Origin of the sequence: Syntrophotalea acetylenica, from assembly GCF_001888165.1 — a bacterium.
Taxonomy (GTDB): Bacteria; Desulfobacterota; Desulfuromonadia; order Desulfuromonadales; family Syntrophotaleaceae; genus Syntrophotalea; species Syntrophotalea acetylenica.
In genome coordinates this window covers 288358-519043 of the sequence record NZ_CP015455.1, presented here as the reverse complement: position 1 = coordinate 519043, position 230686 = coordinate 288358, and the positions used below count along the sequence as shown (strand labels likewise).

210 protein-coding genes, 4 tRNA genes, 1 other RNA gene, 6 pseudogenes and 1 riboswitch (1 of these 222 cut by a window edge) are annotated in these 230686 nt (G+C 58.6%); of the genes and pseudogenes, 73 read left to right on the top strand and 148 right to left on the bottom strand.

Annotated features, from left to right (window positions below; translation table 11 throughout):
- Nucleotides 1-71 precede the first annotated feature (71 nt).
- Nucleotides 72-701, bottom strand: a complete 630-nt coding sequence (locus A6070_RS02395; protein WP_235605492.1) for a GNAT family N-acetyltransferase — start codon at nt 699-701, stop codon at nt 72-74.
- A 449-nt stretch (nt 702-1150) separates the two neighbouring features.
- On the bottom strand, nt 1151-1492 hold the full coding sequence (locus tag A6070_RS02385) for a DUF4870 domain-containing protein (protein ID WP_072286884.1): 342 nt from the start codon (nt 1490-1492) through the stop codon (nt 1151-1153).
- 581 nt (nt 1493-2073) lie between these two features.
- Here A6070_RS02385 and A6070_RS02380 point away from each other — a divergent pair.
- The 3 genes from A6070_RS02380 to A6070_RS02370 all read left to right on the top strand — a co-directional run bounded on the left by A6070_RS02380 (nt 2074) and on the right by A6070_RS02370 (nt 5559).
- Nucleotides 2074-4302, top strand: coding sequence for a methyl-accepting chemotaxis protein (locus tag A6070_RS02380; RefSeq protein ID WP_158514007.1), 2229 nt, complete (start codon nt 2074-2076; stop codon nt 4300-4302).
- Between the two features lie 73 nt (nt 4303-4375).
- On the top strand, nt 4376-4942 hold the full coding sequence (locus A6070_RS15050) for a metal-sulfur cluster assembly factor (RefSeq protein WP_158514006.1): 567 nt from the start codon (nt 4376-4378) through the stop codon (nt 4940-4942).
- Nucleotides 4939-5559, top strand: a complete 621-nt coding sequence (locus A6070_RS02370) for a sulfite exporter TauE/SafE family protein (RefSeq protein ID WP_072286882.1) — start codon at nt 4939-4941, stop codon at nt 5557-5559. The genes A6070_RS15050 and A6070_RS02370 overlap by 4 nt, the downstream gene beginning before the upstream one ends.
- A 17-nt stretch (nt 5560-5576) precedes the next feature.
- On the opposite strand, the gene A6070_RS02365 is transcribed toward A6070_RS02370, so the two are convergent.
- The 15 genes and pseudogenes from A6070_RS02365 to yihA all read right to left on the bottom strand — a co-directional run bounded on the left by A6070_RS02365 (nt 5577) and on the right by yihA (nt 20249).
- Nucleotides 5577-5981, bottom strand: a complete 405-nt coding sequence (locus A6070_RS02365; protein ID WP_072286881.1) for an HD domain-containing protein — start codon at nt 5979-5981, stop codon at nt 5577-5579.
- Between the two features lie 87 nt (nt 5982-6068).
- Nucleotides 6069-6740, bottom strand: coding sequence for a 3'-5' exonuclease (locus A6070_RS02360; RefSeq protein ID WP_072286880.1), 672 nt, complete (start codon nt 6738-6740; stop codon nt 6069-6071).
- A 7-nt stretch (nt 6741-6747) separates the two neighbouring features.
- A complete protein-coding gene (locus tag A6070_RS02355; RefSeq protein ID WP_072501939.1) occupies nt 6748-7941 on the bottom strand; it encodes a M24 family metallopeptidase in 1194 nt (397 codons plus the stop codon).
- Nucleotides 7942-8216: 275 nt separating this feature from the next.
- Entirely contained in the window at nt 8217-9380 is a 1164-nt protein-coding gene (locus tag A6070_RS02350) for a SpoIIE family protein phosphatase (RefSeq protein WP_083568942.1), read from the bottom strand.
- Nucleotides 9380-9880, bottom strand: a complete 501-nt coding sequence (locus A6070_RS02345) for a PAS domain-containing protein (RefSeq protein WP_072286878.1) — start codon at nt 9878-9880, stop codon at nt 9380-9382. Before A6070_RS02345 ends, A6070_RS02350 begins: the two co-directional genes overlap by 1 nt.
- Nucleotides 9881-10345: 465 nt before the next feature.
- Nucleotides 10346-11083 (bottom strand): anaerobic ribonucleoside-triphosphate reductase activating protein, encoded by a 738-nt coding sequence (locus tag A6070_RS02340; protein ID WP_236718903.1) that lies wholly within the window; start codon nt 11081-11083, stop codon nt 10346-10348.
- Nucleotides 11046-13225, bottom strand: a pseudogene (locus A6070_RS02330) (ribonucleoside triphosphate reductase). The gene A6070_RS02340 and the pseudogene A6070_RS02330 overlap by 38 nt, the downstream one beginning before the upstream one ends.
- A 245-nt stretch (nt 13226-13470) precedes the next feature.
- Nucleotides 13471-14340, bottom strand: coding sequence for a DMT family transporter (locus tag A6070_RS02325; RefSeq protein ID WP_072286874.1), 870 nt, complete (start codon nt 14338-14340; stop codon nt 13471-13473).
- Between the two features lie 78 nt (nt 14341-14418).
- A complete protein-coding gene (locus A6070_RS02320) occupies nt 14419-15321 on the bottom strand; it encodes an ADP-ribose pyrophosphatase (protein WP_072286873.1) in 903 nt (300 codons plus the stop codon).
- Between the two features lie 32 nt (nt 15322-15353).
- Complete coding sequence (locus A6070_RS02315) at nt 15354-15713, bottom strand: hypothetical protein (RefSeq protein ID WP_072286872.1); 360 nt, start codon at nt 15711-15713, stop codon at nt 15354-15356.
- A 218-nt stretch (nt 15714-15931) separates the two neighbouring features.
- A complete protein-coding gene (locus A6070_RS02310; RefSeq protein WP_072286871.1) occupies nt 15932-17089 on the bottom strand; it encodes a hypothetical protein in 1158 nt (385 codons plus the stop codon).
- Nucleotides 17090-17192: 103 nt separating this feature from the next.
- Nucleotides 17193-18404: a precorrin-6y C5,15-methyltransferase (decarboxylating) subunit CbiE gene (gene cbiE, locus A6070_RS02305; RefSeq protein WP_072288104.1), complete on the bottom strand. Its 1212-nt coding sequence runs from the start codon at nt 18402-18404 to the stop codon at nt 17193-17195.
- Nucleotides 18405-18567: 163 nt separating this feature from the next.
- A complete protein-coding gene (locus tag A6070_RS02300) occupies nt 18568-18963 on the bottom strand; it encodes a sirohydrochlorin chelatase (RefSeq protein ID WP_072286870.1) in 396 nt (131 codons plus the stop codon).
- Nucleotides 18964-18974: 11 nt separating this feature from the next.
- Nucleotides 18975-19616, bottom strand: a complete 642-nt coding sequence (cobC, locus tag A6070_RS02295; protein ID WP_072286869.1) for an alpha-ribazole phosphatase — start codon at nt 19614-19616, stop codon at nt 18975-18977.
- 3 nt (nt 19617-19619) lie between these two features.
- A complete protein-coding gene (yihA, locus tag A6070_RS02290; RefSeq protein ID WP_072288103.1) occupies nt 19620-20249 on the bottom strand; it encodes a ribosome biogenesis GTP-binding protein YihA/YsxC in 630 nt (209 codons plus the stop codon).
- A 358-nt stretch (nt 20250-20607) separates the two neighbouring features.
- Here yihA and A6070_RS02285 point away from each other — a divergent pair, with 358 nt between their 5' ends.
- From A6070_RS02285 to A6070_RS02255, 8 genes are all read left to right on the top strand, one after another.
- Nucleotides 20608-21111 carry a ferritin-like domain-containing protein gene (locus A6070_RS02285; RefSeq protein ID WP_072286868.1) on the top strand — a complete coding sequence of 168 codons (504 nt, stop codon included), beginning with the start codon at nt 20608-20610 and terminating at the stop codon, nt 21109-21111.
- A 467-nt stretch (nt 21112-21578) separates the two neighbouring features.
- Nucleotides 21579-21845: an SGNH/GDSL hydrolase family protein gene (locus tag A6070_RS15905; RefSeq protein WP_236718902.1), complete on the top strand. Its 267-nt coding sequence runs from the start codon at nt 21579-21581 to the stop codon at nt 21843-21845.
- Nucleotides 21749-22171, top strand: a complete 423-nt coding sequence (locus A6070_RS02280; protein WP_330220612.1) for a GDSL-type esterase/lipase family protein — start codon at nt 21749-21751, stop codon at nt 22169-22171. The genes A6070_RS15905 and A6070_RS02280 overlap by 97 nt, the downstream gene beginning before the upstream one ends.
- Before the next feature lie 87 nt (nt 22172-22258).
- On the top strand, nt 22259-22729 hold the full coding sequence (locus A6070_RS02275) for an RT0821/Lpp0805 family surface protein (RefSeq protein ID WP_072286866.1): 471 nt from the start codon (nt 22259-22261) through the stop codon (nt 22727-22729).
- A gap of 136 nt (nt 22730-22865) precedes the next feature.
- Nucleotides 22866-24026 carry an ABC transporter permease gene (locus tag A6070_RS02270; RefSeq protein ID WP_083558645.1) on the top strand — a complete coding sequence of 387 codons (1161 nt, stop codon included), beginning with the start codon at nt 22866-22868 and terminating at the stop codon, nt 24024-24026.
- A gap of 4 nt (nt 24027-24030) precedes the next feature.
- Entirely contained in the window at nt 24031-24825 is a 795-nt protein-coding gene (locus A6070_RS02265; RefSeq protein WP_072286865.1) for an ABC transporter ATP-binding protein, read from the top strand.
- Nucleotides 24822-25808, top strand: coding sequence for an MlaD family protein (locus A6070_RS02260; protein WP_072286864.1), 987 nt, complete (start codon nt 24822-24824; stop codon nt 25806-25808). Before A6070_RS02265 ends, A6070_RS02260 begins: the two co-directional genes overlap by 4 nt.
- Nucleotides 25805-26437: an ABC-type transport auxiliary lipoprotein family protein gene (locus tag A6070_RS02255; RefSeq protein WP_072286863.1), complete on the top strand. Its 633-nt coding sequence runs from the start codon at nt 25805-25807 to the stop codon at nt 26435-26437. The genes A6070_RS02260 and A6070_RS02255 overlap by 4 nt, the downstream gene beginning before the upstream one ends.
- Here A6070_RS02255 and A6070_RS02250 read toward each other — a convergent pair.
- Nucleotides 26422-26895, bottom strand: coding sequence for a dihydrofolate reductase (locus A6070_RS02250; protein ID WP_072286862.1), 474 nt, complete (start codon nt 26893-26895; stop codon nt 26422-26424). The genes A6070_RS02255 and A6070_RS02250 overlap by 16 nt on opposite strands.
- Nucleotides 26896-27256: 361 nt before the next feature.
- Here A6070_RS02250 and A6070_RS02245 point away from each other — a divergent pair, with 361 nt between their 5' ends.
- Nucleotides 27257-27523, top strand: a complete 267-nt coding sequence (locus A6070_RS02245; protein ID WP_072286861.1) for a CPF_0552 family protein — start codon at nt 27257-27259, stop codon at nt 27521-27523.
- 258 nt (nt 27524-27781) lie between these two features.
- Here the strand turns inward: A6070_RS02245 and A6070_RS02240 are convergent, their stop codons facing one another.
- The 9 genes from A6070_RS02240 to radA form a co-directional block, all read right to left on the bottom strand.
- Nucleotides 27782-28183, bottom strand: a complete 402-nt coding sequence (locus tag A6070_RS02240) for a hypothetical protein (protein ID WP_072286860.1) — start codon at nt 28181-28183, stop codon at nt 27782-27784.
- Between the two features lie 280 nt (nt 28184-28463).
- Entirely contained in the window at nt 28464-29813 is a 1350-nt protein-coding gene (locus A6070_RS02235; RefSeq protein WP_072286859.1) for an aldehyde dehydrogenase family protein, read from the bottom strand.
- Nucleotides 29814-30651: 838 nt separating this feature from the next.
- Nucleotides 30652-30727 (bottom strand) — tRNA-Ala (locus A6070_RS02230).
- A gap of 20 nt (nt 30728-30747) precedes the next feature.
- A complete protein-coding gene (locus tag A6070_RS02225) occupies nt 30748-31944 on the bottom strand; it encodes a sensor histidine kinase (RefSeq protein WP_236718901.1) in 1197 nt (398 codons plus the stop codon).
- Complete coding sequence (locus A6070_RS02220; protein WP_145928187.1) at nt 31938-33047, bottom strand: hypothetical protein; 1110 nt, start codon at nt 33045-33047, stop codon at nt 31938-31940. The genes A6070_RS02225 and A6070_RS02220 overlap by 7 nt, the downstream gene beginning before the upstream one ends.
- Before the next feature lie 38 nt (nt 33048-33085).
- Nucleotides 33086-33442: an RNA polymerase-binding protein DksA gene (gene dksA, locus A6070_RS02215; RefSeq protein ID WP_072286857.1), complete on the bottom strand. Its 357-nt coding sequence runs from the start codon at nt 33440-33442 to the stop codon at nt 33086-33088.
- A gap of 188 nt (nt 33443-33630) precedes the next feature.
- Nucleotides 33631-34113 carry a cyclic pyranopterin monophosphate synthase MoaC gene (moaC, locus tag A6070_RS02210; protein WP_072286856.1) on the bottom strand — a complete coding sequence of 161 codons (483 nt, stop codon included), beginning with the start codon at nt 34111-34113 and terminating at the stop codon, nt 33631-33633.
- A complete protein-coding gene (locus A6070_RS02205; protein ID WP_072286855.1) occupies nt 34113-35300 on the bottom strand; it encodes a poly-beta-1,6-N-acetyl-D-glucosamine N-deacetylase PgaB in 1188 nt (395 codons plus the stop codon). The genes moaC and A6070_RS02205 overlap by 1 nt, the downstream gene beginning before the upstream one ends.
- Entirely contained in the window at nt 35297-36658 is a 1362-nt protein-coding gene (radA, locus tag A6070_RS02200) for a DNA repair protein RadA (protein WP_072286854.1), read from the bottom strand. Before radA ends, A6070_RS02205 begins: the two co-directional genes overlap by 4 nt.
- A gap of 264 nt (nt 36659-36922) precedes the next feature.
- Here radA and A6070_RS02195 point away from each other — a divergent pair, with 264 nt between their 5' ends.
- Nucleotides 36923-38317 (top strand): FAD-binding oxidoreductase, encoded by a 1395-nt coding sequence (locus A6070_RS02195; protein ID WP_072288101.1) that lies wholly within the window; start codon nt 36923-36925, stop codon nt 38315-38317.
- A gap of 79 nt (nt 38318-38396) precedes the next feature.
- Complete coding sequence (locus A6070_RS02190; protein WP_072286853.1) at nt 38397-39668, top strand: (Fe-S)-binding protein; 1272 nt, start codon at nt 38397-38399, stop codon at nt 39666-39668.
- Between the two features lie 102 nt (nt 39669-39770).
- Here A6070_RS02190 and moaA read toward each other — a convergent pair whose 3' ends face one another.
- Nucleotides 39771-40772 (bottom strand): GTP 3',8-cyclase MoaA, encoded by a 1002-nt coding sequence (moaA, locus tag A6070_RS02185; protein WP_083558643.1) that lies wholly within the window; start codon nt 40770-40772, stop codon nt 39771-39773.
- Between the two features lie 233 nt (nt 40773-41005).
- Between moaA and A6070_RS02180 the strand changes: the two genes are divergently transcribed.
- Nucleotides 41006-41983 carry a DUF814 domain-containing protein gene (locus A6070_RS02180; protein ID WP_072286852.1) on the top strand — a complete coding sequence of 326 codons (978 nt, stop codon included), beginning with the start codon at nt 41006-41008 and terminating at the stop codon, nt 41981-41983.
- Nucleotides 41984-42078: 95 nt separating this feature from the next.
- On the opposite strand, the gene groL is transcribed toward A6070_RS02180, so the two are convergent.
- On the bottom strand, nt 42079-43728 hold the full coding sequence (gene groL / locus A6070_RS02175) for a chaperonin GroEL (protein ID WP_072286851.1): 1650 nt from the start codon (nt 43726-43728) through the stop codon (nt 42079-42081).
- Nucleotides 43729-43774: 46 nt separating this feature from the next.
- The gene (groES, locus tag A6070_RS02170; protein ID WP_072286850.1) at nt 43775-44062 is read right to left on the bottom strand and encodes a co-chaperone GroES; all 288 of its coding nucleotides are present in this window, start codon (nt 44060-44062) and stop codon (nt 43775-43777) included.
- A gap of 346 nt (nt 44063-44408) precedes the next feature.
- Nucleotides 44409-44496, top strand: a riboswitch (ZMP/ZTP riboswitch).
- Nucleotides 44497-44540: 44 nt separating this feature from the next.
- On the opposite strand from groES, the gene A6070_RS02165 reads away from it, so the two are divergent.
- From A6070_RS02165 to A6070_RS02150, 4 genes are all read left to right on the top strand, one after another.
- On the top strand, nt 44541-45617 hold the full coding sequence (locus A6070_RS02165; RefSeq protein WP_072286849.1) for a pyridoxal-phosphate-dependent aminotransferase family protein: 1077 nt from the start codon (nt 44541-44543) through the stop codon (nt 45615-45617).
- Between the two features lie 418 nt (nt 45618-46035).
- The gene (gene modA / locus A6070_RS02160) at nt 46036-46821 is read left to right on the top strand and encodes a molybdate ABC transporter substrate-binding protein (protein ID WP_072286848.1); all 786 of its coding nucleotides are present in this window, start codon (nt 46036-46038) and stop codon (nt 46819-46821) included.
- 4 nt (nt 46822-46825) lie between these two features.
- Nucleotides 46826-47611 (top strand): ABC transporter permease, encoded by a 786-nt coding sequence (locus A6070_RS02155; RefSeq protein WP_072286847.1) that lies wholly within the window; start codon nt 46826-46828, stop codon nt 47609-47611.
- Entirely contained in the window at nt 47608-48759 is a 1152-nt protein-coding gene (locus A6070_RS02150; RefSeq protein ID WP_072286846.1) for an ABC transporter ATP-binding protein, read from the top strand. The genes A6070_RS02155 and A6070_RS02150 overlap by 4 nt, the downstream gene beginning before the upstream one ends.
- A gap of 141 nt (nt 48760-48900) precedes the next feature.
- Here A6070_RS02150 and A6070_RS02145 read toward each other — a convergent pair whose 3' ends face one another.
- The 13 genes from A6070_RS02145 to A6070_RS02090 all read right to left on the bottom strand — a co-directional run bounded on the left by A6070_RS02145 (nt 48901) and on the right by A6070_RS02090 (nt 65374).
- Nucleotides 48901-50076: a mechanosensitive ion channel gene (locus A6070_RS02145; RefSeq protein WP_072286845.1), complete on the bottom strand. Its 1176-nt coding sequence runs from the start codon at nt 50074-50076 to the stop codon at nt 48901-48903.
- A gap of 306 nt (nt 50077-50382) precedes the next feature.
- Nucleotides 50383-51837, bottom strand: a complete 1455-nt coding sequence (locus A6070_RS02140; protein ID WP_072286844.1) for a DUF4139 domain-containing protein — start codon at nt 51835-51837, stop codon at nt 50383-50385.
- A gap of 140 nt (nt 51838-51977) precedes the next feature.
- The gene (gene pgaD / locus A6070_RS02135; RefSeq protein WP_072286843.1) at nt 51978-52535 is read right to left on the bottom strand and encodes a poly-beta-1,6-N-acetyl-D-glucosamine biosynthesis protein PgaD; all 558 of its coding nucleotides are present in this window, start codon (nt 52533-52535) and stop codon (nt 51978-51980) included.
- Nucleotides 52536-52543: 8 nt separating this feature from the next.
- On the bottom strand, nt 52544-53800 hold the full coding sequence (pgaC, locus tag A6070_RS02130; RefSeq protein WP_072501934.1) for a poly-beta-1,6-N-acetyl-D-glucosamine synthase: 1257 nt from the start codon (nt 53798-53800) through the stop codon (nt 52544-52546).
- Between the two features lie 2 nt (nt 53801-53802).
- A complete protein-coding gene (gene pgaB / locus A6070_RS02125) occupies nt 53803-55728 on the bottom strand; it encodes a poly-beta-1,6-N-acetyl-D-glucosamine N-deacetylase PgaB (protein WP_072286842.1) in 1926 nt (641 codons plus the stop codon).
- 2 nt (nt 55729-55730) lie between these two features.
- Nucleotides 55731-58187: a poly-beta-1,6 N-acetyl-D-glucosamine export porin PgaA gene (gene pgaA, locus A6070_RS02120; protein ID WP_072286841.1), complete on the bottom strand. Its 2457-nt coding sequence runs from the start codon at nt 58185-58187 to the stop codon at nt 55731-55733.
- Between the two features lie 143 nt (nt 58188-58330).
- Nucleotides 58331-58486, bottom strand: a complete 156-nt coding sequence (locus A6070_RS16415; RefSeq protein ID WP_330220595.1) for a hypothetical protein — start codon at nt 58484-58486, stop codon at nt 58331-58333.
- A complete protein-coding gene (locus A6070_RS02115; protein ID WP_330220594.1) occupies nt 58471-60546 on the bottom strand; it encodes an ATP-dependent helicase in 2076 nt (691 codons plus the stop codon). The genes A6070_RS16415 and A6070_RS02115 overlap by 16 nt, the downstream gene beginning before the upstream one ends.
- On the bottom strand, nt 60536-62245 hold the full coding sequence (locus A6070_RS02110) for a chloride channel protein (RefSeq protein WP_236718900.1): 1710 nt from the start codon (nt 62243-62245) through the stop codon (nt 60536-60538). The genes A6070_RS02115 and A6070_RS02110 overlap by 11 nt, the downstream gene beginning before the upstream one ends.
- Before the next feature lie 325 nt (nt 62246-62570).
- Nucleotides 62571-63758: an FprA family A-type flavoprotein gene (locus A6070_RS02105; protein ID WP_072286839.1), complete on the bottom strand. Its 1188-nt coding sequence runs from the start codon at nt 63756-63758 to the stop codon at nt 62571-62573.
- Nucleotides 63759-63900: 142 nt separating this feature from the next.
- Nucleotides 63901-64062, bottom strand: a complete 162-nt coding sequence (gene rd, locus A6070_RS02100; RefSeq protein ID WP_072286838.1) for a rubredoxin — start codon at nt 64060-64062, stop codon at nt 63901-63903.
- An 86-nt stretch (nt 64063-64148) separates the two neighbouring features.
- Nucleotides 64149-64685: a rubrerythrin gene (rbr, locus tag A6070_RS02095; RefSeq protein ID WP_072286837.1), complete on the bottom strand. Its 537-nt coding sequence runs from the start codon at nt 64683-64685 to the stop codon at nt 64149-64151.
- Nucleotides 64686-64930: 245 nt separating this feature from the next.
- Nucleotides 64931-65374: a Fur family transcriptional regulator gene (locus A6070_RS02090; RefSeq protein WP_083558641.1), complete on the bottom strand. Its 444-nt coding sequence runs from the start codon at nt 65372-65374 to the stop codon at nt 64931-64933.
- A gap of 320 nt (nt 65375-65694) precedes the next feature.
- On the opposite strand from A6070_RS02090, the gene A6070_RS02085 reads away from it, so the two are divergent.
- From A6070_RS02085 to A6070_RS02075, 3 genes are all read left to right on the top strand, one after another.
- A complete protein-coding gene (locus A6070_RS02085) occupies nt 65695-66012 on the top strand; it encodes a cupin domain-containing protein (protein ID WP_072288097.1) in 318 nt (105 codons plus the stop codon).
- Between the two features lie 318 nt (nt 66013-66330).
- The gene (locus A6070_RS02080; RefSeq protein WP_072286836.1) at nt 66331-67281 is read left to right on the top strand and encodes an NlpC/P60 family protein; all 951 of its coding nucleotides are present in this window, start codon (nt 66331-66333) and stop codon (nt 67279-67281) included.
- Nucleotides 67282-67483: 202 nt separating this feature from the next.
- On the top strand, nt 67484-68797 hold the full coding sequence (locus tag A6070_RS02075; protein WP_072286835.1) for a CDP-alcohol phosphatidyltransferase family protein: 1314 nt from the start codon (nt 67484-67486) through the stop codon (nt 68795-68797).
- Between the two features lie 172 nt (nt 68798-68969).
- Here the strand turns inward: A6070_RS02075 and A6070_RS02070 are convergent, their stop codons facing one another.
- From A6070_RS02070 to A6070_RS02060, 3 genes are all read right to left on the bottom strand, one after another.
- On the bottom strand, nt 68970-69311 hold the full coding sequence (locus A6070_RS02070) for a zinc ribbon domain-containing protein YjdM (protein WP_072286834.1): 342 nt from the start codon (nt 69309-69311) through the stop codon (nt 68970-68972).
- 303 nt (nt 69312-69614) lie between these two features.
- Nucleotides 69615-69815 (bottom strand): cold-shock protein, encoded by a 201-nt coding sequence (locus tag A6070_RS02065; RefSeq protein ID WP_072286833.1) that lies wholly within the window; start codon nt 69813-69815, stop codon nt 69615-69617.
- A gap of 158 nt (nt 69816-69973) precedes the next feature.
- On the bottom strand, nt 69974-70873 hold the full coding sequence (locus tag A6070_RS02060; RefSeq protein WP_072286832.1) for an AEC family transporter: 900 nt from the start codon (nt 70871-70873) through the stop codon (nt 69974-69976).
- A gap of 303 nt (nt 70874-71176) precedes the next feature.
- Between A6070_RS02060 and A6070_RS02055 the strand changes: the two genes are divergently transcribed.
- Nucleotides 71177-71253, top strand: a tRNA-Met gene (locus A6070_RS02055).
- 66 nt (nt 71254-71319) lie between these two features.
- Here A6070_RS02055 and A6070_RS02050 read toward each other — a convergent pair.
- Nucleotides 71320-72117 (bottom strand): ELWxxDGT repeat protein, encoded by a 798-nt coding sequence (locus tag A6070_RS02050; RefSeq protein ID WP_072286831.1) that lies wholly within the window; start codon nt 72115-72117, stop codon nt 71320-71322.
- Nucleotides 72118-72444: 327 nt separating this feature from the next.
- On the opposite strand from A6070_RS02050, the gene serA reads away from it, so the two are divergent.
- On the top strand, nt 72445-74049 hold the full coding sequence (gene serA / locus A6070_RS02045) for a phosphoglycerate dehydrogenase (RefSeq protein WP_072286830.1): 1605 nt from the start codon (nt 72445-72447) through the stop codon (nt 74047-74049).
- Nucleotides 74050-74125: 76 nt separating this feature from the next.
- Nucleotides 74126-75250, top strand: a complete 1125-nt coding sequence (ald, locus tag A6070_RS02040; protein ID WP_072286829.1) for an alanine dehydrogenase — start codon at nt 74126-74128, stop codon at nt 75248-75250.
- Here the strand turns inward: ald and nudC are convergent.
- The 5 genes and pseudogenes from nudC to A6070_RS02020 form a co-directional block, all read right to left on the bottom strand.
- Complete coding sequence (nudC, locus tag A6070_RS02035) at nt 75222-75839, bottom strand: NAD(+) diphosphatase (RefSeq protein WP_083568941.1); 618 nt, start codon at nt 75837-75839, stop codon at nt 75222-75224. The genes ald and nudC overlap by 29 nt on opposite strands.
- Nucleotides 75788-76090: pseudogene (locus tag A6070_RS16655) on the bottom strand (NUDIX-like domain-containing protein); the annotation flags it as partial. The gene nudC and the pseudogene A6070_RS16655, both read right to left, overlap by 52 nt.
- 30 nt (nt 76091-76120) lie before the next feature.
- Complete coding sequence (locus A6070_RS02030; protein ID WP_072286828.1) at nt 76121-76636, bottom strand: NUDIX hydrolase; 516 nt, start codon at nt 76634-76636, stop codon at nt 76121-76123.
- Complete coding sequence (locus A6070_RS02025) at nt 76633-77511, bottom strand: diacylglycerol/lipid kinase family protein (protein ID WP_072286827.1); 879 nt, start codon at nt 77509-77511, stop codon at nt 76633-76635. The genes A6070_RS02030 and A6070_RS02025 overlap by 4 nt, the downstream gene beginning before the upstream one ends.
- Nucleotides 77512-77542: 31 nt before the next feature.
- Complete coding sequence (locus A6070_RS02020) at nt 77543-78778, bottom strand: peptidase U32 family protein (RefSeq protein WP_072286826.1); 1236 nt, start codon at nt 78776-78778, stop codon at nt 77543-77545.
- Nucleotides 78779-79028: 250 nt separating this feature from the next.
- On the opposite strand from A6070_RS02020, the gene ybgF reads away from it, so the two are divergent.
- The 11 genes from ybgF (at nt 79029) to A6070_RS01965 (ending at nt 91272) form a co-directional block, all read left to right on the top strand.
- Nucleotides 79029-79688: a tol-pal system protein YbgF gene (gene ybgF, locus A6070_RS02015; RefSeq protein ID WP_072286825.1), complete on the top strand. Its 660-nt coding sequence runs from the start codon at nt 79029-79031 to the stop codon at nt 79686-79688.
- Nucleotides 79689-79764: 76 nt separating this feature from the next.
- The gene (locus A6070_RS02010) at nt 79765-80754 is read left to right on the top strand and encodes a LysM peptidoglycan-binding domain-containing protein (protein WP_072286824.1); all 990 of its coding nucleotides are present in this window, start codon (nt 79765-79767) and stop codon (nt 80752-80754) included.
- Nucleotides 80755-80840: 86 nt separating this feature from the next.
- On the top strand, nt 80841-81941 hold the full coding sequence (gene dprA / locus A6070_RS02005) for a DNA-processing protein DprA (protein WP_072288095.1): 1101 nt from the start codon (nt 80841-80843) through the stop codon (nt 81939-81941).
- Nucleotides 81942-81955: 14 nt separating this feature from the next.
- Complete coding sequence (locus tag A6070_RS02000) at nt 81956-82441, top strand: Smg family protein (RefSeq protein ID WP_072286823.1); 486 nt, start codon at nt 81956-81958, stop codon at nt 82439-82441.
- A 107-nt stretch (nt 82442-82548) separates the two neighbouring features.
- Nucleotides 82549-85113: a type I DNA topoisomerase gene (topA, locus tag A6070_RS01995; RefSeq protein WP_083568940.1), complete on the top strand. Its 2565-nt coding sequence runs from the start codon at nt 82549-82551 to the stop codon at nt 85111-85113.
- A gap of 7 nt (nt 85114-85120) precedes the next feature.
- On the top strand, nt 85121-86500 hold the full coding sequence (gene trmFO / locus A6070_RS01990; protein WP_072286821.1) for a methylenetetrahydrofolate--tRNA-(uracil(54)-C(5))-methyltransferase (FADH(2)-oxidizing) TrmFO: 1380 nt from the start codon (nt 85121-85123) through the stop codon (nt 86498-86500).
- Nucleotides 86490-87152, top strand: a complete 663-nt coding sequence (locus A6070_RS01985; protein ID WP_072286820.1) for a Maf family protein — start codon at nt 86490-86492, stop codon at nt 87150-87152. The genes trmFO and A6070_RS01985 overlap by 11 nt, the downstream gene beginning before the upstream one ends.
- A gap of 53 nt (nt 87153-87205) precedes the next feature.
- The gene (locus A6070_RS01980; protein ID WP_072286819.1) at nt 87206-87892 is read left to right on the top strand and encodes a YggS family pyridoxal phosphate-dependent enzyme; all 687 of its coding nucleotides are present in this window, start codon (nt 87206-87208) and stop codon (nt 87890-87892) included.
- 10 nt (nt 87893-87902) lie between these two features.
- Complete coding sequence (locus A6070_RS01975; protein WP_072286818.1) at nt 87903-89309, top strand: sodium-dependent transporter; 1407 nt, start codon at nt 87903-87905, stop codon at nt 89307-89309.
- 15 nt (nt 89310-89324) lie between these two features.
- A complete protein-coding gene (locus tag A6070_RS01970; protein ID WP_072286817.1) occupies nt 89325-89954 on the top strand; it encodes an HAD family hydrolase in 630 nt (209 codons plus the stop codon).
- Nucleotides 89955-89988: 34 nt separating this feature from the next.
- Nucleotides 89989-91272, top strand: coding sequence for a hypothetical protein (locus A6070_RS01965; RefSeq protein ID WP_072286816.1), 1284 nt, complete (start codon nt 89989-89991; stop codon nt 91270-91272).
- A 40-nt stretch (nt 91273-91312) separates the two neighbouring features.
- On the opposite strand, the gene A6070_RS16410 is transcribed toward A6070_RS01965, so the two are convergent.
- Nucleotides 91313-91558, bottom strand: coding sequence for a hypothetical protein (locus tag A6070_RS16410; protein ID WP_158514004.1), 246 nt, complete (start codon nt 91556-91558; stop codon nt 91313-91315).
- A gap of 35 nt (nt 91559-91593) precedes the next feature.
- Between A6070_RS16410 and A6070_RS01955 the strand changes: the two genes are divergently transcribed.
- Nucleotides 91594-91971, top strand: coding sequence for a hypothetical protein (locus A6070_RS01955; protein WP_072286814.1), 378 nt, complete (start codon nt 91594-91596; stop codon nt 91969-91971).
- Nucleotides 91972-92093: 122 nt separating this feature from the next.
- On the opposite strand, the gene proC is transcribed toward A6070_RS01955, so the two are convergent.
- The 6 genes from proC to A6070_RS01925 all read right to left on the bottom strand — a co-directional run bounded on the left by proC (nt 92094) and on the right by A6070_RS01925 (nt 97793).
- A complete protein-coding gene (gene proC / locus A6070_RS01950; RefSeq protein WP_201257985.1) occupies nt 92094-92906 on the bottom strand; it encodes a pyrroline-5-carboxylate reductase in 813 nt (270 codons plus the stop codon).
- A gap of 158 nt (nt 92907-93064) precedes the next feature.
- Nucleotides 93065-95647, bottom strand: coding sequence for a DUF6701 domain-containing protein (locus A6070_RS01945; protein ID WP_072286813.1), 2583 nt, complete (start codon nt 95645-95647; stop codon nt 93065-93067).
- Nucleotides 95644-96048 carry a pilus assembly protein MshP gene (locus tag A6070_RS01940; protein ID WP_072286812.1) on the bottom strand — a complete coding sequence of 135 codons (405 nt, stop codon included), beginning with the start codon at nt 96046-96048 and terminating at the stop codon, nt 95644-95646. Before A6070_RS01940 ends, A6070_RS01945 begins: the two co-directional genes overlap by 4 nt.
- Nucleotides 96045-96875 (bottom strand): prepilin-type N-terminal cleavage/methylation domain-containing protein, encoded by an 831-nt coding sequence (locus A6070_RS01935; RefSeq protein WP_072286811.1) that lies wholly within the window; start codon nt 96873-96875, stop codon nt 96045-96047. The genes A6070_RS01940 and A6070_RS01935 overlap by 4 nt, the downstream gene beginning before the upstream one ends.
- 1 nt (nt 96876) lies before the next feature.
- Nucleotides 96877-97326 (bottom strand): prepilin-type N-terminal cleavage/methylation domain-containing protein, encoded by a 450-nt coding sequence (locus tag A6070_RS01930; protein WP_072286810.1) that lies wholly within the window; start codon nt 97324-97326, stop codon nt 96877-96879.
- Between the two features lie 2 nt (nt 97327-97328).
- Complete coding sequence (locus tag A6070_RS01925; RefSeq protein WP_072286809.1) at nt 97329-97793, bottom strand: GspH/FimT family pseudopilin; 465 nt, start codon at nt 97791-97793, stop codon at nt 97329-97331.
- Nucleotides 97794-98061: 268 nt separating this feature from the next.
- On the opposite strand from A6070_RS01925, the gene A6070_RS01920 reads away from it, so the two are divergent.
- From A6070_RS01920 to A6070_RS01895, 6 genes and pseudogenes are all read left to right on the top strand, one after another.
- Nucleotides 98062-99258 carry a HAMP domain-containing protein gene (locus A6070_RS01920; protein ID WP_072286808.1) on the top strand — a complete coding sequence of 399 codons (1197 nt, stop codon included), beginning with the start codon at nt 98062-98064 and terminating at the stop codon, nt 99256-99258.
- Nucleotides 99180-99965, top strand: coding sequence for a sensor histidine kinase (locus A6070_RS01915; protein ID WP_072286807.1), 786 nt, complete (start codon nt 99180-99182; stop codon nt 99963-99965). The genes A6070_RS01920 and A6070_RS01915 overlap by 79 nt, the downstream gene beginning before the upstream one ends.
- Nucleotides 99925-100602 (top strand): sigma-54-dependent transcriptional regulator, encoded by a 678-nt coding sequence (locus A6070_RS01910; RefSeq protein ID WP_072286806.1) that lies wholly within the window; start codon nt 99925-99927, stop codon nt 100600-100602. Before A6070_RS01915 ends, A6070_RS01910 begins: the two co-directional genes overlap by 41 nt.
- Before the next feature lie 6 nt (nt 100603-100608).
- Entirely contained in the window at nt 100609-101061 is a 453-nt protein-coding gene (locus A6070_RS01905; protein WP_072286805.1) for a potassium channel family protein, read from the top strand.
- On the top strand, nt 101052-101717 hold the full coding sequence (locus A6070_RS01900) for a potassium channel family protein (protein WP_072286804.1): 666 nt from the start codon (nt 101052-101054) through the stop codon (nt 101715-101717). The genes A6070_RS01905 and A6070_RS01900 overlap by 10 nt, the downstream gene beginning before the upstream one ends.
- Nucleotides 101717-103215 (top strand): annotated as a pseudogene (locus A6070_RS01895) (TrkH family potassium uptake protein). The gene A6070_RS01900 and the pseudogene A6070_RS01895 overlap by 1 nt, the downstream one beginning before the upstream one ends.
- Before the next feature lie 84 nt (nt 103216-103299).
- Here the strand turns inward: A6070_RS01895 and A6070_RS01890 are convergent.
- The 3 genes from A6070_RS01890 to glmU form a co-directional block, all read right to left on the bottom strand.
- Entirely contained in the window at nt 103300-104976 is a 1677-nt protein-coding gene (locus A6070_RS01890) for a Na/Pi cotransporter family protein (protein ID WP_072286803.1), read from the bottom strand.
- A gap of 276 nt (nt 104977-105252) precedes the next feature.
- Nucleotides 105253-107082 carry a glutamine--fructose-6-phosphate transaminase (isomerizing) gene (gene glmS, locus A6070_RS01885; protein ID WP_072286802.1) on the bottom strand — a complete coding sequence of 610 codons (1830 nt, stop codon included), beginning with the start codon at nt 107080-107082 and terminating at the stop codon, nt 105253-105255.
- 63 nt (nt 107083-107145) lie between these two features.
- Nucleotides 107146-108540, bottom strand: coding sequence for a bifunctional UDP-N-acetylglucosamine diphosphorylase/glucosamine-1-phosphate N-acetyltransferase GlmU (glmU, locus tag A6070_RS01880; protein WP_072286801.1), 1395 nt, complete (start codon nt 108538-108540; stop codon nt 107146-107148).
- A 177-nt stretch (nt 108541-108717) separates the two neighbouring features.
- Here glmU and A6070_RS01875 point away from each other — a divergent pair, with 177 nt between their 5' ends.
- Nucleotides 108718-109248 (top strand): MXAN_5187 C-terminal domain-containing protein, encoded by a 531-nt coding sequence (locus A6070_RS01875; RefSeq protein ID WP_072286800.1) that lies wholly within the window; start codon nt 108718-108720, stop codon nt 109246-109248.
- 19 nt (nt 109249-109267) lie between these two features.
- Here A6070_RS01875 and A6070_RS01870 read toward each other — a convergent pair whose 3' ends face one another.
- A complete protein-coding gene (locus A6070_RS01870; protein ID WP_072286799.1) occupies nt 109268-109543 on the bottom strand; it encodes a thioredoxin family protein in 276 nt (91 codons plus the stop codon).
- A gap of 278 nt (nt 109544-109821) precedes the next feature.
- On the opposite strand from A6070_RS01870, the gene A6070_RS01865 reads away from it, so the two are divergent.
- Complete coding sequence (locus A6070_RS01865; protein WP_145926399.1) at nt 109822-113220, top strand: putative bifunctional diguanylate cyclase/phosphodiesterase; 3399 nt, start codon at nt 109822-109824, stop codon at nt 113218-113220.
- A gap of 114 nt (nt 113221-113334) precedes the next feature.
- Here the strand turns inward: A6070_RS01865 and A6070_RS01860 are convergent, their stop codons facing one another.
- From A6070_RS01860 to A6070_RS01855, 3 genes are all read right to left on the bottom strand, one after another.
- The gene (locus A6070_RS01860; protein WP_083558631.1) at nt 113335-113829 is read right to left on the bottom strand and encodes an Hsp20/alpha crystallin family protein; all 495 of its coding nucleotides are present in this window, start codon (nt 113827-113829) and stop codon (nt 113335-113337) included.
- Between the two features lie 30 nt (nt 113830-113859).
- Entirely contained in the window at nt 113860-114015 is a 156-nt protein-coding gene (locus tag A6070_RS15500; protein WP_158514003.1) for a hypothetical protein, read from the bottom strand.
- A gap of 157 nt (nt 114016-114172) precedes the next feature.
- A complete protein-coding gene (locus A6070_RS01855) occupies nt 114173-114736 on the bottom strand; it encodes a Spy/CpxP family protein refolding chaperone (RefSeq protein WP_083558629.1) in 564 nt (187 codons plus the stop codon).
- 236 nt (nt 114737-114972) lie between these two features.
- Between A6070_RS01855 and A6070_RS01850 the strand changes: the two genes are divergently transcribed.
- Nucleotides 114973-116412 carry an ATP-binding protein gene (locus A6070_RS01850; RefSeq protein WP_072286795.1) on the top strand — a complete coding sequence of 480 codons (1440 nt, stop codon included), beginning with the start codon at nt 114973-114975 and terminating at the stop codon, nt 116410-116412.
- A gap of 4 nt (nt 116413-116416) precedes the next feature.
- On the top strand, nt 116417-117091 hold the full coding sequence (locus A6070_RS01845) for a response regulator (RefSeq protein ID WP_072286794.1): 675 nt from the start codon (nt 116417-116419) through the stop codon (nt 117089-117091).
- Between the two features lie 133 nt (nt 117092-117224).
- On the opposite strand, the gene clpB is transcribed toward A6070_RS01845, so the two are convergent.
- The 5 genes from clpB to shc form a co-directional block, all read right to left on the bottom strand.
- A complete protein-coding gene (gene clpB, locus A6070_RS01840) occupies nt 117225-119843 on the bottom strand; it encodes an ATP-dependent chaperone ClpB (protein WP_072288092.1) in 2619 nt (872 codons plus the stop codon).
- Between the two features lie 258 nt (nt 119844-120101).
- Nucleotides 120102-120506, bottom strand: a complete 405-nt coding sequence (locus A6070_RS01835; RefSeq protein WP_072286793.1) for an Hsp20/alpha crystallin family protein — start codon at nt 120504-120506, stop codon at nt 120102-120104.
- Between the two features lie 53 nt (nt 120507-120559).
- On the bottom strand, nt 120560-121006 hold the full coding sequence (locus A6070_RS01830; RefSeq protein ID WP_072286792.1) for an Hsp20/alpha crystallin family protein: 447 nt from the start codon (nt 121004-121006) through the stop codon (nt 120560-120562).
- 218 nt (nt 121007-121224) lie between these two features.
- Nucleotides 121225-122694 (bottom strand): sigma-54 interaction domain-containing protein, encoded by a 1470-nt coding sequence (locus A6070_RS01825; protein WP_072286791.1) that lies wholly within the window; start codon nt 122692-122694, stop codon nt 121225-121227.
- Nucleotides 122695-122896: 202 nt separating this feature from the next.
- Complete coding sequence (gene shc / locus A6070_RS01820) at nt 122897-124984, bottom strand: squalene--hopene cyclase (protein ID WP_072286790.1); 2088 nt, start codon at nt 124982-124984, stop codon at nt 122897-122899.
- 608 nt (nt 124985-125592) lie between these two features.
- On the opposite strand from shc, the gene A6070_RS01815 reads away from it, so the two are divergent.
- Complete coding sequence (locus A6070_RS01815; protein WP_072286789.1) at nt 125593-125862, top strand: DUF3024 domain-containing protein; 270 nt, start codon at nt 125593-125595, stop codon at nt 125860-125862.
- A gap of 51 nt (nt 125863-125913) precedes the next feature.
- Here the strand turns inward: A6070_RS01815 and A6070_RS01810 are convergent, their stop codons facing one another.
- The 29 genes and pseudogenes from A6070_RS01810 to A6070_RS01670 all read right to left on the bottom strand — a co-directional run bounded on the left by A6070_RS01810 (nt 125914) and on the right by A6070_RS01670 (nt 156086).
- Nucleotides 125914-126696 (bottom strand): alpha/beta fold hydrolase, encoded by a 783-nt coding sequence (locus A6070_RS01810; RefSeq protein WP_083558627.1) that lies wholly within the window; start codon nt 126694-126696, stop codon nt 125914-125916.
- 12 nt (nt 126697-126708) lie between these two features.
- Nucleotides 126709-127344: a lipoyl(octanoyl) transferase LipB gene (gene lipB / locus A6070_RS01805; RefSeq protein ID WP_072286788.1), complete on the bottom strand. Its 636-nt coding sequence runs from the start codon at nt 127342-127344 to the stop codon at nt 126709-126711.
- Between the two features lie 13 nt (nt 127345-127357).
- Nucleotides 127358-128272, bottom strand: a complete 915-nt coding sequence (locus A6070_RS01800) for a 3-hydroxyacyl-CoA dehydrogenase (RefSeq protein WP_072288090.1) — start codon at nt 128270-128272, stop codon at nt 127358-127360.
- Between the two features lie 117 nt (nt 128273-128389).
- Entirely contained in the window at nt 128390-129217 is an 828-nt protein-coding gene (locus tag A6070_RS01795) for a nitroreductase family protein (RefSeq protein ID WP_072286787.1), read from the bottom strand.
- Between the two features lie 309 nt (nt 129218-129526).
- The gene (gene lpdA / locus A6070_RS01785) at nt 129527-130939 is read right to left on the bottom strand and encodes a dihydrolipoyl dehydrogenase (protein ID WP_072286785.1); all 1413 of its coding nucleotides are present in this window, start codon (nt 130937-130939) and stop codon (nt 129527-129529) included.
- Nucleotides 130940-130985: 46 nt separating this feature from the next.
- On the bottom strand, nt 130986-131915 hold the full coding sequence (gene lipA / locus A6070_RS01780; protein ID WP_072286784.1) for a lipoyl synthase: 930 nt from the start codon (nt 131913-131915) through the stop codon (nt 130986-130988).
- 114 nt (nt 131916-132029) lie between these two features.
- Nucleotides 132030-133403 (bottom strand): dihydrolipoamide acetyltransferase family protein, encoded by a 1374-nt coding sequence (locus A6070_RS01775; protein ID WP_072286783.1) that lies wholly within the window; start codon nt 133401-133403, stop codon nt 132030-132032.
- Between the two features lie 5 nt (nt 133404-133408).
- The gene (locus A6070_RS01770) at nt 133409-134413 is read right to left on the bottom strand and encodes an alpha-ketoacid dehydrogenase subunit beta (protein ID WP_072286782.1); all 1005 of its coding nucleotides are present in this window, start codon (nt 134411-134413) and stop codon (nt 133409-133411) included.
- A gap of 39 nt (nt 134414-134452) precedes the next feature.
- On the bottom strand, nt 134453-135433 hold the full coding sequence (locus A6070_RS01765) for a thiamine pyrophosphate-dependent dehydrogenase E1 component subunit alpha (RefSeq protein ID WP_072286781.1): 981 nt from the start codon (nt 135431-135433) through the stop codon (nt 134453-134455).
- Nucleotides 135434-136091: 658 nt separating this feature from the next.
- Nucleotides 136092-137174 (bottom strand): ATP-NAD kinase family protein, encoded by a 1083-nt coding sequence (locus A6070_RS01760; protein ID WP_083558624.1) that lies wholly within the window; start codon nt 137172-137174, stop codon nt 136092-136094.
- A 54-nt stretch (nt 137175-137228) separates the two neighbouring features.
- On the bottom strand, nt 137229-138353 hold the full coding sequence (gene thiH, locus A6070_RS01755; protein ID WP_072286779.1) for a 2-iminoacetate synthase ThiH: 1125 nt from the start codon (nt 138351-138353) through the stop codon (nt 137229-137231).
- Nucleotides 138350-139126: a thiazole synthase gene (locus A6070_RS01750; protein ID WP_072286136.1), complete on the bottom strand. Its 777-nt coding sequence runs from the start codon at nt 139124-139126 to the stop codon at nt 138350-138352. Before A6070_RS01750 ends, thiH begins: the two co-directional genes overlap by 4 nt.
- Before the next feature lie 22 nt (nt 139127-139148).
- On the bottom strand, nt 139149-139352 hold the full coding sequence (gene thiS / locus A6070_RS01745) for a sulfur carrier protein ThiS (RefSeq protein WP_072286777.1): 204 nt from the start codon (nt 139350-139352) through the stop codon (nt 139149-139151).
- Between the two features lie 9 nt (nt 139353-139361).
- Nucleotides 139362-141152: a phosphomethylpyrimidine synthase ThiC gene (gene thiC / locus A6070_RS01740; RefSeq protein ID WP_072286776.1), complete on the bottom strand. Its 1791-nt coding sequence runs from the start codon at nt 141150-141152 to the stop codon at nt 139362-139364.
- Complete coding sequence (locus A6070_RS15495) at nt 141133-141282, bottom strand: hypothetical protein (RefSeq protein WP_158514002.1); 150 nt, start codon at nt 141280-141282, stop codon at nt 141133-141135. Before A6070_RS15495 ends, thiC begins: the two co-directional genes overlap by 20 nt.
- 304 nt (nt 141283-141586) lie before the next feature.
- Nucleotides 141587-143638 (bottom strand): sigma-54-dependent Fis family transcriptional regulator, encoded by a 2052-nt coding sequence (locus A6070_RS01735; protein WP_072288089.1) that lies wholly within the window; start codon nt 143636-143638, stop codon nt 141587-141589.
- Nucleotides 143639-144019: 381 nt separating this feature from the next.
- Nucleotides 144020-144898, bottom strand: a complete 879-nt coding sequence (locus tag A6070_RS01730; RefSeq protein ID WP_072286775.1) for a transporter — start codon at nt 144896-144898, stop codon at nt 144020-144022.
- A 143-nt stretch (nt 144899-145041) separates the two neighbouring features.
- On the bottom strand, nt 145042-145380 hold the full coding sequence (locus A6070_RS01725) for a DUF190 domain-containing protein (protein ID WP_072286774.1): 339 nt from the start codon (nt 145378-145380) through the stop codon (nt 145042-145044).
- A 56-nt stretch (nt 145381-145436) separates the two neighbouring features.
- Nucleotides 145437-145652, bottom strand: a complete 216-nt coding sequence (locus A6070_RS01720; RefSeq protein WP_236718899.1) for a putative quinol monooxygenase — start codon at nt 145650-145652, stop codon at nt 145437-145439.
- A gap of 181 nt (nt 145653-145833) precedes the next feature.
- Nucleotides 145834-146643: an SDR family NAD(P)-dependent oxidoreductase gene (locus tag A6070_RS01715; protein ID WP_072286772.1), complete on the bottom strand. Its 810-nt coding sequence runs from the start codon at nt 146641-146643 to the stop codon at nt 145834-145836.
- A 104-nt stretch (nt 146644-146747) separates the two neighbouring features.
- Nucleotides 146748-147239, bottom strand: coding sequence for a VOC family protein (locus A6070_RS01710; protein WP_072286771.1), 492 nt, complete (start codon nt 147237-147239; stop codon nt 146748-146750).
- 81 nt (nt 147240-147320) lie between these two features.
- Nucleotides 147321-147623, bottom strand: a complete 303-nt coding sequence (locus A6070_RS01705) for a DUF6506 family protein (protein ID WP_072286770.1) — start codon at nt 147621-147623, stop codon at nt 147321-147323.
- 66 nt (nt 147624-147689) lie between these two features.
- Nucleotides 147690-148028: a hypothetical protein gene (locus tag A6070_RS01700; RefSeq protein WP_072286769.1), complete on the bottom strand. Its 339-nt coding sequence runs from the start codon at nt 148026-148028 to the stop codon at nt 147690-147692.
- 105 nt (nt 148029-148133) lie between these two features.
- Entirely contained in the window at nt 148134-149201 is a 1068-nt protein-coding gene (locus tag A6070_RS01695) for a 2,3-butanediol dehydrogenase (RefSeq protein WP_072286768.1), read from the bottom strand.
- A gap of 120 nt (nt 149202-149321) precedes the next feature.
- Nucleotides 149322-150308 carry a hypothetical protein gene (locus A6070_RS01690; protein WP_072286767.1) on the bottom strand — a complete coding sequence of 329 codons (987 nt, stop codon included), beginning with the start codon at nt 150306-150308 and terminating at the stop codon, nt 149322-149324.
- Nucleotides 150309-151556: 1248 nt separating this feature from the next.
- Nucleotides 151557-153304: pseudogene (locus A6070_RS16650) on the bottom strand (DEAD/DEAH box helicase).
- Between the two features lie 335 nt (nt 153305-153639).
- On the bottom strand, nt 153640-154119 hold the full coding sequence (locus A6070_RS01680) for a DUF456 domain-containing protein (RefSeq protein WP_072286766.1): 480 nt from the start codon (nt 154117-154119) through the stop codon (nt 153640-153642).
- Nucleotides 154120-154245: 126 nt separating this feature from the next.
- On the bottom strand, nt 154246-154500 hold the full coding sequence (locus tag A6070_RS01675) for a GlsB/YeaQ/YmgE family stress response membrane protein (RefSeq protein ID WP_072286765.1): 255 nt from the start codon (nt 154498-154500) through the stop codon (nt 154246-154248).
- A 176-nt stretch (nt 154501-154676) separates the two neighbouring features.
- Nucleotides 154677-156086 carry an MBL fold metallo-hydrolase RNA specificity domain-containing protein gene (locus tag A6070_RS01670; RefSeq protein WP_072286764.1) on the bottom strand — a complete coding sequence of 470 codons (1410 nt, stop codon included), beginning with the start codon at nt 156084-156086 and terminating at the stop codon, nt 154677-154679.
- Between the two features lie 223 nt (nt 156087-156309).
- Between A6070_RS01670 and A6070_RS01665 the strand changes: the two genes are divergently transcribed.
- Nucleotides 156310-156795 carry an arsenate reductase/protein-tyrosine-phosphatase family protein gene (locus tag A6070_RS01665; protein ID WP_072286763.1) on the top strand — a complete coding sequence of 162 codons (486 nt, stop codon included), beginning with the start codon at nt 156310-156312 and terminating at the stop codon, nt 156793-156795.
- A gap of 105 nt (nt 156796-156900) precedes the next feature.
- On the opposite strand, the gene A6070_RS16405 is transcribed toward A6070_RS01665, so the two are convergent.
- The 10 genes and pseudogenes from A6070_RS16405 to pilM form a co-directional block, all read right to left on the bottom strand.
- Complete coding sequence (locus A6070_RS16405) at nt 156901-157308, bottom strand: type II secretion system protein (RefSeq protein WP_083558622.1); 408 nt, start codon at nt 157306-157308, stop codon at nt 156901-156903.
- Nucleotides 157309-157513: 205 nt separating this feature from the next.
- Nucleotides 157514-158044, bottom strand: a complete 531-nt coding sequence (locus tag A6070_RS01655; protein WP_072286761.1) for a hypothetical protein — start codon at nt 158042-158044, stop codon at nt 157514-157516.
- Nucleotides 158045-158049: 5 nt separating this feature from the next.
- Nucleotides 158050-159276 carry a type II secretion system F family protein gene (locus tag A6070_RS01650; protein WP_072286760.1) on the bottom strand — a complete coding sequence of 409 codons (1227 nt, stop codon included), beginning with the start codon at nt 159274-159276 and terminating at the stop codon, nt 158050-158052.
- A complete protein-coding gene (locus tag A6070_RS01645; RefSeq protein WP_072286759.1) occupies nt 159248-161032 on the bottom strand; it encodes a GspE/PulE family protein in 1785 nt (594 codons plus the stop codon). The genes A6070_RS01650 and A6070_RS01645 overlap by 29 nt, the downstream gene beginning before the upstream one ends.
- A 241-nt stretch (nt 161033-161273) precedes the next feature.
- Nucleotides 161274-161324, bottom strand: coding sequence for a hypothetical protein (locus tag A6070_RS16645; protein ID WP_407058538.1), 51 nt, complete (start codon nt 161322-161324; stop codon nt 161274-161276).
- Nucleotides 161325-161410: 86 nt separating this feature from the next.
- A pseudogene (gene mshL / locus A6070_RS01640) lies at nt 161411-162559 on the bottom strand (pilus (MSHA type) biogenesis protein MshL); the annotation flags it as partial.
- Nucleotides 162560-163023: 464 nt separating this feature from the next.
- The gene (locus A6070_RS01635) at nt 163024-163377 is read right to left on the bottom strand and encodes a hypothetical protein (RefSeq protein ID WP_072286758.1); all 354 of its coding nucleotides are present in this window, start codon (nt 163375-163377) and stop codon (nt 163024-163026) included.
- A 4-nt stretch (nt 163378-163381) separates the two neighbouring features.
- Nucleotides 163382-164059, bottom strand: a complete 678-nt coding sequence (locus A6070_RS01630) for a type II secretion system protein GspM (protein WP_072286757.1) — start codon at nt 164057-164059, stop codon at nt 163382-163384.
- A complete protein-coding gene (locus tag A6070_RS01625; RefSeq protein ID WP_072286756.1) occupies nt 164056-164661 on the bottom strand; it encodes a hypothetical protein in 606 nt (201 codons plus the stop codon). Before A6070_RS01625 ends, A6070_RS01630 begins: the two co-directional genes overlap by 4 nt.
- Nucleotides 164658-165590, bottom strand: a complete 933-nt coding sequence (gene pilM / locus A6070_RS01620) for a type IV pilus biogenesis protein PilM (protein WP_072286755.1) — start codon at nt 165588-165590, stop codon at nt 164658-164660. The genes A6070_RS01625 and pilM overlap by 4 nt, the downstream gene beginning before the upstream one ends.
- Before the next feature lie 229 nt (nt 165591-165819).
- Here pilM and A6070_RS15490 point away from each other — a divergent pair, with 229 nt between their 5' ends.
- Both A6070_RS15490 and A6070_RS01615 read left to right on the top strand, forming a co-directional pair.
- On the top strand, nt 165820-165987 hold the full coding sequence (locus A6070_RS15490) for a hypothetical protein (RefSeq protein WP_158514001.1): 168 nt from the start codon (nt 165820-165822) through the stop codon (nt 165985-165987).
- Between the two features lie 27 nt (nt 165988-166014).
- Entirely contained in the window at nt 166015-166551 is a 537-nt protein-coding gene (locus A6070_RS01615) for a YcbK family protein (RefSeq protein WP_072286754.1), read from the top strand.
- Nucleotides 166552-166723: 172 nt separating this feature from the next.
- On the opposite strand, the gene A6070_RS01610 is transcribed toward A6070_RS01615, so the two are convergent.
- The 15 genes and pseudogenes from A6070_RS01610 to A6070_RS01540 all read right to left on the bottom strand — a co-directional run bounded on the left by A6070_RS01610 (nt 166724) and on the right by A6070_RS01540 (nt 180774).
- Nucleotides 166724-167314, bottom strand: coding sequence for a GTP-binding protein (locus tag A6070_RS01610; protein WP_072286753.1), 591 nt, complete (start codon nt 167312-167314; stop codon nt 166724-166726).
- A 14-nt stretch (nt 167315-167328) separates the two neighbouring features.
- The gene (locus tag A6070_RS01605) at nt 167329-167826 is read right to left on the bottom strand and encodes a roadblock/LC7 domain-containing protein (protein ID WP_072286752.1); all 498 of its coding nucleotides are present in this window, start codon (nt 167824-167826) and stop codon (nt 167329-167331) included.
- A 257-nt stretch (nt 167827-168083) separates the two neighbouring features.
- Nucleotides 168084-171664 (bottom strand): annotated as a pseudogene (nifJ, locus tag A6070_RS16640) (pyruvate:ferredoxin (flavodoxin) oxidoreductase).
- A 199-nt stretch (nt 171665-171863) separates the two neighbouring features.
- A complete protein-coding gene (recR, locus tag A6070_RS01595) occupies nt 171864-172463 on the bottom strand; it encodes a recombination mediator RecR (RefSeq protein ID WP_072286750.1) in 600 nt (199 codons plus the stop codon).
- 94 nt (nt 172464-172557) lie between these two features.
- Nucleotides 172558-172872, bottom strand: coding sequence for a YbaB/EbfC family nucleoid-associated protein (locus A6070_RS01590; protein ID WP_072286749.1), 315 nt, complete (start codon nt 172870-172872; stop codon nt 172558-172560).
- Nucleotides 172873-172952: 80 nt separating this feature from the next.
- Nucleotides 172953-174701 carry a DNA polymerase III subunit gamma/tau gene (dnaX, locus tag A6070_RS01585; protein WP_072286748.1) on the bottom strand — a complete coding sequence of 583 codons (1749 nt, stop codon included), beginning with the start codon at nt 174699-174701 and terminating at the stop codon, nt 172953-172955.
- Between the two features lie 70 nt (nt 174702-174771).
- Nucleotides 174772-174870, bottom strand: an RNA gene (gene ffs, locus A6070_RS01580) — signal recognition particle sRNA small type.
- A gap of 150 nt (nt 174871-175020) precedes the next feature.
- Nucleotides 175021-175108 (bottom strand) — tRNA-Ser (locus A6070_RS01575).
- A 102-nt stretch (nt 175109-175210) separates the two neighbouring features.
- A complete protein-coding gene (locus A6070_RS01570) occupies nt 175211-176197 on the bottom strand; it encodes a sensor domain-containing diguanylate cyclase (protein WP_158514000.1) in 987 nt (328 codons plus the stop codon).
- 307 nt (nt 176198-176504) lie between these two features.
- Nucleotides 176505-176705, bottom strand: coding sequence for a cold-shock protein (locus A6070_RS01565; RefSeq protein WP_072286746.1), 201 nt, complete (start codon nt 176703-176705; stop codon nt 176505-176507).
- Nucleotides 176706-176997: 292 nt separating this feature from the next.
- Nucleotides 176998-177834: an MBL fold metallo-hydrolase gene (locus A6070_RS01560; RefSeq protein WP_072288086.1), complete on the bottom strand. Its 837-nt coding sequence runs from the start codon at nt 177832-177834 to the stop codon at nt 176998-177000.
- Nucleotides 177835-177975: 141 nt separating this feature from the next.
- Nucleotides 177976-178587 (bottom strand): class I SAM-dependent methyltransferase, encoded by a 612-nt coding sequence (locus A6070_RS01555; RefSeq protein WP_072286745.1) that lies wholly within the window; start codon nt 178585-178587, stop codon nt 177976-177978.
- 105 nt (nt 178588-178692) lie between these two features.
- Nucleotides 178693-179154 carry a CGGC domain-containing protein gene (locus tag A6070_RS01550; RefSeq protein WP_072288085.1) on the bottom strand — a complete coding sequence of 154 codons (462 nt, stop codon included), beginning with the start codon at nt 179152-179154 and terminating at the stop codon, nt 178693-178695.
- Between the two features lie 168 nt (nt 179155-179322).
- A tRNA-Asn gene (locus tag A6070_RS01545) sits at nt 179323-179398 on the bottom strand.
- 170 nt (nt 179399-179568) lie between these two features.
- Nucleotides 179569-180774 (bottom strand): response regulator, encoded by a 1206-nt coding sequence (locus tag A6070_RS01540; protein ID WP_072286744.1) that lies wholly within the window; start codon nt 180772-180774, stop codon nt 179569-179571.
- Nucleotides 180775-181074: 300 nt separating this feature from the next.
- Here A6070_RS01540 and A6070_RS01535 point away from each other — a divergent pair, with 300 nt between their 5' ends.
- Complete coding sequence (locus A6070_RS01535; RefSeq protein ID WP_072286743.1) at nt 181075-183792, top strand: 2-oxoglutarate dehydrogenase E1 component; 2718 nt, start codon at nt 181075-181077, stop codon at nt 183790-183792.
- Between the two features lie 22 nt (nt 183793-183814).
- Nucleotides 183815-184831 (top strand): 2-oxo acid dehydrogenase subunit E2, encoded by a 1017-nt coding sequence (locus A6070_RS01530; RefSeq protein ID WP_072286742.1) that lies wholly within the window; start codon nt 183815-183817, stop codon nt 184829-184831.
- Between the two features lie 89 nt (nt 184832-184920).
- Here the strand turns inward: A6070_RS01530 and A6070_RS01525 are convergent, their stop codons facing one another.
- From A6070_RS01525 to A6070_RS01505, 5 genes are all read right to left on the bottom strand, one after another.
- Nucleotides 184921-185286 (bottom strand): molybdenum cofactor biosynthesis protein MoaE, encoded by a 366-nt coding sequence (locus A6070_RS01525; protein WP_072286741.1) that lies wholly within the window; start codon nt 185284-185286, stop codon nt 184921-184923.
- Between the two features lie 111 nt (nt 185287-185397).
- On the bottom strand, nt 185398-186399 hold the full coding sequence (trxB, locus tag A6070_RS01520; protein WP_072286740.1) for a thioredoxin-disulfide reductase: 1002 nt from the start codon (nt 186397-186399) through the stop codon (nt 185398-185400).
- Between the two features lie 107 nt (nt 186400-186506).
- Nucleotides 186507-191048 (bottom strand): glutamate synthase-related protein, encoded by a 4542-nt coding sequence (locus tag A6070_RS01515; protein WP_072286739.1) that lies wholly within the window; start codon nt 191046-191048, stop codon nt 186507-186509.
- 241 nt (nt 191049-191289) lie between these two features.
- Entirely contained in the window at nt 191290-191946 is a 657-nt protein-coding gene (elbB, locus tag A6070_RS01510; RefSeq protein ID WP_072286738.1) for an isoprenoid biosynthesis glyoxalase ElbB, read from the bottom strand.
- Between the two features lie 93 nt (nt 191947-192039).
- On the bottom strand, nt 192040-192639 hold the full coding sequence (locus A6070_RS01505) for a helix-turn-helix domain-containing protein (RefSeq protein ID WP_072286737.1): 600 nt from the start codon (nt 192637-192639) through the stop codon (nt 192040-192042).
- A 200-nt stretch (nt 192640-192839) separates the two neighbouring features.
- Here A6070_RS01505 and A6070_RS01500 point away from each other — a divergent pair, with 200 nt between their 5' ends.
- The 6 genes from A6070_RS01500 to A6070_RS01475 all read left to right on the top strand — a co-directional run bounded on the left by A6070_RS01500 (nt 192840) and on the right by A6070_RS01475 (nt 197654).
- Nucleotides 192840-193583 (top strand): HAD family hydrolase, encoded by a 744-nt coding sequence (locus A6070_RS01500; RefSeq protein ID WP_072286736.1) that lies wholly within the window; start codon nt 192840-192842, stop codon nt 193581-193583.
- A gap of 61 nt (nt 193584-193644) precedes the next feature.
- Nucleotides 193645-195162 carry a DegQ family serine endoprotease gene (locus tag A6070_RS01495; protein WP_083558617.1) on the top strand — a complete coding sequence of 506 codons (1518 nt, stop codon included), beginning with the start codon at nt 193645-193647 and terminating at the stop codon, nt 195160-195162.
- A 12-nt stretch (nt 195163-195174) separates the two neighbouring features.
- The gene (locus A6070_RS01490; protein ID WP_072286735.1) at nt 195175-195444 is read left to right on the top strand and encodes a hypothetical protein; all 270 of its coding nucleotides are present in this window, start codon (nt 195175-195177) and stop codon (nt 195442-195444) included.
- The gene (locus A6070_RS01485; protein ID WP_072286734.1) at nt 195445-196425 is read left to right on the top strand and encodes an RluA family pseudouridine synthase; all 981 of its coding nucleotides are present in this window, start codon (nt 195445-195447) and stop codon (nt 196423-196425) included.
- A gap of 72 nt (nt 196426-196497) precedes the next feature.
- Nucleotides 196498-197289 carry a peptidoglycan editing factor PgeF gene (gene pgeF, locus A6070_RS01480; protein WP_072286733.1) on the top strand — a complete coding sequence of 264 codons (792 nt, stop codon included), beginning with the start codon at nt 196498-196500 and terminating at the stop codon, nt 197287-197289.
- Nucleotides 197290-197363: 74 nt separating this feature from the next.
- Complete coding sequence (locus tag A6070_RS01475) at nt 197364-197654, top strand: HNH endonuclease (protein WP_072288084.1); 291 nt, start codon at nt 197364-197366, stop codon at nt 197652-197654.
- A gap of 41 nt (nt 197655-197695) precedes the next feature.
- Here the strand turns inward: A6070_RS01475 and glgA are convergent, their stop codons facing one another.
- The 6 genes from glgA to A6070_RS01445 all read right to left on the bottom strand — a co-directional run bounded on the left by glgA (nt 197696) and on the right by A6070_RS01445 (nt 208702).
- Nucleotides 197696-199150, bottom strand: a complete 1455-nt coding sequence (gene glgA / locus A6070_RS01470; RefSeq protein ID WP_072286732.1) for a glycogen synthase GlgA — start codon at nt 199148-199150, stop codon at nt 197696-197698.
- A gap of 65 nt (nt 199151-199215) precedes the next feature.
- Nucleotides 199216-202527, bottom strand: a complete 3312-nt coding sequence (locus tag A6070_RS01465) for an alpha-amylase family glycosyl hydrolase (RefSeq protein WP_158513999.1) — start codon at nt 202525-202527, stop codon at nt 199216-199218.
- Complete coding sequence (locus A6070_RS01460; protein WP_330220591.1) at nt 202511-203626, bottom strand: galactose-1-phosphate uridylyltransferase; 1116 nt, start codon at nt 203624-203626, stop codon at nt 202511-202513. Before A6070_RS01460 ends, A6070_RS01465 begins: the two co-directional genes overlap by 17 nt.
- Before the next feature lie 48 nt (nt 203627-203674).
- Nucleotides 203675-205765 carry a glycoside hydrolase family 57 protein gene (locus A6070_RS01455; protein ID WP_072288082.1) on the bottom strand — a complete coding sequence of 697 codons (2091 nt, stop codon included), beginning with the start codon at nt 205763-205765 and terminating at the stop codon, nt 203675-203677.
- Nucleotides 205766-205796: 31 nt separating this feature from the next.
- Nucleotides 205797-208316, bottom strand: coding sequence for a mannose-1-phosphate guanyltransferase (locus A6070_RS01450; protein ID WP_072286730.1), 2520 nt, complete (start codon nt 208314-208316; stop codon nt 205797-205799).
- Complete coding sequence (locus A6070_RS01445) at nt 208313-208702, bottom strand: response regulator (RefSeq protein ID WP_072286729.1); 390 nt, start codon at nt 208700-208702, stop codon at nt 208313-208315. The genes A6070_RS01450 and A6070_RS01445 overlap by 4 nt, the downstream gene beginning before the upstream one ends.
- 186 nt (nt 208703-208888) lie before the next feature.
- Here A6070_RS01445 and mnmL point away from each other — a divergent pair, with 186 nt between their 5' ends.
- Complete coding sequence (mnmL, locus tag A6070_RS01440) at nt 208889-209809, top strand: tRNA modification radical SAM protein MnmL/YtqA (protein ID WP_072286728.1); 921 nt, start codon at nt 208889-208891, stop codon at nt 209807-209809.
- Between the two features lie 89 nt (nt 209810-209898).
- Here mnmL and A6070_RS16250 read toward each other — a convergent pair whose 3' ends face one another.
- A complete protein-coding gene (locus tag A6070_RS16250; protein ID WP_268807479.1) occupies nt 209899-210024 on the bottom strand; it encodes a hypothetical protein in 126 nt (41 codons plus the stop codon).
- A 255-nt stretch (nt 210025-210279) separates the two neighbouring features.
- On the opposite strand from A6070_RS16250, the gene A6070_RS01435 reads away from it, so the two are divergent.
- The 4 genes from A6070_RS01435 to A6070_RS01420 all read left to right on the top strand — a co-directional run bounded on the left by A6070_RS01435 (nt 210280) and on the right by A6070_RS01420 (nt 214705).
- Complete coding sequence (locus A6070_RS01435; protein WP_072288081.1) at nt 210280-212316, top strand: ATP-dependent helicase; 2037 nt, start codon at nt 210280-210282, stop codon at nt 212314-212316.
- A gap of 187 nt (nt 212317-212503) precedes the next feature.
- Nucleotides 212504-212896, top strand: coding sequence for a phage holin family protein (locus A6070_RS01430; protein ID WP_072286727.1), 393 nt, complete (start codon nt 212504-212506; stop codon nt 212894-212896).
- Between the two features lie 24 nt (nt 212897-212920).
- A complete protein-coding gene (locus A6070_RS01425) occupies nt 212921-213316 on the top strand; it encodes a hypothetical protein (protein WP_072286726.1) in 396 nt (131 codons plus the stop codon).
- Between the two features lie 87 nt (nt 213317-213403).
- Complete coding sequence (locus A6070_RS01420; protein ID WP_083558613.1) at nt 213404-214705, top strand: M23 family metallopeptidase; 1302 nt, start codon at nt 213404-213406, stop codon at nt 214703-214705.
- A gap of 80 nt (nt 214706-214785) precedes the next feature.
- On the opposite strand, the gene A6070_RS01415 is transcribed toward A6070_RS01420, so the two are convergent.
- The 5 genes from A6070_RS01415 to A6070_RS01395 form a co-directional block, all read right to left on the bottom strand.
- On the bottom strand, nt 214786-215904 hold the full coding sequence (locus A6070_RS01415) for a hypothetical protein (protein WP_072286725.1): 1119 nt from the start codon (nt 215902-215904) through the stop codon (nt 214786-214788).
- An 88-nt stretch (nt 215905-215992) separates the two neighbouring features.
- Nucleotides 215993-217132, bottom strand: a complete 1140-nt coding sequence (locus A6070_RS01410; RefSeq protein ID WP_201257942.1) for a MalY/PatB family protein — start codon at nt 217130-217132, stop codon at nt 215993-215995.
- Nucleotides 217125-217787, bottom strand: coding sequence for an L-fuculose-phosphate aldolase (locus A6070_RS01405; protein ID WP_072286723.1), 663 nt, complete (start codon nt 217785-217787; stop codon nt 217125-217127). Before A6070_RS01405 ends, A6070_RS01410 begins: the two co-directional genes overlap by 8 nt.
- Before the next feature lie 22 nt (nt 217788-217809).
- Entirely contained in the window at nt 217810-218394 is a 585-nt protein-coding gene (locus tag A6070_RS01400; RefSeq protein WP_072286722.1) for a MarC family protein, read from the bottom strand.
- 110 nt (nt 218395-218504) lie between these two features.
- Nucleotides 218505-218969, bottom strand: a complete 465-nt coding sequence (locus A6070_RS01395) for a YiiD C-terminal domain-containing protein (RefSeq protein ID WP_083558611.1) — start codon at nt 218967-218969, stop codon at nt 218505-218507.
- Nucleotides 218970-219364: 395 nt separating this feature from the next.
- Here A6070_RS01395 and A6070_RS01390 point away from each other — a divergent pair, with 395 nt between their 5' ends.
- From A6070_RS01390 to A6070_RS01375, 4 genes are all read left to right on the top strand, one after another.
- Entirely contained in the window at nt 219365-219991 is a 627-nt protein-coding gene (locus A6070_RS01390) for a MarC family protein (protein WP_072286721.1), read from the top strand.
- Nucleotides 219992-220096: 105 nt separating this feature from the next.
- Entirely contained in the window at nt 220097-220993 is an 897-nt protein-coding gene (locus A6070_RS01385; RefSeq protein WP_072286720.1) for a metal ABC transporter solute-binding protein, Zn/Mn family, read from the top strand.
- Nucleotides 220986-221729, top strand: coding sequence for a metal ABC transporter ATP-binding protein (locus tag A6070_RS01380; RefSeq protein ID WP_072286719.1), 744 nt, complete (start codon nt 220986-220988; stop codon nt 221727-221729). Before A6070_RS01385 ends, A6070_RS01380 begins: the two co-directional genes overlap by 8 nt.
- A gap of 10 nt (nt 221730-221739) precedes the next feature.
- Entirely contained in the window at nt 221740-222588 is an 849-nt protein-coding gene (locus A6070_RS01375) for a metal ABC transporter permease (RefSeq protein ID WP_072286718.1), read from the top strand.
- 18 nt (nt 222589-222606) lie between these two features.
- Here A6070_RS01375 and A6070_RS01370 read toward each other — a convergent pair whose 3' ends face one another.
- The 4 genes from A6070_RS01370 to A6070_RS16630 form a co-directional block, all read right to left on the bottom strand.
- Nucleotides 222607-223608, bottom strand: a complete 1002-nt coding sequence (locus tag A6070_RS01370; protein ID WP_072286717.1) for a hypothetical protein — start codon at nt 223606-223608, stop codon at nt 222607-222609.
- Between the two features lie 33 nt (nt 223609-223641).
- Nucleotides 223642-224235 (bottom strand): phospholipid scramblase-related protein, encoded by a 594-nt coding sequence (locus tag A6070_RS01365; protein ID WP_072286716.1) that lies wholly within the window; start codon nt 224233-224235, stop codon nt 223642-223644.
- Between the two features lie 114 nt (nt 224236-224349).
- On the bottom strand, nt 224350-224451 hold the full coding sequence (locus A6070_RS16635; RefSeq protein WP_268807478.1) for a universal stress protein: 102 nt from the start codon (nt 224449-224451) through the stop codon (nt 224350-224352).
- Between the two features lie 12 nt (nt 224452-224463).
- Nucleotides 224464-224796, bottom strand: a complete 333-nt coding sequence (locus A6070_RS16630; protein ID WP_072286714.1) for a TRAP transporter large permease subunit — start codon at nt 224794-224796, stop codon at nt 224464-224466.
- Nucleotides 224797-224845: 49 nt separating this feature from the next.
- Here A6070_RS16630 and A6070_RS01350 point away from each other — a divergent pair, with 49 nt between their 5' ends.
- Both A6070_RS01350 and A6070_RS01345 read left to right on the top strand, forming a co-directional pair.
- Complete coding sequence (locus A6070_RS01350) at nt 224846-225634, top strand: TatD family hydrolase (protein ID WP_072288078.1); 789 nt, start codon at nt 224846-224848, stop codon at nt 225632-225634.
- A gap of 33 nt (nt 225635-225667) precedes the next feature.
- The gene (locus A6070_RS01345; RefSeq protein ID WP_072286713.1) at nt 225668-226426 is read left to right on the top strand and encodes a tRNA threonylcarbamoyladenosine dehydratase; all 759 of its coding nucleotides are present in this window, start codon (nt 225668-225670) and stop codon (nt 226424-226426) included.
- Between the two features lie 122 nt (nt 226427-226548).
- Here the strand turns inward: A6070_RS01345 and A6070_RS01340 are convergent, their stop codons facing one another.
- The gene (locus tag A6070_RS01340) at nt 226549-226866 is read right to left on the bottom strand and encodes a dodecin (protein ID WP_327191971.1); all 318 of its coding nucleotides are present in this window, start codon (nt 226864-226866) and stop codon (nt 226549-226551) included.
- Between the two features lie 754 nt (nt 226867-227620).
- Between A6070_RS01340 and A6070_RS01335 the strand changes: the two genes are divergently transcribed.
- On the top strand, nt 227621-228847 hold the full coding sequence (locus A6070_RS01335; RefSeq protein WP_072286712.1) for a porin: 1227 nt from the start codon (nt 227621-227623) through the stop codon (nt 228845-228847).
- A gap of 216 nt (nt 228848-229063) precedes the next feature.
- Here the strand turns inward: A6070_RS01335 and A6070_RS15270 are convergent, their stop codons facing one another.
- The gene (locus tag A6070_RS15270; RefSeq protein ID WP_145926397.1) at nt 229064-229318 is read right to left on the bottom strand and encodes a hypothetical protein; all 255 of its coding nucleotides are present in this window, start codon (nt 229316-229318) and stop codon (nt 229064-229066) included.
- Nucleotides 229319-229334: 16 nt separating this feature from the next.
- Between A6070_RS15270 and A6070_RS01330 the strand changes: the two genes are divergently transcribed.
- Both A6070_RS01330 and A6070_RS01325 read left to right on the top strand, forming a co-directional pair.
- Nucleotides 229335-230342, top strand: a complete 1008-nt coding sequence (locus A6070_RS01330) for an OmpH family outer membrane protein (RefSeq protein ID WP_072286711.1) — start codon at nt 229335-229337, stop codon at nt 230340-230342.
- Nucleotides 230343-230560: 218 nt separating this feature from the next.
- A protein-coding gene (locus A6070_RS01325) for an SHOCT domain-containing protein (protein WP_072286710.1) crosses the window boundary here: on the top strand, nt 230561-230686 show its start. It continues 840 nt past the right edge of the window; the window shows 126 of its 966 coding nt (coding positions 1-126); its start codon is at nt 230561-230563; the stop codon falls past the right edge of the window.

Below are 230686 nucleotides of genomic sequence, written 5' to 3'. Positions count from 1 at the left end.
CGCGCAGATGATGGTAACGCACTGGTCTAAACGAAAACAGCCGCAGGTTTCCCGTCCGCTGGACCCGATGGTTATGAGTTGGTTCTTCGCATTTCCATGGTTCGCACAGTGCTGTGAGTGAAAAATCCGAACTTCTTAAAAAACTCAACATTTTCCTCAGCCGTTGCAAGAACAATATGTTTGTAATTTGGATAGGAACAAACGAGCTGTTCTATTAACTTTGTGCCAACACCGTTACCATGATAATCTGCGTGCACAATCAGATAGTGTATATAAACTGTAATACCGCAATCAGTAATTGAATTTGCAAAACCGATTAGAGTATCGCCCAACCAACAAGATGCTACTTGGTCACTGAAGCGTAAGGCATCAACTACGTGAGACGAATCTTCTTTTAAAGACCAGCCATTAGATAAAAAGACAGGTGCAATATCAGTGTTTTTAAAAATTTTACCATCTTTAAACGTAAACAATTTCTTATGTCCCTTGCTCGTATCCATCCGGAAACTCCGGATGGATACAGCGTAGTTTTCATATGGGAAACGAGCAATTTTTCGTTGTGGCAAGGAAATCAAGGGGTTGCGCGGAGGCGTACATCGGTACGCCGCACAAGCAAGCCTGCCGATTGACGCCGCCACGGCGGAAAAGGGCTGTTTCCGGATGAAAACTAGCTCATAACGCCCGGCTTGAGGGGCGCGCACTTTTTCCAAAACGGTTGCCTTGGCAACTCTCTGAAAAAGTTTAATGGGAACCAGGCATCATCTCTCAGGCTGTGTTTCCACTATATCCCTTTGGAAGAAAAACTCCAGGGGTTCAACAAACCAACATCAGGCAAAATGTTGGGCCAAGCACCCGTTCCACTGAACCCACCCGCCGTGCCGAATCAGGTTCGCTTGTACTATGCGCAGCTTTCTTCTCGTGTCGCTTCCTTCAGATCCTGTCGTTGTCAGCAACGCCCTTGGGATTCGGATTACCTGCCCCCTGGTCGGGGTGACGCCTGTTTCTTTCAACAGGCCGGGTTCGCCCGCCTCGCTGGGCAAAACAAAAAAGGCGACGGCCTCCGGCATCTGCCGGGCGGTATCCGTCGCCTTTTTATCAGAAACAGTCTGCATCACCAAACCGGCAAACCGCCGGTGGATGACGCTACGCGTTACTTGATAAGCCGCAGGGTCCAGGGGACCCTGAAGTCTTTGCCGTTGGAACAGGCCATTGCTCCCATGATGCAGAACACCAGGTTACAGACCCAGACAGCAGGCATCACCAGAAATCCGACCAGTATCACCGTCAAAAATCCTCCGACGACCATGGCGATAGCCGCGGTGATCGACCAGTTCAGAGATTCCTTCGCCTGATCAAAAACGTAGGCATCATCTTTTTTGATGAGATAGAAGATCAACCCGGGGATAAACCCGAAAAATATGGTACCAATCCAGATGAGCAAAGCCATATTCCTGGATTCCTGGTTACCGGCCACATCCTTGATTTCTTCCATGGACACACTCCTTTTTAATCGGTTTGCACACACGCCCGCAAAACGGCAGTCGCGCAAAATTCCCACCCATCTCACAATGGCCGGTCCGGCCGGCCCGATTGAAACGTAGCGCCTCATCAAAAAAACATTTTCTTGAATATAAGCAAATTAACGAAACAAAACAACTCGGAAAAGGCAGAACCTCCAACAATTCCAACATGAAAGTCAAAGGTACATGCCATTGCTATCATAAACATTCGTACAATTCCCGAACACTTTTTTCATGAATAAACATTTGTCACAAGCGGATCATTCGCTTTTTTATAAAATTGTTTTTATTGTTTAATTCTTCAAGTCATCCTTTTCTGCCTTTTCCTGCACCATTCCCACAACTTGGCAGGGTGTCAATTTCAAGACACAAGTATCTGTTTTCTCATTGCAAAGTCGACTTTTAGGTAATCGTCGCGGCACATATCTTGCCGGATATGCTGCCCGCCTCCTGTCTCTCTGCAAAGACCGGAACCTGCTGTATCTTTTCTGTCCGGAGCACCACAGATGCCGAATTGACATGTTCCGGCTTTTCCATGCATGGGGAGAACATCATGAAATTCAGAGATCTCGGACTGACGGCCAAAATAACCATCGGTTGCGGCGTCCCGCTGTTACTGCTGTTGATACTGGGGGGCATCAGCTACAATGGCATGGCAGTGTTGCTGACTTCCGCGCGGCAGGTCGACAGCGGCCACCAGGCCGTGGAGCAGTCAAAGGATCTGGAAAAAATCATCCTGCAGATGCAGGTCGGCCAGAAAGGCTACCTGATATCCGGCAAAAAAGAGATGCTGGACCTCTACCTGAACGGCAAGCAGGTGGTGTCCGAACATATCGCCGGACTGAAGAAGCTGGTCAAGGAACGTCCAGGGCAGATGCAACTGCTGGACGATATCTCCGGCCTGGCCGAGCGCTGGCGGACAGAAGCGGCGGAACCGGAAATTCTCGCCCGGCAACGTATCGACATGAGCCCCGAGGAGCGGCGAAAACGGGCCAAAACCGAGGGCGACAAGGGCATGGTCAAGGTCGAGGATGTCCTCGACCCGCAGATCCTGCTTGAATACCAGAAGCTGTTCACCGCCGTGACCGGCCTGAAAAACATGGTGGCCGAACAGGACGGCAGCCCGGTCCGCCTGCAGGATCTGAGCACCTTTTCCACCTTCTGTTTCGGCCTGGTACGCCAGAGCAAGAAAGGCGCCCTGCGCTGCCAGGCCGACGATGCCAAGGGCGGCAAGGTATCCGGAGAAACCGGCAAACCCTTCGTGTACGAATGCCATGCCGGCCTGGTCGATTTCGCCGTGCCGATTATTGTGGACGGCCGCCAGATAGGCGCCTGGCTGGGAGGGCAGGTTCTGACCAAAAAACCCGACACCGCGCATTTTGGCAAGCTTGCGCGAGAGCTCGACATCGATCCGGATGCCATGCTCAAGGCCGTGCGCGAGATCCCGGTGCTGTCCAAAACAAAGGTCGAACAATCGGCGCAATTTCTCAGCCTGCTGGCCGGCACCATGTCGAAACTCGGCAACGATCAACGGCTCTGGAAGGTGCTGACCGACCAAGTCGAGTCGGGAGTCGGTGACGGCATCATGAACCAGCTGCAGGAAAAACTGGCCCAGTTCATCAACGCGGAAATGCAGCAGGTAAAAAATGTCCAAACCCGGGCCGCCCTGCGTACCGCCGGCACCAAGCTGCTGATTATGGTATGCGCCCTGCTGGCCACCGGTATCGGCGCCGCAGTCTCGTTTTTCATCGTGCGCAGCATCACCGGTCCGGTATACAAAGCCATGCGGCTGGCTGACAACCTGAGCCGAGGCGACTTTTCCGATCGCCTCAACCTCGAGCAGTCCGATGAAATAGGCCGGCTTGCCGCCTCTCTGGACCACATGGCCGAGCTTCTCGGCCAGAACGATGCGGACATGAAAGCCAATCTGAAAAACCTCAATGAAGTGCTGTCCCAGGTTGACAGCATCTCGGTTCATATAGATCATAGTTCCCACGCCTTGAGCGATTCGGGTCAATCCCTGGCTCAGGCCGCCACCGAAGCGGCCAGTTCTCTTGAGGAAATCTCGGCCGCCCTTACCGAAATCAGCGCGCAGACCAAAGGAACCGTGGACAACGCCGGGGTGGCCAACGAACTCAGCGCCACATCCCTGCAAGTGGCCACGTCCGGCCAGGAACAGATGAATCAGATGCTCGGAGCCATGGCCGCGATCCACGATTCGAGCCAGAATATCGTCAAAATCACCAAGGTTATCGATGAGATCGCCTTCCAGACCAATCTGCTGTCCCTCAACGCCGCCGTGGAAGCGGCCCGCGCCGGCCAGCACGGCAAGGGCTTCGCGGTAGTGGCCGAAGAAGTACGCAACCTGGCGGTGCGCAGCGCCCAGGCGGCGCATGAAATTACCGATCTGATCCTGAATTCGGTGGGCAAGGTGGAAAACGGCAACAAGATCGCCGGAGAGACCTCCGAAGCGCTGGTCAAGATCGTCGAGGCCACCGCCAAGACTGCCGCCATCGTCAGGGAGATCGCCGACGCCGCCAGTGAACAGGCCGCCGGCATCGATCAGATCACCCAGGGGATCGGCCAGGTGGACGGCGCGACCCAGATGGTTACCGCCTCATCCGAAGAGACCGCGGCGACGTCCGACGAACTGGCGGGCATGGCCTCCAGGCTGCGAAACATCATCGAAAGCCAGTGCAGTGATCAGCAGCCAGAGCATGGCGCCCACAACGGCAATCCGAACGACCGGCAAGCCCTGCCGCCCGCCGCAAACCGTGGGTAGAACGGGACGGACCCAGACGCAACAGCCGAGACCTCGCAATTCGCGGGACTCGGCTGCTTTAAAGGATGGCTCTATGCAAAATGATCGCTGCGCTCGCGTTTGGCTGCGCCTCTTTATGGCACTGCTGTTTTGTGGCGGCGGTTATGGTCTGACGCAGCTCCCGGCTCTGGTCACGGCTTTCAGACAGGCCGGTGAACCCGAATGCACGCCACACCGCGAAGCCAGCAGGCCATCGACTCCCGCTGCCACCAAAAAGCGGCCCGCCGAAAGGTCCGGCATGCCGCCCGAAGCCGCAAGCGTGGAAAATCCCGGACAACCCGTCTTGCGCGACCGACTGGAGAAGCATCCGGTGTATAACGCCCTGCGGGCCGTGCGCGACCCGGAACTGGGGGTGAGCATTATCGACCTGGGGATGATCCGCGACATTGCGGAGGATGGACCGGCAGGGCTGGTGATCACCATGCTTCCGACCTCCCCCCTGTGTCCCTATCTGAAATACCTGGTAGCTGAAATCAGGCAAACGGCGCGACCGCTGGCCCCCGGCAGGACGATCAAGGTTGTAATCGACATGCAGCATCGCTGGACTCCCGAATATCTTTCCACCGAAGGGCAACGCTATTTTTTTGGAGGCAAACCATGATGGCGCGGGCCTTGACGCTGGGACTGTCTACCGGTTTTTTCTGCCTGGGAACCTGCGCCCCGGTGCTTATGAGCCTGTTCGCCAGCGGCGAACAGGCGGGATTGAAATCCCATGCCAGGGGGCTGGTGATCTTTCTGGGGGGAAGGCTGGCCGGCTACTGCCTGTTCGGGGCGGCGAGCTTTGCCGCCGGACAGGCCCTGGGCGCGCACAGCGCGTCCCTGACCGTGCTGCTGCCGGCAGGGGAAGTGCTGCTCGGCGCCGTGATGCTGCTCCATGCAACCTTGCACCGCCTGCCGCACCTGATATCATGCCGCCGCGCCCACCGCTGGTTCGGTCGCCACAAACTGCTGTTTGCCGCCGGATTTTTCACCGGCATCAACCTCTGTCCGCCGTTTCTGCTCGCCGTTGCACAGGCCATGCGCGGCGGCTCCATGCTGCAGAGTGTGGCGTTTTTCGTGGTGTTTTTCCTGACCACTTCCCTGTACCTGCTGCCACTGGTCCTCTCCGGCCTGGCAACACGCTATTCCGAAATACGTGCCGCCGCCCGCATCGCCTGCGGCATCGGCGGGTTATGGTTCATTCTGCGGGGCGTGAAACTGCTCGGCGGCTTCACCTGATTGGCGTTTGTTTGCGCCTACCGCGCCGCTTCCAGCCGATTGACGATGCGATCGGCCTGCTTGAGAATTTCCAGTTCGGGGTAGTCGTAGCGCGATGGCGAATGGTGGTTGCCGACAATGTCGGCAACTTTCTGCAATTTGCTCTCGGGAAAACCGATGCCGCCCAACAGGGAGCGCACCACCGCTGGCCCGTACCGCTCCTGGGTTCTGCCGTTGTTGTAGCCGAGTTCCTGCTCCGACGGTTTAATGCCGACATCGTGCAATAGCGCAGCCGCGATCACCACATCGGGATCGTGCCCCTCGAAGGTCTCCATGATACTTTCGGCATATCGCAAAACGCTGACGGCATGCTGGATGCGGCGGTAATCTTCTTCAAAATAATCCACCAGCAGCTTTAAAAGCTGTCCCTTGAGATAGGGCATAAAACCTCCCGGCAAAAAGCGGACAAACGGTCATCAGTCCCATCGCCAAAGGCCGGGCTTGGCGCCTTTGTCGAGGGCTGGTGCGTTCTATCGCGGCGGCTGCACCCACTGCTGCAAAAAGGTCTCCACTCGCGCCTTTTTCTGTGCCGCCAGGCCACACATCAACGCAAAGGATACCGTGGGCAAACCGTAAGCATGCCGCAAATCCTCCACCATGCGCAGCCACAGATGAGCGGTCATTTCGGCATCGGCCAGCGCACGATGAAACCGGCCGCTATTGGGCAGCCCCTTCAGGTAAACCAGTGTCGCCAGTTTGTGATTGGGAGCATCCGGATAGAGCCGCCGGGCCACCAGCAGCGAACAGGCGAATTCCTGCCGACGGATGCGGCCAATGCGGCCCAGTTCATGATCGAGAAAGCGCCGGTCGAAAGACGCATTGTGGGCCACCAGCGGCGCCATGCCGATAAAATCATGAAAATCGGCCATTACCTCGGCAGCGGGGGGCGCCGCCTGCAGCATGGAGTTGCTGATGCCGGTATAGGCCTCGATGAAACCGCTGACACGGCGGCCGGGATTCATAAGGCTCTGAAACCGGCCGACGATCTGTCCGTCCACCATGCGCACCGCGCCGATCTCGATGGCCCGGTCGCCCCGCAACGGCGCCACGCCGGTCGTCTCGAAATCGAGCACCACGATTTCTTCGCCACTGGCATGCAGTGCCGCGGGCCGTTGTGCGTCATGGGGAGTCAGGGCGAACATACCTTTGTCAATAGACCGGCATCAGTCCGGGGTGGTTGCCGGTGATGCAGACACCGCCGGACGGTGTTACCTCGAAAGTGTTTTCGATGCCGACCATGCCGACATGGGCGATGCCCTTTTTCGGTTCCAGCGCGAGGACCATACCCTCCTCCAGCGGCTCATCGAAGCCTTTGGCGATCACCGGGAATTCGTCGATGAGCAACCCGATGCCGTGACCGAGAAAACGAGCCTGGCGGCTTCCGTAACCCATGAAATTTTCAAGAAACCCGGGGTCCAGGCTGTCCATGGTAGTCCGGTAGATTTCCGAGGGGATAGCCCCGGGCCGCAACTGACGCGCCACCCGATTCTGAATGTCGACGCACTGCCGGTGCACAACCGCAACTTCCTCCGGCAACGGCGCGCCGAACATATAGGTCATGGTCTTGTCGGTGTGATAGCCGTCAACCCCGCAACCGATGTCGACAAACACCAGATCGCCTTTTTTGAGAGTGTGGTCGCGGTTGCCCAGCACCGGAACCGCCGGCCCCAGCCCGAAATTGCCGCCGGGGCCATCGAAGGAGGTCGGATAGAGTGAACTCGGCCCGAAGCAGACATGTCCGATCACGATCTCCGTCTGAAACATGCCAAAGCGTGCCACCCCGTGGTGGCCCTCTTCGACCATCACCGGGTACAGCTCCGCCGCCAGTTGGGCCTCGCTCATGCCTTCGCACAGCATGGCCGGCAGCCGCTCTTCCAGAATACGCCGGTGCACCATACCGGAGCGCCGCATGATCTCAAGCTCAAAGGGGCTTTTGACCGCCCGCACCGCGGCAACCTGCATATCGACGGACAGATACTCGGTGATGGGAAAATATTTCCGAAACCGCTGCAGCATGGCCAGCGGCACCAGCTCCGCTTCCAGATGAATGGTTTCCGGACACGGCCCCATTCCCTGGGCGGCATCGCGGTAGCTGTCCATCGGCTCGATACGCGGAAACAGCGATTCGTCCAGGGCCCGCTCATAACTGCGCCGCACCCAGTACACGGCCTCGGCATCGCGGGGGATAAGCAACACGCCATCCTGCATGGTGCCGGTAAAATAGTACTGATTGACCCGGTCAAAAAGGGCGGCCATCTGCCAGCGCGGGCAGGCGGCTTCCATGCGGGCTCTAAAGCGGGTCATGCGGCTCTGCAATTCTGAAAAAGGCACGGCGGGACGCATCTGCTACTCCTGTAACCTGACCTTGGAAACTCGTGAATCGTTTCCTAGTTTTTTAAAGGATCCTGTCGTTTTACCTATAATTTTGATTCTTTGCAAAAAAATAATCTCCTGAAAAAATGAAATATGCGCTAAAACATGCAAAGCAGGGGATTAATACAAGCACGAATGCATGTTGGTCAGGCAGGCAAAAAACGCGTCCCGGGTGCTGGCGGAAGCGGCCCTGCGGCAGTGCCAGACGGTGAAACAACGCCAGCAGCCGGCTGCGAGTCCATCGATCAATGAAACTCGATCGAAACCACCTTGCCCAGCTCCGCAAGCCGGTCAGCGATTTTTTCCATGAGGTTTTTGCGAATGGACATACTCAGGGGGAGGTCCGGGTTCTGGTAGGCGGGGTTGACCTTCAAGCCAACCACCAGAGTAATTTCATCGGCATCGAGCAAGGCTTCGGCGACCAGGACCGCACCATTCTTGTCTTTTGTCGGCAGCAGGTTCGGATTGCCATGCGTGGCTTCAATCCACTCAAGTACCGACGAGAGAGTCAATATCCCCTCCGTCAGGATATCGATCCCCGGCAAACTGCTCATCGGAGGGACATCCAGTCGAGCCGTATCCGGGTCGATAGCGCCGCTGTGACCGCTTTCCCTGGCAACAATGTTGCCGGTTGTCCCGCCGCAGACAATGCGCGTCCCCTCAAATTTCAAAATGCGCTGGGACAAACTGCGATCCTGGTCGGGATTGACGGGCGGACCGGTGAAAAGCATGACACCCTGCTTCGCCCGCACAAGCAGTCCGAGCAGGGAAGCGTCATCCGCCGGTTTCCTGTCATAAAGCTGGTTGACATGAGCGACGGTTTTGTCAACCAGCAGGCGAAGGTTGACAGGAAGATACTGGAATAATTCCTCAACGTATGCCCCGAGACGATTTACATCCCAATTGGGATTGAGCACGCCACCGATGCCGGCCTGGAGCATACCGTCGCTCATGGTGATCAGCAGATCGCCGCGTTCCAGGGCTCCTTCTGAATATTGAACATTCCTGTCCATCAGGAGAATCTGGCGAAATGGCAAAAATTCGAGTTTACGTTTGCGATAAAAAAGAATCGGAGGATTGTCGAAGTTGTAAACCTTGTAGGTCAGATCGGAACGATCGATTTCGATCATGGTGCTGGTGGCATAGGCCAGGTTCAGTTCCTTGTCCACGGGCAACGTGCCAATAACGGTTTCAAAAACCTCCGGCAGGGGGACATCTTCACGCAGCAGGTTAATGATGATTTCAGAGGAAAGGGTGGCCAGAATGTTGGCTTTGACTCCGTGGCCAAGACCGTCGCACAGCACCGCACGGGTCTTGTTTCCGGAATTGATCACGCGAACCTGGTCGCCGCAGAGTTCTTCCCCCACCATGTTCAGGCTTTTATGATAAACATCCAACAGGCATTTCACTACTTGATCTCCTCATTCAGCGCGTTGCGGATTTTGATCAAGCTGACCTTTGCCTCAGCCGTTGTTTCTCCAAGCAGGCCCGCAATCTGCTGTGCGATATGCATCTGCTTGTCAATGACCTTGTTGACATTCAGGAGCAGTTCCTCCTTGATGCGGCGCATCTCTTCGCGCTGATGGTGCTCGCAGGTCAAATCGACCAGGATGCAGGCCACCACGCCTTCATCCTTCATGGGAAAAATAACCAGTCGCATATAGGTTCCGTAGCGCTGGAACTTTTTTTCCTTGCGGATGACGCTGTTTTTATCCCAGGCTTCCTGAAAATCACTCAGGTCATCAAAAAAGGCTGAAGCGTGCTTGCCAAGCACGTCTGCTTCACCGGTTTTGACGATGTCACAGAAAGAGGGATTTACGATTTTAATCATCATGGAGTCATGATCCATAACGACCAGGCTGTTAGGATCATATTCCCAAAGCTTTTTCCAAAGAGTCCTGTTAATCATCGCGCACCTTTGTTTTCTGTTCCGTTTTGAATAAAAAGGACGGCCGGCAAACGAGAAGCCAACATATCACAGAACCACTCTATTTGGGAATTCCTACCGTAAACATCACGAAAAATAATGAGGAAGCCACATCGGAGACCTCCGCTGCTAACTAGTTTTCATCCGGAAACGGCCCTTTTCCGCCATGGCGGCGTCAATCCGCAGGCTTGCTTGTGCGGCGTACCGATGTACGCCTCCGCGCAACCCCTTGATTTCCTTGCCACAACGAAAAATTGCTCGTTTTCCATATGAAAACTACGCTGTATCCAGAGAAAGAGAAAAACATCAGGTGGGAAGATTTGGAAGGGATTCGAACGACAGTCGCCATAGCCACAGGCAGCTGAGCAACAGGTTTTTGCATCGGAAATGGCCCGGCCGGACCATCTCGACAACATATCCTGACCCGGCGCGACGGACCTGCCAGGGTCAGACGCCTCGCAACATCACACAGGGAACGTAACGGCGCGCCAGTTCGGCAAAATGCTCCAGAAAAGAAGCCGGATAGGGCTCGATGGCCCGATAGCCGTCGTCCATGCAGTAGTGCGGCACGAACTGCTGCAGCACCCAACTTCCGGCACCCTGCAGCAGGGTGCCCAGGACATGGATGTCAGCCTCCTGCACCAGGCCGGGCACACAGGTCGTGCGAAACTCGCAAGCAACGGAATCGCGCAACAGCAAGGCGACGCTCTCCCGCAATGGGCTGCCGTCCACCGGTGCGCAGTGCAGTTCGCCGTAGCGCTCGGGGGACGTCTTGAGGTCCAGAGCTACCATATCCGCCAACCCCTGCTCCAGCACCCCGGCGACGACATCGGGACGCAACCCGTTGGTGTCGAGCTTGACCAGCAGCCCCAGATCCTTGATGCCGCGCATCAGGTCGGACAATCCGGGATACAGGGTTGGCTCGCCTCCTGAGATAACCACGCCATCGATGAAGGAGCGCCGCTGTTTCAATTCTTCAAACAACGGCTCCAGCGGGTAGTCAGGCAGACTCTCCGGTGCCTTTACCAGAGCGGGGTTGTGGCAAAAGGGACAGCTCAGATTGCACCCCCCACAAACACCAGAGAAGCGATGCGGCCGGGAAAATCCAGCAGGCTGGTTCCCTGGAAGCCTTTGATTCCCATTGAGATCAGCCTTTTCCGGGGGTTTTTTCAAGGACAAATTCACGGCGGTCCTTGAATTCCTCCTTTTTGCCGCGGTTCCATTGCTGAACGGGCCGGAAAAATCCGCAAACTCTCGAATAGACTTCGGTTTTTGCATCACACTTGGTTGCCATGTCCAGTCTCCATGATTAAGGAAGTCGTTTCAAACAAGCCGGTCTCAGGCCGCACCGCCGTCCTGGTGATGGGGACAGCTGAAATGCTCGCCCGGAATATAGCCATGCACCGGGCAAATAGTGAAGGTCGGACTGATGGTGAAATAGGGCAGATGAAAATTGTTGGCGATGCGCTGCACCAGCAACCGGGCGCTTTCCCAGTTTTCCAACCGTTCACCGAGAAATCCGTGAAACACCGTGCCGCCGGTGTACAGGGTCTGCAGTGCATCCTGGTGATTCAGTGCCTGAAAAATATCCTCGGTGCTGCCAACCGGCAGCTGCGTGGAATTGGTGTAATAAGGCTCATCGGTGCCGGCGGTGATAATCTCCGGATAGCGCTTGCGATCCTGACTGGCCAGACGAAAGCTGGTGCCTTCGGCCGGAGTGGCTTCAAGATTGTACAGATGTCCCGATTCTTCCTGGAACGCCTCCAGTTGCAGGCGCATGAAGTTAAGTGTCTCCACCGCCAGAGCCTTGCCGGAAGGCGTTTCAATGCCCTGACCGATAAGGTTGAGGGCGGCTTCGTTCATGCCGATCAGGCCGATGGTGGAAAAATGGTTGGCCCAGTACTGGCCCATACGCTCCCGGATTCCGGACAGATAAAAGCGGCTGTAGGGGTACAGGCCTTCCTCCGTCAGGCGTTCAAGCTGCTTGCGCTTGATTTCCATGGACTGGTAGGCCAGGCGCATCAACTCGGAGATGCGCGCGAAAAAGGCCTCTTTGCCGTCCGCCAGATAGGCGGCGCGCGGCAGATTGAGGGTCACCACGCCGACCGATCCGGTCAGGGGATTGGAACCGAACAATCCGCCGCCACGGCGGCGCAGCTCCCGATTGTCGAGGCGCAGCCGGCAGCACATGGAGCGGGCATCTTCCGGGTCCATATCCGAATTGATGAAATTGCTGAAATAAGGGATGCCGTACTTGGCGGTCATCTCCCAGATGGCCTGGAACCGGGGACTTTCCCAGTCGATGTCGCTGGTGATGTTGTAGGTCGGAATCGGAAAGGAAAAAATCCTGCCGGCATGGTCGCCGCTCATCATCACCTCGCAGAAGGCGCGATTGAACAGATCCATTTCCTCCTGAAAATCGCCATAGCGATCATCCATCAGCCGGCCGCCGCACACCACCGCTTCCTCGGCGAGATTGCGCGGCGCGATCATATCGAGGGTGATGTTGGTAAAAGGCGTCTGGAAACCGACCCGGGTCGGCACGTTCATGTTGAAGATAAATTCCTGAACCGATTGCTTGACCTCGCGATAGGTCAGTTTGTCGTACCGGATAAAAGGTGCCAGCAAGGTATCGAAGTTGGCGAACGCCTGGGCACCGGCCGCTTCGCCCTGCAGGGTGTAGAAGAAGTTGACAACCTGACCGAGGGCTGTACGGAAATGGCGCGGCGGTCCGCTCTCGATCTTGCCGTAGGCGCCGCTGAACCCGCGTAGCAGAAGATCGCGCAGATCCCAGCCGCAGCAGTACACCGACAGGGTACCAAGATCGTGAACGTGAAAATCGGCATTGCGATGCGCATCGGCGATTTCGCGGGGGTAGACTTTGTTCAACCAGTAGTTGCTGGTGATATTGGCGGCGATGTGATTGTTGAGCCCCTGCAGAGAATAGCCCATGTTGGCGTTTTCGTTGACCCGCCAGTCCTCCTGGGTGAGATAGGAATCGATGGCCTCGATGGACTCCTGAATGAACTCTTTGGTCTGACGCAGCGATTCGCGCTGTTTACGGTAAAGGATGTAGGCCTTGGCGGTTTTGGCGTGGCCTTTTTCAATAAGGATCTTCTCCACCAGGTCCTGGACATTTTCAACGGTCGGAACCCTGTCATCCTTGTAGATGACCTCCAGAATGCCGCCGACTTCACGGGCGATCTTGCCAGCCTTGTCCATATCGGTACCGTTCACGGCCCGCACGGCTTTCTGAATGGCCAACGAGATCTTATCCTGCTCAAACGGCACCAGCCGGCCATCTCTTTTGCGAATATATTCGATCATGCCTGCATTCCTCCACGGTCGATTTGACGAGTCTGAATGTAGCACAGCATGCCTTGCTGTCAAGGCAAAACAGCACAATATCTAGGGGAAAAACTGCGCATACTGCCCTATATATTGTGCATATGAACTGGAAAGGATGTGGATAAAAAGTGGATAAGACCGTGGGGAAAAACCCCTGACCAGGTGAAACACCCTAAAAAAACAGGCAAACCAAAACAGGAGCAAAAAAACGGCGGAAACAGGACTCAGGCTTTCATCAACAGAACTGCGGCCACCGCCAGAAGGATTCCAAGCCCCCCCCGGAAATCGAGCCGCTCACGATACAGAACCGCTGAAAGCAGAACCGCTATGGTGAAATGCAAACCGACCAGCGGCGCGATAACGGCCAGCGGGCCGGTCTCCAGCGCCCAAAGGAACAGGTAAAAGCCAATCAGATTCAGCCCCCCCATGATTATGCCGATAATTACTGGCGCCTTCAGCGCCGCTGACGAGACATTTTGCCACTGGCGGTATCGCCACAAACCCGCGGCCGCGGCACTGAAGCTATAGGCGATTGCCATAAATCCCCACTTATCCGCGTGCAGGGCGGCAAATTTACTGGAAACGGTGGCCACGGTCCCGGCCACCATGGCAAGCAGCGCCAGAGCCACCCCGCACCGGTATCGGCCCGCAACCTCCTCCGCCGGGGAGCCTGCCGCTGACCGGCGAGCAAACAGCAGCAGTACGGCAATGGCCAGCAAAATGCCGCACCACTGCCGCGGCCAGAGCCGGTCCTGAAAGAAAAACACCGAAAACAGGGTTGCGAATACCGTGCTGAGGCGCGTGATCGAATACCCGACAACAGCCGGGATCCGCCGCAACGCTTCAATGGTCAGCGCCGCACTGGCCAGAAACGCCACGCCATTGACCAATCCCCAAAGCACCATGGAAAGGCGCGGATCTCCCCGGTCCGCCCCGCACAAAAACTGTGACCAGCTGACCACCGCCACCGTCGCCATAAAAACCAGGCTGGTCAGCGCGGTATTGCAGCCGCGTTCCGCCGCCACCTTGTAGAAAAAGCGCTGCAACCCTATCAATACAAGGGCCAGCAGCGCTTTGAAAAACCACGGGGTCATGCCTTGCCCCTTTTGCCGGACGGGAAAAAACGGCCGGGAAAGACGGACGCCGCCACCCCTCTCGGCCTATGGCGGAATTTATTTGTAATAGGACCGCAGGACAGCCAGCATTTTTTTCGGCAAAGCCTCCGGTTCGTCGCGAAGTAACTGCGCCAGGGCGGAAACGACGAAGTAACCGTGCCCTGCATACAATTTCTGGAGGCTCTTCTCGGTCAGAGGCAGCCAGTAAACCGAACGGGCATCACTGCCGGCGCGGGGCTCCAGATCCGCGGCATCCTCGGAACTCAGATGCAGATGCCGAACCGTGGTCTCGATCCACGCGTGGTCGGTGGAACGGGGGTCATCGACAAAGCCGCGATAAATCAGCTTGCCACGATTCATGTCGAGACTCACGCCGGTTTCTTCAGACAATTCCCGGGCAAGCGTGCGGCTCACCTCTTCGCCAGCGTCGACCATACCGCCGGGGATGGCCCACAATCCGTTATCCTTGCGTTGAATCGCCAGCATTTCAACGTCGCCGAACTGCTTGTTGATGCGCGTGACGATGGGATCGGCGGCGTAATTAACGCCCCACTTGCCAAGCAGGCCGCGCCCGGCGATTCCGGAACGCCCTCGGGGATTGAGCGGCCGGCCCTTGGCATCGAATCGGATCGGCCCTTCGAAACTCTGCACTGGCAAAGCTTCGGCCATGGCGATGTCTTCCGGATCGGCCCAGCCACCCTCCTTTCGGGTGCGGTCGTTGGCCAGCACCTCGGGAGCAACGTAATAGGGCGGATCGTAATCGGGATAATCGACATCCCAATCTACCAGCGCATCGGGAACCTTGATCCGCCGCGGATAGCCATCCGGCCATTCGAAACGAGCCCGCCAGGGCTCCACATAAACATGCAGATCTCCTGCCAGCCAATCCCGGCTTTCAGGGTCGCCGCCGGAGGCGAACACAGAGGGTCTGGCCTCTTTGCATCCCGGTTTTTTATCCATGACTGATCTCCAGTATCGGCCCGCCGGACGGCTTAAAGAACCTCGCCAACGGCCGCCTTGATTTTTTCAATTTCCGTTTCAGTGGGAAACCACATGAATTCATTATGGTAATCCTGACCCAGGTCTTTATCGGTATGGCGGGTTGCCGCGGCGAGTTTCTCCTCGTCGACAAAGCCTTCCTGATTGAAATGGACATATTGTCCATAAATATTCTGCAGTAAAAGGGTCTGATCCGGCTGTCTGACCAACAGGGCTCCGGCCAATCTGACACATTGCCCCTTGAATTCAACAAAAGGTTCCAGATGCTCGCAGGCGGCGTCGAAGCGCGCCTTGTCGACCGGATGCATATCTCCCTGGTCATCGAACCTAAACATACGTACTTCAATCTCCATGTCATGTCTCCCTGATGTAACTTGAAAAAATTTCCAGGACAGTTTGCACACCGGACCGGACGGCGATCACGGACCGAACCTGCTCCTTATGCATGGTATAAATAGCAGCCGTAGCCGTTCCGGAGCAATTTAAAAAGATCTTGCATCGCAAAGCGATTGCCGAAGCCGAACCAGCGGTTCCGCATAAACAGCATCAGACCGCCGGCGGTTTGAACGCGTCAGGGCAGCACCGCGACAGACCGGCAGGCGGGGCAGCGCATGCGCTTTCCGGAAAGCCGCATGGGGTAGGCAATCTTACGGCCACAGGCACTGCAACGCGCCACCCCCACTTCGGGTTGATCCGGGTTGCCGGGCAACGGAATCAGACAAGTCTCCTGACCGGGAACCGGCGAAGGCATGGCCGGTTCAGGCGGCACCTCGGCGCCAGCATCCAGCGGTCCGACACTCGGCGCCTGCCTCGAAAGGGAATCGTCCTCGTCCATGTCTTCCTCAAAAACGGGCTCCTCGCTGTCACGAGTCTCGGCCATGTCCGGCGGTGAATCGTCGACGAATTCATCCGGCATCCCGGCCGCTTGCTCGACAAAGGCCGCTTCAACCGCATCGGCATCCGTGGATGCGCTTCCGGAATGGGTAACGTTGAACTCGAATCGGGACGCCGACTCCGGGTCGCCTGCCGCGAACGCCACCGGTTCGACGGCGGGTTCCAGATCTGCCACTGCGCCGGCATCAGGCACGACAAACTGGAAGGCACCTTCAGACACCCCGGCACTTTCGAAGGGTTCCGCGGCATCCGCTTCAGCATCCGCCCCGGACTCAACCAGCGGCTCGGGTGCAACCTCTTCATTTTCCCCGGAAAATTCGGGACCGATGCCAATGGCACCCATTTCTTCCCCAGAAGCCGCTCCGGTCCCTGCATCGAAAAGGTCTTCGGCGTCGGACATCGGCTCCGCGGCGGTTTCCGTCACACTATGCGGGGCCATCTCTTCGACGTCTGCCGAAAAATAACCCTCGGCATCCGCCAAATCCTTCGTTTCCGGAACGGCGCCAGCCAGACTTGACGCAACGGAAGCCGGCAATTCATCAGGAATCGGGGCAACGCCGGATGGAACCATTTCGGATGGCTCACCCTTATAAGCCCGCTGCTCTCCTTCCGGAACAGGCATGCTCGGCAGCGGGACCTCACTCTGCGCTGCATCCGCACGGTCGGCAAGCTGCTGAATGGCCTCGCGAACCGCGGACAACTCGGAACAAATGGCGGCCAGCAGCTTGCCGGTCCGGCGATAAAGCAAGCCGATCAGCACCAGCAGCATGACGCCAATTAGCAACAGCAAGCCTTGCGGCCCGGTCAGCAAAGCCAACATATCCTGCGGGTTCATAATCCATCCTCCTTGAATCCGGAATCTGAAAAAACCGACTTATCTGTCCTCCGTCCCGGAATTTAACGGCCACAGCCGCGCGCGACATCCCCGGCCGGGAGAATTATTCCTTATCGGCCACCAAAACAAACACGGGGTTGAACGCCTCGAACATCTTGTAATCGGTTGCCGGGCGAGTGCGCGCAATGTTGACGCTGGTCACCTCGACCCGGTATCCGGCATTTTCCAGAAACTCGCTGGCGGCAGCAAGGGTGTCCAGGGTAATAGCGTTCACCACGATCCGGCCGCCGGCCGCCAGGCGCTGATCCACCACGCTCAGGATCGCCCACAGACTGCCGCCCGATCCCCCAATGAAAACGCGGTCCGGATCCGGCAACCGTTCGAGGCAGCCAGGCGCTTCCCCTTCCACAACGGTAACATGCCGGGAATGAAATTTGCGCAGGTTCTCCCGGATGAACCGCTGATACTGTTCATTCTGTTCAATGGCGTACACTCTGCCATCAGGCATCAGGCGATCGGCCTCGATGCTTACGGAACCCGAACCTGCGCCAATATCCCACAACACCATATCCTGGCAAAGCCTCAGCTTGGCCAGGGTTACCGCCCGCACCTCTTCCCGGGTGATCTGCTTTTTGATGGCGCTGAAAGCTTCGTCGGCAATGCCCAGCACCGGCCGCGATGCTTCGGCGAGGGCTTCGTATTGCTTTACCAGCACCAGCACATTGAGAGGCGCGGCCGGCTCGGCCGGCAATCCGGCCACATCGGTGCGCACGATACGTTCTTGTGGGGTGCCGAGGTTTTCGCAAAGATAAGCGGCATACCCTTCGTGCCCCCGCTCCAGCATTTCACGGGCGATAACGGCGGGAGTATTCCGGGCATCGGTCAAAAGCGCAACCTTGTCACTGGCAATAATGCGGTCTGCCACATCCTCGGGCTCATGTCCCTTGCAGGAAAGAAAAACCGCATCGTCCCATGGCAAGCCTAGTTTAGCAAACGCATACTGAACGGAACTGACATTGGGCACGAATTCCAACTCATCTTCCCGAAAATTGCGCAGCAATTGCCGGCCGATACCAAAAAACAGCGGGTCGCCCGATGCCAGCACCACTGCGGGCCCCTCGCAGGTCTTGAGGCGATTGACTACTTCGGAAAAATCCTGATCGATATCGATCTTTTCGCCGGGAAAGTCCGGGAACAGCGACAGCAGTCTTGCGCGGCCAAACAGAACATGGGCCTGTCCAATAATGTCCAGAGCGCGGCGACTGAAACCCTCCTGCCCTTCAACTCCGGCACCGATGACATAAATTTTTTTCATATCCGCCATTCTCTTCCTGCGACAGTCGGAAGCATTCGCTGGAAAAAGCTACTCTGGTATCCATCCGCAAACTCCGGATGAAAACTACTCTAACGATCGCACTTGTCTTCGTCAAGCAGAGCAATACGCCGGGAAAACAGACAGCCTCCCCCTGTGCGCTGGGTCAATCAAGCCAATGCGCAGTTTCCGCGGCTTCCAGAAACAAAGTACTCACCACCTCTCCGAGAGCGGGGTGCCCGCCAAGAAATTCAGCCTGCACAATCTGCAGTTCGGGATAGCGGCGCCGCGCCGAAGCAATCGCCGCCGGAAGGTCGGCGGTAACATGCATGCCAGGCAACAAAAAAAACGGTATAATCACCAACCTTCGCTCACCCGCGGCATAACAGCTTGCCAATGCCGCCGAGAAACTCGGGCTGCCGTGCTCCAGAAATGCCACATCGACCCTGGTGGCGCCAGACAACCGCTGGCGAACCTGGATGGCAACCTTTCGCAAAACATCGGCAGCCTGGGGCCGGCGTGAACCATGTCCTACGATCACAACAGCAGGGTATTTGGCCATCGAATCCCTCGTCAGCCGTTCAGCAATTGCACAGTACAGCGGCCGCCTTCATAGTAATCTATGATATTGAGGCATCCATAGGACTGCTCAAGGCGAAACGCGGATCGCAACGGAGCGTCCAGGGCATCGAGCAGAATCACCCGGTTGACCGCCCCGTGGGCGACAACCACCATTTCGGCACCGGCATGGGCGGCCAGCGCAGCCTGCATGGCCGGAAGCACCCGCCGGGAAAGGTCCAGCAGACTTTCCCCCCCGGGAACCCGGTAATGTACGATATCCCCGAGCCTCGCAGCCCATTGCTCTGGAAAACGCCGCTGCAATTCCTGCCAGGTGACACCCTGCCATTGACCGATGTTCAGTTCTCGCAAAGCCGGTAGTGGCACGGGATCCAGGCCATGGGCTCGTCCCAGCAGCCTGGCTCCGTCCAGGCAACGGCTCAGGTCGCTGCTGAAAATCGCGGCCAGAGGGCGATCCCGAAGTCTTTGCTGCAGAACCCGGTATTGCTCCCACCCCAGCGGCGTCAGGCCGACATCGTCCTGTCCGTTGTAACGCCGCTCTTCGTGGCCCTCCACCTGCCCGTGCCGTATCAGGTAAACACGGGTGCGGGAGCCGCTGGTGCTTGATTTCCGGTCGACACCGGCACGGTCCGCCACGGCTCAAACCTCTTCCCCGGAATCCGCGGGCAGTTCAGCATCAGACTCCGCGCAGGCAAGAGCCACCTCAATCCGTTGAAGGATATCCTCACGACCTTCGCGGGTCAGTGCGGAAAAAAACGAAAACGCCTCTTGCGGCAGTCCGGTGGCCTCGAGTATCGGGCGCATCTGCGCGCCGCGACGGTTTCTGCTGACCTTATCGACCTTGGTAATGACCGGTATGGTGGGGATATCAAGCTCTTCCAGCCAGTCGAGCAACTGCAGTTCCTCGTCCCTGGGCACACGGCGGATATCGAAGAGCAGGATCACCGCCTTGAGGTTGGCGCGATTCTCCAGATAGGTGCGAGCCATAATGCCCCAGTCCTTCTTGACGGCCAAAGGCACCTTGGCAAAACCGAAACCGGGCAGGTCGACAAGGGTGAACTGCTCATTTACGGAAAAGAAGTTGAGCATCTGGGTGCGGCCGGGTGTAGCGGAAGTTCTTACCAGCCCACGGCGATTGACAAGAACATTGATCAGGGAGCTTTTCCCGACATTGCTGCGGCCGGCAAACGCAATTTCCGGTAAATTGTCCGAAGGATAGCCTTCGGGTCGGGCAGCCCCCTTGATGAATTCGGCGGATTTAATCTGCAACGTCATTTTTCTCCTGACTGGAACACCTGTTCGAAGGCTCTTGCGAACGATATCGCAACAACCGGGTGAATACAACAAAAACGGCCAATTAGCTTTTAAAAAACAGCTCATATTACGCAATGCAGGGGTCGGACCGCGCCCTACTCGGACTTTACGGACAACGGCGAATGGATACCCCTGGCCTGCCATGCCTCTCTCGAATCTGCTGTGACAGCATAACCCGTCAGGCCAAAGGAAGTCCACGTCGGCCTGCCCCGCCGCCCCAAGCATCACTGAAACCGTTGACAACTGTGGTATTTGGGATAATTGTTAAGCATGAGCATAGCGAAAAAGCCTTGTTCCCAACAAGGAGGCAACCATGCCCAAATTAAGCGATGCCGCAATTCAGGAAGCCATCAAGGATTCTCTGCAAACCGAAAAAAATGCGATGAATTTTTATCGTATGGCCGGCGGCCTGGTGCAACGCCCGCAGGCGAAACAACTTTTTGAATTGCTGGCCGGCGAGGAACGGGACCATGCCCGCCATTTCTACAATCTCTATCAGGGGACAGACCTTCCGCCCTTTGACGAATATATGGAGCAGAACCTGAAACATGACCGGGAATACCTGCTGCAGCAGGAAAAGGCCCTGCTCAGCGACCTGCGCATACGCAAAGCCATGGAACTGGCGATGGAAAAGGAACAGGCCCTGGAAAAACACCTGCGGGCGCAGGCTGACAGAATCGTCGATGAAGAAGTCCGTAACATTTACCTTGATAATGCCGAGTCGACCCGCCGGCATTATCTCATGATCGAATCCGAGTACGCACACCTGATGGGCATGGTACATGAAACGGACATCGACACCTTTGTGCGGGAATAAAACCTACCACAGAAAATATTGATTTTCTGTGGTAAAATAATGTTGCAGAGCAGGTGGTTGCAACCACCTGAAAGCGAAAACCGGCATTGCGCGGTCTCATGCCAGAAGCCTTGTCTTCCCATCCGTCGGGCACCATTGGGAAGGGCGCGCCAAAGCGGGTCTGTAAATGAGCCGCCAGGCAACCCCGGAAAAAGGGCGCTCGTCGAATTGGCAAAAAGCTGACCGTGGCAATGCCGGCGTTTTTTGTGTTTGTGGACGAAGTTTCTTCTTCGGCCTCCCACCGCTTCTCCTGAAAACGGATGCCTTCGCTCCGTATCAATTCGCCAAGTTACCGGAATGATTTGCCTTGCCCTGCCCGGCTGGATTATAGTAGGAGGCAATCGCGTCTTTTAACGGTTGTTTTTCTCCTGATGATATTCGCGCACACGAGGATTGACGTTTTTCCGGTTGGCGCCAGGGAGACTGTCATGCCCAAGCAACCTGTTCGCATCCTGGCCTTTGGCGACAGCCTCACGGCGGGCTGGGGACTGCAACCATCCAAAACTGTTCCAGCCTGCCTGGAAAGCACCCTGATAAAAGAAGGTTTCGATGTTTCCTTCATCAACACCGGCGTTCCCGGCGAAACGACCGAGGGGGAATCCGACGCTTTGAAAAAGCACTGGGCTGTAACCCTGATCTGGTCATCCTGGAATTGGGAGCCAATGACAATCTGCAAGCCCTGCCGCTCACTGTAACAAAAACCAACCTCGACGCCATGCTCGGCATCCTGGCCGCCAGAAACATTCCGGCGCTGTTTGCCGGCATCCGACCGTTGCGTGACCTGGGACCGGATACCAATTTTCGTTTTGTGTCGCTGTTCCATGAACTTGCCAGCCGTCATGCGGTGCCCTTCTATCCCGACTATCTCGACGGCGTGGCGGGCAACCCAATGTTGCTGCAAAAGGACGGCCTGCATCCCAATGCCAGGGGCGCCCGGGAAATCGCCAAACGCCTGCGGCCTTTGGTCATCGACATGCTGCGTGCTCTGGAAGGCTCAGCCCCCGCCGGGTCGCAGCCTTGACAGTCCACCGGGGACGGTTATGGTTAGACAAGAATATCAAGCGGCGCTGACGGCCGCAAATCCAGCCTTTTTATCGGGGAGGATGTCATGAAAAAAACCGTTTCTGCGTGCTGCGCATTTCTGCTCCTGCTTAGCGGTTGTTATGGGACCATGGGGTCGAAGGAAACCGGCGGCACACTGATCGGAGCCGGAACCGGCGCCCTGATCGGATCGCAGATCGGGGGCGGGCGCGGCACCCTGATCGCCGTCGCTGTCGGCACCCTGGCCGGCGCCCTGCTTGGCCAGGAAGTAGGCAAGTCCCTTGATCGCGCGGACCAGCTGGCCATGCAGCAAAATGCCCAGTATGCCCTTGAATACACGCCGACCCGCCAATCCACAAGCTGGCGCAACCCTGACTCGGGCAATTACGGCAGCATTACACCGATTGAAACCTACCAGACGCCCGGCGGACAGTATTGCCGCGAGTATCTGCAGAACGTGATCATCGGCGGACAGCAGCAGCAAGCTTACGGCACGGCCTGTCGCCAACCGGATGGCACATGGAAAATCATCCGCTGACCGGAGCTGCCTGACACGAACCTGAAACACGCCGGGGTTTATCCTGTGGCTGTTGACCGGCAAGGCAACCCATGCGCGGAACTTCCGGCGGCATCCACGGCGGAATCACCCGGCCATGCTTACAACAGGCGGATGCATGAGCAAGCCCACCCGGAAAATCGACCTCCCCTCTTTTGCCGGTGACGCATGCCAAATCCTGGCCAGCGATGCCGAAGTGCTGGCACTGTCCTTCGGCTCCAGACTGGATGCGGAAACCGTGTCCTTGTTGTGGGACCCCCTTGACGAAATTCTGGAAAGAACCTCTCCACGGATTCTGCGCATTGAAGCCAGCCGTCTGGAGCACTGCGATGGCGCCGGCTTCGGTTTGCTGATGGAACTGGCACGAAGGCAGATACGCCGCGATGCGCAATACGAGCTGACCGGATTGAAAGAAAAATTCGCCGGGCTGTGGACACTTTACCGGCCCGAGGATTTCACCCGGCTTCGCGCCAGCCGGCCACAACCCTGCTGCCTGCCGGAAGAGGCCGGACGCCTTGCTTATCAGGCGTGGGAGGGCATACGCGACATGGTGCGATTTACCGGCGAACTGGCCGTGGCACTGTTCCGCGCCGCACGACAGCCTCGCACGATCCGATGGTCCGAAGTCTGGCTGACCATGGAAAAAGCCGGCGTCAACGCTTTGTTCATCGTCGGCCTCATCAGTTTCCTGATCGGCTTGATCATGGCTTTTCAAGCCACCATTCCCATGCGCCAGTTCGGCGTGGAAATCTACGTCGCCAACCTCACGGCGTTGTCGATGCTGCGCGAACTCGGTCCGCTAATGACCGCCCTGCTGCTTGCCGGGCGTTCGGGCTCGGCCTTCGCTGCGGAACTGGGAACCATGAAAATCAACGAGGAAATCGACGCCTTGACTACCATGGGGCTGGCTCCGATACCCTTTTTGGTTGTTACCCGGGTGCTGGCAACCATCATCGTGCTGCCCCTGCTGACCCTGTTTGCCAACTTCATGGGACTGGTTGGCGGTGCCGTGGTCCTTCTGTCTTTGGGCTATCCGCTGGTTTCCTACATCAACCAGATCCAGTCAGCCGCCAATCTCGGCGACCTGGTGGGTGGCCTGGCCAAAACCATTGTATTCGCTCTGATCGTCGCTGGCGTAGGCTGCCTTTACGGTCTGAAAACCCGTAGCGGTGCCAGCGCCGTAGGGGATGCGGCCACCCGCGCTGTCGTTTCCGGCATTATCCTGATCGTCATCACCGACGGATTGTTCGCCGTAGCCTACTACTATCTCGGGATCTGACCCCATGGCTCAAACGCGCGACCGCATTATAGAGGCACGAAATTTAACCGTCGGATACGGCGCCACACCGATCCTGCAGAACCTGTCCTTCGACGTCCAACAAGGGGAAGTCTTCGTCATACTGGGGGGCTCCGGGTGCGGGAAAAGCACTCTGCTGAAAAACATGATCGGACTGTATCAACCCATGGATGGACAGCTTCTGATCAATGGCAAGGATCTATGGCAAACCGAGGGTACCCTGCGAAAAGAACTGCTACGCTGCTTTGGCGTCATGTATCAGAACGGTGCCCTTTTCGGCTCTTTGACCGTCATGGAAAACGTACGGCTGCCATTGGAAGAATTTACCCATCTGCCCAGTGCGGCCATGGACCTTATCGCCGCGATGAAGCTGCAACTGGTCGGCCTTGGCGGTTTCGGGCATTACCTGCCCGCGGAACTGAGCGGCGGCATGCGCAAACGGGCCGCCATCGCCCGCGCCATGATACTCGACCCCCAGATTCTGTTTCTTGACGAACCGACGGCAGGCCTCGATCCTGTCATGTCCGCGGAAATGGACCAGCTTATTTTACAGCTGGCGCAAAGTCTGGCCATGACCTTTGTTATCGTTACCCATGAACTGCCGAGCATCTATGCCATTGCCGACCGCGTCATTATGCTGGACCATAAGACCAAAAGCATTGTCGCCGCCGGACCACCGCAGCAGCTGCGCGATGCCAGCAGCGATCCTTTGGTGCGGGCCTTTTTCCATCGGGAACCCATGCTCCCGAGCAAGCCACAGGAAGGAAGAACCGTCCCATGAGTGAACGGGCCAACTATGTCAAGATCGGATTGTTCGTCATTGGTGCCAGCCTTATCGCCGTGGTGTCGCTTATTGTTCTGGGTGCTGGCAACCTGTTTCAGAAACGGATTCTGGTTGAGACCTATTTCGATGAATCGGTCCAGGGCCTCGACATCGGCTCGGCCGTGAAACTGCGGGGAGTCCAGGTCGGCAAAGTTGAGGCGATCACCCTGGTTGATTCCGTATACGACACCAACAAACGTTATGTGCTGGTGCGCATTGCCCTGGCATCCAGTTCCCTGGGGCGCACCGCCAAAGTGGTTCAGCGAGGGCTGCAGGCCGAGACCGATCAGGGGCTGCGTTTTCGCCTGGCCTTTCAGGGAGTGACCGGCATGGCCTTTCTGGAAGCGGATTACCTGCCGTCCGATCAGCTGCCCGGCCTCAAGATCGACTGGCAACCGATATACCCCTATATTCCCTCGGCGCCGAGCAACATCACTCGCTACACCGAGGCTATCGATAAAATCCTCAAGAATCTCGACAGTCTCGATATCGCCGCAGTCAGCAGCGGCATCAGGCAGGCTGTCGCCGCCCTCAACCAGGCCATGCAGGAAGCGCATATCTCGCAGATCAGCGACGAGTCTTTAGCATTGTTGAAGGAACTGCGGACCACCAACAATCGTATCGATACTCTGCTAGCCGGCGGGCAAGCTCCCCTGCAGCAGTTTTTCGCCACCCTTCCGGAACTGTCACGCTCCCTGTCACACAGCGCCCGCCAGCTTGAAACCCTGACAACCGAACTCCCCCGGGAGCTGGCGCCCCTGGGACAGAGCCTGCGGCAGATAAGCGCCCTGCTGACCGCTGAACAGCAGACCATTGAAACCACGCTGAGCAACTTTCGGCAGACCTCGGAAAACCTGCTCGACATGTCGGAAAATGCCCGCGACTATCCCGCCCAGACAATATTCGGAGCGCCGCCAGCCCCCGTGGAGTCTTTGAAATGAACTCAAATATATCTCGCATCCTGGTGTGTATGATGATAAGCGGATGGATGCTGACAGGGTGCCTGCGCCTTGGCGAGCGCCCCGCGGAACGCATCAGCTATGTGTTTACGGCGGAGCGCCCGGGAAAACCTGGTGAAAAGAGCGGATCCGCCGTACTGCAGGTCACGCCCATGCGCATTTCCCCACGATTCAACAGCCGCAGCTTTGTGTATCGCAAAGGGGCATCGCGATACCAGACGGACTACTACCATCAGTTTCTGATCGCGCCCGCCAGTCTGATCCAGGAAGAGGTGGTACATTGGCTGGCGGCAAGTCCCGGCCTGTCGATGGCAGGAGCATCGGCGGGGCCCCTGCCTCCCGACTATCTGCTGCAGGGACATATCATCGATCTGTATGCCGATTACCGTCAGGAACAGCCTTCAGCCATTCTGGAAATCGCGTTTTTGCTCCTCGAACATCCTGCCGTGGAAAACCCGGTCCTTCTCAGGCGCCGCTATCGGAGTGAAATCCCCGCAGGCCACAACTCACCCGACGCCCTCATCAAGGCATGGGACTGCGCATTGACCCGGATACTGGAAAACCTGGAAAAAGATCTGATCGTTGCCATCGAGGATCATCGGCGCCGATAAACGACGTGGCGGAATTCAGCATACGCCTGTTCCGAAACGACAAGCCATTCGTCCTGCCGCACAGGTGGGAAAAAGCAGTCACCCGGATACGCCTTATCGATCCAGGAAATATGCATGCGGTGTGCAATCGCAAGTGCCTGGCGATAAACGTCCCGTCCGCCGATAAAAAACACTTTTTGCGACTCCTGGCCAGCCCGCCGCACAGCACTGTCGAAATCCCTGCACACCATGACGCCAGGGACCGGAGGCATACCGCGGCTGACGACAATGTTAGTGCGTCCCGGCAGGGGGCGTCCCAGCGAAATAAAGGTTTTCCTTCCCATGATCAGGCAATGTCCCATGGTAAGACGGCGAAACAGAGCCAACTCCTCGGGGATATGCCATGGAAGTTTTCCATGCTGGCCGATGATGCCGCTACGGGTCATGGCCGCGATAATAATCAGCTCAACGTCATACATGGCGCACCCTTTATAAGACACTTCTCACCGCCAGCAATTCCCCTCGCCTATCCTGCCTGGGGCACAGACGGGGATCTGTTGATTTTCTGTTGAAGTCATATGACACAAGGTTGCCCCCACCCTTTTTGCTGATCGCTTAAATCCAGGGGTTTATTTCAGGTCCGCTTGCCGGCCGTTCAAGGATTGATACAATTTCCATGGGTTTTATTACTGACAGGAAAATCCTGGATATGTCTGCGACCAGATTTTTGCAACGCCTGCGCAAAGCATAAAACGGGATGAAGAGACAACGGCCAGGCAGCCTTTTGCAGGCCTCAGAATTGTATCGGACGGCAGGTTTTCCAACCGAAAGGAGAACGACATGGCACAGGACCACCATTTCATACTCGGAGTTCACGTGGACAATCGCATCAAACGCGCATCCGACGTTCAGCAATTACTGACCGATTATGGTTGCAACATTAAAACCCGCATCGGACTGCATGAAGTTACAGGAAATTTCTGCGCGGGGTTCGGCCTGATTCTTCTGGAAATGATCGGCGAAACCGTAAAAATCGAGGAACTCTCCGAAAGGCTCGAAAAGATCGAAGGTGTTTCGGTACAACGCATGGTCTTTGAACATCCATAGATAGTATCCATCCGGAAACTCCGGATGGATACCAGCGTAGTTTTCATATGGGAAACGAGCAATTTTTCGTTGTGGCAAGGAAATCAAGGGGTTGCGCGGAGGCGTACATCGGTACGCCGCACAAGCAAGCCTGCGGATTGACGCCGCCACGGCGGAAAAGGGCCGTTTCCGGATGAAAACTAGATAAATCATGGCGGAAAGCGGCAACCTTTTGCCGCCTTTCCGTTCCATGGTTTCGGATGGATCTCTAACGCCTGCTCACTCAAGCACCCGCCTGTGCAGCAAGGACCAATGTCTGTATTTGCGCGGCATATGGCTTCCCGTTGCACCAATAATCATGGCCGCCCACAGCAACTGTTCGGCAAACTGCAGCCACAGGTGCAGCAAAAAGACACAACCGACATGCAGCATGGCCATGATGCCTGCCCCCTGATAAGGCCAGTGTCTTGTCTGGTATAACTCCGAAGCCACCAGACCGAGGCCGGTAACAACTGTCAGCCTGCCCCAGAAATGCAAATCACTGAGCGGTTGATTAAAAATGACGCCGCCCAGCATAACCCCGGCAACTCCGATATGCAGGCTGCGAAACATTATATCCAGCGCCCGCGCCCAACCGGGACGAAAATACATCGATTTTTTTTGACCGTCTTTTTTATCCATGCCCACCTCCCTGGATTATACGTAACCCCTCTTGCGGAAAGGAATACATTTACACCAAAACGATTGCGATAAACAAGTCTGTCCTGAAACAAGGACATAAAAGACAGTGCAATAAAAACCCACCGGAACTGCAATGGTCCGCAAAAGGCTATTCAGAAACCTCATAAAGAGCCTGGATAAAAAACGAAGTGGGACTTTTCCCATGGAAAAGTCCCACTTCCCAGCCTATCCTGATACGTGACCGGCAACTCTTTGAAGTTGCCGATCTTCAGAGTCGGTCTTATTCGTCTCTTTCGTAATCGACGATGCGTGGGGCGACCGACTTGATGCTCAGAAGGTCAGTATAGTTGATGTTGTTGCCCAGATAGTTGTTGCCATCGGTACCGCAACCCAGGGTAAGTGAGGGCGGAAGCTTGTTGTAGATAAGCCCGATGCTGCCGTGTACCGCAGGCTGGTTCAGGAGCAGTCGATTGGCAGGGATCTCCAGGGCGAACTTGTCGATGACCTTTTCGTCCTGTGCATGGATAACGGCCGTGTGGCCGGCGCCACCCCAGCGAAGCTGGGTCTTGGCTGCTTCAATCGCTTCATCGGTGCTGTTGTAGCTGATGTAACCGAGCACCGGAGACAGTTTTTCGTGGCTGAACCAGTCCTCGGGACCAATGCTCTTCAGGGGCACGAGCAGCAGCTTGACATCTTCAGGGACCTCGAAACCGGCGATCTTGGCAATAACCTGGGGCGATTTACCTACGATTGCCACGGCCGGAACGCCTCTTTCCTTGTCGAACATAACCGCTTCGAGTTTTGCCTTCTGCTCGTCATTGACCAGATAGGCGCCTCGCTCAACCAGCATCTTCACGCCTTTTTCAGCGATGGCCGGATCGTCGAAAATCACCGACTGGTCGGAGGAGCAGATGGTGCCGTTGTCAAAGGTCTTGGAAGCGATGACGTTATTGATCGCGACGCTGAGTTTGGCGGATTTCGAGATAAACACAGGGGTATTGCCTGCGCCGACGCCAATCGCGGGGTGACCGGAGCTGTAAGCGGATTTAACCATGGCATTGCCGCCGGTGGCCAGAATCAGGTTCACGCCCGGGTGTTTGAACAGCAGATTGGTCGCTTCAATGGAGGGGGTTTCAATCCACTGGATGCAGTGCTCTGGAGCACCGGCAGAGACAGCCGCGTCGCGCAAAACTCTCGCCGCTTCGACACTGCACTTCTGCGCGCGGGGATGGCAGGCAAAAATGATCGCATTGCGGGTCTTCATGGCGATCAGAGCCTTGAACATGACGGTCGAAGTGGGGTTGGTCGTCGGCGTTGCGGCGGCGAGCACACCAAAAGGCTCAGCCACGTACTTCACGCCATCTTCTTCCCTGATGACGCCAACGGATTTCTTGTCCTTGAAATACTCGTACACCACATGGGCGCCAAGATGATTCTTGATGGCTTTGTGGTCAGCGCGGCCGATGCCGGTTTCCTCAACGGCCATCTCTGCGAGTTTGACTTCGTTGGCAACGCTGGCCGCATCCATGGCCGCGGTAATCTTGTCAACCTGTTCCTGGGTGAAGAGCTTGAATTCGTCGGCAGCCTTGCGAGCGTTGGCTACCAATTGGTCGATCATTTCCTTAGCCATACCTAATCCTCCTAGTCTTGTTGTTGATTGTTCACCTTACCCAGACATCTAAAGAAACGCATAAAACAAGCGCTTCCGCACAAAAGGCGCGCGGGTAGACAACCCGCAACCGGGTTTTACAGGTTCACGGACTGCGCAGGCCAACCATCCTGCTATAAGGCAAATGAACAATATAGACGTAAAAGCCATGAAACCATCGAGGCAACAATCTTCGTTGCGCCGAAACTCACGACCTAGAACAGCGTATCACAAGCTCTTTCATAACCTGGATATTTGGTACTTATAACAGAGTGCCTTATGCCTTGCAAGTAAATTATTCCCCGGGAGAGGGGCATTCTCACCACCCTCAAAACGAGGCACGGCAAACCCGACAGCTCCCCTTCAATCCAGTGTTCCATACTATAAAACCCGGAAGGGCAGACACTATCGAACAATGGTCGCAGGACAAAAAAATGCGCGCCGGTCAGGAGGGAAAAACCATGCGCGCCAAGAGTTGGACTGTGGTGGTTGCCAGTGTGTCCCATTTGTTTTTCAGGTTACCATCCCCAATCGATTTTGCAAGCAGGCCTTCGAGATTTATCCACGCCGCCGATGCCAGGGACCGTTTATCGGGATGTCGGAAATGGCTTCAAAACCTGGTTATTTTCCGAACAGGAAACAACCCTGCCTCATTATTGGAAAACCCCAACCGGCAACCTTCCGGCGTTTCGTAACCGTTTTCAAAACGGATCGTTCCGGGTTATAGGAAAATGTTGTTTCGCCCATGGCGGAGGTATTTTCGCGAAGCAAAAGCACAGGGGGCCAAACACATTCAGTGTCTGGCCCCCTGTGCTTTTATTGGTGGAGCTGAGCGGGCTCGAACCGCCGACCTACGCGTTGCGAACGCGTCGCTCTCCCGACTGAGCTACAGCCCCGTTGTCATTTCCTGCGTCTTTCAGGAAAACGGCCGATGTCTGTCCAACGCCTGGCATGATGGTGACGTATGCGGCAGACGCAGAACGAATCGCGCCCCGAGTTCCGTATTCTGAACCTCAATTTCTCCCCGATGATGCTCCAGAATGCGATGCACAATGGATAATCCAAGACCGGTACCCTGTTTGCGGGTGGTGAAAAAGGGATTGAATATATTGCGCAGAATGGTCACCGGAATACCACCGCCGGTATCTTCTATCTCCACCGCCGCGGCACGATCTCCCCGCAACACAGTGCTATATGCCCGCACCACGAGCGATCCCCCCTCGGGCATGGCCTGCCGGGCATTATCAATAAGATTGATCACGGCCTGACGCAGTTTCTGGACATCTCCCTGAACCGGGGGCACGTCCTCGCCAAATTCCCTGACCAGCCGTATGTTCCCTTTTCGCAGAGAATCATCCTCGAGAATCAGAACCTCGTCAAGCATTTTTATGATATCGCATTCGGAAATGCACAACATCTGTTTTTTGGAAAAGGCGAGAATGTTCGTCAGCATCTCTTCCATGCGCCGCACCTCACGCACAATAATCTCACTGTATTCCCGCTCCCGGCTCGCTTCGGGCAGGACATTTGCCAGGCGGCGGGCAAACCCGCCGATGCAGACCAGCGGGTTGCGCAGTTCATGGGTCACGGAGGCCGCCGTCTCGCCGAGAGCGGCCATTTTTTCCCCCTGAATGAGACGCTCCTGAGTCTCCCGCAGATCCTGATGAGAAGTTTCGAGCCGGCTCAGCAGCATGGAATTTTCCATTGCCTGAGCGGCCTGATTGGCGAACAGTTCAAGAAACCGTCGCCGCGCCAGAAGCTCCGGTCGGTCCAGACTGGAACTGTTTACCACCAGTACGCCAAGAGCACGGCTCCGGCCACGCAACGGCACTACCGCGCAGGCGTCAAAGCCAAGAGTTTCTGAAAGCCGGCCGAAAGACCCTTCTCCCTTTCGGGTATCGGTAATAAAGATCAGCCTGTCCTCCAGCAAGGCCCGCGCCAACGGATTGTTTTTATCCGAGAGGGAAAGTCGCTGTTTGAAAACCATCTGGCAGAATTCATCCTGCCTCTGCCGCTCGCAGATATCCGCCGTAATTGTCGGCAATTCCCATTCGGCCTCTCCCTCTTCCCGACAGAACAGATAGCGGGCGGAGACATGCGTAACTCCTACCATTCCCTGCAAGACGCCACTGCGTTCATTGGCCAGAAAAAGCATCGCTCTTTCAAAGCCGCCCCCCAGGAAATGGTTACAGCCGACAGAATCAGATGCATCAACTCGTCCAGGCGCAAGGTGCCGTGCATGGCTCTCGAGATGCGGTACAGAAGGGAAATTTCATGAAGTTTTCGGGTGTTTTCCCGCAGCAGCAGGGTGCGGTCCTGCAGGGCTTCGAGCCGTTCAAGGTTTTGAGCCGCCAGCCCTGCCAGCTTGTGCAGAAAAGGCTGCCGGGTTCCCAGATCCAGGGCGCCACAGCGCCCGTCTTCAGCCAGGAAGAGGGTGCCGCGCAAACGCCCCTGAAATACCAGCGGCCAGCAAACGGCTTTAGCTGCCATACCGGAACCAGCGACAAGGTGCATCCGGGTATCGGCAAGGACGCGAGCACCGAGGTCCAGTTCCATGCCCTCAAAAGTACCCAGATCGGCCTGGCGGTGGGAACTCAGGCGAACCTGGGACCGACCCAGCACTGCCGCGCCGTGCAACGGCCGAAGAATAACGCAGGCCACACCACCGTCGCTTTCAAGCACGCGCCAGATCTCATTCAGCAACGATTCCAGATCCGCGGTGCCTCCCAGGGCACGTGCCAGGTCGGCCAGAAGAAGCGCATGGCGCAACGTCTGCTGCTGCGAACGGCCGTCAAGATGCTGCCGCAATTGGTCAGCCAGGATCATGCTGACGTTTCCGGCCAACTGCTGCACGGGTGGAGCCAGGGATAAAGAATCGGCAAGGCAGAAAGAGAGAATTCCCAACTCGCGGCCTGATGCCATGGCGGCAACATGAAAAAAACCGGGCGGGGAGGCAACCGGACAGCAGCCGTCGGAAGATTGCGTGGCGAAAAGGCGGGGCCTTTCACAGGGTGGCGAAGCATTGGCGTCCGATGCCGCCACGATGGCGGTACCAACGCCGGACGCGCTTTCCGGGTACCAAAAAAACGCTCCCGCCACAGGCAGGGAGCGCTCCAGACAAGCCAATATCTCTTTGCATTTTTCCAGGGGCGAACGATGCTCGCCAACAGCGATGCACAACACCTGGTGAAGAATCGAGCATTCATTGCAGGCCATCGCACTCCCCGATCCGCCCATTTCCTAGAAGAGCAGGGTCATCCAATCTTTTCCTTGCGTTCCTGCTCTGTTTTGCAGTCGATGCAAAGCGTCGTTACAGGACGGGCACGAAGCCGTTCGATGCCAATTGGCTCCTCGCAACATTCGCACTCGCCAAAGGTACCGTGCTCGATCCGCTCCAGGGCCTGGCGAATCTTCATAATCAGCTTGCGCTCGCGATCGCGGATGCGCAATTCGAAATTGCGGTCCGATTCCAGGGAAGCCCGGTCGGTCGGGTCGGGGAAATTGCTCTGGTCATCGGTCATCTCCGAAACAGTTTTTCCGGCATCCCGCAGCAGCGCTTCCAACTGAGATTCAAGGAGCCCCTTGAACTCTTTCAGTGTTTCCTGATCCATGCAATTCTCCTTGTGCTATATGGGCTTGCAAATGTAAATGAAATCGATTGTCAAGTCAACAGAAATGGCTCGTAGCCGCTTGTAGCGGGCCGTATCAGGTCAGAGGCTCCTTTCCAGATGCCATCCCGGAAAACCCTGACAGCCAAATTTAACAGGAAACTCCAGTTGCGCAACTTGCAGACACAAAATCATTCCTGCCGGAGAAAAGTGCCGCTCTTGCCACCGTGCTTTTCCATGAGCCGGATTTCAGACACCACCATTTCCTTGTCGACCGCCTTGCACATATCATAAATTGCCAGGCCCGCGACCGCAACCGCCATTAATGCCTCCATCTCCACACCGGTCTGCCCGGTCACGCGCACCCGGGCCTCGATCTCGACGCGACCTTGACCGGGATGCGGCGTAAAGTCCACGGAAACCGATGACAGCAACAGCGGATGGCACAAAGGGATAAGGTCAGGGGTCTTTTTGGCGGCCATGATTCCGGCAACCCGCGCCACCGCCCACACATCTCCCTTGGCCATCTCACCGCTCATGATAAGTTTCAGGGTCGATTCCTTCATGCGCACTTCACCGCGGGCAATCGCCAGACGACCCGTGGCATTCTTTTCGCCGACATCCACCATGATCGCCTTGCCGTTTTCATCCAGATGGGTCAAACCTTCGTTCATCATTCCTCCTCAGTCCAGGATAGTGCCATCTCCTCCGGCATCAGCCCGAGAGAAGAATGGTAGGGAAAAAACGCCAGGCTTACAGGCCCGGCCGGGGCTACGGCGCGCACGACCTGCCGCAGTTCATCAGGCGAAACATCCTGCGAGCTGACGAAATCGCGCGCCTGCAGCTTGAGCAGCAATCCTGCCGGATTGAGCAAATCGCGAACTCCGGCCTGAGCCAGCTCGGAAACCTTGGCGATGGCCGCGGCTACCGGCAACGAAAGCTCCGCGGACATCTGCCGGTGATAAGCCATGATCGCCACATATTCGAAACCGGATTTCAGCGCCTGCGCGTAATCCTGAGAGAACCACGCCAATCCATGCCGCGGGGAAGTCAGCACCTCATAGGGAAGATTCAGCGCAAAAGGCAAACCCGGCCGCACTTCCTGCGCTGCGGAGCGTAAATGTTCAGCCAACCCCAGCAAATGGCGGTTTTTCCAGACCGCCCACTCGGAAAAAGCCGGTCCCAGACGACCGACACGCACCTTGCCGTCGGGACCCCGTACGGTTTCAGCGAAAAGCTCGCCAGGCAGATAAAAACGTCCGGTATCCTTGAGACTGGCACTCAGGGCCGCACGGGAGAACCCTTCGGTCTGGCGCAACACCAGGTCATCCTGCAACAGCACGCCATCAATGGGATAACGGGCCAGATCCCTGAACAAAGCGGCCAGACGCTGGTGAACTTCCGGATTAAAAGGATCGAGGGCCTCGCAGGGAATGATGCAACCACTGCCGGGATCATAGCGCCGCCCCTTCCATTCCTCGTTTCCGGACAACGGCGTGCTCAGCGTGGTCATCCAGGCGAAAACCTTCAATCCGGCAGCGTGCGCCAGTTCCGTCAGGGCGCCGAGAGCATCCGCCACCACCGGCGCCCCATCGGTAGCGAAGTAAACTCCGGCGGGCGCCTGCGGTTCGATAAAAGCATAGAAACGATCCCCGGGCCGCTGGAAAACGCGAAGGATTACCGTATCGAGCCCCATGCGCCGCATTCGGGCAAATTCGGCGGCGACTTCGGGAAAGTTGCGGCTGGCGAGATAGCTGACCTGGGCTGCGCGGATGTGCTGTGCGGCGCCGCATTGCAGAGCGGTCGACAGCAGTAGCCCGGCAACCAGCATCCAACGCACGGCCCTGCGCGAACATCTCATGCGAACACCTCGTCCAGTGCCTGCTCGACGCAGCGCACCCCGCGCAACTCCATGCCGGGCGGCGCGTCAACCGCCTTTAGACAGCCCGCAGGCAGATAGCAGCGGTCGAACCCGAGACGCGCGGCCTCCCGTACCCGCAATTCCGGCCGGGACACGGCCCGCACTTCGCCCGCCAGGCCGACCTCACCAAACAGCATAAGGCTGGCAGGCACCGGGCGGTTCAAATGGCTGGATGCCAGGGCAGCGATAACGCCGAGATCAACGCCCGGCTCGGACAGGCGAACCCCGCCGGCGACATTGAAGAAAATATCCTGGTTGAGCATCGAAAGTCCGACCTTTTTTTCCAGCACGGCAACCAGCAGGGCCACCCGGTTGGGATCGATGCCGATGGCGGTACGGCGCGGCTGGCCAAAATTACTGGTCGATACCAGTGCCTGCAATTCAACCAGGATCGGACGGCTCCCCTCCAGGGTCGGCACCACCACACTGCCGGCCGCCCCCTCGGGACGTTCCGCCAGAAACAGCTCGGAGGGATTGGGCACCTCGGCCAGGCCGCCCTCCTTCATCTCGAATACGCCGATTTCATTGGTCGAGCCGAAGCGATTCTTGACCGCCCGCAATACCCGGTAGGGATGCCCGGCATCCCCTTCGAAATAAAGAACCGTATCGACCATGTGTTCGAGCATGCGCGGCCCGGCAATGGCGCCGTCCTTGGTGACGTGGCCGGTAATGAAGGTCGATACCCCCTGGCCCTTGGCCAGATGCATAAGGCGACCGGCACATTCGCGTACCTGACTGACACTGCCGGGCGCCGATTCGAGATCGGCCGTAAATATGGTCTGAATGGAATCCACCACCAGAAAACTGGGACGCAGTTCACGCACCCGTTCCAGAATAATTTCAAGCGAGGTCTCGGAGACCAGGAACAGGTCGCCGGCGCCGACATTGAGACGCTCACCGCGCATCTTGACCTGGCGTGTGGATTCCTCGGCGGTAACGTACAGCACCGCACCGGTAGCTGCCAGCCGGTCGACGGCCTGCAGCAAAAGGGTCGACTTGCCGATGCCGGGATCGCCGCCAATGAGCACCAGAGATCCCGGCACCACACCGCCACCCAGCACCCGGTCGAGCTCCGACAGGCCGCACAGGCAGCGCTGCTCGGCGGTGGTCGCCACCTCGCAGAGACGCTGCGGCGTGGCAGAAGACGCGAGGGCAACGCCTCCGCGACGCTGCGAAGGGCCCGCCTCGCGCCGCTCCTCCACCATGGCGTCCCACTGGCCGCAATCGGGACAGCGCCCGAGCCATTTGGGACTCTGGTAACCGCAGTGCTGGCAGATGTAACAGCTCTTTATCTTCAAACGATGTTCTCCCCGATAAGGGCGCCATTTTATGGTCTTTGCCGGCAGGTGTCAATGACACCCTGAACCGATGCCCGGGAATCGCGATTGCGATTCGCACCGGCAGAATCAACCTGCGGGTGGACCTCGAAGGCCGTTTTCTGCTATATTGCATCTTTTGGACAGTCGCAAGCCCGGATCGTGCCGGGCCTTTTTATCTTCAACCGGTTTTGTCTCCGAACATCCGCGGACGGAAACCGCTTTACGAAGGACCTCTTCGAAGCCATGCTGGATAACCGCATCATCACTATCTTACGGGATATCGTCGGCAAACAATACGTCTCCACCGAACAGGCCGATCGCATCTGTTATTCCTACGATGCCACACAGCAGCAATTTTTCCCCGATGTCATCGTGCGCCCCGCAGACGCCGCACAGGTCAGCCTGATCCTGAAAATGGCCAACGCTGAAAATCTCCCCGTCTACCCTCGGGGCGCCGGCAGCGGATTCACCGGCGGCAGCGTTCCGATCCGGGGAGGCATCGCCCTGGTACTGACCCGGCTGAACCGCATCCTGCGCATCGACCAGGACAACCTCATCGCCGAAGTGGAACCGGGAGTCGTCACCGCCACCCTGCAAAAAGCGGTGGAGGAGGTGGGCTTGTTCTACCCTCCCGATCCCGCCTCGCTGAAATTCAGCACACTTGGAGGCAACGTCGCCGAATGCGCTGGCGGTCCGCGCTGTGTCAAATACGGGGTCACCAAGGACTACGTTCTCGGTCTGGAAGTCGTCACCCCGACCGGCGACATCATCCGCACCGGCGGAGAAACCATGAAAGGGGTGGTCGGCTACGATCTGACCAAGCTGATGGTCGGCAGCGAAGGCACCCTCGGGGTCATCACCAGAATCATCCTCAAACTTCTGCCCAGGCCTGAAGCCAAAAAAACCATGCTGGTCATGTTCGATTCCATCGACGGTGCCGCCCAGGCCGTATCGAACATCATCCGCGGCAAAATCATTCCCACCACGCTCGAGTTCATGGACGCGACGGCCCTGGCCTGCGTGCGCCAGAATGCCAACCTCGATATTCCCGAGTCGGCTCGCGCGGTGCTGATCATCGAGGTCGACGGCGACCGGGAATTGCTGGAACGGCAGGCCACCCGCATCCTCGAAATCGCATCTCCGCTCGGCGTGGTGCACACCAGCATCGCCGCCACCGACGAGGAAAGCGAGCGGCTCTGGCAGGTACGGCGCAGCGTCTCGCCAAGCCTGCGCAAAGTCAATCCCGATAAATATAACGAAGATATCTGCGTGCCGCGCAGCAAGCTTCCCGATATGATCCGCGCCATCGAGAGCATTTCCAACAGGCTGGAAATTCCCATCGTCAACTTCGGACATGCCGGAGACGGCAACATTCACGTCAACATCATGGTCGACCGTTCCCTCCAGGGACAGGAAGAAAAGGCCGAAACGGCCATCCGCGAGATTTTCGCCAAGACACTGGAACTCGGCGGAACCATGAGCGGTGAACACGGCGTCGGCACCAGCAAGGCACCCTACCTCGGCATGGAGCTTGACCCGGCGACCATGGCCTGCATGAAGACCATCAAGCACGCTCTGGACCCGAAGCAGATCCTCAATCCGGGGAAAATCTTCCCGGTTGATGGCCCAACGGCATGATCGAGATCACGCCGTTGATGGGCCCGAAGCCAGGAAAACGCACAACACCAGGCGGCCCGACCGCCCTACGGAACAATACATGAGCAAACATCAGGACATAGAAGATTACCGGAAAAACCTGCGCGAATGCGTCAAATGCGGCACCTGCAGGGCACACTGCCCGGTGTTCAGCCAGGTCCAGTCCGAAGCGGTGGTGGCACGGGGCAAGATATCCCTTGCACAGGCTTTGCTGGATGGCAAGATCGATCTCGACCGCCGGTTTATCAGCGATATTTCCCAATGCCTGGCCTGTGGCCGCTGCGTCAAGGAATGCCCCAATCAGGTGCCGACCGACCAGATTATTCTGGCTTTGCGACGCCGCATAGGACGGGAAAAGGGACTGACCCTGTTCGGCCGCGGCGTTGCCACGGTACTGCAACGCCCCTGGCTGATGAACCTGCTGACCCGAATGGGTCGCATGTTCTCCTGGCTGGCCCTGCGCCGCGTTCCCGGCAGCAGCGGCCTGCGCCTGCGCTTTCCGGCGCCCTACATCAGCCGAGACCGCACGCTCCCGGAAATCGCACCCCGGACTTTTCGCCAGAGCCATCCCGAATTCATCGCGGGAGAGCCCGACAAACCCCTGGTGACCTTTTTCACCGGCTGCATGATCAATTACGTGCTTCCGGAAATCGGCGACAGCGTTGTAGCCGTCCTGCAGAATCTCGGCATGAACATTCTCATCCCCAGAGACCAGGGATGCTGCGGATTGCCGGCGCTTTGCGCCGGCGACGGCCAAGCCGCGGCGCGGCTTGCGGACCGCAACCTGGAGGCCCTGACGGCGCACAAGGCCGATGTCATCATCACCGCCTGCGCCTCCTGCCACAGCGGTTTGACCAGGCATTTTTGCGACCTCGGTCCGCAGCATGCGGCACTTTCCGACAAGGTCATGGATATCCATGAGTTTCTGATAAAGCAGGGAATAGAGGAAAAACTGCTGCGCATGCCCCGCCATGACAATCCGCGCCCCGTTGCCTACCATGTGCCTTGCCATCTGCGTCAGGCCGGGCTGAAGGATGCTCCTCCCCGTTTGCTGTCAGCGCTGCCCTCGGTACGCATGGTCGATATGAAAAATGCCGATGCCTGTTGCGGTTTGGGGGGGACGTTTTCGGTCTACCATTACGATGTCAGCAAACAGCTTGGTGCCCTGAAAGCCGAAGGGATCCGGGACAGCGGCGCCGAAATCGTGGCGACCGCCTGCCCGGGATGTATCATGCAATTGCAGGACGCCATCAACCATGCGGGGCTGCCGCAAAAAGCATGTCATGTTCTGGAGCTGGTAGCCGACGGTCTGGCGGCGGCGGAGAAAATATAAACCTTGCCTCGAAGGGAGACCGGCGGTGACGACACGCAAAAACGGAAACGGCCCCGGAAGCTTGACGCTTCCGGGGCCGCACGAAGCAGAAAGCAATACGTCTCAGCCGCCGATGCCGTGCATACGGCGCTTGCCCTGACGGAAGTCCTTTTCCCCGATGTGATGGCGTTCGGGTTTGGCGCAGGCGGCGTTGCGAAGAATTGCCTCGAGTTCCGCATCGCTGGCGTTGCGACGCAAGGCACCGCGCAGATCGATTTCCTCAGTGGAAAACAGGCAGGGTCGGATGCGCCCATCGGCCGTGATGCGCATGCGGTTGCATTCGCCACAGAAATGCTCGGAAACCGCCGGAATCACACCGATATGACCCGGACTGTCGGGAAAATGAAACATGCGGGCCGGGCCAGCCGGGCCTTGCCGCAACTCGGAAACCAGCTTGCCGACATTTTCCAGCGCCTTGATGATATCGGCGGCCGGGAACATGTTGTCCGGTGTATAATCCAGACCGTCGCTGACCGGCATGAACTCAATGAAACGGACTTCCCACGGCTGATCGAGGGTCAGACGGGCAAAATCGGCAATTTCATCATCGTTGACTCCGCGAATCGGAACCATATTGATTTTAAGGGGCGTAAGACCAACGGCCTCCGCCGCATGCAAGCCATCGATGACTTTCTGCAGCCCGGCACGACGGGTGATCTCCAAAAACCGATCCTCCCGCAACGTATCGAGACTGACATTGACCCGACTCAGACCGGCCTTGCGCAGGTCCGCCGCCATGTCCGCCAGCAGGATGCCGTTGGTGGTGAGGGTGATTTCAATTTTTTTGGAAAGATCGGACATATCACGGATGAACTCGACGATGCCCTTGCGCACCAGCGGCTCGCCGCCGGTCACACGAATTTTTTTGACCCCGCAGCGAATCGCCACCGCCACCACGCGCAACATTTCCTCGTAGGAGAGGATATCGGCATGGTCGATGGTCTCAACCCCGCTGGCCGGCATGCAGTAACGACAGCGCAGATTGCACCGGTCGGTCACCGACAGCCGCAGATACTCTATGGTGCGCCCATAGTTGTCCTGCAATATGTTTTTGCTCTTTTTCACTGTTGTAAGGCCCCTGGCAAGACGAATTTCGTATACAGAAATGAAACTGCGTTTTATCGGATCAAACTAAACATTACCACCAAAAAGCGCGACAGGGCAAGAGGTATCGCTGCAGCAGCGGTGATATCAATGAAACCACGGACAGTTTCCATGCCGCTCCCGCACCGGAACGGGTCTCGGAGGGTTCAGACAACCCGGGTTCGCGTGCAGAAATTTCGGAGGTTGATTTTGTTATGAGTAAAGCTCTCGGTCTTTTTTCCGGGGGGCTCGACAGCACCCTTGCGGCCCTGACCCTCAAACGCCAGGGCGTCGCGGTCACCGGCATCGTATTCGTGACCCCCTTTTTCGGCGCGGAGCGGGCCCGACAGGCCGCCCGCCAGATCGATATTCCACTGATCGTCGAAAACATCGGCGACATCCACCTGGATATGCTGAAAAAACCCCGCTACGGCTACGGCAGAAATCTCAATCCCTGCATCGATTGCCACGCCCTGATGTTCCGACTGGCGGCGCGCCATGTCCAAAGTGGTGAATTTGATTTTCTATTTTCCGGGGAAGTTCTCGGCCAGCGCCCCATGAGCCAGAACTACAATGCCCTTCAGGCCGTCGCCAAACATGCCGGCTGCGCCGACATCATTCTGCGCCCCTTGTGCGCCCGGCTTCTGCCGCCAACCGCAATGGAGGAACAGGGTCTGGTTGCCCGTGAAAAGCTTCTCGACATCCAGGGCCGTTCCCGCAAGCGCCAGGAGGACTATGCCCGGCAATGGGACCTGCATGAATATCCCGGATCCGGGGGCGGTTGCCTTTTAACGGAAAAGTCCTTTACCGGCAAACTGCGGGACCTGCTGGAACATCAACCCGAATGCACCGTACAGGATATCGAAATCCTTAAACTCGGTCGACAGTTTCGCCTCTCCTGCTCGGCGAAGCTGACCTTGGGGCGCAACCAGGAAGACAATGAAAACCTGCAGGCCGCCGCCCGTCCGGGTTATATCCTGATGCATGCCCCGGAGTTTCGCGGCCCGACCGGTCTGATCAGCGGCAACCCGACACCAAACGACCTGTTGCTGGCGGCCGCCATCGTCGCCGGCTACGGCAAAGGCCGCGACCAGATGCAGGTAACTGTGCGCCTGTTCCACGATGGCGAAGAACGCCTGATGAGCGTTGCCCCCATGAGTCAGGATCGCAGCGTTCTGCTGCAGGTGCTCTGAAAGCCCCCGGCAAACCAGCAGCATTTCACGGAAAACAAAAGCCCCCCGGATCTCTCCGGGGGGCTTTTGTTTATACCGCTACAGTGTCAGGGCAATTACATCATGCCGCCCATGCCACCCATGCCGCCCATGCCGCCGGGCATACCACCAGGCATGCCGCCAGCTTCTTCCTTGGGAAGCTCGGCAACGCAGGCTTCGGTGGTCAGCATCAGGCCGGACACCGAAGAGGCGTTCTGCAGGGCGCTGCGCACCACCTTGGTGGGGTCGATAATGCCGGCTTCGAGCATATCGCAATACTCGTCGCTGGCCGCATTGAAGCCGAAGGTATCTTCGCCGCCGCGGACCTGATTGACCACAATGGAGCCCTCGGCTCCGGCGTTGGCCGAAATCTGGCGCAGGGGTTCTTCCATGGCGCGCTTGACGATATTGACACCGAATTTCTGCTCACCAGGCAGGTCAAGGGCTTCGAGTGCCTTGATGCAGCGGATCAGGGCCACCCCGCCTCCGGGGACGATGCCCTCTTCGACGGCCGCGCGGGTTGCGTGCAGGGCGTCTTCGACACGGGCCTTTTTCTCCTTCATCTCGGTTTCGGTAGCGGCACCGACCTTGACCACGGCAACGCCGCCAACCAGCTTGGCCAGGCGCTCCTGCAGTTTTTCGCGATCGTAATCGCTCTTGGTCTCTTCGATCTGGGCACGGATCTGCTTGACCCGGCCCTGAATGTCCGCTTCGCTGCCGGCGCCATCGATGATGGTGGTGTTTTCCTTGTCGATGACGATCCGTTTGGCGTTGCCGAGCATGTCGATGGTGGCATTCTCCAGCTTGAAGCCGACTTCCTCGGAAATCACCTTGCCACCGGTGAGAATAGCGATGTCCTCAAGCATGGCCTTGCGGCGATCGCCGAAGCCGGGAGCCTTGACGGCAGCAACGTTGAGGGTGCCGCGGAGTTTGTTGACCACCAGGGTGGCCAGGGCTTCACCCTCGATGTCCTCGGCGATGATCAGCAGCGGACGGCCCTGTTTGGCAACAGCCTCGAGGACGTTGATCATGTCGCGCATGTTGCTGATCTTCTTGTCATGAATCAGGATCAGAGCGTCTTCCATGACCACTTCCATGCGCTCGGCGTCGGTCACGAAGTAGGGAGACAGGTAACCACGGTCGAACTGCATGCCCTCCACGGTTTCAAGGCTGGTTTCCATGGCTTTGGCTTCTTCGACGGTGATGACGCCTTCCTTGCCGACTTTTTCCATGGCTTCGGCGATGATGTCACCGATGGTTTTATCGCTATTGGCGGAGATGGTACCGACCTGTGCGATTTCCTTGTGATCCTTGATCGGCTTGGACAGTTCCTTCAGGTAAGCTACGGCAGACTCAACCGCCTTGTCGATGCCGCGCTTGATTTCCATGGGATTGTGGCCCGCGGTCACCAGCTTGACCCCTTCGCGATAAATGGCCTGGGCCAGAACGGTCGCGGTGGTGGTACCGTCACCGGCGACATCGGAGGTCTTGGAAGCGACTTCCTTGACAAGCTGGGCACCCATGTTTTCGAACTTGTTTTCCAGTTCAATTTCCTTGGCGACGGAAACGCCGTCTTTGGTAATCAGGGGAGCGCCGAACGAACGGTCGATGACGACATTACGACCCTTGGGGCCGAGAGTAACTTTAACAGCATCGGCCAACTGATTGACACCGCTGAGAATCAGAGCGCGGGCATCCTGTCCGAATTTGATTTCCTTGGCAGACATATCTGTTTATCCTCCTTTGGATTGGCTTTACTGAAACAATAGCGATTTACTCGAGAATACCGAGAATATCGTCTTCACGCATGATCTGATATTCCTTGCCGTCGATCTTGATCTCGCTGCCGGCGTATTTGCCAAACAGAACGCGGTCGCCGACCTTGATGTCCATGGGAAGCACGGTGCCATCTTCGAGCACCTTGCCCTTGCCTACGGCCTTGACGACACCCTGCTGGGGTTTTTCCTTGGCGGAGTCAGGAATAATGAGGCCACCGGCGGTGGTGGTTTCCTCTTCGGTCCGTTCCACGATGATACGATCACGCAAAGGTCTGATGTTCATGCTGCATTCTCCTTTCGTTCGGTCATAAAAATTTTGAGTGCGGGACGCATCCCGAAAAAAACCTTCTCAACATCCAAACAAAAAAGCTCAAGTCCGTTGCAAGCGCGGACCAAAGCCCTGGACTTTGGCTCGATGTTAGCACTCGTTTTGGGTGAGTGCTAACAAGCAAGGCTAAATATAATCAGCTGATGGTGAATGTCAAGGGATTTCGATAAATTTCTGCAAAGACCGGGCGATCTCATAAAATCTCCCCCGGAATGTATACCGGATCGCCAAGAAACCGGCTTGACTTTGAGAAAGCAGGTGTGTTACTTGGTTTTCAACTCGCATGAGTTCCGACAATTTGCAGGTCTCCCGTAACTGGCGTCTCGAGGTGGTTCACCACCGGGGAGCGGGATCAAAAGACCTGAGAGCCGTACGCCTGGGCCCCCTTGAACAAGGGCCAGGCGTTTTTTATTTTCCGAAGGAGCAGACAGCCATGAGCAAGAAACTCTATATCCCCGGACCCGTTGAAGTGAGTGCCGACGTTCTGGAAGTCATGGCCACCCCCATGATCGGCCACCGCATGAAAGAGTACGCCGTCCTGCACAAAGAAGTCGTCGACGGCCTTAAAAAACTGCTGAATGCCCCCGGACCGGTTTTTCTGTCCACATCCAGCGCCTTCGGCGTTATGGAGGGTGCGGTCCGTAACCTGGTGCAAAAACGCTGCGCCTGTTTCGCCAACGGCGCATTCAGCAAGAAGTGGTACGACGTTACCCTGCGCTGTGGCCTCGAAGCCGACGTATTCAGCGCCGAATGGGGGCAACCGGTAACCGCGGCGATGGTTGACGAGGCCCTGTCTACCGGCAAATACGACGCCATGACCCTGGTTCACAACGAAACTTCCACAGGAGTCATGTCACCTCTTGAGGAGATTGCCGCGGTGATGCAGAAATACCCCGATGTCTCCTTCATCGTGGATACCGTCTCCTCCATGAGCGCCGTCCCCATCGACGTCACCGCCCTGGGCATCGATGTCTGCCTGGCCGGCGTACAGAAGGCCTTCGCCCTGCCGCCGGGACTGGCCGTGTTCGCCGTCAGCCGCAAGGCCCTGGACAAGGCGCGCACCACTCCCAACCGGGGCTACTATTTCGATTTCGAGGAATTCGAAAAGAACGACGAGAAAAACAACACCCCCAGCACGCCCTGCATCAGCATGATCTTCGCCCTGCGCCACCAGTTGCAGAAAATGTTCGCCGAGGGCCTGGAAAACCGCTACGCACGCCACCGCCTGATGGCCGACACCACCCGCGCCTGGGCCCTGAAGCAGGGCTTTGGGCTGTATGCCGCCGAAGGCGCTCGCTCCCAGACCTTGACCGCCGTCGCCAACGACGGCCGCACCGATGTGGCCCGTCTCAAGGAACTGCTCGGTGAACGCGGCTATGCCATGGACGGCGGCTACGGCAAGATCAAAAATACGACATTCCGCATCCCGCACATGGGCGACATGACCATGGCCGACATGGAAGAATATTTTGCGCTGCTTGAGGAACTGCTGCCCCAGGTGCGCGCCTGATTTTCATCCGTACCCCCCGGATGGAAAACCCGGGGCATCCCCATGCCCCGATTGTTTCATTTTCTCCTCAAGCCCCCCGACAGGGGGGCTATTTTTGATGGGTGCATGAATGCGATACAAACATGTGTATCAGCTCCATCCCAACGGTATTTCTCTCGACAAACTTGCCCCTGGGGCAACCCTGGAACAATCCCCCCGCCCGCACTTATCACGCCAGCCAATCTGAAACTTGAGCCCCTGTCCATCCGCCGTTTCCTGATGGAAACGGCTTAATAAACACATCTCACCCAACTTCGTTATTTACTTGAAAAGACACCGAAATTCTGCCAACCTAGAAATAACTAACACCTAAATGCTTTTTTCGGGAAAGGAGAGGTGCCTGCCCCGAAGAGAGTGTATTTAATTCCGGGAGGAAAACATGCGTATGAAAATGTGGCGGACAATCTGCTTGGCAGTACTTCTGATGATGGGCAGCTTCGGCGCCCCGGCCCTGGCGGGCCAGCAGCCGCTCACGGTGTATGCCGGCGCTGGCCTGATGAAACCGATGGATGAACTCAAAACACAGTTCGAGGCACGCTACAAGATCCCTGTACAGTTGATCTATGGCGGCTCCGGCGAGCTGTTCGGGATGATTGCCACCCGCAAGGCAGGCGACGTTTTCATCCCCGGAGCGGACAAATACAACAAGGATGCCGTAAAGCAGGGGCTGGCCCGCGCAGAAGGACAAAAGTTGCTATGCTACCATGTGCCGGTCATCCTGGTACCGGCCGGCAATCCTGCAAAAATCCAATCGCTGCGGGATCTGGCCCGGCCCGGCGTGCGCGTTGCCCTGGCCGACGCCAAAGCTGCGGCCATCGGCAAAGTCGGCAACGAGATTCTGACCAAGAACAACCTTATGGAAACCGTTGCAAAAAATACCGTGGTTCGTCCCAGCACCACCAACCAGCTGCTGATTTATGCCGCCACCGGACAGGTGGATGCCTGCATCGCCTGGGAAGATCAGGCCACCTGGGGCCAGGCCAGGGGCAAGGTCGATATCGTGCAGATCCCCGCTGCCCAGAACAGCATCAAAACCATTCCCGCCTCCGTCGTGACCTATTCGCAACAAGCGGACCGGGCCCAGGCATTCATCGATTACATTGCATCGCCCGAGGGCAAGGCCCTGTGGCGCAAATGGGGCTTCCCTGTCGCCAGACCGGAGTGATTTTATGGCGAATCGGCTTTTCAAGGCAGGTCTGACCAGCATTACCGTATTGTTTGTGGGCATGCTGCTGTGGGCCATGTTGTCCCTGGTTTTTATGCCCCGCTGGGCGGAGGTGCTCAGCAGCACCCTGTCGGAGGAAATGCTTTACAGTATCCGCCTGTCGCTGATTACCAGCGGCATTTCCGTGGCGGTGGTCATGATACTGGCGATCAGCATTGGCTACGTACTGGCGCGCTTTCAGTTCCCCGGCCATCAGCTGCTGCGCACCGTTGTTGATTTGCCAATGGCATTCCCTGAACTGGTGCTGGGACTTTGTTTGCTGCTGCTGTTCGGCCACGATCCCGTGGCCGGCTGGCTCAAGCAAGCCGGCATCGATATCGTGTTCAGCAAAACCGGCATCGCCATTGCGCAGATCTTCACCGCCGCGCCCTATGCGACGCGTGTGGTGTACGCCGCATTCCGCAGCATCAGTCCACGTTATGAACTGGTGGCCCGCAGCCTTGGCTGCGGGCAATGGGCGGCCTTCTGGCGCGTGACCCTGCCCATGGCCAGAGGCGGTCTGTTTGCCGGAGCGGTGATTGCATTTGCCCGGTGCATGGGCTGTTTCGGAACGGTTCTCATCCTGGCCGGCGGCACCCGCATGTTCACGGAAACGCTGCCGATCACTCTGTATCTGAACATCTCCTATGGCAATCTGGCCATGGCCATGACCTCGGGTATCCTGCTGATTCTGATTTCTCTGGCGGCTATCGTGGTTTTTGAGATGTTGAACCGTGAGGTGGTACTATGATGGCGTTGCTGGAGATCCGGGACCTGTATGTCGACCTGGGAGAATTCAGCCTGAGAGGTGCCAGCCTGGCTGTGGAGAAAGGCAAATACTGCTGCCTTATCGGTGACTCGGGGGCCGGGAAGAGCATCCTTCTGGAAACGATCATCGGCAGCTTCAATCCCCTGCGCGGCCAGATCCTGTTGCATGGGCAGGACATCACAAAATGGTCCCCGGAGCGGCGCAAGATGGGTATCGTATACCAGGACTACATGCTTTTTCCACATCTGAACATATTTGACAATATCGCCTTCGGCATGAAGCTGCAGAAAATGTCCCGAAAACAGGTAAAAACCAAGGTTTGCGACATCTCCGCCCGCCTCGGCATCGAAAACCTGCTGCACAGGGACATCAACACGCTGTCGGGAGGAGAACAGCAACGCGCCGCGCTTGCAAGGGCGCTTGTTGCCGATCCCAAGGTTTTGTTGTTGGATGAGGCCTTCAGCGCGCTGGACGTTGCCAGCCGGGAACGCATGCGCAGCCTGCTGCGCCAACTGGTCAAAGACCTCGACGTCACCGTCCTGCATGTCACCCACGACATGGAAGATGTCTGGGCCCTCGCCGACCAGGTGGCGGTTTTGCATGATGGGCAGATTCTGCAAACCGGCTCCCCCGAGCATGTTTTCAACTGCCCGCGCCCCGGCTTTGTTGCCCATTTTCTCGGTGCGCGCAACATACTGCAAGGCAGGGTGCTCGACTGTGACCCTTCGGGTCTGACGCACATCGAGGCTGGGAAGGCCCGGTTTTACAGCATTGACCACGCCCCGGTCGGACAGCAGATTCTGGTATCCGTGCGGCCCGAGGAACTGGGCCTGGCCAGAGAACAGCCACGTGGCACCTTGCGTAACCATCTGCCCGCCGAGATTGTTCGCATGGAACGACGCGGCCCACTGGTATGGGTAACAGGCCAGGCCGACGGATTCTGCCTGCAGGCCGCCGTCACAGTGATGGGTGCCCGTGAGCAGGATCTCAAACCGGGAGACACCGCTATATTTTCTTTTTCCGCAACCAGTTTGCGCATTATCGAGCAGCAAAAAAACGCTCCGTCCAGGATTTTACAGGATCCGCCGATGGCGCCGCGAATCATTCCACAGGCACTTGTGGCCGATTGATGCCTGCCTGCTCCGACGGAACCGGGATTGGTTGAAAACACCCTTAGACACACTACAAAGCGGGCCCTGAACGGGCCCGCTTTGTAGTGCCTGCAGTTTTAAAAGCTGGTATCCATCCGGAGCTTCTGGATGAACGCAAGCTTATTTTTCCTTGCGCAGCCTGCCGAGCCAGTACTCCATCTGGCGTCCAGCCGCTTCCCGACCACCCAGACCAAAAGAGAGGGCCACCGCAACAGCTACCGAACCAAGTGTCAGCCCGAAGGCCAGATTAACAATGTCATCCGCTATCCCCATGGCCTTCAGTCCCATCGCCAACACCAGGCCGAGAATGGCCAATCGTGCGATCTTGGCCAGATTCAGATTGTCCGGATGCCGGCTCAACGCATTATAGGCCAGCGTCGCAAGATAATTGCCCACGGCGAGAATAACCATGCCCAGGGCAATCTGTCCGGCAAAGCTCAATAAATCGTCCAGAGCGCCAGCCAGCAGGCCAATGGACAGTTTTTCAGCCGCGGAAACCGTCGCCGCCAACATGATGAAGAAAAACGCAACCGCCGCGCAAAACCGGCTGAAGGAGCGGTCCGCCCCCAGCAGCTGTCTGGCGCCTATTTTCTCCGGCAAGGCGTCGGCACCAAGATTTTTGAGCAGTTCGGCCAGGATATTGGTGACAAAACGTCCGACAACGTAGGCCACGGCGAGGATTATGGCCGCTGCAAGAATGTCGGGAATCGCCGCCATCAGGATACCGAGCATCTCCGTGGCCGGGACCGAAATAACCTCGATCTTGAGTGCGCCGATGGCGGATATCAGCACCGGCACAAAAATCAGAACAAAGACGATCTGTGAAACAAGTCTGGCCAGTTGAATCTTGTCCGTCAATCCGGCACGGCTCGCCAGCTCGTCGAGGCCCTTGCCAACCACAAGAATGGCATTGGCAAGAATTTTTGCGATAACGTAGCCCACCACCCCGATGAGAATAGCTGCCAGCAGATTGGGCAGGATATTCATGAAACTGCTGAACATCTCCTTGACAGGATCCAGCACCCCGCTGACGCCCAGAGCCTCCAGCGTCAACAGCAGAACAAACAGCAGAAGAACATAATAAACCAGCCCGGCCAGCAAACCTTCCACATTCAGTTCCTGGCCTGATTTTTGGGAAATCCGTTCATCCAGCCGGAGTTTTTTCAAAAGCCGGACAAACAGTTTCCGCACGCACATCACCAGAAACCAGCCGCCAATCAGGATGATCAATGCCCCCAGCACGCTCGGCAGATATTGCCCCAGGGTCTCCATAAAAGCGTCGAGAAATCCTCTCATAAGCACCTCCGGAAAAAAATGAGTACCGATTCGAACCACGCTGTATCCATCCGGAGTTTCAGGATGGATACCTTTTAACCCTAACAAAGCTGACCTGATAGGCAAGGTCCCATGATAGCTTTGTTATCTTTTTGCTTTTGCAGGGTTAATTTGAGGGAGGCGCTTTAATGGCGGGGAATATTCTTTAACGAGCGGTGTCACACATAAAAAGGCGGGGAGAACACGGAGACCATAAACCGTTGATCATCTCAAACCGGCTCATTGCATCTCCGGGTTCTCCCCGGAAACTTCAGGTTGGAACATGTATCAGTACCGTACCCGCACCCGATAGGTCAGAACGGTCCTGCCTTCGGCCGGGACCGCGATCTCCCAGGCAGCGGTACGGGCATCTTTTTTGACGTGGGCATGGCTTTGCTCAACAATCTGCCAATCGCCGGGCATCGGCTCTTCGACCTTGACCCTGATCGCCTGCTCTTTGGCGTTTTTCAGTTCGATCCGCCACGCCGTTTCGATAACGGTCTCCGACGGACCGCCAGCTATTTTTTTGTAATCGGTCTGGGTACGATCGGCCGTCACGTCGAAAGCATCGCCGAGACGCAACCGGACTTTTTCATTTTTAGGAGTATGGTCGATACGATCCTCACCGACGAACTGGGCGTTGCCGGCCCTGTCGCTCTTGTAAACCCGAAGGATCCCTTTCGGCAGCGGCATTCCGAGTCCGGCCCTGGCGCTGTTGGTAAATTCGAGATACACTGCCGCCTTGAGCTTCTTGCCGAGTTCGCCGTGACGGCCGCGGTAGTAATAATCGGCGCCGCGCAACAGGTACTCCTTGGATACGGGAACACCGGAGGCATTCAGCAAAGCGACCTGCTTGACCTGGTTTTCGCGGATAGAGGTGGAGCGGCCGAGGGTGTAGAGGTGGTAATCGAGCAGACCCTCCTCGGCCATGGCCGGAGCGGCGGCCATAACCTTCACAGCCCGCTCCTCGAATGCCCGCATGTCCAGTTCCTGCCCACCGACACGATGGACATCGCCGGCTACCAGCTGCAGGCGAGCCTGTTCATAGGTGGCGCCGCTCTGGTTGTTCAGGGTCACCAGGCCGGACAAGTCAAGATGTTCATCCCGGGCGTCGAGTTGCGCAACATAATCCGCCTGCCAGGACAACCCCCTGGTCAGATAGCTCAACTCCAGATCACGCGTTCCGCCCTTATCCGCCGCCACCTGCACCACCAGGGTCGGGCGATCCCGCAGATTGGCCGGCACATCGGGATAGACCAGACGGCCGGGGATGCCGGTCTCGATGCGATCCCCCATGCGCAGCACCACGCCGCCGTTGGCGGCCAGCACCTGTGCCGTCTCGGAGGTTTCGGCACCGGAGGTGGGATGCATACGCACAACCTGCACCGTGCGGCCGACAAATTTCTCCAGCAACTTGCCCGGGGTCAACAGGTCGTAATCGAAGCTCTGTTCCACCACCCGTAACCCGCCGGCGTCTTTCAGCGGACGCAGCAGAGCCGTTTCCGGCTGCATGCCGGCAGCCACCTCGCGCCAGGCCAACAGGCTTTCGCCGGCGGGTAAAGCCACCTGCCGCACATCCTTGATCAGGGCCAGATCGCTGTTGTAGATGGTCACCGCCACCTGTTGCTGATCATCAAGCGTGCTGCGCAGTTCCGTAATCCGGGCTGATGCGGTGCCTGCAACCAGAACTCCCGCTGCGACTAAAGCGCCAAATATCCCCAAACTGAGCTGGTTACTTTTCATCCTTATCCTCCTGCGCAGGCCGGTGAGCCGGCAACTATTGCCGTACCATGCAAATTCGCGGTCACCGGCGTCCAGCCGATATTTTACCAGATCGGACCGAAGACGGAACCTCCGTCCATAATCCCGGATGGCCTGACGTTTTAAAGAGCGCAAGGGGGAGACCCCGCGCGACCGTCGCTCTTTTCACAAGCCTCGGTGCAGCTTTCCCGTGCCAGGCTGACGCTGCGGACACAAGGCTTCCAGGGTGGCGGTTCGGCCGACTGAACCTCCAGAACCCTGCCCTCTTCGCTATGCCGAACATACAGACTGCGATCCTGACGCCACATGGCCAATGCGGTCGGGTCCACATTATGATAGCGGGCTATCTCTTCGAGGGAAACCGGCGCCATCGTCGTGCGCCGTTTGTCCTTGCCGGCGAAACGCCGATGATTGTACCAGGCCCAGGTGCGCAAAATCAGGGCCATCATCAGCACCACCAGCCCGTAGTTTCGTAATGTTTCAAACAACAGTCGCCCGCCGTCTTTTTCGATCATTTCATGAGTAAACAGCCGGATGCCGATAAACCAGCCGAACAATGCCAGCAAAGGCCGCAGCAGACTCAGAAACAAGCACCAGAAACCGACCGTCAGCAGTCCTTGCGCCACCCGTTGGCCGCGCTTCTGGGCTTCCGGTTTTTCAATAATCAGACCCTTCCCCATTGCTCCCCCTAATAGATGCCACGATCGGTGGCGGCCCAGATGGCGCGCTCGCCATGCTTTTTCAGCAGTGCCTTGGGCAACCCCACGACGATGGTAAACATATTGATCAGCCAAAAGGCCAGAGGATACCAGATCATGACGTAGTAACAACGTCCCAGCCCCCGTTCATAGCGGGAATCAAGCAACATCGCCACTGCGAACTGCAACAGACAGGTGAGGCTTAGCACAACACCGGACCAGGCAGGGATTACGGCCGGGAGCCGCAGTCCGGCAGGGAGAGGCAACCACAACCCCCAGAGCCAGACCAGGCCGACAAACAGCATGCTGTAAGACCAGAAGATACTGGTGAAGTATTCGAAGTACACACCCCACATGCGGCGGGAGCGCCACTTGAACATGTGCCGCAGATAACGCAGCAACACCTCACTGCCGCCCTGAGCCCAGCGCAGGCGCTGTTTCCATAGCCCTTTAAGGGTCTCCGGCATCAGAATCCAGCACAGAGCGTTGGGTTCGAAGCGGATGTCCCAGTGACTCAGCTGCAGTCGCCAGCTGATATCGATATCCTCGGTCATCATGTCAAGGCTCCAGTAACCGACATGATGCAGGGCCGATTTACGAAAAGCGGAAACCACGCCGGACATGGTAAAAACCCTGCCATAGACCCGCTGGGCGCGTTTGATAAGCCCCAGGATAGCGGAAAACTCGCCGACCTGGATCTTGCCCAGCAGGGTCGAGCGGGTGCGTATGCGCGGGTTGCCGGTAACCGCGCCAACCCGGGGACCTTCCAGAAAATGCCGCATCATCCAGAAGATCGCATCGGGGTCCAGCAGAGCGTCGCCGTCGATGCAAACGAGAAACTCTCCCCGGGCCACCAGCGACGCCATGCGCAATCCCATGGCCTTGCCTTGATTGGTCTCGAAATGCAACACCCGTAGTCGCGGATTTTCCCCGGCCAAATCCTCGAGCATGCAGCCGGTGGCGTCGGTGCTGCCGTCATTGATGGCGATAATTTCATAATCGGGATATTTCTGGCGGGACAGATAGCCAATGGTATCGCGCAGATGTGCCGCTTCGTTGTGACACGGAACGATGATTGAAACCAGGGGGTAAGATGGCAAGCGCGGTGGCTGGTCCGGCCGATCCTTGCGGTACTCGCGGCGCAGGTAATAATCGAGTCCGCCGATCATCCACAAACAGGCCATGAACAGGGGATAATAAAATACAAAATCGAGCAACGCCCGCAGAATAAGAAGTATCGTTTCCATGGCTACATCTCAAAAGGATCGGAGTTGATGGAAAAAGCCGGGTGCAAAGATTCCGCAGCGGGATGGTCGCGATGAAAATCATCGGGATAATAGCCGAAATGCACCGCGCCCAGGCTCTGCAAAAGGCGCATGTGCCGCGCCAGAGCCCGGGTCGCAAGGGGTCTTTTCGGATCAGTCCAATCCACACTCTGCAATTCGAAAACGGTCTTTTCCAATCCGTGCGGCTCACGATCTACCGCCGCCACCAGCCCCCTCAGCCATGACTCAGCATCACCGGCCCCTTCAAGGTAGGGCATGGCCATCAACGCCGTTTCATCGTAATGTTGCAGAAACAGCCCGAGGTTCTGACTGAAACGACCCTCCCCGGCGGGGTCGAGCACCGCGCGCGCGTAAAGATTGCGAGCGGTCCTGATTTCGGGACGGTACTGCCGCACCGTATCGGCCAGTTCCCGCGTAAAATCAATGAGATATCCGGTTTTTAGACGACTCCAGTGTCGCATTTCGTCAGCACTGGCCCAGAGAATGCTCGGATCGTCCGTCAGCCCCTGCTGCCGGCGCCACGCCATGGCCGCCGGGTGGGCATCCTCGAAAGCTGACAGCAGGGCGTCATCATGAAACAACAGACCGTCGAAATCGGCATACCGCGCCAAATCCCCGTAAATCCCCCGCACCATGTCTCTGACCTCCGGCACAAAGGGGCTGAGACGCCGGTAATCCCGAGGATCGGGAGCTGACAGCCCTGCTGCCGGCTGCCACCTGCGAACCAGCAGATCCTTGTGCGGGGTCGCGAAAGTAAGTACCGGAAGCCAGGCATATACCTTTACGCCGGCTCGGGTTTTGAGCTGCCAGGCAACCCGGTTGAACAGATCGGCCCGCACTGGCAGCCAGGCATTGGGGAAATACAGGGCATCGGCCAGCCCGTCGCCATCCGGATCGGCAAAGGCTTGCAGATAAACAGTGGTGATCTGCAGCGCCTCGATGCGATCGAGCAAAGCCCCCAGATTGCGTTCGGCCTGGGCCGGGTCGGAATCGTAGACATAATCAAGATCGACCTGCACCACGCGCTGGGGATCCCGGGCCAGAGGGTGGCGGATCCGCCAGGCCAGACTGTGCAGCTCAAGGCTGCCTTCGATCAGCAGACGCTTCACCCCGGTCAAATGATCCGTGTCCCCCGCGCCGTCGCCGAGTCCGAGAGTCACCGTCATCCCCGCCTCCCGGGCAGCCCTGATCGCAGGTAGCGAATATTTGCCGAAAGGCCAGACCATGACCCGTGGACGGGCACCGACAAGTTTCGCGATCAGGTCTGCGTTCTTGTTCAAATCGGCGTGCACCCGCGCAAAATACCCTGCATCGTCTTCGTAACGATTGTTTTCGGAATCGTAAAGTCTGGCGCTAAGCGCCGGCTGACGATTCCCCTGTGGATTGGCCGCTATGCCGCGATGACCGTCGTAGCTGTGGGAAGCGATTTCCACCAGGCCGGATCCGGCGATCTCGCACAATTGCTCCCGGGACAGGAATTTTTCCCGGGGCACGGGCGTGCCACCGTAATCGACGGTTTCCCCCGGTGCCGCATCCAGCCAGCTGCCGACAACAGCCAGCACCGCGGGATATCGGTAGGCCTTGAGCAATGGAAAAACCTGGCTGTAAAAATCGCGGTAGCCGTCATCGAAGGTCAACAGCACAGCCTTTTCCGGCAGGGGACGCTCCCCCTGTCGGGCCTGCAGCAAATCATCGATGCCAACCGGTTGATAACCGTGCTGGCGCAACCAGGTCAGCAGGGCCACGAAACGATCCGTCGACATGCTCAGATCGTCGCCGCGCCCGACATCGGGGCGAACATCGTGGAAACACAGGCTGATGAAGCTGTCACCCCGCACCGGCGCGGCAAGACTCATCAAAAGCAGCAGCACAATTCCCGCGATCCGCATGACTAAAACCTCCAGTTCAGTTCGAGGTGACAGCCCAGCTGATTTTCGCCGTCGCCGTCGTAACTGTGACGGGCCAGGCTGACGCCATAGAGCAGAAAAAACCGGGGGGAATATTCCCAGACATGCTCATAACGCAAAGCTGCCGTCGGGTCGATGCCGAAATCCTGTTGCCAGTAAGCGCCCACACTGACGGCCAAACGGTTGTGAAAAGAAAAACGATAATCGCGGTAAAGGAGCCAATCATTGGCGAGGGTCAGGGTGATGTCGGCATCCCGGCGCGGGTTGAAATATGGGGCATCGTGCTCGCTATTGGCCGAGGTATAAAACTCGAGAAGACCGTCAAGGCGATAGTGCAGCCGCACAATCAGCCCCTGCTCCACACCACCGAGAAGACTGTAGCGGAAATTTCCGTCGCTGAAATCCATGAATCCGGCATGCAGCCAATAGCGCCGCAGTTCATCGCGGCGGTAGTGGGCGCCAAGGCTCGCGGAATCGGCACGGATGCCATGCTTGAGGGCGCGCAGAGGGGTGTCGCGGCTGAACAGTTCGATTTCGGCGGGGAACGACCAAATGTCGTCCGGCATCCATACGGCCGCCAAACGCCCGCCCATCTTTTGACCGCCGGAAACATTCCAGGTCATTTCGGCCGTTCCCTGAACGTGCCGGTGGCGGTATTCGATGCCCGCTCCGAAGCGCTGCAGGGTTTTATGCCCCTCGGGAAACGAGGCCTGATCGAGATAGGTTGCGGCAAACCCCCGGTAGCGCGCATGCACCGGCGCGGAAAACAGGGTCGCGGCCAGAGACAGGTCGTGACTGCCGAAGGTCGATCCGCTGCTCCAGCCGGCGGCAACGGAGACCTGCAGTTCGCGCATGTTATGGGCCTGCCACAACCGTTGCAATCGCTGCACCGCCTTGTGCTCGGGATATTCATCACCCAGGGTTCCGATCAGGCCCCCGGCCTGTTCGAATTCCTGCAGATCAAGCCGGTTTTCGGCATAGCCAATGCGCAGCGGCAGATAGGCCGGGTCAAGCGCCAGGCCCATACGATAGGTTTCTTCGGCGCGCCGCGGCCATCCCCGGGCTCCGTACACACCGCCCGTTTCCCCCAGAATGTCGAGATTGGCGGGAGCCCGACGGTACAGAGGGATCAGCCGGCTTTCTCCTTCTTCCAGGTCACCGGCGAAAATCTGTCCCAACGCGGCAAGCAGCTCCGCCTCCAGTCTTTTGGGACCGGCGGCCTGCTGCGCACGAAGCGCTTCGCCAAGCTTCAGGGCCCGCTCGAAGTCCTCCTGCTCGATATAGGCATAAAACAAGCCCTGGGCGGCTTCGAAATTATCGGGCTGATATTCCAGCGTCCGCCGATAAAGATCCGCGGCCCGGACCGGCTCTTCCAGATACAGGAAAGCGTCGGCAACGGCCTGCAGGGCATAAGGCGGCAGTTCCACACATTCGGCCTGCAATAAACGGTAGTCCTCCACCACACGGGCCATTTCCACCCGATCGCGCAGCGCCACCAAACGATCGATACGGGCCCGTTGGACAAAGGCCTCCCCACCGGGAAGATCTGCCCTGGCCGCCTGCTCATTGGCATTCAGCAAGTTCAGCGCACGGTCGGTTTCGGCAAACCGCTGCCCGGGAAGTTCGCTGCCGTGACGGCCCCATCGGGTAACCAGCGCCGCCTGGTCGGCTCTGAGACGATGTCGCTCCGCTGCATTCAGCAGGCCCGGATGCTGGCTCGCCAGGTCGTCGGCCATAAAGGGTTCACCGATAGCGGCCAGGGCGAGGATCTCAAGTCGCTGGGCCCGCCGCGCCCCGGGTTGCCAGCCCAGAATGCGCTGGTAGCACTGCAGCGCGGTTACATAATCGCCGCGCCCTTCCGCCGCATAGGCTATGGCGTACTGTATCCCGGCATGGCCCGGGTAGATTTGTCCGAGGGATTTGGCCAGGTTGGCGGCTTCCTCGTGTTTCCCGGCATCCACCAGGGTGTAGAGCAGGCCTTCACGCAGGGACAAAGCCGTGCCGAAGCGGCCGATGCCAAGCCGGTAAAGGGATTCGGCCTTATCGAAAAGCTTCTGCTGGCGCAGGGATTTGGCAGCCGCCTCAAGCACATACAGGGGAATTTGTTGCGGGTCCACCTGTTCGAGCAGGGCAAGCGCACGGGCATCTTCCCCCGCCCATGCCAGCACCACAAGGTAATCGTAAAGAAGGGATGGATCGGCTGGATTGTTGCGATGCAGTTCATCAAGCAACGGCAGAGCCGCGGCATGGTCACCCCGCCGCGCGGCTTCTACCGCCTGCCGGTGACGAGGATCCGCCGGGGAAGCCCCTTCGGCTGAAAAAGACAGCAGCCACAGGGCCACCAGAAACAGAGAACCGACCCGGCGGCAGCCAGCAAACAGCCGCCGCATGCATACCACCCTCTGCCGAAAACCTCCGGGCGAGCCGCTGACATCCCCCATGGCAATCCCCCCTGGGTCATCGCTCCGGGAAGCGGACCCCGGCAATTCCGACCCCTGAAAATTAATATAACCACATGAAACTAAAGTTCTGGAATGGTAGCAGAAAAATGTTTCTATTTCATCATCGAAATCAACCACAACGGTCAGGCCGGCTCCAGACCGGCAAATCTGACCAGCAGTTTCTTAAGACCAACCCCGGGAAATTGAACCGTGACTTTCTGTCCGTCACCGGCACCTTCCAGACGACGGACGATGCCGACACCGAATTTAATGTGCCGCACCTTCAGTCCGATGCGCAAACCTTCTTCGGCCTCGGGCACCACATGCACATCGTCGAAAACCTCAACAGCATCGTCCCAGGGGGACGGCTCGATCTGCTCAAAAACCGATGCCAGGTTATGCATGGCCGGCTTTTGCGGGACCGGCGTCTGTTTTTCGCCGCGTAGACGGGAAGGAATTTCACCCAGAAAACGGCTGGGGGATTGTACTGATAGTCGCCATAGATACGACGGCGGCGGGCATGGGTCAGGTAGAGCTTCTGCATGGCGCGGGTCATGCCGACATAGCAGAGGCGGCGCTCCTCTTCAACGTCATCGCGCTCACCGGCAGCCCGGCCATGGGGAAACATCCCCTCCTCCATGCCGGTGATGAAAACCACGGGGAACTCCAGCCCCTTGGCGGCATGCAGGGTCATCAATGTGACCCGGTCAAGGCTGGTGTCATAGGAATCGAGGTCGGTAACCAGCGCAACCTGCTCAAGATATTCCTGCAGCGAGCTTTCCTTGGACAGATGCTCCTCCATGCCGGCCAGCAACTGTTCGAGGTTTTCCAGCCGGCCCCGGGCTTCTTTTTTATCCGCCTCGGTTATGGCGGACTGTGCTTCTTCGCGCAAAGCGGGAAGATAGCCGGATTCTTCCAGCAGTTCCACAGTTAGCTGCGGGAATGGCACGTCTTCCAGACGCCGGGAAAAATGCTCCATGAGATTGACAAAGGCGGTAACCTTGCCGGCCGCGGCCCCCTTGATGTCACCGCGTTGCAGACACATTCGGCAAGCGGCAAGGAAACCTCCGGCCTGTTCTTCGTAAGCGGCAATGCGCCCGATGGTGACGGCACCAATGCCCCGTGCCGGCACATTGACGATCCGCCGGGCGGAAAGAGAGTCGGCGGGATTGGCGAGAGTTCGCAGATAAGCCAGGGCGTCCTTGATCTCCATGCGCGAGTAAAACTTCACCCCGCCAACCATAATGTACGGCAAACCTTCGCGTACCAGGGTTTCCTCCAGAACGCGGGACTGGGCGTTGGTACGGTAAAACACCGCCACGTCACGCAAATGCCGGCCATTGCTGCGCAGGCGGGAAATCTCGCCAGCGACAAAACGGGCTTCTTCGAGGTCGTCAGGCATCGCCTCGATGCTCAGTGGTTCGCCGACCGGATTGTCCGTCCAAAGGGTCTTGCCCTTGCGGCCCGTGTTACAAGCCACCACCTCACCGGCAGCCTCAAGGATCGTGGCCGAGGACCGGTAGTGCTGTTCCAGGCGAATCACACGGGCACCCGGGAAATCACGTTCGAAATTAAGGATGTTGCCAATCTCGGCGCCACGCCACGCATAAATGGACTGGTCATCGTCACCGACCACGCACAGATGGCGGCCGTCGGCGGCTAATTGGCGGACCATTTCATATTGCACCTGGTTGGTATCCTGGAATTCATCGACCAGCAGATGGGCGAATCGGTGGCGGTACGCATCCCGAATCGCGGGATGTTCGCGGAACAGACGTACCGTTTGCAGCAGCAGATCGCCGAAATCAAGGGCGTTGGCCTGCCGCAGGTGTTTCTGGTACAGCGCGTAGACCTGCGCCACCTGCTCGGCACGGTGGTCATGTTCCGGGTATTCTTCCGGCAGCAGCCCGCGATTTTTTGCCTGGTCGATGGCCGTGGCCACCGCGCGGGGCTTGAGTTGCTTGTCGGATATATGCAATTCCGCCAGGCAATCCCGCAGCAGGCGCTGTTGATCCTGATCATCGTAGATGCTGAAGTCGCGTCCATAACCGAGAGCCTCGCCGTCACGACGCAGAATTCGCGCACAGGCAGCATGAAAAGTGCTGATCCACAAGCCGTCGATATTGCCGACCAGACGCTGCAAACGTTCGCGCATTTCAGCTGCGGCCTTGTTGGTAAAAGTCACCGCCAGCACCTGCCAGGGTTCCACCTGCTGCTGCTGAATCAGATAGGCGATGCGGTGGGTCAGGGTACGGGTCTTGCCCGACCCGGCGCCGGCCAGGATCAGCAGCGGGCCTTCATCGTGCAGAACCGCCTGCCGCTGGCATTCATTGAGGGAGGTCAGCAAATCATTCATCATCGTCCTCCTCCATGGAACGCACCATCAAGGCCCTGTTGTAGGCCGACACCATATCCCGCCGGCTGACAATGCCCAGCAGCCTGCGGCCATTTCGCTCATCGACCACCGGCAATTGCTCGATATTGCGATAACCGATCTTGCGCATGGCCTGATCCAGATTATCCTCGGTGTTGACGGTGATAACATCGAGGGTGGCCAGTTCCTTGACCACCACCAGATCGAGCAGATCCCCTTCGAACACCACGCCCATGAAATCCTGGACCGAAAGGATTCCGGTAAGCTCGCCTTTCTGGTTGACCAGGGGGAAATTGGTATGCCGGGTGGTAGCGATGAAATGATTGAATTGCCGCAAGGTCATGTTTTCCGGAATCGATTCGGGGTCCCGGGTCATCACATCGCCGACCCGCAGCGATTTCATGATATTGCGTTCCTTGCCAGCCTCAAGGCTGATGCCGGCGCGGGACAGCTCGACGGTGTCAAGGCTGTCCTGCTTGAGATGTCTGCTGATGGCGGTGCCCACCACGCAGGACAGCATGATGGGAATGATCAGATTGTAGGAACCGGTCATTTCGAACAACAGGAAAATCGCCGTCATCGGCGCATGGGTCGCCGCCGCGAGAAACGCGCCCATGCCGACCAGCGCATAGGGCCCGGGGGCCGACACCGTGCCGGGGAACAAGAACTGCAGCAGTTTCCCGTAAGCCCCGCCGGTAACGGCGCCGATAAACAGCGAAGGCGCAAAAAGACCACCGGGCAGACCAGAACCCAGCGTAAGGGACGTGGCCACGGCCTTGACCACAATCAGACTGCCCAGCAGCAGCAAAGCGCCGTCACCGAGCAATACCTTTTCGATCACCTCGTACCCGTTGCCGAATATCTGGGGGAAAAAGACGCCGACGAGCCCCACCAGGGCGCCGCCGCATATCGGCTTCACAAGACGGTGCATCTTGAGCGCGGCGAAGCGATCAACGATGCGGTAATGGGCGGTAATGAAGCACACGGCAAGGATCCCCACCAGCAAACCGAGAACCAGATAACCGGCCAGTTCCCAGGGATGGGCCAGCATGTACACCGGGGCACGCAGTGCCGGAAGATTCCCCAGCAAGGCGCGGGAAACAACCGTGGCAATACCGCTGGAGATGACCACGGAAGTAAAACTGGTCAGCTCGAAGGATGACAGCAGCACGATTTCATGTGCGAAAAACACTCCCGCGATGGGAGCGTTGAAAGTCGCCGCAATACCGCCGGCAACGCCGCAGGCCACCAGCAGCTTCAGCCGGTCGCCGCTGACCTTGAAAAATTGGCCGACCTGGCTGCCAATGGCGCCGCCGATCTGCGCAATGGGGCCTTCCTGCCCGGCGGAACCGCCCGCCCCCAAGGTAATGGCGCTGGCAAAGCAGCGGGTGAACATGGTGCGAACGGGGATCTTGGCGCCGCGAAGATTGACCCTTTCCAGAAAATGGGCAAAGCCAAAACGCAATTCTTTGGCAAAAAACAGCCCGAAAGGAAGCATCAGCACTCCCGCGCTGACCGGAAACAGCACCGACCACAAGCGCGCCGTGCTCCAGTGTTCAAAGGAAATATTGAAGAACTGCGTTCCCTGCTCTATCACCAGCCAATGAACCAGGTCGATGCTTTTACGAAAAACAAAGTTGCCGATTCCCGACAGGATGCCAACACCCACGGCAAGTATGGCCATGAAAGTCTGCTCACTGACGCCCAGGCTGGTCATTAAACCCGGGATGCGGCCTCGGAGCCAACTGATTATCCTTGAAACAAATGTTATGTTCGTCATGATGCGTCTCGCAATAATGGCAAGAATACCCGGGACAAGCCGGTCCCGCCGCCCTTTCCGAAAAAGCAGCGTCTCGTGCACCGGCACGGAACAGAACATACTAAAATTTCAACCTGGCTAAATCAACCTTCTTGCCTCAAAAAATCACCATTATCGGAGAACGACCGGACGCAAAACGTCAAAAGGCCGCTTTTGCAGCGGCCTTTTGGAGGATTTCTGGAAGATCACGTCAGCTTTTTTGCAATGCCTGTCCGATGCGACGCCCGAACTCCCGACAGGATGCGAGAGACTCCCGCTCCGGAACGAACTGCACACGCAAGGGCTCCTCGATCATCTGCAGACCCATGCCGGCCAGCATTTCATGCACCATTTTGGGCGCCTCGCCGCTCCATCCGTAGGAACCGAAAGCCGCTCCCAGCTTGTTGCAGGGCTTAAGCCCTTTCAGGTAGGTCAACACATCGGCCAGGGTTGGAAAGATCCCGTTGTTGAGGGTTGGCGAACCGACAATCAGGGCTCCAGCATCAAAGGCGGCCGTTACGATGTCGCTGCGGTGCACGCTGCGGGCATGCATCGGCTGGGCTTTCACACCGGCTTCCTGCAGCCCGGCGACAATCTGCCCGGCCATGGTCTCGGTACTGTGCCACATGGTATCATAAATCACCAGAGCCTCCCGCCCGGGCTGCTGTCTGCACCATTCCAGATAGGCGCCGACGATCTTGCCGGGGTCCCGGCGCCAGATGATGCCGTGGTCGGGGCAGATCATCCTGATGGGCAAGCCCGTGCCGATCAGCTTATCCAGCAGCTTCTGGATCAGTGCCGCGAAGGGCCACAGAATATTGGCGAAATATTTTTTCGCATGGGCCATGATGGCATCGCCGATTTCGTCATCAAAGCGCTCCGGCCCGGCATAATGCTGCCCGAAACCGTCGCTGGAAAAGAGAATCTGCTCTTCCTTGAGATAGCTGAACATGCTGTCCGGCCAGTGGATCATGCGGGTTTCCAGAAACTGCAGCGTCCGGTTGCCAAGGCTCAGCTCCTGACCGTCAGATACCTGCTGCAGATTCAGCCAGTCAGGAAAATGCCTGCGCAGATTTTTCAGCCCCATGCTGGAGCAATACACCGGCTTGTCCCTGCCGATTACTTCCATCAGCTCCGGCAGCCCGCCGGAATGATCCATTTCCGTGTGATTGCTTATAACCAGATCAATTTTTGACGGGTCGACGATCTGCGAAATTTTTTGCAGCAGCTGGTCTGTAAATTCCTTCTTGACCGTATCGATCAGAGCGATCTTTTCGTCGACGACAAGATAGGCATTGTAGGTGGAGCCAAGATCCGTCGAGTAACCGTGAAAATCGCGAATATTCCAATCTGTCGCACCGACTTCGTAAACCCCTTCGGCCAATTTGCGAGGTATCATGTGCTGGTCCTTCCCGTAATAAGCCACACCCGTTGCATCGATACTCAAAGACCCCCGAAAGGAGGTCCGAAAATGAGAAATTCAGCACGGCCCGGCCCTCGTTTGCCGACCGGAACCGTGCCAAAAAACCCTCGTCCCGGTATCAGCCTTCCGGGGCGAAATTAGCCTTGGAAGCACCGCAGATCGGGCACACCCAGTCTCCGGGGATATCAGAAAACGCGGTCCCCGCCGCAATGCCGTTTTCCGGGTCGCCTACCGCGGGGTCGTACACATAGCCGCAGATTTCACACACGTACTTTTGCATGGTTTTTCCTCCTCGGTTTGGTGGTGACGTCTGGATACTGGGATGAGCGGTTCTCCCGGACCGGTTGGGAGAACCGACAGACAGCATCAGAAGGTGCAGACCTCGACCTCGAAAAAGGCCTGGGGATGATCACACACGGGACAGATCCTGGACGCGGCCTTGGCATTGAGCAGATGGCCACAGTTGCGGCATTTCCAGAGCTGTTCGTTGTCCCGCTGAAAAACCGTACCGGCCTCAATCGCCTTGACGATGCGCTCATAACGCTCCTGATGCGCTTTTTCGATGCGGGCGATATTTTCGAACATGCGGGCCAGATCATCAAACCCTTCCTCGCGGGCTTCCTTGGCCATGCGCGGATACATTTCGGTCCATTCTTCATTTTCGCCGGCCGCGGCCGCCTTCAGGTTGGCCATGGTATCGCCGATTCCCTGCAGCGCCTTGAAATGCAGTTTAGCATGTTCCTTTTCGTTGTCCGCGGTCTCCTGGAAAATAGCGGAAATCTTCTCGAATCCTTCCTTTTTGGCCACCGAGGCAAAATAGCTGTACTTGTTGCGGGCCATGGACTCGCCAGCAAAAGCTTCCAACAGGTTCTTTTCGGTCTTGGTACCTTTCAATGCGCTCATTGCATCCCTCTTTTCAGTATGAAAGTTTACGATAATACAGGTCATGGGACCTGTCGGCCAAATTACCTAGTATCCATCCCGAAACTCCGGATGGATACAGCGTAGTTTTCATTTGGAGAAACGAGCAATTTTTCGTTGTGGCAAGGAAATCAAGGGGTTGCGCGGAGGCGTACATCGGTACGCCGCACAAGCAAGCCTGCGGATTGACGCCGCCACGGCAGAAAAGGGCCGTTTCCGGATGAAAACTACCTATCAATGTTGTCCCGCTGGCAGTCCTCACAGAACCCGACCAGCGTCACGGCATAATCGACAATCCTGAAACCATCTCCGGTCACCTCCGGAGGCTGCAATATGCCGAAACTTCTATCCTCATAGTCCATCACCCTGCCGCACCCGAGACAAACCAGGTGAGGATGCAGAGAGGTATCGCCATCGAAATGCGCTTTGGAGTCACGGCTGTCGATTTTTCGAACCAGATCAAGCCTTACAAAGGTCTCCAGAACCCGGTAAACAGTGGTTCGGGAAATTCCGGGCAATTGACGGATCAGATCCGCATATAACTGGTCCGCCGTTGGATGATCCCGGCGGGCTGACAGCGCCCGCATTACCCCCAGCCGCTGGGGCGTCAGACTCACTCCCCGCGCCCTGCATGTTGCCATGAGTTCCTGCAATTTCTTTTGTTCCGACATAATGACCTCACTGATGTTTGGTACATTATTGCATCTGTCAATTAATGTCAATAGTAATTATTACCGTTTTGATCTTTTTTTGGCCGTCCCGGAGCAAGCTCAGGGCGATTTCGTTTGGTCCCGAAAACGATAAAACTTGACGCCGGTCAATCCCCGGAAAAGATGTTGGGAGTATGGTTGAATCATCCGTGGATCAACGCAGCGAGCACAACCTGACAATCAGCAACCGGCGAGCCTCCTCCGGGCGGAGCGTAACCTCCGCGCTCTGCCCGCTTTTTTATCTCGCCGATCCATGCATCCGCAAACAAAAGGAGTATGCCATGGAAATCATAACGCTTGAGGCGGCATCGAAAGTACCGGTCCCCTTCGATGCGCGCATCATGCACAACAGCGGTCCCGTCGAAGTCATTCATATTCTGCTGCGGCCCGGCGAAACCGTGCCACTGCACGACAATCCTTTCGACGTTCTGTTTTATGTCCTGGAAGGCCGCGGAGAACTGACGATCGAGGATGAAGTCCAACAGGTTGGCGGCGACAGCCTTATAGACATCCGCACGGGTACCCTGCGCGGATGGAAAAACACCGGCACCGAACCGGTGCGCCTGCTGGTCATCAAAATGACCGGCACCAAATTCTGACCATTTTGTGCAAAACAGCCCGCAAATGCCCGTTCAATGCGGGCTGTTTTGTTTTATCGCAAGACACACCCCATACAACCAGCAGGCGTTCGATTTTTCCAACGACAACAAGAAAAACCCCGATTGATGCCAGAATCTTCGAAAGAGCCAGGTGCGCACATCGGCGCTGCGACCGGCCGCGAATTTTCCTGATGACTTTTGGGAAGAAATTCTATAAAAAGAAGAGTAGTTTGAAGGGTGCCATTCGCAATCGATCGGGGACCGCCGGACAGAGGGATTCTGGCGAATGCCCCCACGACCCGCTCTGGATCTGCCTATATGAAGAAATCTCTACTCTGGATAATTGCATTCTGTTTCTGGACATCGGCCGCCGTGGCCGAGCCCGCCGCGGTTGACTCCGCCAGGGTCTATTCCATTCAACTGTTTGCCTATTCACGGCAGCCTGCTGCGGACGGCGCTGTGGAATCGCTGAAAAGCAAGGGTCTTGACGCTTATGTGACGACCAATCAGCGCGGCCTGTTTGTCGTTAGAACCGGCAGCCATGGCTCGCGCCTGGAAGCCAGACAAGCGGCAGAGCAGCTGCAGAAAAACAAGCTCATCGGCAGCTTCCTGATTGTTTCAGGCCGCGCCCCGGACACTGCGGAGGTTGCTGCCCGGACAAGCGAAATTCCCACAGCCGAGGTCAACAAGACCGTCTCCACAGCGCAAGCACCTGCCGCGGCCGCACAAGAAACCGCGACAGTCCCCCGCGTTGCCACCGATCCGGACACCGGGACGCCCAAATCGACGGCAGACACCGGCACGCAGGCCGTCGCTGATAAAAAGTCCGCAGGATCTCAAATGATTGCCGCGCTGGAAGCCATGGCACATCAACCCATAGCTCCGCAACCGCCCGGATTCCGCGCCGCCCGGATCGCCCTGGATTTTCTGGGCGTAAAGTATCGCTGGGGCGGCATGTCCGTCGAGACCGGCATGGACTGCAGCGGCTTCGTAAAAACCGTTTACGCGCTGTGCGGCATCAACCTGCCACGCACCTCCGCCGAACAGTACCGGCAGGGCGAACCGGTGGCACGCAACGAGTTGAGTCCTGGAGATATGGTCTTTTTCGGCAACAACAAGCGTGTCAACCATGTCGGCATTTACCTTGGCGAAGGCAAATTCATTCATGCGCCGCGTTCACGCAAAACCATCCGGATCTCAAACCTGGAGGAAAGTTCCCTGCGCAAAAAATTTCTAGGTGCACGCCGCCTGCTTTTCAACGACAAGTAACGCGGTCTCGGCCTGCTGTCATGGATCATCCCGTCACTTAACCGGGCCTGCCTGCCTATCCGCACGCGGGCCCGTTGTTTTTCCAAAAATCCTACTGCACCCGCGGCATTGCCTCCCACCAGCGCCTCTGAAAACGATAGAAGGACATGGAACGGCACTGCCGAGCTGATTCTTAACCTCAAGCCAGGACTCACAAGGAGCCATGATTCCCTATAGCGCAATCCTGACCGAAATCGCCATTCCCGTTTTCATCATGCTGGCACTGGAACGCTTTGCCGTCTATTTCTTTCTCCGGACTCCCCGCCAGGTCGCATGGGTGCGACGACACAGATGGCTGCACCCCAATGCCATCAGCCGCGCTCGGTATCCCATGGGTTTCGTATCGGCAATCCTCCTGCATCTGGGTTATCCACAATGGTGCTTTCTGTTTTTTACCTTCTGGATGATCACCGACATTACCGACGGCGACATCGCCCGAAAATGCGATCTGAATACGGAAGAAGGCGCTACCATCGACCCCCTCTCCGATAAACTGATGTACGCTCCCATGCTCGTCTACCTTGCCTGGAGGGGGGCGCTCAATCCGATGCTGGTGTTTGTTTTTCTGGCTTTCGACATCACCGGGCAAGCCTCTCGGCGTTTTATCAAGGTCAAAGCCGCCAACCTCTTCGGCAAGGCCAAAACCTTCATGGTGGTCGTGCTGCTGATCGTTGTCGGCCTGGAATGGATTTACGGCCCCCTTCCAATCCTCGGACGTTCCATTTACCCGTTGATGGCTATCTGTGCGGGATTGGCCTTCTGCTCCACCTTTTTCAAAGTCATTCCCAACTACTGGTACGCCAACATTCTCAGCATTCTCAACCTGGTATGCGGCCTTGCCGGCTGCTGGGTCGTTCTGAGCGGCAAGCCGGCGGTCTATGCCCTTGGGCTGGTGTTCCTCGGCCAGTTTCTGGATCTGTTCGACGGCCGCGCCGCCGAACGCTGGGGGTCCACCCCTCGCGGCGAAATTTTTGACGATGTCGCCGACGGAACCAGCTTTGGCCTGACGGTAGGTCTGATTGTCGTGGTTTCCTTCACCAAGCTCTGGTTAGGCCTGCTGCTCGGCGGTTTTTACCTTTTTGCCGTAATCTACCGACTGATCCGGTTTGTTGTGGAAAAACGCCGTAAAGGCGTAGCCGGAGGCGTTGCGAGCTTCGCCGGTCTGCCGTCCCCGGCAGGCGCCTTGATGGCCGGCACTGCATGCGTGCTGGTTCCCAGCCAGCCCGTGGTCGGCGTTATCGTAGCCATCACCTCGCTGCTGATGATTTCGCGCGTGCCTTACCCCCATTTCGGGCGCGCCATTTTACCCAGAGTTCCCAAAATCGTCAGAGTTCTGGTTCTTGGCGCATTTCTGTTTCTGCTGGCGCTCGGAGTGCGTCGCGACCAGTATCTGATCCCGCTGCTCATCGCCTTTGCAGCCGATACCATATACCTCGTTTCACCGCTGTTTCGCCGTCAATCCGGAAATGCCGACTGAGCCGGGCGTTCTGACCAAAACAAACCGGCAGTTGCAATGACAGTGACTGCGGCGCGTCCCGGTATTTTGACCAGCCATCATGCAAAAAGGGCCCGACCTTTTTTCAAGGCGGGCCCTTTTGCATGTTCTTCGCGCGATTACCGGCAGGCGCAAGACCCGCAATGGCATGCAGCTAAACCTTTTTAACAAATTCCGATTTCAGTTTCATGGCGCCAATGCCGTCAATTTTGCAGTCGATATCATGATCCCCTTCGACCAGACGAATGTTCCGGACCTTGGTGCCTACCTTGACTACCATGGAAGAGCCTTTGACCTTCAGATCCTTGATGACCGTTACCGCATCGCCATCGACAAGGACATTGCCATGGGCATCCCGAACAATTTTTTCCTGAACTTCGTTTACAGCCGCATGCTGCCGCGGCCATTCGTGGTGGCACTCGGGACATACATACAAAGGACCATCTTCGTAGGTATATTCAGAACCGCACACGGGGCATTTGGGAAAATCACTCATTATATCTATCATCCTTGATGCTTAAGCCAAAAGAGCCGGGTTTACCGCGAACCCCCCGGGGGAAATATACAAATGCCGTAAAAGCAGACCAACCCTAGAGCATTTCATTCCAAAAAGCAACCCGACACCACAAACGGCGCAACCTCCGGTTTTGACCTGATGCCTCCGTTTTTGGCAGCTGAACACCGCTGCCTGATCCTCCTAGGTTTTCATGAATCCAACAAATATAAATATAAAGCCCGCGCCGGTTACGGAGCGGGCTTCGTTTCATTCCTCTGGGCAATGGGGCTGCGCCCCTGGTTATCAAAGTTTTTGAACGTTTGCCGCCTGGGGTCCCTTCGGCCCCTTGACAACCTCAAAACTGACCCGGTCCCCTTCCGCCAGGGACTTGAAACCTTCCCCCGTAATTGCAGAAAAATGGACAAACACATCCGGTCCATTGTCCTGCTGAATAAAACCGAAACCTTTGGCGTCATTAAACCATTTCACCGTACCTTCTGCCATTACCGTTTCTCCTTTTTCTCGCTGTCCGAGTCTTCTGGATGGTACAAACCGATGCACAAACAAACCACCAAGGAACATACCCTTGTCATATTTCTAATGGACTTCTGTCATTAGTCAATACTCCGGGCAAGGAAAAAGTGCATGTAAACGCCTGCATGCTATGACAGTATGGCAAACAGCAAAGGTAGAGAGGCGAAAGAGACAACAATACCTATTCCGATCAGCGCTATCGCCAAATCGCTCTCCATGCCGGCGATCACCGCCACGGCGCCGGCCGTAACCATGGGCGGCATGCCGGCCTCAAAAACGGCAACATCCACATGCAATCCGCTTGCCCCAAGCAGGCGGCACACACCGAGAGTCACGAGGGGCGCAATCAGCAACTTGATCAGCAAACCGTAACCAAGCGGCCTCAACAGATGGCGTGGCAACCTCCAGTTCAGCTGCAGGCCAATAGCGGTCATAACCAGTGGCGTAAGACTCTGGGATACGCCCTGCAATGCCGCCTGCAATGCGTCGGGATAAGGCCAGGGGCGCAGCGCAAGCCCAGCCATCACGGCCAGAGTCGGCGGAAAAGTTAAAGTCCGGCGGGCAATGGACCCGATCCGCAACGTTCCGTCACGACCGTACAAGGCAAGAATCAGGGATCCATACAGGGCAAAGATCAGCATGGTTCCGATCTGATCGTAAACAATCAGATAAGGAATACCCTGCTGCCCGAAAAAGGCATTAACCATCGGGACCCCCATAAAGGAGGTATTTCCGAGAGGCACCAGCAGCAGAAGAACGCCGGTCTGGGCACGACTCCAGTGAAACTTTGCAGCCGCCGCCAGGACAAATGCCGCCGACAAAATCAGCAATCCCCAGGGAACCGCCGCTACCAGCAGCGCTTCTCGCCCGATCTGCAACTGCGGAATTTTCAGCAAAACCAGCGCTGGCAGGGAAACATACAGCGCAAACATGTTCAGCACCTGGGCCGAATCCTTTGGAAAGGCCTTTAGCCTTCGAAACAAAAGGCCCAGCCCGACAAAAACAACAATAAGAACGAAATTCGACATAACGATCCACACCTCGAAACAGCGCTTTGCATGAGGCGTGTATTCTAGGCTGTTTGACCGGCGTATACAAGCCCTGCCAGCCCTGCGCAAGCGCGAACAGATTTCTTCAGCATCTGAAAACAACAAGCAGCGGGGCCAAGCGTCACCCCAAACCATTGGCGTGCCGCTGAAAACCGCGGATAAATACAGCATAGATTTCATATGGGAAACGCGCTGTTTCCAGATGCAGACCCACTGGTTAATGTTTTTTGCAGTCAAGGGTTGACAACCCTTACGCAATTGTGTATCTTCGCACCTCAACGACGCGGGGTGGAGCAGCTCGGTAGCTCGTCGGGCTCATAACCCGAAGGTCGCAGGTTCAAATCCTGCCCCCGCTACCAAATACGACAAAGGGACCGGCAGAAATGCAGGTCCCTTTTTGTTTATCAGTCTGCCGTGGAAACCGGTCAGAAGCCATCCGCCGGACCGTCGTTCAGGTCCTTGACCATGTATGTCCCTTCGGAAGTACCGTCACTGCGCCATAATTCCCGTCCGTGCCGGCTGTCGGTGGCACGAAACAGTAGCAGTCCGTTGATCCGGGAGAAGTTGGAAGGCCAGGAGTTGTCCCGGCCGGGCTGTATATCATAAACCAGCATGGTCCCCTCCCGAGTACCGTCGGTACGCCAGAGTTCCCGGCCATGCACACCATCATCGGCTTCAAACAACAGACTGCCGTTCACTTGAGTAAAATACCGGGGGTTCGAACCGGTCGGACCCGGAAAAATATCCACAACCATGTCAGTGCCTTCCACGGATCCGTTTGAACACCACAATTCCCGCCCATGAGTCCCGTTATCGGCCCCGAAACAGACCTTATCGTCCAGGACAGCAATCCCGGCCGGAAACGAGCCGGGTGTGCCCTCATTGATATCCATAATCATCCGGGTACCGGCGGCGGTACCATCGGTACTCCATAGTTCGAAGCCATGAAGCCCGTCATTGGCCCCGAAAAAAAGCCGGTTTTGAACCTCGCGAAACTGGTAAGGACGTCCGGACGGCTTTCCGGGATTGATATCGCGCACCAGTACTGTACCGCCGGAACTGCCGTCGGAACGCCACAACTCCAACCCCCAGGCGGTACTTTCCACGCGCAGGCAGTGCGACAGCAGCGCCGGGCGCGTGGCCGCACTGGCCCCTGTGCAGGCAAAACATCCCAGACCTGCGGCCAAAACTAAAACAGTTACGTACAAAAAATAACGACACATGAATGAGAGATTCCCTATTTAATTAGTTTTACATAAATTTATTTAAACACTGATATAATAGTAAATATATTCTTATTTTGCCAGTTTTTTTTGCTGAGGCGAGCACCTGCCGTATACCAGACAAATTTTCTGGAAAAATCCATCGACGTTTTATATGATTGCAGAGCTTCGCAAGGACCCGACTCTGGGGCTTTAGCTGCGAAAGCCGAGCCGAAAAACCCTTTCGCCATCAACTCTCACCCGACCCCGGGACTGCTCTTCCGGACAGCCGACACACGTCCTGCCCACCCGCCGGTCAGCCCGTTACGTGAACGCAAAGGAGCGACAATGAAAATTCTGGTTGCGGAAAAAGTTGCCAAAGAGGGCCTGCTGATCCTGGAGAAGGACCCCCTTGTCGAACTGGATGTCAAAACCGATCTGAGCCGGGAAGAATTGCTCCGGATCATCGACAGTTACGAGGGGTTGGTGATTCGCAGCGCAACCAAGGCCGATCGTGAACTGCTTGAAGCCGGCAAAAACCTCAAGGTCGTCGCGAGAGCGGGCGTGGGACTTGACAACGTCGACCTGAAAGCCGCCAGTGAAAGAGGCATCATTGTCTGCAACGCACCTTTCGGAAACATCAACAGCGTCGTCGAGCACGCCATGGCCCTGATTCTGGCCACCTGCCGGAAACTGGTGAAGGCCGACACAAGCATCAAGGGCGGCGCCTGGAATCGCTCCATCAAGGCGATGGAACTCAAAGGCAAGGTCGCCGGGGTTATTGGCCTGAACAAAATCGGCGGGGGTGTCGTCACCCGACTGAAAGCCTTCGACTGCGAAGTCATCGGCTGCGATCCCTACATTTCTGAAAAACGGGTCCAGGATCTGGGAATCCGGCTGGTGTCCCTCGAAGAGTTGATCCGATCCTCCGATGTCATCACCGTGCACGTGCCTCTCAACGACGAGACCCGCAACCTTATCGCCGCTCCCCAACTGCAGCAGATGAAGGACGGGGTGATCCTGGTCAACACCGCACGCGGCGGCATCATCAATGAGCAGGACCTGCTGGCCGCCCTGGAAAGCGGCAAGGTCGGCGCGGCCTGTGTCGATGTATGGAGCGAGGAGCCTCCGCAAAGTGAACACCTCAAAAAACTGGTTGCCCACGAGCGCATGCTCGCCATCCCGCACCTGGGCGCGTCCAGCGCTGAAGCCCAGATCAATGTCTCCATTGACGTGGCCCGGGACATCGTACGCTTCGCCAATGAACAGCCCATGGAATACGCCGCAAACATTCCGCGCTTCGACAGTTCATTGATGGGGCAGATGCGGCCCTTTCTGCGACTGGTCAACATCATGGCCGATTTCGTTTCGCAACTGGCCGATTCCAATCTCAACAAGGTCACTTTTACCTACCAGGGGAGCGTGGCCGAATACGATTGCTCGCCGATAACCGTTTGCGGCATGGCGGCGCTGCTGAACAACAAGGTCGAGCAGGACGTCAACATGGTCAATGCGGCGCTTATCGCGGAAAACATGGGTATCGCCGTCGAGGAAGTCAAAAACCCCGCCCCCGCAGCCTTCGCCAACACCGTAACCATCGACATCGAAGGCCCCGGCATGCGCCGCACCATCGTCGGCACCCACTTCGAAGGGCAACCGCGTGTCGTGCGTCTGCGCGACTACCAGGTCGATTTTGCTCCTGAAGAACACATGCTGGTCATTACCTACCAGGACCGGCCGGGCATGATCGGTAAAATTGGACAGGTTCTGGGGGAACACGATATCAATATCGCCGCCATGAATCTCGGACGCCAGCAAAAGCGGGGCGAGGCCATGGTTATCCTGTCTCTGGACTCGCCGGTTCCGTCCAACGTGGTAGACGAAATCGGATCGGTCATCGTGGCAAGCTTCATCAAATATCTGCACGTGCTCAAAGCACGACCGGAACAATGATGGCATGTGGAAGGGGCGGCCTTTGGCCGCCCCTTCCACATGCTCACAATGCCTTCCCCAACACACGGTTTGAGATATGATTGTCGGAATACCCAGAGAGATCAAAGTCAGGGAATACCGGGTCGCCATGACGCCGGCAGGAGTCCGCGCCCTGACCGAATCGGGACATGATATTGTCGTGGAATGCGGCGTCGGCAGCGGCAGCGGCCTGGAGGACCGGGAATACCTTGAAGCCGGTGCCCGCACGGTGGAAGGTGCTGCCGAAGTCTATGCACAGGCCGACCTGATCGTAAAAGTCAAGGAGCCGCTGCCGGCTGAATACGGGCTGTTGCGCAGCGGCCAGTGCCTGTTTACCTATCTGCACCTGGCGACCAATACAGCTCTGACCTCCGTGCTGCTGCAAAACCGGATAACCGCCCTGGCTTATGAAACGGTGCAACTGCACGATGGCAGTCTGCCCCTGCTGCAGCCCATGAGTGAAGTTGCCGGACGCATGGCGGTACAGATCGGCGCCCATTTTCTGCAAAAAGAACAGGGGGGCAAAGGCGTGCTTCTTGCCGGCGCACCCGGTGTGCGCCCGGGACGCGTCGTGGTGCTGGGGGCCGGTACCGGCGGCAGCAACGCCGTGCGCATCGCGGTCGGCATGGGCGCCGACGTCACGGTTCTCGATATCGAGCCTTCGCGACTGGCCCTGCTCGACGAGCACTACGGCAACCGCATCCACACTCTGATTTCCAATTCCCAGAACATCGAGGACGAGGTACGACATGCCGACCTGGTGGTCGGCGCGGTGCTGATTCCGGGGGCCAGGGCACCCCACCTGGTAACGGAGGATTTGGTAAAGCAAATGGAACCGGGCAGCGTGATCGTCGATCTGGCGGTCGATCAGGGAGGCTGTGTCGAGACCGTCCGCCCCACCACCCACGACGAACCGGTGCGAACAGTGCACGGGGTTTTGCATTACGGCGTGCCCAACATCCCGGGAGCGGTCAGCCGCACCAGCACTTTCGCCCTGACCAACAGCACCCTGGCCTACATCCGCAAAATCGCCGACCTGGGAGTGTCAAACGCCCTGGCTTGCGATGCCGCCCTTGCCAAAGGACTCAACACCCGTGACGGCCAGATACACAACAGGAAGGTGGCCAGCGCTTTGGGGCTGGCTTTTTCACCCGTCACATGTGCAGATAGTGATCAAGGATAAATCGTGAGATGCTGCGCCGCGGCGGCAGTTTCGGGAGTGCCTTAACGGAAAACCAGCGGGCATCGGCCAGTTCGCTGTAATCGACAACCAGTTCGCCGCTTTCATAATCCGCAACGAATCCGGCCATCATCTGGCTGGGGAAAGGCCAGCACTGACTGCCGACATAACGCAGATTTTTGACCCGCACCCCGGTTTCTTCAGTAATCTCCCGAACCGCCGCCTCCTCCAGACATTCACCGAAATTGACGAAACCCGCCACCAGACTGTAATGCCCGTCAGGCCACTCGGCTTTGCGTGTCAGCAGCACTTCTCCAGGTCGGCGCACCAGCGTAATGGCGCAGGGGTGAATGTGAGGAAAATGCAGGGCGCCACAACCGCAGCAGCGTTTGCCCCACTCGCCCGGCAACCGTAGCATGGAATTGCCGCACCGGCTGCAGACCCGGCTGTTCGACTCCCAGTGCCGGATCTGGTGCGCCAGCCCCCGAGGGATAACAGATCGACGGGAATACAAGCTCCCCAATCCCGTAACTGGCAAGCCTCCAGACCATCGGGCAAAAGCTCTTGTTCCGGCCACGGCAACATCCGGCATGGCACCCCATCCCAGGTTCCGAAAAACAGGGGGACATCCTGCACCGGCCAGTCAGGCGCAAAGACGCCACGGGGAAGACACGGCCCAGCGGCCGCTTTTTGCAACAGCAGTTCGCTGCCGCGCAATATGATCCAGTACCCGTCGCCACCCGGATCACGATCCGGCGTCGCTTGTTGAAAATGCTCCTGCAAGCAATGGTTGTTAAACGGCAGGTGCAAGGGGGAGGAAAAAAAAGTGCTCAATCGGTCCACATCCGCACTCCGATAAAAAGAACCTGCGTTTCAAAAAAGCCTGGCAGCCAACAGCAGGGCCAGTTGCGTCTTGGCATCCAGAATCGCACCGCCGTCAAGCAAACGCAAGGCCTCTTTCAGAGTCATGACGACGGGATGGATGAACTCATCCTCCTCCAGAGCGCTCGGCACCGGCGTCAGGTCCGTTGCCAGATACAGATAAACCCGCTCATCACAAAAACCGACGGCGGAGAGCATATTAACAAGAGGCCTTATGGAGGCTGCCCGGTAACCGATCTCTTCCTGCAGTTCCCGGCGAATACAATCGACCGGATCTTCTCCAGCTTCCAGTCGACCTGCCGGGATTTCCCAGATCGTGCCATCCGCCGCCGGACGAAACTGGCGGATCAAAATGATACGTCCGTCATCCAGAACCGGCAGGGCCGCCGCCCCTCCCGGGTGGCGAACCATTTCAAAAGTCGCCATCCGGCCATCCGGCAGCCGATGGTCCTCCAGCGCTACGGAAAAGATCCGGCCCGCAAATACCGGTTTGTTTCGCTGATTCATTCCCCACCCCGCACCGGCAGCACCATCCGCAGTTCCCCGAAAACAGCCCGGAACACGCATGGCAACTCGCCCAGATAATCACCATCCACCTGCACGGGGGCAGGCCCCCCGGTTACGACAATCTCGCGCGCCTGCAGCTGAATCGCCTCTTTGGAGCACAACGGACGAGCTGCGGCAATTTTGCCGATGGTGCGTAACATACCCAGTCGCGAACCGGACCGCAACAGACAAACACTGAGGGTGTTTTCGAACAGCGATGCACCGGCGCTGACCACAAAGCGCCCGCCATAAAGGCGGCAGTTGCTGATGATGACGCCGTAAGCCTGCCGCCGCAGCCCGGACTCGGTGACAACCTCCAAAGGCCGGGGCCGATAGCGAAACAGGCTAATCAACCCGCCGAGCACATAAGCCGCCTTGCCCAGCTGTCGCTTCAGACGCAGGTTGACCCCCCGCACCACCTCCGCGTCCAAACCGATCCCCGCCATGAGCAAAAAGCGCTGGCCATCCGCCTGCCCCAGACAGACACGCCGGGGGCCGCCATCGATCACCAGATTGCAGGCCCGCTCCACCTCGAAGGGTATCCCCGTTTCCAGAGCAAAGACATTGGTGGTCCCCAGCGGGATAAAGCACAGAGGGATGTCACTCGGCGCCAGGCCGTTGATGACTTCGTTGAGCGTGCCGTCTCCACCGGCGGCGCAGACCCGGTCGAATCCGACGGTCCGCGCCGCGGCGGCCGCCCGTTGGGCATCACCGCGCGCTCCGGTCAGGGTGAGATCGACAATTGCACCCCGCTGCTGCAAACAGGTGACGGCCCGGGCGATCTGATTTTGCGCGCTACCGCCCGCAATCGGATTGGCTATCAGCTTGATTTTCATCTTGCATCCCGGTCAGACAGTTATTGGCCTGTTATGGATGTGACGCATCCTGCGCCGGCCTGTTGCGGCGCAACAAATCCCCTCCCCGGGCCCCTTCCGGAAGAGCGAGCACAACCCTGGCATTGGGCTGCACGACCGCTACGGGCAGGCCTGCCATATCCATCGGCTGCCCGACGACAAAGCGGTTCTGACGCATGCCCGGGCCGATGAGTTCCAGCGTCTCGCCGGGAAAGAACCGGTTGCGGCCCACGATCTCGCCGCAACCATCCGCCGCGGTAGACACGACCTCCCCGACAAAATCGCAATGACGGATATAACCGCCATGTTCGGCGTGCAACTGCGCATCGTCGCGGCCCAGAAGAAAACCTGTGCCATAGGGTCGGTGACTGACACTTTCCAGTTCCTCGCGCCACACAGGATCGCATTGCCACGCGGATGGGTCTTCCAGATAGCGGTCAAGCGCTGCCCGATATACCCGGGTGACGGCAGCAACATAATAACGGCTTTTCATGCGCCCCTCGATCTTGAGGCTGTCAACGCCGGCGTTCACCAGCAGGGGCAGCTGTTCGAGCAGGCAGAGATCACGGCTGTTAAGGATATAACTGCCGCGGCCGTTTTCCTCGATGGGCATATACCGCCCTGGCCGGGTCTTTTCCACCAGCGCATAACTCCAGCGGCAGGGTTGCGTGCAGAGCCCGCGATTGGCATCGCGACCGGTCAGCGCCGCCGACAGCAGGCAGCGGCCCGACCAGGCGACACACATGGCGCCGTGCACAAAAACCTCCAGAGCGGCATCGGTAGCGGCACGTATCGCACGGATTTCCTCCAGGCTGAGTTCCCGCGCCAGATTGACGCGCTTCACCCCGGCACCGACCCAGAAACGCACCGCTTCGGCATTGGTCGTGTTTGCCTGGGTTGAAAGGTGGATTTCCCTTTCAGGATCACCAGCTTTTACAAGGGCCAGAACACCGGGATCAGCTACGATGTAGGCGTCGATATCAAGGCTCCGCAAGGCATCGATGTAAGCTGCGCAGGCCTCCGTTTCCCCGGGTAAAAGATAGGCATTCAGGGTCAGATACATGCGCCGGTTCTTACGCAGAGTCAACTCCCTGGCCCGCGACAATTGCTCCAGATCGAAATTGTCCGCCTGGGCCCGCAGCCCAAACTGCTCGCCTCCCAGATAGACGGCATCGGCCCCGTACAACAGGGCGGTTTCCAGTTTTTCAAGATTGCCGGCAGGCGCCAGCAGCTCAGGCAAACATCTCATGGCAAATCGACTTCCGGAAAGATCGAGGTCTAGCGCCGGCACCACACCGCTCCGCTGCGGGCAGGTCAAACACCAGCGATTCGTTAGCACACCTTAGCATGAAAAATAGAAACCGGGAAACGGCTTCCCGCCGCTCGAAAACCTTTGCCCTTGACAAGACATTAAAAACCCTCTACTTTTTAAGTTGTTTTTCACTTTTCGGATGCTTTTTTTTGCGGCTTTGTGTTTCCCACGGGCCGGGATTTCCGTCATGTTTCGATTCGCAACCCTTCTGATGCTTGGCAGCCTGCTCTGCGGTGGCTGCGCCACGTCCACGGCACCGGGCGACGACCCCATCAATACAGCCGCTCGACGGCGCATGGACGTACTGGAAAACCATCTTGCCGAGATGTTCCGGCGTCTTGACAGCCTCGAGCACACCCTGACCGACCAGCAGCAGCAGTTGGCAACCCTGCAGGCTGCCGTATCGGCACAAAAAGTCACCCCTGCCGGGGAAAACGCCAGTCTTTCCGAACCGGTTGAGGCAACCGGAACCGCTGTCATCGGCGCATCGGCGCCGGAAACCTATCTCAAGGCTTTTGGCGATTACGCATCAGGCCGCTACCCGCAGGCCATTGAAGGCTTCCGGTCTTTTCTGCAGCTGTTCCCCGCCAACAATTATGCCGGCAATGCTCAATATTGGCTCGGAGAATGCTTCTACAGATTGGGTCGATACGACCGTGCCGTTCAGGAATACCGCAAAGTCGTCGACAATTATCCGTTGAGCGGCAAGGCTCCGGACGCCTTGCTGCACATGGCTCCGGCGCTGCGCCAGCTCAATCAGTACGAACAGGCGCGGCAGGTTCTGCAGACCCTTCGGCAACGCTACCCCAACAGCGCCGCCGCACGCAAAGCCCTGGCCGGATCCTGAAGGCTCTGCCTGTTTTTTTGGCCCGGATTGAAGCACAAGATTTTCCATCTGATCATTACCGCAAGGGGGAGATTCCATGAAAACCATCTGCAAAGCTCTTGCAGCCCTGTGTCTGCTGTTTCCGCTTGCGGCTGCGGCACAGACACCGGAACAGGTCTACACCATTAAAAAAGGCGACACCCTGTGGGGCATCTCCGAAAAATTCATCAAGGATCCCTACTACTGGCCGAACCTTTGGGCCAACAACCCGTTCATCACCAACCCCCATTTCATCTATCCGGGACAGCGCGTCGCCATCCGCAACGGTCGCCTGGTGCTGCTGCCCGGCCAGGATGCGCAAGCCACCGGATCGCAGCCCTGCATCATGCCCATCGAGCCGGTCGAGGAAATCACCGTCAAAGGCGTCGCCGGCAATGAAGGCTTCGTCACCCTGGAGGAACTGGACCGGGCCGGCACCCTGATCGATGCCACGGACGACCGGATTCTGCTCAGCTACCAGGACCAGGTTTTCGTAAAAATCCAGGAGCCGGGCCTGCTGCCCGGCGACCGTTTCGCCCTTGTCGAAGTCGGTGAACAGATCCGGCACCCTGTCAGCAAGGAAATCCTCGGCCATCGCGTCAGCTATCTGGGCGAAGTCGAAATCAGCGACGTTTCCCCGCCCGTGGCGACCGGGATAATACGGCGTGCGGTCAAGGAGATTACCCGCGGCGCCATTTTGATCCCGATGCAACCGTCCCGGCGCGATATCGTTCTGAAAAAGGCTGCCGCTCCCCTGCTCGGCCATGTCATGGCCAGCAGCCGCGAAAAAATCGCCCTCAGCCAGCATGATGTCATCTATCTCGACCTTGGAGAAACCGACGGCCTGGAATCCGGCAACATGATCTATCTAAGCCGTCCCCGGCAGACGACCCAACGGATCCTGCCCGAGCACGATGTCGAACTGCCTGACGAACTGCTTGGGGCCGCCGTAATTATTGCCACCCAACCGCAGACGGCAACAGCGTTGATCCTCAAATCGGTCGCTCCCATTTATGTCGGTGACCGGGTTTCGACGCCGACCGAATAACAACCTCCCTGCAGGGATTTCCCGAACAGCAAAAAAAGGATTGAAGTCATTCAATCCTTTTTTTGCATGGTGACAAACCCTTGACCATGACACGCACCGAACAGGCATGGCTGCGACTGTATCTGACTCCCGGACTTGGCCGGGTCGGCACCATCCGCCTCATTGAGGCTTTCGGATCTCCCGAGGCTGCCCTTGCCGCCAGCCCCCGGGCCTGGACTGAACAGGCGCGCGTTCGCCCGGCGGTAGCCGCTTCGCGGCCCGCTGAAGGGGATGCCGTTTTTATCCAAACCCTGGAAACCCTCGACCGACTCGAAGTCGGCATCATTTCCCTATGGGACCAGCATGCATATCCGGAGCCGCTCCGATCTATCTACGATCCGCCGGCGTTGCTGTTTGTCAGGGGAAAACTCCCCGAACAACAGGGACTTGCCGTGGTGGGAGCCCGGCGCGCCTCGCCGGACGGGATTCGCCTGACCCGCACCCTCTGCCGTCAGATCGCGGCCCAGGGAATTTCCATCGTCAGCGGCCTGGCCCGGGGCATCGACCGGGCGGCGCACGAAGGCGCCCTGATGGTTGACGGTGCCACCGTAGCGGTGCTCGGCTGCGGTATAGACCGCGTCTATCCACGGGAAAACGAACCCCTGTATTTCGAAATACTGCAAAAAGGCGGCGCCATTCTGTCGGAATATCCGCCGGGAACACCACCACTGGCGCAGCACTTTCCCGGTCGCAACCGCATCATCAGCGGTATGTGCCGGGGGGTTCTGGTGGTGGAAGCGGCAGCTCGCAGCGGTTCGCTGATTACTGCCGAATTCGCTCTTGAGCAGGGAAGAGAGGTATTTGCGGTACCGGGGCCGGTAAACAATCCCGGCAACCAGGGCACCAATCAACTGCTCAAGGAAGGTGCCCGCCTGGTGACCGAAAGCGCCGATATCCTGGACATATTCAAGCCCGGATGTTGCCCCTCGGAACCGCCTGCCAGGCCGGACCCGCTGCTGGAAAAACTATCGGGACAATTCCTGAACGTATACCGGGAGCTACAGGACAGCCCGCTGCACCTCGATGAACTGGCTCGGAAATGCGGCTTGACTCCCATGGAGGTTTCCGCTATTTTACTCCACTTGGAACTTGAGGACGGAGCGACACAGCTTCCCGGCATGCGTTTTGTGCGCAAGCGGAGCTTATAAGAACCTGGAGATTTATGACCGGAAACCCCCTCAAAGAACGGGTTTTGGCCATCGTCAGCATTATCGCTCATTACATCATGGAAGATGGGCAGCTGCCGGCCAATGGAGACCTTGTCGAGGAACTGCTGGCTGTCGGGTTCGAGGCGGATGAAATCGATGCGGCTTTCAACTGGATGGAAAACCTGTCCATGCACCCGGATGCCGACCCTTCAACCCGCCCCCTGACCGTCCCCAGCCAACGAATATTTACAGCCGAGGAATGTCAGGCCATCGCGCGTGAAGCACGCGGTTTTCTGATGCGCGTGCGCGAGATGGGAATCATCGACGGAAACCTTCTGGAAGAAATCATCCAGAAGGCCTTGAACACCGACGACGATGAAGTCAGCCTGAAAGACATCAAGACGCTGACCGCCCTGACCCTTTTTTCCCACTCTCACCATGAGTGGATGCGCGAAGTCGACTGTTTCATGGACGACGACTGGACTCGGCTCTACCACTGATACAGACACGCCAGGCTGCGGGTTCCCTGCAGCCTTTTGTTTCAGTGTTGGCACGGGGACCAAAGACATGACCTCCTCCCAAAAGACATCTTCACAAAGAGGCATTCATGGCACAATCCCTGGTAATCGTCGAATCGCCCGCCAAGGCGAAAACCATCGAAAAATTTCTCGGTCCGGGTTATAAGGTCCTGGCTTCCTACGGACACGTGCGCGCGTTGCCGAGCAAGCAGGGCTCGGTCGACGTGGAACACAATTTTTCTCCCCGCTATCATATCCTCCCCGAAAGCCAGAAGCATATCGAGCTTTTAAAAAAGGAGGCCAAAAAGAGCCGGGAACTGATACTGGCCACCGACCCCGACCGTGAGGGAGAGGCCATTGCCTGGCATCTGCTCGAAGCCCTGGGCATCTCCGAACAGGCCGCTTCCCCCGAGGTAAAGCGCGTCACTTTCCACGAGATCACCAAGGGCGCCATTCAGGAAGCCATCGCCCACCCCGGTCACATCAGCCGCGAACTGGTCGACGCTCAACAGGCCCGCTCCGTCCTCGATTACCTGGTCGGTTTCAATCTTTCGCCCTTTTTGTGGAAAAAAATCCGCTACGGCCTGTCCGCCGGGCGTGTGCAATCCGTTGCCCTGCGCCTGATCTGCGAGCGGGAGAAGGAAATCGCAGCGTTTGCGCCCCGTGAATACTGGTCCATCGAGGCCCGTCTCGGCACCGACCAGGGGAGCGTTTTCGCAGCACGGCTGAATGCCATCGACGGCAAAACCCTCGATAAGTTCGATATCGCCGACCAAAATCAGGCCGAAGATCTGGTCAGGGCCATCAGCAAGGAATCCTTCCAGGTCAGAGAGCTCAAAAAATCCTCCAAAAAGCGCAACCCGGCCGCACCCTTTACCACCAGCACCCTGCAGCAGGAAGCAAGCCGCAAGCTGGGGTTTTCCGCCCGCAAAACCATGACCGTGGCACAGAAGCTCTACGAGGGAATCGACATCGGCAACGGACTCGAAGGCCTTATCACCTACATGCGTACCGACTCGGTGGCACTCTCCCAGGTTGCCACCACTGAGGCCCGCGACGTCATCACCCGCATGTTCGGCAAGGAATATGCCCTGGAAAAACCCCGGGCGTTCAAAAACAAAGCCAAAAACGCCCAGGAAGCTCACGAAGCCGTGCGTCCAACAGCGCTGTCCAACTATCCGGATCAGATCAAAGCGCACCTGACCTCCGACCAGTTCAAGCTTTACCGCCTTATCTGGCAGCGCACAGTCGCCTCGCAGATGGCAGCGGCGGTCCTGGACGCCACGACAGTCGATATCGCCGCCGGCGAGCGGTTTATGTTCCGGGCGTCGGGGCAGGTTGTGCGCTTTGCCGGCTTCATGAAGCTCTACATCGAGGACTACGACAGCGCCGAGGAACAGGACGATCAGAAAGAAGCCACCCTCCCGGAACTGCGGCAGCATCAGCCACTGCAATGTGAAGAGCTTCTTCCGGCGCAGCATTTTACCCAGCCGCCACCGCGATTCACCGAGGCCAGTCTGGTAAAGACACTCGAGGAAAACGGCATCGGCCGGCCATCGACCTATGCGTCCATCATCAACACCCTGGTGACCCGCAAATACGTGCGCCTGGAAAAACGTACCTTCCATACCGAGGATGTGGGGATGGTGGTCAGCGACCTGCTGGTCAATCACTTCACCAAATACGTCGATTACGACTTTACCGCCGGCATGGAAGAAGACCTGGATGCCATCTCCCGCGGTGAAAGGGAGTGGCAGCCGGTACTCAAGGACTTCTGGGAACCGTTTATCTCCCTGCTGCGGCAGAAAGAGACCGAGATTTCCAAGCAGGATGTGACGACGGAAAAAACCGACCGAACCTGTCCCGAGTGCGGCAAACCGCTGGTCATCAAGCTTGGCCGCTCGGGCCGGTTCCTGGCCTGCTCGGGATTTCCCGAATGCCGTTATACCGAGCCGCTGAACGGCAGCGAGCGGGAAGAACCGGTCATGTCGGACCAGACCTGCGACAAGTGCGGCGCCCCCATGCTGGTCAAACAGGGGCGCTATGGCAAATTTCTGGCCTGCTCAGCCTATCCGGACTGCAAAAACATTCAGCCTCTCGTCAAGCCCAAGGCTCTTGGCATCCCCTGCCCCCAGTGCGGGGAAGGGGAGTTGATGGAGAAAAAAAGCCGCTACGGCAAAATTTTTTACTCCTGCAACCGCTACCCGCAATGCAAATATGCCCTGTGGGATCTGCCGATCCAGGAACCCTGTCCCAAATGCAAGTTTCCGCTGGTAGTGGAAAAAACTACCAAGCGGCAGGGTACCTTCCGCAAGTGCCCGCAGGAAAGCTGTGACTGGACCGAAACCCTGGTGCCACCGGAGACCAAAACCAAAGCCGCCACCAAAAAGCCCGCGGCCAAAAAAACATCCACGGCCACACCGTCGCCCAAAAAACCCCGGCAAAGAAAGCCGCAAGCGATAAAGCCGCAAGCGACAAAGCCACCGCCAAAACAGCGCCGGCGAAAAAAGCCTCCAAAGCCAAAAGCAAAGCCTGAAACCTGCAGGCCGGGTGGCCTCTTTTTAAACATTGACCGGATCCCGGCCACTCCCACCTCGATGCGACCGGTCCCGCGGGCCCGGTCGTTTGCGCTTTTTGGAAACCCCTTACGGTGAGATCCGAATGAACCAGGCAAAACCACCTCAACCCGGCATAACCATTATTGGCGCCGGCCTGGCCGGCTGCGAAGCCGCCTGGCAGGCCGCTGAACGGGGTTTGCGGGTGATACTGTACGAAATGAAACCCCGGGTCTTTTCCCCGGCACATCGCAGTCCCGATTTGGCTGAACTGGTTTGCTCCAACAGCTTGCGCGGTACCGGCATGAACAACGCCGTCGGTTGCCTCAAGGAAGAACTGCGCCGCTGCGCCACCCTGTTCATGCAGGCCGCCGATGCCAGCGCGGTTCCGGCCGGGGGAGCGTTGGCAGTCGATCGCGAGGCTTTTTCCGCATTCATCACCGACTGCATCGAGCGACACCCCAACATTGATCTGCAGCGCCGCGAACTGGCCGCCGTTCCGGCGCAAGGGACGACCATCATTGCTTCGGGCCCTCTGACGTCGGCCCCCTTGGCCGCCGATATCGCCCGCCTCACCGGAAGCGGACAGCTCTATTTCTACGATGCCATTGCTCCGATCATCGAAGCCGACAGCATTGACCATGCTATCGCATGGAAAGCCTCCCGCTACGGTCGCGGAGGGGATGACTACATCAACTGCCCGCTGTCCCGCGAGGAATATTACGCATTTATCGAGGCCCTCAGATCCGCCGACAAGGTACCGGGCAAGCACTTTGAAAAGGTGATCCATTTCGAAGGCTGCATGCCGATCGAGGAAATGGCCGAGCGGGGCGATATGACCCTCGCCTTCGGCCCCATGAAGCCGGTCGGACTGCCCGATCCGCGCACCGGAAAAGAGCCCTTCGCCGTGGTACAGCTGCGCCAGGACAACCTGCATGCCACCCTGTTCAACATGGTCGGATTTCAGACCAAGCTGACCTGGCCGGAACAGCGGCGCATTTTCCGCACCATCCCCGGCCTGCAAAACGCCCGCTTTGCCCGCCTCGGAAGCATGCATCGCAACACCTTCATCAACGCCCCGGCCTGCCTCGACCAACACCTGCGGCTGAAAGCCGAGCCGCGGCTGTTCTTTGCCGGGCAGATTACCGGTGTTGAAGGGTACGTCGAATCGGCCGCCTGTGGCTTTCTGGCCGGGCTGTTCGCCGCAGGGCAGGTGCTCGGCAACCCGCTGCCCTTGCCGCCGCCGACTACCTCCCTCGGTGCACTGCTTGGCCACCTGGCCCACTCCGAGCCCGACTCTTTCCAGCCGATGAACATCAATTACGGCCTTTTCCCGCCCGTGGAGGAGCGCAAACGCAAGCGGGCCGAGCGACGCCTGGCTCTGGCGGAACGGGCTCTTTGCGATCTGGAAGTGTGGCGTCGGCAAATCCTGGCCGCTACCTCCGACCTCTTGTTCCGCCCCCAGGAGCCGCCCGATGAACCCTGATCCCCGGCTGACCTCCGATCGCCTTGAAAACACCATCGTGCTGGCTTCGGCCTCGCCTCGGCGCAGTCAGTTGCTGGCTTCGGCGGGTATTGCCTTCACCGTGGTCGGCAGCGACGCTCCCGAAACGATACAACCCGGAGAATCGCCGCAGCAGCACGTCCGGCGTCTGAGCCTGCTCAAAGCCCGGGAGGTGGCCCACCGCTCCCACATCACGGGGCGCTGGTTCATCGGAAGCGACACAGTGGTGGTCCGCGATGCGGCCATTCTCGGCAAACCGGCCGATGCCGGCGAGGCCGCGGCCATGCTGAGCTCGCTGTCGGGCCGCAGCCACAACGTTATTACCGGTTTCGCCATCATCGACCGTATCGGCAGAACGGAAACGGTCGAGACAGTCTCGACCCGTGTCTGGTTCCGGGAGTTGACAGATCTGGAGATTCAGGGTTACATTGCCACCGGCGAACCGTTCGGCAAAGCCGGCGCCTATGCCATTCAGGGCATCGGCGCATGCATGATCCCAGCCATCGAGGGCAGCTACACCAACGTCGTCGGCCTGCCGCTGTGCGAAGTGGTTGCTACACTCGAAAAGCTTGGTGCGATACGCCTGTTCGCGTCCGGCGCCCCCCGTTCCGACCATCTCGACCCGCCATCCTGAACCGCCCGCCGGCACCGGACACCTGGGCGGGCCGATCAACGGAAGGACTCTTCATGAGCATAGAAGCCAATCTTCGGGAAATCCGCGACCGCATCGATGCCGCCTGCCTGCGCATCGGCCGCAATCCGCGGGACGTGCGGCTGGTTGCCGTGTCCAAGACGAAGCCAACCGCCATGATCGATGAGGCGGCGGCCGCCGGCCAGACGCTGTTCGGTGAAAATTATGTGCAGGAATTTCTGGCCAAGGCGGAGCAAGTCATGGCCAAGGTCGAATGGCACTTCATCGGCAGCCTGCAATCGAACAAGGTCAAATATCTGCGCGAAAAAGTCGCCATGATTCACTCCGTCGACCGCTTGTCTTTGGCAAGGGAAATCGATCGGCAGTGGAGCAAAGCCGGTTATCCGGCCGACATCCTCATCCAGGTCAATCTCGGCGAAGAAGAAAGCAAGTCCGGCACACAGGAAGCGGCTCTCGAAGAACTGGTACGCAGCATCGCGGCACTGCCCAATGTGCGCATTGGCGGACTGATGGCACTGCCGCCCTACCTTGACGACCCGGAGATGGTCCGGCCCTTTTTCCGCCGGTTGCGCCATCTGGCTGAAAAACTTTCCGCCCTGGACATTCCCGGCGTCGCCATGCGGGAGCTGTCCATGGGGATGAGTCACGACTTCGAGGTAGCCATCGAGGAGGGTGCTACCCTGGTTCGGGTCGGGTCCGCCATTTTCGGTTCACGACGCTGAGGGGTTCCCCATGCCTGAGTCTTCCAGCCCCCGTGCCCTGTGGGGATCGCGCATCGGCTTCATTCTGGCGGCCGCCGGCAGCGCTGTCGGTCTCGGCAATATCTGGAAATTCCCTTACATCACCGGCAACAACGGCGGTGGCGCCTTCGTTTTGGTCTATCTCATCTGTATCGCGCTGGTCGGGCTTCCGATCATGATGGCGGAATTGATGATCGGCCGCTACACGCGCCGTGATGCGGTCGGCGCCTTTCGCACTCTGGCCAGGCCGGGTTCCCCGTGGCGGCTGGCCGGCTGGATCAGCATTCTGGCTGCGTTCGTCATCCTGTCCTACTATTCAGTGGTCGCCGGCTGGACCCTGGAGTACATATTACGCGCCGTGCAGGGCGCATTTCGTACCCCGGCGACAACGGGGACCGTGGAGACCGCTGAGCAGGTCAGGGCCCTTTTTGACGGATTGATCGAGAGCGGACCGCGACAGTTGCTGTGGCACTTTCTCTTTATCGGAGTGTGCCTGGGCATCGTCATCGGCGGCGTGCAGAAAGGTATCGAACGCTGGAGCAAAATCCTGATGCCGCTCTTGCTCGGACTGCTGGCACTGCTGTTCGTCAACGGCATGCTCAGCGATGGTGCCCGCCAGGCATGGGTCTTCATGTTTCGTCCCGACTTCAGCAAACTGACTTCCGGTGCCGTGCTTGAAGCTTTGGGCCATGCCTTTTTCACCCTGTCTCTGGGCATGGCAGCCATGATCACCTACGGTTCGTATCTTAGCCGCGCTGAAAACCTGTTCGCATCCGGTCTGCGCATCGCGTTGCTGGACACTGTCATCGCCCTGATCGCCGGACTGGCTATCTTCCCCATCGTGTTTTCGGCGGGCATGCAGCCTGGCGCCGGCCCCGGACTGGTTTTTCAGACCATCCCCGTGGTGTTTTCCAACCTGCCCGGCGGCAACATCCTGGCGCTGCTGTTTTTTCTGCTGCTGGCTTTTGCCGCGCTGACCAGCGCCATCTCCCTGCTCGAATCACAGGTGGCCTATCTTATCGACGAGCGCGACTGGGGGCGCAAGCGAGCCACCGCCTTTTTGGCAGGACTGGCTTTTCTGGTCGGCATCCCTTCGGCCCTTTCAAGCAATCTGCTCCAGCACATCACCCCTATTGCCAACCTCGGAGTTTTCGACTCCATCGACCTGATCGCCTCCAACTACCTGCTGCCCATAAGCGGGCTGCTTACCGCCCTGTATGTCGGCTGGTTCTGGAGCGATCAGGAAGAAAAGCAGGAACTGATGGCCGACGGCTCGGTCTGGATATACCCGCTGTGGCATTTCCTGATCCGGTTTGTTGCTCCGATTGCCGTAGGCATTATCCTTTATTACAAAATCGAAGAAACCGGCCTGTTCGCTTTTTTTGCCGGGCTTTTCTGACCCGGAGACCCGACCATGATTATCGATACCCTGCTGTTCGATCTTGACGGTACCCTGATAGACTCGGCTGCCGATCTGGGTACCGCCGTCAACCTGCTGCGCGCGGAAATGGACCTGCCGCCGCTTGGTATCGACCTGGTGCGCACCTACGTCGGTGACGGCGCCACCATGCTGGTGCGTCGCGCCCTTCCGGAAAATGCCTTTTCCGAACAGCTCCTCAAGCGTTTTCTGCAGCTGTATGAAGAACATCTGGTCGAAAAAACCACCCTCTATCCCGGGATCGACGAGGTTCTCATCAGTCTTCAGGGTAAAAACATGGCTGTCATAACCAACAAGCCGTTTAACCTGACCCTTCGGCTGTTATACGAACTCGGCCTCACCGCTTTTTTCGGCTGTATCGTCGGCGCCGACGGCACACTGCCCAAAAAACCCGACCCGGCCCCGGTTTTTGCTGCGCTGCGAGACCTTGGCGCCGATGCCGGCAAAGCGGTGATGATCGGCGATCATCACACCGATCTGCGCGCGGGGCGCGCCGCCGGTGTCAAAACCTGCTTCTGCGCCTGGGGCATTGGCAACAGCGACGGCTACCCCTTCGATTACCTGGCTGAAACCCCCCGGGATCTGCTGCGCCTGTTTCCGGTCTGATTTTTTCACCGCTTTCCCGAATCGATCCCATCTCATGACCGACACCGCGCCTTTGTCCCTGCGGCAGATTTCCCGCTTTTTCTTCCCCTTGATGCTCAATGTGCAGTTAATGAGCTTCTCCCACAACATCATCAACATGGCCCTTGCACGCCAGCGAGATGCCGTGACGAACCTTGCCGCATTTGCCATCGCCCTCGCCCTGCACCTGTTTATCGCCTCGCCCGGATACCAGAACCATACCATCGCCCTGGCGCTTGTGCGGGGCAAACGCTCCCTGCGCAGCGTGTCTGTGTTCGTAATCGCCGCATCGGCGGCCATTTCCGTCATATTATCGATCGTCGCCTGGACCCCGGTCGGCCAGTTCGTTTTCGAAGAGCTCATCGGCGCCCCCAGGGAACTTGCCGCGGCAGCTCGTCCTATTATTGCAATTCTTGCATTTCTGCCGTTTTTCACCGGCCTGCGCGGGCTGTGCCAGGGCATCGTGATCCGCTCCCGCCGCACCGAACTGGTTTCCATCGCCACCGTGGTGCGCATCATCAGCCTGATCCTTTTTCTGATGCTGGCCGCCGGACATATCCGCGGACCGCAACTCGGAGCACTGGGCCTGCTGGTCTGCATTGCTACGGAAAGCCTTCTGATGCTGTGGTTCTGCCTGAAATGCGGACTCGGCCCCGAGACTTGCGATGCCGGGGAACACGGTATCCGCGCGACCTTCCGCTACAGCCTGCCGCTGGCATTCTCCTCGGCCATGCAGCAGGTCGTCCCCCTGCTGATCAGCGCCATCATCAGCCGCCTGCCCGATGCTACCCTGGCCCTTGCGGCCCTTGGTGTCATACGCGGCTTTATTTTTCTTTTGGCCGGCCCCATGCGCAACCTGCAGCAGGCCTGCCAGGCACTGGTGCGCAACAAACGGGATTACCACATGCTGATGCGCTTTTTCCGGAGGGTAGCCGCAGGCATGGCCCTTATCATGATCGCGGTGGCCTATCCGCTCAACCTGCCGGTGCTGGGATGGGCGATGGGGCTGGATGCCAGGCTGCGCAGCTATATTGCACTGCCTCTGGCCAGCTGCGCGCTGTTTCCCATACTGTACGGCGCCGTCAATCTATGGCGTGGCCTGTTTGCAAAGCAATATCGAACCGGCGTACTCGGCTGGGCCACCGTCGCCAAGGTCGGCTATCTCGCCCTGGTCTGGCCTTTGTCCACACTCAGCCCCCTGCCTGTTCCGGGGATTGCGCTGGCCGTGTTCCTGCTGTTATCCTGTGAATATTGTGAGGCATGGTACCTCAACCGTTGCCGTCGTCAGGCGGACATTTGATACCAGATCAAAGGGACTTGCGGCCTTTCAGGTCCGGGTTTCAAATGAAGCCGTTTTCTCGTTGCCCAAAGGCGCAGGATATCGTCCCATGCAAGACAAAAAACATCCTTGTCCCGACTGCCACTTCTGCCAATGGTGCTCTGACCTGCGCTGTGCCGCCTGCCTGGGAAAAGGCAGGCCACGACGTAAAAAACTTTCCATCAGCGAGCAGATTGCCCTTTTCGAGAAGGTCAACCACGAATGCAGCAGGCACGAAAAACCCGAAAGACAACCCTGCTGTTGCCATAAACCAACCTCTGCCAAAGAACCGGAAACCTGATTATGACCCCGCCCAGGGAAGTATCCCCTTTTATTATCTACGGCTTTTTTCTGACCGGCCTGATGTCCTCCCTCTGTTTCCGCATACTGCCCATCGCCAATCAGCTGTGGCCCGGAAGCTTCCGGCCCATCTGGTATGTCGGTGTCATCGGCTACTGCCTGTTCTTCCTCTACCGCTACCGCATCACCCTCAAGCGCCGCCGCACCATTATCGGCATGAACCTGCTCGCCAAGCTCAAGGCCGGTGCCCTTGACAGCAACGATCGGGAAGCCATCCGCTATATTTTGTCGTCCCTGACTGTGAGCAAGGAAGGCCTTAACTATCTGATCATCTTCGTACTGTCAATCGCTGCCATCGCCGCCGACCTGGCCCTTGGCTAACCGGTGGCGTTCCCATGTCCGTAACGGCAAAAGGCCGATACAGGATCGGCCTTTTGCATAAAACACTGAAACCTCGTCCCGTCAAAATGCCGCATGGCAGCTTGCAGGATCGGGAAAAACCGTCAATTTCTGCCCAGCTCCCGCGACCGTTTCGCTGCTTTGGACACCGCCTTGATCAGGGCGGCCCGCAGACCCTTTTCCTCCAGTTCCTTGACCGCCGCAATGGTGGTGCCCCCCGGAGAACAGACCTGGTCGCGCAGCACCGCCGGGTGCTCACCACTCTCCTTCACCAGTTGTGCGGCGCCGAGCACCGTCTGGGTGGCCAGCGCCAGGGCCGTATCCATGGGCAACCCCTCCAATACGCCGCCCGCCGCCATGGCCTCGATCACCATATACACATAGGCCGGTCCGCTGCCGGACAAACCGGTCACGGCATCGAGCTGCGATTCGCTGACGACATGCACCGTTCCGACCCCTTCGAACAGGTGCAGGGCGATGGACAGGTCCTCCTTGCCGGCGTGCGCCCCGGAACACAATGCCGCGGCACCGGCACCGGCCAGGGCCGGAGTGTTGGGCATAACGCGCACCACCCGCGGCGCCCCCTGGAAATAGACTTCCAACGCTGCGGTGGTCACTCCGGCCGCGATCGATACCAACAACTTGCTATCGTCGAAAGCCCCGGCGATGGCTGGAAGAGCCACCGGCACGATCTGGGGCTTGATAGCCAGAACAACCAGATCGCTCTGCCGCACTACCTCAACGCCATCGCTGCCGCAGATAACGCCGTAACGCTCGGTCAACTGGCGGGCGCGCGCTTCATTGGGTTCGGCCACCCGAATATTCCGTGCCGGGATCGCCGATTTGATCAGTCCCTTGATCAGAGCTTCGCCCATGTTGCCACCGCCGATAAAACCGATGTTGCCTAATTCCATCATCACGAGGGAATCCTTTCCCGCTGGTTGGTTTTTGTCCGGGCTTTATAAATGATCACTGGTTATGATCAGATCGAAAGCATCCATGTCGTACAAAGTAAATACGAAGTCTGGGCCCGGGTCAAGCCCGACAAGCTCCCGGCGGAAGTTCCGGATGAAAACTAGCGGAAACGTTCGCGCATATAGATCACTGCCGGGCGCCCCTTGTAAATCCCGAAGCTGGCGCGAGCCGCCGGATCGTCATCGTGTGCGCCGTCGCCATCCCAATCGTAACGCAACCAGGGCAACAGGGAAAGATCGGCCCGAACCTGAATGTAACCATTGGAACCGGGCGCGCTGAACTTCAACCCGGCATCGCCGGCCACCAGCGGATCATACAGGGTGGCGCTGCTGATGCCGCTGCCGACGGCGATGGGTTGTTCCCCGCCAACGGTGGTTGTGCCGTTGAACAAAATCAGCCGGCCAAGGGGCAGGGAGGTACAGCCGTCGGCATGGTTCGGAACAAAAACGCTGCCATTGAAATACTCGCTGCGCATCGGCATGGAGAGGACCAGCAACTCGGAACCGTAGGCATTTTTCATGGCCAGACGGCCCCAGCGCATTTCCTTGCCGTGATCGAAGGCCATGCCGGCGCCGGCTGCCGCTGCGCCGAAGGTCACGGGGTTGGCTTCAGCGGCAATACCGTCGGCGTCAAATATGTTTATTTCCAGACCGATTTCCGCATCGAAAGGCGCCACAGGCACACCGCGTACAAAACGCAGGCCGCTGCCCGAACCAAAAGACAGCAGTCCCATTCCGCCGCCCAGACCGGAGATTACCGGATCCGTGGCCGGCAATCCGGACAGGTCCAGGGTTCCGGTGACGGTACGGTATGTCTTGCCGGTGAGCGTGGCGCCGCTGATCTTCCACCATGCTCCGGCATAATTGGCGGTGGTGGCCCCCTGTTTGTTTTTGGCCGTGACCGTGATTACCGGGGCGACGGCATAATCGAATGTCTGACCGAGATAGGTGAATCCGGGGCTGCCGCCACTGCAAGCCGTTGCAAACGACGGGCTGTTGACCGAAGCGGTAAAATGATGCGGGGTAAACCGGCCGACAGTCGTGCTGCCGATCACATCGACGCCGCTGCCCAGATAATTGGTGGCCCGCGCCTGCAGGGTGACGGTGCCGACTTCGCTGTAGGCTGCCGTATCGCTGACGATCCCGTTGCTGTAATCGCCAGCGGCAAAGGCTCCGCCGGTAATGATGCCGGCCGCGGGGTTGCCCGCCGGGGCGCTCAAGCTCGTCATCGCGGCGAAATTCGGCGTCACGGTGCCATCGGCACAGACCCCGGCCACCTCGACCTGAAAATCTTCTCCCGCCGGCCAGTGGGGAGCTCCGGCGGAAGCGGCGTTATTCAAGAGGGTTGTGGCGTCGGTGGTGGCGCGCACCCGCAGGTGATGCGGGGATACCACGAATTCAGGGCTGCTTCCGGTCATGATCAGGCCGGCTTCCTCGCCACTGCCGGCATAGGCAGCATCGAGCCGCAATTTGCCGGCATCCGCATAATGGAGAGTCAGGGTAGTTTTGGCCTCACCGTCAAAATCGAGAGGTATGGCAACCGCGCCGTTCAAGGGCAGGGAATGCCCGTTGACCCGCAGTGAAGTCCGGCGGTCAGGCGGATCGAGATAGGAGGTGGCCAGAGAGACCGGCCGGTTTTCCTGGTTGGCAAAACCATCATCCCCTGTGCAGGCTTGGGTACGGGCGTCTCTTCGCACGGCCTGCAGGGTAATCCCCGCGTTCTGGCAGGCGGTCAGGTTCGACACCTCAAAAACAAAGCCGGAGTCATGAAAATCAATGGTACAGTCGCTGACAGCGCCTCCCTGATAGCAGCGTGCGGGATTGGTGGCCATCGGACTGGCCGACGCGATCCCTACCGTGACACTACCGGGGGTGTTATGGCGCAACAGAATCGATTCCGACTCGCCGGTGAAGGTCTGGACATTGCCGCCGGCCCAACCACTGGCGGGAGCCAGGGTGACGGTAGCTTCGGCGGCAAAACTGCTGGCGCAATCCTCATCCGCACAGGCACGCAGCGTCACAGACGCAGCCTGACATGTCAGAGCATCCGCCGGATGATAAATGCGATAATGGTTAATCGCCACCAGGGATCCGTCATTGGAGCCGTTCGGGGTAGGTTCGTGATTCGCGCCGGACTCCGCATAGGCAACCCATTCCCCCGTGCCGTCGGGAAGCCTCTCGGCGCCTTTGATTCCCGGTCCTATGGTCACGCTGTTGTCATCGACGGAACCGCAGGCACCTTTTTGATAATCATAGCCATTGATCGACAGATAATCGATAACTGTACCGTCCGCATCGCGGATGGTTATGTCCATCCCGCCGAGATCCATCATCTGGTTCCCGGGGTAAAACACGAAGTAAGGATTCCCGGAAATGTAAAATTCCGATATATCCCCGGGATTAAAAAAATTATCCTCACAAAGATTTCTGTTCCCGCTTGCATGACAGGTACGTACAGACCAGGAAGATACGGCCCAGGCGAGGGTGTAATCCATAAGCCGGGTTTCGACAAAAGGCGAGCTGTAAGGTCCCTCCCCGTAAGCCTCGTTAATCACCATGTCCCCCAGATAAGGCGAACAGGCCGAACAGGCCGGCCGGATATCCGGGATAAGCAACAGCAGGGCAAAAACAGCCGGAAAAATCAATGCCCGCTTTACCGGGGCCGTAAACAGCCTGTTGTTCATGGCATAGCTCCCGTGATTCTGGCTTGCAGCTGCCGGGAAACATAATCGCGGCTGCCGTAAGTTCCGGATTCCGCCAACGCGGCAACATTGAAAACCTTGTAGCTTTGCCCGCCTTCGACAAACGACTCTTCGCTGCAGGACACGCTGACCAGAAAACCATCAATGTCAAGGCTGTCCGACACGCAGGAACCACCTTTCAGGGCCCGGTACCCACCCCACTCCAGACCGCTTCGGGCCGCATGATAGGCCCGCGCGCCCTGCAGCGCCCAAAGGAAGGTGCGACTCTGCACGCCGCTCATGGTCACCATGAAAAGCCCCAGCGCCGATAGCACCAGCAGCACGAAAAGGGCGGTGACGATGGAAAGCCCTTTTTGCGAACCAAGCCAACCGGTGTCGATCATGGCGCGTTCTCCACATGGACCTGATGAAACAAGGTGATGGCTTCCCCCTCCATGGCCAGTTCCAGACGCAGGGTCACCAATCCGGCCCTTTCGGGAGTGCCGGGGTGATAGTCAAAGGCGCAGGCGGCCAGATGGCGGGTCATGATGGCGGAATTGCCCCCGGGATGAGCCGATTGTGAGGTGCGGATCGGATAGCCGGAATGGCGCACCAGGGTACCGGCCACCGGATCGCAGACGTAGCTGACCGGCTCATCGACCAGAAAAAACCGCTGGTAGGGGGAGGAGCGCCGGAAAGGGGTCGGGTCGTCGAGCCGAAGGGAGGTGGCGCTGCTGCCCGCCGCCACGCTGCGCCGGTTGTCGGCCGGGGTGGCATAGGCATTGCCGCTGCTACCGGCGGCAGCCAGATTGTAGATCACCACCGCATCGCCGACTTCGGGGGGCGCAGAGAGTGTACCGAGCACATCGAACCCGTCCGTATCGTTCTGGATGAAATCGAGGGCGTTGCCGGGCCCCTCCAGGCGGTAACGGCCGCCGTCCACCGTATGCAGCACTTCAAGGCACTGCCCGTCACAGGCGATACGCACGCTGTTGGGCAGGGCCTGGCGCACATCGCGCTGCATGCGACGCAGGGCGCTCTCGGCCGCATCGACCAGGGTCGCGCGCCGCGACAGATCGAGGAATCCCTCGACGGGGCGGACGATGAACATGCCGCCAAGGGCGGCGAGAATACCGACGATCACGATCACCACGATCAATTCAACCAGAGTGAAGCCGGTCGAGGAACAACAAGAGGGGTGAGATGGACGCCGTGACTTGGCTATATTCATGTCAATAGTCCATACGATAACCGCTCAAGGTCAGCTCGATCCCGCCCGCATGGCGCACGGTAACCGTAACTTTTTTGCAGGCAACCGTGTTCAGCGTCGCATCGTCCACCGCCACCGAAATTCTGTAGGCCTCCAGGCCACTGATCGCCGTCCCTTCCTGGTCACGAGCACCGGCATCGCTCCAGCCTTCGTAATCATCCACGTCGTCCAGCAGATTACGCACCGTTTCCCCATCCGACCCGTCAGGATCCGCGTAAGGCCGCAACAAAACCTCTTCGAGGTAGGACTCGGCGATGGCCACAGCCTGGTGTTGCAACATGGGATCGGCACTGTGCCGCACGCTGTAGTTTATCACCATCAGCACTCCGCCCAGGGCAATGGCAACCACCACCATCGAAATCACCAGCTCGATGAGCGTAAATCCGCCTTCATGTCTGTCCGCTGCCGCCATGCTCACAGCCCGTCCACGTAACCGCTTTCGCCGTTGATGTTAAAACTGCGTCCGTCGATCGACACCGTCACTCCGCCGGGCGTGGCCCGTCCGAGGGGATCGAAAATTACCGACGAAGCGGTGGCTGCCAGAGACACGCCGGAAGGAGCCGAAGCGGCAAAAGCGTCGTCACCGGTCGGTCGCGGCACCACCCGAACAAAATCTCCGGAGCGACAACTGGCTGCCCGTTGATGCAGGGCGAAGCCGCTGGCGGAAATGCTGAATTTCACTTCGCATCCGCTGGCTACCGCCAGCTTCTGCGCATAACGCGCCGCCTGCGTCACCTCTTCGTAAAACCCGCGGCTGTGAAACGCCGTCGCGTCAAACAAACGCGGCAGCGCCACGGCCGCAAGAACGCCGGCCAACACCATGATGACAACGAGTTCGACCAGAGTAAAGGCGCGACTGTCCGGCGAAAATAAACGCATGGCTGAGCCTGGATGAAAAATTATTCCTGAGCGGCATGTTGAAAAAAACCCCTGCGGTCTTTTTCAGGTCCGCAACAGTATGAAATATTCCGCCGATGCCTTGCAACTGTTTATTAAAACTGCCTACAACCCTTGGCGAAGTCCTGGCCCCCTGATTTAGGTGCCGCGTTTCAGGCAAAGCCAACAGGCCGTCTCATCAGATGGTACACTGGTTTTATTGAAGACCTTTCAAGCGGGCTGGGCTGTAACGCTTCCGGATTATCGAGCCATGAAACTGCGAACCAAAATACTTGGCGGCTACGGTCTGATCCTGGCATTGATGATGGTGGTCTGGGCCGTGGCAGTCATCAGCCTTTATCAGCTCGGTCGCGCCGGCGAGGCGATTCTTCAGAAAAATCAGCTCAGCGTCCAGGCCGCGGAAAACATGATCAATCATCTCGAGCGCCAGGACAGCGCCGCTCTGCTGTCTCTGCTCGGCGACCGGCAAGGCAGCCTGGTGCAATTCCGGGATAATCAGATTGAATTTGCGCAATGGCTGGGCCGGGCACGCAACAACCTTACCGAACCGGGCGAGGACCGCATCATAGCCCGAATCGACTCGGGATACCGCGAGTTTCTGACCCTGTTTCAATCCATGACCTCCACCCCCATGGCCAATCGTCAAAACGCCCTGGCATTTTACAAGCAATCCCTGCAGCCTCGTTTCATGCAAACACGCGATTCCTGTCTGGCTTTGCGGGAAATGAACCAGACCGCCATGGAAAACGCTTCCCGTCATGCGCGCCGGCTCGCGGTGGAAACCATTTGGTCCATGACGCTGGTTGGCGCAGCTTCCGGTTCGATCGGGCTGGCCCTGAGCATCCTTCTGTCAGGCTTCCTGCTCCGCCCACTGGCGGCGATGAGTCGTGTTGCGCAACAGCTGGCCGAGGGTGATTACAATGTCACGCTGGAGATTGCGTCCAGCGATGAACTGGGCAACCTGGCTGCCCAGATCGTCACCATGAGTCAGAAACTCAAAATCTTCCATGAGCTGAACGTAGGACGTCTGATTGCGGAAAAACGCCGGGGAGAGGCCGTTTTGAGAAGTATCGGCGACGGCTTGATCGTCGTGGACGAAGCCTTTTTCATTACCGCCGTCAATCCGCAGGCGGCGAAACTCCTGAACCTTTCCATATCGGAATCTTCCGGCAAAGCCGTGTCCGAGGTCCTGCCACAGACGCCGCTACTGGACATAATCCGTCGAACTACGCAATCCGGTCAGGCACCGGAACTGCCGCCGGAGCAGACCGAAATTTCCTTCGGTGATGAACCCCATCGGCAATTCTTCCGGTTTTCCGTGACCCCCATCCGCTCCGAGGGGGGAAACAGATTCAGGGAACCGTGGTATTGCTGCAGGACATCACCCGTCTCAAGGAAGTCGAACGGCTCAAAAGCGAATTCGTCCTGGCGGCCTCCCATGAGTTGAAAACGCCCCTGACCGGGATTTCCATGAGCATCAATCTGCTGCAGGAGCTGGCGGAGCAATGGCCCGAGAGAGAACGCGAGCTGCTCAAGGTAGCCCAGGAGGAAACCAACCGCCTGCGCGCGCTGGTCAGCGATCTGCTGGATCTGTCCCGCCTTGAATCCGGCCGCTTCGAGGTGGACATTCAGCCCATCAGTATCGCGTATCTCTTCGAACGGACGCTGGCGGCATTTTACGATCAGGCCAAAGCCAGGGGGATCGAGCTTGTCTCCTCCATCAAACCGGGAACTCCCGAGGTGCTGGCCGATCCGACAAAAATTGCCTGGATCATAAGCAATCTGATCTCCAATGCCCTGCGATATACCCCGCCGGGCGGGCACATCCGCGTCATGGCCAAAGGGAATCCTGAGCGGGCATATCTCGCTGTTTCCGATGATGGTGCGGGCATCCCAACGGAATACCGCTCGCGCATTTTCGATAAGTTTATCCAGGTTAAAGGCGACAGCAAAGCCGGCAGCGGTCTGGGCCTGGCCATCTGCAAGGAAATCGTCAAGGCTCACGGCGGAAGCATCTGGGTCGAATCAATACCAGGAGAAGGCAGCACCTTTACTTTTGTCCTGAAGGCCGCACCGTCCACTTTTTCCAGGGAGTCATCCGGGGAGAACAACCATGTCCAAACAGACCAAAGCGAAAATTCTCGTCATCGATGATGAGAAAAACATTTTGTTCACGGTTCGCCAGACACTAGAACCCCAGGGTTACGAGGTCCACACCGCGACCACCGGCGAGGAGGGCTTGCGCATGGCGGCCGAGGAGAATTTCGATCTGGTCCTGCTCGACCTGAAACTGCCGGGGATCGACGGCGTGGAGGTGTTGCGGCAATTGGAGCAAAGACCCCGGCGATCCCAGGTCATCGTTATTTCGGCGTTCGGAACGGTGACCAATGCGGTCGAAGTCATGAAGCTCGGAGCCCTGGATTTCATTGAAAAACCGTTTGCACCCCGAGAGTTGCGCGATGCGGTCCGGAAGGTCCTCAGCCGGCCTCGACAAGGGACCGACCCGGGCAACGATTACAACGGCTGGATCGCACTGTCCAAACGCTGCGCCGCGGAGGGTCAGCTCGGCAATGCCATGGCCCATGCCAAGCATGCCGCGGGACTTGAGCCCGATCGCCCGGAGGCATTCAACCTGCTGGGCGCTTATTGCGAAATGCAGGGCAAAACCATCGAAGCCCAGAAATATTACAGGGCGGCCCTGGAATTGAACCCGGGCTACCTGCCGTCACAAACCAATCTCAATCGCCTGGTGATGAAAAAATCGGGGCCTTTGCTTCTGGGGCAGGAGTAGTCGACAATGCATCTGAAAAAACAGCGCGAATGGCCGCAGTATGTGGTGATCGTCGGTTGCGGCCGCCTCGGCTCTCTGCTGGCCGGGCTGCTCAGCGAAGTCGGCAGCAGCGTGGTGATCATCGATGTCAACGAGTCGGCGTTTGAACTGCTGTCGGCGGAATTCAGCGGTTTCCGGATTGTCGGCGACGCCGTCGAGATCGAGGTGCTGCGGGCCGCCAAAACCGACAAGGCCGACTGCCTGCTGGCAACAACGGAAGAGGACAACGTCAATCTGATGGTGGCGCAGGTAGCCCGCAAGCTGTTCAACGTCCCCAAAGTATTGGCCAGGGTATTCGATCCCCGCCGGGAGAAGGTCTATCGGGAATTCGATATCGAAACCGTCAGCCCGACCAACTTGATGGCGCAGGCATTTGTGACCAGTATTGAAAAGAAACAGGGGGACAAGTCATGCGTGTAATCGTGGCGGGAGCCGGAAAACTCCTCTATTATCTTGCCCGCCAGTTCGCCAGCAAAGGCTACCAGATCACGCTGGTCGTCTCTGACGCGGCCGAGGCACAGGCGCTGTGCCGCCGGGTCAAGGCACTGGTCCTGCATGGCGACGGCAGCGACCCGCACGTCCTTGAGGAGGCCGGGGCGCGCACCGCCGATGTGGTTTTGGCGCTGGCCTCCAAGGACCAGGACAATCTCGCCATTTGCCAGATTGCCCACAAAATGTTCCACGTGCCGCGCACGGTAGCGCTGGTCAATGATCCTCAGAATGAGGATGTTTTTCACAAACTTGGCGTCAGTGTCGCCTTCAGCGCAACCCAGATCATTGCACGCATCCTTGAGGAGCGGGCCGGATTCGAGGATATCGCCAGCCTCATGCCTCTCGCCGGCGGGCGCGTGACCATCTCCGAAATCGCCCTGCGGGAAGATGCTCCCGCCGCGGACAGAACCTTGCGTGACCTGGCGTTGCCACAAGGTGCGCTGGTCGGCGGCATTCTTCGCGACGGCCACGTCATCGTACCACGTGGGGACACATCGCTTCGTGGCGGCGACCGGCTTATCATCATAAGCGGGCCCGACTGTTATGATCGGGTGCTCAGACTTATAACCGGAGAAGAAACCTGATGAGCCGCCAGCGATATGCGACATTTATGCGGCACCGCTGGCGTATCATGCTCGGTTATACGGGGCTGATCGGCGCCCTGGTAGGGCTGATCATGCTGGGAGCCTGCCTCGGGCTGCTTTTTTTCCCCGGAGAACTGAGTCTTGCGTGGGGTGTTGCCCTTCCCGGGGCGGGCCTGAGTGTAGTGGGCGGAATGGCCTGGCGCGGTCTCTTGCCGCGGGGGGGAGGAACCCTTTCGCTGCAGGAGGGCGCGGTGGTCGTCGTTCTTGCCTGGCTGTTGGCGGTTCTGGTCGGAGCCATCCCTTTTTTCCTGATCGGCGGGCTCGATTTTACCCGGGCGGTTTTCGAAGCTACCAGCGCCTGGACTACAACGGGGCTATCCGTGGTGGATGTAGAAAAAGCCTCCCGGTTAGTGCTGTTGCTGCGCAGTTTCATGCAACTCGCCGGCGGCGCCGGCCTGGCCATCATCATGCTCAGCGCCCTGGGCGGTCCCAGCGGCAGCGGTCTGAGTGCGGCAGAAGGGCGGGCCGATCAGCTGGTGCCTAACGTGCGCCGCTCGGCCAAGCTTGTCATCACCATGTACAGCGGTTATGTCCTTGCGGGATGCATGGCCCTGTATTTTGCCGGCATGGGGTGGTTCGACGCCATAAATCATGCCTTCGCGGCCCTGTCGACCGGCGGCTTCTCCACCAGGACGGCGTCGATAGGCCACTGGAACAGCGCCGCGGTGGAAGCGGTAACCATTCTGCTGATGCTCCTCGGCACCATGAATTTTGTCACCGCCTATGCTCTGATGCACGGCAAGTTGTCTGCCTTCCTGAAAAATGGCGAAATCCGGCTCCAGATGGTCCTGATCCCGACATCGATATGGATCGTTTTTGCCGGCGTTACGGTAAAACTTTATGCAACCGCCGGCCAGCAGGTACGCGTCGCTATCTTTGAAACCGTTTCGGCTCTCTCGACGACCGGGTTTTCCACCGTCGGTTACGGGGACTGGAACGGGTTGGGATGGTTGGTTCTTATCGGACTGATGATTGTGGGGGCGGAACCGGATCCACGGCCGGCGGGCTCAAGCAATACCGCGTATACGCGCTCTACCGCGCCCTGACCACGGAACTGCGTCGGATGTTTCTGCCTCGCCACGCCCTGATGGAAACCGATGTGTGGGTAGGGGAACAAAGACGCTTTTTGCAGGACAGCGACATCCGGCAGATCGCGGCTTTCAGCTTCCTGTATATCGTCACCCTGGCGCTGGGGTCGGCAGTCATTGCGTCTTTTGGCTATTCTCTGAAAGACAGTGTATTCGAATTCGCCAGTGCTCTGGGGACCGTGGGGCTTTCCGTGGGGGTCACTTCAGCCTCGGCACCCGCCGGGTTGCTCTGGACAGAAATTGGCGGCATGCTTTTGGGCCGGCTGGAATTCTTCGTGATCTTCCTTGGAACAGCTAAAATTCTGGCTGGGCTTCTTGAAACCTGCAAAAGACCAACGGCCGTTCAATAAATACTGTCAGATAACGACAAGCCCTGCACATCCCCCCGGACAGCACCCGGAAGCGCAAGAGTTCCGTCCCGGCATGGATTCGTTTCACCGATCCTCGGAGGATAACGCTTCGTAAAGATTGACCGTATGGTTTTTGATCCGACGCAGAGCAATTGCCATGTCGCTGAAGATAAGGGCTGACAAGGCGCCGCAGGAACCGTCCTTCATCCGGTCGAGGTGCGCATCCCGAATGGCATTGGCAAACGCATTGAGCCCTGAGGCCTCCTTCCACATGTCGTTCGCGCTGCCACTGTCCTCGTTCTCAAGCATTTTTCCGGTCCGGGCAAAAAAATCAAGCACCCTGGAGTGGAAACTTTCCAGATCCTTCCAGGCATCCTCGCTGAAATCGAGCTCGTTCTTTTCGAGCCGTTTCACATAGGAACTGATCGAGGCCGCATAATCCGCAATCGATTCAAGCTCATCGGCGGCGCGGATATAAGCATAAGCCCGGTCCGATTGCTCCAGCCCGGAATTGCCGGCCTGCATCAGGGAAACGGTGAAAGTCGTGATCTCTTTCTGCATGATATCCGTCTCGTCCTCGATCGCTTTTATCTTCTGGGTGAAGCGCTCCCGCCCCTTGCTCTCCGGCTTCAGCAGGTTACCGGCATGGCACAAAGCCGTCTGGACCAGCCCGTACATGCGCTTGAGCTCTTCATGGACCATGGAGACACCCATCGCCAGCGGCATGCTGCCGGGCGGGCCGAAATATTTGAACGGCCCTTTTCCCGCAGCACCGGCCTCCGGCACGATTTTGACCACCGCTCTTTCCAGATACTGGAGGAAAGGCAACATGACAAGGGTCGCCACCACATTGAAAAAGGAGTGCCCAAAGGCAATATGGGCGGCAACGTAGGGTCGGCTGCCGACATTGTTGACATAATCGGAGGCGCCGGGAACCAGGGTTTCGATCAGGCTGATAAAAGGGGAAAATATGGCGATGATGATGAGAACCCCCGCAACGTTGAACATGCTGTGGGCCATGGCGGCCCGCCGGGCGGTAAAGGTGCTACCGAGTGCGGCGAGCTGGGCGGTGATGGTGGTGCCGATATTCTCTCCCAGAACCAGCGCCACGGCGGTCTGCATCGGGATGGCGCCGGTGGTGGCAAGGGCCATGGTGATGCCGAGCATCGCGGAACTGCTCTGGATAATCATGGTCATCATGCAACCGATGGCGACGCACCCCAGCAGACTCGGCAGGGACCGGGCATCGAGCAGAAGCATCAGATTCCTGAATCCTTCCGCGTCGCGCAGCGGTTTGAACGCCCCGCTCATGATCTCCAGGCCGAAGAAGATCATCCCCAGGGCGACAACGACCTTGGCAATGCCGGAAATACGCTCGTTTTTCACGAACAGCATCGGGAATATGCCCAGACCGACCAGTAGCAGGCCATACTTGCCGATATTGACCGCGAGAATCCAGCCAGTGATGGTGGTGCCGATATTGGCGCCCAGAATGACCCCGATCGCCTGACTTAACTGCATCAGGCCGGCGTTGGCCAGGCCGACAACCATGACCGTGGTGATCGACGAAGATTGAACGAAAGCGGTGACGCTGAGGCCGACCAGCACCGCCAGGACACGATTGGCGGTGACGGAAGAGATCGCCTTGCGGATCAGCCCGCCTGAAAGCATCTGCAGACTTTCCGACAGGAACTTCATCCCCAGGATGAAAATTCCGAGGCCGCCCAGAACGGTATATCCCATCTTGAAAGGTTCAATCATTTTCTGGCTCTCGAACGTTGGGGGTTATAAAAAACAAAGGGCTGCCATCACCTCTGTCCGGTTGCCCAAAAACCTCATTCCCGGGCAATATACATCAAAACCCGCCTGGAAATCGTCCTTTTTCGAAGGGTTTCCCGGCTTGGCAATGCACCTTTGGCCCACTCGCACCGAAGAGCCCGCCGGATCTTGATCCGGCGGGCTCTTCGGTTTCGGACACCACCAGCTAGTTTTCATCCGGAGTTTCCGGATGGATACCAGCTAACAACGCCGGCAGGCTTACTCTACTGTGACGCTTTTGGCCAGGTTGCGCGGTTGGTCGACGTCGGTCCCTTTCAGCACGGCAATGTGATAAGCCAGCAACTGCATGGGGATGGAGGTCAGAACCGGCGCTATCTCATCGGTGGTTTCCGGCACGGTGATCAGGGCATCCACATCGCCGAGGGGGCCGACATGCCCTTCGGTGGCCACGGCGATGACGCGACCGGAACGGGCCCGGACCTCTTCCATGTTGGAGATGGCCTTTTCAAAGGTGTCGTTGATAGGACAGAGAAAAACCACCGGCACGTTTTCGTCGATCAGAGCTATAGGACCATGTTTCATCTCCCCGGCGGGATAACCTTCGGCGTGGATATAGGAGATCTCCTTGAGCTTGAGGGCCCCTTCCAGGGCGATGGGGTATTGGAGGCCGCGCCCCAGATAAAGAAAATCACGGGCATGCATGAATTCCCTGGCAATTGTCTGGATCTGCTCGTCGGATTCGAGGGCCTGCTCCATCTTCCGGGGCAGGCTCAGCAAAGGCTCGATGAGCTCCCGGCAACGCACGGCATCGATCATGCCTCGCACCCGGCCGAGATGCAGAGCCAGCAGGTAGAGAGCCACCAACTGGGTGGTAAAAGCCTTGGTGGAGGCGACCCCGATCTCGGGACCGGCGTGGGTATAAATGACACCGTCGCTTTCGCGGGCGATGGATGACTCGACCACGTTGCAGATCGCCACCGTGATGCCGCCCTTGGCTTTGGCCTCGCGCAGGGCCGCCAGGGTATCGGCTGTCTCGCCGCTCTGGCTGATAAGCACGGTCAGGGTGTGTTCATCGACCAGCGGATCGCGATAACGAAACTCGCTGGCGATGTCGACCTCGACGGAAAGACGCGCCATTTTTTCGATGAGAAATTTCCCGCCAAGGGCCGCATGCCAGGAGGTACCGCAAGCGACGATGTTGAGCTTTTCAACCCCCCGCAACTGCTCATCCGTAAGGTTGAGGCCTTCAAGAAAAATCTCGCCCCGTTCGGGGAACAGGCGGCCCGCCAGGGTATCGGAGACGGCGCGGGGCTGTTCGTAGATCTCCTTGAGCATGAAATGCTTGAAACCGCCCTTCTCGGCCATCAGCGGATTCCAGGTGATGGTCCGGGAGGTCTTCTGGACACTCGTACCCTGCAGATCGGTAAACCGCATGGTACCATTGGCGAAAATCGCCATTTCCCCTTCATCGAGAAAGATCATTTCCCGGGTGTGGGACAGCATCGCGGGGATATCGGAAGCGACGAAAAACTCACCCTGCCCCTGCCCGACCACCAGCGGCGAACCGAGGCGGGCAGCGATCATTTTTTCCGGTTCGCATTCGCACAGGATAGCCACGGCATAAGCACCGCGTACCTCGCCGAGGGCACGGCGCACGGCGATTTCAAAATCCCCGCACTCGCGCAGATGTTGGTCAACAAGATGGGCGATGATCTCGGTGTCGGTCTCGGAGCTGAATGCGTGCCCCTGGCCGATCAGCCGCTCCTTGAGTTCGAGATAGTTTTCGATGATGCCGTTGTGAACCACCGCTACGTTGCCGGCATAGTGCGGATGGGCGTTGGTTTCCGACGGGCGGCCATGGGTTGCCCACCGGGTATGGCCGATGCCGCGCCCCCCGACAAGAGGCTGCTGCTTCAGAATATTTTCCAGTTCGCAGAGTTTGCCCTTGGCACGACGGATGGCGATGCGGCCTTCGTTGATGATGGCGATGCCGGCTGAATCGTAACCGCGATATTCGAGGCGGCGCAGACCGTCGATGATGATGGGCATGGCCTCACGGGGACCTACGTATCCAACGATTCCACACATGGCAATCTTCCTTTATTTTTCCTGAATATACGCCCTGTCGGGAAAAAGCCGCAAAAAGGCGCATCAATCCTTCTTCTTGCATTTCGGGTCATGGCGCAAGCGCCATCCCTCGACCACCCGCTGCTGACTTCGGGACAGGGCCAGAGCATCGGCCGGCACATCCTTGGTAATGGTCGACCCGGCGCCGATCAGGCTGTTGCGACCAATCCGCACCGGAGCCACAAATTGGGTATCACTGCCGACAAACACGTCATCCTCGATAATGGTTTTGTGTTTGTTGACGCCGTCGTAGTTGCAGGTAATGGTGCCACAACCGATGTTGACGTTGGCGCCAAGTTCGGCATCGCCGATATAGGTCAGATGGCTGGCTTTGGAGCCTGACCCGATATGGGCCTTTTTGGTTTCGACAAAGTTGCCGATCTTGTTGTGGCCGGCCAATACGGTGCCCGGGCGCAGGTGGGCCATGGGACCGATCACCGTCTCGGTGCCGATCTCGGAACCTTCCAGCACGGAACCGGGCTTGACGTGGACGTTATCGGCCAGCCGGCAATCCCGGATGGTGACCTGTGCTTCGATAACGCAGCCGCTGCCGATACGTGTCACACCGCCGAGAAACACCCCCGGGTAAACCACGGTATCGGGAGCGATCTCGACCCGCGGCTCGACATAGGTCTGGTCGGGATCGATAAAAGTGACCCCGGCGCGCATGAGTTTTTCGTTGATGCGCCGCCGCATGACGGACGAAGCTTTTGCCAACTGCACGCGGTCGTTGATCCCCATGGCTTCGTCGGCATCCTCCAGAAGAACGGCTCCGACCCGCCGCCCGGCGGCGCGGGCCGCGGCCAGCACGTCGGTCAGGTAATATTCACGCTGGGCATTATCGCACCCAACCCCGGTCAGGGCCTCGAATACAAACGGAGCCTCAAAGACATAAATACCGGTATTTATTTCCCGTATCCTTCGCTGTTCGTCGGAGGCATCTTTTTCCTCGATGATGCCCAGGACCTCATCGCCTTCCCGCAACACCCGGCCGTAGCCGAAGGGATCATTCAGTTCGGCGGTCAGCACCGTAACCGCCGCGCGCCGTTTTTCATGTTCGGCGACCAGACCTTCGAGGGTTTCGTGCCGCAACAGCGGAACGTCCCCGCAAAGCAGCAGCAAAGTGCCTCGAAAATCCCGCAAGGCCTCGCGGGCACACAGCAGAGCATGGCCGGTTCCGAGCTGCTCGACCTGCAGGGCAAAGCCCACTTCGTGATCGGCCACAGCGGATCGAACGGCCTCCGCGCCATGACCGACCACCAATACCGTCGGCCGGCAGCCGAGGGCCTCGGCTCTCTCTACCGGAAAGGTCACCATCGGAAGCCCCGCAACCGGGTGTACCACTTTGGGCTGCTCCGATTTCATGCGGGTTCCTTTGCCGGCGGCCAGGATGACCGCAGCCAGTCTGTTATGCTGCATTGTGAACCTCCAGGACAAAAATCGCGTCATTATCCGGCAAACATGCCCATGAGTCAAGGACAGCGCGGCGAAACGGCGACAAACCGCGCCATTCTTTCCGGCCGAAGGAATTTCTTTGCTTTTCTGAGAGTTTACAAGTAGAATTAGCGAACTGCAATGGAGGTATGTGAGACATTTATGGATGAACGCAGGGTATTCAAAAAAAAACTTGACGATATCGCCTTGGAGCTGCGCGAACTCGAACTGCTTTACGAACGCTACTTTTCCGGCGAGGAAAAACGCGAGCCGCTCAAACAACGAACCGAAATAGAAAGAAAACTCCGCGCTCTGGCGACCCGCAGGATCATCAAAACCGACCACCGGTTTCTTTTCGATTCCCTGTCAAGCCGCTACCACACCTACGCAACCCAATGGAACCGCATCCAGCGACTCATCGACGAGGGTAAATATCACCGTCACACCGAACGGCGCCCCGCCAAAACTGCCGCTGATCCCGCCAAAGCCCTTCCATCCGACGATCTTTACGAAAATCTGTTGCGGGCCCATCAGAGCTGCGCCCTGAAAACTCCGCCCCCCGGCCGAAGCCAGTTTGACGCATACCTGGAAAAGCAGAAAGCGCAGATACTGGAAAAATACGGCAAGCAGAACGTGGAATTTCGCATCGTAATCGAAAACGGCAAACCGAAGCTGCGCGCCAAGGCCAAATAGGACCCGGCGCGCCCGCCCCTCAGACCGCATCACGCAGGCGCCGCATGTACCGGGCCCGCTCCGCGATCAGCGCCTTGATTTCAACAACTTCCGGAACCCGACCGGAAATCCGCACCACATCATCCAGCATCAACGCCGGCGTGACGTATACCCGGTTGTCGATCATCTTGCGGGGGTCCTTGTAAAGATGCACTTCGGCATCGAGTCGCATCTGTTCCAGAGCCTGGCGTACATTGGTCAGCGTCGCGTGGCAGCGATCACCGCAATCCGGCCTGCAAATGATGTCGATACGCATATCTGCCTCCTTTCTTCGGAAACAAGGCCTTTGGTGTCAAATGCATATCTGACCTTTTCGGTTATATTATACCTGATCATCCGTGATTCCAACCTTTTTCGTATGGCCTCTTCATTTTTCACTTAAAAGAAAAAAACTCTCTTTCCCGTGCCGAAAAAACATTTTTTACTCCTAAAATTATAACATCTTGTTATAGTTTAACCTTACCGAACCCATTGGCCAGCGTTCATGCGGTCAAAAACCGGTGGGTCAGCCATTCCCCCGAATCCAGGTTTGCCATGCTGGGTATTCTTTTTCTCCTCGTCTTGCTGTGCAACAGCCTGCCCCTCACCTGCGGGGTCCCGGAGCGCCTGCTGCTGGCGGGGATCCCAGTGCTCGTGATCGTGCGACTTTACGGTGGCGGATGGGGAACTTGCGCGGCGCTGATGGCGCCGCTGTTCGCCCTGGCCTCCGGCCGCGCGGCCATCCCCGAATTTGTGTGGGTCGCGGAAGCGACGGCGGTCGGATTCATTCTGAAGCGCGGCATCAACAGCCTTACAGCGGCGGCCATCCTGTTCTGGGGGTTGCTTGCCTGGCCGGTTTTGTATCTGGTCTACGGGGTACTGATGCAGTATCCCTCCGGAGATCTCGTCCAGATTATCGGATGGACCACGATCAACGGTCTTGGCAACGCCATCTTGGCCGCGGCCCTGCTGCATCTTCTGCAGCACCGGGGTCTTCGGTGTCCCGTCGCACTGTCCTTCCTGGAGACCGAGATCAATGCCATAGCGGCAGCATTTATGCTGCCCGCGCTGGTGATTCTCGTGTTGAATGTGCAAGGCCCCTCAGACTGCTGGCATCCCGGGACCGAAAACCAGTTGGCAAATCATTGCCGCACGATACAACACCGTCTGGATGTCCTGCATGCCGACCTGTCCGGCAAACTATCCGCGCTGATGCAGCCTGAATCCGTGCAAAACAATCTGGAGATGAAAATCGCGCTGCTGCTGAAGCAGGAAAAGCGCCTGCTCCAGATCAGCGTCTGGGACGACCGGGGCCGGATGCTCGTACGCCACTCGGCCCCTGGAGACACGCCGATACCCGCGGCATTCAGACCTGCGTTTTCTCCCCGCGAGGTCAGACAGATTGTACAGCGGGAAAAGCCGACCCTTGTCACCCTCCCCGCAAATGGACCCCGGGCGGCACTGCCCGGCATCGTCTGCCCTGTCGAGAGGAAAAACGGCATGCCCGGCTTCATCCTGGGCATCATTGACGCATCCAGTTACACAGGAATCCTCGAGGCCACAAAGAAAAGGGGGGTCGAGGCCCTGATACTGGACGGCGCGGACAGGGTTCTGGTCGGCGGTGGCGAAACCTGGAAATCCGCCGAAACCGTCGGCGCGGCGTTATTTGACCGCAGCTCCCCTCCGGGAAAACTGCTGCTGTGGGATCCCGCTGCCGACAATCTTTCCCGCCTGAGCCTGCAACCTGCCAGGCCGGCATCCATTTCGGAGGACCGACGCCCACCGCGACTGCTGCTCAGCGTATCCGTTGGCAGATTGCATGCCCACAACCAAAAACGCCTGCTGACCAGCATGGGACTTTTGCTGCTGCCCGGTCTCGTCGCCCTTGGAGTGGCGTTTCGGGTGCAGAGCAGGATCCTTCACCCTCTGAAAAAACTGGCGAGCGCCACCAGCGATCTGCCCGAAAAGATACGCGACCACATCATGCCCCAATGGCCCGCCGCATCCATTTCCGAAATCCTGGAACTGACCCGCCATTGCCAGAATACGGCTCAGGCGTTTGCCGAATGCCATACCGAACTCGAAAAACAGCGCCGGCGAAATTCCGAAACCATGGACAAACTGCTGGCCCAGCATCGCTGGGAAAGTTTCACCTCCAGCCGCCAGCTTGAAAAAACCACCCAGCAACTGGCTCGGGAGAAGCACCAACGGCACCGCATTCAGGAACTCATCGACAGCATCGATATGGCTGAAAGCCGCTACCAGTTGCTTATCGAAAACAGCCTGGTCGGCATCTTCGTCTTTCAGAATCATCGTTATACCTATGTCAATCCGCGATTTGCCGAGATTTTTGGTTACGATCCCGAAGAAATCACCGAACCGAAACAACAACCGCAATTTGTGCATCCCGACGACCAGCTGCTGGTCACCGCCAACTACCTTAAAATTCTTGGCGGCAGCCAGGCGGCGCACATGCGCTATGAATTTGTCGGCTTGCGCAAAACCGGCGAGACCCTGCATGTAGAGGCCCTCATTGGCCGCGGGACCAGCGACGGGAAACCGGCCCTGATCGGAAGCTTGCTCGACATAACCGAGCGCAAGGAGGCCGAGAAAACCATCGAGCATCTGGCTTTTCACGATCCGTTGACCGGGCTTCCCAACCGCCTGCTGTTCATGGACCGCGTCAATCAGGCCATTGCCCGCGCCCATCGTCACCATGAATCCTTTGCATTGATGTTCCTGGATCTGGACAGGTTCAAAACCCTCAACGACTCACTGGGGCATACCGCCGGAGACGAAGCGCTCAGGGAAGTCGCCAAGCGGCTCGATGGCTGCCTTCGGGAAACCGACACGGTAAGCCGCTTTGGCGGCGACGAGTTCAATATCCTGCTTTCCCAGTCATGTCACGATGAAGAAATCGAACTGGTCGCCCACAAGATCCTCAAAGCCCTGGCATGGCCTTACGATATCAACGGTCACGAGGTCTTCATGACCTGCAGCATCGGCATCGCCATCTATCCCAAGGACGGACATGAGGCAAACAACCTGATCAAAAACGCCGACACAGCCCTTTACCGCGCCAAGGATCTGGGACGGAACAATTTTCAGTTCTACAGTTCATCCATGAATGCCCGCGCCCTGGAAAGAATCGCCATGGAGAGCAGCCTGCGGCGCATGTTCGAACGCCAGGAACTGCGCGTGCATTACCAGCCACAGGTCGATCTGAAAGATGGCCACATCACCGGCCTGGAGGGACTGATCCGCTGGGAGCATCCGGTGGGCAACATGATCGCGCCTTCCGTCTTCGTCCCCCTGGCCGAAGAGACCGGCCTTATTGTGCCGATGGGCGAATGGATTCTGCAGGCCGGCTGTTATCAGCTCCGAACCTGGCTCGACGCCGGTTATCCGCCCATGCGGCTGGGGATAAACGTTTCGGCGCACCAGCTACAGAAAAGCGATTTTGCCCAGCTGGTGATCCAGATCCTCAAGGAATGCAACCTCCCACCGGAATATCTCAATCTGGAAATCACCGAAACCGTCATCATGCACAACATGAGCAGAGCCTTTGACACCCTGCGCGAGCTGCGCTCGGTAGGCATCACCATCTCCATCGATGATTTCGGTACGGGCTTCTCGTCACTGAGTTACCTGAAGGACCTGCCCGCCGACCACCTGAAAATCGACCGGGCCTTCGTACAGAACCTGCCTTTCAGCAGCGATGAATCCAACATCGCCCGGCACATCATCCAGATGGCGCACGGGCTCAACCTCAAGGTCATCGCCGAAGGGGTCGAGAATTACGATCAGCTCAACTTCCTGCGTGAAGCCGGCTGCGACGAGATCCAGGGATTTCTTGTCAGCCGACCGCTGCCGGCGGAAAACATCACCGAGATTCTATCCGGATGCCAACCTCTGACCATCAACAACCAGCAGCCGGGGCCCAACGAAATCTGAAAGCGACAAGACAAGACCGGCGCATACCGATACGCAGGAAACCTGCGGAAGAAACGCAAAAAGGCCGGAAAAATCCGGCCTTTTTGCAAAGTGTCAAGCATTCTCTGAGAAATGCTATTCGATCTCGATCTTGCGTTTTTTCTGTTTGGCTTCCTCGGTTTTGGGAATGCGGATTTCAAGAACGCCATCCTTGAAGGACGCCTTGGCCTGATCGGCAAGGGTTTCCGCAGGTAGGCGTATGGATCGGGAAAAACTGCCGTAAGACCGTTCGATGCGATGATAGTCCTTGCGCTCGACCTTTTCCTCGGCTTTTTTTTCACCGGAAATGGTCAGCAGGTTCTCGGAGACGTTCACCTCCACATCCTCCTTGGCAATCCCCGGCAATTCCGCCTTGACCACCACGGCATCCGTCTCCTCGTAAATATCGATGGATGGCGTCACCGGCTGCATGCTCGGCAGGCGCATCCGGGGCATCCACACGGGCGGGAAAGACGGCCGATTGAAAAAATCCCCGAACCAGCGTTCCATCTCCTCGAACGGAGAAACCAGTTCCGCTTTCTCCGGGACCAACACGTCCTTGTCTTCATGCTTTTTGTCTTTTTTCCCCATGGCTTCCTCCAACACGCGATAAAGAGGTTGTCAAGAAAACCGCATCATTTTTTTGGGATTGTCGGTTGCGGCAACCCCCATAAGCAAGGTTACCAGCATCGAGGAAAGCTGCAACCGCAAGCCTTTCCGAACGCATGCCGGAGGATCGAAGCGGCGCCCGGGCATGTCGGATTGCGGCATAGCCACATCCGCCTCCGCGCAACGCCCTGATTTTCCTGCTACAGCCAAACAATCCTCGAGTTCGGCAGAAAACTGTGCGGAGGCCCATCCGGAAATTCCGGATGGGCCCCTTTTGAAACATTATTTGCACAGTGTTCCGCCGGAGGGACTATCCAGGGACTTGTTACTCGGCGACTTTCTCATCTGCAAACGGCATGGGAGGCCGCCGGCGCATGCCACGCTCAGGCCCCATGGGGCAGTTTCCATCCATGCGCCGCAGTTTTACGGCAAAGTCGAACAGCTCCTTCTGTTCGGCGTTTAACAGGTTGTAAATCCGCTGGTGCGTACGCGCCATGCCAACCATGAGATCCGCCTGGAGCGTCGCCTTCTGACTGGCCAGCTTGCGCAATTGTTTTTCATCGAAAGTTTTCGGATCCATGACCTTGCGCATTTCGCGTCTCACATCGCGCAATTTGTCATGCAGTTTCTGATCTTGCCGGCGCTGCTCATCGAGAATCCCGGCGACCTGCTTCTGTTGTGCCTCGTCCAGATCCAGCCTCTGAAGCATCCGCATCCAGCCATAAGCATGCGCCCCGCCATCCCTGCCTGCCTTTCCGGCCCTGCACATGCTGGCAAACCCACCACCACGGCCGCCTTCCGGAGCCCTCTGCCAGGCCATGCCGACAGCCGGCACCATCATCAGACACAGCATGCCAGGGACAATCCATTTCCATACTTTTCGTTGCATTGTTCGCCTCCTCGTTTTGGGTTGAACCCTTGGCGCCCGAATCCATCCAGCGCCTGCTCATGCTGAAAAGATACCCGGGCAATGGGGATAAAATATGAAGGAATTGAGGAAAAACAGGCGACTGCGCAGGTACCACTGGTTCAGATTCGCAAAGATATGCTATTTAGTTTTCATCCGGGGCTTCCGGATGGATACTATTTATCGAAAAAACGGCACCGAAAGAGCAGGAATCTTCAATGAAAATGAGCATCAAACATCGCCTTTATCTCGCTTTTCTCGCCGCCACCGGGCTGGTGGTAGTAAGCATGTTCCTGATCACCAAATTCAGCTTCGAACGCAGCCTGCTGCGCTATGTCAACACTATGGAGCAGGAACGCCTCGTCCGCCTGGAAACCCTTCTCAAGGAGGCGTACCTGCAGCACCGGTCCTGGGATTTTCTGCACGGCAACCGGCGCCTCTGGAAACATCTGCTGATGATCAGCCGCCACGAAAACATTCCGTTCGCAACCCGTCACGAGTTTCCGAAACGCGGACCGGAGCCGGCTCCTCCCGGGTTCCGGCCTCGGAAGCGAGCTGCCCCCCCCATGCACCAGACCTTCGATTGGCGCGTCAGTCTGCTGGATGGAGAAAAACGTCCGATTCATGCTTCTCCAACCCCTGTCGACAAAATTCTTTTCCGCCCCATAAGCGTCGAGAATCGCATCATTGGCTATCTGGGATTGACGCCGCCGGTGTTCATCATCGATGATCATCAGCGGCGCTTTGCTCAGGAGCAGCGACGCTCCATGATCTTTCTTTCCCTGTTCGTGGCAGCGGCAGTTGCGCTGCTGTCGCTGCCTTTGTCGCGACGCATGGTAAAGCGCCTCACCAACCTGGCCGAGGCCACGCACGGACTGACGGCGGGCCGCTACGATATTCGGGTCGACGAAGCCGGCGGTGACGAACTCGGGCAATTGGCCCGGGATTTCAATTCCCTGGCCAGAGCGCTGGAAAACAATGAAGCATCGCGCCGGCGCTGGGTCGCGGATATCTCCCACGAATTACGCACACCGCTGGCGATTCTGCGGGGCGAAATAGAGGCAGTGCAGGATGGCGTGCGCCCGCTTTCCGAACAGACCCTGGAAACCCTGCATGGCGAAGTCATGCGCCTTGAGCGCCTGGTCGGCGACCTTTACGAACTGTCCCTCAGCGACATCGGTGCCCTGCAGTACCGCAAATCGGCCATGGATCTTGCCGAAGTGCTGCGACACACGACTGAAGCGCATCGGGCAGAATTCGACGACAAGGGTATCGGCCTGCATATGCGGGGCATCGCCACCAGCCTGCCGTTTCAGGGTGATGCGGAACGTCTGAGCCAGCTTTTTTCCAACCTGCTCAAAAATACCCTTCGCTACACCGACCCCGGAGGCAAACTGGAAATATCCGCCGAAATGACAAAAACCACGATACAACTGAACTTCATGGACTCGGCGCCGGGAGTTCCCGAAGCTTCCCTGCCCAGACTTTTTGACCGTCTCTACCGGGTGGAAAACTCCCGCAGCCGCCAACACGGCGGCGCAGGTCTTGGCCTGGCGCTGTGCCGGAACATCGTCGAAGCGCACAACGGAACCATCGAGGCCCGCCCCTCGCCACTGGGCGGCCTGTGGATTGCCATCATTCTGCCACTGAACGGATAAAGCCATGAACAACCAGATACTGATTGTCGAAGATGAAGCCCGTCTCGCCTCGCTGATGGCCGATTACCTGCGTCAGGCAAATTTCGATCCCCACATTCTCACGGACGGCCTCGACGCCGTCCCCTGGGTGCGGGAAAACCATCCGGCACTGGTCCTCCTGGACCTGATGCTACCCGGCCGCGACGGCATGGAAATCTGCAAAGAGGTTCGGACCTTTTCCGATGTACCCATCATCATGGTCACCGCCCGCATCGAGGAAATCGATCGGCTTCTCGGACTGGAACTGGGGGCCGACGACTATGTCTGCAAGCCCTTCAGCCCCCGCGAAGTCGTGGCCCGCGTCAAGGCGGTGCTTCGCCGCAGCGGCGGCCACTCGACCCTGCATGCCACCGGACTGGTACTTGAGGAAGCCAGCCTGCACGCCAGCCTGAACGGGCACAAACTCGATCTCACCGCTGTCGAATTCAAGCTTCTGCAACACCTCGCCGCCCACCCCGGCCGCGTCTTTTCCCGCGAACAGCTCATGGATCGCATCTACAGTGACCAGCGCATCGTCTCAGATCGCACCATCGACAGCCACATCAAGAAGCTGCGCAAGAAAATCGAAACGGCAAATCCGGAGTGTGAGGTGATCCGGTCGGTCTACGGGGTCGGGTACAAGTTTGAGATAGAGGAATGAAGGGCGGGATTCAAGGGACAAGGTGCAAGGTTCGTGGAATGCAAAAACCTCTCTTCTTTTCGCCCTCGCAGTCCTGTCTTTTCGCGATGTCAAAAAAGCCCCGCCGGATCCGCGGGGCTTTTTTGTTTCACATTCAGGCTTCGGGATTTTGTGGCGTCACCACCAGTTCTCCAGCCTGCTCGTCAACGTTAATCGTAGCTCCTTCATGAATATCGCCGCCGATCAACGCCCGGCCGATGCGGGTTTCGAGGTGGTGCTGCAGATAACGCTTCAGCGGCCTTGCGCCATAAACCGGATCGTAGGCGTCGCGGGCGATCAAATCGCAGGCCGCATCGGTGATTTCGAATCCAATGCGCCGGTCGGCCAGGCGTTTACGCAGATCGGCCGCCAGCAGATGGATGATTCTTTTGATCTCCTCCCGGGAGAGGGGCTTGAACAGCACGATATCGTCCACGCGGTTGAGAAATTCCGGACGGAAGTGGTGCCGCAGTTCGGCCATGACCGCCTTGCCGGCTGCCTCGCGGATTTCTCCCTCCGGGCTGACCCCCTCCAGCAGGTGTTGCGAACCGATGTTGGAGGTGAGAATGATCACCGTATTCTTGAAATCGACGGTGCGCCCCTGGGCATCTGTTACCCGGCCATCATCGAGGATCTGCAGCAGCACGTTGAACACATCGTGATGTGCCTTTTCGATTTCGTCAAAGAGGATGACCGAGTAGGGTTTGCGCCGCACCGCCTCGGTAAGCTGCCCGCCTTCCTCGTAACCGACATACCCCGGAGGAGCGCCGATGAGGCGGCTTACGGTATGCTTCTCCATGTATTCGGACATGTCGATGCGCACCATGTTGTCCTCGCTGTCGAACAGCGCCTCGGCCAGAGTCCTGGCCAGCTCGGTCTTGCCGACCCCGGTCGGCCCCAGGAAGATAAACGAACCGATCGGCCGGCGCGGATCCTTGATCCCGGCGCGGGCGCGGATCACCGCATCGGCCACCAGCTGCACCGCTTCGTCCTGACCGACCACCCTTTGGTGCAGCACTTCATCGAGTTTCAGCAGTTTTTCCCGTTCTCCCTCAACCAGCCGGGTCACCGGAATGCCGGTCCAGCGGGAGATGATTTCGGCGATTTCCTCCTCCGTCACCTCTTCGCGCAGCAGCCGGGCGCCGCCGGCTTCTTCCGCCGAGCCCTGCTCCTGCTCATGAAGGCGCCGCTCCAGCTCCGGCAGTTGGCCGTGCTTGAGTTCCGCCGCCCGGTTGAGGTCGTAATTGCGCTCGGCGACCTCGATCTGCTGGCGAACCTGCTCGATCTGTTCCCGCAGTGCCTGCACATCCTTGATGGCACCCTTTTCCTTGTCCCACTGGGCCGTCAATATATCGGCCTGATGTTTGAGATCGGCCAGTTCCTTGCGCAGAGTTTCCAGACGCGCCTTGCTGGCGGGATCCTTTTCCTTTTTCAGGGCCGCTTCCTCGATCTCCAACTGCATAACGCGGCGCGTCACCTCATCGAGTTCCGCCGGCAGCGAGTCGATTTCGGTACGGATAGTGGCGCAGGCCTCATCGACCAGATCGATGGCCTTGTCGGGCAAAAAACGATCGGAGATATAGCGGTTGCTCAGGGTCGCGGCGGCTACCAGGGCGTTATCCTGAATACGGACGCCGTGAAATACCTCGAAGCGTTCCTTGAGTCCGCGCAGGATACTGATGGTGTCCTCTACCGTCGGCTGATCGACCAGCACCGGCTGGAAGCGTCGCTCGAGAGCGGCATCCTTTTCGATATATTTGCGGTATTCGTCCAGAGTGGTAGCCCCGATGCAGTGCAACTCGCCCCGGGCCAGCATCGGCTTGAGCATATTGCCGGCATCCATGGAACCTTCGGCCTTGCCGGCCCCGACAATGGTGTGCAACTCATCGATGAATAACAGGATACGCCCTTCGCTGGAACGGATTTCGTTGAGCACCGCCTTCAGGCGTTCTTCGAATTCGCCACGATATTTGGCGCCGGCGACCAACGCCCCCATGTCGAGGGCGAAGACGGTCTTGTTTTTCAATCCTTCGGGCACATCACCGCGAACGATGCGGTGGGCCAATCCTTCGACGATGGCCGTCTTACCGACCCCCGGTTCGCCGATCAGTACCGGATTGTTCTTGGTCTTGCGCGACAGGATACGGATCACCCGGCGGATCTCCGCATCACGTCCGATCACCGGATCGAGCTTACCCTTCTGGACTTCCTGCACCAGGTCCCGCCCATATTTTTCCAGCGCTTCGTAGGTGCTTTCCGGATCAGTGCTGGTCACCCGCTGATGGCCGCGGATGGCGGTCAAGGCCTCCAGCAGTTTGTCGCGGGAAATGTTGAACTGCCTGAACAGCTTGCCCGATGCCGTGGCATCGCCTTCATCGACGAGGGCCAACAGCAGATGCTCGACACTGACAAATTCATCGCGCAGGTGCCTGGCCTCCTCTTCCGCCTTGAGCAGAAGCCGGTTGAGGCGCTGGGTAACATAGATCTTGCCGCCTTCCACCCCCGGACCCGAAACGCTGGGGCGACGGTCCAGTTCCTGTCTCAGAGCAGCAGTCAGGCCGGGGACCTGCACATTCATTTTCTGCAGCAGCCGCGGCACCAGGCCGCCTTGCTGCTCCAGCAGGGCTGCCAGGAGGTGTTCCCCGTCGACTTCCACGTGGCCGCGCTTCAGGGCAATATCCTGGGCGGACTGCAGAGCCTCCTGGGTTTTTTGAGTCATTTTGTTGATATCCATAAAAACAAGCATCTCCTTCCTGAAAGCCTGGCTGCGAGCTACGCTTTAGCCGCTGGATAATTTTCCGAGTGAAACCGAACCTTAACACCGCGGGGTTGCGCCCCCGCGCGGCACCCTCCTCTTTTGATGCGCGTCAAAAGAGGAGGTAGAAAAACGCACTACGCTCCGGCGGCATCACGCGGGGAAAAAACCGTCATTGGTCATTGGTCATTTGCCCTTGATCCTCGGGCCTCGGCCCTTTGGCCTCGAACCTTCGCCTTACTCCCCCGGGGCGATTTCAATGCGGCGGGGCTTGGCCATCTCGGCCCGCGGCAGCAACAGGTTAAGCACACCATGGGCATAACAAGCGGATACCTTTTCCTGATCGATCCCCTCCGGGATCCGGAATTGACGGTAAAAATTGGCCAGGGTGAATTCCCGGTATATATCCTCGGCGGGGGCCTTGGCCTTGACCCGGCCTTCGATGGTAAGAATGCCCTGCTCGAGATGGATGGTCATATCCTCTTTGGCCACCCCGGGCATATCGATGTACATGGCAAGTCCATCGACGCCTTCGAGAATATCGACCACCGGTACGGCATATCGTTCCGGGGCACGGGTTTCCTCACGGCTGCGCACATCTTTCTGGTCTTTATCGGACACGGTGATATTTTTATCGTTCATGGCCTAACTCCTTTGGTGGTGACAGATCTTCAAAATCAGGTCCGTGGGTCGTATCAGGCTACATCGACGCTGATTTTTCGCGGACGGGCCGTGGCCGCCTTGGGCAAGGTGATCGTCAGTATGCCGTTTTTGCAACTGGCCTTGACATGTTCCGCATCGACATCGACCGGCAGTTCCAGGGTACGCACAAATTTGCCGTTGTCCCGTTCACGGCGATGCCAGGTACGATCCTTGTCCTCGATCACGGCGCGCTCACCGCTCACGGTCAGGATATTTTCCTGCACCATCAGGTCGAGTCCGGCCGGATCGATGCCAGGCACCAGCACTTCAACATAGAGGTTATCCGCATCCCCGTACAGATTGACGGGAGGTTGACGGCGGAAACTCCTGCCCGGCTGGAAAGCCGGCCCCAAAAGACCGTGCCCGCCGAATCCGCGGAAAGCCTCATCGATTTCGCGGCGGAGATGTTCCATTTCCTTGTACAGGTTCCAGGTCGCCATATTGTCCTCCTTGTGCTTGATTTAGCATGATTGTCTGTTTGCTCCGTTACGCCCTTTAGTATAACAACCATCATGCCAACTTCAGTGAAAAGGACTTTTACCTGTTATTTCAAGAAGTTGCACAAGACAAAAAGACTTGAATCTCTCTTGCGACGTCGCATCATTGTGTCGCAAAAAAGACATGCAACGTCGCAAAGAGATCTTGCGACACTTGTCAACTAATCCTTTTCCAGGGTGGCCCGGGACAACCCCAGTTTTTCCATGTAACGATAAAGAGTGGCGCGATGCACACCGAGTCGCCTGGCGGCATCGGCCAGATTGCCATGAGCATCGCGGTAGGCGCGGCGGATGGTTTCCGCCGTCAGGTTGGCAGGGCGCGTGTTGCGGGAACCGCCATCGCCCGGATAGAATTCCGCCTCAAACACCGGGGGGCCGGGTTCCTGGCCGCCGTTACCGCCAGTTTCGGCACGTTGCGGCAACACAACCGCGGGCAGGGACAGACGATCGGGACCCCGGCCAGTTCCGCGGTCGGCGAGAAAGTCCTGCCGCTCCCGGATCCACTCGCCAAAGGCCCTCGCGCCTATGACGTCGGCCTGGGTTTCAATAAATACCCGTTCCAGCACATTACGCAGTTCGCGAATATTGCCGGGCCACATATACGCCTGCAGAAGATGGATGGCATCGGGGGTGAGGCGATAAATACGCCGTCGGTATTTGCGGGCGAACATATTGAGAAAATGATCGACAAGATAGGGAATGTCTTCGGGCCGGTCGCGCAGCGGCGGCAGATGAATGCGCAGCACCGAAAGACGGTGATACAGGTCGGCCCTGAAACGCCCGGAGCCGACCGCCTGCTCAAGAGGTACGTTGGTCGCAGCCAGGATACGCACATCGACCCGTTGTTCCCGCTCGGCGCCGACACGCTCGATCGCCCCCTCTTCCAGCACCCGAAGCAGTTTGGCCTGGGTGCCAAGGGGCATGTCGCCGACCTCATCGAGAAACAGGGTGCCGCCGTCGGCCCGCTCAAACCGGCCTCGATGAGTGCGCAAGGCCCCGGTAAATGCGCCTTTTTCATGACCGAACAATTCGGATTCGAGCAACTCCTCCGATATGGCGGAACAGTTGACCGCGACAAAAGGGCCATCGGGACGCAGGCTCTGGTCGTGCAGCGCTCGCGCCACCAGTTCCTTTCCGGTCCCTGTCTCACCGGTAATGACCACAGCAGCATCGGAAGGCGCGAACAGGGTAATTTTACGAAAAACCTCCCGGATCGCCGGTCCGTTTCCAACCATTCCGTAAAAAGAAACCGGCTCTTCCCTGCTCCTGATTTCCAGGTGCCGAAACACGAACGCTACTTCCTGGAGATGACCACCGACGCCAGGGCCTAGAGGCCGGACATCAACCCGCCAAAGATCGGGGTGCCCACCAAGCCGCACCCGGATGTCAAGCAAAGCGCAGCTGCCGGCAACGGCATCATGCGCCAGGGATTCAAGGGAAGGCACGCCCCCGGGAAGCACCTGGGCCGCAGGCCGCCCGACCGCCAGCGACGCGTCAAGTCCAAGGCGGCCGGCAAAAGTTTCGGAGATGTCAGCCACCCGCCAACGACCTCGGACACCTTCGACAAGAACAAGATCCGGCGCGGGAACGGGGAGCGCCCGTTCCTTATTCTCCAGTACCCTTTGCGTCATCGCCTTTTCTCCTGCAGCGCCGGGCCGTTCCGCATGTCGGCAACCGACGGTTTTTCGACTCCCCGCCCCGTTCATCTCATGGAAAAATGTAACCATCCAGGCATGACTTCGCAAGCCATGAAGACGCATGCGCGAGCCACAAAACAAAGAGCCGCCCACGACAAGCGGACGGCTCTTTGTAACCCGACAAGGGATCTCTTTTTCAACCGCAGGCGCGGCCGCGCAGCGGTTCGAAATCAAACTCGGCAGCAGCCGTCAATTCCGGCCGGCAGGGCTGGACGGCCAGCCCTAAATAACGGCGAGCCCTGGCCATGGCAATAAGCGGAAAATAGTGGCGGTACATATTGTAATTAAGCATGAACCCGCGTGCCAGCTCACAACCCTGCCCCAGCGTGGCGCCGATTTCTTTGAGGTTGGTACGCTCCCCCACCCCGTACCCGGGAAAACCGGTCCCCGTATACTGTGGCTCGTCCCAGGTTCCGGCCTTCTGGCAGGACAGCAAATAATCGAGACCCCGGCGGATGGCGCCATCATAATCCGGACTCGCGACGGCAACCAGAGCCATCAATGCCCAACCGGTCTGGGATGCGGTACTCGGCCCACGGCCACGCTGACTGTCATCCATATAGGAAGCGCAGCTTTCACCCCAGCCACCATCGGCATTCTGGTGCGCCACCAGCCAGTCGGCGGCGCGGCGGACATAGGGTGCCCGCATATCCTCGCCAATCGCGGCCAGGGCCGGCAGCACAGCGCCGGTGCCGTAAATGTGATTGACGCCCCATCGCCCGAACCAGCTCCCTTCAGGCTCCTGTTCGCTGCGGATATAACGCAGGGCCTTGGCCACCACAGGATCGTGCATATCACGGCCGAGGGTGGCCAGGGCTTCAACCACATGCGCGGTGACATCGACACTGGGCGGATCGAGAACTTCGCCGAAATCGCAGAAAGGGATCTTGGTGACAATGACGCTGTTGTTGTCGCGGTCAAAAGCCGCCCAGCCGCCGTTTTTGCACTGCAGCCCCAGGATCCATTCCTCGGCGCGCTCCAAAGCCGCATCCACGGCAGCCGTATCCTCAAGATGACGACGGGCCTCGCTCAGCACCACCAGCGCCAACGCGGTGTCGTCCACGTCGGGGTAGGCGGTATTGGCCCTTTCAAAAGCCCAGCCGCCGGGACGCACACCGCGCACCTTGACCTGCCAGTCGCCCCACCGGGTGATCTGTTTGCCCAGAATCCAGTCGAGAGCGGGACGCATCATGGGCGTACCTTCAAAAGTACAGCCGGACTCGAACAGCGCCAGCAAGGTAAACAGGGTATCCCACACAGGGGACTCACTGCACTGCAGATAGGTCCCGCCGTTTTTCTCATACGCCCAGGGAGGGTTGAAAGCATCCAGCCCCTTGCTGATTACGGGATGGGTCAATGCATAACCCTCGACATTGAGCGCGACCAGTGAATAGATCAGGGGTGGCTGGATGCCGCCCCAGCCACCATCGTAATCCTGGTGACGCACGATCCACTCCAGGCAAAGGCTGATGGCTTTTTCACGACCAAACTGCACCGGCAGTCGGCTGTACTTTTTAAGGAACCAGTCAACCACCAGGAAAAAGCGCTCCGCGAGCCCTTTTTCGGTATCCGGAAAACTGTAGTCCGTATTTTCACGGCCACCGGGGAACAATTCATCAAGCCGGCTCGCCGGCGGAAGAGGTTTTACCGGGCGTCGCACTGACAAAATGGTCAGCGGTACCAGCGTGGCACGGGCCCAGCAGGCAAAATCGTAAATATTGAGAGGGCACCATGAGGGCAAATAGATCATTTCAGGTGCCAGCGCCGGTGTTTCTTCCCAGGGCCATTCGCCTATCAAGGCCAACCAATAGCGGGTAAAAACCCGCACCTGCCGAAGCCCTCCATGCTGGAAGATCCAGTTACGGGCCTTGGCCAGACGCACGTCATCGGCCTTGAAACCGGCGGCACGCAATGCGGCGTAGGCTTCGACGGTGGCGTTGATGTCTCCGGCCGGAGCCTGGTAGTACACGGCCCAGGAACCGTCCTCCCGCTGCTCATTGAGTATGGCCTGGACGACCTTGTCGTACTTGGGATCATCCTTTACGCCGAGGAGATGCATCGCCAGGATCCATTCAGCCTCGATGCAGGAGTTGGATTCCAGCATGCCGACCCAGAAACCCTCTTTTTCCTGGTTATCAGCCAGCCAGTCGATGGCGCGCTGTATGCCATCATCCAGCCCATCGGCTGTAACTGCCTCAGAATTCAGCTGCCGAATGACGTTCAAGGGACCAGTGCCTCCTGTGGTTTGCTTCACAACAAATATCCAGACGCTTGCAAGCGCATAAAATCTAAATTTCTGAACCGTTATTCTCAACAGGCCGCATACGCGACTGTCCGCGGGATGTGGCAACGCCACGTGTGGCGGGGGATGCCATGTCGGCCGCCACCCATGTATCAGAGGACAAAAATCAACCCCGGCAAAAATCAAAAGCCCGGTTGGCAGGGGCCATGAATCGCATGGGGCTCTTCATACGGTAATCAAATACCAGGTTCGCCAATCTTTAACCCTTAGTACAATGATTACAAAAAGTCAACTTTTAAGAACTTTATCTCGAAACTGTCGTCATCCCCCCTCAATACACGGCGAGGACACGCACAATCACCTAATATTAAAATTAAGTGTTTGATACTACGCCCAATAACGTAACTCCGCAAGCCCTTATTTTCCAGCGCGCTTGCCGTCCCTACAAAACACATGCCCCGGACCTGTCGAAAGCGGACGCCGCCGGACGGAGTTCGCCCGGCACCGACACCGCCACGGTTGGAATAAGGTTTTGATGCAATATAATATAGGAATGGCTTGAAAATCAAAGATCAGCGAGGAGGAAGAGCATGAACGAAATGCTTGAAAAAGCCAGACGCATGGCCCGGTCCGATCCGCACCTGTCGCTGTTCGATATTCACATCGAAGGCGAGGAACTGCATCTCGGCAAAGACGGAGAATGCTTTGCCCGACTGATTCGCACTGAAACACCGGGGATGTGGCGTATGGCCTATTTCCATAATCTGGAGCGCTGGGAATACCTCGACTTTACCGGCACCCTGGAAGATTGCCTGGCCTTTCTGTCAGACAATCCCCACTACCTGTTCTGGCAGGGCTGAGTCCCGGTGGGCACCACGGAGCTACCCTGGTGGACCAGGACGGTTGATGCGTTATTTTTCGGCCATCAGGAAGGATGCCACGGCCTGCAGAAAGGCAACGGGTTGATCGGCATGCACCCAGTGTCCAGCACCCGGGACACTGATGAAGCGCTTGTCGTCAAATTTTTCCAGCAACGCATCCCGCCGAACCGGATCAAGATAATCGGACTGCTCCCCCCGGATAAACAGGGTCGGACAATATATCGGGACATCGAGGGGCAAAGCCGCCAGCAATGTGCGGTATTCGGCAAACAATACCGGCAGATTAAAGCGCCAGCCCCAGGTTCCGGACGGCTGTCGGTAAAGGCTTTTCAGCAAAAACCCCCTCACCCCTGCATCGTCAATTTCAGCGCGCAGGTATTGCTCGGCATCCCTGCGGCTCGTCAACCGTGCCAGGGGCAGGTTGAGCAACCCCCTGAACACAGTCTCGTGCCGGGGAGCATAAGCCCCCGGTCCGATATCTTCGACGATCAGTCGCTCCACACGCGCGGGATAGCGGGATGCAAACAGCATGGCGGCTTTGCCGCCCATGGAATGCCCAAGCAAGTGAACGCTGTCCAGCGCCATGCGATCCAGAAAGGACCGCAAATCCTCCACAAGACAAGTGTAATTAAAAAACCGGCTGTGCGGAGACAGCCCGTGATTGCGCTGATCGACCAGCCAGACCCGGAAATGGCCGGCCAGCATCCGCGCCATACCCCGCCAGTTGTCCAGAGATCCGAAAAGCCCGTGCAGAACGACCAGGTTCGCGCCCTCGCCCTGCACCTCATAATTCAGGTCCACAGCCGGCACCACGGGTTTATCCTCTCATGCGTTTACCCCCTGCTGCTCCGGCAGCCAGGCCTCCAGCAGGGATTCAAAATGATAAACGACGCGCTCCTTGACCGTTTTCACGGAAATCATCCGGCCGGTAAGGGACGCCAGGGACACCATGGGGCAACCGACGATTCCGCAGGGATTTATGCGCGAGAAACCGGACAGGTCAAGAGACACATTGAGGGCAAACCCGTGCATGGTAACCCAACGCCGCGCCCCCGCTCCGATGGACGCCAGTTTTCCCTGATCGGTCCAAACGCCGGTTTTACCCTGGCAGCGCCGGCCAACCACCCCCACATCGGCCGCCGCGAGAATCAACACTTCTTCGAGAAATCGCAGGTAATGACGCAGGTCTTTCCCGCGGTGGCCAAGATTGAGCAGCGGATAGCCGACCAGCTGACCCGGCGCATGGTAGGTAATGTCGCCGCCGCGATTGATGCTGACCACCTCGATGCTGGAATCCAGCAGGTTATCCATGTGACCGCTGCGCCCCAGGGTGTAGACCGGCGGATGCTCCACCAGCAGCAGGGTTTCCGGAGAGACGCCGGAAGCGATTTCCCGAACCCGTTGCTCCTGCAGGGCGTAAGCTTCGGCATACGCCATCAATCCGAGATCCTGCACGATCATAGCTTCTTCCCCCCTACCGGTTCCCGCCCAGAACAAAATCCGGTTCCTGATAAGCGGGACGGGGATAACCGTAAAACCCGCGCCCGCTTTTCACCCCCAACCAGCCATGCTCGAGATACTCCCGTTTCAGATACTCGGCATTCCTGAGGGTCTGGGCGTCTCCAAGCGTATTCGCCCAGTAGTCCGTCACGTGCCAGACCGTATCGAGGCCAACCACGTCCAGCATCCCCAGCGGGCCTACAGGCATCTTCATCACCACCATCCAGGCGCGGTCGATGTCCTCCACGGCAGCCACGCCATTGGCGGCAAGGGTAATCGCGGCGTTATTCAGAGCACTGTACATGGCGTTGAATACGTAGCCGTAGTTTTCCTTTTGCAGCACCAGGGAAATCTGATTGATCGATCGGGCGAAATTACGCACAAGATCTACCACGCCCTCAGCCGTGCCGGCGTGAGGCATGACATCGGCAAGGTTTCCGACCCACACCGGTTGGTGAAAATGCAGCGCCAGAAACCGATCCGCCCGGCCCGTAGCATCGGCCATCTGGGAGGGAATCAGCAACGATGTATTGGTGGCGAAAACCGTCCGTTCCGGGCAGATCCGGTTAAAGCGGCTGAATATTTCCCGTTTCATCTGAAGGTCTTCGGGCACCGATTCAATCAGAAGGTCGATCTCCGAAGCTCGCTGCTCTTCGGTGGTTACGGCAATGTTGTCGAGTGCTCTGCCTGCCATTTTGGCATCAAGACGGTTTTCGGCTATCAGGTAATCCGCGTAGCTTTTGATGCGCAATCGCGCCTTGCGCAGGATACTATCGCTCAGATCGAAAAGAATGACGGCATATCCGTGTGCGGCGCACTGAAACGCAATCTGCTGTCCCATGGTTCCTGCGCCGACAACGAAAACCTTTTTTATGTCCTTAAGCTTCATCGCCCCCTCATTGTGCGACATAAGGTATGGTTTGCCCGCGAACTCCCTGACTGGCGCCACCGAAATGGTGTTTGACCGCAAGCAACAAAACAGGCAACCAACCGATAGCCTTTGACCCTATTTGACCAGGCGCCGGATCTTGGCGTCCTGATCTCTTTGCACGGTACGGTAGTATGTGACATCCGGCGTTCCGAACAACATCATGTACACCACATCATGATTTTCCGGCACTCCGACGCTGCGCAAAAGTCGCGGCGCCAGATCGACCATCGCCCATTTGGCCAGACCGAGCCAGGTGGTACCGATACCGGCACTGTTCGCGAGCAGCTCAAAATAGCTCAGAGCGATAAATACATCGGCTTCCCGGGTAGGGACACCCTCGGCGGCCGAGGCAATCAGTAGATGGGGGGCCCGCCTGAAAATAGGGTCGAGTCCCTGCTCCATCAGCGGAACAAAATGCCTGAAACAGACCAGATGATCCGGGATGGCATCCTTGCGCGCCAGGTCCTGAAGGGTTTCCATGGTTTCCTGACGGATCGCGTCCATGGTGGCGGGATCTTCAACCACGATGAATTCCACCCCCCGACTGTTGACGCCCGTCGGTGCATGCGCGGCAATCTTCAACAATTCATCGATTGTTTCAGCGGGCAGCGGTTCGGGTCGATAACGCCGAATGGAACGCCGGCCCTTGATAAGCGTCTCCATCTGCTGCTGGTTGGGAAAGCGACCGGCCAACGGCAGGCTGTCGGCAGGATCGAGACCAAGAATGCTGATGGCGCCAGACGGACATACCGCCAGACAATGCTGACATTCGATGCAGGTGGCCTCTTTGTCCGCGGGAAGCACCGGATAGCCGTCCTGCATGACAATCAGCCCAAAAACACAATCCTTGACACATTCTGCACATTGAATGCAGAGCGACTGGTCCACACGAAATTGTTTCATGGAGCCTCCTTACGCGGTACAACGGATTGTCGACTCTCCCGATGCTGCCTCCTGCAAAGTGACGCCGGGAAAAAAAACCCAAGTGGAGACGGACCCGAATCGTCTCCACTTGGAACAGGAGGAAAGAAAAAGGAGGAGGAAAATCTTTAAAAAAACCGGGAGGGAGCTAGGAGGTCTACCTCCCGGCAAGCAGGTCAGCCCTCGCAGGACTAGCCTCAAACTCGTTTTTAATCCTACCGGCTTTCCGATTCGGGGCGGCATCAGGACCGCCCCGAATCGGTTTCCGGCCGCGGGGCACAGTCGCTCCGCCTAGCAATGCACCGCAGCGCCATCGACATCCAGAGCGGCTTCCTTCACCGCTTCGGAGAGGGTAGGATGTCCATGGAACATAGCTCCGATGTCATGCGCCGTGCCGCCGTAGCTCATAACCGCGACCGCTTCAGCGATCATGTCGGATGCGCGCGGGCCGAAGATGTGAACCCCCAGCACCTGGCCGTTTTCGGCATGGGCCAGAATCTTGACGAAACCTTCCGTTTCGGCCATGGCGCGGGCGCGGCCATTGCCGACAAAATTGAACTTGCCAACCTTGACGGGAATGCCCTCTTCCTGAAGCTGCTCCTCGGTCTTGCCAACGGAGGCGACTTCCGGCCATGTGTAGCAGACGCCCGGGATGGTGCCGTAATGAACCTGAGAATTCTTGCCCACCAGGCGCTCGACAAACACCACCGCTTCCTCTGAGGCCTTGTGCGCCAGCATTGGCCCCGGAATGAGATCGCCGATGGCGTAAATGCCAGGCACCGTGGTCGCGTAATTATCGTCCACTTTGACGCAGCCCCGCTCATCGAGCTCCACGCCGATTTCGGAAGCTCCCAGCCCCTCCATATTGGGCTTGCGCCCGATGGACATGAGGACTTTGTCGCAAACCACTTCCTGGGTCTTGTCGCCCTTGGACAGGGTCAGCGTGGCCTTGCCGCCCGCTACCTGAATATTGTCCACGCGGGTACCCATGTGGAAGGTCATGCCCTGCTTCTTCATCGAACGCTGCAATGCCTGAGTGGTGTCCCCATCGGATTTGGGGAGCATCTTGGGCAGCATTTCCACCACGGAAACCTTGGCTCCCAGACGCAGCCACACCGATCCCAGCTCCAGCCCAATGTATCCGGCCCCGACCACCACCAGATGCTCCGGCACCTGCTGCAGGGACAGAGCGCCGACATTGTCTATGATCACCTCGTTGTCGATGGTGATGCCGGGAACCTGAGCCACTTTGCCGCCGGTCGCCAGAAGGATGTTCTTGCCTTTGACCACGCCGGCGTTCTTGCCGGTTACTTCAACCTGCTGCAGCCCGTCGGCAGCGGCTCCCAGCAATCTGCCATGTCCCTTGATCCAGCTCACCTTGTTCTTTTTGAACAGAAAAGCGACACCGCCGGTAAGATCGCCGACAACGCCTTCCTTGCGCGCCATCATTTTGGCCAGGTTCAGCTTGGGCGCGGGAATTTCGATGCCGTGCATGTCGAATTTATCGCGCGCCAGAGCGAAGTGCTCACTCGAATCGAGCAGCGCCTTGCTCGGGATACAACCTTCATTGAGACAAACCCCTCCGAGGGTCGGACGGCTTTCAATGACGGCGACCTTCATGCCCAGCTGTGCGGCGCGAATCGCGCCCACATATCCGCCGGGGCCGGCGCCCAATACAATCAGATCAAAAATTTCATCAGCCATTTATGTTCTCCTTATGCGGCAAAAACCCGATTTTGTCCGCTGTTTCTCATGGTTGCAGAACTTTTTGCGCCTGCAGATCGGCATGATAGGAGGACCGTACCAGCGGTCCTGAAGCGACCTGCGAAAAACCCATTTTCAAACCGGCCACCTTAAACGCCTCGAATTGCTCCGGAGCTACATAGCGCTGCACGGGCAAATGATGACGTCCGGGGCGCAGATACTGGCCAACGGTCAGCATGTCACAGCCGTGTGCGCGGAGATCCCGCATCACTTCGAGAATCTCATCATCCGTTTCACCCAGGCCAACCATCAATCCCGATTTGGTCGGTACATCTGGATACATTTCCTTGAAGCACTGCAACAACTTCAGGGATCCCTGGTAATCGGCGCCGGGGCGCGATTCGGCATACAGCCGCGGCACCGTTTCAAGATTGTGATTGAACACATCGGGCAGGCCGTTGCCGAGGTTGGCAAGAGCCGTCTGGACACAGCGCCGAAAATCCGGCACCAGGATTTCCACCTTGACCTTGCCGGGCTTACGGCGTATGGCCTCGACGCAACGGGCGAAATGACCGGCCCCACCGTCGGCCAGGTCATCTCTGGTCACGGAAGTAACCACCACATAGCGCAGCTTCATGACCCTAACCGCCTCGGCAAGATGTTCCGGTTCCCCGGGGTCCAGTGCTGAAGGGCGACCGTGGGCAACATCACAGAAGGGACAGCGGCGGGTACACACATCACCCATGATCATGAAAGTGGCAGTACCACGATTGAAGCATTCTCCCAGGTTGGGACAATTGGCTTCTTCGCACACCGTGTGCAATCGATGCTCGCGCAGAATTCCGGTCAATTTGGCGACTTCCGGCGATGAAGGCGCTTTTGCCCGGATCCAGGCCGGCTTGGTCAATACAGCCTGCTTGTCATCAGCTGACAAGGCGGTCTTGTCGGCGCCGCGTTTTTTCTTTGCAACTTCCATGGCCACTGTCCTGACTTTTCCTTTAAAGTCTTGCGAAGGTCGATGCATACGCCCGCCCGCGAAAGGCTTTTAGCGGCCGGCACCTGACAGGTGCCGGCCTGTTTACATCGGGCATTAAAGCTCTTCGGGATTTTCCAGAAGACGCTTGAGTTCCACCAGGTATTGGGCAGAATACAATCCATCCACCACCCGGTGATCGGCAACCAGGGTCACCTTCATTGTCGATGCGGGGACCATGTTGCCATCCTTCACGACAACCTCTTCCTTGATTCCGCCAACCGCCAGAATCGCGGTCATTCCCGGGGGCACCAGGGCGACGAACTGATCGACGCCGAGCATTCCCAGGTTGGAGATGGCGAAGTTGCCGCCCGCCATCTCTGCCGGTCCGCAGGTTCCGGCCTTGACCTTGTCGATCAGGGCGCGGGAACTGCTGGCGACCTCTTCCAGGCTGAGAGCCTGACAGCCCTTGACAACCGGCATCATCAGACCATCATCCAGACCCACGGCCACGGCGATGTTCACCTCGGGGTTCAGGATATACTCCTTGTTGCCCAGGGTGGCGTTAACCATCGGATACTTCTCGATGGCTTTGGCGCAGGCCTTGACCACCATGTCGTTCATGGATACGGCCTTGCCGGCGGCCTTGAGGCCGGCCCGGAACTGCTTGGCTGCGCCCATGTCGATGGCCATGGTGACCGGGAACTGAGGTACCGTCCAGGAGTTGGTCACCGTATTGGCAATCGCGGCCCGCATCGCCGTCATCGGCTTGCTGGTCGGCTGCGCTTTGGTTGCGGCCGGGGCTTCTGCCGCGGTTTCCGGTTCGGCGGCCGGAGCCGCCTTGCCGCTGCGCTTGGCAAGATAGGCATCGATCTCGGCATCGGAAACCGAAGCGTCCGCAATAATGCCGATCAGTGCCTGCACCGGGTATTCCTCGCCCTCTTCGCCAATCTTGCGGCGCAGAATGCCGGCTACGGTACTCTCGACCGGCTGGGCGATCTTGTCGGTTTCAATCTCCATGATTTCCGTACCGACCTCAACCTCATCGCCCTCGTCCAGCAGCCAGGAAGCAATGGTGCCCTCTTCCATGGTCAGCCCCCACTTGGGCATGGTCAGTTCATGGACACCGGCCGGAGCCTCCGCCGCGACGGAGCCTTCTGCTGCTTCGCCTTCCGCTTCGTCGCCTGCTTCCGCACCGCCATAGGAGGCGATGAACGCGTCGATTTCTGCGTCCGTCACGTCCTCGGCGGCGATGACGCCGATCAGGGCCTGCACGGGGTACTCTTCGCCTTCTTCACCAATCTTGCGGCGCAGAACCCCCGTAACGGCACTTTCCACGGGCTGGGCAATCTTGTCGGTTTCGACTTCGAGAATTTCGCTGCCGACTTCGACAACGTCGCCTTCCTCCATCAACCAGGAAGCGATGGTGCCTTCTTCCATGGTGAGCCCCCACTTAGGCATGGTGAGGGCTATGATTTTATTGTCACTCATGATGATTACTCCAGGGTTTTGCGTACAGCTGCTACCACCTTGGCTGCGTTGGGAATATATTCGGCTTCAAGGTTGGCGGCAAACGGTACCGGGGTAAAAGGAGGCGTAACCATCTGCGGAGCGCCTTTCAGGGCGCCGAACAGGTTCTGCGCAACCATGCCGACGATGTCGCAAGCGAAACCGCAGCGGTCGTTATCCTCGTCGACCACCACCAGGCGACCGGTCTTCTCGACGCTGGAGAAAATAGTGTCCTTATCCAGCGGCGAAATGGTGCGCGGGTCGATGATGGTGCACTCGATGCCTTCCTTGGCCAGCGTCTTGGCGGCCTGAACTGCCACCTGCACCATGCGGGCCAGGGCGACGATGGTGACGTCCTTGCCTTCCTGAACCACGTTGGCCTGGCCCAGGGGGATGGTGTAGTACTCTTCGGGGACTTCGCCCTTCATGGTGTAGAGAGCCTTGTGCTCGAAGAAGACACAGGGGTCGTCATCCTCGATAGAAGCCATCAGCAAACCCTTGGCATCATAGGGATTGGAGGGAATAATGCTCTTAAGCCCCGGGACATGAGCAAAAATCGAGTAGGGGCTCTGGGAGTGCTGGGCGGCGGCGCTGAATCCGGCGCCGATCATGGTGCGAATGGTCACCGGGGTGACGGCCTTGCCGCCGAACATGTAGCGGAACTTGGCGGCCTGGTTGTACAGCTGGTCGAAGCATACCCCCAGGAAGTCGGAGAACATCAGTTCGCCGATAGCGCGCATCCCGCAGGCCGAAGCGCCAACGGAGGCGCCGATATAGGCGGACTCGGAAATCGGCGTATCGATTACACGATCGGGAAATTTGGGGTAAATCCCCTTGGTGACGCCGAGCACGCCGCCCCAGGAATCGCGCTCCTGATCGGTGCCGGCGGAACCGGCGACATCCAGCCCCAGCAGGATAACGGACTTGTCGCGCTCCATTTCCTGGCAGATCGCTTCGTTGATTGCGTCCTTGAACATGATCTTTCTAGCCATCGCTCTATTCCTTTCTATACCTTAAATTCTGAAAAGGGCTCAGTAAGAAACGTAAACGTCGGTCAGCAGCGCGCTCAGATCGGGCTGCGGAGCGGCCTCGGCTTCCTTGACGGCCCGCTCGACCAGAGCCAGTACATCTTTGTCGATGGCTTCGATTTCCGCCGCTTCAGCCAACCCGCCAGAGATCATGGCTTCGGCGAAACGCTTGAGGGGACAATTGTTGGCGCGGGCACTCTTGACTTCATCCTTGGGACGATAACCCTGCGCATCCCCCTCGAAGTGACCGAAATAACGCAGGGTCTTGCATTCGAGGAAAGTCGGGCCGCCACCCTTGCGTGCACGTTCGATGGCTTCGCCGGCCGCTTCGTAAACCGCGAAGAAATCGTTGCCATCGACAGTCACCGCCGGCATGCCGAAACCGCGGGCGCGGTCTGCGATATTGTCCGAACCGACCTTGGCGGAGTATTTGACCGAAGTCGACTCGGCATAACCGTTGTTCTCCAGTACGAAGATCATCGGCAGGTCCAGGGTTACGGCGAGGTTCATCGATTCGAAGTTGGTACCCTGGTTGGAGGCGCCGTCGCCGAAAAAGACCACGCCGACGCTGCCGTCCTTGCGCATCTTGGAAGCCAGAGCGGCACCGGCTACGAGCGGGGGACCGGCACCGACGATGCCGTTGGCGCCCATCATGCCCTTGTCAAGGTCGGCGATATGCATGGAGCCGCCCTTGCCGCCGCAGGTACCGGTTTTCTTGCCATAGATCTCGGCCATCATGCCAACAAGATCAACACCCTTGGCGATGCAATGACCATGGCCGCGATGGGTACTGGCGATACGGTCCTTGTCATTGAGGTGCTCACACACACCAACGGCAACCGCCTCTTCGCCCGAGTAAAGATGCACGAAGCCGGGGAGGGTCCCCTTTGCGAACTCGACATGCACGCGGTCTTCAAATTCACGAATCTCCCGCATCTTCCGATAAGCTTTGAGAAGATCCTCTTTCGACAACTGTGTCTTCATCTGCTTCTCCCTTCTTCCTTTAGATTGTGCATAAGACGATAGAGTGAAAATTGACCGCTCCTGCCCCGCCTTTGCCGCAAAATACCTTCCCGAGGTGCCGGACTGGATCTTACCTGGCAAAACAACTGATGACTTCCGGGATACCGTTACGGTCGCGTTTGATCTCACGGCTATTTAGCAGAGCACATCCGATGCCAAGGACGTTTCGGCAGCGTGCCACCCCGGAAGAATACCGAATTAAATGGCATAACCCATTATTTTTATAAGTTTTTTCCTATATCCAATTTTTTTGGCCAAGCCGTGAAAAAGGTCTCGGGGGTTGATAACGGCGTTTTTCAGGAAACAGTTTTACTTCTTTTAGATAATTTTGAAACAGGTGTCTTACGACAAAACAAACATCTGTCGCAAAACCGTGGTTGAAAAGATATGAGGCAGGAAACAGCAAGGTGCGCTTGTCCGCAGCTGGCAGGCGGGTGACTATCAAGGGAGCAGGACAGAGGGTTTTCATCCGGAGATTTCGGGTGGATACGAGTTAAAGGGATGGGAGGTCGACGATCGGGGAATAAAACTCCCGGTCAAACGCAAACCCGCGCACGGCGGGTGCAAAGCGCCATGCGCGGGAATTATGGAGGGCAAGGTTACTTGTCCGAAGGCTAATCTATTCGACCCCCTCCGGCCGCACGCTGCCACCACTGATATAAGCCGAAGGCAGGGTGAACATGCCGCGTTCGGCAGCGATATGCATAACCTTCGGAACATCGATGGTGAAGGGGCCATCGAGGTCCAGCCAGACATGCACTTCGTCTTCCTGCCGAAAAGCGAACTCCCGCTCCCCGTCGAGGGTAACGATACCCCTGTCCATGGTGACCGGAATGATTTCATGGGGGCGGATAATCTTCATTTCGGCAATCCCTACCGGCAGAAGCAGACCGGGCGCAATGGGCGCGCACAGGGTCAGCATCCCCTCACCGGGCGGACACAAGGTCAGGTGCAGCCCCTGGCCACTGTCCCTGGGGATGGGGTTGGCAAAGCCGGCAACGGACGACAGACCAATGGCGTCGGCTTCGGCGAAAGTCACGAAGATCTCCTTGACCCGCTCCGGTTTCCACATGGCCCTGGCGCCAACCCACATGTCGTCGGTCAGGCAAAGATCTACCAGCGCCAGATCCCGGCAGCGGCCGTTGATTTCAACCCGCAGCACCTTGTTGCGCCGGGTCGCTTCACACAGCGATACGGCGCCCCCGGCAACCAGACCGGCCGCCATGCCCGCCACAGTGGCTTCATAGAAATGGGGGAACGCATTGTTTGTCCCGGTGGAAAGGCCGATAATAGGTATGGCGCCACAGTTGTTCGCCACCAGCCGATGGGTGCCGTCGCCGCCGAGCACGATGATGACGCTCACGCCCAGTTCGACCATGCGCTCCACGGCCCGAATGGTATCGATGGCTTTTTCCTCCACCGGCATATCGAGCAACTCGAATTCGGGCCATAGTTCGCCTGTTACGGCTTCGCCGTGTTCCTTGTTGCGCAACAGGGTTCCGGCAATGCCGGCGCGATCGGAATACATGTAAACCGTCTGGATTCCGGCGACCTTCAGCCCCATGCACAGGCGACGCACGATGCTGGTTTTTTCGGCGATGGTAACCCCGGAGGCGGCACTGATCAGACGCCGGATGTCCCGTCCCGAAGCAGGGTTGGCAATAATCCCAACCGTTGAACCTTTACCCGTTTGGCAGATCATACGCATCTATCTCCTTAGTCCATTCTGACGAAGCACATCCGCGGTGCGGCTATTTCAAACGGCCTTGTCCTCAAGAAAAACCCGATCCCAGTCTTTCCAGACCGGCTCGTAGCCCCTGGCCCGCAGCATGGTGCAGACCTGCTCGGCGTCGCGTTCGTCGCTGATGGCGAACTGTTCGCTGCCGTCATGCTCGTGTCCGTAGCCGCCCGGCGCAGTGCTGGAACCGGCGCTGAGCTGGGTGATGCCCAGCGGCAGCAGGCTGTCGCGCAGGGCCGCGCTCTCGCGCGTGGACAGCACCAGGCCGGCATCGGGCATCAGCAGGCGCAAGGCGCACAGCAGCTGCACCAGGGCGCGGTCGGAGACCGGCGCCAGGGGCTGGAAGCCGCCGTCGGCCGGCCGCAGGCGCGGAAACGACACATTGACCCGGCTGCGCCACCAGCTGCGGGCCAGATGCCGGGCGTGCAGCCCGACGAAAAAGCCCTCGGTACGCCAGTCGCTCAGACCCAGCAGCGCGCCGACGCCGATGGAGCGCAGCCCCGCCGCGCCACCGCGATCCGGCGTGGTCAGGCGCCAGTCGAAATCCTTCTTGCGCCCGAAAGGATGCAGGCGATCGTACAGCTGGCGATCGTAGGTCTCCTGATAGACGGTCAGGTTGTCCACCCCGGCCGCCACCATTTTCCGGTAGCCGGCTTCATCCATCGGAAAAACCTCGATGCTGATGGCGGAAAACAGCGGCCGCACCCGCCGCACCACCTTTTCGAGATAGTCGACGTTGACGGCCCGCGGCGCCTCGCCGGTCAGCAGCTGCACGTGACGAAAACCCCGCTGGCGCAGGATGCGCGCCTCGGCTTCGACCTCGTCGAGGCTCAGGGTGCGCCGCGCCACCTTGTTGGCGGCGTTGAATCCGCAGTACAGGCAGCCGTTGCTGCACTCGTTGGAGACATACAGCGGCGCGAACATCTGGATGGTTTTGCCGAAGCGCCGCTGGGTGACCCGGTGGGCCTTCTGCGCCAGCGGCTCCAGATACGCTTGCGCCGCCGGCGACAGCAGCGCCATGAAATCGCCGAGGCGCAGGTGTTCCGCCGCCAGCGCCCGCTGCACATCGGCGGCGCCGCAGGCGGCGATATCCCGCGCCACTTCGGCGCGGTCATAACCGTTGAAAATCTCCAGAAAACTCATCGCTCGTCCCTCAGAAAACCGGTCAGCGGACTGGAGGCTTCCGCCATTTGCCGCTGCGCCGGCAGTCCCGCCAGGTAGGCGCGGCGGCCGGCCTCGACCCCCAGACGGAAGGCGTGCGCCATCCCCGCAGGGTCCGGCGTCACCGCCAGGGCGGTGTTCACCAGCACCGCGTCCGCTCCCATCTCCATGGCTTCCGCGGCGTGGGACGGTGCCCCCAGCCCGGCGTCCACCACCACCGGCACGATGGCCTGTTCGATGATGATGGCGATACTGTCGCGGGTACGCACCCCCTTGTTGGTGCCGATCGGCGCCCCCAGCGGCATCACCGTGGCGGTGCCGATCTCCTGCAGGCGTTTGGCCAGCACCGGGTCGGCATTGATATACGGCAGCACCACGAAGCCTTCCTTGACCAGGATCTCGGCGGCCTTGAGCGTTTCGATGGGGTCGGGCAGCAGGTAGTAGGGGTCGGGGGTCACTTCCAGCTTGACCCACGGCTCGCAGCCGGCGGCGCGAGCCAGACGCGCCAGGCGCACCGCCTCCTCGGCGTCGCGGGCGCCGCTGGTGTTGGGCAGCAGCAGGTAGCGGTCGCGGTCGATATGCGCCAGCAGATCGTCGTCGGGCCGGTCGATATCGACCCGGCGCAACGCGACGGTGACGATCTGCGCCCCGGAGGCGTCAAGCGCCTGGGCCATCAGGGCGTTGGAGGCGAATTTGCCGGTTCCGGCCAGCAGCCTGGAACGGAAGCGGCGACCGGCGATAACCAGTTCATCCATGGGCTTATCCTCTTCAGGCGGGTTACCCCCCGCCGACGAATTGCACGATCTCCAGCTGGTCACCGCGGGTCAGGTCGGTGTCCTCGAAGGCATCCCGCGGGACAATGGCCCCGTTCAACTCCACGGCAACCTTTGCCGGATCGAAATCGAGATGCGACAGCAGGTCCAGAACCGTCGCCGGCAGCGCCAGCACCAAAGGTTTACCATTTACCGTCAATTGAGACATGGCCCCCCTCTATTTCGACTTTCCGCAAACTGCGCCTTCCCGCAAACTGCGGGTTATTTTCATGGAACAGAAATCGGGGCCGCACATGGTGCAATACTGCTCCTTGCTTTCCGCGTCATCCGGCAGCAGCGCCCTGCGAATCCCCATGGCCCGCTCGGGGTCCAGGCCGAGAGCGAACTGATCCTGCCAGCGGAACTCGTAACGGGCCTTCGACAGAGCATTGTCACGGGCCTGAGCCCCGGGATGCCCTTTGGCCAGGTCCGCCGCATGGGCGGCAATCTTGTGCGCCACGATGCCTTCGCGGACGTCGTTTTTATCCGGCAGACCCAAATGTTCCTTGGGAGTGACATAACAGAGCATGGCGGTGCCGCACCAGGCCATCATGGCGCCACCGATGGCGGAGGTGATGTGGTCGTAGCCGGGCGCGATGTCCGTCACCAGGGGACCGAGGGTATAAAACGGCGCACCATGGCAATACTTGAGCTGCAACTCCATGTTTTCCTGAATCAGGTGCAGCGGCACATGCCCCGGACCTTCGATCATCACCTGCACGTCGTGACGCCAGGCCATCTGCGTCAGCTCGCCGAGGGTTTTAAGCTCCGCGATCTGTGCTTCATCGTTGGCATCGAATATCGAGCCCGGTCGCAGCCCGTCCCCAAGGGAAAAGGTCACGTCGTAGGCTTTGGCGATTTCACAGATCTCCTCAAAGTGGGTGTAAAGAAAGCTCTCGCAGCCGTGGGCCTGGCACCATCTGGCCATGATGGATCCGCCGCGCGAGACGATGCCGGTAAGCCGGCGCTGCGCCGCCTCCAGCAGATTGCGTCGCACACCGGCATGAATGGTGAAATAGTCGACACCCTGCTCGGCCTGCTCGATAAGCGTATCCCGGAACATCTCCCAGCTGAGATCCTCCGCCTTGCCGCCAACCTTTTCCAGGGCCTGATAAATGGGCACCGTGCCGATAGGCACCGGACTGTTGCGGATAATCCATTCGCGGGTCTCATGGATATTCTGCCCGGTGGAAAGATCCATAACGGTGTCGCCACCCCAGCGGATCGCCCAGATCATCTTTTCCACTTCCTCGTCGATGGAGGAGGACAGGGCGGAGTTACCGATATTGGCGTTAATCTTGACCAGAAAGTTACGGCCGATAATCATCGGTTCGCTTTCCGGATGATTGATATTGCAGGGGATCACCGCCCTGCCCGCGGCCACCTCGTCCCGAACAAACTCGGGCGTGATAATGCCGGGGATCGACGCTCCCCGAGCATCTCCGGGGTGCTGTTTTTTCAGCAGATCAGGCAGGGTTTCCCGGCGCTGGTTTTCGCGGATGGCGATAAACTCCATCTCGGGGGTCACGATCCCCAGACGGGCATAATGCATCTGTGTAACGTTGCCGCCTTGCGTGGCACGACGCGGCACCCGCAGTGAAGGAAAGTGATAGTTCTCCTGCCGATGTCGCTCCAGGCGCTGCCTGGCGTATTCCGAACTCGGCGCCTGCAGTATCTCGCTGTCGCCACGCTCGACGATCCAGCCGCCCCGCATGGCAGACAGCCCGGTGCGAATATCGACACTGGCGCCGGGATCGGTAAACGGCCCCGAGGTGTCGTACAGGTGAATTTTCAGAAGTCCGTCCTCGCAGGTTTCGGCATCCCCCAGCCGCTGCACGACCTCCTTCATGGGCACCCGGATATCCGGCCGCGAACCGGCCACATAAACCTTACGCGTACCGATGACTGCCGCTTCTCCGGACGGCGCTGAAATCCGTGCGTTGGTATCTTCATGAAACTGTTTCATCATTTCGTCCCCAGAGCTGTTTTTCGGCCATGGCCGGAATCTGCTTGTCCCGTTCGCCCCATCGCGCAGTCATGCTGCTGCCGCCTGCGACAAAACCGTGTTTTGTCTCTTTAAATGGCAAAAACCGCGCCAACTAGCGCCTTCCCGACACCACTGCGCAGCCGCCCTGCTTTTCCCCCCACGTCATGCCCGTCTCGCCAAATCCGCCTTTGTTTTTACGGATGCGTTATCTCCCCAAAAAAACAGTTCTCTTCTCATTTTGAGACAGCTGTTTCGAACGCCAGACGAAACAGCTGTCCCTGGGAAGAGTATCAGGAATTCATCTTGCATTCGCTTATCGAAAAAAAGGCTGCCCGGAATGTGTTCCGGACAGCCTCTTTTTAATCAAGCCGCTTGTCTTTGCCCATAAGCTGCAAGAGGGTCCCCGGATCAGGGCCTCAGCGCTTGTTTGGCGGTACAATGGCATATTTTTCCATTTTTCGATACATGGTCGCGCGACTGATGCCAACGTCTCTTACCGCTCTGGATACCTGCCACTTGTGTTTGTGCAGGGCATCCAGTATTACCTGACGTTCCGCCTGCTCCATGGCGTTAAGCTCGGCCAGAATGCCATCATTGTCGTCGTCTTCATCATCCGCCTCGCAACTTCTGTCCGGCAGGGCGGCTGGCGCCGGCCTCGGAATGGCCGGCTTCGCCCGGGCCGCGGGATCCGTCGCGCCGGTCACATCGACCGGCAGGTCGGCACAGGTGATGATCCCCTTGTCGCATACCGCGAGAGCGTAACGCAACGCATTGCGCAGCTGCCGGATGTTACCCGGCCAGGAAAAATCAGCCAGAACCCGCATCGCCTCGTCATCGATGACCGCCTGCTCATTGCCGCTGCCCGCTTCGATGGTCAGCACATCGTCGATCAGGCGTTCGATATCGGAGCGTTCCCGCAGGGAGGGCAGTTCAAAGGACACGCCGTTGAGACGGTAATAGAGATCCTCGCGGAAATCACCGCTGGCGACCATATCCAGAATATTGCGGTGAGTTGCACAGATCACGTGCAGATCGACGGGGATCGGGGTCTCGCCCCCCAGCGGCGTCACCTCGCGCTCGGCCAGCACCCGCAGCAAGCGAGGCTGCAGGCTGGCCGGCATATCGCCGATTTCATCGAGAAACAGGGTGCCACCGTCGGATTGCAGGATTTTACCCCGCATCCCCTTGCTGCGCGCGCCGGTAAAAGCCCCCTCCTTGTAGCCGAAAAGCTCGCTCTCGATGAGCGATTCCGGGATGGCGGCGCAGTTTACCGCAACAAAAGGCCTGTCGGCGCGGCGACTGGCATTGTGGATCGCCTGGGCGAACATTTCCTTGCCGGTACCGGTCTCTCCATTGAGAAGTATCGGAATCGGCTTGTTCATGACCCGCTTGATGCGCTCCACGCTTTCCAGCAGTTTGTGGTCTTCCCCTGCCAGATAATCAAGGGTCAGGGCCTCGCCCGGGGCAGGCACCTTTCTTTTCCGGGGGGCGGGTGCCTCGACTGCGGCGACCGGCTTGACGGAAATAGCCTGCGGGCAGCGCAGTGAACCGAACATGCGAAGCCCCATCTTCTGCGTGCGGATCGGCAGGACCATGCTGGATCGGGAAAAGATATCCAGCAACTTCTCGAAATCGATATCGAATACTTCTCCGATCAAACGACCTGCCAGACCGCCACCTCCGGTTTCCCCCGCCAGACTGCGGCAGGCAACGCGATCCGCCGCCAGAATTTTACCGTCGCCACCTATGGCGATCAGGCACTCACTCGACACCTCGGCGAGTTCCCGCTCGAAACTGAGCCGCAGAACCCACTGGTCTTCGAACTGGCTGAGAAAATAGGCCGATTCGATCATCCGCGCGGACTGAATGACTAATTGAAGAGCGAGATGCTGGCTTTCCTTGGAATCGGGAGAGTGAAAAGCGGAAACATCGATAAGCCCCATCGTCTTACCGCTCGGGCTGACAATCGGGGCACAGGAACAGGTCAGGTTGGCATTCTTGGCGCGAAAGTGCTCGCCCTTGTGCACGGTCAAGGCAACCTGCTCGATCATTGCCGTACCCACCCCGCAGGTCCCTTCGCGCTGTTCGTCCCAGACAGCCCCAAGGAACAAGCCGGTATCCTTCCACTGCCGGATATACCGCTCGTCACCGCGCCAGTCAACGGTAACACCGTTGGCGTCACACAACAGGGTCGAATAGCCGAGATCCGAAACCTGCCGGTGAAGGTGATGTACCGCCACTTTGGCGATGCGCAAGAACCGCTCGATCGGCTGAGTGTATCCCTTGAGCTCGCCCTCCGTCAACACCCGCACGGGATTGGGCTCGCTCGGATCGATGCCGTAATGCTGCAGGCTTCGTTCCCACGATGTGACAATGGGGATCTCGACCGCGGGGTCGTCCTTGTCCCGGTTGCCGGATACGCAGGAAAAGATCCGCTGTACGTGCCTGTTGATAGCCCGATCAGGCATTCTTTCCACCTCATGAATAATCATTGACGGAATACTGCCTTTGCAAAACAGATAACGCTTATATCGTTCATTAGATTATCAGACTCTTGTTCGCTTGACAACACTGCTGGCAAACACTACTGGTAAATATTGCGATAAAAAGAAAACATAAGATGCTAATTTAAAAGGCACCTCAATCCCGGTTGCTTGTCTTTTTAAGACACATCCATGCAACACCCAATATTTGCAAGCCTCTATCTGCCTTGCCGAAATACTTACCAAGGCTGAAATCGGCAAACCCCATTGTTTTGTGGCCGACCCTGCCTGCAAAAACCTCCCCCCGGCGATCTGGGGGGAGGTTTTCAGGCCATGCAGATGGTTTCCTGACTTTTCCGGAAAACCCTAGAAACTCCAGATGAAGCGGGTATAAACGTTGTTGGTCCGGGCAATGTTCCGTCCGTCGATACCATAGCTGTACCAGATATCGAACAGCAGGCGATCGGTGATCTTCATGCTGTTGCCGATACCGAGCTGCATGCGATCGTAGGAAGCGAGATCAGTATCAGCACTCTTGTTTTTGCCGGAACCGCCGGATTCCCAGTCGAAATGGATGTTGGGATTGACCCAGGGATTGTGCTTATAGGTGAAAACCCAGTTGGTAAACAGCGAGTTGCCATATTCGTACTTGGTACCCAGCTTCCTCCCGTCACCACGCATCTTGTAACCGAAGTCCCAGTCGATGACGAATTTGCCATCAAAAAGCTGATGGTTGTTCATCATGGTCAGGGTGTGATTGACGGAGCCATCGGAAAGCTCGTTGGATCCCCAGGGAAGATGCAGCCAGTATTCAAAACAAAGGGTCCAGCTCGGGATGGGCTTGGTCCAGGCCACCATACCGGTCTGCGGATCGATCAGACCGCTCAAGCTGTCCCCGTTCTCGAAGCCCAAACCGCCAAAGCCGACAACGCCTTCCCACAGAAAGCCCCAGTTCTCAAGGCCGTCGATGGTAAAGAGTCGGGCAAACTTATTGACGGAAAGCAGAGCATCGTAATTTTCCCCGTCTTCCCCATGATAGTCGGTAATATTCGACCAGACGTTGTAGGAAAGAAGAAGATTGATCGGTTTGTCAAAACCGACAGGCAGATTGTATTCGTTTGTTCCGATAACGCTGTACGGAATAATCGCATCGGCGAAAGACCGCGTTGCCATGGACAATCCGCCGATCATCAAAAATGACGTGACCAGCAGCATGGACAGAATCTTGTTCCTTATAGCCATCATACCACCTCCATCAAATGTGCTAGAAATTCCTGCAAAAGTATCTCCTCGAACAAACCATACCGGGTAATGCAAAATGATTGTCTGACCCTTCAATACCTCCTTTCGGATGGGCAGACCTTTCTCAGGGAACAACCGGGCTAGTATCAGCCCTGATTAAATACGATATCCGCATCCTGCATGATCATGGCGCCCGTTTTGAGCATGCCCTTCAAAATCGGCAGCAGCTCATTGAGTTTCGCTTCGGTATCGATAAATTCGATAACCATCGGTTGACATTTGACGGAAATCGTCATGCCTTCATGAATGGTACGGCATTGGTCGCAACAGAATCCGAATCCTTCGACTCCGCGAAACACCATGGACCCTTCTATGCCTTTTTTGAAGGCAGCCTGAACCATCGCCTCGTACACCAGCTCGTTGCCGAGCTTGGTTTTTTCGTTAAGAAAAATCCGCAATATTTTTGCCTTACCTTCAACGCTCATAATACCTCCTCAGTTCAAGGTGACGGGTTGGACACATTGACAAAATGGTGAAAGAGTCAGCCCAGTTTGTTCAAAAAGTGCAGTTCGGGGGGCACGGCGAACAGTTCATCCACCTTGCCGAGCAACGCCTTCAGATAAGGCATGCCAAGGTGCTTATCCAGCTCTTCCCGGTTTTTCCACACCTCGTAAAACACGAAGATCGCGGCATTCTCCTGGGATTGATGACAGTCGTAACTGATGCAGCCGGCTTCGGCACGCGTAGGCTCCAGCAATGACGTCAACTCTTTTTTACAACCTCTTCCAACCCCGGCTTTGCCGTGAACTTGGCCACGATATACAGCTTGTTTCCGCTCAAAACAGGTTCCTTTCACGCTGGTGACGATGACGGCCGCATCGAAACGCGGGAGAGATCCCGGGGGCACCCGTCAGGGTTGCCCCCGGAGTCATAGAACTCTATACCAGGATAATCCCGCCATCGATCATGACCGACTGGCCGGTCATGTAATCGCCATCATCGGAAGCGACAAAGGATACGTAACCGGCAACCTGCTCCGGTTTTCCGACTTCTTTTGCAAGGATGGCGCTGTCAACATAGGCCTTGAGGGTTTCACCTTTGGCCGCACCGGTGTAGGCCCCGATTTTTTCATCGATAAGATCCCACATATCGGTACCGACGATGCCGGGGCAGTAGGCATTGACCGTAATTTTGTTTTCCGCCATTTCCTTGGCAAAAGCTTGCGTGTAGCCCCGGACGGCGAACTTGGAAGCACTGTAGACAGGCAGAAAGGCAAAACCGGCGTGACCGGCGATGCTGGCGCAGTTGATGATTTTGCCGCCGCTGCCCAGATAGCCTTTATGGCCCTGCTTGATCATCTGCCGGGCGGCTGCGTTGTCACAAAGAATGACGCCCTTCACGTTGACGGCAAGCTGCTTGTCGATATCCTCGGGGGTATGGTCAAGACCGACCTTGACGATGCCGATGCCGGCGTTGGCCACCATGATGTCCAGCTTGCCGAATTTTGCTACAGCCTTTTCCACCAGGGCATTGACTTGCTGCTCATTGGTTACATCGCAGGCAACCGCCAGTGATTTGCCGCCGGCAGCTTCAATCTCGGCCGCAACCTTGTTCATGTTGTCCGCCATGACATCGCTTACCACCACGGCAGCCCCATCGGCCGCCAGCCGCATGGCGATGGCCCTGCCGATGCCACGGCCCGATCCCGTTACAATTGCAACCTTACCTGCAAGTTTCTTTTCGCTCATGTCCGTGCTCCTTTTTTCTGGTTGGAAAACCCGGGCAAAATACCCCTATCAAAAGGAAAACAAGCAAAATATACCCAGTCTGGCCTGCTATAGTCCCTGCCAGGCTATTGCTCCGGGGGATAAACGGCCTGAGGCTCGGGCCAGCTGAAATCCGGCACCAGGTCGTAAATTTCGGCAATCAGATTGAGATCTTTCTGCGAATCGAGATAGGTATAGGTCAACCCGGACCACTCGCCACCCTGCAGAACGGGAAGCCCCTGATCCTTGTAAAACTTGACGGCTTGCTGATAGTTGTCGGTGCCGAAGGCAACATGATGCAGACCTTCGCCCTTTTCCTTGAGGAACTCCGCGTAAATGCTTTTATCGTCTTGCGGCTCGATCAGTTCCCACTGAACGCCGCCGATATCGCACAGCGCCAGACGCATGGCATAATCAACCTTCTCGCCCCGGATGATCATGTCGTTGACGGTATCGGGATTGAATTCATAGATATTCCAGGGGCCGATGCCATATTTGTCGGCCCAGATTTTCACCGCTTCATCGCAGTCCTTGACGACCATCGCCACTTGCAGCACTTTGTTATACAGAGGCTTCATTTAACGCTCCTTTAAAAGCAGATGCCGCGCTTGTCATCGGGAAGAAACAGACCAGGAAAAAACCAGAATCCGGACATGCGCCTAAAAGATCTCGTCGCCGCTCTTGCCCCCCAGGCCAGGGTGGCTGTCGAATCGCACCACGCCGACAGCGGCTTTTCCCTCCACCGCCCTGGCAATGCGAGCTGTACCGGCATGACCGAAACCACCACAGAGTTCAATGGCGACAACCCCTTCGTCCACCAGGGCGATGGCCACCTTTTCCGCGGCGGCGTAGTCGCTGACCCCGACCACCGTCAGCTCCACGCCGGGCGTACTGACGACACTGCGGTGCTTGTCCGGATCGGCACTCGGACCGATAAAAATGAATGCAGCTTTAAGAGCCATAACAGAGCCTTTCTTTGATTTAGAGGAACCGTTTGGACAGAACGACCGCACTCCCCCGGATAACCCTCATCTGACCAAAGCCAGCCTGTCCGCGCTGCGACAGGAATCCACCCATTGTGAACTTGACAGCTGGGCGGCGAGGGCTTCGAGGTCTTCATCCAGACCGGACATGGGCGCGTTCCTGTCATCCCTCATCAGGCCCTGTTCAACCCCATACCGGATAAAGGCAAGATCGACGATGGAAGCTATTTCAGCCTTCAGGGCCTTGAGCCTCTCGTAATCCTCCACAGCCTCGCTGTTAATCTCCAGCCACCGCTTGCGCGCAGCCCTGGCAAAGAGTTTCCCTACATACTTTTCGTAGGCAACGAGACGTTCCAGTATGTCGTCGCTTATTCGGCTGTTCATTTTTTGTCCTCTTGCCAACCCGTTTCCAAAGTCCGTATTGCAGATCTCTGGTCAGAGATTAAGCTCCGCCGGAGGTTTCCCCGGCGGAGCTTTCCATCACACTTTTCAGGGCTTCACAAGGATCTTGATATGGGCATCCTTGTTGTTGACCAACTCTTCGAAACCCTTTTCAACGATATCGTCCAGCTCGATTTTACCAGTGATCATCGGCTCGGCACTAATCGCGCCGTTGTTCAGCAAAGCACAGACACCCTGGAAATCGTCCACGGTGTAGGCCAGGGTACCGATGACCCTCTTGTCGGTGGCGCTGAGGCTGAAGAAGTTGAATTCGCTCGGGCCCTCGAAGATACCGACGATCATCGCAGTACCGTTGTTGCGAATGAGATCGATGGCAAGAGGACCGGTCTTGACGTTGCCGATACACTCGAAGGAGACGTCGGCACCGGAACCGTTGGTCAGTTTCTTGACTTCGGCAACCACGTCGCACTCTCTGGGATCGAGAACCACGTCGGCGCCGCACTTCTTGGCCAGCTCCTTACGGGCAGCAGACATCTCGATCACGATGACCTGACCGGCGCCGGCAGCCTTGGCGCACTGCAGGGTACCGAGGCCGATGGTGCCGGACCCGAGGATTACAGCGGTTTTACCGAGAATGGAGCCAGCCAGGCGCACGGCTTTGAAACCGGTGGCGATCGGCTCGATCAGGGCCGCGGCGTCCAGGTCGGTGCCGGGAGGTACGACGTAGCAGATGTTGGCAGGAATGTTGACATACTTGGCGAACGCGCCATCGGCCATCAGACCGGTAAAGGCCAGCTTTTCACAAACGTTGTAGCGGCCTTCACGGCAAGTAACGCAGGTACCGCAATGCTGGCAGGCGTCGGGAGCGACCAGATCGCCGACCCGCACGTTGGTGACATTGGAGCCGACGGCAACGACTTTGCCGGAAAACTCGTGACCAAGGATGGTCTTGCCAAAGTGGCCGGTCAGAGGATGAGGTGCGGTAGGAATGAAGATCGGACCGGCCAGATATTCGTGGAGGTCGGAACCGCAGATGCCACAAACCGCTACCTCAACCTGTACTTCATCGGGCCCGGGGGCTGCAGGCACGGGAACTTCTTCTACGCGGATGTCTTTTTTGGCGTGCCATACGGCTGCTTTCATCGTTTGAGCCATTTCTTTGATCCTTTCCGAGTTAAGTAGCGCCTAGGCGCTTTGTTTAGTAGAAATCCCCTATTTGAACAGGGCTGCCAGATTCAGAAGTAGCGCCTAGGCGCTTTGTTTAGTAGAAATCCCCTATTTGAACAGGGCTGCCAGATTCAGGAATTCCGGCTTCATCGCCAGATTGATGAGCAGGGTACAGATCATAATCCCCACGGCAGGCGGGTCGATATGCGAGCTGCCATGGTTGTAGAACAGACGTGCGCAGGCTTCCTGCACCATGCCGGCAATCACGGCAACGATGCCGCCCAGCAAAATGGAGCCGGTGTGCATGAACGCCCAGGCGCCGATGATCGCCATGCAGTGCATGATCGGCACCTGCTGGATCGTGCCAGTCGATACCTGCAGCGGCAGGAGAATCAGGATACAGAGTATCCAGCCGATGACCAGCGGTGCGAGGAATCCGCCCAGACCCGAGACCGTCCCGGCTTCGACGAGGGGGTCGAGCTGCATCTTGAAGCCCCAGGCAAGACCTGCCGACAGCAGCCCCATCCCGAAAGACATGGGAATGTTTTTACTCATGGGAGACTGCCAGCCAGCCCAGGAAATCGCGTAATTGTTGGTGCCGAAAAGGCCATGCTCCTTGATCGAGGAAGCCTGCCCCAGGGGACCTTCCTTGAGGAATATCGCACGGGTCAGGAACGTCATGAGCACCAGGGTCACGGCGACGCCGTCGGACTGATTGACAATGGGGATCTTGACCACCACCTGCAGAACCAGATGGGCAACAACCGAGAGAGCGCCACCCATCAGCAGCACGTCGCCTGAGGTATGCAGCAACGGACTCAGGATATCCTTGGCGGAACCACCGGGGTGATTCTTTTTCATCACAGCGTAGCAACCGGCCATCAGTGCCGCGCCGAAGCCACCGGTGTGCGGGCCGAAAATGGGGCCGAATGCGATCTGCGCCAGCACGAAATCGGATCCGCCCGAAAGCAGAATGCCACAACCGATCAGCCCGAAAAGGGCGCAAAGGATGATCGCCCAGAGGCCACCCAGTGCCGTACCGATAATGCCGCCACCAAAAACTATCAAAAGGGTATTAAGACTATAAGGTTCCATGTAAAGCTTCCTTTTGCTAGACGTTTACACGAGTGATTGAGCGTCAGAACGCTCAACCGCCAGGCTCCAGACTTGCGCGAATCAGAACACACATTCCAATAATGAACTGTCCCTTGTTTTCTCCAACCGCATAAACCTCCTCCATACAGTCATAATCCGAGACACCCCCCATAGCCTCCTTTCGTGGAATACACCCGAACGGGAAAATCAACTTCTGGCCAACCGGTCAGACCTTACCGCCGTCACGGTGCATGCCGAATGCACCCTGACTGAAACACGTTTGTAAAACAGCTTTACTGTGCAACCTGTTCCGCAATGGTTGTACCAAATCATCCTCTATGAAAAATTTTCGTAAACGATGTTTTCAAACTGTTGTTTTACCTGCAATTACATAAATATTCGAAAAATCGGATACACCGGCGGCAGGCGGTGGGGGGGCTGAAAGCAAGGCGACAGGAGAGATACTTTTGAGACGGATAAGTCGAAGTGAGACAGATGTATTACTTTGAAAAGCCCCTGTACCAGACGTTTTTTCGTGAATAAAAAAATTTTCCGGACAGTGCCTGCAGACCAGTATACGCCGTCTAAACCATTGATAATTTGAAGAATGCTTTATGATTTCAAAAAGTCGAACCAGCAACGTCGCTGACGAATGTCAAGCGCCAGGAAACATTATATTGTTTTCAGGGTGATCCATTTTGACACCTGTTCCAAAAGCAAACTCCGCCTGGTGGATGCGTCGCATAAAGCGTGAATGTAAAAGCGGCCGAAAGATTTCATAAACGGATCGCGGGAAAACATCGGGCGCCGGCAAACCCGCAAAGAACGGGTTCCTTCCAGACATGGCAACCAATGTTCTACAAACAGGAGTCCGGTTTTTCGAATACGCCCCTGAAGACCGCAGCCCGCCGGACCTCTCTGAGCAACCCTCTGCAACCGACGGCGCGAGGCAAGACCGCAGGGACAGGCAAGCCCAAAAAGAATGCCCGGCCAATGTCAGGCCGGGCATTCTTGAAAAAACGCATGGCAAATATTGCTGGCTCGTATCCATCCGGAAACTCCGGATGGATACAGCGTAGTTTTCATATGGGAAACGAGCAATTTTTCGCTGTGGCAAGGAAATCAAGGGGTTGCGCGGAGGCATACATCGGTACGCCGCACAAGCAAGCCTGCGGATTGACGCCGCCATGGCGGAAAAGGGCCGTTTCCGGATGAAAACTAGCTCGATCTTGAGAAAAAAGGAGAATGCTACAAGGGTTTCTTTGCCTGACGCTTAGCGCCGGAGAAATTCTTTCGCACCGGTTTGCCCTTGGGCTTTTCAAAAGAGCGACCGACGGAACGGCGCTTGGGTGGACGTTCCTGCTTTGTTCTCGAATACGTATCGGCAACCAGCCGCAGCTGCTGGCCGCAAACCCACACCGTCTGCAGCTGCCGGAAAACAGATTCGGGCAGTTTCGCGGGCAGGTCGACGAGGCTGAAATCGTGCTGAATTTTTATCTGTCCGATATCCCGGCTGCTGATCCCGGCTTCGTTGGCAATAGCGCCAACGATATGGCCGGGCTCCACACCATGAATGCGTCCGACCTCGATACGATAGCGCTGCAAGCCCTCATCGGACCAGCGAGAGGTCGCTTCGCGGGGCATGGTGCCGGCTTCCGGACACAACTCCTCTCCGGCGTCTTCGGGCATCAGAGGGCGATCCTTCTGCAGCAGATACGCCAGCGAAGCGGCTATCTTGCGTGCATCGGCATCGTATTCTGCCTGCATATTGTCGATCAAATCTTCGAAAAAATCGAGATCCTGGGATTGCATGACGTTGAGGATCTGTTCCTTGAAAAGGCCGACGCGCCGATCCGTAATATCCTGCCGGCTCGGCAGCTTCATGGGAGTGATTTTCTGCCGTGTTGCCTGCTCGATGGCCGACAGCATGCGGCGTTCACGCGGCGCGACAAAGAGAATCGCGGTCCCTTCGCGGCCGGCACGGCCGGTGCGGCCGATGCGATGCACGTAGGATTCGGTGTCGTAGGGGATATCGTAGTTGACCACGTGGCTGATGCGCTGAACGTCAAGGCCGCGCGCCGCCACATCCGTGGCGACAACAATATCGAGACTGCCTCCCTTAAAACGTTCGATGGTTTTTTCCCGCAACGCCTGGGTCATGTCGCCGTTGAGGGAGCACTGGAAAAACCGCGCGCTTCGAGCTTTTCGGCCAGTTCCACAGTGGCGACCTTGGTGCGGACAAAGACGATCATGGCATCGATATCTTCCGCTTCCAGAATCCTGGTCAGAGCATCGAGCTTGTGCAGCCCTTTGACCTGCCAGAATCGCTGGCTGATGGTATCGACGGTCGAGGTTTTGGCCTGAATGCGCACCTCGATGGGGTTGCGCAGATGACGACGGGCGATTTTAAACACTTCGGTGGGCATGGTAGCGGAAAACAGGGCCGTCTGACGATCCGCGGGGGTATGCTGGAGGATCTGCTCGACATCGTCGATAAAGCCCATTTTAAGCATCTCGTCGGCCTCATCGATGACCACACTGGACAGCCGGTCCAGCTTCAGGGTGCCGCGTCGCAGGTGATCCTGGATACGTCCGGGCGTCCCGACCACCACATGGGTGCCACGCTCCAGCTGGCGCAATTGCTGTCCCATGTTCTGACCGCCATAAACGGGGAGTACTTGAAATCCTTTCAGGTGCCGGGCATAGGTCTGCATGGCCTCGGCCACCTGCAGGGCCAGCTCCCGGGTCGGAGCCAACACCAGGATCTGGGGACTTTTCAGCGAAAGATCGAGGCGGCTCAGCAACGGCAGCGCAAAAGCAGCCGTTTTGCCGGTACCGGTCTGAGCCTGTCCGAGAAGATCGCGCCCATCAAGCAGGGGCGGAATGCTGCGCGCCTGAATCGGCGAGGGCGTCTCATAGCCGATCTCGGCAATGACCCGGTTGATTTCGGGAGCCAGGGATAAATCTGCAAAACTGGTAAGGATTTCTTCACTCATGAGCAAGCCTGTCTGGAAAAAGCCCGGATGGAAGGAGCAAGGGGCAAAAAACAAAGGTACGGTCGATGACCTGGCGACCCTGCTGGCCGCCCGAAATGCCATCGCTCCCTTTTCCCCCGGAAGATGGCACTTTTCCCAATGGATGTTTCCTCCTGAACAGGTCATGGAGGCAAACATAAAGGGCCTGACCGTTCAAGGCCAGGCCCTTCGCAACAATAGCTGGAAGCGATTAAACGACCACTGCCGCTTTAATCCGCTCAACATAGCAGAATTCAGGCATAAAATCCAGCCTAAAATCGACATCGCTTCGGGTTTATTGGAGAACCGATGGCCTGTCAGAACAGACGCACCGCGAGAAACAAACCAATCATGGCGATGGCGAGAGCCATTTTTGCCGCGGTGCCCACGATCAGGCCAACCACCGCGCCGACGCCGGCCCGGCTTGCGGTCCGCAGATCGGTCCGCGCGGTGAGTTCTCCGGCCATGGCGCCGAAAAAAGGCCCCAAAATCAGGCCCGGTGGCCCGAAAAAAAGACCGACCAGAGCCCCGACGGCAGCCCCGACCATGGCTCTGGAAGAGGACCCGAAACGCTTTGCGCCCAAGGCTCCGGCAATGAAATCGGCAGCAAGCGCCAGCAAAGCCAAACCGCCCATAACAATCAGGGTCCGCCAGCCGACATAGACAAAATCTTCCGCCCAGGCGGCGCAGAACAAGCCCGCGAACAGCAGCGGAGGTCCGGGAAGCGCCGGCAGAATCATCCCTGCCAACCCCGACAGAATCAGCAATCCGGCCAACAACCATAATAAAATGGTCATGATGCCACGTCTTTCCCTTGCAGGACAGGGTCCCATTACCCCGCCCGGAGAAGCACCGCTACAGGTAACAACAAAGGCGCCGGCAACGGCAACCGGTCGGGCCGGCGCCCTGTCTTCGCCCGGTTGTCACGCTTTGCCGAATAAACCCAGCTTGCGCAGGATAAAGATCAGCAGCGATGCTCCCGCAATGGCGACAATGAAGCGCATAATGCCGCCGGAAGCCGACATGCCAAGCACTCCGGCAATCCAGAAACCCAGCATCGAACCCGCCACGCCCACAAGCACATTGGCAAGCATTCCCATCTGTGCATTGGTCTTCATAAGGATGCTCGCCAGCCAGCCGACGATTCCGCCAATAATCAATGCCATGATCCAGCTCATATCTTGCCTCCCTTAGGTTAAAGGCCGGCACCGACCCGGCCCGTGCAAAGCTGCAGGATACGTACAAGCTCTAAAATCCCTGTTTCATATCAACTGATCGCAACCGCCAGGGGTGTCCATCTGTCATGACGGCCGAAAGGTCCTGGCGCTGGCAACGGGACAGTTCGAGCCTTGGGTTACAACGGAAACGACTGCAAAGGCTCCGGAACAATTACATTGTCCAGATTCAACTCGTCCCGCAAGGCTTGCGCCAGACTTGCAGAGGATTCCTCCTCGCCATGAACCACAAATGTATGCCGCGGCCTGTTGTTCATATTGCGGACAAACGCCAGCAGACCTTCCCGGTCGGCGTGCCCGGAAAAACCGGTCAGAGTTTCCACCCGCGCCCGCAACGGATACTCCTCGCCGTATATGCGCACCGTTTGTTCCCCTTCCACCAGACGCCGCCCAAGGGTATTGGGCGCCTGCCAGCCGGTGATCAGAATCGTGTTGCGGGAGTCGCTGATGCGGTTTCGAAGATGGTGGAGAATGCGGCCCCCTTCCAGCATGCCGCTGGCGCTGATGATGATGGCCGGCACCTTGAGGCTGTTGAGCGCCTTGGACTGGGCAACCGCCATGGTGTACTGCAGACGGCCGAATCCGAAGGGGTCGTTGTCATCGTCCGTCAGCAGAAATTCACGCACGTCGGCATCGTAAAGCTCCAGATGCAGGCGAAAAATATCGGTGGTTCGCGTGGCCAGGGGGCTGTCGACAAAAATCGGCAGATCGGGAATCCGCCCATTGCTGTGCAACTTGTGCAGAGTATACACCAGTTGCTGGGTTCGACCGACGGCAAACGCCGGGATCAGCAGCGAACCGCCCCGTTTGACGGTATCATTGACGATGCGCTCCATTTCCCGCTCCGATTCGGGATAGGGAGGGTGCAGCCGGTTGCCGTAGGTGCTTTCCATGATCAGGATATCGGCGCCATCTGTGATGGGAACAGGATCTCGGATGATGGGGATGCCCGGTCTGCCGATATCGCCACTGAACACGAGCCGCCGCTGACGCCCGGTTTGATTGTCGTCAATATCAAGAAGGACATGCGCACTGCCCAGCATATGCCCCGCATCGACCAGGGTAAGGTGTATGCCGGGCAGGAGCTGATGCCGCCGGTTGTAGCCAATCCCGATAAACTGCTGCATGGCACGGGTCACGTCCCCCCGGGTGTAAAGCGGTTCGAAAAGCCGCTGCCCTTTTTTATGGCGACGGCGATTCACGAACTCCACATCCTTTTCCTGGATAAAGGCGCTGTCCATGAGCATCACTTCGCACAGATCGCGGGTTGCGGAGGTACAGAAAATGTTGCCATCGAAACCGTTTTTCACCAGGCAGGGGATGCGACCCGAATGATCGATGTGGGCATGGGACAGAACCAGGCAGTCGATTTCCCCGGCCGGACAGCATTCATGCCGGTTGCGCTCGAAAGCTTCTTTTCGCTTGCCTTGAAACAGCCCGCAGTCCAGCATGATTTTTCGGCCATTGACCTCGACCAGATGCTGGGAACCGGTCACTGTGCCCGCCGCGCCGTGAAAGGTAATATTCATGGTCTCCCTCCGTGAGTCATGAAATAACAGGCATGTGCGGCTCGCCTGCTGCGCAGGGGACCGCCCTCCGTTCAGTCAAGCTTACCATGCTCCGCGGGGGCTGTCGCATCAACCCGCCGCTCTTGACGGGCCCGGGTCCGTAATTTGCAGAAGAAAGGGCCAGGCAACGCGGCACAGACTGCCGGGAAACACTCCCCCGGAGCATACCAAAACGGAGAAGGCCATGATACGCGTACTGTTTCTGGATACCCACGGCTTTTGCCGCGCGCAAATGGCCGCGTGGCTGGCCAACCATTTTCTGCGGGATCGGGTCCACGCCTCGGCCGCCGCGGCCGATGCCGCACCCGTCGATCCACGCCTGATAGCGGTCCTGTCCGAAATCGGCATCGCCGTTACCGACTGCATGACAAAAGCGGAGGAGGACTTCGCCGAAGAAACCTTCGACTATGTAATCACGCTGCTGGGCGACGCCGGGGAAAAGTGCCTGCTCCACGGCGCCACGAGTTACTGCGGGCGCTGCAATGCCGTCTGCCCCCACCTGCAACAGACCAGCCATGGCGGCAGAAGAGTGTACCTTACAGGCGTTTTGGACCCGTCGCGGTCACTGGGAAGCGATGATGAGATCAGGGAAGCCTACCGAAAAGCAAGGGATGAAATCAAAGATGTGCTGGTGCGGTTTTTCAGGGAAGTATCGCTTGACAAACCGTGAAGCGATCGCAACGTACATGCCCGGACAGGCACAATATGGATAGACCGGGTACTTTCGTCCCCCTCCCAGCCGCTCGCCGAACAGCGGGAGGGGGCGCATAACATATCAGGGAGTGACGGGATCGGCGGCCGCCGTGCGGTAAATCTTGAAAGAGGCCGTAATCGATTCATCATTCACATACTTGACTGAGCAATCCCCGACATTTGTGTCTGCTGCAATTGCCGTATCTGCAACGATCTCAAAATTACTATCCAGATCATCGCCTTCGACGCACACCTTTACGTCCTCGCAGCTATTTACCGCAACGACATCGGCCGAGTCCGGATTTGCCTTGTAAAGTGCATAGTTGATGGCTGACGCGGAAGTCAACGCACCGGCAATGCCTTTTGCTGATGCGCGCGCCGCCTCTGCTTCCATGCTGATGAACTTCGGTACGGCGACCGCCCCCAGGATCCCCAGAATTACAATCACCACCACCAGCTCGATCAGGGTAAAACCACTCTGACTTTTCACGTTTCTCTCCTTTGATGTGTTCAAAAACATGGTTAAAAATAAGAAGGCTGGCTTCTGTCCTCGCCTGAAGGACAGCAACAACCCTCCGAAAAGGCTCTCATATAAGCCATATTTTTGACATGTATGGACATAGGATCATATAATTTTCATAAAAAATGCCAAAAACATGCCGTCTTTTTCTAAACCCTGATAAAAATGCCTTCGGTTAATCTGAGTCCCCCCACGCGTAGCTCTCGCACGGTTCAACGACCAGGGGCATGGCGTTTGTGGTGGATGGGTGCGCCCTGCGAAGACACAGGCGAAGCCGCGCCGGTCCGGACAGGGGGCTTTGAAAGCCTTCGGCACAGCGCACCCGATAGATCAGCGTCTTTGTTGCCCGGTCGAAATACCAGGCGCCCGGAGCGACTGCGGCCGGATCCACGTCGTCCGCTGCTCCCCGGTAGCCTTCCGGCGCCAGGCCCGTTTCTGCCGTCAGCAGTGCCGCCGGATTGCCGCACGGCCGGGCATTGCGGCAGGCCCGTTCATTTTCTTTGTGAAATACGGAAGCCAGCAGCACAGCAGTGCGCAGATTGTCGATGGTGGCCTGCACAGCGAACCGCTCGGCTTCGCATTGCAGATGGCGAACCTTGCGCAGAAACACCCCTGTCAGAATCAGAAGGACACAGGCCAGCACACCCCATTCGAACAGCCGCAGGGTCCAGCGGCGCTGATACCGGGAACTTTTGGGCTTCGCCATGCGCCTCAGCCCCCGCGCATGACGCTGGCCATGTTCCACATGGGCAAGAACACGCCCAGAGCCAGCACCAGCACCATGGCGCCGATGATGACGATCAGGATCGGCTCGATGGCGCTGGACAGGCGGCTGATGTCGTATTCAATCCCACGTTCATAGAAGTCGCTGATCTCCAGCAGCATGGTATCGACGGAGCCGGCCTCCTCGCCGACCGCCAGCATCTGCAGCACCAGCGGGGTAAACATCTCGCTGGCGGCGGCGCTGCGCGTCAGGGTATCGCCGTGCTCGACGCCGCGCCGCAGCTTGCCGAGGCGCTGCTGCACGTAACTGTTGCCCACCGCCTGGGCGGTCAGGGTCAGGGACTGGATAAGCGGCATCCCGGCGCCGTAGCCCATGGCGAAACCCCGTGCGAAGCGCACCAGAACAGCCCGATGGATGATGCTGCCAACCACCGGCAGGCGCAGCTTGAACCGGTCCCGGACCATTGCGCCCCGTTCGGTGCGAACCCAGGCGCGCCAGCTGAAAAAGCCGGCGACCAGGGCGATAAGGATGGCCCACCACCAGGACACGGCAAAGTTGGAGATGCCAAGAATGGCGCGGGTCGGCAAAGGCAATTGGGCGCCGTGTCCTCTGAACAGTTTTTCGAAAGCCGGTATGACGAACAGGGTAATGATGGCGATGGCCACGGAGATGGCCACCAGCACAAACGTCGGATAGCGCAGCGCCGCCCGAATCTGGTCGGCGGTCTGCTTCTCGCGGGTCAGATAGGTCGCGACCTCGCTGAACGATGTATCGAGCCGCCCGCTGCTTTCGCCGACCTGAATCATGTTGACCACCAGGGGCGGAAAAACCCCGGGGTGCCGCCGCATCGCCCCGGACAGGTCGCGGCCGCCTTCGAGATCCTCCAGTACCGCTTGCAGGGTCTCCACCATGATCGGCTTGCAGGCCGATTCGGTCATGCCGCGCAGGGCCCGCAGCAGCGGCACCCCGGCCCTGGTGAGGCTGTACATCTGACGACAGAACAGGATCAGGTCTGCGGAGTTGATGCGCCGCCCGCCGAATTGCCAGGTCAAAACCGAAGGCGAAGGGGTGTTGCCGGATTCTTCCGCAATGCGCACCGGCGTCGATCCGTTCGCCAGCAACTGGTCGGCAACCAGTGCGGCGTTTACCGCCTCCATGGTCCCTTCGAGCAGTGCGCCAGCGGCGCTACGTGCCTGGTATCGGAACCGGGGCATGCTCACCATCCTCATTCAGTACATAACCGGCCGGATCGCCGGCAACAGGATCCAGGTCTTCGAGCTGCCCGGAGACACGCAGCACTTCTTCCATGCTGGTGATCCCCTGGCAGGCATAGTCGTAAGCGGCCATGGACAACCCCACAAATCCCGGTTGGCAGCGAGCCAGCCGCGCAAAGCCGGCGCTGTCGCTGCGCCGCAGCGCATCGGCCAGCGGCGTGTCGATCCGCAGCAGCTCAAAAACACCGATGCGGCCGTGATAGCCGGTATTGTGACAGCGGGGACAGCCGGCGCCGCGTCTGAACCGCTGTCCCAGAGACTGTGGCCCGACCATGGCGGCCAGCCAGCTGCGCTGTCCGGCATCGAGAGGATCGTCTTCGACGCAGCTTTCACAGATGCGCCGCACCAGACGCTGGGCCAAAATGGCCAGCAGGGAGCTGCCGACCACAAATCCTTCGGCGCCCATGTCCAGAAGCCGCAGAGCGGTGCTGATGGCATCGTTGGTGTGCAGGGTGGAGAGCACCAGATGGCCGGTCATGGCGGCGCGCAGGCCGATCTGGGCGGTTTCCTGGTCGCGCATTTCGCCGACCATGACGATGTCGGGGTCCTGCCGCAAAGCGGCCCGCAGTATGCGGGCGAAGGACAGATCGATGCGGTGTTGCACCTGCACCTGATTGATGCGCGGCAGGCGGTATTCGACGGGATCCTCGACGGTGATGATCTTCTTGCCGGCGTCGTTGAGGGTATTCAGAGCACCGTACAGCGTGGTGGTCTTGCCGCTGCCGGTCGGGCCGGTAACCAGTACCAGACCGTGGGGCCGCTGAACAAGGGTGCGAAACCGCTGCAGCATGGTGTCCGGCATGCCGATCTGTTCCAGGCTCAACAGGCCGCCGGACTGATCGAGCAGACGCATGACCACCGACTCGCCGTATTGCAGCGGCATGGTCGAGAGGCGGATGTCGATGCTGCGGCCGCGCACGCGGATATTGAAACGCCCGTCCTGCGGCAGGCGCCGTTCGGAGATATCGAGGCCGCTCATCAGCTTCAACCGCGACACCAGCGCCGCGCCGATGCGTTTTTCCTTCATGACCTGCTCATGCAGCAGGCCGTCGATGCGCTGCCGGATGCGCAGCACCGTTTCATCCGGTTCGATATGGATGTCGGAAGCGCCGACCTGCACGGCATCCTCGAACAGGGTATGCAGCAGTCGCACCACCGGCGCGTCCTCGACATCACTGCCCGACAGCAACGACTCCAGGTCGATGCCGCCTTCGCCGAGTTCCTCGCTGAGTTCGCCGGCGATGTGGATGATTTCGTCGGTACGACGGTAGATGCGGTCGACGATATCGAGCAGTTCATCCTCGCCGACCACGGCCAGCTTCACGGGCCGCTTGAGAATGCGCCGCAGCTCGTCGAAAGCGAAAATATCCGTCGGATCGGCCATGCCCACCAGCAGGCCGTCACGCTCCTCCGCCAGCACCAGGGCGCGGAACCGCCGGGCATAGATTTCCGGCAGCAGGCGCACCGTCTCCGACTTGTACTGATAGTGACGCAGATCGATGAAGGGAATCTGCAACTGCTGGCCGAGAAACTTCAGAAAGCCGGTCAGGCTCAGATAACCCAGCTCGACCAGCGTGTGGCCGAGCTTGCTGCCGGTGCGCTTCTGCTCGGCCAGCGCCAGATGCAGCTGTTCCTCGCTGATGATGCCGTGCTGGACCAGAAGCTCGCCGATGCGTATTTTTTTGCGTACCGTCACGTTCTATCCCCATCCGTACCCGTTGCGGCGGCAGTGTCGCCGCAGGGCCTCTACGCCAGAGCCTGCAACCGCTGGCGGACGCAGGCTCGCACGCCGTCGGGCAAACCGCCCCGAGCGAGGGCCCGGTCATAAGCTTGACAGGCCTGCCTTTTTGAACAGAATCCTTCAAGAGCGATGCCAAGCCCCATCCAGCAAATGCCGGCAGCTCAGGGTCTTGCCGCTACCAGCCGCGCCCTCCAACTTAAAGGGCGCCTGTCACTGGACAGGCCGCGCAAAGCGGCCGCCGCGCCATTGCATGTCGAAATCCCGGCCGAGGCTTTTAAAACGCTGCCGGGACGCGTCGAGCGACTGTTCCCAGGTGCCGGGTTCGACGACCATCGGCCGCAGCAGAATCACCAGTTCACTTTTACGCGACACCGACTGGGTCTGACGAAACAGACTGCCGATGCCCGGCAACCGGCCGAGCAGCGGCACGCCCGCGTCACGCTTTTGCACCTGGTCCTTCATCAACCCGCCAATCACCACCACCTGGCCGCTGTCGGCCGAAACGATGCTGTCGGACTCCCGCACCGTGCTGAATGCCAACGGCAGACTCTGCGTCTGGCCGGCGACGGTAATGTTCTTGGTCTGGTCCGTGACTTCGCTGACCGTGGGATGGATATGCAGCGTAACCCGGCCATCCGCATCGATCTGGGGCGTAACATCCAGCGCAATGCCGGAAAAAAACGGCGTCAGCGTGATGTCGGGTGAAGTGGTGGTAGTGGTGCCGGTAACCGTGTCGCTGGAAACATCGGTGACGAAGAATTCGTCGGACCCGACCTTGATCATGGCTTTCTGGTTGTTGACGGTGGCGATCCGCGGGCTGGACAGAACCTGCACATCCCCCTGCGTCTCCAGCAGTTCAATAAAAGCCTGGAAGTTCTTGAAATTCAGAGCAGCGCTGAACACCCCGCCGAAGGCGCCAGAAGCCAGGCCGGAGGCAATGGCTGCACCATCACTGCCAACGACCTCGGCCATGCCGTTATCGGCGAAAATATCACCCCGCGTCTGCCCCACCGTCACGTCACCGCTCATGGCCGTCCAGTTAATGCCGGCCTGATAGCCATCGCCCAGTTCAACTTCGAGAATTTTGGCTTCGAGAATAACCTGACGCCGCAGATTGCCCTGGATGGCGGAAAGATAGCGTTCGATGGTACGCAATTCCTCTGGCAGCGCGCGAACCACTACCACGCCGGCCTGGGGCTGTACAACCACCCGCCGCCCCTCGTCCTGGCCGATCATGGTACGCAGGGCGAGTCCCAGTTCACTCCAGAAATCGGCGCTCGATTCGGTATCGATGCGGCTGCCCGAGACCATGGCGGCGCCATCCTCGCGCCCTCTTCGCCGCGAATCGCTGCCGCTGCTGCCTTCGTCGCTGCCGGCCGTTTCGCTGACCTGGCCGGAACTGACCCTGGTCTGGGACAGCCCCTTGCGCACCAGGTTGAGATAATCGACATGATAGATTCGGGTCTGCAGCGTATCGGGCATGACCTGAAAACCGGTGCGGTTCGCCTGATACTGAAAACCGTGGACATCGCGCAGCACATCCATCACTTCCGGGATGGTTACGCCTTTCATGTCAAGGGATATACTGCCCGAAACCGATGGATGCACCACCATGTTGTAGGGCGTTCCCTCCACCAGCCCCATGAAAAATTCCCGTGCCGGCGTATCCTTGGCGGCCACATCGAAACGCGGTTCCTCGGCAAAGCCATTTTGGTCCGGAGCACCACCCGGCACCGGCTGAAGAAGCGCTGCGGACCCCTCTTCCGGCAACGCCGGAGGGGATTGACGTTGTTCCGCCAACTGGCGGTCAAACTGCTCCAGAGGAAATTCGCCCCGCGGCATGGGAGCGCAACCGCCGAACAAGCACGCGACGGCGAAGCCGGAAAAAATCCAGGGGATGAAATAGTCTGTCCTGATCGTCATCGTTTATCCCATCTATGCACATTTCAAGGGGCCGGATCCAATGGCTGCCTGACGGAACCGGCGATCAGCTCTAATCGAATATTCTGTCCCGCATGCTGCAGCAGGGCGCGTCCGGGTTCAATGGACACCAGCCGCGCACCGTTGATACTGTCGCCAACCCGCACCACCTGTCCATTGATCACCGCCACCTTGCGTTCGGGAGAAATCAGCAGGGAAGTCAGCTGCCATGTGCGCGGCGGACCTTTGCGGTGTACCACAGCGCCGGAAGACAGCGGCGGCCGAGTCGGATCCGGCAACTCTGCCGCCGCCCGGACCGAAGGGAAAAACCCCGGACAGACCAGACAAAACGCCACGCCCAGCGCCGCTATCCACGACATGCGGCTAAACACCTATCCACCTCTTTTCACGACTCAGGGTATGGACCGTCACCATTATTTCGGTTGCCGGATAGGCCCCCACCGTAATTTCAATACTGTCCCAGAACAACTTTCCGGGCATCCGCTCAAGATCCTTCAGGTAATTCATTGCCTGCAGATAGGATCCGGATACGACGATTCGCACCGGATGGCGGTACAGCGTAATGGGCGAGCTCTGCTGGCCGGCCGGTTTTTTTTCCGATACCGACAGCAGATCCTCCGGCGGCAGGTTTTCCAGGCTGACCAGCGTCAATCCCTGCTGCCGCACCAGAATCTGCCTCAGCATCTCCGCCATGTCACGCGGCGGAACCAGGTCGACGGTCATAGCCTTGAGGCGCCCGTCGAGTTCCGTCAACTCCTGCTGCAACTGCTGCTGTTGGGCTCGCTTCTCCCGGTTCGGATCTTCCTTGGCCCGGGCTTCGATCGCCGCGGCCTGGCGATCCAGTTCGGCGAGGGCAGTCTGGAGGCCGGCGATCTCCTCCTGCAGCTGGCGATTCCGAACCGCCCTGGGGTGAAAAAACAGGCTGTCGGCAGCGAACCCCGCCACAACAAGAACCACGATGGCCAGCAGGATTCGCTCCCGAAGACTGCAGCTATCGAGCCAGGCGGCCCACTGTCGGAGTTTCTCTGCGTACGCCTTCATGGCTTCTCCTGTTTGGCGGACTGCAGCAAAAAGTCGACGGTCCCCGGATCCTGCTCGGACCGCTGCAACCGCAGCCGCTCGAACTCCCGCCCCGCATAATCCTGCTGACGGGTAAGCCGCTGCAGATAAAGAGGCACATCGGCCGGCCGGGTGGCGCTCCCCTCCAGCAGCAATTCCTGGCCGCCATCGTCAAAGCGGATGCGGCGCAACCATACGGTCGGCAGGTCCTCCCGTGCCAACCCTTCCATATGCCGGGAAAAACCCTGGCGATTGCCGGGCTGCTCCACGGTCAACAACTCCAGCAGCGCCAGAAGCGCCTGACGTTCCGCCAGCATGGCCTCTACCTTGCCGGCCAGAACGGGATCGGGTACAGGTTGCGGATATTGGCGCCGGTTCGCATCGATACGTTGCAGAGCTTCAACCTGTCTCTGCCGCAGCCGCGTCACCTCGCCCTGGAACCGCACCGTCCGCCAGCCCGCGAGAACACCCGCCAGAAGCCCGCAGACAAACAGGGCAGCCAGTGTCATGGCCATGACCCGGGCGCTAAATGGGATACGTTTTTCGAGCAGCGAAAGCTGGTAAAGATTGACCTGCTGCCTCATGCGCCCTCCCGATCCCTGCGCAATGCGGCACCGACAGCCAGCAGACAGCGGTCGGCAGCTGCCAGATCGAGGCTGTCGCCGCTAAGCAAGTCTGCAAGAACGAAGGGTTTTACAGGGGTGCCGAGTCGGGACTGCAGTTCCTGCAGAAGTCCCTTGACTGGTTCCACGGTGGGGAGAAGATACAGCGCCGCGACAGGGGTTTGCCGAAAGCTGCTTTCATAGAAATCAAGAGATCGCTGGATGTCCAGTGCCAGCAACCCCAGACGCTCCTGAAAATCGGCGTCTTGGGCGGACAGTGCGTCGGTCCCGAAAGGAATGTCCCGGGCCAGCTGCAGGCGACCGGCGCGACACACGATCACCACGCCGCTGTGGACCCCGAGAAAGAGCAGAGACACGCCCCTTTCATCCTCCGGAAGCAAGGTGGCGAGGTTTCGCAGCGACAATTCGGGAATGTCGATGGCTTCGATTTTCAGGCGTGCCTGGCGCATCATCAGGGCCATTTGCCGCACCACTGCCTGCCTGGCAGCGACCACATATGCGTTTTTAGTGCCCTCACGGCGCGCGTCGAGACCCACCCGGAAAACATCGACAACCGCTTCATCAAGTGGAAATTCGATGAGATCCTTGATCTGCCAGCGAACCGCATCCCGCAGTTCGGCATCCGGAACGGCGGGAGGGGCTACCTGAAACAGGCCGTAGGTGTTGAAAGAAAGCACGCCGACGCCGCGGCTTTTCGCCAGGCCCCTGCGCTTGACCTCCTCCTGAAGAAAGGCATCGCAACGACTATCCTCACCCTCCACGAAAGCACAACAGGCCAGATGCGGGCTGTCAATCGCTCCCGTGACATGCACCAGTCCCACGCCACCGACTTCCCGGGAAATCCCCGTCAAACCGCTCGCCGACGTCGAATTTCCGAAAAAGAATTTCAATGTGCCCCCCTGCAGATCCACCCCCCCTGTCAATATGTCGACTCGGGAGGCCCCAACGGCATGCGATCACATAAAGCCCTGCGATTCCTCATTAAACAGCAGAGTTGATGGAATATTATGCACTTTTAGTCATCTCTTCAAGAAAAATCCGGGCTTTTCGTTATTTAGCCTGCCGGCCAGACATTTCTTGTCACCCTTTTAAAAAACATGGAGCCGCATCGCGGACATCATGAAAGGATTTAAAGGCCTGTTACCTAATTGTTTTTTAAGCAAAAACCCTCTGGCAATGGTTTCTTTCCTTTGTTATGCTGAGACGCCTTTTGCAGCGGGCAGCGGCGAAGCCTGCGGCACGCCTTCTGCATCGGGACATCATTTTAACCAGCAGCCCAATCTTTAAATCCTTTACCACGCCCAGAAAACCAAAATGAATCGAAGACAATTTCTAAAAACAAGCCTGGCCGTCACCGGCAGCATGCTTTTGCCCTGGCCGGCACTGGCCAGCCTTGCCGGCACGCCCCGTCGCAGCCTGTCTCTCTACAACACCCATACCGGTGAACACCTTCGTAAAATCGTCTATTGGGAGAATGGAGCATACCTGCCGGAACAGTTGCAGCAGATCAATCACCTGTTGCGGGACCATCGAACCGGCGAAGTCAAAACCATTGACCCGAGGCTGTTTGACATTCTCAACGGACTGCAGAGCAAAACCGCGGGTGACGCACCGTTTGAAATCATTTCCGGCTATCGTTCTCCCGCCACCAACCACAAACTGCAGTCCCACTCCCGGGGCGTGGCCAAAAACAGCCTGCACATGGTCGGACAGGCTATTGATATCCGCCTGCCCGGATACCCCCTCGGCAAACTCCGCAAGGCCGCTATCTCCATGAAACAGGGCGGCGTCGGCTATTATCCGCAATCCAATTTCATTCATCTCGACACCGGCCGCGTGCGCTGCTGGTAATACCGCTGGTTGCTGGCCGCCGGCGGCTATCCCTCTGACCTCACCACCAGAAACGAGGCGCCCGGCATGGCGCTACGCGCCGTGCCGGGCACACCCAAAAAAAAAGCTTGCCGATGTTATCGACAAGCTGAAGTAAAAAACTGAAAGAGAAGCGACGGCTCACCACGGAAGCTCACCGACGTCCTTTTTTAAGCTCCACCAGAATCTGTTTCGCCACCGCCTTGAGCGTTTCAAAAACCCCCTCTCCCGTAAGGGCACAGGCTTCAAAGTCCGGCACATTATCGGGATTGAGCAAATCCTTGAGCTCTTCCAGGGGGGTCTGATTCGGAAGGTCGCGCTTGTTGTATTGAATAACGAAAGGCAGCTTTTCCAGCTGATAGCCCTGTTCTTCAAGGTTGTCCTTCAGATTTTCCATGCTCTCGATATTGGCATCGAGGCGTTCCTCCTGAGAATCGGCGACAAACACCACGCCGTCAACCCCCTTGAGAATAAGTTTGCGAGACGCATCGTAAAAAACCTGGCCAGGCACCGTGTAAAGATGGAACCGGGTCTTGAATCCACGGATATCTCCAAGCGCAAGCGGCAGAAAATCAAAAAACAGGGTCCGCTCGGTCTCGGTGGCAAGGGAGATCATCTTGCCCCGGGCATCGGGAGAGGTCCGCTGATATATCGTCTGCAGATTGGTGGTCTTGCCACACAGACCGGGTCCATAATAGACGATCTTGCAGTTAATTTCACGTGAAGCGTAATTTATAAAAGCCATCCGCTGTCTTCCTGTTACCGAAAGAGATTGTCGATATCGTCATCGGTAATTTCCGCAAAGGGGTTCTGGGGTCCACCGCCCCCGGCTTCCTCCTCTGATTTGCGATCAAGCTCCGCAAGCGTGTGATCAAACTCGTCGCTAGCTTTCCTGACGCGCAAGCGCACCAGGCCCAGGGAACTGCGCTGGTCGAAAATAACGACAAGAATGACCCGTCCGCCGACGATGGAGATATGGATATTGTCCTTCTCCCCTTCATGGAACAGAATGGAAAATTCCTTCTCTCCGATGAGTTTGGCCAACCCTCCGGTCGCGGCGATATTGCCGGCTGTCAGCGATGCCAGGCTCGTTGTGTCCAGATGTTCCGTCTCACCTGTAGCAGCAATCAGTTGTCCATTGCGATCAACCAGAAAAACCGCCTTGGCATTGGATTCGCGCAACAGTTTTCCCGCGATTTCAATGATCTTCTGATATTCCTCATCGTACATGACTAAGGAGGACTGGAAACCTAGCATGCCTCTGCTCCCCGGCTAAATGTCTGAACCAAGCGTTTTTATAGCATCTCTGCCGACAACGATCAAGAATTTTGAATTTTCCCATGATACGGCAAATCACACCGTCACCCACAAAATGCATCAAGGGCGTTGTTGTTCTCGACCGCAGGTGCATGATCTCCTGCAATAATCTGCCCAACAAAAACGTGTTTGTAATCCTGGTCGAAAAAAAAAGCTCCCGGCGGACTCGCCGGGAGCTTTGACGGGAGGGGCCTGACTTACTTGCCGCCGCAATCCGCGGGCATTTCGGACAACTTCCGGTACAGGTCGAAGCGTCTCGCTGTATCCTGATTGGCCTGCGTCATAAGTTTGGCTGCCGCTTCGGGCTGGAGTTTTTTCAGCACCCGATAACGGTTCTCGCTGTAGGCATATTCCTCGAAGGAGATCGTTGGCTCCTTGCTGTCGAGCTGAAGGGGGTTTCTGCCTTTTTCAATCAGCGTCGGATCAAAGCGATACAGAGGCCAGTGCCCTGAAGTCACTGCTTTTTTACAGGCATCGACAGCCTCGGCCATCTTGATGCCATGGGCGATGCAGTGGCTGTAAGCGATAATCAGTGACGGACCGTCATAGGCTTCGGCCTCCAGAAAAGCCTTGACGACCTGGGCTGGATTGGCCAGGGAGACCTGGGCGACATAAATATTGCCGTAGGTCATCGATATCATGCCGAGGTCCTTCTTGGGCATACGCTTGCCGCCGGCGGCAAACTGGGCCACGGCCCCCAGGGGGGTAGCCTTGCTGGCCTGCCCACCGGTATTGGAATAAACTTCCGTGTCGAGAACCAGAGCATTGACATTGCGACCGGAAGCCAGGACATGATCGAGACCGCCATAGCCGATATCGTATGCCCAGCCATCACCGCCGATCAACCATACGGATTTCTCGACCAGATAATCGGCGATCGAGTGCAACTGCACGGCTTCTTCCCTGTCGCAACCCTTGAGGATCTCCTTCAATTGAGCAACGCGCTTGCGCTGCTCCTCGATTCCCTCCTGGGTCGACTGGTCAGCCGCCTTGATTTCAGCCATCAGGGCCTTGGCGGCAGCGCAGCTTTCACTGGCACAGTCCATGATCCTGTCCAGCAGCTCCAGGGCGTAGGCCTTGAACTTGTCCACAGCCAGCCGCATGCCGTATCCGAACTCGGCGCAATCTTCAAACAGGGAATTGTTCCAGCTCGGACCGAGACCGTCCTTGCGCACCGTCCAGGGAGTGGTCGGCAGGTTGCCACCGTAGATGGAAGAGCAGCCCGTAGCGTTGGCCGCCAACAGGCGATCACCGAACAACTGTGAAAGAAGCTTCACGAAAGGAGTCTCCCCGCAACCGGCGCAGGCCCCCGAGAATTCAAACATGGGCGGCAGCAGCTGGCTGCCCTTGACCGTGGCCCGGTTGATCAAGGAAGGATCGGTATCGGGCAGATCGAGGAAGAAGTCCCAGTTGACGGCTTCCTGCTCACGCAGCGGCGGCTGGAAAGCCATGTTGATAGCCTTCACGGAAGGATCGTCCTTGCTTCGGGCCGGGCAGTTGTGCACACAGGCACCACAACCGGTACAATCCTCGGGCGCCACCTGCAGGGAGAATCTGAGACCTTCCATGCCCTTGCCCTTGGCCTCGCAGGATTTGAAGGTCTCCGGCGCACCATCCAGCAGCTCGGGAGCATACACTTTCATGCGAATGGTCGCGTGGGGGCAGACAAAAGAGCAGATGCCACACTGCACGCAGAGCTCCGGCTGCCATACGGGGATATTGATGGCGATGTTGCGTTTTTCATATTGGGAAGTCGCCACGGGGAAGGTACCGTCGGCCGGCATGGCGGAAACCGGCAACTCATCGCCCTTGCCTGCGATGATTTCCGCGGTTACAGCCTGAACGAAAGCCGGCGCGTGGGGACCGACGGGGGGCTTCATCGCCAGGCCGCTGTCGGCGCGGGACGGCACTGTAACCTCGGCCAGATTGGCCAGAGCGACATCGACCGCCTGATAGTTCATGTTGACGACTTTTTCCCCGCGCTTGCCATAACTCTTGACGATGGCATCCTTGATCTGCGCAACGGCCGTCTCCAGGGGATGATGTTGGATATGGCGAAAAAAGCGGTCTGCATGATCACGTTGATGCGAGGTCCGAGACCGATTTCATTGCCCAGACGAACCCCATCGATAACATAGAATTTCAGCTTTTTATCGATGATTGCCTGCTGCACTTCGCTGGGCAGGTGCTGCCAGATTTCATCCTTGCCATAAGGGCTGTTGAGCAGGAAGGTGGCACCGGGTTTGGCCTTGCCGAGCATGTCATATTTCTCCAGGAAGGAGAAATTATGGCAAGCCACGAAATCGGCGCTGTCGATAAGGTACGGCGCCCGGATGGTCTCTTTCCCGAAACGCAGGTGACTGGTGGTGATACTACCGGCCTTCTTGGAATCGTAGACAAAATAGGCCTGCACCTTGTTGTCGGTGGTTTCGCCGATAATTTTAATGGAGTTCTTGTTGGCGCCGACCGTGCCGTCCGATCCGAGGCCATAGAACACCGCCGAATAAAGACCGTCATGGGACAGCTTGAAATCCGGATCGACAGTCAGGCTGGTGCCGGTGACGTCATCGACAATACCCACAGTGAAATGATTTTTCGGCCGGTCCTGGGACAGATTGTCGAATACCGCCTTGGCCAGGGCGGGGGAAAACTCCTTGGAGCCGAGGCCGTAACGTCCGCCGACGATCACCGGATAATGCGAAAACGCTGCCAGCCCATCGCTCATGGCCTCTCCAACGGCGGTACGCACAGCCTGATAAAGCGGCTCGCCGAGAGAACCGGGTTCCTTGGTACGATCGAGCACGGCGATTTTCCGGACGGTCGCAGGAAGGGCCCGGGCAAATGCCTCCGTAGGGAACGGCAGGAAAAGGCGTACCTTCAAAACGCCGATCTTTTCTCCCCTGGCATTCAGATATTCAACCAGTTCGTGAACGGTATCGGCACCGGAGCCCATCACCACCACCACGCGCTCGGCATCAGGAGCGCCGACATAGTCGACCAGCGAATACTGGCGCCCCACGTGCCTGGCAAACTTGTCCATCTGGGCCTGAAGAATGCCCGGCACCTTGTCATAGTAGGCGTTGACGGTTTCCCGACCCTGGAAATAAACATCCGGGTTCTGGGACGTTCCGCGTATTTTCGGGCGGTCGGGCGACAGGGCGCGATCGCGATGGGCGTGCACCAGCTTATCGTCGATCATGAAGCGCATGTCGTCCATGGTCAGTTCTTCAACCTTCTGCACCTCGTGAGAGGTGCGGAATCCATCGAAGAAGTGCAAAAACGGCACCCGCGCTTCCAGCGTTGCGGCCTGGGCGATCAGGGCAAAATCCATGACCTCCTGCACGTTGTTGGCGGCAAGCAGCGCCCATCCGGTGGAGCGGGTGGACATGACGTCGGAGTGATCTCCGAAAATCGACAGCGCCTGGCAGGCAATGGCGCGAGCCGAAACATGAAAAACCGTCGGCGTCAGCTCCCCGGCAATTTTGAACATATTGGGGATCATCAGCAGAAGGCCCTGGGACGCGGTAAAGGTCGTGGTCAGGGCACCAGCCTGCAAGGCGCCATGCACGGCGCCCGACGCACCACCTTCGGATTGCAGCTCCACCACATCGGGAATGGTGCCCCAGATGTTGGTTTCATGCAGAGCGCTCTTGGCGTCGGAGATCTCTCCCATATTGGACGAGGGCGTAATCGGGTAAATAGCAATAACTTCGTTGGTGGCATGCGCGACATGCGCCGCCGCCGTATTGCCATCGATCGTCACCATTTTTCGTGACATTGTTTCCTCCTTGTGGATCATCTCGATCTTTTAATGCTGTCTCTCTATCTTCTCTGAATATGCTTTTCCGGGCACATCTTGTATTCTTCAATTCCCGCCTGAACCAACGGCACAGCGGGGTACGTTTTACTTGCCAGAACAGAGGTAGAGAACCCTCGTTCGCCCTTTCCCATGCAAAACATTTGCCTGTTCCGCGCGGTCAGAGCTCCCGACGACCTTCCACAGCATGGTTTACGGTCGCCTCATCCACATATTCCAGATCGCTGCCGAGGGGGATGCCATGGGCCAGACGGGTTACGCGGATGCCCAGCGGCCTTATCAGATTTGCCAGATAAAGCGCGGTAGCCTCGCCCTCTACATCGAAATTGGTTGCCAGCAGCACCTCCTTGACGGTGCCTTGCTGCAACCTGTCCAGCAATGCGTCAATCTTTAAATCATCCGGACCAATGCCATCCAGAGGGGAAAGAGAACCATGCAAAACATGGTATCGACCCCGGTAGGAACGACTGCGTTCGATGGCCATAACGTCCTGAGGCTCTTCGACCACGCAGAGCAGATGATCATCTCGGCCCATATCGGTACACAATGGACAGGGATCTTCTTCAGTAAAATGAAAACAACGCGAGCAAAACCGGGTTCTTTCCTTCAACTCCCGAATGGCATCAGCCAGCGCGCAAGCATCGTCCAAAGGCCGCCGCAAAATGTAAAGCGCCAATCTGGCAGCGGTTTTTCTGCCGATACCGGGCAATTTGGAAAGCTCGACGACGAGTCTGTTAAACGATGGGGTAAATTTTACCATGTCGATTAAGGTTATGGCAACGGGTTTTGAAATAACGTTCTATTGTTTTTTCGGGATAAAAAAATTTTTTTACCCGAAACAAACAGCTTCACACCTACATTAATCCGGGAATATTGAATCCTCCCGTCAACTTGTTCATTTCCTGCTGAGCCATGTCCTGGCTTTTCTTCAGCGCTTCGTTAACCGCGGCCAAAACCAGATCCTGAAGCATTTCAACATCCTCCGGATCAACCACGCTCGCTTCGATTCTGAGGCTTACCACCTGGTGCTGCCCATTGACCACCGCGGTAACCATGCCGCCGCCGGCGGATGCTTCGACCTGACGGGTCGCCAGCTCCTGCTGCAGTCGCTCCATTTTCTGCTGCATAAGCTGCGCCTGTTTCATGATATTTCCCAAACCCTTCGCCATATCTACCTCCAAAGCCTGATGGCACGTTAATCGTTTCAGCCCGACCAAGGGAGCAATCGGTTATTTTTGCAATGTTTGTCTCAATGGCGATCGTCTTTATCATGATCGCCGCCGCCCTGCAGCGGCTTGACTTCAACCACTTCAGCACCGAGAATTTTTTGGGCGGCCTGCACCGCGGGATGCCCCAATGCTTCATCCCTGACGCGATTTCGCGCGGTGCTTTCCCGCACCTGCCGCTCCTCCGCCAGGGAAGGGGGCGCCACGGAAGAGTCCTGATTGCGCAGCGGCACAACGCGCAGGGAAATGGACTGCCCGAAAAAATCCTCGGCTATGGCCGTAAAAACGCCTTGCAATTCGGCGTCCTGCATCTGCAACAGATGAAACGAGCCTTCTGCAAATCCCAACTCAACCACAGGCAGCGCCAGCTTCATGACCCGCCCGTGTTCCAGGATCCCGCCAATGCGGGGGCGCTCCTGACGGATTCGCTGAACCAAAGCCTGCCAGTCATGGCAACCGGCCTCTTTGCTCGCCGAATGCCCGCAATCAGGGCTCTGCGCGGCAGCCGGTTTTGCAACAGGGGCTTGCGCGCCATCGGCACGGCCCGCGGCGGGTAACCGCGCAGCGGCCGGGGAAGGCCGCCCGCCATTCGCCGGCACCGCGCGCCCGGCTGCCGGAATGCCGGCCTCCAGTCGCCGCTGCAGATCTTCCATCTGTCGCATCAACGTTGCCACATCGCGGCCTGCAGGCAAGTGGGCCAGACGCACCAGCGCCATTTCGAGCACCAGCCGGGGAAAAGATGAACCGGCAAGCTCCGCCTCGCTACGCATCAGCACCGTAACCGCGCGGTCCAGATCTTCCAGCGCCGTGCCCGCCGCCAGACGCTCCAGTTCCTCCAGCTCATCGGGGGCGCAGTCAAGCAGCGAGGCCGGCTGCGGCACCACTTTCAGAACGACCAGAGAGCGCAGCGCATCAACCAGTTCCCGGCAGAATTGGCGAAAGGAATACCCGAGATCATCAACCCGTTGCACGCCGTGCAGAACCTGCCGGCCGTCGTGATTGAGCATGCCCGTCAGGGTCTCAAGCAGCAGACGCCTGTCAACCATGCCAAGCAATCCCTGCACATCGGCATCTTCGACCGTTTCGCCGCAAAACGCGATAACCTGATCGAAAGTGGACAAGGCATCGCGCATGCTGCCTTCACCACGCCGCGCCACCAATCCCATAGCCCGATCGGAAATCCGTATATTTTCGGCTTCGGCAATCTGCTTCAGGCGGGCTGATATCAAAGGCAGGGGAATCTTGCGAAAATCGAACCGCTGGCAACGCGACAGGATGGTTATGGGGATTTTATGCGGCTCGGTGGTTGCAAATATAAACTTGGCGTGATCGGGGGGCTCTTCCAGCGTTTTCAACAGGGCGTTGAAGGCGTTGATGGAGAGCATATGAACTTCGTCGATGATAAATATCTTGAAGCGGGACCGGGAAGGCAGATAACGGATGTTCTCCCGCAGTTCGCGCACATCGTCAACCCCGGTATTGGATGCGCCGTCTATCTCGAACACGTCGAGCCCCTGACCGGCGGAAATTTCCAGACAGGACTGGCAGACGTTGCAGGGCTGGGCGGACAATCCCCGTTCGCAATTCAGCGCCTTGGCGAAGATGCGCGCAGCCGAGGTTTTACCTACGCCACGCGCCCCCGTAAAAAGGAAAGCGTGATGGACGCGTCCGCTTTTAATGGCGTTTCCCAGGGTTTGGCTGACGTGTTCCTGCCCGACCAGGTCCTCAAAACTCTGGGGCCGATACTTACGAGCCAGTACCAGGTAAGACATGCAGTGCAAAGATCTCCGTATACATGGAAATACAGCCGGCGGGGGCAAAAAAAGGATTGCCGACACAAGTGACAGCCAGGCTTCCCCGCGGCACACGGCTGAGGCCGTTACCGCTGCTCCCTCCCGGGCCTGACGGGGTTGGCGGCCGTCCGTTGCGCGGGACCCGGCTGTCACTTCTATCGGCAAAAACCCGATCGAAGAATAAAACCAATATCGGAGAGCGAGGGATCCTCAAACCATGTCGCCCACATCACGTGGACTCACCCTGCGCTCGTTCCGCTTCGAATCCCCAGGGGATTCTTTTCTGCTTGATTCTAAATGGCGGAGAGGGAGGGATTCGAACCCTCGGTACCTTGCGGTACACACGATTTCCAGTCGTGCACCTTCGGCCTCTCGGTCACCTCTCCGCAGGTTGCGCAGAATACAACAACTTTCCCGGCGATGTAAAGCATTTTTATTACCCTGCGTGACCCTCGGAGCACAAACACGAGAGCCGCCCCGCAATGCCCTCATGAACCGGGCCAGCCGCGATAACAGCCGCCTCCGGCCTGCTTGGCAAGATACATGGCCGCATCGGCCTTCTCCAGCAACTCCGAAGGGGAGCTTCCGTCTTTCGGAAACACTGCAATACCGATACTGACGCCAACGGGGCACTCTCCACCCTCTCCGGCAAAGGGTTCGGCCAGCAGGTCGACAAGCGCCCGGGCTACCGTATCCGCCTCACCGGGGCTTGCAAGATCAGACAGCACGACAACGAATTCGTCCCCTCCGAAGCGAGCCACCGTGTCCACGCGGCGCACTCGCGAGGCAAGCCTCCGGGCCGCCTCCAGCAACACACGATCCCCCGCCGCATGACCAAAGCGGTCGTTCACTTGCTTGAAACGGTCCAGGTCGAGAAACAATACGGCAACGTGCCTGTCGTATCGATGCGCCCTGCCGATATCCTGCACCATGCGATCGAAGAGCAGAGCCCGGTTCGGCAGATCCGTCAGGGGGTCGCGCTGCGTCAGATGACCGGAAAACCGCTCCCGCTCCTTGCGATCCGAAATATCCGCCAGCACCCATAAGGTACCAAGGGTTTTACCCCCCTCCCCAACCAGCATCCGACTGGCCACCAGAACCCACAGGGACTCCCCGTCCCGCTTTCGCAGACGCAACTCAAAATGCTCATCGCGCCCCAACCGGGAACTCTTGAAGCGGGACTCCGCCAGACCGCGCTCCTGTCCATCCACAAAATGGAACAGCGTCTTGCCGACCATTTCGTCCGTCGCGATTTCGAACATCTCGGCAGCCCGGTGATTTGCATAAAGAATGTTCGCGGAATCGTCCAGAAGCCAGATCCCCTCGCCTGCGGCATCAACCATAAGCCGAAAGTAATCATTGTGTGACTCACCGCGACAAGGCTCCCGGTGCCCCAGCATCGCCATCCCCACGACGATAAACAGAAACAACGCGACACCAAAAACAGCCAATCCTTCCCAGCCTGCCATTTGCATGTATGCCTGCATCGTTCTGACGCTTTCCAGTAAAACGGCGGGAGCGGCAAAGGCAAGCGAGGACCGCTTTCCGTGCCATCGAACAATCAACAGCGCAAAACAAAAGCATAACAAAAAGAAAGAAGAACGTCAGAACCAAGGCGCAGGAGCGCCAGAAATGAACCGGCCGACTTGAAACGCCCGAAAATACGACCTATTAAAAAAGGGTTCGCAACCAGGAGATTGCGAACCCTTTTCATAATTACTGTCGCGAGGTGGACTCACTCACTGACAGGCAATGGTGTTTTTCCTGAAGGCCCGGGCGGTCTCAGATCTTCCGCACGTTGGCCGACTGGGGACCTTTCTGACCCTGGACAACATCGAAGCTGACCCGGTCGCCCTCGGCCAGGGACTTGAAACCGTCAGACTGGATAGCCGAGAAGTGCACGAACACGTCGGGGCCGTTGTCCTGCTCGATGAAACCGAAACCTTTTGCGTCATTGAACCACTTAACAGTACCTTCTGCCATTTTTCTTCCTCTTTACCCCGCAGGGGGCGTTTTGGTTGTGCAGTATTTGCGCTGTCCTTAAGTAAAAAGCCCCACATCCCAAGAGGTTTGTGCGGCTCATAATCGACTGACGATCAATCTGCTCGACAAGCAAATCTACACAAACTTACTTAAGTTGGCTTTTTTTATCATATTGGTTCAGAAAAAAGCAATCCCAATTTTTCGGTTTTTTATGCAGTCTGAATTATATTTCTCCAACCATACCGGGCCGTTTATCGGCATTTTCGACCCGCTTTTCTCCATCGGTGCGGCTTCAAAACAACAGGGTCATGCCGGCCGCGCCGGGGGCAACCCGATCTCCATAAGCTTCCTGCAGCATGGCAACCGCCTGGTCACCGGTGCAATGGCAGGGAACCAGCATTTCCGGCAGCAGCGGGCGCAAGCCGTCAAGGGTCCGAGTGATGCGGTCACGATCGGCACCCCCAAGATGAAACCCGCCGATAACAGCCCGAATCTTCATACCGTCATGCAGCTGACGAACGTAGTCCAGGGTATTCACCAAGCCCGCGTGGGCACACCCCACCACCACGACAAGCCCGTCATCCTTCCGCATCCAGAGAGCCAGGTCATCCGCGACAGGGTCGGATCTTTTCCCCTCCGGATCAAGAAAGAAAGGCTCCTCGCTCTCCCGACAATCATACTTGCGGGGGATCTGGCCGGTAATGCCGATATCCTCCGCCAGCAGCACGGGATCACAAGCCCAGTGCAGACAGCGAGGCGGCAATCCGTCAATGGCGGTCATGGCCTCCGACGGCATCTGTATCGACCTCGAGCGACCGTCACGAATCGCATATCGCGGCTGCACGACCCCGGGATGGCAATATACCTCGGGATTCCTGGCGAGCCGCAGCACATGCGGGATGCCCCCGGTATGATCGTAATGCCCATGGCTCAGCACCAAAGTATCGGTCGTGCCAAGATCGACGCCGAGGGTCCGGGCATTCTGCGCCAGCACCTTACCCTGACCCGTATCAAAAAGAATACGCTTGCCCCCCGCCTCAATCCAGAAAGACAGGCCATGTTCCTCCAGAAGGCCGGCCTCGGCATGGTTATCGACCAGAATCGTTATTTTTACTTCCGCGAGTGGCATGCGTACCTCCATATCATCCCCGAATCCGGCACCAGGCTGCATCCACGCCAGATTCCACTTTTGTTGATGCAAAACACATCCATCAATCAAGCAAAAATCGATGCATTTTACATCCACGACGACCAGAGGTCAACGCAATGCCTACCGGGTACCCAGAATCACATACAAAGCCGCATGCTCCCGATCCGCCTCCCGGGATATTGCGTCGCCCTCGATGCCAAGAAAATATTCGCTGCGTACTGAAAAATACCTGGCGGCCGCGTTTTTCATGGCTTTGAGATCCGTATGCCTGATGCCCGCAACATAAGAGCCGGGTTCACCCTGTTTTTTTTGAAAGAACTTCGACGCCGGATTGAGCAGCATCAGAATGAGCCGCCCGCCGGGCCGCAGCACGGGAACCGTTTTTTCCAAAGCACGGGCATAATCCGCAACAAACTGCAGGGAAGCCACATAAATCACGGCATCAAAGGTATCCGGCGGAAAGGGCATTTCCTCGGCCCTTGCCAATACCGTTCGAACGGTGTCCGGAGCTCGGCTCAAAGCCTCGCTTGAAACGTCCAGTCCCGTTACCCGAAAACCGTGTCTGACCAGTTCGGCCTCTATCGTAGCGGGGCCGCACCCCACACTCAGCACTTCCCGGCATCCCTGGAGGTGCTGGACAAGATATTCAAGCTCGTATCGAAACACCTCCTGCCAGAAGGCACTTTTGCACGCCTCGAAATATCGAGGTTCCGGACCTTGTCCCCTGGTCATGGCATCCTCCCATCACGGTTTGCCCGGGAAAACCGAATTGGCGGGATGGACGTCCGCCCTAATCGGCATCGCTCATCCCGCCAGATAGACCGACTCCCGGTACTTTCAATCGTACGCCTCCATGGTGGCGCGCGCTTCCGTCAGAAGCTCTCCGGCAAGACTCCGCATGTCGCTCTGCGCCCAGAAAGACAGGCGCTCATGAGACGTCAGATACTTAAGAGGAATGGGATGGGTCCCCACCACCACCGGCAGGCCATGATGCGTTTCGATGAATTCCTTGAACTGCCGGATGCGGGGGCAGGGCGGATATCCCACCACCAGTCCGGTGGCCAGATGCACGACATTGCAGCCGTTTTTCAGAAATTCAGCGGGCACGTATTCCACATTTCCACCGGGGCAACCGCCACAACTGGCATAACCGACGATCTCAACGGGCTCATCGGCACCGTAGCGGGCAAAACCGCCGCACCGCTCGCGCAGCGCCCGAAAACATTTGCCTCCACCACAATCCCGATAACGGGCACAGATGATGATTCCGACCTTCTTCCCAGCGGCCTGAGTGGACATATGCATACCTCCGAGCAAAAACGTTACACCGGATCCGGGGCGCACCATGGCGCCACAAGACAACGCTCTCAGTATAAAGCCCGCACGACAAAAACGACAAGGCCCCGCGAAGTTTTTTCGCGGGGCCTTGTCGTGAATTAAAAACCGTCACCAGCGACGGATCAATTTTGGCTCCCCGGGCCGGACTCGAACCAGCGACAGGGTGGTTAACAGCCACCTGCTCTACCTACTGAGCTACCAGGGAATGCAACCTCGACCATTAAAATAAAAAATCAAGCCGAAGTGAGTTGTGTTTATACATGCCTGAATAAATCTTGTCAAGCAGAAAAAACAGCGGAAAAACAGCCCGCCGGAATCCTGCTCCCGAGCTCCGCCACCCGGCCCGCGCCATGGCAAAACCCCTGTTCCGGCGTCCTAACAGGCGAGACACTTTTCGATGATGGCGTAAAGGTGAGCCGAAGCAATGGGCTTGCTGACATGATCGTTCATCCCCGCTTCAAGGCACATGGCGCGATCCTGCTGGGCCGCATGGGCCGTCATACCGACAATCGGCAGGGGCGGCAGGCCGAGGATCCGTTCTCGCCGACGAATCCGGCGGGTGGTTTCAAGCCCGTCGAGACGCGGCATGCGGATATCCATCAACGCCAGATCAAACTGCCGGGACTGAAGCGATTCCAACGCCTGAACGCCATCCGCCACCGCCGTTACCTGCCAACTGCGCTGCTGCAACAGCAGCTCGACCAGCTTGCGGATGGCATCGTCGTCCTCCACCAGCAGGATCGATACGGCGGATCGCCCTCCTTCCATTTTCGGTATTTTTTCGGCCACTTGCGGTTCGATAGAGGTAACGGCGTACTCCGTCGGCAGGGCCACTGGCAGAACCAAAGACCGAATCTCTGCGTCGGCCTGTTGCCCGGCAGGCCATAAAGCACCACCCAGAAAGGCGGTCAGATTGCGGACCACGGCCTGCTTGACCCCAACCTGACGAAGGGCCGCCAAGGGAACCCGCGACAGGTTGCCGCAGGCCCGGAGCAAAGCAACGCGCATCTCCTCGCCACAAACGTCGCCCACGTCGATGCGCAGAAAATGGGCTCCGTCCAGCGTATCCATTGCAAGGCCCACTTTCAGACAAGCCACCCCGCCACGTTTCAGATATATCTCGATGAGGTTCAGAAGGACATGGGACATGCGGCCACTGTCGCCGACCAGAAGTTCCGGAACGCGCGCGTCGACCATGAAAAGAACCCGCACACCTTCTGTAACATTCAGTTCAGCCGTCAGATTTTGCACCCAGGAACGCACCTCGAAAGGGTCCTGCTGCAACTGTGCGCGCCCTGTTTCCAGACGGGCCAGATCGTGCAAATCCTCCACAAGGCGCAACATGGTCCGGGCCGAAGCATTGGCCAATTCCAGGGCATTACGCTGCTCGGCGGCCAACTCGCCGGTCAGCACGAGCTCCAGCATGCCCAGGGTTCCGGCCAGTGGGGTACGCAGTTCGTGACCAAGAAGGGAAAGCCATTCGTCGACGGAAAAACAGGAAACGCTGTCTTTCTGTCCACAACCCAGGTCCCCGTTTTCTCCACTGTCATCAAACTTCAGACTGTATTCGTAAAAGTTCATGTCGACTCTGTTGACAAGATTTGTACAAAATGGCCGGGACTGTAAATCTTCCCGTGAAACGCAAAGGATATTGCGCCCGAACATGACGCTCACATTATACCAGATCGGGCACCCATGGGAAACTCTTCCACTGCGCCTGTCGTAATGCGGCTTCCGGCAGGCCCATCGGCGATTGATTTGCCCGACTCGACCGGCCGTTGCTCAACCCGCTGGCGTTGTTATAATAACCGGGCCAGGGATGTCGTGTCGCCGCGGCTCACCATATGGCTTGCAGCCAGGCATGATGACATGGAGGAATCGATGCCTTTTCAGGCCAACGTCAGTCCGGCATGGGTCGAAGCGCTGTACCGCAAATGGCAACGCACGCCAGGGCAACTGAGCGCCGATTGGCAGGCGTTTTTCGAGGGCTTCGATACCGGTCGGCAATCGGCGGGCCTGCCCTCTACGGCTGGCCCGGCATCGGATTTCGTCCTCAAGCAATCCGCTGTCGACACCCTTGTCAACCGCTATCGCGAACTTGGTCACCTGCTGGCCTGTACCGATCCTTTGTCGCCCTGCAAAACCGCACATCCACTGCTTGACATCAAAGTCTTCGGTCTCGACGACGATGATCTGGACCGTATCTTTCATGTCGCCGGCTTCGATACCGAAACCAAGTCCCTGCGCGACCTCCTTGCCAGGCTGCGCCAGACCTATTGCCAGGCCACCGGCGTGGAATACATGCACATCATTGAACCGGCGGAACGTTTCTGGCTGCAGCAGCGACTGGAAAGCCAAAACGACCGGCCGGCACTATCGGACGAGGAGCGCTACACCATCCTGCGCAAACTGCAGCAAGCCGCCCTTTTTGAGCGCTTTCTGCACCGCAAGTTTGTCGGCCAGAAACGCTTTTCCCTTGAGGGCGGCGAGGTGCTCGTTCCGGTATTGGAACGGGCCGTGCGTCGCGCCGCGACACTGGGGATGCGGGACATGGTGCTTGGCATGCCGCACCGGGGCCGGCTCAACGTGTTGGCCAACATTTTTGGCAAGCCGCTGGAAAACATTTTCGCGGAGTTCGCCGACAATGCCGAATTCCATTTCGTCGGCGAGGGTGATGTCAAGTACCACAAAGGATTCTCAACGGATCTGACTCTCCCCGACGATCGCCTCGTACATATGACCATGGCCTCCAACCCTAGCCATCTCGAAGCGGTCAATCCGGTGGTGGAAGGCAAGGCCCGCGCTCGCCAGGATGCCTTCGGCGCCAACGGCGCCAAACGGGTGCTGCCGATCCTGATTCATGGCGACGCCGCATTTGCCGGCCAGGGTGTGGTGGCCGAAACCCTCAATCTGGCCGGGCTCGAAGGCTTCGGCACCGGCGGCACCCTGCATATCGTGCTCAACAACCAGATCGGTTTTACCACGATACCTGCCGACGCGCGCTCCAGCCGCTATGCCACCGATGTCGCCAAAATGCTCATGATCCCGATTTTCCATGTGCACGGCGAAAACCCGGAAGCCGCCATCCGGGCCGTGGAACTGGCTGTTGAATACCGTCAGAATTTCGGTCGGGATGTGCTGCTGGAAATCATCTGCTATCGACGCCATGGACACAACGAAGGAGACGAGCCCTATTTCACCCAGCCGCTCATGTATCAGGCCATCAAGAAGCGCCCGCCGGCACACCATATTTACCGGGACCGGCTTATCGAACAAGGGCTGGATCCATCCCGCATGAAACAGCAGGCAACGGAACTGGAGGAGGAACTGGAGGCAGCGCTGCAGCGCCAACGGCACCCCGTTGACCGCGGCTTTCACGGCAGGTGGCAGCATATCGAGCCCAACTATGCACCGATCAGCCCGGACACCGGAGCAGAGCCGGATCGACTGCGCTCCCTGGCGGACCGGCTGGCACAATGGCCCGCCGGATTCACCCCCGACTCACGCATCCGCGCTCTGCTCGAAAAACGCAGGGACGCAGTCCTGCAGCCTGATGGCGAACTGGACTGGGCCACGGCTGAAACCCTCGCCTTTGCCAGCCTGGTCGAAGAAGGCCACAGTGTGCGCCTGTCGGGCCAGGACTGCCGCCGCGGCACATTCAGCCAGCGCCACCTGATACAGTTCGATATCCACACCGGACAGAGCCATATGCCGATGGCAACTCTGAACGGCGCGGCAAGTTTCCGCGCCTTTGACAGCAGTCTGTCCGAAGCCTCCGTGCTCGGTTTCGAATACGGATATTCTCTGGAACGCCCTGACGGTCTGGTCCTGTGGGAAGCCCAATTCGGGGATTTCGCCAACGGCGCGCAGGTCATCATCGACCAGTTCATCAGCAGCGGCCAGCGCAAATGGGACCGGGTCAGCGGCCTGGTCATGCTGCTGCCCCACGGCTATGAAGGCCAGGGTCCCGAGCACTCCAGTGCCCGCATTGAACGTTTTTTGCAGAGCTGTGCCGAGAACAACCTGCTGGTGGCGCAACCAACCACGCCAGGCCAGTATTTTCACCTGCTGCGGCGGCAGCTCAAACTCCCCTTCCGCCGGCCACTGATCGTTTTCACGCCCAAGAGCCTGCTGCGGCACCCCTGCTGCCGCAGCCCGCTGAAGGATCTGGCAGACAACCAGTTCCATGAAATCCTTCCCGACACGCAAAACATCGGCAAACCCGCAAGGGTGCTTTTGTGCAGCGGCAAAATTTATCACGAATTGCAGGCAGAACGTCTACGGCAGCGGCGCTTTGATGTCGCCATCATCCGCATCGAGCAACTCTATCCCTTGCGCGAGGACCTGCTCGCCGGCATATTGCAGCCCTTACGCGAAACGCGGCACCTGCTCTGGGTGCAGGAAGAGGCGCGCAATATGGGTGCCTGGTCCTTCATCGCACCCCGACTGGCAACCATCGCCGGTCGATGGCCGGACTATTGCGGCCGCCCCGATGCCGCGGCGCCGGACGGCGGCTCCCACCGGCAATTCCTGACCGAACAGCGGCGCATCATCGCAGCCGCGCTGCCATCCGACGCGACTGCCGGATCGGCAGACTGAATTCTTGAGTGAGGACGCCCCCATGGAAATCCGCATCCCCGAAGTCGGCGAATCGATCATCGAGGCCAGGCTGGCCAAGTGGCATTGCCGGGACGGCGCTACAATCGCCAAGGACGACCTGCTGTGCGAACTGGAAACGGATAAAATCACGCTGGATATATGCGCTGAACAGGACGGTGTGATCCGCATCCTTGCCGGGGAAGGAGAAACTCTTCCCATCGGAACGGTGATCGCCACCCTGAAGGAAACCGACGCCGCCAACCATCCGGAGGAGCTGGTACCCCCTCATCCCGGTGCCCCCTTTGCCGAGGGGGAAGAGCTCGCCCCGTTGACGGCCAGGGAACGCCTGAGCCGTCACGAGCCCCTCTCGCCTTTGCGTTTGACCATTGCCAGGCGGCTGCTGCAGGCACGCCAGAACAGTGCCATCGTCACAACCTTCAACGAAGCCGATATGTCGCGGGTCATGGAACTGCGCAGTCACCGGGGAGAACGCTTTGCCCGGCGGCATGGTGTCAAACTCGGCCTGATGGCGTTCTTTGTCAAGGCCTGTATAGATGCCCTGCGGGAATACCCGGTCATCAACGCCCGCATGGAGGAACAGGCCATCGTTTACCAGGAGTTTTACGATATCGGCATCGCCGTGGCCACCGAACAGGGCCTGGTGGTGCCGGTACTGCGGGACGCCGACGCCATGACCTTTGCCGATACTGAAAGGCGGATTGCCGAACTGGCGGACAAAGCTCGAGAGCACCGTCTGGAACTGGCCGATCTGCAGGGCGGCACCTTTTCCATCAGCAACGGCGGGGTGTATGGTTCGCTGCTCGGCACCCCCCTTCCGAACCCTCCCCAAAGCGCCATCCTCGGCATGCATAGCATTCAGCAACGGGCGGTGGTGCGCAACGGCCAGATCGTCGCCCGGCCGATGATGTATCTGGCCCTTAGCTACGACCACCGTTTGATCGACGGACGGGAAGCTGTGAGTTTTTTGAAACGGGTGGTGGAATCGATCGAGGAACCGGAAGATTTATTACTCGAGTAGGGGCGGCGGGTGCCGCCCCTACGGAAGGTTTGATGCGATGGCCACCGAGTGCATTTTATGCTCTCCCTCGGCACTCAGCACTAAAAAACTTACCCGACCTTGGCTTCGGACTTGCTCACCGCCTCGGCCTTGACGCGGTCGAGCAGTTCCGCCAGCACCGGCTTGACATCTTCGCGCAGGGCGCCGGCCACAATGATGAACAGCAAATCGTCGCCGGGTTCCAGGCGACCCTCGCAGGCCTCGATCAGAACCCGGAAAATGCCTGGCTTGCCTTCATATTCCTGCCGCAGTGCTTCAACGCGCTCCTTATCGACCTTCACTTCCACGGCCGTCACGGTTTTGCCGTCGCCCCGCGACCAGCCGCGCACCACGCCGTTGTGCACCAGCAACATGCCGACATTTTCCCTGAACCCCGGCTCCTGTTTCAATTGCGCGATGGTTTTGGTGATATCCATGGTATCCCTCCCGATTAAAAAATCATACAGCGATTCACATCTCTCGCGAATTTCCGCTCCGCCACAACTGCCAACTGCCAGCTTAAATGCCCGGCGGATAAATGTACAGACCTAATCCCCGCCCTTTGCCATCAGCTGCCGCTTCTGCAATGCCTGGCATTTCCTGCAATCGGCGTCTTCAAGGCATTCGAGGAAACGCTGCGATTGCATGGCGGCCATACACCCGCTGCCGGCAGCGCTGATGGCCTGCCGGAAAAAGGGATCCTGCACATCGCCCGCGGCAAACACACCGGGGAGATTGGTCTCGGTACCGTTGCGGGTCAGGATATACCCCCAGTCATCGAGATCGAGCTGCCCTTTGACCAGCGCTGTGTTGGGCACATGGCCGATGGCGATAAAGATGCCGTCGCAGGGAAAGTCTTCTTCCTTGCCGGTGGGCAGATGCTGCAGACGCGCGCCATGCACGCCTTTGTCCCGATCGCCGAGAATGCCGTTTACCACCGTATCCCAGACAAACTGAATCCTGGCGTTTTCCAGGGCACGCTGTTGCATGGGCGGGCTGGCACGCAGGGCATTGCGCCTGTGCACCACTGTCACCTTTTTTGCGAAACGCGCCAGAAACAGCGCATCCTCCATGGCGGTATCGCCGCCGCCGACCACTACCACTTCCTTGCCCCGATAGAAAAATCCGTCACAGGTAGCACACACCGAAACGCCGCGGCCATAGAGCTCCTTTTCGTTGGGCAAACCGAGCAGGCGCGGCGACGCGCCGGTACAGATGATCAGGGAACGGCAACGGTAGTGCTCCTCCCCCAGCCACAGGCTGTAGGGATGGCTGGAGAGCTCGACGCGAGTCACTTCGCCGTTGACGAACACCGTACCAAACTTCTCGGCCTGCCGGCGCATGGCCTCCATCAGTTCCGGACCGTCGACGCCGTCGGGAAAGCCGGGGAAATTTTCCACCAGCGTGGTGCCGGTCAACTGGCCGCCCGGCTCCATGCCGCAAATCAGCAGCGGGCAACAGTTGCTGCGGGCCGTATAGATCGCCGCCGTGTAACCGGCGGGCCCGGAACCGATGATGATCTGATCATGAATCTTGTCACGCACGGGCATCGCTTCTCTCCTTTCCAGCGGCAAAACCATCAAGACGTACTGGCGCCCTGGACGTCTGGCCCGATAACAGGACAGCATCTCAAGCCGCCAATTGCGATTATGGACTTTTACTCCGTCGACACCGGAGGCACGGCGACCGCCCCGGCCGGCGCGATCCGAACGAACCGCTGGCTGCAATGTTCCGCGAGTTCCGCCACCCATTCGGCCTCTTCGACCTGATGGGAATACAACAGTTCGCGATGGTAGGCACCAAGCATGCGACGCAACGCTTCCACGTCATCCGCCGCCAGATCGTAAAGATCAACCTGCGCCCCACGGGCCAACCGCCACTTGAGAGACTCCCGCGTCATGCCCATGGCCTCGTCGAGGTGACAGTAAACAACCCCGCCGGTCATGCCGGAACACATCCATGGACCGGGGTCGCCGAGGACCACCGCACGCCCGGCCGTCATGTATTCAAAGGCAAAGCCCTTGATGTTGGCCTGCCCGGCCAGATTGCCGCCGCTGTCGTCAAGAGGGGCGCGCAGCCGGCCGCCGATGACCACCTCCGCGCCGGACAGGCGCACGCAGGCACGGCTGTCGGCATCCCCCTGGATCAGGAACAGCCCCCCCTGAGCGCCATAGGCCAAGCCCTTGCCAACCGCGCCGCCGACCCTCTGGCCATGCCGGTTTTCGCCCTTGAGGATGACGATCTTGCCGCCGCAGGCGCCCTTGCCAACGCCGTCCTGGGCGCTGCCTTCAATGCGCAGGTTGATGCGCGGGATGTTGAAGGCGGCCAGGCCGTTACCGGGGATGGCATTGCGCCGGAAGTGCAGCAGCACCTGCTTTTCCGCGGCGGCGCCCTTTTCCGACCGATCGCGGTTCATGGCACCAGCCAGATAGGTACCGATGGCACGGTCACTGCTCGAAGCGCCGTGGTCCTCGTATCGGATCCGGCTCTCGGGACCATCAAATGCCTCCGTGACCAGGCTTGAAATCAGCGAAGTCAAATAGTTCAGCGGTTTGCGAATAATGCGCACATCGGCCGAGGAGCGTGGCATGCTGCCCAACGGCACAGGCGCGAGCAGATCGGTCAGATCGAGACGCTCGTGACCGCGCTGCTGCTGCAGCAGTTCGGCCTTGCCGACCATGTCCTGGGTGCGGTGAAAGCCGAGGCGCGCCGTCAGGTTGCGGATCTCCTCGCCAAGAGCGCGAAAAAAGGTGGTTTCGTATATGATGCCGTTTTCCAGAACCCGGGGCACGAAACGCTTGAGACCTTTGGCCTCCGCCTCTTCGATGCTTTCGATCTGAGTAGCGATGCCGACGTGGCAGGTTCCAAGATGGCAACTGCGGCATGCGGTGCAGCCTATCACCACCATGGGCAACGTGCCGAAGCCAACCCGGTTGGCTCCCAGCAGGATCATTTTTACAACATCGCGGCCGCTGTGCATGCCGCCGTCCGCCCAGATCTCTACCTTGTGGCGCAGCCCCGATTCGGCGAGGGCGCGGTGGGCCTCGCGCACCCCGATTTCGGCAGGCATGCCGACAAACTTGATGGCATGCTGGCGCGCCGCTCCGGTACCACCATCATAGCCACTGATGGTGATGATATCGGCACCGGCCTTGGCGATGCCCATGGCAATGGTGCCGATGCCGGCGACCGCCGGCACCTTGACCGAAATGCGGGCGCGAGGATTGGCGGTGCGCAGTTCCTCGATGATCTGGGCCAGATCCTCAATAGAATAGATATCGTGGTTGTTGGACGGCGAGATAAGTGTCACGCCGGGAGCGGCATTGCGCGCCGCGGCAATCTTGTCCGTCACCTTGAACCCGGGAAGGTGGCCGCCCTCGCCGGGTTTGGCGCCCTGGCCGACCTTTATTTCAAGAATATCGGCGGAATTGAGCAGGTTCATATGCACACCAAAGCGTCCCGAAGCCAGCTGCTGCCCGCGGTTGTGCCGATATTTTCCGAGCATGTCGGGGATCTCGCCCCCCTCGCCGTTCATACAGACGATATTGAGACGTTTGGCCGCTTCGGCATAAATGCGAAAGGCCGTCTCGCCCTGGGAACCGAAGCTCATCGCCGAAAAGATGATGGGCAGATCGTGCCCGTCAATCGATGCATCGACTTCCCTGGGATCGACGCTCAGGTCCCCCGTAATATCGAAATCGAGAAGATGACGGATGGCCAGGGGGTGCTCTTCCTTGAATTTACGGATCAGTCGCGACAGTTCATCGTAGTTCTCTTCCATTTTGGCCACCGCGGCCACGGTCTTCCAGATGCGGGGGTAGAGGCGGAACAGTTCCACCACCGGCTGCTGTTGACGGCTACGGGCCACAGCGCTGCGCTGCTGCCCGTCGCCACCCATCGCCGCGAGGGTAAGCCCGCCCCGATCGCTGCCGCAGAAACTGGCCACACCAAGGATATCGGCGATCTCCGGCGCCAGCCCGATGGCCGCAAAATGCCGTCCGTAGCCGCCGATTTCATGGATGCCCATGGTCGACATAACCTTTTCCAGACCCTTGCCCAGCACGTCGAGCAGATGCCCCATGCCGTCCTGCTGTTGGTCGGCCAACTCCCACATGAGGTAAGGGCAGAGGGCGTCCGCCCCGGCGCCGAGCGCACAGATGAGGTCGTGCAGATTGCGCAGGGCTCCCGACCGCAATACCAGCGAACAGCTGCGGCGCAGGCATTCCCCATGTTCGTCGAGCCGTGCTATAAGGTGGTCCTGCAACCATGCCAGAACCAGCAACGGATCGAGAAAACCGGAACCGGGACTGAAACACTGGCTGTCGTCGAGCAATAACAGAACCGCGCCGCCCGCAACGGCCGAGGCCGCTTCTTCCGCGAGCCTTGCCAGCGCATCGGGAACCGTTTCCCGGCGTTGCAGAGCACAGGAAAGGCGGCGGAAACGATGCTTGCCTCCACTGAAATGACCGAGCAGTCGCTCCAGGGTAGTGCTTCCGTGGGCAACCGCGACCTCGTCATCGACGTTGGCGGGCCCAAGGCGCCGTCCGCCGGGGAGCAGCGGCATCATCAGTTCGACGGCCTTGCGCCTGCGCCCATGCAGGGTCGGACAGCCTCCGATAAACACCCGGGTGGAAAAATGTTCCGCCTCCCGTTCCCGGTCGATAGCGGGGTTGGTGACCACCGCGACCTGTTCCTTGAGATAATCGGCCAGATTCTGCCGGGAGGTCGCCAGGGCCGCCAGCGGGCCGTCATAACCGAGAGAGGCGATGGGATCCCGGCCGGTAGCGGCCATCTCCCCGAGATTGCGCAGATCGCTCGATTTCCAGGCGTAGGCCGACAACAGGTTGTCGCGCAACAGTTTACGACTGCGCGTAAACACCGCAGCCACGGCGACGTTGCGATCCGGCAGCGCGCGCCCCGGCGTCACCATACGCGCCTGAGAAGACAGGGGGGTGCGCTTTTTATAGGTACTCAAAACCCGCTGGCGCAGCCGCTGATGATTGAATACTTCAACCGCCTGGAGCAGGGGGATGGCCAGGCCGACCTTTTCTCCCGGCGCGAGGGGTTTGGGATCGGACAGAATCTCTTCCTGGGGAACCACGCCGACTTCCGAGGAAGCAAAGTATTCCCGCTCGGTCTCGCCGAACCAGAGGGGCCGCAACCCCATGGCGTCAACACTGCAGACCACCTGATCACCGGATCGGGCAATGACCGCCGCCGGACCCTGAGCACTGGCGGGGAAAAACCTCCGGAAAAACCCGTAAAGCGCCCGCTGATCCTGCGGCAGTCGCTGCATTTCACTGAAAATAGGCGGGAGCACCATTTCCATGGCTTCGAACAGGGTCAGGCCCTGACCCTGCATTAACCCTTCCAGAAGCCGGTTGAGGTCCTGAGAGTCGCTGCCCCCGGCAGGCAGGGCGATGCCGAGCAAACGGGCCTCTTCCCGCAACCGTTCGATGGTATTGATCTCGCCATTGTGTCCGAGCAGGCTAAACGGCTGGGCCCGCAAAACGGTGGGAAGGGTGTTGGTGGAAAACCGGCTATGGCCGATGGTCACGGCTGACAGAAAATCGCGCCGCTTGAGATCGGGATAGTAACGCGCCAGCAATTCCGGAGCGCCGAGCATTTTGTAAACCGCGGTGCGCTGAGACAGAGAGGCTACCTGCACCGGCAACGCGTCCTCAAGCTCCACATGCAACCGGTACAGCAGGGGCGGCCCGTCCGTCGCATCGGGAACCGTCAATGCCAACTGCCAGAGCACCGGCTCGCTGGCCCGGGCGCTGGCCGACAGGATCTCGCTGCGCACCGGCAACGGGCGGTGCAACAACATCCGGCAACCGCGTGCGGTAAACATGTCGATGATCCGCTTCTGCAGATCCTCCCGATCAACTTTTGAAAGAGCGGCGGGGAGCAGCAGATGCCCGACGGCGAAACCGGGCGCATCGGCCAATTCCGGGACATAATCGGCGCCGGCCAGAACTTCACGCCACAGAAGCCGGGGGATATCGGTGAGGACACCGCAACCGTCCCCTTCCCCGCCGACGCCACCGGCGCGATGCCCCATTTTGATCAGCGCATCGATGGTCCGCTGCAGATTGCCGTGGGTCGGGTGCCCGTGCTTTTTGAAAAACCCGATAATGGCGCAGGCATCCCGTTCGTCGTTGCTGTCCAGAAGGCCCGGAAGACCGGCTACTTTCATAGGATAGGCTCCTCAACAAATGGGTCCGGATAATTCATGAGTCTTTTTTCCCGCACACGATCTTCTAACAAGCATACCCGATCAATAAAACCCTACAACACTTCAGGCAAGGTGTTTACTTTGTTTACTTAGCGGACCTGTGCAAACAAAAGCGCCTCTCTTGTTCAAGAGAGGCGCTTTTGTTTGCACAGGTCATCGGCTCTGAAGTGCTCGCCTTTGAGATTCAGCACACCGTAACCGTTCAGCACATGGCCAGCAGTTGTTTGACCGCCTTTTCGATCCCCGCCGCGGCTTCGGCGATATTCTCCGCCAGCATGTAGGCCGGGGTGGTAACAAGCCGGTTTTTCTCGTCCACGACGATATCATCGACCGGACAGGCCACATGCCGCGCCCCCATGGCTTCGAGAGCGGCGGCGGTGTCCGCATCGTTGCCTATGGTCAGTTGCGGTGCATACCCGTCAAGCGCCTTGGCCAGAACCGCCGGCGCGATGCAGATGCCCGCCACCGGTTTGCCCCTGTCAACCAGGGCCCGCACCAGGCGCCGCACCTCGGGATGCACCGTGCAGTCGGCGCCCTTGACGGCAAAATCGCACAGGTTCTTGGCTGCGCCATAACCGCCGGGGATCACCAGTGCATCGATATCCTCCACGCTAACGGTGGCGGCATCCACGACCTTGCCCCGTGCAATGCGCGCCGACTCGGCCAGCACCGCTCGTGCCTGTCCCGCCTCGACCTGGCCGGTAAAATGGTTGATGACATGCATCTGCTGCATGTCGGGGGCCATGCAGACGGCCTCTGCGCCACCACGTTCGATAGCCAGCAGGGCAAGTACCGCTTCGTGAATCTCGCTGCCGTCATACACGCCGCTGCCGGAAAGCATCACGCCTATTCGTTTCATGTCGTCACCTCCTGTCCTCGCCGGGTTGCGTTCCTATAACCGGGATCATCTGTCCAACATAAAAACCCTGCCGCGCTTGTCAACCCCCTGGTGCTACTCCATGGAATAAATGACCGCCACCGCCCGCGCGGGACCGGTGCCGACAGCGACATAGCCGTGGGGTTCGTTGGAGTCGTAATAAAGTGAATCGCCCGGCCCGACGGTCATGATCTCAGCGCCGTAATGAAATTCCAGCCGCCCTTCGAGAATATACAGGAATTCCTCGCCTTCGTGGCTTACCAGCAATTCGTCCCGCCAGGGCTGTACGTCGAATTCTATCAGAAACGGTTCAAGGCTGCGCTGTTTCTTTCCGTAACCCAGAGACTGGTATTCGTAGGGCGTGCGCCTGCGGCTGCGGCTGCGACTGCTGTGCGCATCCTGCCGGCCACCTTCGCCAGCCCTTACCAGAATACACTTTTCAACGCTGCCTTCCTCCTGGAAAAAGGTATGCAGCCCTACCTTGAGCGCCTTGGCGATGCGCAGCAGCGTCGCCAGCGGCGGAATCACCTGTTCGTTCTCCACCTGGGACAACAACGGCTTGGAAAGCCCCGTGGCTTCCGAAAGGTTCTGCAGGGTCATGCGCCGTTCCTGTCGCAGGCGGCGTATCTTGAGGCCGATCTGCAGATCCTTGACTTCTTCGCGTATATCCGACATGGATTTTGGTTACCTCGCTGTTTTTGTTAAATTTTCTACATTGGACAGGCAACCAAGTCAAGGGCTTTGTCGCCGGCATGAAGGATCGGGGATGTCCAAAAACGGCTGCTGCCGTGTTATGCTTGACAGAAAGAGCTCCATGGATGAGACAAGCGACCCCCAAAAGCCCGTAAGACTTTTGAAAGCCCTGCAGGAACACTATGGACTTTTATCCTCCCGAAAACATACACGGCATCCTGTTCGATCTCGACGGCACGTTGCTGGATATTGAAATGAAAGCCTATATAGATGGCTATATCGAGGGCCTGGCGCGCTGTTTCGAAGACCTGACGGACCCCATGGTCTTTGCGGAAGTCCTGATAAGTTCGGCCTATGCGCTGCTGAACGCGCGCAGCGACCAAATGACCAACGAACAGCTTTTTTTGTCCATGATAGCCCGGCAGCTCGGCATCGGCATCCCCCAGTTGCGCAAACGCCTGCAGCGTTTTTACCGGGAGGGGCTCGCCGCCCTGTCTCATCTGGTAAAACCGTTCCCGGAATCCCGCGCCATCGTGCAAAGCTGCTTTGATCGCGGGTTGAAGGTCGCCCTCGCCACCAATCCGGTTTTTCCGCGGCCCGCCATCAAGGCCCGGCTGCGCGCCGCCGGGCTGGACGACTTTGCCTACCATCATATCAGCAGTTACGAAAACAGCCATTGCTGCAAACCGCATCCGGAATTTTTCCGCGACGTCCTCCACCGCCTGAGTCTGCCCGCCGCCCAGGTCCTCATGGTCGGCAACGATACCGCCTACGATTTGCCGGCCAGCCGGGCCGGTATTCCTACCTTTCTCGTCGACACCTGCCTGATCGATCATGATCAGCGGGCCGCACAGGCCACCTGGAGAGGCGGTCATGACGTGCTCCTGCAATTTATCAAGAGCCTGCAAAAACGCCGCAACGATTGACAGTTTCTGCATTTTCCGCTACGCTGCCGATGATTTATCCCTTGGCAAAGGAACCATTAAAATGAGTCATTTCCGACGCGTTTTTCTGACATGCATCATCAGCGGAATACTCCTGGCAGCCGTGTCGGGCTGTCAGGACGACAAACAAACGCCTTCAAGCCCGTTTTCGGAACAGGCGACCAAAGCGCCGCCGGTGCCCCGGCCGGCCCAGGAACTGCTTGTCGCCCAATCCGCGTTTATCGAGGTCTCCGAAAAAGTTACGCCTTCGGTCGTCAACATCCAGGCCGCCACCGTGAGCCGCGGACCGGACCTGGGACCTCTGTTCGAAGAATTCTTCAACGAGATGTTCAAGGGCCGCACCATCCCGGAACAGAAATCCCGCAGCCTCGGATCCGGGGTAATCATCAGCGGTGACGGCTACATCCTGACCAATGAACACGTCATCCGGGGCGCCGAGGAAATCAAAATCAAGCTGTCGGATGACCGGATTTACGAAGGCAAACTGGTCGGCTCCGATCCCCGAACCGATATCGCCGTGCTCAAAATCGAAACGGACGAAGCACTGCCATCGGCGGTACTCGGCGATTCCGACGCCCTGAAAGTCGGGCAGTGGGCGCTGGCGATCGGAAATCCTTTCGGCCTCGATCGCACCTTGACGGTAGGAGTCGTGTCGGCCACCGGTCGCACCAACATCGGCATCGAGGATTTCGAGGATTTTATCCAGACCGACGCCTCCATCAATCCCGGCAATTCCGGCGGCCCGCTACTCAACATCTACGGCGAAGTGATCGGCATCAACACCGCAATCGTCGCCAGCGGCCAGGGCATCGGCTTTGCCATCCCCGTTAACATGGCGCGGGCCATCGCCGAGCAGCTCATGACGACCGGGCAGGTGATTCGCGGCTGGCTGGGCGTCGGCATCCAGGACCTGTCCCCCGAACTGGCGGAGACCTTCGGCCTGGACCGCAGCAGAGGCGCCCTGATCAATCAGGTGCTGCCGGAATCCCCGGCCCAGCAGGCCGGACTGCGTCGCGGCGATATTCTGCTGGAGGTAAACGGCCATGCCATCCGCAACGCCAGCGACCTGCAGCTTCGCATCGCAAGCATGCCGGCCGGCACCACCGTGCCGCTCAAAATTCTGCGCGACGGTCAGGAGATGACTCTGCAGGTCACCATTCACCCCCGCGGCCAGACCGTTGCGGCACAGAGTGCGGATGAGCGCCACAGTCTTGGGCTGGTTCTGACCAACATACCCCAGGGGCAGGGCATCATGGTGCGCCAGGTCGATCCGGAAGGCGACGGCGCCGCGGCGGGGATTCTGCCCCAGGACATCATTCTGGCCCTCAACAAAACCCGGCTGACCAATCTGAAATCCTGGGACAAAGCCCTGAAGGAAGCCCGCAAGGGCAAAATCATACGGCTGCTGATCAAGCGGGGGAACGCCACCTTGTACCTGGCTTTTCCGCTCAAGCGCGGAGAAAAAATGTCCCGCCGCGATCATCATCCGTTTTATGGCCGGGGCGCCCTGACTTCCGCGGCCCTGCCGGCGGACCGCACCGCCCGCATACCCTTTTCATAATGGGAGGAACCCATGGCAAGGATTGTTGACAACCCCAAGCTCGCCTTCCGGCTGGCTCGCGCCATCGTTTCGGATATCGCTCTGTACAACCAGAACAAAGTGCAGGAAGGCATTGAAAAGGACACCCTCTTCGACGTGCTCAACGATGAGCTTCAGGAAGGTCGCGAGCACTTCCTGGCACGGATTTCGGAAGACATCCCCGATCGTGAGCACATGTTCGATCGTGCGGTCGTCGATGTCATGATCAAGCAGGCTGGCCGCATCAAGAGCTCTATCTGGTAAATGTTTCGGCAGCGTGCATTTTGTTTTGACCGGGGACAGCCGCCGGAAAGACTGGACCGCTTCCTGGCCGAACAGTTGCCGGAGCTGAGCCGGTCCCAGCTGAAAAAGCTCATCGATGACGGACTGGTACTGCTCAACGGTGCACCCGCCAAGGCTGCCAGCAAACTCAAGGGCGGCGAAGCCCTGACCGTCACCTTGCCGGATCCCGGCCCCGCCAAAGCTGTTTCCGAGGATATCCCGCTGACGGTTCTCTACGAGGACCGTTGCCTGATCGTCGTTGACAAACCGCCCGGCATGGTGGTACATCCGGCGCCTGGGCATCAACAGGGAACGCTGGTCAACGCCTTGCTGCATTGCTGCCAGGACCTTTCCGGCATCGGCGGCACCTTGCGACCCGGCATCGTCCACCGCCTCGACAAGGACACTTCGGGGGTGATGGTGGCCACCAAAACCGACGCGGCCCATCAGCACCTCGCCGCCCAGTTCAAGGAGCATTCCATCACCCGGCGTTATGTCGCTCTGGTTCACGGTCTGCTGACCGGCGATGCCGGCAGCATCGATCGCCCCATAGGGCGCCACCCTACCCAGCGCAAAAAGATGAGCAGTGCCTGCCGCGGCGGTCGCCGCGCGGTAACCCACTGGCGCGTCCTGCAGCGTTTTGACGCCGACCGCATGACCCTGGTCGAATTGGCCCTCGAAACGGGACGCACCCACCAGATCCGGGTACATTTATCGGAGTCGCGCCATCCCCTGGTGGGCGATGCCACCTACGGCGGCAAAAGTCGCATGAAAACCATCGCCGACCCGCGGCTTCTCGCCCTTGTCAGGGCCCTTGACCGGCAGGCCCTGCATGCCCGCCTGCTCGGATTCAGGCATCCGGAAACCGGGGATTACCTGGAGTTCGACAGCCCGCTGCCGCCGGATCTGCGGGCGGTCATCGATTATCTCAACGAAAAATACAAGACAGGGCCGCCAGCCTGACAGCCGCGTTGCCTCGACAACTTTTCCGCACCCCCTTTAAGGCGGTGCGTTCAACAGGAGAACCCACGGTTTATGAAACTGGTACGTAAAGGCAAGATCAGCTATATGCAACCCGACTGGGCCGCCGAAACGGCGGTCCAGGCCGGATTTACCACCCGCAACGGCGGCGTCAGCCGCCCGCCTTACAACTCCCTCAACCTCGCCTATAATACCGAGGACGCACGACACAATGTCGAGGGCAACCGCTCGACCCTGACCCGGGCCTTTGATTTGCACCCCCATCAGCTGCTGACGGTGAAGCAGGTGCACGGCACCGACATTTTGGTCATCGACCAGCCGAATCACGATCTTTCACATTTTCTGACGGTGGCCAGCGACGCCATCATTACCAATCAACCCGGGTTCATGTTCGGGGTGCTGGTGGCGGACTGCTTCCCCATCCTGCTTCACGATCCGGCCAAACGGGTCGGAGCCGCCGTTCATGCCGGCTGGCGCGGCGCCGCCAGCGGCCTGCTGGGAAAAACCGTGGAGGCGATGCAGACCAACTTCGGCTGCCGGCCCGAGAACCTGCTGGCCGCCATAGGACCGGGCATCGCGGCCCATGAATACGAGGTCGATCGCGCGGTGCGGGACGCTTTTCGCCAGGGCAGCGGGCACTGGCAGCAGATCGCCCAGGAAACCTCCCTCGGCAAGTGGCAGCTGGATCTGCAGCGCAGCTGCCTGCTGCAACTGCAGGAGGTCGGCATCCCCGCAGCAAGCATCGGCGTGGTGGAGGAATGCACCTGTTGTCACCGCGAAATGTTCTTCTCCTATCGCCGCGATAAGGGGATAACTGGCCGTCAGATCGGCTTCATGGTCCTTTAAAAGCAATGATCGGTGATTGGAAAAACGCCAATCCCAGCCACGAATCGCCAGGCATTTTTTCGAACAGGGCCCACATGGATTGGATGGAAGCTTCAGAAGAACAGATGCGTCGGGAACGGCAGAAAGCCCGGGAACTGCGTAACAGCCAGTGGTGGAAAAACCGTATCGCCAGCGGTATCTGCCACTACTGCGGGAAAAAAGTCGCACCGCGGGATCTGACCCTCGACCATATCGTGCCCCTGGTTCGGGGCGGGCGCAGCAGCAAAGGCAATTGCGTGCCGGCCTGCAAGGAATGCAACAGTCAGAAACAGCACCTGTTGCCGGTCGAATGGGAAGCTTATCTGGAAAAACTCAGGCAGGGATGATGCCGGAACCGGCGTCATCCTCCACAGCATGGCCCTGCCCATCACGCATGGTGCAACTGCCCGGCCTTGCGGTACAAATCGAGGTAGCGCAGCGCCGACCGCCGCCAGGAAAAATCCCCCGCCATGCCGTTGCGCATCAAACGCAGCCAATCGCCGGGCTGCCGATAAAGTGCAAGGGCGCGATCCATCGCGCGCAGCATGGCGGGCGACGAAATTTCCTCGAAGGTAAAACCGTTGGCCTGCGCCACGCCGTCCCGCGGGTCAAAAACCGTATCGGCAAGCCCGCCGGTACTGCGCACCACCGGCACGCTGCCGTAACGCAAGGCGATAAGCTGCCCCAGCCCGCAGGGTTCGTAACGGCTTGGCATCAGAAACATGTCGCTGCCGGCGTAAATCAAACGGGCGAGACGATCGTCAAATCCCAGACGCACCGCCGCTTGTCCCTTGCTTTGGGCACCCAGGCGCGCAAAACGGTCCATGTAATCCTGATCCCCCGATCCCAGAATCGCAATCTGCACCCCCCGCTCCAGCAATGCCGGCCAGGCCTGTTCGACCAGATCGAGACCCTTCTGGGACGCCAGCCGCGTCACCATCGCCAGCAGCGGCGTTTCAGCCTCGCATGCCAGGCCGAGACGGCTTTGCAGGCGGCGCTTGTTGGCGTGCTTCCCGTCGACATCGTCGACATGGTAAACAGCCGCCAACGCCGCATCGTGGCTGGGATCCCAGAGCTGGTCGTCGATGCCGTTCAATACTCCGAACAGGCGATCGGCCCTTGAACGCAGGATGCCGTCAAAACCATGCCCCATTTCCGGGGTCTGGATTTCAGTACAGTAGGTTTCGGAAACGGTGGTAAGCAGATCGGCGTAAACCAGAGCGCTTTTCAAAAACGATACCTGGCCGTAATACTCGAATCCTTCCATGGCGAACAGCGCGGGATCCAGGTTCAGGGCAGCGACCACCTCCGCCGGAAACAAACCCTGGTAACCGAGATTGTGTATGGTGGCGACGGTTGCCGTGCCGGTATAAAACGCGCTGTCGCGCCAATCGGTGCGTAAAAGCGCCGGCACCAGCCCGGTCTGCCAGTCGTTGAGATGCAGCACGTCCGGTCTGAAACCGATCTGTGGCAAGGCCGCCAGCAGGGCCCGGGCAAAATAGCCGAAACGCAAGGCATTGTCGGCGTGGTCGCCGCGCGATGTGCCGTAAAGGCCGTCGCGATCATAAAACCGGTCCTGTTCCAGAAAATAAACCGGCACCTCTCCAAGGCTCCCTTGCCACAACCGCCCGGCAACGGCCGTGCCGGCGATTTCGATGGACGGCAACGGCGCCAGAGGGGACAGCTGGAAGTCGCCCTGTTTGACGCTGCGATACAACGGCATGAAAATGCGGACATCATGTCCCAGGCGGTGCAGTTCGCCGGGCAGCGAACCGGCCACATCGGCCAACCCGCCGGTTTTGGCAAAAGGGGCCACTTCGGAAGCCATCAACACTATGTTCATTGCAAAACTCCTGCGGCTTGCCGCCATGTTTACGGGCAATCTGAGAAAAACTGCAGCGGCCCGGCTTATACGAGGGCGCGGAATTTATCCAGACGATATCCGGCCAGCTCGGCCCGGTGCAGCATCAGCGCCAGTTGCTGCGGCGAGCCTGCGGCGGATTCCTCGTCATCAGAAGTGTCTTCCAGAGCCGCGGTCAGGATCAGGCCGGCCAGTAACCTTTCGAAACGTTCACGATTGAACCAGTCGCAATCCTGGTAGCGATGCACCAGCAGAAACTCCCGCACGGCGACATCGTCGAGCAAAGGTCCAAGCCAGTGCTCCTCCTGCAGGCAGCCGCAGCCGCGCCAGCGAAGCAGCAGCTGCAGCAGCTGCAGATTTTCCGCTGCCGCATCCTCGGGCCAGCGCGCCGTGACAACATCGGTCAGCAACTGGTGCTCCAGCCACCGGATGAAGGCGGCAGGTTCGGCAAGGGACTCCGAAAGCAGCGTCAGGGGATGCACAATCAGCCAGGGGCCAAGCACATCGCGAACCGCCTGCCGCGCCGCAATAGCGTCCAGCTCGACTACCCGCCGCAACTGTCCGTGCAACCGCTCCAGCAGGGGACTCCGGTTGACCTCCAGGCGCAGATCGCGCTGCAGTGCGCCCAGAAAGGCGGCGTAGCCTTCCAGAACCGGACCCTGGTCGGCACCGTTGTCAAAAAGGACAGCGTCACAGCTTTCCAGCACCTGCCGCAGAGACCGCAGCAGCTCCCCATGTACAATCCGCCGATATTCCCGATCGAGATCAGCTACCGGCCGCCCTTCCAGAGCCTGCCACAAATGCCGCCAATGGCCGTCGGCGTCGCTCACTTCGACAAAATCGAGGAACACATGGCATTGATAGGGGCCAGGGGAGACAAACAACCCCTGCTGCGCCAGTTCCTGCGAAAAACGCAGATACTGCAACCCGGTGCAATGATCGCGAAACCGGTAAAGAATCTCCGGCTCTGACCGTAAGGCCAGTGCATCGGCCAGGGTCGGCCCAAACCCGGTTCCGGATTCTCCGGCGCGGGGACAGGCATTGCGGATCCACCCGCCAACCTGCAACGATCGGTTATGAAACACCACCAGGGCCCGCTGTTCACCCCGGCGATTGCTGTAAGCCAGAACATCCTCCAGCACCGCGCCGTCGCTGACACAATCGTACAACGCGAAATGTTCGGCGCCACTGAACAGGGAGCGACGGTGCAGCAGCGGAAAGATCACCTTTTCATGATGCGCCACGAACCCTTCGTCGACCTCCTCGTGCAGATAGGCGCGCCGGTATTCCATGCCGTATTTTTCCCGGAACCCCTCCACCTGGCCATGGCCGAACATGGGCAGCCCCGGCAGGGTTGCCAACAGCACAGCCACCCCGAAATATTTGTCACCCTTGCCGAACTGCTCGACGGCGGTGGCTTCGTCCGGATTGCTCATGAAATTGACGAAGCGCTTGAGGATTTGGGGATTGAAAGCCAGCGTGTTTTTGAGCAGCTGACGGTACCTGGCGTTGTCTTCCTGCTTCATCATGTGCATGAAGGCGCTGTTGTACACCCGATGCATGCCGAGGGTGCGGACAAAATAACTCTCCATCAGCCAGAAGGCTTCCGCCAGCAGCAGTGTATCGGGAGCCTCGGCAGCCACCCGGTCGACCACCTCGCGCCAGAATTCCATCGGGAACAGTTCCTCGAATTGAGCGCTGGCGAGGCTGAATTCCGAACGCGACGGCACACCCGCACCGCCGCCGGGCAGCGGAAACCACAGCCGCTGATAATGTTTTTTGGCCAGAGTCATGGCCGCGTCGAAGCGGATCACGCGAAAGGTGCGTGCAACCTCGAGGATGGTGCGGATCATCGCTTCGCGCACCTGCGGCAGCAGAAAATTCAGCTGGGCGGTGTCATTCCAGGGCAAGTGGGTGCCGTCATTGCCATGATAGATGTAACGCTCTTCGCCACTGTAATGATCGACCCGCTTGAAAACCACGGCGGCATCGCTGTGGTCCCAGTAGCCGTCTTCCAGATAAAGGCTCATGCCGTTGTTGGTCGACAGGTCGGGGCCCGTAAAGCGGTAGCCCGGGTAAGGCGGATGGGATGTCTGCACGAACCAGTCGGGATGCTCCCGCATCCAGCGCGAATCGATGCCGGTATGGTTCGGCACCACGTCGCAGGCCAGCCGGATGCCGCGCTGCCGACAGCGCCGGTCGAGATCGTCCAGGTCCGCCTGCCCGCCAAGTTCATCGGCAACCCGGTAATCGTAGAGGGCATAGGCCGAAGCCTCGGCTTCGGGATTGCCGCGCAGCCGCTTGATCTGTCGGGATGCCGGAGAACGCTCCCAGATGCCGATCAGCCACAATCCTGAAAACCCGCGCGCCGCCAGCTGATCCAGCTCGGCGTCGGGGATGTCCCGCAGGCGGTTCACGGCACGCCCGTAATGGCGGGACAGCTGATAAAACCAGACATGCACCGACTTGGCCAGCAACACCAGATCGGACATCCAGTCTCGGTCCGGCGAAAACCGTTCTTCCTCCACGACCGGCAGCCTGCCATAATCCGGCACGGCCTGAGGGCCGGGACCGAAACCCCGCATGCGCGTCTCCTCGGTCCGCAGCGCAAATCCGGCATCGATAGCCAGCAACACATGCTCCGGCAGGATCCCCTTCCAGTGCTCGCGCACAAAGGCCAGTTGCCCCTCGAGACTGTCGGGAGAGGCCTGTACCGGTGCCTGCAGCAGCTGCAACAAAGGCACATCACTAAAAAGCCCGCCCCCGTCGGGGCGACACAGCAGCTTGTCCAGCGCCTGCAAGGTGGCCCGGTAGGGGATCATGCGGTTCAGTTCATCGTCATCGAACAGAGGACGAAAGGCCGCGGCTGCCGGGTTGGCGCTCTGCACCGACAGTACCAGCAATTCAAGCAGCGCCGCGCCACGGCCTGGATCGCCGTCGGGACCCATCAAAAACCGATGCGGCGTCATACCTTTCCAAACCACATCCGGAGGATAAAGCGCGACAAAGGACGCCAGGCTGCGTTGCAGGCCGGCAAGGGCCACGGCCCGGCCCGCGATTACCACGTCATCCCTGCCGACCATGCAATTGCGTGTCTGCAGATACCGGTACGCCGTCCAGCGCAGTGCGTTGCTGAGCATCGCCAGCAGTTCCAGCCTTCCGGCGCTGCAGGCGGGATTCGCGTAACGTTCCCCCAGGTGATCCGTCACCTGGCGCAGCCGGTATATCCGCGAAACACCGGCCGGAGCCGGCAGCTCGGCCAATTGACGCCGCGCCCCGGCACTGATCTGAAAAGACAGGGAAAAATAGGGTTCAAAACCGGGAACCGATGCCGACAGGGGATCAAGGGGAGCAGTCATGGCAATGGGCTGAGCAACCTTTCTGGAAAACGCTTGCAAAACAGGTGATGGCAAACCTGACTGGAACGGTGTCATTGCACCGCTTCAACCAGATAGCGTGCCGCATCTTCAGGTGAAGTCGGGTTGATGAAAAATCCGGTCCCCCCTTCGAATCCTGCCGGATCCATGATTCTGGGGTAAGCTCAAAATACCAGTGATAATCGGCAGGCAGCGAATGCCAGAACTCCGGACGCCCCGGCCGCGGCACGGCCAGTGGCGCATTGTGCAGTACCAGATTGAAGGGGGGATCGCGCAGCACCGCACGCAGGCGCCGTAACACATCATGCAGGGTTTCCCCCAGCGCGAGCAGCATATGGTCGGTCAATTGGGCAAAATCATGAAGATGACTGCGCGGCACGATACGCAGAGTAAAGGGATGGCGCGAAGCAAACGGTGCAAAAACCGCGAATTCCCCATCGACTCGCACCAGACGCCGTCCGTCGGACAGTTCCTGGGCGAGCATGTCGCACATCAGGCAGCGTTCCTTGCGGCGGAAATAGTCGCGACTGGCCCGCAATGCGATCCGCAGATGAGGCGGAATGACGGGCAGGGCCAGCAGCTGCGAATGGGTATGGGGGATCGTGGCGCCGGCTTCCAGCCCGTGATTTTTGTAAATAACAATATGCCGGAAGCGTTTGTCGCGCCGCAGGTCGACCAGCCGCGAGCGAAACGCGCGAAACACATCGGCCAGCTCCGCCGCCCGCAGGTCGGCAGGTTGGCGCTCGTGTTCCGGGGTTTCGATAATCACCTCATGGGCGCCGATACCGTTTTTGACATCGTATACCCCTTCCCCTCTTGCTTCGAGTTGCCCTTCGATGCGCAGAATGGGAAACTTGTTCGGAATGACACGCACTTTCCATCCGGGCTGGTTGGGAAGACCGGCATCCGGCCGCAGGGCATAGACTTCCGCCGGCGTTTTGTCTTCCTGCCCGTAGCAGAACGGACAGACGCTGGTTTCGATGCGCTTGCGCTCGGTGATAAAATCGACGGGGCGGCGCCCCCGCGCTTCGATAATCGCCACCCAGCTATCAATAAAGGGGTCCCAACGCAATTCGGACAAACGCAACACTCCTTTCCGGCATCACTGCCGTCATTACGGCCCGCGAGTTCAAAGGGGCCACTGCGGGGCTTCCGCATCGGGCCCCGGGTAAATCAGGGCCAGCTCCCCCCCGGCGGGCCAACGGGCCAACTCCCTTCCGGAATCGAGCACCGTCAAGGACACGTTCAGTGCACCGCCCGGCTTAAGGTCCAGCAGCTTCAGCGGCAAGCCCATTTCCGCGATGGTTCCCGCAGCCCCTGGTCCCTCCCCGCCGCCGGCCCCATCGACACTTTGCACCAGCACGCGGTTGGCCCTGGCCGCCAGGCGGGCTTCCCAGACACCCTCGGCCTGCAAGCGCACCAGCAGTTCTCCGTCCGGCCCGGCTATTTGTTCCACGGGCTGGCGAAAATCGAACCGCAGATAGAAAAAATTTTCATCGTAGCCATAAAAAAAACCCAGAAGATCAAAGCTGGCATTATGCATGGCACCGCCGCCGCCCAGTTCCACGGTGCCGGCGCCGTGCCATTCAAAATAATCGGTCAGCCGTCCATCGATGACGGGGCTTACCGATTCGGTGGGAGGATAAACGCGACTGCTGCGGCGCGCCCCCCTCAACGGATAGTGCAGGCAGGGCGGCACCGGCTTTCTGATGGCGCGGTAGAAAGCCTGCAGATGATGCCGGAAAAGCTGATCGAAAGTTTCCGCCTGCTCGCTGCGATGGTGCTCGCCAAACCACCAGAACCAATCGCTGCCTTCCGCACGCAGCAGATGCGGCCAGCCTTCACCCTGGCAGTCCGCATCTGCGGACTGCAGGGCGCGGCGCGCTTCGCCCAGCCATTCCCAGGCGCAATTTTCCTCGGGGTGCCCGATCCAGATATCGAAATCCCCATTGATCCAGGATCCCGGTGCCAAAACCTTCAACGGCTCAGGCTTGCGGCTGGCCAAGGCTTCGCTGAAGGTGACCGCCCGCAGAACCGGCGAATCGGCCAGACCCCGATAAACAGCCTGCAAAAAAGCAAAGCCGTTTTCTTCATAACCTTCCCAGCAATTTTCTCCATCCAGAATCAGGGTCACCACCCCGCCCGGCACTTGCTGAGCCAGTGCCCGCAGGCGGTCAAGAAGATCCGCCGCCGCCGTCTGCGAAGGCCAGGTCGCATACACAAAACCAATGCGGTCCGACAGCTCCCGGTCCCGAAACAGCAGCGGCAATCCCAGATAACTGTACGGGCGATAAAGTGACGTGCGGTCGCCGAGCCCTCCGGGCAGGGATTTTTCCAGCAGGGCTTCATCGCCGGCAGTCCAGACGGCACCTTCATCGGCCATGATGCGCACCACGGATTCGCTCAGTCCGCCTTCGGACGGCCAGATGCCGCGCGAACGGACTCCGAAAAAATCCCCCGCGCTCGCCAGTCCCAGGCGAACCTGCCGACGGGCATCCTCCGGAAAACGGAAGGGCGTTTTTGGCAACAAAACTCCCTCGCGGGCGCGGGCGGCTTCACCGCTATCGCACAGCAGCGGCAGTATGGGATGGGCATAGGGCGTTACCGACAGTTCTACGGCACCCTCGTCCTCGGCCTGCCGGAACCGCGCCAGGATGCCCTCCACAACCTCCTGGTAAGCCTGTAACAGCCGGTGCTTGTCCTGCTCATCGAAGTTCCGCCCCTTGGCCAGCAGGTCGGCCACGACGCCCGGCTCCCGACGCAGGTAATATCCGGACCATGACAGCAGAAACCATACCTGCAGATCCCGCAGATCCGCTTCCGAGAACCGCTGCCAGGCCGAAGATTTCCACAAGGCGCGCTGCTCCGCCAGTTCGCGGTAGCGGGCATGGGGCCGGATATGCCGTTCAGCGTGAACCGAAAAAAAACACTGCACCAGACTGGCACGCTCGCCGTCGGACATGGCCTGCGGATCACGACGCGCCAGTTCGAGCCAGCGGTCCCTGAGGCTTTTGGAGGCGTATTCCCGGAGCTGCTCCAACAGGGTCGGCACCAGATTGAAGGTCACCCGGATACCATGATCAACGGCCGTTTGCAACATATCGCCGTAATCCTTGACCGCATGCAAAAACACCCAAGGCAGCAGCACTTCGTCCTGCAGCGGATCCCGGTAATCGGGTTGATGCATATGCCAGATCAGGACAACATCCAGAGGTTTCATCGATTTCGCGATACGCAACCCAGTGCCCCGTTCAGGGGTTGAGAAGTTCCTTTTTCCAGGTTTCAACCTTGTTCCGGTAATTCTCCAGCAGGCTTTCGGCGCGCCGGATATCGGGGGAATCCGCCACGATATGCATCAGCGGCCGATACTGATCAGGCAATACCAGTACCCAGTCGTCTTCGAAGCGGATCTTGACGCCGTCGACGAAGGAAGCATCGAGATTCACGGTATGCTCGCTCATCTTGCGCATCACGCCGCCCTTGAATTGCCGACTGCAGGGGATTTGCGCCTGCCGGTAAGCGCGGTCGGGAAGACTGCGACGCAGACTGCCGAGACTCATGCCCGCGTGACCGAGCATTTCGAGAATCTTGGCCACCGCGAACATGCCGTCAAAATGCCCCTGAAAACCCGGCACGGCGAAACGGCCGTCCAACGTGGCGGCCAGCAGGCCGCCACGCTCGGACACCGCCTCCAGCAGGGCGCGCGCATCGTTTTTGACGATACGGCAGGTCAGGCCGCTCTCCTGGGCGACCTTCTCAAGCGCCATCGGCGCTGACACCGGCAGCGCCAGGATCCCGGCCATTCCGCAGCGACTCACCAGGGAAACCACCACGCCAAGGGCTTCGATTTCCGTCAGCAGACTGCCGCTTTCGTCGATGATCCGCACCCGCTCCCCCGACGGATCGAGCCAGAAGCCAGCGGCAGCTTCGAGGGATACGACGATACGGGACAGCTGCTGCATGGCGCGGGCAGTCTGATCCGGGGCCGTTGCACTGCGCCCTTCTTCAAAGCGGGAGTTGAGTTCGACAACCTCGCAACCGAGATCCGTCAACAGGCCGGGAAGCAGCTCGCCGGCAGGGGAATGATTGAGGTCGATGACCACTTTCGGCGCAAACGACCGCAACAGGCCGCCATCGAGGGCGCGCAAAAAGCCTTCCCTGTAAAAAGCGGTCAATTGCGGCAGTTCCCTGATCTCCCCCGGCTCGGCGTAATGCACGCGGCGAAAATTTTCCTTGAAGAAGATCCGTTCGACGGCCTTGGCGGTGCCGGAGGGGATTTCAAACCCTTCCGCATCGTAAAACAGGATCTCAGTGGCCGCGGAATCCTCGCCGAATTGCCGGAAATGAACCCCGCCGACCTCGCCGAAGGTGCCGAGCTTGTAACTCATAACCGGCAGCGGCATCTGCTTGATATCGCGCACATTCACGCCGGTGGACAGCACCCCCCCGAGAAACGCGCGCTTGAGCATGCGCGACGAACGCTGGCCGTCGCGGCTGGTGATCACATAACTGTCGCGCGGCAACACCGATCCGTAAGCGGCGCCAAGCTTGGCGCAGAACTCGGGCGACAGTTCCACATTGCTCAAGCCGCGAACCGAGGCGCCTTCGAACAGACTCTTGCGCCACTTGTCGCCCCAGATCAGATTGGTGCTGACAATGGAGCCGCTCTCTATCGATTTGCGCGGCCAGATTTTAACGTCCTTGCGCAGATAGGCCTCGTCGCCGACATCGGTCTCGTCGCCGATGACCACGCCTTCCTCCGACACCACGCCGCGCCCGAGGCGGGTGCGATGTCCGGCCACGGTGCCGAACAGACGGCATCCGCGCTTGACAAACACATTGTCCCAGAGGATGACATCCTCCAGTTCAACATCGTCCTCGATCACGCAGTTGCGGCCGATGACGCAATTCTTCAGCCGCGATCCTCCCTGCACCTGACTGTTGTCGCCGATCACCACCATCCCTTCAAGGCGCGACAGGTCGGCCTCCGCCACCTGGGTATCGGTGCCGAGATAAATCCTGCGGCCTGCCTCACACAGGACCGGTTCGGGCAGCGATACCGCCACTCTGTCGCGAAACAGGTCCCGGCAGGTTTCCAGGTAGGCGTCGGTATTGCCGATATCTGCCCAGTAGCCGCGCTGCCGGCATCCGTACAGCGGGCGCCCCTCGGCCAGCATACGCGGGAAGATATCCTTGGACCAGTCCCGGTTGGTCTTTTCCGGGATCATATCGAGTACCGCGGGCTCGAAGACATAGATGCCGGTGTTGATGGTATCGGAGAACACCTCGCCCCAGCCCGGTTTTTCAAGAAACTTGGTGATGGCGCCCTGCTGATCGGTAATCACCACCCCGAACTGCAGAGGATCCTCCACGGATGTCAGGGTGATCGTGGCCAGGGCCTGCTTTTCCTCGTGAAACTTCAAAACCTCGCCCAGATCGAAATCGGTCAGCAGGTCACCGCTGATTACCAGAAAACGTTCGTCCAGATAAGGCGCCGCGGCCCTGACCGCGCCGGCAGTTCCAAAATCCTCCAGGGGCGTGACATAGGTGATGCGAACCCCCAGTTCGCTGCCGTCGCCGAAATAGTTCTTGATGATCTCGGGCTGGTGAAACAACAGCATGATGACATCCGAGATACCATGCTGTTTCAAAAGCGCAATGATATGACTCATGATTGGCTGGTTGACCAGAGGCACCATCGGTTTGGGCTGATTGATGGTCAAAGGCTGCATGCGGGTTCCGAACCCGCCTGCCATGATCACAGCTTTCATCGGTTCGCCCCCTCGCCCTGGAGCAGCTTGCCCCGTTTGATCAACACGCGTCGGATCTCGTTTTTAAGTTCAGTGAGATCCGAACTTTTCACCACGTAACCGTCCGCCAGCCAGGAGGAAAAATCCTCTTTGTAGCAACTGAAGGCGGTACAGAGAATCACCGGCAGGTCCTTCCGGCGGCCGATAATATCCTGCAGCATGGCAAGACCGCTGTCCCCACCGACCTGGATATCGAGCACCACCAGATCATAGACGTGCTTCCGCAAAGCGGCATCGGCTTCAACCGCGGAACCGACCGCGTCGACCTGATACCCCTCTTCCTCCAGTTCACATTGGAACAGGTAGCGGATGTCCTGTTCGTCATCAACCACCAGCAAACGCGTCACAAAGCCCCTCCCTTGATGATTATCCGGACCCGATGCCAAGTCCGCCGAGAATGCGGGCATGGCGGCTCGTCATGAAAGCCGAGTGGATTATATCAGGCAGGGGGGCTATTTCAATCGCGCCCGGAAAATCCGGCGGCTTCTTCCAAACCCCTTGCTCTCAGGGGCTACCGGTGGCATAGTCGCGCCATGCAAGAGAAACCATACCGCAGCTTTTCCGCACATCTGAAACAACGCTTCGGCGGCCGCGTCCATAAAATATCCGTCGATGCAGGCTTCTCCTGTCCCAACCGTGGCGCTACCCGCGACCGGCCGGGATGCCTGTTCTGCGATCCGCAAGGCTCCGGTGCCGTCGGCATCGACCGCGGTTTTCCGGTGGCCGAGCAGATCGAGCGCGGCAAGGAAATCATGACCCGCAAATACAAGGCCGGGCAGTTTCTGGCCTACTTCCAGCCGTTCTCCAATACCTACGCTCCGGTGGCGCGCCTGCGCGCCCTGTACGACCAGGCCCTCGGCGTTGAAGGCGTGGTGGGGCTGGCGGTTGGCACGCGGCCGGACTGTGTACCGGAAGAAGTTCTGGATCTTTTGGGGGAATACCACCGGCGCACCTACTTCTGGCTGGAACTCGGCCTGCAGAGCAGGCATGACCGTACCCTCGATTTTTTACGCCGCGGGCACGATTATGCCTGCTTCACAAAAGCCTATGCAGCCGCCAGAGCCAGAGGCCTGAGGGTCTGCGTACATATCATTCTGGGATTGCCGGGAGAAAGCCGCGACGATATGCTGGCCACCGCCGATGCCATGGCCCGCCTGCGCATTGACGGTATCAAACTGCACCTGCTGCATATCCTGCGCGGTACGCCATTGGGGAATCTTTACCAGCAGGGCGGTATCGCCGTGCTGGAACAGGAGGAATATGTTTCGCTGGTGGCGGATGTGATCGAACGTCTGCCGGCGTCAACCCTGATCCACCGGCTGACGGGAGACGGTCCGCGCGAGACGCTGCTGGCACCGCTCTGGTCGCTGAACAAATGGGAAGTACTCAACGCTATCGAACAGGAATTGTTGCGGCGCGGAACATGCCAGGGGTACCGGGACGGGGAAAGCTGAAAAAAGAGACGGCGCCAGCGTTGCGGGCCATCGCCGGGACAGCCACCGGAAAGTTGCCGGATCAAAAACACATGAGACGCTGAAACAGCTTAAAAACCGGCTTTTTCCGCAACAACCGGCCGCGACGGCCGGTCAATCTGCTCGCCGCCACTCCAGGAAACAAGAATCAGGGAAGCCCAGACAAGACTGAAAAGGACAACAACGGTTTTAAACATGGGAGCACCCTAATAACGAAAGATAAAAAGCAACTGACGTAAACTGCGGCGCAACATAGCTGAAATGCGCAGGAAATGCAAGACGCTTTCGCGTTTTTCCACCATCGTTTTTGCACAACGGTAAACCATGGCCATACGCTGTCACGCTTACAAGCCCCCCTTGCCGGGCGCCCGGTGCTGTGGTATCTTCCTGGGCGCCCGATGTCTGTGCCTGCCGCCTGCGCCTTGCATACCCTCCGCCGTCGTGAAGTATTTATGAACCTGTCCTCTCTCAACGATCAACAACGCGCCGCCGTCCGCCACACGGAAGGTCCGCTGCTGCTGCTGGCAGGGGCCGGCTCGGGGAAAACCCGCGTCATCACCAGCCGCATCGCCTACCTGCTGAAAAACAGGGGGGTGACCTCGGAAGCGATCCTTGCCGTCACTTTCACCAACAAGGCGGCGCGCGAGATGCGTGAGCGGGTCGAAAGCATGGTCGACCGCAGGCAGGCCAAGGGCATGGTCATCAGTACGTTTCACGCCCTGTGCGTGCGCATCCTCAAGGAGGATATCGAACAGCTCGGCTACAAAAAGAACTTTTCCATTTACGGCGGCGCCGATCAGTTGCGGCTGATCCGCGACCTGCTGCAGGAAATCAATACCGGCCTGCGCAAATACGATGCCGACCGCGTACTGTACCTGATCTCCGACGCCAAGAACCGCCTGATTGCACCCGACACCTTTCAGCCTCGCCACGGCGATGAATACAGCGGGGTGGTGGCCGCTATCTACCCACGCTACCAACGTGCCCTCAAAGCTTTCAATGCGGTCGATTTCGACGATCTGATCATGTTGACGGTGCGCCTGCTGCAGGACAAGCCCGCCGTTCTGGAAAAATATCAACAGCGTTTCCGGTATCTGATGGTGGATGAATACCAGGACACCAATGCCGCGCAATACCGGCTGTTGCGGCTGCTGGCCAGGGGGCACAACAACCTGTGTGTGGTCGGCGACGACGATCAGTCCATCTACGGCTGGCGGGGCGCGGATCTGGGCAACATCCTCGATTTCGAAAAGGATTTCCCCGGCACCATGGTTATCCGGCTGGAACAGAACTACCGGTCCACAGGTAATATCCTCGCCGCCGCCAATGCCGTTATCCGCAACAATCGCAAGCGCAAGGCCAAAGCCCTGTGGACCGCCGGCGGCCCGGGAGACATGATCGACTATCTGCTGTGCGATGATGACGAAGACGAAGCCCGAACAGTGGTGGAACGCATCATGGCCGAGAAGTTCCGGGCCAGCCTGAACTACCGGGATTTTGCCATCCTGTTCCGTACCAACGTCCAGTCACGGGCCTTCGAGGAACAGCTGCGCTACCAGAACGTACCCTACGTGCTGATCGGCGGTCAGCAGTTTTTCGACCGCAAGGAAGTCAAGGATGTGCTGGCCTATTTCCGGGTGCTGCTCAACCCCCGTGACGAGGTCAACCTGCTGCGCATCCTCAACACGCCCAGGCGGGGCATCGGCGACACCAGCGCCGACCGTCTGATCCGCTTTTCCGCCGAGCATGAACTCCCTATGTGGCAGGTGCTGCAGGACGCCGCGCAGGTCGACGGACTCGGCGAAAAAACCCTCGAAGCGATCGGGCGGTTCGTGCAGCTGATGGACAGCTACCGGCGACGGTTCCGGGTCGGCCGGCTCAGCGAAACAGGCCGCGAACTGCTCGAAGAACTGCGTTTCGAAGACGATCTGCTGCGCACCGCCCAGGATCCGGAGCGGGCGCGGCGGCGCATGGCCAACGTCGCCGAGGTCGTCAATGCCATGGCCTCCTACGAGCAGCGTGAAGCCCAGCCGACCCTGGAAGGTTTTCTGGAAAAGGTGTCGCTGCTCGACCGCGACGAGCCACCGCGCCAGGACAAGGACGCCAAGCTGCAACGCGATGCGGTGGTGCTCATGAGCCTGCATGCCAGCAAGGGTCTCGAATTCCCCTGTGTGTTTCTGGTCGGCATGGAAGAAGACCTGCTGCCCCATAAAAAATCGGTGGAGGAAAGCTTCGATATCGAGGAAGAACGCCGGCTGTGCTACGTCGGCATCACCCGCGCGCAACAGAAGCTGTCCCTGCTCGGCACTTCCCGGCGCAAGAAATACGGCGTCATGCAAACACGTGCTGCGAGCCGGTTTCTTGAAGAGATCCCCGGCGAGGTCCTGCGCAGATCGATCGGCGACGCCCCGAGTACATCCACCGAGGAAGAAAAAGATCAGCTGGCCCGGACCGCATTCGCCAACATCAAGTCAATGCTTGGCGACTGACACGTAACCAGGCCGCACAATATGACTTCACGCTGTTTCCCTGGCGGGACAGTAGCTGCCGCCGTGACATGCCGGCAGCGAAGCCGAGCTACCCCCTTTTATCCGGATGGGATTTAGGCTATCCTTAGGACGTTTTATGATCCCGGCGGCCCCCCGGCCGCAACTTCACCCATCTCCGGAGGTAACCATGCGAGGCCTGCTGATCCGCTGGATTATGTTGACCGTTGCCATATTGCTGGCCGCCTGGCTGTTGCCCGGCATCACGGTGGGAGGCCCGGTGTCGGCATTTTTCGCCGCCGCGGCCCTGGGCATTCTCAATGCGCTGTTCCGGCCCATCCTGCTGCTGCTCACCCTGCCGCTCAACATCCTGACCCTCGGCCTTTTCACTTTCGTCATCAACGCCCTGATGCTGATGATGGCATCGGGAATCATCGGCGGCCTGCAGGTGGCCGGTTTCTGGTGGGCGGTGCTCGGCTCGCTTATCATCAGCAGCGTCAGCTGGCTGTCGACCTCGTTGATCAACGAGCGCGGTCGTGTCGAGGTCATCTCCCTGCGTCAACGTCACGGACGCTGGGAATAACACGGGACACCCCCGGGAGGATTCATGCTGCGAAATCTGAGTGCCGCGTTTACCGGCGGCGTTATCGGCGGGCTGCTTTCCAGCCTGCTGTTCTGGGAACTGGGCCGGGACGGCGTTCTGTCCTGGTTGGGCATTGCCCTGCGCCCCGCTCTTAGCCTGGCGTGGCTCTACCCCCGACTGATCGTCGGCGGTTTGTGGGGGCTGCTGCTGATACTGCCCCTGCTGCCGGGCCGCCCGGCCAGCCGCGGCCTGCTCTGGAGCCTGGCGCCATCGGCCTATGTACTGTTGCATCTGATGCCCCGGGCCGGCAAGGGCCTGCTCGGCCTCGGCTATGGCGCGCTGACTCCCGCTCTGATTCTCTTGATTTATGCTGTCTGGGGGGTTAGCGCGGCCCTGTGGCACCGCGCCGCAAGCCGCTGAGCGCGGCCTGCCGGGACCTTTATTCACCACAAAGCGGCTTTGTTCGCTGTTTTTTAAAAATCCGGAAAATTCGCGAGGTACACGACATTGAAAAACCATGCCATCATGATCATTCTGCTGCTTGTTGTCGGCACCGCCGCAGGCTACTTCATGCTGCGTGACAGCCAGGCTCCCGACCTGACCCTGACCCCGGAAAGCGGCGCCGTTTCGGCCAAAAAACCGCCGGTGCTCAAGATCCAGGACGACGGCGCCGGTCTCAAATCGCTGAAGGTCAGCGTTTCCCAGGACGGCAAGACCGCCGAATTGATCAGCAAAACCTGGCAAGGCGGCGTTTCCGTGGAAGAAATCCCTCTGCCCCTGGATAAACTTCCCCTTAAAAACGGACCGCTGCGCCTGACCGTCCAGGTCAGCGACAGCGCCACCCTGGCCAATCGGGCCGAGCGGAGTTTCGAGCTTGCCATCGACACCAAGCCCCCCGTCATTTCGGTGCTGACCACCGCCCATAACGTCTATGAGGGCGGCGCCGGTCTCACCATGTTCCGCGTCAACGAAGACGTCAAATACGCTGGCGTAAAAGTGGCTGAACGCTTCTTTCCCGCCTATCGCCAGGACAACGGCGTTTACGCCTGTCTGTTCGCCTGGCCTCACAACGTGCAACGCGGCGCCTTTACGCCGCGGGTGGTGGTCGAGGATCCGGCGGGCAATCAGCGTACTGCAGGAATCTACTACAACCCCATTGCCCGGCCTCCCCGTGCCGACCGAATCAACATCAGCCAGGCCTTTCTTGATAGCAAGATGCCGGATTTCCAGCATTATTTTCCGGAAACCACCGATCCTCTGCAACTGTTTTTGCGCATAAATCGCGAACTGCGCGCCAAAAACGTGGCCCGACTCAACGAACTCGCCGCCAAAACCGCCGACCGCCCCCTGTGGGAAGGCGCGTTTCTGCGCCTGCCCAATGCCGCCCCCCGGGCGGACTTCAACGACAGGCGGGATTATCTGTTCAACGGCCAGAAAGTCGACAGCCAGACCCATCTCGGCATCGACCTCGCGTCCCTGGCGGCGTCACCGATTCCGGCCAGCAACAGCGGTACCGTGGTGCTTGCCGAGGATTTCGGCATCTACGGCCAATGCATCATCATCGATCACGGGCTGGGACTGCAGAGCCTCTACTCACATCTGAGCAGCATCGACGTTGCCGTTGGCGACCAGATCAGCAAGGGGCAGGTTATCGGCCGCACCGGCGCCACCGGCATGGCCGGCGGCGACCACCTGCATTTCGGCATCGTTCTGAGCGGCCTGGAGATCAACCCCCGCGAATGGCTGGACGGTCACTGGATCAAGGACAATTTCACCGGCAAGTGGGACCAGGTCATGGCCCAGCCGTAAACCTTCAACCGCCATGCGGATGTAAAAAAGGCTGCCTCTCCAGGCAGCCTTTTTTACATCCGTACCGTTACCGCGGCAGCTCAGACGACACGCACCCGGGCAAAGCCCCCTTTTTCGGTGCGCAGATTGGTCACCTGTCCACGATACAGGCGGGCACCGATGCCAAGAATGCGGTCCCGGTAGACAAACAGCCGCAGATCGGTTTTCATCGGCGGGTCATCGTCCGCACCATGGGTCAGCGATGGAGGCACCAGCTGTTGCGCCAGGGTAGTGGCGGGGTCGAGTTGCTCGAAACGTTTGCGGGAAATTTTTTCACCGACCAGCACCCCGCGGCTGCCAAACCGGTCAACCGGCTTGAACACCAGTGCGCGACGCTCTTGCCAAAGGACGTCGGCCTTTTCGGTGGCCAGCAGGCGGCTCTTCGGCACCAGGCGCAGCAGCAAAGCGGCATCTTCTTCCGCCACACCCAACGCGCCAAGCGCCTGCGGATCGGACCAGAGCACCATGCGCCTTTTATCCCCCAGCAGGCCGTAAGCAAAAGGGTTGGGCGACACACAGACACTGCCGGCCAGGTAAGCAGCACGGATGCCGGTCATGGCATCCTCCTCAAGATAAAAATCGCAATGGCGATTATAGATCATGTCTACCGGTCGGTTGTCCAGCCACACGCCGTCAGCCCCGGCCTGCAGCCGACATGGATCCACGACGTCGGCATCCACACCCCAGGCGCGGAACAGATCCGCAAAGACCTGCATCTCCCGGTAAAGAAATTGCTGCGAAGGATTTTCGTCAAGGATGGCAATGCGCTGCGGGCGTGTCCGTCGCCCGCCGGAAAATGCCCGTATCTCTTCCGCGAAAGGCCCGAGAAAAGCAGCTTTGAACTTGTTGTTGAGCCCGGCAAGCGCCGATGCCTCGTCCGCATGTTGCGCCAGTAAAGACAGCAGAGCGCCACCGGCATTGGTATTGACCTCGATGAGACGCGGTCCGTCTTCGGTCAGGTGAAAATCGTAGCCCATCATCACCGCATCGTGGCCCGGGTCGAAGCGGGCCACTTCCGGCAGCCGCGGCAGGACCGCCTTGCGGTAGGCGGGCAGGCGGCCGAGGCGATACAGGGTGCGCACGGCAAGGATCATGGCACGCAAATCGCGGCGCGGCAGATGAACGGTCAGATCGCTGATGGCTTCTCGGTATAAAGGCATGTCATATTTTCTCTCTGTACAGATTCCGAAGCGTCCCTGTACCCAATACTTGTAATTTCGTGCCGGGACCTAGCGAGCCGACCTGTGTCTATCGGCATGTCAAGGCTTTGCGCATCCGCTCCAGGCCCTGCTCAAGCAAAGACCGCGGACAGCCGAAATTGAGACGCACGAATCCCGGCGCGCCGAATTCACGACCGTCGGACAGCCCCACGCCGGCCTGCTCGAAAAAACCCGCCGGGTCGTCGATCCCGCTATCGCGCGCATCGATCCAGGCCAGATAGGTCGCTTCCCCCGGAATGCAGACCAGTCCCGGCATGGCCTCCACCGCCCCGGCAACCAGGGCGCGGTTGCCGCGCAGATAGTCCAGAAGCGCGGCATGCCAGGCGCCGCTGTCCCGGTAGGCGGCCAGGGCGCCGATGTAACCGAACAGGTTGACGTAGGGCACGATGCCGGCCATGGCACGCTGGAAGCGTTGCCGCAGGCCGGCATCGGTGATCAGCGCGAAAGCGCAGTTCAACCCCGGCAGATTGAAGGTTTTGCTCGGGGCCATGAGGGTTATGGTGCGGGCCGCGATATCGCCGCCCAGGCTTGCCGCGGGAAGATGCGCGCAGCCCGGCTCCAGCACCAGGTCGCAGTGAATCTCGTCGGAACACAGCACCAGATCGTGACGCTGGCAGAGTTCTGCCAGCCGCCCCAGTTCACCGGGGGTGAAAACCCTGCCGGTGGGATTCTGCGGACTGCACAGCAACAGCAGCCGCGTCGCCGGAGTGACGGCCGCTTCCAGTGCTTCGAAATCGATCCGCCAGCCTTGCCGTTCCCGCACCATGGGCACCGTCGCCAGTTTGCGGCCCGACAGGGCCGGCGCGGACAAAAATGGTGGATAAATGGGGGTCATGGTCAGCACTTCGCTGCCGCCGTCGCCCACCGCCCGGCAGGCGACGTTCAGGCCGACCACCAGGCCGGGCAGCCAGACCAGGTCTTCCGCCGCCACCCGCCAGCGGTAACGCTCCCACATCCGGATCAAAATCCCCTCCACCAGTTCCGGAGGCGCATGGGTATAGCCGAAGATGCCGTGAGCGGCACGTTTCCCCAGGGCCTCCAGCACCGCCGGCGGCGCGGTGAAGTCCATGTCCGCCACCCACAGCGGCAACACATCGCGGTCGGCATAGCGATCCCACTTGAGGGAACCGGTGCCGCGCCGATCGATAATGCGGTCGAAGTCAAACATCGTCATCTTCCCTGGCGGGTTGCCCATAGGTCGCAAACCGCTCCAGCACGCGGTTCATCTCCTCCTCCGGCAGGATCACCGGGTTGCCGACCGATCGCGCCTGATAATAGATGCGCGCCACCAGTTCGATCTCCTCGGCGGTATTGAAAGCCCGTCCCAGGTCGGCGCCGACGGCGACCAGCCCATGGTTGGCGAGCAGCACGGCATTGCAGGCGCCGATCCCCTCGGCTACATTGCGGGCCAGCTCGGCGGTACCGAAGGTAGCGTAGGGCGCCAGCGGCACCTTATGCCCGGAAAACCCCACCAGGTAATGCACGGCCGGGATCTCCCAGCCGAGACAGGCCATGGTGGTGGCATACACCGAGTGGGTGTGCAGCACGGCCTGGACATCCGGACGTTTGCGATAGAGGGCAAGATGGAATCCCAGTTCGCTGGACGGTTTGCAACGGCCTTCGACAAACTGTCCGTCGAAATCGGTGATCACCACATCCCGCGCCTGCAGATCGGAATATTCGATACCGCTGGGGCTGATGGCGACCCGCCCCGCGGCGCGGTCGCAGATACTCAGATTCCCGCCCGACCCGGTGGTGAGCTGCGAGGTGAGCATCTTGCATCCGTAGCGGACGATGGCTTCGCGTTGTTGCTGCATCATCATGTTCGCTGTCCTTGAACGGGGTTCAGGCAAGAAAATTTTTCAGGCCGGTGAAAAAGATCTGCGCGGCAATGGCCGATACGAACAGGCCGGTCAGCTTGGTCAGAATCGTCAAGCCCTGCTGCCCCACCAGTCGCTCCAGCCTTCCGGACATGATCAGCAACAGGCCGACGGTCGCGATGGCGGCCAGCATGGCGCCGGCCGTCACCAGACGCGCCGCGAGGTTTTTGGGCTCCGCCGCCATGACCAGCAGGGCACCGATGGTCCCCGGCCCCACAGCGATGGGAATCGCCAGGGGCACGACCGCCACGTCCTCGCCGGGCGCGGGCGGCGTCACGGCGGTCGGGCCGCGCACCATGTTGACCGCCGAAAGGAACAATACCGCGCCGGCACCGATGCGGAAGGCATCGAGGGTAATGCCGAACAGGGCGAAGATATGCCGGCCGAACAGATAAAGCACAAACACCGCCAGCACGATGGCCACCGTCACCTTGCCCGCCGCCTTCTGCCGCTCGGCGGAGGAAAAACCGCGGGTCAGGGACAGAAAGGCAGAGATGACGAAAAACGGTGTCAGGATTACAAACAGTTTGAGGTAAACATTCAGAAACATGGCATCCCTTGCGACCGATGGTTGAACGTTCCGCCCGGCGGCTTAACCGCTGCAGGACATAAAAAAACCTTTTCGTAGCCTTCTGCCATGACGCCCGTCATGAACATATATCATCCAGCGCCCTTGCGGCGCACGGCGTATTTTCCGCGATAGCGGACTTTTTCCTCCCCTTCCTGAAAAATGGACGCCGTCAAAGCGATTCGGGCCCGCCCCCTCTGCAGCAGGGACCTTTCGAACGAACAGCGGCCATCCTCATCAGGGACCGGTACCAGAGCGTAAAAGTCGCCGGTGACCGGTGCGATATATTGCATGTCGCTTTCGAACACCGCCACCTCGCAAGGACATGATGCGGCATCTTCAGCCAGCAGCGTCGCCAGAGCCCACCCGGCAAAGGTCACCAGGGTCGCCAGCGAACCGGCAAATCCGGTCCCCTTGTCGTTGAGATTGGGCGCCAGAGGCGCGTCCATGCGCAGGGTCCTGCCGTCCCATGCCGTAATGCGCAGCCCCATATGGCGCGTCACAGGGATCTGCAGCCAGAAACGCTCATTCATTTGCCGGGGAATATCGGTCTTCACCCTGCTCTCCTGTCTCTGCGAAAACAACAGAGGGCCAGGTCTCTCAGACCGGCCCCCGGATCATCATGCTTTGCAGCGGTCCCGCTTGTCGCCGGGGAAAACAGCTGCGCCCGGACACTTTTTTCTAGTCTTTTACCTGGCGCATGTCAAGCGCCTTGTCCCGATACGCCTTTACGGGAAGACACGCTGTGAAACATGGGCAAATAAGTTGCTGTCATGAAAATCACCCTATGCTAGACTCGTTTGCATCGGGAAACGTTTTTTTACCGCCTTGGCGGTATCAATCCGCAGGCTTGCTTGTCACACTGAAAGATTGCCCGTTTCCCGGATGAAAACCACGCTGTGTCCATCCGGCAGGGTGCTGTTGCACCGCCTTTTCACAACAGGTCTGCGGCATGTCAAATTTCATTTCGTCCACCAACATCCTGCACGACGTTCTGCTGCTGCTGGCGGTAATCAATCCTCTGGGCAACATCCCGGTGTATCGCGACCTCACCAGCGGCATGGACACCGCCAGGCGCCGCACCATTCTCCGCCTGGGAGTCGGAACCGCCTGGATCATGATCCTCGGTTTTGCCCTTGTCGGCGACTGGAGCCTCCAATATCTGTTCGAGGTAACGCTCGACGAGTTTCGCGTTGCCGGCGGCATTCTTCTGTTTATCGTGGCGGTGCGGGGCGTCATGCGCGGGTCCCTGGCGGAAAACCTGCTGTCCGAGGATTTCCGTACCCGCGCCATTTTCCCTCTGGCTTTTCCCATCATCGTCGGCCCGGGGACCCTGGCCGTCACCATCATTCTGGCGCAGAACAGCGGGCCGCTGCACATGCTGCTGGTATCCATCGCCAGTTGCCTTATGGTCTACCTCATCGGCATCAGCTCCCACTGCCTTATGCGGCTGATCGGCGGTTATGCGGCCATGATCATCCCGCGGCTGCTGTATATATTCCTCGCGGCCAAGGCTGTCGCCCTGATCATGCAGGGGCTGACGGGGTTTCTCCGGGAGATACTGCAGCATGCGGCCTGAACCACCCTCCACCATCCGATTCCGGGCTACCATGTTATAATTGGCGCACGGTATTTGTTGCGGACGTTTCTTTAGGATCTCGTTTCTTTTTGGGAGCCCAATATCATGCATCGATGGATCCTGCCGTTAATCGGCCTGCTGATCGTGCCGTCCTGGTCCCTGGCCGCCGAACCGCCCCCGCTCCGCGTATTTGTCAGCGTTCTGCCGCTGAAATACCTGGTCGACCGGGTAGGCGGTACCCATGTGGATACCGACGTGATGGTCGGGCCGGGGCAGAGTCCGGCCACTTACGAACCGACTCCCCGGCAGATGAGCCGCCTGGGGAAAACGGACCTTTACTTCAGGGTCGGCGTTCCTTTTGAGCGCGTCTGGATACGGCGTCTGGCCGATCTCAACCGCAACATGAGCATTATCGACCTGCGCGACGACCTGCCGTTGCGCCGCCTTGAAGACCACCATCATGAAGATGACGGCGGAGCTCATCGGGAGCCCCACCAGGAAAGCGCCCTCGATCCGCACGTCTGGACCAGCCCCACGCTGGCATCCGACATGGCCCGGCATATTTGCGAGGCACTCTCGGCACGGGATCCGCGCCATGCCCCGGACTACCAGTCCGGGTACGAGACCCTGGCCGCGGACCTGAAAAACCTCGACAGCCGGCTGCGCAACCGTCTGGCCGCCATCAAAAACCGCAAGTTTCTGGTGTTCCACCCCTCCTGGGGTTATTTCGCCGATGCCTACGGGCTGGAGCAGATCGCCATCGAGAACGCCGGCAAGGAGCCGGGTCCGCGCGCCCTGGCAAGGGTCATCGCCCTGGCCCGGCAGGAAAATATCCGGATCATTTTTGTGCAGCAGCAGTTCAGCCGAACCACCGCCAACACCGTCGCCCGCGCCATCGGCGGCAAGGTTGTGGTCGTCGATCCGCTGGCGGAAAATTATATTGAAAATCTGCGCAGAGCGGCCGATGCCTTCTTTCTCGCCCTGGACGATCGTCATGAATGAACCTGTCATTACCCTGGAAGACGTTTCTTTCCGCTACGAAGAACATGCCGTACTGCTGGATATCAACCTGACGGTCCACGCTCAAGAGTTTCTCGGCATCGTCGGCCCCAACGGCAGCGGCAAAAGCACCCTGCTCAAAATCATGCTCGGGTTGCTGACACCGCAGAAAGGACAAGTCCGCATTTTCGGCGTACCTCCCGTCGAAGCGCGGCTGCGGGTCGGCTATGTGCCCCAATTCATTACCTTCGATCGTAACTTTCCGATCAACGTTCAGGAAACCGTCCTGCAGGGACGACTCGGGAAAACCCGCCTGGTCGGCGGCTACCGGCGCGAAGATCACCGCATCGCGCGGCAGGCTTTGGAGGAAGTGGAGCTTGGCGACCTTGGCAAACGCCCCCTCACCGCCCTGTCCGGAGGCCAGCTGCAGCGGGTTCTCATCGCGCGAGCCCTGGCCTGTCAGCCGGAAGTCCTGATCCTGGATGAGCCGACGGCGCATATCGACCCCAAGATCGAAGAAGGGGTTTTCGATTTGCTGAAACGCCTCAACCAACGCCTCACGGTCCTGGTCGTATCCCATGACATCGGCTTCATCACCCGTTACATTACCCGCGTTGCCTGCCTCAACCGCACACTGGTTTGCCATGCCACGTCGGAACTTACCGGCAGCATGATCGAGCAACTGTATGGCGGTCCGCTACGGGCGGTGCATCACGACACCCTGCTGCACACCCACTGAAGGTCGCGATATGCTGTCTACATTTCTCGAAGCCCTGATCTCCCAGCCGTTCATGCAGCACGCTCTGATCGGCGGACTGCTGGCCAGCATCGCCTGCGGCGTGGCCGGTTCCTACGTCGTGGTGCGACGTATCGGTTATATCGCCGGGGGTATCGCCCACGCGGTTCTCGGCGGCATGGGACTGGCCTACTTCCTGGGCCGCAGTCCGGTAGGCGGCGCCATCTGCGCCGCCCTGGTGGCCGCTCTGATTATCGGGCTGGTCAGCATCCGCTGGAAAAAACAGGAAGACACCACCATCAGCGCCCTGTGGGCGGTCGGCATGGCGCTGGGGGTGCTGCTCATCGCCCGCAGCCCCGGTTACAACGTGGATCTGATGAGTTATCTGTTCGGCAACATCCTGATGATATCACGGGAGCATCTTTGGCTGATTTTCTGGCTGGATATGGGGATCGTGCTGCTGGTCATATTGTTTTTCAAACAGCTGCTGGCGGTATCCTTCGATGAGGAATTCGCCGAACTGCGGCAGGTTTCGGTCAATATTTTTTCGTTGCTGCTGCTTTGCCTGGTAGCTCTGACCGTCGTCATCCTGATCCAGGTGGTCGGACTTATCCTGGTCATCGCCCTGCTGGCCCTGCCGGCCGCCATCGCCGGCCATTATGTCCAGTCCCTGAGCCGCATGATGCTTATCGCCACCCTGCTGGGGGGGCTGTTCATCACCGGCGGGCTAGCGGTATCCTACCAGTACGATCTGCCCTCCGGCGCCACCACCGTGCTGCTCACCGGCCTGGCCTACCTGGTTTCGTCGGTGGGCATCAGTGTCTGGCGGCGCTGGCAGCTTGGACGGAGCGGCCGGAAATGATGGCTGCGTTGCGCAGCATCACGGAAGTCCTGACGCCTTTTCTCCGACGGCTGCCGGCGCCCTCTGGCAGGGCTTTTCAGCATCCATCCTGAACAGGGTGGAGCCCCGGCCCTCCGAAGTCAGATACAGGGCGTTATCCCTGTCGAAGGCGATAGCTTCGGGCTGAGGCAGAAGATCGAGCGATGGCAGCGCGAGAACCTGTGGCGCGCGGGCCATGGCGTCAGCCCAGGATTGGCGGCTGTCTTTCCGATAAAGCAGGGCCTCCCTGTAGGTCAGAATCACCATGGCTCCGCCGTCTGCCCGGATATCAAGCGCCGTGGGCCAGGGGCGAGGGATAAAAGACGTTTGCCGGCCTGCGTCGCCAGTCAGACGCAGGCTGCCCATTTCCACAAGGCGGCGGGCAACCTGCAACCGGCCAGGTTCTGATGGCAGCAAGGGCACCTGGTAAAAAACCGGCGGATCGGTCCGCTTGCTCAGCAGCAACACCAGACCGACCTGCGAATCGACCGCCACCCCCTCGCAATCCCGCGGACCGTCCTCATACCGCAGACGTATACTCCAGGCCGGTGACACCTCGCCGGTGAAGCGGCCATCCGCGCCGGGTACCGGCTCAGGCACGGCATGCAGCAGCACTTCCGGGCGCAGCCCCCGGTTATCGCCAACATCCGCGATCAGCAGATAAGGCTGATTGCGCCAGGTGAAGCTGGCCAGATCCTCCCAATCGATATTTTCCACACCTTTGATACGCAGTTCGCCGAGAGCCTGACCCTGCAGCCCCAGGGCGAACAAATGCGGGGCGTTGCCGCTGTCATTCACGGCCCACAATACTCCGTCCATCCTGCGGGAAGCGGCCAACCCTGAAATTTCATGCAGGTCGGCGGCGCAAATCCGCCCAACCCCACGCGCGGCACGGTATCCCGCAGGCTGCCCTTCGCCGGGACAACCCCGGGGTGATGCCGGAGCGGCGCAACAGCACAATCCCAACCATCCCGCCATGACCAGTACATGCCAGCTTTTCACCGTGCCCCTCCATCCCAAAGGTCATCCTGGATGTCAGCGTTTTTCGAAATGGACGAAATCAATCAGGAACACCGCGGCAAGCAGCAGGCTTTTGTGCGCATCGCACCAGCCGGGAGGGAAGGTCACGCCAAAATTATCCGCGTCGGTAAATCCTTCCTTCAGCAGGCCGCTCCATTTTTTGCATATTTTGCCCTGCGGCATGCCACCCTTGCGGATCTCGAAGGTCCAGGGATGCAGCAACGGTCCGTACAATTGACAGAGCTCCTGTTGCTGGCAGTCCGTCACCGTGTAAATGCGCCGCAGCAGTGCAAAACGCCGACGGATGGTCCCCAGATCCCGGCCCTCGGCATCGGTCACTGCCGCTTCGTGAAAGTAGAAACGGAAAGGACGCCGAACGGCAAGCTTGCATGCCCCGTCAGCGGTCACGATTTTCAGTCGGAAAGGACGCATGGCCTTCAGAAACCAGCGCAAAAGAATATTGCCCGGCTCCTCCCTGGCCAGAAACAGCTCCCGCCCTTCGGCATCGAAAATTTTGTAGCGATTTCGGGTTTCGAATCCGGTAAGAATCTCACCCCATTCCTTTTTCTGGCTGATCACCAGTCCGGCGACCTGACTCAATGTCTCCATGCGCAGTCTCTCCTACAGGGCAACCCGGAACGCGAGTGGCCGGGGTTCAGACACGAAGGCCGTCCGCAGCAACGGCAGACGGCCAGCAAGCATGCCGCCATGCGGCGCGCAGGCTCAGAACAGCAGCACGGGGCAACGTACCCGGTGCAGCGCATGATTGGTCACGCTGCCGAACAGCACATCGCGCACTTCCCCGGCGGTGCGGCGGCCCAGCACCAGCAGTTTCGCCTAGATGGTGGCCAAGGAAACAACAATCTTCTGCATGTCCCCGTGGATGGAAATCTCGACGATAAAGACATAGGAAAAGGCCGCCACTACCGCCTCGTTGGCGGTAAAAACGCCTGAGTAATTACCGCCGAAAATCAGCAGGGGCAGCAGCAGCGCCCACACGCTTTCGCGCAGCACCGCGAGTAGTTCCCGCGGCATGGGACGCTGCCGGGTCTGCCGCCCCCGCCTTACACCGCTCCATTCAAAAATCAAACCCTGTATTTTTCGGGATTTCGGGAGTCTATCCGCCAGGCCAGGGGAAATCAAGGGCAAAATCGGGTCTTTACGCCTCATGAAATCCCGGACTTCCGCGCTGCGGGCGCCTGTGCTAGCATATCCCGCTATGGAAACCTGCACGACGCTGTTCGACACGCATGTACATCTCGACCTCCTGCCCAGTCAGCTGGATCCCGTGCAGGAGGTGGCACGGGCCAACCGGGCGGGCATCGACCGCTTTTTGATACCGGGCGTGCAGCCGCGTGACTGGCACCAGCTGCTGGAGGTGGCGAACAGCGTGCCGGGCGCCCTGGCGGCTTTGGGAACACACCCGGTTGCCGCCCGCCAATGGGACCGTGACGCGGCGCGGCGCCTGGAAACCCTGCTGACCCGACGGAAGGTGGTGGCGCTCGGCGAAATCGGCCTGGACGGCACTTCCGGCATGCCTCCGGCAGAGGTGCAGGAACAGGCTCTGCGGCAGCAGATTCGCATCGCCGTCAGCGCCGGGCTGCCGCTGGTGCTGCATTGCCGCCGGGCCACCGGCCGCCTGCTTCAGATCCTGCACGATGAAGCGGCATCCCGCGTCGGCGGAATCTGGCACGGTTTTTCCGGCAGCTCGGAAACCGCCCGCGCCGCCATCGATCTGGGGTTCGGCCTGGCCTTCGGCGGTCCCCTGACCTGGCCCGGCGCACGGCGGGGACCACAGGTGCTGCAAGCTTTGCCGCAGGCCTGGATCGTACTGGAAAGCGACGCGCCGGATCTGCCGCCCGCCCCCCACCGGGGAGAAAGCAACCGCCCCTGCCACCTGCGCCTGGTCGCCGAGCGGATGGCCGCACTGCGACAATGGTCGCTGGACACAACCGCTTGCATCACTACCGGCAATGCTCTGCGCCTGCTGCGAATCAGGGCTGCCTGACCGCCCAGCGCCCGGAAAGGAATCCTCGCCGTTATGCACGAACACCGTTTCTCCCGGCTGGAACAGCTGATCGGCCGCGACGCGCTTCAGAATCTGGCCGGCAGGTCCGTCGCCGTGGTCGGCATCGGCGGCGTCGGCAGCTACGCCGCCGAGGCGCTGGCCCGTTCCGGCGTGGGGCATTTGACCCTGATCGACTTCGACAATATCGCCGCGAGCAACATCAACCGCCAGATTCACGCCCTGGAGTACACCGTGGGAAAAGCCAAGGTAGCGGTCATGGCGGAGCGCTGCCTGGCCATCAACCCCGAAATTGCGGTGCGCTCCCGCAACGCCTTCTATAGCGCGGATACCGACCAGGAGTTGCTTGGCGAGGGTTATGACTACCTGCTGGACTGCATTGACAGCATCAGCGCCAAGCTGCACCTGATCCAGAGCTGCAGGCAACGAAGCATCCCCGTCATATCCGCCATGGGCGCCGCCAACAAGCTCGATCCGACCCTGATCCGGGTCGGAGACCTGGCGCATACCCAGAAATGCCGCATGGCGCGCATCATCCGCAGGGAACTGGGGCGGCGCGGCATCCGCAGCGGCGTCAAAGTGGTCTATTCGCTGGAGGAATTCCGTCCTCTTGCCGAGGATTGTCACGACTTCGATAGCGCCACGCCCTCCACAACCGGGGCCAATGCGACCCGCCAGCGCGTCACCCTCGGAAGCACATCCTATATTCCTCCGATGTTCGGCCTGACCATGGCCGGCGAAGTCATCCGTACCCTGCTGGGCGAACGGCCGTGATGGCGGCGGGACGCCGCGGGCCATTAAAAAAGGGACACGCCGGGATGAAAAAGCTCGTGCCCCTTGCAAGGGTGCTGTTCGCCATCGTGCTGCCGCTCGGATAAAGCAGTTCCTTTGACTCCTTATTTGAGGTTGAAGGCCACCTTGAGAACCACCTGATATTCTCCGACTTCTCCGGCTTCGTTGACATGACCGCGCACTTCCTCGACCTCGAACCAGGAAATCCGCTCGAGGCTGTGGTGGGCCCGGTGCAGAGCCACCTTGATAGCCTCATCGATGCTGTTCGGGGATACGCCGATCACTTCCACCTTTTTGTAAACGCGTTCCTTGCCGTAGGTCATAACCCTGTCCTTTCCCCGGGGCTGTTCCCGGACAGCGGCTGCAGACGCCCGTCTCGCCGCGCAAAAGCCTTCGCCCAAACCATCGCTCACAAAAAGCATAGCAGACCTCCCCGAAAAATCTTCCTTTCGAGCAAAGCATCCACTTGATAAATCAAACATTTTTTGGTCGATGCCGTAAGCCTCTATTTGGGGGCCGACCAGCCTCTATCCGTCTGGATCGCTGCCTCAACCACGACAATGCGCCACAAAGGGTTGCAAATCGTAGCAGATCCGCTATAAGTACCTTCGATCCGTTTTGTGCCGTTGCTGGGCATTGACGGCTATCCAGGACGGCAGCAGGACCCTTCCGATGCATCCGTAACGGCACAAACCATGTCCGAGATGTAACAGAGCGTTATTTTTTGGATCACGATGTATCGTTTCAGCACAATAGCCAGCCGTTTACATTATTACGTGCCTACCTAACCTGGCGTTTTTGTGCCTGTTTTTAAAACTCGGTTGCCAGCGGGTATTCTGGCACCGAAATTGCGCACAGTAAAACAGCTGTTTATTTTCTTGAGGCGGGACACTGAAGGGAGGTGAAAACGCAGAACGCCAAGCCCGCGCTCGACGCAGCAAGCTATTTCTATGGGAGGATTACCAACCAAGGACTTCCGATCAACGCCGGCAGGACAGGCATGCAGGCCTTCCCGCTCCGGAACTGCCCGAATCCGGCCGGGGCCGGCACCCCGCAATATCGGAAAACCGCGGTTACCTGCACACCGGGGCGTCCGGCGCCCGACCCGTCCGCAAGTGCCCGCTTGCGTGTGGGGAAAAAACTTTTTTCATTCTTGAATTCAGGAGGTAAGACCGCATGAAATCTCGCAGATTCAACATTCTGGCCGTCGTGGCCGCCCTGTTCTTCCTGGCCTCCAGCGCCCAGGCCGCCGTGGTTATCGGCGGCGCCGACGGCTGGTCCTTCAGCACCGATGGCCAGGTCAACCTGTTCGGCGTCTATCAGACCGGCGACAGCACTCCGGATAACGTCGTCAATCCCTTCCTCGGCTACACCGACGACGAAGGCTTCCGCCTCAAAAGCGGCTTTCTGCCCGCCTGCTTCGCCTTCAACATCAAGGCCCCGACCATCGGCGGCCTCGACATGGCGGCTCGCATCGGCTTCTACCCGGAACCGGCCAACGCCAACCTCAAGAACACCTTCGACGCCCAGATCGACCTGCGTGAAGTCTTCTTCACCGTCGACGGCAACTTCGGCCAGGTTATGGTAGGTAAAGGCCTGAGCCTGTTCCTCGGCACCAACCTGCTGGCGGAGCAGACCCTGCTGGGCGCCGGCCGCATGGCCGGCAACCTCAACGCCAACGTCGGCCCGACCCTCGGCCGCATCGGCTTCGGCTATGTCTATCCCCAGTTCAACGCCCAGGTGCGCTACACCACGCCCGACATGAACGGCTTCAAGGTGGCGGTCGGCGTGTATGACCCCAGCGTCATCGCTTCCGGCGTGCTTGGTGGCGGCGACTATACGGCCGAAGAGACCAAGCTGCCCCGTTTCGAGAGCGAAATCTCCTATGCCGGCACCTTCGGCGACGGCAACACCCTCAAACTGTACATGAATAACCTGTGGCAGGAAGCCAAAAACAAGGATGATGGCAAAGACGTTACCGCCTGGGGTGTCGGCGGCGGCGCCATCGTCGGCATGGGACCTTTTGAGCTGAGTGCCTCCGGTTTCACCGGCGAAGCCCTCGGCCGCAGCATCATGCTCGACACCGAAGCCCTCGACGCCACCGGCGAAGAACGCGAAACCTGGGGCTGGATCGTGCAGGGCATCTACACCTTCGGCCAGAACAAGCTCGGCATCAGCTACGGCGGCAACGAGTTCGAGGAAACCTCCTACGAAAAAGATGTTCGTGATGCCACCGGCACGGGCGAAATCGAATCCCAGTACCAGCTGACCGCCATGTGGACCCACGACATCAATGCGCACCTCAAGCTGGTGACCGAGATCAGCCACATCGAACTGGAGTGGTTCAACGGCGAGGAATGGAAAGTCGAGCAATTCAACGTCGGCGCCTTCTTCCTCTGGTAAGCACTGGCCAAAAGGCGCACCGCGCAAAACGGGGGCCGCGGATCAGATAGGCTATTCAGTGCATCGGCGCAACGTGCTATAGTCGGAGGCCAGAAACAGCTTCCGGATTTTTTCCGGGAAACATTCTCCGGTCGGAACCGAAAGGATAGCAAAATGCGCAAGTCGATATTCACCGCACTGATACTCATGACCGCGGCAACCGTGGGTTGCAGTTCTTCAAAACCCAAAATCAGCGAAAAAACGCTCATCAAATGCAGCGCCTGCGGCGCGCAAATGACGGTACATGAAGGATTGGAAGCTTACGAGACAAACCGCTAGCTTTTTGCTGGCTCTCGTCTCTTCCCATGAAAGCGGGTCGGCTTCGCTGACCCGCTTTTTCTGCCTGCATGCGAAATCAAATTTTGTTTGACCTTCAACCGATTCAACCCTATCATCCACTCGATACAGCAAAACCTGTTTTTTTCGATTCAATCAAAGGAGATCGCAAATGGTGCGCAAGGGTGTTCTCGATAAATATGCAACGCTGTGCGGCAGTCTGCTTGTGGCGACGCTTCTAACACTTACCCTTGGCGGTTGCGGGACCACCCTGCTCGGCGGCGGAACACCCGAAATATCCTCCGTCATCTGGAAACATCGCGACCAGTATGTCCAGGTCGAATCCCAGGACCGCGGTGTTAAACCCACGCCGCCCAACAACCATCCGGCCAACATTCCGGCAGACCAGTTGACGAACATACTGGGCGCACTCGAGGTTCATTTCGAGGACCAGGAAAAACCCGTGCCGGTTTTCACCTTCAAAGAACTCGAGATACTGACGCCGGCCATCAGCCAGGGCCTGGCACAGGCAACCCCCCGGGAGGACGTAACCTTCGCCATCCTCGGCATTCATCGGGGGCTGGTCTCCTTCACCCACGACCGTTCGATACTCACGGGCCGGCTGTTCGTACAGGATGGCAAACTCAACCTGATCATCGGCAGGCTGCACGAAGAGTATGATGAGGAAAAAGATCGCCGTGTCGATCCCTGGCTGCCCGGCAGCCGCGCCAAAAGCCGCCCGCTGCCGGTATTGAGCAAGCCATGGCAGGTGGTGTCGATACCCGGACTGGAGACCATGCAGGTAGCCGGCGCCGATCGTCAGGACTGGCTGGTCATGACCCCCGATCCGCAACTCTGGAAAGCGGCCATCGCCCGCAAGACGGAAGCCGGCGAAGCCGCCAAGGCCGCCCTGCAGGAAGCCAGCCAGGTCCGCCAGGAGAGCGCCCAGATGAGCGCCGAACAGGAGCGCCTGCGCGCCGAGATGGAAGCCCTCAAACAGGAATTGCATACCATCAGGCAGACTCCGGCAGCCGTTCCCGTAGTGAGCCAGCCGCATCAGGCCGAGCCGACGGATTCCATCAAAAACCGCCTGCGCCAGCTGCAGGATCTGCGTAACGAAAATCTCATCTCTGAAGCCGAATACCAGGCCAAGCGACAGGAAATCCTCGACAGCCTGTAAGCTGTCGTAAATATTGGCGCACCATCGGGGAAGGGGCAAGAGCTCCTTCCCCTTTTTTATTTGTGCAGCATAAAATCCGCCAGAACTGCCGCTCCTTGCATGCCGCCGCCACGCCAACGACGCAGAGCGTCAAAAACTGTTTGACCTCTTATGGATTCAATCCTATCATCGCCACATTACCGAACAGATTGTTTCCAATTCGATTCAAGGAGATTTCAATGGAGCGCATGACTGTTTTCGGCAGAATGGTGACGCTGAACCGGCGCGTGATCCTCGCGGCGAGTCTGGCTTTGAGCCTTGCCGGCTGTGGCAGCAACCTGCTTAACAACAAGGAAAACGCAGAA

What these genes read in the sequence shown, in the direction of transcription:
- A6070_RS02385 (WP_072286884.1), bottom strand. Translation starts at nt 1,492, where the DNA reads ATGGAAGAAATCAAGGATGTGGCCGGTAACCAGGAATCCAGGAATATG.
- A6070_RS02380 (WP_158514007.1), top strand. Translation starts at nt 2,074, where the DNA reads ATGAAATTCAGAGATCTCGGACTGACGGCCAAAATAACCATCGGTTGC.
- A6070_RS15050 (WP_158514006.1), top strand. Translation starts at nt 4,376, where the DNA reads ATGCAAAATGATCGCTGCGCTCGCGTTTGGCTGCGCCTCTTTATGGCA.
- A6070_RS02370 (WP_072286882.1), top strand. Translation starts at nt 4,939, where the DNA reads ATGATGGCGCGGGCCTTGACGCTGGGACTGTCTACCGGTTTTTTCTGC.
- A6070_RS02365 (WP_072286881.1), bottom strand. Translation starts at nt 5,981, where the DNA reads ATGCCCTATCTCAAGGGACAGCTTTTAAAGCTGCTGGTGGATTATTTT.
- A6070_RS02360 (WP_072286880.1), bottom strand. Translation starts at nt 6,740, where the DNA reads ATGTTCGCCCTGACTCCCCATGACGCACAACGGCCCGCGGCACTGCAT.
- A6070_RS02355 (WP_072501939.1), bottom strand. Translation starts at nt 7,941, where the DNA reads ATGCGTCCCGCCGTGCCTTTTTCAGAATTGCAGAGCCGCATGACCCGC.
- A6070_RS02345 (WP_072286878.1), bottom strand. Translation starts at nt 9,880, where the DNA reads ATGATTAACAGGACTCTTTGGAAAAAGCTTTGGGAATATGATCCTAAC.
- A6070_RS02325 (WP_072286874.1), bottom strand. Translation starts at nt 14,340, where the DNA reads ATGACCCCGTGGTTTTTCAAAGCGCTGCTGGCCCTTGTATTGATAGGG.
- A6070_RS02320 (WP_072286873.1), bottom strand. Translation starts at nt 15,321, where the DNA reads ATGGATAAAAAACCGGGATGCAAAGAGGCCAGACCCTCTGTGTTCGCC.
- A6070_RS02315 (WP_072286872.1), bottom strand. Translation starts at nt 15,713, where the DNA reads ATGGAGATTGAAGTACGTATGTTTAGGTTCGATGACCAGGGAGATATG.
- A6070_RS02310 (WP_072286871.1), bottom strand. Translation starts at nt 17,089, where the DNA reads ATGAACCCGCAGGATATGTTGGCTTTGCTGACCGGGCCGCAAGGCTTG.
- cbiE (WP_072288104.1), bottom strand. Translation starts at nt 18,404, where the DNA reads ATGAAAAAAATTTATGTCATCGGTGCCGGAGTTGAAGGGCAGGAGGGT.
- A6070_RS02300 (WP_072286870.1), bottom strand. Translation starts at nt 18,963, where the DNA reads ATGGCCAAATACCCTGCTGTTGTGATCGTAGGACATGGTTCACGCCGG.
- A6070_RS02285 (WP_072286868.1), top strand. Translation starts at nt 20,608, where the DNA reads ATGCCCAAATTAAGCGATGCCGCAATTCAGGAAGCCATCAAGGATTCT.
- A6070_RS15905 (WP_236718902.1), top strand. Translation starts at nt 21,579, where the DNA reads ATGCCCAAGCAACCTGTTCGCATCCTGGCCTTTGGCGACAGCCTCACG.
- A6070_RS02275 (WP_072286866.1), top strand. Translation starts at nt 22,259, where the DNA reads ATGAAAAAAACCGTTTCTGCGTGCTGCGCATTTCTGCTCCTGCTTAGC.
- A6070_RS02270 (WP_083558645.1), top strand. Translation starts at nt 22,866, where the DNA reads ATGAGCAAGCCCACCCGGAAAATCGACCTCCCCTCTTTTGCCGGTGAC.
- A6070_RS02265 (WP_072286865.1), top strand. Translation starts at nt 24,031, where the DNA reads ATGGCTCAAACGCGCGACCGCATTATAGAGGCACGAAATTTAACCGTC.
- A6070_RS02260 (WP_072286864.1), top strand. Translation starts at nt 24,822, where the DNA reads ATGAGTGAACGGGCCAACTATGTCAAGATCGGATTGTTCGTCATTGGT.
- A6070_RS02255 (WP_072286863.1), top strand. Translation starts at nt 25,805, where the DNA reads ATGAACTCAAATATATCTCGCATCCTGGTGTGTATGATGATAAGCGGA.
- A6070_RS02250 (WP_072286862.1), bottom strand. Translation starts at nt 26,895, where the DNA reads ATGTATGACGTTGAGCTGATTATTATCGCGGCCATGACCCGTAGCGGC.
- A6070_RS02245 (WP_072286861.1), top strand. Translation starts at nt 27,257, where the DNA reads ATGGCACAGGACCACCATTTCATACTCGGAGTTCACGTGGACAATCGC.
- A6070_RS02240 (WP_072286860.1), bottom strand. Translation starts at nt 28,183, where the DNA reads ATGGATAAAAAAGACGGTCAAAAAAAATCGATGTATTTTCGTCCCGGT.
- A6070_RS02235 (WP_072286859.1), bottom strand. Translation starts at nt 29,813, where the DNA reads ATGGCTAAGGAAATGATCGACCAATTGGTAGCCAACGCTCGCAAGGCT.
- A6070_RS02225 (WP_236718901.1), bottom strand. Translation starts at nt 31,944, where the DNA reads ATGGTAGGAGTTACGCATGTCTCCGCCCGCTATCTGTTCTGTCGGGAA.
- A6070_RS02220 (WP_145928187.1), bottom strand. Translation starts at nt 33,047, where the DNA reads ATGGCCTGCAATGAATGCTCGATTCTTCACCAGGTGTTGTGCATCGCT.
- dksA (WP_072286857.1), bottom strand. Translation starts at nt 33,442, where the DNA reads ATGGATCAGGAAACACTGAAAGAGTTCAAGGGGCTCCTTGAATCTCAG.
- moaC (WP_072286856.1), bottom strand. Translation starts at nt 34,113, where the DNA reads ATGAACGAAGGTTTGACCCATCTGGATGAAAACGGCAAGGCGATCATG.
- A6070_RS02205 (WP_072286855.1), bottom strand. Translation starts at nt 35,300, where the DNA reads ATGAGATGTTCGCGCAGGGCCGTGCGTTGGATGCTGGTTGCCGGGCTA.
- A6070_RS02195 (WP_072288101.1), top strand. Translation starts at nt 36,923, where the DNA reads ATGCTGGATAACCGCATCATCACTATCTTACGGGATATCGTCGGCAAA.
- A6070_RS02190 (WP_072286853.1), top strand. Translation starts at nt 38,397, where the DNA reads ATGAGCAAACATCAGGACATAGAAGATTACCGGAAAAACCTGCGCGAA.
- A6070_RS02180 (WP_072286852.1), top strand. Translation starts at nt 41,006, where the DNA reads ATGAGTAAAGCTCTCGGTCTTTTTTCCGGGGGGCTCGACAGCACCCTT.
- groL (WP_072286851.1), bottom strand. Translation starts at nt 43,728, where the DNA reads ATGTCTGCCAAGGAAATCAAATTCGGACAGGATGCCCGCGCTCTGATT.
- groES (WP_072286850.1), bottom strand. Translation starts at nt 44,062, where the DNA reads ATGAACATCAGACCTTTGCGTGATCGTATCATCGTGGAACGGACCGAA.
- A6070_RS02165 (WP_072286849.1), top strand. Translation starts at nt 44,541, where the DNA reads ATGAGCAAGAAACTCTATATCCCCGGACCCGTTGAAGTGAGTGCCGAC.
- modA (WP_072286848.1), top strand. Translation starts at nt 46,036, where the DNA reads ATGCGTATGAAAATGTGGCGGACAATCTGCTTGGCAGTACTTCTGATG.
- A6070_RS02155 (WP_072286847.1), top strand. Translation starts at nt 46,826, where the DNA reads ATGGCGAATCGGCTTTTCAAGGCAGGTCTGACCAGCATTACCGTATTG.
- A6070_RS02150 (WP_072286846.1), top strand. Translation starts at nt 47,608, where the DNA reads ATGATGGCGTTGCTGGAGATCCGGGACCTGTATGTCGACCTGGGAGAA.
- A6070_RS02145 (WP_072286845.1), bottom strand. Translation starts at nt 50,076, where the DNA reads ATGAGAGGATTTCTCGACGCTTTTATGGAGACCCTGGGGCAATATCTG.
- A6070_RS02140 (WP_072286844.1), bottom strand. Translation starts at nt 51,837, where the DNA reads ATGAAAAGTAACCAGCTCAGTTTGGGGATATTTGGCGCTTTAGTCGCA.
- pgaD (WP_072286843.1), bottom strand. Translation starts at nt 52,535, where the DNA reads ATGGGGAAGGGTCTGATTATTGAAAAACCGGAAGCCCAGAAGCGCGGC.
- pgaC (WP_072501934.1), bottom strand. Translation starts at nt 53,800, where the DNA reads ATGGAAACGATACTTCTTATTCTGCGGGCGTTGCTCGATTTTGTATTT.
- pgaB (WP_072286842.1), bottom strand. Translation starts at nt 55,728, where the DNA reads ATGCGGATCGCGGGAATTGTGCTGCTGCTTTTGATGAGTCTTGCCGCG.
- pgaA (WP_072286841.1), bottom strand. Translation starts at nt 58,187, where the DNA reads ATGGGGGATGTCAGCGGCTCGCCCGGAGGTTTTCGGCAGAGGGTGGTA.
- A6070_RS02115 (WP_330220594.1), bottom strand. Translation starts at nt 60,546, where the DNA reads ATGATGAATGATTTGCTGACCTCCCTCAATGAATGCCAGCGGCAGGCG.
- A6070_RS02110 (WP_236718900.1), bottom strand. Translation starts at nt 62,245, where the DNA reads ATGGCCATACTTGCCGTGGGTGTTGGCATCCTGTCGGGAATCGGCAAC.
- A6070_RS02105 (WP_072286839.1), bottom strand. Translation starts at nt 63,758, where the DNA reads ATGATACCTCGCAAATTGGCCGAAGGGGTTTACGAAGTCGGTGCGACA.
- rd (WP_072286838.1), bottom strand. Translation starts at nt 64,062, where the DNA reads ATGCAAAAGTACGTGTGTGAAATCTGCGGCTATGTGTACGACCCCGCG.
- rbr (WP_072286837.1), bottom strand. Translation starts at nt 64,685, where the DNA reads ATGAGCGCATTGAAAGGTACCAAGACCGAAAAGAACCTGTTGGAAGCT.
- A6070_RS02090 (WP_083558641.1), bottom strand. Translation starts at nt 65,374, where the DNA reads ATGTCGGAACAAAAGAAATTGCAGGAACTCATGGCAACATGCAGGGCG.
- A6070_RS02085 (WP_072288097.1), top strand. Translation starts at nt 65,695, where the DNA reads ATGGAAATCATAACGCTTGAGGCGGCATCGAAAGTACCGGTCCCCTTC.
- A6070_RS02080 (WP_072286836.1), top strand. Translation starts at nt 66,331, where the DNA reads ATGAAGAAATCTCTACTCTGGATAATTGCATTCTGTTTCTGGACATCG.
- A6070_RS02075 (WP_072286835.1), top strand. Translation starts at nt 67,484, where the DNA reads ATGATTCCCTATAGCGCAATCCTGACCGAAATCGCCATTCCCGTTTTC.
- A6070_RS02070 (WP_072286834.1), bottom strand. Translation starts at nt 69,311, where the DNA reads ATGAGTGATTTTCCCAAATGCCCCGTGTGCGGTTCTGAATATACCTAC.
- A6070_RS02065 (WP_072286833.1), bottom strand. Translation starts at nt 69,815, where the DNA reads ATGGCAGAAGGTACGGTGAAATGGTTTAATGACGCCAAAGGTTTCGGT.
- A6070_RS02060 (WP_072286832.1), bottom strand. Translation starts at nt 70,873, where the DNA reads ATGTCGAATTTCGTTCTTATTGTTGTTTTTGTCGGGCTGGGCCTTTTG.
- A6070_RS02050 (WP_072286831.1), bottom strand. Translation starts at nt 72,117, where the DNA reads ATGTGTCGTTATTTTTTGTACGTAACTGTTTTAGTTTTGGCCGCAGGT.
- serA (WP_072286830.1), top strand. Translation starts at nt 72,445, where the DNA reads ATGAAAATTCTGGTTGCGGAAAAAGTTGCCAAAGAGGGCCTGCTGATC.
- ald (WP_072286829.1), top strand. Translation starts at nt 74,126, where the DNA reads ATGATTGTCGGAATACCCAGAGAGATCAAAGTCAGGGAATACCGGGTC.
- nudC (WP_083568941.1), bottom strand. Translation starts at nt 75,839, where the DNA reads ATGCCGGATGTTGCCGTGGCCGGAACAAGAGCTTTTGCCCGATGGTCT.
- A6070_RS02030 (WP_072286828.1), bottom strand. Translation starts at nt 76,636, where the DNA reads ATGAATCAGCGAAACAAACCGGTATTTGCGGGCCGGATCTTTTCCGTA.
- A6070_RS02025 (WP_072286827.1), bottom strand. Translation starts at nt 77,511, where the DNA reads ATGAAAATCAAGCTGATAGCCAATCCGATTGCGGGCGGTAGCGCGCAA.
- A6070_RS02020 (WP_072286826.1), bottom strand. Translation starts at nt 78,778, where the DNA reads ATGAGATGTTTGCCTGAGCTGCTGGCGCCTGCCGGCAATCTTGAAAAA.
- ybgF (WP_072286825.1), top strand. Translation starts at nt 79,029, where the DNA reads ATGTTTCGATTCGCAACCCTTCTGATGCTTGGCAGCCTGCTCTGCGGT.
- A6070_RS02010 (WP_072286824.1), top strand. Translation starts at nt 79,765, where the DNA reads ATGAAAACCATCTGCAAAGCTCTTGCAGCCCTGTGTCTGCTGTTTCCG.
- dprA (WP_072288095.1), top strand. Translation starts at nt 80,841, where the DNA reads ATGACACGCACCGAACAGGCATGGCTGCGACTGTATCTGACTCCCGGA.
- A6070_RS02000 (WP_072286823.1), top strand. Translation starts at nt 81,956, where the DNA reads ATGACCGGAAACCCCCTCAAAGAACGGGTTTTGGCCATCGTCAGCATT.
- topA (WP_083568940.1), top strand. Translation starts at nt 82,549, where the DNA reads ATGGCACAATCCCTGGTAATCGTCGAATCGCCCGCCAAGGCGAAAACC.
- trmFO (WP_072286821.1), top strand. Translation starts at nt 85,121, where the DNA reads ATGAACCAGGCAAAACCACCTCAACCCGGCATAACCATTATTGGCGCC.
- A6070_RS01985 (WP_072286820.1), top strand. Translation starts at nt 86,490, where the DNA reads ATGAACCCTGATCCCCGGCTGACCTCCGATCGCCTTGAAAACACCATC.
- A6070_RS01980 (WP_072286819.1), top strand. Translation starts at nt 87,206, where the DNA reads ATGAGCATAGAAGCCAATCTTCGGGAAATCCGCGACCGCATCGATGCC.
- A6070_RS01975 (WP_072286818.1), top strand. Translation starts at nt 87,903, where the DNA reads ATGCCTGAGTCTTCCAGCCCCCGTGCCCTGTGGGGATCGCGCATCGGC.
- A6070_RS01970 (WP_072286817.1), top strand. Translation starts at nt 89,325, where the DNA reads ATGATTATCGATACCCTGCTGTTCGATCTTGACGGTACCCTGATAGAC.
- A6070_RS01965 (WP_072286816.1), top strand. Translation starts at nt 89,989, where the DNA reads ATGACCGACACCGCGCCTTTGTCCCTGCGGCAGATTTCCCGCTTTTTC.
- A6070_RS16410 (WP_158514004.1), bottom strand. Translation starts at nt 91,558, where the DNA reads ATGGCAACAGCAGGGTTGTCTTTCGGGTTTTTCGTGCCTGCTGCATTC.
- A6070_RS01955 (WP_072286814.1), top strand. Translation starts at nt 91,594, where the DNA reads ATGACCCCGCCCAGGGAAGTATCCCCTTTTATTATCTACGGCTTTTTT.
- proC (WP_201257985.1), bottom strand. Translation starts at nt 92,906, where the DNA reads ATGATGGAATTAGGCAACATCGGTTTTATCGGCGGTGGCAACATGGGC.
- A6070_RS01945 (WP_072286813.1), bottom strand. Translation starts at nt 95,647, where the DNA reads ATGAACAACAGGCTGTTTACGGCCCCGGTAAAGCGGGCATTGATTTTT.
- A6070_RS01940 (WP_072286812.1), bottom strand. Translation starts at nt 96,048, where the DNA reads ATGATCGACACCGGTTGGCTTGGTTCGCAAAAAGGGCTTTCCATCGTC.
- A6070_RS01935 (WP_072286811.1), bottom strand. Translation starts at nt 96,875, where the DNA reads ATGAATATAGCCAAGTCACGGCGTCCATCTCACCCCTCTTGTTGTTCC.
- A6070_RS01930 (WP_072286810.1), bottom strand. Translation starts at nt 97,326, where the DNA reads ATGGCGGCAGCGGACAGACATGAAGGCGGATTTACGCTCATCGAGCTG.
- A6070_RS01925 (WP_072286809.1), bottom strand. Translation starts at nt 97,793, where the DNA reads ATGCGTTTATTTTCGCCGGACAGTCGCGCCTTTACTCTGGTCGAACTC.
- A6070_RS01920 (WP_072286808.1), top strand. Translation starts at nt 98,062, where the DNA reads ATGAAACTGCGAACCAAAATACTTGGCGGCTACGGTCTGATCCTGGCA.
- A6070_RS01910 (WP_072286806.1), top strand. Translation starts at nt 99,925, where the DNA reads ATGTCCAAACAGACCAAAGCGAAAATTCTCGTCATCGATGATGAGAAA.
- A6070_RS01905 (WP_072286805.1), top strand. Translation starts at nt 100,609, where the DNA reads ATGCATCTGAAAAAACAGCGCGAATGGCCGCAGTATGTGGTGATCGTC.
- A6070_RS01900 (WP_072286804.1), top strand. Translation starts at nt 101,052, where the DNA reads ATGCGTGTAATCGTGGCGGGAGCCGGAAAACTCCTCTATTATCTTGCC.
- A6070_RS01890 (WP_072286803.1), bottom strand. Translation starts at nt 104,976, where the DNA reads ATGATTGAACCTTTCAAGATGGGATATACCGTTCTGGGCGGCCTCGGA.
- glmS (WP_072286802.1), bottom strand. Translation starts at nt 107,082, where the DNA reads ATGTGTGGAATCGTTGGATACGTAGGTCCCCGTGAGGCCATGCCCATC.
- glmU (WP_072286801.1), bottom strand. Translation starts at nt 108,540, where the DNA reads ATGCAGCATAACAGACTGGCTGCGGTCATCCTGGCCGCCGGCAAAGGA.
- A6070_RS01875 (WP_072286800.1), top strand. Translation starts at nt 108,718, where the DNA reads ATGGATGAACGCAGGGTATTCAAAAAAAAACTTGACGATATCGCCTTG.
- A6070_RS01870 (WP_072286799.1), bottom strand. Translation starts at nt 109,543, where the DNA reads ATGCGTATCGACATCATTTGCAGGCCGGATTGCGGTGATCGCTGCCAC.
- A6070_RS01865 (WP_145926399.1), top strand. Translation starts at nt 109,822, where the DNA reads ATGCTGGGTATTCTTTTTCTCCTCGTCTTGCTGTGCAACAGCCTGCCC.
- A6070_RS01860 (WP_083558631.1), bottom strand. Translation starts at nt 113,829, where the DNA reads ATGGGGAAAAAAGACAAAAAGCATGAAGACAAGGACGTGTTGGTCCCG.
- A6070_RS01855 (WP_083558629.1), bottom strand. Translation starts at nt 114,736, where the DNA reads ATGCAACGAAAAGTATGGAAATGGATTGTCCCTGGCATGCTGTGTCTG.
- A6070_RS01850 (WP_072286795.1), top strand. Translation starts at nt 114,973, where the DNA reads ATGAAAATGAGCATCAAACATCGCCTTTATCTCGCTTTTCTCGCCGCC.
- A6070_RS01845 (WP_072286794.1), top strand. Translation starts at nt 116,417, where the DNA reads ATGAACAACCAGATACTGATTGTCGAAGATGAAGCCCGTCTCGCCTCG.
- clpB (WP_072288092.1), bottom strand. Translation starts at nt 119,843, where the DNA reads ATGGATATCAACAAAATGACTCAAAAAACCCAGGAGGCTCTGCAGTCC.
- A6070_RS01835 (WP_072286793.1), bottom strand. Translation starts at nt 120,506, where the DNA reads ATGAACGATAAAAATATCACCGTGTCCGATAAAGACCAGAAAGATGTG.
- A6070_RS01830 (WP_072286792.1), bottom strand. Translation starts at nt 121,006, where the DNA reads ATGGCGACCTGGAACCTGTACAAGGAAATGGAACATCTCCGCCGCGAA.
- A6070_RS01825 (WP_072286791.1), bottom strand. Translation starts at nt 122,694, where the DNA reads ATGACGCAAAGGGTACTGGAGAATAAGGAACGGGCGCTCCCCGTTCCC.
- A6070_RS01815 (WP_072286789.1), top strand. Translation starts at nt 125,593, where the DNA reads ATGAACGAAATGCTTGAAAAAGCCAGACGCATGGCCCGGTCCGATCCG.
- lipB (WP_072286788.1), bottom strand. Translation starts at nt 127,344, where the DNA reads ATGATCGTGCAGGATCTCGGATTGATGGCGTATGCCGAAGCTTACGCC.
- A6070_RS01800 (WP_072288090.1), bottom strand. Translation starts at nt 128,272, where the DNA reads ATGAAGCTTAAGGACATAAAAAAGGTTTTCGTTGTCGGCGCAGGAACC.
- A6070_RS01795 (WP_072286787.1), bottom strand. Translation starts at nt 129,217, where the DNA reads ATGAAACAATTTCGTGTGGACCAGTCGCTCTGCATTCAATGTGCAGAA.
- lpdA (WP_072286785.1), bottom strand. Translation starts at nt 130,939, where the DNA reads ATGGCTGATGAAATTTTTGATCTGATTGTATTGGGCGCCGGCCCCGGC.
- lipA (WP_072286784.1), bottom strand. Translation starts at nt 131,915, where the DNA reads ATGGAAGTTGCAAAGAAAAAACGCGGCGCCGACAAGACCGCCTTGTCA.
- A6070_RS01775 (WP_072286783.1), bottom strand. Translation starts at nt 133,403, where the DNA reads ATGAGTGACAATAAAATCATAGCCCTCACCATGCCTAAGTGGGGGCTC.
- A6070_RS01770 (WP_072286782.1), bottom strand. Translation starts at nt 134,413, where the DNA reads ATGGCTAGAAAGATCATGTTCAAGGACGCAATCAACGAAGCGATCTGC.
- A6070_RS01765 (WP_072286781.1), bottom strand. Translation starts at nt 135,433, where the DNA reads ATGAAGACACAGTTGTCGAAAGAGGATCTTCTCAAAGCTTATCGGAAG.
- A6070_RS01760 (WP_083558624.1), bottom strand. Translation starts at nt 137,174, where the DNA reads ATGATCTGCCAAACGGGTAAAGGTTCAACGGTTGGGATTATTGCCAAC.
- thiH (WP_072286779.1), bottom strand. Translation starts at nt 138,353, where the DNA reads ATGAGTTTTCTGGAGATTTTCAACGGTTATGACCGCGCCGAAGTGGCG.
- A6070_RS01750 (WP_072286136.1), bottom strand. Translation starts at nt 139,126, where the DNA reads ATGGATGAACTGGTTATCGCCGGTCGCCGCTTCCGTTCCAGGCTGCTG.
- thiS (WP_072286777.1), bottom strand. Translation starts at nt 139,352, where the DNA reads ATGTCTCAATTGACGGTAAATGGTAAACCTTTGGTGCTGGCGCTGCCG.
- thiC (WP_072286776.1), bottom strand. Translation starts at nt 141,152, where the DNA reads ATGATGAAACAGTTTCATGAAGATACCAACGCACGGATTTCAGCGCCG.
- A6070_RS01735 (WP_072288089.1), bottom strand. Translation starts at nt 143,638, where the DNA reads ATGCCTGATCGGGCTATCAACAGGCACGTACAGCGGATCTTTTCCTGC.
- A6070_RS01730 (WP_072286775.1), bottom strand. Translation starts at nt 144,898, where the DNA reads ATGATGGCTATAAGGAACAAGATTCTGTCCATGCTGCTGGTCACGTCA.
- A6070_RS01725 (WP_072286774.1), bottom strand. Translation starts at nt 145,380, where the DNA reads ATGAGCGTTGAAGGTAAGGCAAAAATATTGCGGATTTTTCTTAACGAA.
- A6070_RS01715 (WP_072286772.1), bottom strand. Translation starts at nt 146,643, where the DNA reads ATGAGCGAAAAGAAACTTGCAGGTAAGGTTGCAATTGTAACGGGATCG.
- A6070_RS01710 (WP_072286771.1), bottom strand. Translation starts at nt 147,239, where the DNA reads ATGAAGCCTCTGTATAACAAAGTGCTGCAAGTGGCGATGGTCGTCAAG.
- A6070_RS01705 (WP_072286770.1), bottom strand. Translation starts at nt 147,623, where the DNA reads ATGGCTCTTAAAGCTGCATTCATTTTTATCGGTCCGAGTGCCGATCCG.
- A6070_RS01700 (WP_072286769.1), bottom strand. Translation starts at nt 148,028, where the DNA reads ATGAACAGCCGAATAAGCGACGACATACTGGAACGTCTCGTTGCCTAC.
- A6070_RS01695 (WP_072286768.1), bottom strand. Translation starts at nt 149,201, where the DNA reads ATGGCTCAAACGATGAAAGCAGCCGTATGGCACGCCAAAAAAGACATC.
- A6070_RS01690 (WP_072286767.1), bottom strand. Translation starts at nt 150,308, where the DNA reads ATGGAACCTTATAGTCTTAATACCCTTTTGATAGTTTTTGGTGGCGGC.
- A6070_RS01680 (WP_072286766.1), bottom strand. Translation starts at nt 154,119, where the DNA reads ATGACCATTTTATTATGGTTGTTGGCCGGATTGCTGATTCTGTCGGGG.
- A6070_RS01675 (WP_072286765.1), bottom strand. Translation starts at nt 154,500, where the DNA reads ATGAGCTGGATCATGGCATTGATTATTGGCGGAATCGTCGGCTGGCTG.
- A6070_RS01670 (WP_072286764.1), bottom strand. Translation starts at nt 156,086, where the DNA reads ATGAATATTACCTTTCACGGCGCGGCGGGCACAGTGACCGGTTCCCAG.
- A6070_RS01665 (WP_072286763.1), top strand. Translation starts at nt 156,310, where the DNA reads ATGATACGCGTACTGTTTCTGGATACCCACGGCTTTTGCCGCGCGCAA.
- A6070_RS01655 (WP_072286761.1), bottom strand. Translation starts at nt 158,044, where the DNA reads ATGGCGAAGCCCAAAAGTTCCCGGTATCAGCGCCGCTGGACCCTGCGG.
- A6070_RS01650 (WP_072286760.1), bottom strand. Translation starts at nt 159,276, where the DNA reads ATGCCCCGGTTCCGATACCAGGCACGTAGCGCCGCTGGCGCACTGCTC.
- A6070_RS01635 (WP_072286758.1), bottom strand. Translation starts at nt 163,377, where the DNA reads ATGTCGTGGATAGCGGCGCTGGGCGTGGCGTTTTGTCTGGTCTGTCCG.
- A6070_RS01630 (WP_072286757.1), bottom strand. Translation starts at nt 164,059, where the DNA reads ATGAAGGCGTACGCAGAGAAACTCCGACAGTGGGCCGCCTGGCTCGAT.
- A6070_RS01625 (WP_072286756.1), bottom strand. Translation starts at nt 164,661, where the DNA reads ATGAGGCAGCAGGTCAATCTTTACCAGCTTTCGCTGCTCGAAAAACGT.
- A6070_RS15490 (WP_158514001.1), top strand. Translation starts at nt 165,820, where the DNA reads ATGAAAGGATTTAAAGGCCTGTTACCTAATTGTTTTTTAAGCAAAAAC.
- A6070_RS01615 (WP_072286754.1), top strand. Translation starts at nt 166,015, where the DNA reads ATGAATCGAAGACAATTTCTAAAAACAAGCCTGGCCGTCACCGGCAGC.
- A6070_RS01610 (WP_072286753.1), bottom strand. Translation starts at nt 167,314, where the DNA reads ATGGCTTTTATAAATTACGCTTCACGTGAAATTAACTGCAAGATCGTC.
- A6070_RS01605 (WP_072286752.1), bottom strand. Translation starts at nt 167,826, where the DNA reads ATGCTAGGTTTCCAGTCCTCCTTAGTCATGTACGATGAGGAATATCAG.
- recR (WP_072286750.1), bottom strand. Translation starts at nt 172,463, where the DNA reads ATGGTAAAATTTACCCCATCGTTTAACAGACTCGTCGTCGAGCTTTCC.
- A6070_RS01590 (WP_072286749.1), bottom strand. Translation starts at nt 172,872, where the DNA reads ATGGCGAAGGGTTTGGGAAATATCATGAAACAGGCGCAGCTTATGCAG.
- dnaX (WP_072286748.1), bottom strand. Translation starts at nt 174,701, where the DNA reads ATGTCTTACCTGGTACTGGCTCGTAAGTATCGGCCCCAGAGTTTTGAG.
- A6070_RS01570 (WP_158514000.1), bottom strand. Translation starts at nt 176,197, where the DNA reads ATGCAAATGGCAGGCTGGGAAGGATTGGCTGTTTTTGGTGTCGCGTTG.
- A6070_RS01565 (WP_072286746.1), bottom strand. Translation starts at nt 176,705, where the DNA reads ATGGCAGAAGGTACTGTTAAGTGGTTCAATGACGCAAAAGGTTTCGGT.
- A6070_RS01560 (WP_072288086.1), bottom strand. Translation starts at nt 177,834, where the DNA reads ATGCCACTCGCGGAAGTAAAAATAACGATTCTGGTCGATAACCATGCC.
- A6070_RS01555 (WP_072286745.1), bottom strand. Translation starts at nt 178,587, where the DNA reads ATGACCAGGGGACAAGGTCCGGAACCTCGATATTTCGAGGCGTGCAAA.
- A6070_RS01550 (WP_072288085.1), bottom strand. Translation starts at nt 179,154, where the DNA reads ATGTCCACTCAGGCCGCTGGGAAGAAGGTCGGAATCATCATCTGTGCC.
- A6070_RS01540 (WP_072286744.1), bottom strand. Translation starts at nt 180,774, where the DNA reads ATGAACTTTTACGAATACAGTCTGAAGTTTGATGACAGTGGAGAAAAC.
- A6070_RS01535 (WP_072286743.1), top strand. Translation starts at nt 181,075, where the DNA reads ATGCCTTTTCAGGCCAACGTCAGTCCGGCATGGGTCGAAGCGCTGTAC.
- A6070_RS01530 (WP_072286742.1), top strand. Translation starts at nt 183,815, where the DNA reads ATGGAAATCCGCATCCCCGAAGTCGGCGAATCGATCATCGAGGCCAGG.
- A6070_RS01525 (WP_072286741.1), bottom strand. Translation starts at nt 185,286, where the DNA reads ATGGATATCACCAAAACCATCGCGCAATTGAAACAGGAGCCGGGGTTC.
- trxB (WP_072286740.1), bottom strand. Translation starts at nt 186,399, where the DNA reads ATGCCCGTGCGTGACAAGATTCATGATCAGATCATCATCGGTTCCGGG.
- A6070_RS01515 (WP_072286739.1), bottom strand. Translation starts at nt 191,048, where the DNA reads ATGAAAGTAGCCGGTCTTCCGGGCCTTCTGGACAGCAACGACGAACGG.
- elbB (WP_072286738.1), bottom strand. Translation starts at nt 191,946, where the DNA reads ATGAAACGAATAGGCGTGATGCTTTCCGGCAGCGGCGTGTATGACGGC.
- A6070_RS01505 (WP_072286737.1), bottom strand. Translation starts at nt 192,639, where the DNA reads ATGTCGGATATACGCGAAGAAGTCAAGGATCTGCAGATCGGCCTCAAG.
- A6070_RS01500 (WP_072286736.1), top strand. Translation starts at nt 192,840, where the DNA reads ATGGACTTTTATCCTCCCGAAAACATACACGGCATCCTGTTCGATCTC.
- A6070_RS01495 (WP_083558617.1), top strand. Translation starts at nt 193,645, where the DNA reads ATGAGTCATTTCCGACGCGTTTTTCTGACATGCATCATCAGCGGAATA.
- A6070_RS01490 (WP_072286735.1), top strand. Translation starts at nt 195,175, where the DNA reads ATGGCAAGGATTGTTGACAACCCCAAGCTCGCCTTCCGGCTGGCTCGC.
- A6070_RS01485 (WP_072286734.1), top strand. Translation starts at nt 195,445, where the DNA reads ATGTTTCGGCAGCGTGCATTTTGTTTTGACCGGGGACAGCCGCCGGAA.
- pgeF (WP_072286733.1), top strand. Translation starts at nt 196,498, where the DNA reads ATGAAACTGGTACGTAAAGGCAAGATCAGCTATATGCAACCCGACTGG.
- A6070_RS01475 (WP_072288084.1), top strand. Translation starts at nt 197,364, where the DNA reads ATGGATTGGATGGAAGCTTCAGAAGAACAGATGCGTCGGGAACGGCAG.
- glgA (WP_072286732.1), bottom strand. Translation starts at nt 199,150, where the DNA reads ATGAACATAGTGTTGATGGCTTCCGAAGTGGCCCCTTTTGCCAAAACC.
- A6070_RS01465 (WP_158513999.1), bottom strand. Translation starts at nt 202,527, where the DNA reads ATGACTGCTCCCCTTGATCCCCTGTCGGCATCGGTTCCCGGTTTTGAA.
- A6070_RS01455 (WP_072288082.1), bottom strand. Translation starts at nt 205,765, where the DNA reads ATGAAACCTCTGGATGTTGTCCTGATCTGGCATATGCATCAACCCGAT.
- A6070_RS01450 (WP_072286730.1), bottom strand. Translation starts at nt 208,316, where the DNA reads ATGAAAGCTGTGATCATGGCAGGCGGGTTCGGAACCCGCATGCAGCCT.
- mnmL (WP_072286728.1), top strand. Translation starts at nt 208,889, where the DNA reads ATGCAAGAGAAACCATACCGCAGCTTTTCCGCACATCTGAAACAACGC.
- A6070_RS16250 (WP_268807479.1), bottom strand. Translation starts at nt 210,024, where the DNA reads ATGTTTAAAACCGTTGTTGTCCTTTTCAGTCTTGTCTGGGCTTCCCTG.
- A6070_RS01435 (WP_072288081.1), top strand. Translation starts at nt 210,280, where the DNA reads ATGAACCTGTCCTCTCTCAACGATCAACAACGCGCCGCCGTCCGCCAC.
- A6070_RS01430 (WP_072286727.1), top strand. Translation starts at nt 212,504, where the DNA reads ATGCGAGGCCTGCTGATCCGCTGGATTATGTTGACCGTTGCCATATTG.
- A6070_RS01425 (WP_072286726.1), top strand. Translation starts at nt 212,921, where the DNA reads ATGCTGCGAAATCTGAGTGCCGCGTTTACCGGCGGCGTTATCGGCGGG.
- A6070_RS01415 (WP_072286725.1), bottom strand. Translation starts at nt 215,904, where the DNA reads ATGCCTTTATACCGAGAAGCCATCAGCGATCTGACCGTTCATCTGCCG.
- A6070_RS01410 (WP_201257942.1), bottom strand. Translation starts at nt 217,132, where the DNA reads ATGTTTGACTTCGACCGCATTATCGATCGGCGCGGCACCGGTTCCCTC.
- A6070_RS01405 (WP_072286723.1), bottom strand. Translation starts at nt 217,787, where the DNA reads ATGATGATGCAGCAACAACGCGAAGCCATCGTCCGCTACGGATGCAAG.
- A6070_RS01400 (WP_072286722.1), bottom strand. Translation starts at nt 218,394, where the DNA reads ATGTTTCTGAATGTTTACCTCAAACTGTTTGTAATCCTGACACCGTTT.
- A6070_RS01390 (WP_072286721.1), top strand. Translation starts at nt 219,365, where the DNA reads ATGTCAAATTTCATTTCGTCCACCAACATCCTGCACGACGTTCTGCTG.
- A6070_RS01385 (WP_072286720.1), top strand. Translation starts at nt 220,097, where the DNA reads ATGCATCGATGGATCCTGCCGTTAATCGGCCTGCTGATCGTGCCGTCC.
- A6070_RS01380 (WP_072286719.1), top strand. Translation starts at nt 220,986, where the DNA reads ATGAATGAACCTGTCATTACCCTGGAAGACGTTTCTTTCCGCTACGAA.
- A6070_RS01375 (WP_072286718.1), top strand. Translation starts at nt 221,740, where the DNA reads ATGCTGTCTACATTTCTCGAAGCCCTGATCTCCCAGCCGTTCATGCAG.
- A6070_RS01365 (WP_072286716.1), bottom strand. Translation starts at nt 224,235, where the DNA reads ATGGAGACATTGAGTCAGGTCGCCGGACTGGTGATCAGCCAGAAAAAG.
- A6070_RS16630 (WP_072286714.1), bottom strand. Translation starts at nt 224,796, where the DNA reads ATGAGGCGTAAAGACCCGATTTTGCCCTTGATTTCCCCTGGCCTGGCG.
- A6070_RS01350 (WP_072288078.1), top strand. Translation starts at nt 224,846, where the DNA reads ATGGAAACCTGCACGACGCTGTTCGACACGCATGTACATCTCGACCTC.
- A6070_RS01345 (WP_072286713.1), top strand. Translation starts at nt 225,668, where the DNA reads ATGCACGAACACCGTTTCTCCCGGCTGGAACAGCTGATCGGCCGCGAC.
- A6070_RS01340 (WP_327191971.1), bottom strand. Translation starts at nt 226,866, where the DNA reads ATGCTTTTTGTGAGCGATGGTTTGGGCGAAGGCTTTTGCGCGGCGAGA.
- A6070_RS01335 (WP_072286712.1), top strand. Translation starts at nt 227,621, where the DNA reads ATGAAATCTCGCAGATTCAACATTCTGGCCGTCGTGGCCGCCCTGTTC.
- A6070_RS01330 (WP_072286711.1), top strand. Translation starts at nt 229,335, where the DNA reads ATGGTGCGCAAGGGTGTTCTCGATAAATATGCAACGCTGTGCGGCAGT.